The organism is Cyclobacterium roseum (assembly GCF_010119225.1).
GTDB lineage: Bacteria > Bacteroidota > Bacteroidia > Cytophagales > Cyclobacteriaceae > Cyclobacterium > Cyclobacterium roseum.
On record NZ_WNKF01000007.1, the window covers coordinates 1 to 230,686 of the forward strand.

Genomic DNA, 230,686 nt, shown 5'->3' on the forward strand with positions numbered 1-230,686 from the left:
CGAATATTCCGGAAAAATAGCCGCATAAAAAAGGCTGCCCTTTTCGGACAGCCTCAGACAGGGGGTGGTAAAAATACGTCATCGGTAGGGTGCTGACCTGACTCCAACCGTATTTCATCAACCGCCCCAGCACCCGCGGCAGTCTGTCGGAAGACGTAAACATCCGGCGTATTTAAATGCCCTTTTTCGTGATCCTTAGGCGCACGCTCCGAATCAGATTGCTTCGCTGGCGCTCGCAATGACGCGGTGTGCGCACTGGAAACGCCTCCCGTCACTGCGAGAATTAACATTTTAAAAAACGCAGAAATCGGGATGACGATGTATTTTCGTAGTAATTATATAATATTGAATATCAAATACTTATCAAATACGTCATCGGTAGGGTGCTGACCTAACCCCATTCGGATTTCGATTCCCGCGCTAGCACCCGTGGCAGTCTGTCGGAGTACGTAAACATCCGGCGTATTTAAATACCTTTTTTCGTGATCCTTACGCGCACGCTCCCGTTCAGATTGCTTCGCTGGCGCTCGCAATGACGCGGTGTGCGCACTGGAAACGCCTCCCGGCACTGCGAGAATTAGCTTTTTTTAAACGCAGAAATCGGGATGACGGTATTTGTTTTTAACTGTTTAAAAATCAAAGTGTTAAAAAAAATAAAGAGCGATATCAAATAACCTCCCCCCAGCCCCCTCCTGTTTTCAGGAGGGGGAGACAGGGGGTGGTAAAAATATGTCATCGGTAGGGTGCTGACCTGACTCCAACCGTATTTCATCAACCGCCCCAGCACCCGCGGCAGTCTGTCGGAAGACGTAAACGTCCGGCGTATTTAAATGCCCTTTTTCGTGATCCTTACGCGCACGCGCCGAATCAGATTGGTTCGCTGGGCTCGCAATGACGATCATAACGGTCACATTTGTACTTAATTACCGGGAACATACCTGTGGCGGATGCCCATAAAATATTCCAGGTTTTTTTCCGGTGGCTCCACTCCATCAGGAAGCGGTGATTGGGCAAACTGCTGGAAGTAAAGCAGGCAGGCATCTTTCCACCAGACAGCCTCTTTGGCCTGTATTTTCAAAAAAGACAGTACATGGGCATGTCTTTCCTCGTCCACATGGGACTGCAGGTTTTGCCAGGTGGCTACATTTTCCCGGGCCTCGTCCACGCCTTTTTGATACCGCAGGGCCATTTCATCCCAAAGGGTTCGTCCGCTTTTGAGTGGATGGTCCCAGCGAACATGGTGAAACCAGAGCAGGTATTTTTCCGGAATCTGCTGCAGATTGCCCCATTTTTCTTGAAGTTCGGGAGCATATTGTTCGAGGGCATTGCTGCCGGATGCGGTACGGTCAAAGCCTACGCCGTTTTCACTGGCCTTGTGGTAATAGGTGGCCGTCCAGTCATCTCTGTGCCGGTCCGTTACCCAGGGGCCGGGTCCATAATGGTGACTCCAGGCCATGATGTGGTGCAAACCCAGGGGTGTCATGTAATTGACGGCCATTTCATGCGATTGGAGCATCATTTTTTTGACCGGCTTAATAAATTCGGGGGCATTGGTAAAGGTGAGCCGCAGCCATTCATCGGCAATGGTTTCCGGTGATGTTTGCGGGTCCCAGGCCAATCTGCCATAGCCAAACCAGTTGGCCTGGTGGAAGTGATGGCCGGTCCAATTTCGGTCCGTTCCGATATTGGCCACCCCTGCCATGGCGGTAAGGGAATACCCGTGTAAACTGCCGTCGATCACCTTGCTTACGGTGGATCCCGGACCATTGACATACGTGTCGCTCTGCAATACCTCCGTGTAAAGGGAAGGCAAAAAAACATGGTGGGTGGCCTGGCCCAGATACTCCTGGGTGATCTGAAATTCCATCATAAGCGGTGTCTGGGGCATGGCACCGAAAAGGGGATGAAAAGGCTCCCTGGGCTGAAAATCAATGGCTCCGTTTTTGACCTGTACGATCACATTGTCTCTGAAGGACCCATCGTAAGGCTGAAATTCCTGATACGCCTGTTTGGCCCGGTCATCCGGAGTGTCTTCGCTGTAAACAAATGCCCGCCACATGACAATGCCTCCATGCGGTTTGAGGGCATCCGCCAGCAGGTTGGCCCCATCGGCCTGGCTCCGCTGGTAATTGTGTGGGCCGGGTTGCCCTTCTGAATCGGCTTTTACCAGGAATCCACCAAAATCCGGGATATACTGGTAGATCTCCTCCGCTTTCTTTTTCCACCATTCCTGCACTTCTGGGTCCAGGGGATCTGCGGTGGGCAGGCGGCCCAGTTCCATAGGGGCCGAAAACCTGGCCGTGAGGTACAGGGTAATGCCATAGGGCCGGAAAACATCGGCCAAAGCTGCCGCTTTTTCAAGGTATTCCGGGGTCAATACCAGTGCATTGGCATTGACATTGGTCACCACGGTTCCATTGATGCCAATGGAGGCATTGGCTCGGGCATAATCGTGGTATTGCTGGTCAATATGGTCCGGCAGGCGGTGCCAGTTCCAAATAGATGCTCCGGCATAACCCCTCTCCACGGTGCGGTTCAGGTTGTCCCAATGGTTCAGGATCCGGCGTTGGATTTTGGGCTCACTGTGGAAACCTGCTGCAGGAATGGATTGTCCAGCCTGCATTAACTGCAGCCATTTAAAAGTGCCGTACAGCAAACCGATATCGGTATCTGCAGCTATCCAGATGGCTCCTGCATCATTTTGAAGCAGGCGAAATCCCTCCCTACCCAGGCTTCCCTTGTCGGCCGGATCCCATCTCTGTGGACTGCGCTTGCTGATGATCAAGCGGGCGCTTTCTTCTTGATAATCAAATGCTAGCGGATGGTTTTCGTCAAAAAAACCATTGGCGGCCAGCTGCAATTCTTTTTTGAGGATAGCAAGGGTGGGCGAATCCCCTTCCACACGAATGGCCCCCATCAGGCGTTGGACTTTTTGTGGGGATTCCAGGGGATGGTATTGCAGCCATAGCTTATAACCATCCTTGGAAAATAGTGGGCTTATACCCTGTAGGAGCAGTGGGATAAGAAATGTCAATAGGCGTAGGTATGGGTTCATGTTTTTAAGGGGAAATTGGTTTGTTCAGCAATGTTCAAAAATACACATTTCTGGTAAATCAAGGCATTATAAGGCAAGGTTTCCAAAGATTAGCGATCGGAAGTTTCTTCCGGAGATCGATCCGAAACCTAACCTTCATTTCCAACTGATGAGGAATGGATACAGCCGGTCAGGTGTCATCTGCTCAACGTTTGTGGTTGATTGAATAGCCACCAAAATGGGACAGGTTTGCGGATTTTAGGAAATAATACACTATCCCGGATGGATTAAATCGGGGGGATGCCTGGGCCTTGAACACGTAAAAGGCGGAAGGTCTGATCTCACTTTTTAAATAAAAAAAGGAGAAAAGTTGTTATTTTATTATGAACGAGTAAATTTGTTACTCTATCCCTGTGGCTTACCTGGCGAAGCTGTAAAAGCACCTGGGGCCGGTTTCAATCCGTCGCTACTTTATTGGATTTTGTGTCCGGTTATTTGTTTTTCACTCCTTTATTATCGTTCCATTTACGGCTACTTCCTTTGCTGGATTCACTAATTACCTCCAAGACCAGGATTAAATTACTGGTTAAATTTTTCTCAAATACCGGCAACCGGGGTTATCTCAGAGGTCTGGCCGAAGAATTTAAAGAATCTACCAATTCGGTACGGGTGGAGTTAAACCGGCTTTCCGAAGCGGGCCTTTTGCACTGGCAAAACAACGGGAAGACCAAAAGCTACCAGGCCAATGAAGCCCACCCCTTGTATCAGGAGATTCGCAGCATTGTGAGCAAGTATCTGGGCTTCGATGACCTGATTGAGCAGGTGGTAAATAATTTGGGCAACGTAAAGAAAGCCATCATTCTGGGCGACTATGCCGAAGGGAAGGACAGTGGAACGATTGAGCTACTGCTTGTGGGCGAAGCGATCAATGCGGAATACCTGGCGTTTTTAATTCAAAAAACAGAGGAAAAGATCCAGCGAAAATTGCAAATAGAAATAAGAGAAACAATGCCCGTGGAAGCATTGTCCGGTTTGGTGGTTTTCGAAAAAGAAGGTCAGTGAAAGCAGAACCGGGAATTTTCCTTTCGGTGATCGTGCCGGTGTTTCAATCAGCCTCCAGTCTGAGAGAGTTGATCCGGAGGCTTCGGGAGGTAATGGTTGGGATCAGTTCTCAGGTAGAATTGATCCTGGTGGATGATCGCAGCCTGGACAGCAGTTGGGAGATCATCCGGGAAGCTGCTGCCAGGGAAGGTTTTATCAAAGGCATTCGGCTAAGCCGGAATTTCGGACAACACCAGGCCATTGCGGCCGGTTTGGATGCCGCAGTCGGCGAATGGACAGTGGTCATGGATGCCGACCTGCAGGATTTGCCGGAGGAAATTCCCCACCTGCTGAGTAAGGCCCAGCACGGTTACGATGTGGTTTTGGCCAGAAGGGTCCGAAGGAAGGATTCCTGGGGAAAGAAATGGGGGTCGAAACTATTTTACAAGGTATTCTCCTATATGAGTGGCTTGTCACACGATCCGGCCGTAGGAAACTTCGGGATATACCATAAGCGGGTGATCAATGAACTGGTTCAGATGAGGGAATCTTTCCGGTATTTTCCTGCCATGGTACATTGGCTGGGTTTCCGCCAGGGTACCTTTGACGTGGCTCATGGGAATTCAGTCAGCGGAGATTCCAATTACGTCTTCCGGACTAAATTTCACCTGGGATTGAATGCCTTATTGGCATTTTCGGATAAGCCCCTTCGTCTTACCGTGAAATTAGGTTTTTTAATTGCCTCTATTGGGTTTATATTTGCAATGGTCACCTTGATACGGTATTTCTCCGGAAGTATTGTCGTGCCAGGATATGCCAGCCTGATCGTATCCATTTGGGTATTGGCAGGCCTTATCCTGATGACCATGGGCCTGGTCGGGTTGTATGTGGGAAGGATCTTTGAAGGTGTCAAAAACCGGCCTTTATATGTCGTAGATCAACGAACCTGATATGATACAATTTTTACCCTTTGACTCCTCGCTTTTTGGCTACCGCGTAGGCAAACTTTCCCTGGAAAAGTCGCTGCCCGATTTGGCCCGTGTGCAATCCCAGGCAAACGATTACGAATTGGTATACGTGATGGGCAAACCCGGCCTGGTCAAAATGGGAGGTTGGCCGCCCATCAGCACCCGGGTAGACCTGGTAAAAGGCATCCGAAAGGCTGATCTGGAGTTGGAATCCGATGAATTGGATAAGGTCTGCATTAGTGAACAAGACCTGTCCGTCTCCCTCTCTGCTACCGATCAGCGCCAATTACGTAAACTGGTACTGAGCAGTGGACAATGGTCCCGATTCCGGCAGGATCCCCTTTTGGCCAATCAGGAATACGAGAAACTTTACAGCACCTGGTGGGAAACCATCACCAGGCAAAATCACCGGGTCATGGTGGCCAGAAAAGGCAAACGACTATTGGGATTTATTACCTTCCGCATGCTCAGGGGAAGGGCTTACGTAGACCTTTTCGCCGTGGAGGGGAAATCTCAGGGAAAAGGAATTGGAAGGAATTTGATGAACCGGGTTTTTCAGGAGGTGTACGCCAGAGGCCTGGTGCAAGTGGGGCTTTCTACCCAAAAGGCCAATGAACGGGCCATGGACTTTTACGGGCGCGCAGGCTTTCAGCCCATGAAGGAAACGCTGATTGCCCACTGGCGGCCGGGAAATCCTAAATGACACCGAATAATAGTTGATCGCTCAACCAAACACCAGGATTCAAGTAAAAGCCTATACCCCGGAACTTGCCGGAGACTGGGAGGAAGTGCTGCAAGGGGCACCCAATGCCACGCTTATGCACCAACGGTCTTTTCTGGCCTACCATGGGAACCGATTTCAGGATGCTTCGGTGCTTATTTATTCCAAAAACTGCCCGGTAGCAGTCTTTGCCGCGCATAGGGAAGAAAAGGAAGTGTATTCCCATCAAGGGCTCAGTTATGCAGGGCTGATCCATAAGCCCTGTTCATTTGATCAGGAATTGCAATGGTATCTTCAACTACTGCGATACTATGAGGAGCAGGGAATTAGCCAGCTCCGCATCAAGGCAACGCCTTCTTTTTATGGAGTCGGGTTTCAGGAATCCCTGTCCTATATCATGCAGTTGGCAAATGCCGAAACCAGCCAAATGGAATTGTCTCTAGCCATACCATTACCCCTTAAGGTCAGACACAAAGGTCGGAAGGCAACGATTCGCCAGGCATCAAAATCTGGATTGGAAATTCGGGAGGAGGCTGATGTGGGCTTGTTTTGGGATAAATTGCTGGTACCTAATTTGCAAAACCGTTATCAAAAAGCGCCCACCCACAGCAAGGATCAGATGCGTTATTTAAAGGCCCGGCACCCCGAAACTATCCGGCAATTTACGGTGTACAGGGAGGGAACTCCTCTGGCCGGTGCCACGGTTTACCTGACACCCAATTGTTTGCATACCCAATACCTGGCCACTAATGAGGAAGGCAGGAAGGCACATGCCCTGGATTGGCTGATCCATTACCTGTGCACTACACAGGCGAATGGAAGGAAGTACCTGGATTTTGGTCATTCCAATGAGTGTGGAGGAAAAAAAATCAACCGGCAACTTTTTCGCTGGAAGGAAAGTTTTGGTGCCCAAACCTTTGTACATGCCCACTACAGCCTGGCCCCTGCAGCCTGGCGACGGCTGGATCAAGTGTATGACTGGAAAAGTGGGCTAACAGATGCCTAAAAGGTCAGCCATTAGCCCGGAGAGAAGGCGGGAATTGCAGATTAAAAATGCCTGCTATGTCATTACGTGCTATAAAGACGAATTTCTATGCAAGGACCATCCAAATGGTCGATGTGATCGGGGTTTTTTCTCCCTTTTTTTGCAAGTATTGTATGGAATGGCTTTTGCAAAAAAATATGACTTGCCTTACAGAGTAGATTTTTCTAATGTGCAGTATGCCTACAGTGGGAATGAGAACAGCGATCCGATCAATTTTTGGGAAGCATTGATGGTACAGGGAAGTCCGTCTCCGGGATTTAATCCCATTATTAATCTTCGGTATGAAACGCATCCCTTGAGAATATGGAATCGCCATTTTATACGCTCGCTTCATCAAACGCTTCAATCGGAAATCCGGCTTCAGGATAAGTTACTCGAAAAAGTAGATGCCATAAAGCAAAGGTTCAAGGGATTTAAAATACTAGGTTTGCATGCGAGGCGTACCGATCATCCTACGGAAGTGCCCCCTGTTAGTGAGCGGGTACTGATAAATACAATTGAAAAAAGAATACCAGCCTTTGACCGCTTATTTGTAGCAACGGATGATGCAGCTTTTTTAGAAATGCTGAAAACCAAATTTCCGCAAAAAGTCCTGGCCCATGATTTTATTCGCTCGGCTAACCAAAAGGCTATACACGATCATGGCGGTAGCACAAATGGAATTCTTTTGGGAGAACAAGCCCTTTTGGATTGTCTTTCCCTATCCTTTTGCCAGGAGCTGATTCTTTCGCCATCCAACTTATCCTATGCGGCGCTGGTGTTTCAACCGGAAACTCCTTACACCCTGGCCGAAAGCGGTGCTGCGGCCTGGTCCCGACGAAAAACCTTGCTGGCCTATCGGTTAAACCAATGGGGAATCCGAAAGTGGTAATCCATGATTGATATCTACCCCTATAACGCATCCACTCCTGCCAACTGCCCCCGATGTGGAGCGGAAAGTAAGGATGCCGGCGAACTGTTTTTCCAGGGAACGCATGTGTTAGCTGAACAGAACTGCAGTGATTGCGGGCTTGACTTTTACGTGACGTTGCCGATCGGACATGCTGCCCTTTATCCCGTGGTTTGTGCCCGGGACGGAAGGTATGCCCGGTACAACCGGCAGGAAGGGTCCTGGATGGCCTTGCCCCTGATCCGCTCCTTTCAAAAAGACGCTGGCGCAGAGGTGGAAATAGCACTATTGCAGCCAAATCCCGGAGGAGAGCTGTTGCTAGTTAATTGCCTGGACAGTTGTTTCGGACATGTTTTTACCAAGCTCTGGAACGTGTATTTGCTTAAAAAACAATATCCCTTCAAAACCCTGGCGGTATTGCTGCCAGCTCGCTGCTGTTGGTTGATTACCGATTCGGAAGTAGAGATCTGGTCGGTGGACCTGCCGCTGGAGGAGTTGGGAAAAGGGGTTCAGGGGCTGGATGCCTGGGTAAAGGAACAATTTAAACGGTTTGCTTCCGTGGCATTGAGTGAAGTACCGGTACATCCCCCGCTGGAGGGATTGGATGTTGACGAAATACTGCAGGCCCGGCCATTTGACCTGGAGGATTTTGAAAAGTTACCCTTGCAGCTCACCTTTATCTGGCGCAGCGACAGGTTTTGGCTGAATAGCAGACTACTGGATTTGTTGTACAAGGCTTCCATCAAGTTTGGCTTCCAGTTCCTGGTTAGGGACATGATATGCTTCCGGCAGGTGCATTTGTTGGGAAGGCTTCGCAAGCGGATTCAAAATGCCCTACCGGAGGCTCGTTTTTTGGTGACAGGGCTGAATACAAGTGCTCGTTTTCCAAAAGGTTGGGAGGATGAGCGGGTACCGCATATCGTGGAGTCTGTAGAGCGAAGGTGGAATGAGATTTTCCGAACAAGTCAGGTGGTGATCGGAGTGCATGGATCCCATATGTTAATACCCACCGCCTTGGCAGCCGGTTTTGTAGAGATCCTGCCCCGGCACAAGGTGCCTCATCTGACGGAGGACATTGGCCAGCAGCATGGAGGGCGTCTGGGCCCTTTTCTGGGTAGGTTTGTGGATGAGTTTTCTTCTCCGAGGTTGGTTGCGCACCATGTGCTGAGTATGGTGAAGGGGTTTGGACGGGTTTATGGAGCGGATTGTATGGAAGTTCAGAAGAAGCAAAAAGCCATAGGGGTTGAAAGGGAAGCATTTAATTATTGGTAGATTAAGCACTGCTGTTAGGAGATAAGGAGTAATGAAAGTTTCCGAAAAAACCACCGCAATTTACGGGGCTTTACGGAAGCTACCTGTTAGCTGAGGTTTGAGTCCTTTATGTTCAATTACCAATATCCGCCAAGTAAAAAGTGATCCAAAAAATTAAGACCTTTCTAAAAAACGCATCGCCGATTTTTTTAATGGATCTTTACCGATCATTCCGGAAGAAAAAGAAGCTGGATATAGATGGCCTTAGTACTGAGGAAGTATTTTCAAAGATTTATAAAGAGAAGTATTGGGTGTATGGGGAAAGTGTCTCAGGAACAGGTTCAGACGTAAATCAGACCAATGTCATTATTCCTGAACTGGAAAGGTTATTTCATGAGTTGGAAGTGACATCGATTTTAGATGCTCCCTGTGGAGATTTCAACTGGATGAACCAGGTGAATCTGGATGGGATAAACTATTTGGGAATTGATATTGTGGAAGATCTGATACGCTTCAATAGGTCAAAATATTGGAATAAACGAGGTGTTAAATTCAAAACAGGAGATATTATTACAGGTGATTTACCAAGGGTTGATTTGATACTGTGTAGAGACTGCCTGGTTCATTTTTCCTTTGCAGATATCAAAAAAACCTTGGTTAATTTTAAAAAATCAGGATCAAAATACCTTTTGGCCACCAGTTTTTTTGATCGGAATAGCAACACAGACATTCCAACTGGATATTGGAGGCCTCTAAACTTGCAAAAACCACCCTTTAATTTCCCCCCACCCATCAAAATAATTAATGAAAAGTGTATGGAAGGAGGAGGAAAGCATAGGGATAAGATGCTTCTAGCGTGGGAATTAAAGAATCTGAATATCTAATTTGTAGCATATTCAAGGAAATTAAAGTTTAATCCTGCTGTCTTATTGCAAATCCCATTTCAAAATTGGTCGCCGACTAGGTATTTATTTTCAATTTGCTAAAAGTGAATTATTATTTATTCTACAAGTCGTATGTCCAATGGTTATAGGTAAAGGCCGTGATTAAAATTGATTTTACCCTTCTTTCAGTTAAAATGAATTTCCGACTTAAAATCAAGAATGAAACAAGGCATTACTAATACTATTTTTAAAATAAGGAGAAGTAAGCTATATCAAAGATTGAAATATTTTTATTTGAGTAGAAAGCCATTTTTAAGGTATTTTTTCAATAAATCAAAGAGAGACAATATTTTGGGAGAAAAGCCTGTTTTTATTTATAATCATATTCCTAAGTGTGGCGGGACAAGTTTTAATGTCATACTTAGTGATTTTTTTTCTGTAATTTATGATTACCCTCCTCATGAGTTAGAGTTTGAGTGCCATTTCGATTTTTTAGAAAGCCTTAAGGTGCATGAGAAAGAAGTACCCAATTATCTAGCGTTAAAACCTTTTCAAGCAATGTCAGGTCATTATTTTTATAATGAAATTTTTCTAAGCAGTAGGTTCAAAGGGATATACGATTGTCCCAGAGTTAAATTGATTTCATTTTTGAGGGATCCATTAACTCATCGCGTTTCTTTGTATTCCTTCGGAATAAAAAAGGGGCATTCTTATGTTAAAGGAATAGAATTGGAGGATTACATTTTACATGGCAATAACTATTATTCAAAAATATTAGAGTGTGATATCAATAATTACAAAGAGAGATTGGACAATTATTTTTTTATCGGAATAATGGAAGAATTTAATAGGTCAATTGAATTATTGTCTGAAAAATTGCGAATGAAAGTAAATAGATCAATTCCAAATATTAATAGATCAAATTCTGAAAAGTTTTATGGGATGCTATCAGAAGAAATAAAGCAAGAATTCAAGAGTTCAAATCATCTTGATTATTTAATATATGAATATTCATTAGAATTACTTAATAGATGATTTTTACTTTTATATTAATTTATTAAAATTGATATGATAATAAAAAGCATTACCATTCTAATATATAGATTCTTAACCGATAAAGTTGTAATTATTTAAAAAATCTGAACCAGTCCATTAGGCTAAGGCTCTTTCTGCATTTTTTTAAAAATTGGTAAAAACCAAAAAAGAAGGGCCAAAAACTTAAGAATGCGTTTAGTGACCCTTCATTGAAGGGATGAATTGACTTTTTTGGCCCAATTCCTGAATCAGATAAATAATTCTAAGTTTATATCCAATACCTCCGGGGCAGGGAAACCAATCTTAACCATATGTTCACCTGTGCATTAGGAAAATGAACTAAAATTTCTAGCTGAAGGCATAACAGCAATTCTATACTATGTTAAAAATACTAAGGTATTATTTTAGAAAGTTCAAGGGCGATATCCATGCCAATGAATACATTTACTACCCGAAGAATTTTTTATCGGATGCCGAGAATACCAATGATGTTTTTAATAAGATATATTTCAAAAATACCTGGGGGTCAACAGAGAGCTCATCGGGCAGGGGTTCGGAAATACAGCATACCAAAACCTTATTGAAAAAGCTTGACCGCTTGACCAAAGAGTTTGAAATTAAAAGTATGTTGGATGCGCCTTGCGGCGATTTTAATTGGATGAAACACCTGGATAAAACCAGGATTTCTTATATTGGAATGGATATAGTGGAAGACATAATTGATTCTTTGAATGCTAAGTATGCCCATAATTCCAAATTGCCTTTTCAAATCGGGGATATCATGGCCGGTGGATTGCCTCAGGTAGATTTGATATTTTGTCGTGATTGTTTGGTTCATTTTTCATTTGAAGATATCCATCAGTCCCTGTCAAACTTTAAGAAATCAGGTTCAAAGTATTTACTGACCACTTCCTATACAGACAGAGGGGTTAACCGTGCTATTCAAACAGGTGGCTGGAGGCCAATCAATCTCGAAAAGGAACCCTTTAACCTTCCTAAGCCACTCAAATTAATCCATGAAAATAATTTAGATTACCACGGTATGTATTTCGACAAATGTATGGCTTTGTGGAAATTGTCTGATATCAAAATTTAGTCTGAATTCCAATGTCCAAAGTCAGTGTAATAGAACCTTCCAAAGGCTGGAAGGTAGTAGATGTAGGAGAGTTATGGAGATACAAGGACCTGTTGTATTTTTTGACGGTCAGGGGTATCAAAGCCCGCTATGCCCAATCTGTATTGGGAGTTGGTTGGGCCATTATTCAACCTTTGTTTACCACCTTGGTATTTACAGTGGTATTTGGGGGCTTGGCCAAAGTGGATTCTGATGGCATGCCCTATATTCTATTTTCCTATTTGGCTTTGTGGCCATGGAATTATTTCTCAGGAACCCTTTCCGAATCCGCTAATAGCCTTGTCGCCAATGCGGGGATGATTACCAAAGTCTATTTTCCCCGGTTAATTCTACCTTTGGCTGCCATCTTTTCCAAACTCCTGGATTTCATCATATCCTTTATAGTGCTTCTGGGATTATTGATCTATTTTCAAGTCATGCCGGGATGGAACCTGGTATTTTTACCCTTGCTCTTGGTGCAGCTATTGATGGCTTCTTTGGGGATTGGAATGATACTTTCGGCTATGGCGGTACAATACAGGGATGTGAAATATGCCCTGACATTTGTGGTGCAGTTGTTACTTTATCTGGCTCCTGTGGTGTACAGTACCACTGCGGTACCTGATCAGTGGCAGTTTGTTTATTCCCTCAATCCCATGGTGGGGGTGGTTGAAGGCATCCGGGCTATGTTTCTTTCCAGGCCCATGCCTTGGGAATGGATTTGGCCAGGGGCAATTGTGGCTATGGCAGTTTTTGTTTTTGGCTTGTTTTATTTCCGCCGAATGGAGAAGGTTTTTGCGGATGTGGCTTAACTCGACCGATGAAGATTACATTTTAAATTATTGATAAAGTGTCAGATACCATAATCAAAGTAGAAAACATCTCCAAGCGCTACCGTATTGGCCTGCAGGAAAAAAAGGCGGATACTTTTGCCCAGCAGATGGTAAATGTACTAAAATACCCTATTGACAACTTTAGAAAGATCAAGAACCTAGGTAAGTTTCAGGGAGAAGAGGAGGAAGGGGTACATTGGGCTCTGAAAGATGTGAGTTTTGAAGTAAAGCAGGGGGAAGTTTTGGGAATTATCGGAAAAAACGGAGCTGGTAAATCTACTTTGCTAAAGATTCTATCCAAAATCACAGAGCCCACTTCAGGCCGGATTGAAATGTACGGAAGGGTAGCAGCCTTGCTGGAAGTAGGTACAGGATTTCATCCCGAACTGACAGGGAGGGAAAACATCTATATGAATGGGACCATTCTCGGGATGACCAAAAGGGAAATCGACCGCAAGCTTGATGAAATCATTGATTTCTCTGGCGTAGGGAAATATATAGATACTCCGGTTAAGTTTTATTCCTCCGGCATGCGCGTACGGTTGGGTTTCTCAGTAGCGGCTCATTTGGAACCTGAGATATTGATTATTGATGAGGTATTATCTGTTGGAGATTTCGAATTTCAGCAAAAATGTCTAGGTAAGATGGGGGAGGTCAGTAAATATGAGGGAAGAACTGTTTTATTTGTAAGTCATAATATGAGTGCAGTCAAAGAACTTTGTTCAAATTCTTTAGTTCTTAAAAACGGGAATTTTCAAAAAATTGGAAAAACCTCTGAAGTCTTGCATCTTTATTTAGGTAAAACGAGTGAAAAAAAATTCAATAGAATTATAGATAATCAAAATTATGAAGTAATTGTTAATATGGCATATATTGAAAATTCTAAAGAAGATTTGGACGGTTATGTAACTTTATTTATCCAATTACTAAGCAATTTAGAAACATCGGTAGCACTTGATATTAGGGTGAAAACCTCTGATTTGCAAATACCTGTTGGATTTGGTTCTATGGGAACATTCGATCATTTTGATCAACTTAAATTAAATAAAGGTAAAAATAATTTTGAATTTAATATAAATACAAAAACAATTGCTGTTGGTGAGTATTTATTAAGTATAGATATTACAAAACCTTTTGTTAAGTTTTATGATAGGTGTGAAGATTGCATATCGTTTGAAATTTTAAAACCTACTTCCAAACAAAAGGATTTATTACTATCATGGAATTATGGGGCATATGTGATTGAAATAACTTCAAATGTTTAAAATTTTCAAAAAAAATAAGAAATATGTGAATCCTGATCCTCTTGAATTTGTAAAGGGACTTGACTTAGATATAATTTTTGATGTTGGTGCCTATCAAGGTGGAATAGCAAATAAATTATTAAATTATTCAAGTAATGCTAGAGTTTTTGCGTTTGAGCCCTTTCCACCATCATTTGAAATATTGAAAAATAGGCTTGAAGAAAATAGTAGGTTTAAATGTTTTCAAATAGCTCTTTCAGATAAGGAAGGACAATTAGATTTTTATTCAAATAATTTTGCCGAAACAAATTCACTTTTACCCTCTAAAATTTTGGCTGATGATATTTCAAAACTCACAATGACTAAAGGAATAGTAAAAGTGGAGACTCTAACTATTGATAAGTTTTGTAAAACTCATCATTTAGATAAAATTGATTTTCTTAAAATTGATGTTCAAGGAAATACTTATCAGGTACTCCAAGGAGCTAAAGAATTATTAAAAAATAATAAAATAAAAGTAATTTTTGCCGAAGTGGAATTTTTGCCTATTTATCAAGGACAAAACTTATTTTCTGAAGTTGAAATATTTTTGCGTAGCTATGGATTTCATCTTTATGACATTTCTAATGTAAATAAAATTAATAATGGTAGAATGGGTTGGGCAGATGCTTTATTTATTCTTGAATAAATGATTACAAGTATTAAGAATATAATTAAAAGTAGAATGGGTTTAGATCCATATTTTAAAAAATCATATTCCCAATGTGGGGAAGATTTAATAATAGAATATGTATTTAAATTACGTGGTATATATTTTCCTCAATATTTAGATATCGGAGCTCATCATCCTAAATTTTTAAACAATACGGAATTGTTTTATCAGAAGGGTTGTAAGGGTATTAATATTGAGGCAAACCCACTCTTGCATAATGCTTTTGAGATTTATCGGCCAAAAGATATTAACCTGAATATTGGAATAAGTGATATAGAAGAGGAGTTGGATTTCTATATTATGTTAGATAATACTCTAAGTACCTTTTCAAAAGAAGAATACCATCAGCTAATCGCAAATGGGAAAAGGCTTGATAGAGTTTATAAAATTAAATTGACGACCATAACCAGTATTTTAAATCATTATTGTAATGGTATTTTTCCTGACTTTTTGAGTATCGATGTAGAGGGATTGGATTTTAAAATATTAAAATCAATTGACTTTGAAAAGTCTTCACCCAAAGTTATTTGTGTTGAAGCATCGGAGTATTCTCCAGAGGGGTCAGGAGCGAGAAGAAAAGAGTTGATTAAATTTTTAGGTGATAAAGGCTACTATGAATATGCAAATACCAACTTGAATGCCATTATGGTCAAGAAGGATTTTTGGTTTATCTAAATGGATTCGCTTTTGTTTTCAATTGTACTTCCAACCTACAACTCTGCAAGCACACTTTCCCTTGCGTTAGAAAGCATACTTGATCAGGACTATCAAAATTACGAAGTACTGGTTATGGATGGTAATTCGGAAGATAATACCGTTCAGATTGCAAATGATTACAAGGATCCTCGTATCAAAATTATAAGCGAATGCGACGACGGTATTTACGATGCCATGAATAAGGGTGTGGCTCTGGCGAAAGGAGAGTGGTTATATTTTTTAGGTAGTGACGACCAGCTCTATTCGAATGATGTTCTCGGAAAGGTGGTATCAGCATGTCGCTCTGAACTGGAGGTTGTATATGGAAATGTATACAGTACCCGGTTCAATGGCTTGTATGACGGCTTGTTTGATGTGAATAAAATTTTAAAGCGAAATATCTGTCACCAGGCTATATTTATTAAGAGGTCGCTGTTTAACCGGATTGGTAATTTTAATATTCACTACAAGTCAAAAGCCGACTGGGACCATAATATGCGTTGGTTTCTTTCACCTGGCATTCATTATCTTTTTATTAACGAAGTAATTGCAAACTATGCAGACGGAGGCTTCAGTTCCATATCCACAGATGTGCCTTTTGAGAAAGATAAAATGTTGAATTACCTTCGCTATTCTAAAAACACGTTAGTCCTCCGCAAGAAACTTTATCTGATAAAATTAGAGTTAATAAAACATTTGAAAAATCGAAATTCAAAACAAATATTTCGGCTGATGTATTATATTCCAGACATTCTACTGAAAATCAGTAGGTAATCAGGTTCCAATCCCAATTACAATATTCAGATCAGTAGTGTTCCGTATCTCCATAATAGTTCCATGTTACAATCATGCACTGTTCCTCCGGCAGAGAATGGATTCAATTCTGAACCAAACTTTTAATAATTTTGAAATAATCTTGTTGGATGATTTTTCTACTGATGGAAGCTGGGAAATTTTAAAGGAATTTGAATATCACCCTAAAGTAAGTCATTGTATTCGGAATAAATCCAATTCTGGAAGTCCCTTTAGGCAATGGAAAAAAGGAATTGATTTAGCTCAAAATGAATGGATTTGGATAGCGGAGAGTGATGATTTCTCCGACTTAAATTTTTTAAAAAATATCCTAAAATTTATAAAAGATAAGGATGTGGGTTTTCTTTATTGTCAGTCAAATGATGTTGATTTTAATGGGAGAATAATCGAAAATAGAATTCATTGGACTGATGATTTTAAACCAAATATTTGGACTGATAATTGGGTAATTCCTGGTAAGTATTTCATTGAAAAATATTTATGTTACAAAAATGTCATACCTAATGCAAGTGCTTGTCTTTTTAGAAAATCTTTAGTAAAAAAGCAATTTTGGGACGTCATATTAAATTTCTCTTTTTGCGGTGATTGGTATTTGTGGATTCTTATTCTTAAGGATGTGAATATTGGCTTTTTAAGCTTAAGCAATAATTACTTTAGAAATCATTCATCAGTTTCAAGAAATCATAATGATTTATCAAAAAAAAGAAAGAGAATTTATGAAGAATATTTAATTTTAATATTTATTAAAAGTAATTTTCAATTAAATAATTCAACATTTTTATCATTGCAAAAGAAGTGGTTTTCTTTATTTAGTTTTTTAGATATATTTTCTAAAAATGAATTATTCAACTTAAACATTTATAAAAATAGATTTTTGTTGATTTTGAATTTCACGAAATTTAAGATAGGTAGGCTTGTTGGAAAATTCTCTCAAAATCGAAGTTAATTTATAAATTTTCATAATTTTTTGAAAAAATTAAATATTTGCTTTTCTTCACCTTCTAAGGAGGCATATTCAGAAACATTCGTGCGAAATCTGCGGAATAGTATTGATGGGAATATTCATTTTTGTTATGGGGGATTTATACCATTTCATTCTGAAGACTCGGAATTGCAAAACCATTACAATGCCCCCTTGATATTTAAAGGGTTAGAAAAATTAGGCTATTTAAAGTGGTCCTTGGCCGAAAGAAATCTTATAAAATACTTAAAGAGGAAAAATATTGATTTAATTCTTGCTAATTATGGTCAGTCGGGAGCGGAAATGACTAAAGTGGCAAAAGAATTAGGAATACCAATGATAGTACATTTTCATGGTTATGATGCCAGTGTCAACGAAGTTATTCAAAAATACAAGGTCAAATATGTTTCCATGTTTGAATATGCAAGTGCCATCATAGTTGTTTCTGAAGAAATGAAAATTAATATTATTGGATTGGGGTGCATTCCTGATAAAATTCACTTGATCAGATATTCACCTGTGGAAAGATTTTTTGAAATTTCACCTGACTATAATTCAAATCAAGTCCTGGCAATAGGACGATTTGTGGAAAAAAAAGCTCCATACCTTTCCTTACTCGCTATGAAGGAAGTAGAAAAGATAAGACCGGATATTAAAATTAAATTTATTGGTGACGGGCCCTTATTGAATATTTGTAAAGATATTGCTGAAGGCTTGAATCTAAAATGTGTTGATTTTGCGGGTGTTTTAAGCCCTAATGAAATTGCTTTTGAAATGGGAATATCCTTTTGCTTTATCCAGCATAGTAAAACAGCATCAAATGGAAATAGAGAAGGAACTCCAGTTGCTATTCTAGAAGCGATGGCTTCAGGTATCCCTATTGTAAGTACATTCCATGCAGGTATTCCAGATATAATTCAAAATGGAATCAATGGTTATTTAGTTAAAGAAGGAGATATTGAAGGAATGGCAAAAGCCATAATCAAATTATATGATGATAGGGACCTAGCAAAGAGAATGGGTGAAGAAAACAAGAAATTTATTTTCAAATACCATTCTCAGGTACTTTACAAGGAAACTTGGAATAAATTGATAAATAAAATAATAATCAAAAACTGAAATGCCAATCTTTCACCACAATTTTTGAATGAAACAAGTTTCAGTAATTATTCCTGTATTTAACAACCAAAAAACCCTTGAAAGAGCTATATTTTCGGTGCTTAATGACCCATTGGTATCAGAGGTTATAATAGTTGATGACGGTTCAACAGATGGATCTTATACCTTATCTCAAGAACTTGCTGAAAAATTTCCAGCAGTGTGTTTACTCGCACATCGAAACCGAGAAAACAAGGGAGCGGCAGCATCACGTAATCTAGCCTTGACAAAAGCTAAATCTAACTGGATTCAATTTTTGGATGCTGACGATGAGCTGATTAATGGAAAGCTTGAAGGACAGATCAACTTGGTGTCTTCTGAGATAGCATTTGTAGTCGGTAACAGTGTTCATGTCTTCCCCGACGGGAGAGGACATAACAGGACATCTGATAAATATATTTGGAAAGGATTAATTCGAAGTAAATTGGGGGACACTTGTTCCAATCTTTGGAATAAGAAATACCTTTTGATGGTTGGTGGTTGGAATGAAAATCTAAGCAGCAGCCAAGAGTATGAATTGATGTTCAGGTTAGTAACTAGGCAACCTAATATAGTTTATGATAGGCGATATCTTACTTTAATCCATAAAACTGAAAATTCCATCAGCACAGATCCAAATAAAAAAATGCAAAGGATTAGTAATTGGCTTGATTTGAGGAATAGAATAAGAAGACACTTAATTGAAAATGGCCAATTCCATCTATACAATAAATGTTATTGGTCTGGAGCAGTTGGGATTTTTTGCGATCAAAATCAAATGGATTTCCCAATTACTGTAAATAAAGTGATGTACAAAATGTACAAAATTGAAATCTCAATAAAGAAGAATATTTATAATCTATTTAAGTTGAATGAATGATTAGAAATTATTTGAAAGATAGCCTTCTCCATATTCAATATTGGTTTTTTAAGGAATGTGTAAGGGTAATCAACCGGAAAGAATCTCTAAGAAGGACGCTGAAATACTATCTGCCTTACATGAAAACTAACATGGATTATTCTAAATCTCCCTTGATTTTGGGAATACCTTGGATAACCTTTGAGGCAATTGATTACCTAAAGGAATTAATCAAGCCCGAAATGAAAGTCTTTGAATTTGGAAGTGGTGGCTCTACAAAATTTTTTGTAACTAGGGTAAAAGAAATTCACAGCGTTGAACATGATGAACTTTGGTATAACCTTGTTGAAAAAGAAATAGGAGGTTTTCAAAATCTCAATTTGAGCTTGATAAAAGGAGAAGATAAACCAATCACCACAGCAGGTATTATCTCAGATGAAGACAATGATTTATTAGATTACTGGAAATATTCTAACTCCATTTCTGATTTTGAAGATCAATATTTTGATTTAATCCTGATAGATGGGAAGGCAAGGAATGCTTGCATAAAAAATTCAATCCCAAAATTAAAGAATGGAGGTTATTTAGTAGTTGACAATTCTCATAGAAAATCCTATTCTTATACCATATCATCGATTAGTAACTGGCAACTTTTCAGAAGTTTTGGTCCATCAGTGAATTCCAAACGATTCACACAAACCTCATTTTTTCAAAAGGCTGAGCATGGAATATAAACATCTATTAATTTCACGACTCAATGTCTTCTACAAAACGAAAATGGCAGGTAGAGGATTTGACCCTGATACATGGTTATTGGAAAGAGTGGGGATTTTTAAAAAGTTCTGTTTTCCGTCAATCCTCAACCAATCTAATAAAGATTTCTCTTGGTTTTTTTATATCGATTCTGAAACTCCTTTAAAAGTCAGAAATGATTTGGAAAAAACTTTTGAACCATATCCTTTTATTAAGTTGATATCCCATCACTACGAGAGTTTTAATATTACCAAATACCTTCAATGTGATATTCAACAATATTTGGGATCAGACTTTAAATACCTGATATCCAGTAGGGTAGATACAGATGATATGCTTCATAAGCACTTTATAAAGAATGTTCAAATACGATTTAATGATCAGAAATATGAAGCCATTAATTTTAATAAAGGATTGGTCTACCATATTCCTACAGGTGTTTCTTCAATAATGGTGCATCGATATAACGCTTTTTTATCTCTTATTGAAAAAAGAACTGGGGATGGTTTTAAAACTGTATTTTACAAACAACATACTGAATATAGAACTGACTCCTACAAGGTCGATATAAAAATTAAACAATCCATGTGGTGTGTATCTATTCATGGAATGAATGACAGCACAGGTTTTTATGGAAGGGTGATTAAGTTTAATAAGCCTGATTTTAAGCGGAATTTTGGCTTTCGATATCAAAAATTTCCATCTTTTGTAGAGGTTTTAAAATTTACAATTAGGTCTTATTCAAGAACATTAAAAAAAGTAGGAAATAAATTTTTAATGTATTTTAATTAAATATGTCACGAAGTATAAATTCCCAATTATTTTATTTTAAATGAAATTGAAACATAAAATAAATATTTTTTTATACAATCGAATATTGGATGCATTGAATTTTAATTCGTCTGTTGCAAAAGTTATAATAGGAAATAAATTTATCCGGAGAGACATTGTTTTCGATTTTGACAGAACCTTCGATTCGAATTTCCCTAAAAACAAGGAGTTTAAATTTATTCAAATAGGCGGGAATGACGGAGTAAGTTTTGATACCCTTTATTCTAAAGTAACAACAAGGAATTCAACCGGATTGATTTTGGAGCCGTCACCGAGATACTTTGAGAAACTAAAGTCAAACTATAAGCACTTCAAACCAATTCAATTGCTTCCCTACGCCGTCTTCGAGAAAGCCGGAACTTTGGAGCTATTTGAATTAAATGATATCGGGTTGAAGAACCATCCAGCATGGGCGGCGGGCATTGGGTCAGTGGATATCAACCATCTGACCAATTTAAATGTAAAATTAGATGAGATTGATAGGGTTGAGGTTGAAGGAATAAGATTCGATGATTTGTTAGCATCCCATCCGGAATTTTTGAGTGTAGATTATTTGCAATTAGGTACGGAAGGTTATGATTACCAGATTCTCAAAACCATAGATTTTCAAAAATTCAGTGCGAAAATGATAAAATTTGAATTTAAAAATCTATCCACAGATCAACAGAATGGCGCAATTTCTATTTTCAAGGATGATTATTTTTTATTCAGAGATGATTTGGATTTGGTATGTTTAAGTAAGAATTTAAAAATTAAATGTCGGATTTAAAGATCCTTATTATCCCTTCCTGGTACCCGACTCCTAATCAACCTTTGAAAGGATCATTTTTTCAGGAACAAGCACAATTTCTTCAGGGTAAAGAAGGGCTTAATTTGCAAGTACTTTTTGGGGAAAAGAAATCGTATCCTTTGCTCCGTTGGATTTGGGTTTTTATTCAATCTTGGTTGAAACCCGCTTGGCCGATTTCTACAGACAAAGTCCAACAAGGTCCAACAGCTTATGGGTTTGATTTTCCCGCAAACAGAAGAATTCCAGATAAACTGCAGATCAAATTGGAACAGCGGCTTTTTAAAAAAGCCTACCGTAGTCTAATTGGCTCAGGTTGGGAACCGGACTTGATTCATGCGCAAAGTGGTATGGATGCAGGCATTTACGCCCACCATATTAGTCAAAAGGCGAAAGTTCCGTTTGTGATATTGGAGCATCAGGTTTTTGTTTTTCACTACTATTCTAAAATGCGTTCTACCTTGATTATGGATGCATTTCAATCGGCTCAAAAAACTGCCGCGGTGAGTTGGGATGAGCGCCGGCAAGTGATGATGCATCAGCCTCAATGCAACCCTAAGGTGATCTGGAATTTGGTCGATGAAGATCAATATGTGATTGATTTAACTAAAAGAAGCAAGGAATTCACGGTCATTACACTTCTTAATTCACTTCCGACCAAAGGTTCAGAAGATTTTATGAAGGCCATGGCAATTGTGCTTCAATCTGATCCGGAGATCCGCTTTATCATGATTGGAAAAGGCGCGAATAGAAAATCACCTAACCCTCAGGAAAATCTGTTTGTTAGAAAAAGCAAAGAACTGAAAATTTTTGAAAATGGGGAATTTATTCCTTTTGTACCGAGAGATCAAATTTCTGATGTCTTTAACCAAGCCCATTTGTTTGTTTCACCTAGTATTCAAGAACCTCATGGAATTGCTGTAAGGGAAGCAATGATGTGTGGTTTGCCAATAGTCAGTTCCGCCAATGGGGGAGTAGAAGACAGTGTTAATTCCGAAACAGGATTGGTGGTTCCTGTAAAACGACCTAAAGAAATGGCTGCTGCCATTATCAATGTGAAAAAGAATTATTCAAATTATCACCCAGAACTGATTAGGGAATTGGCCATCAGTCAATGTGGTAAAAAGGCTTTTTTAAAATCTATGTTGGAATTCTACCAATTCGAAAATTAGCAAGGTGAAAGAAAAGCCTAAGTTAAGTGTCTGTATGATTGCCTATAATGTTGAAAAATACATTGGTGAGGCGATTGAGGGGGTGTTGAATCAAACGGCTGATTTTGAAATTGAATTGGTGATTTCCAATGATAACTCCCAAGACAAAACAGAGAAAGTTGTAGAAAAATGTATCCAGGAACATGTGAATGGTCATTGGATAAGATATAAGAGACAGGAAAAGAATTTAGGCTCTACACTGAACTACCTTTGGGTGTTGGAACATTGTCAGGGAGATTATATTGCAATCTGTGATGGAGATGATTATTGGACTGATTCACTTAAACTTCAAAAGCAGATCAATTTTTTGGAAAACACCAAGGAATTTATTGGCTCATTTCATAACCGGCATAAATGTGATGAAAAAGGAAATAGTCTTTCTACATCAATTCAGGAAAAGGAAAAAAGAAATTGGGATTTTGATGGATTAGTTTCGATTATGCCCGAAATTCCTTCAGCTTCCGTGGTATTTCGGAAGCCTTCAAACTTTGCCTTACCAAAGGAATTTAAGAAAGTGGTTATCAACGGGGATACCTTTCTATGGGTCTATGTTTTACAATTTGGGAATTTTTATTATGATGCGAGGATAGGTCCTTCAGTTTATAGGATTCACGCGCGCGGTCTATGGTCAACACAAAGTAGCTTTAAGAAATCAGAATTATCCTATAGCACCTATCTATTGTTGGATTCAGCTTTTCCGAATAGAAAAAGTGTCAAACTACAGCTTTTTCAAATCCGCTTTCATCTTTTCTATTATGCCCTAAAGGGAAAAAAATGGGGCAAATCATTAGGCTATTACTTTTCTAATTTAATGGGTTTGGTTACCTATCCTTCAGGGATAAAGGTCTTTCTTGAATTTCATAAATCACTCCTTTTCAAATAACAAATAGAGTGACTATTTCAATTGTAATTCCATATTACAACGATTTTGAGAGATTAATCCGTTTATTAGAGTCTTTGGAGGACCAATTATTAGACAAGAAAAATTGGGAAGCAGTTGTGGTTAACAATGACCCTGAAATACCATTGGTTTTGCCAAATGATTTTTCGCTAGGCTACCCGCTGCAATTACATGAAGAGAAAAGACCTGGTTCCTATGCGGCAAGGAATAAGGGTATTGCTGAAGCCAGAGGAAAAATTATTGCATTTACAGATTCTGATTGCCTACCCGACAAGGACTGGTTAAAAAATGCCTGGGAAATATTCGCCCAAGATTTAAAAAAAGAAATGGGTATTTTGACTGGGCCAATTCCTTTGTTTTTTAAAGACCCAAAGTGTTTGACTGATGCTGAGGTTTATGAAAAATATACGGGATTCACAACGGAAGCCTATGCCAAAGAAGGAAATGCCATCACAGCCAATTGGTTTTCTTATAAATCGGTTTTGGAGGAATTTGGATGTTTTAATGAAAAACTGAAATCTAACGGGGATTCCGAACTGTCCGGTAAAATTAGTCAAAAATATGAAATCGTTTACCGCGAAAACATCCTGGTCTGGCATCCTGCAAGGTACTACACTGAGGAATTGGTCAATAAATATCAAAGACTCTTAGGAGGTGCCTATACCAGAAGGTTTAAAGGAAAGAAAGCAGCATTCCGTAGGTTCTTTCTAGATTTCGTTGTGAGGCGTTACCGATTTGCCATAAAAAAATTATTTACTATCTCACCGAAAGAATCAATGGCCATCCTAAGGGTATGTCATTCCGTAAACAAAGGAGCTGTCCAAGAATATTTTAATTTGGTCAACGGAGGAGAGACGAAAAGGTAAAATATGAGATTGCTACAAGCCCTAAAAACAAATTTTTATAATTATTATACGCGGAAACACAGCCTGATCCCTAAACCCAAATTTGAAGAGATGCCTGTTCCCGAAATAGGATACAAATACTTGGAAAACGGGAAATTGCTATCCTCTAGAGAACAGCTATTAGCACTTCTTCCTCAAAACGGAGTAGTAGCTGAATTGGGAGTTAATCAAGGGGATTTCAGTAGGATGATTTTAGATGTCAATCTTCCTGATACATTACATCTTGTAGATGTTTGGCAAAGCGAGCGATATCCCAAAAAGCTTTTTTATGAAGTAAGCCAGAAATTCCAAACAGAAATTAAAAAAGGAAAAGTAGTGATCAATAAGGGTTTATCCACTGATGTAGTGGATCAATTTCCAGATCGGTATTTCGATTGGATTTATATTGATACGGTCCATACCTACAAGACAACCAAGCTAGAACTTGAGCAGTATAAAAATAAAATAAAAGAGGGAGGAATCATTGCCGGGCACGATTTTATTGTGGGGGAAATCGAAGTACCTTGGAAGTATGGAGTGATAGAAGCAGTGTATGAATTTTGTGTAGAGCATGATTGGGAAATACTTTACCTAACTATGGAAAGGAGCATTTCTCCTAGTTTTGCCATTAGACAAATTTCATGAGTGTGAAACCGCTGGTTTCCATTATTATCCCAGTATATAATAAAGCCTCATTCGTACGGGAATCGTTAGATTCGGCGTTGAAACAGACTTATCCTCACATTGAAATAATTACTGTAAATGACGGAAGCACTGATGATTCTTTGAGAATTTTGAAGGAATATGCCGTACGATTTCCTGATCGGATCAAACTGATTGGCTCGGAAAACCGAGGTGTATCTGCAGCTACCAATTTGGGAATTAAAGCGGCCAAAGGGGAGTACATCCAATTTCTGGATGCAGATGATATTCTTTCCCGCGATAAAATTGAGCGGCAGCTTAATTTGCTTCAAGGCTATGGTTATGAAGTGATGGCCTCCTGTGAGTGGAAAAACTTTAAAAAATCGATCGAAGAAACTAGTTTGGTCCCATACAATATTTTTAGGGATTTTGATTCTGGGTTAGCCGCTCTATTACGTTTTTGGAATCATCAGGAAATGATGGCTATCTCATCTTGGTTAACGCACAGGCATCTTATAGAAAAAGCTGGTCCTTGGGATGAGTCTTTGGTTATCAATCAGGACGGAGAGTTTTTTTGCAGGGTTTTGGCTCATGCAGGTGAAGTGGTGTATGAACCAGTAGGAAAAGTATTTTACAGACAACCCGGTCAGGAAAATGTCAGTCAGCAAAGGTCAGCCAAAGCTGCTCGCTCTTTGCTGGACTCATATATTAGTTATGAGAAGATTGTTTTGGCCGTTGAAGACTCGCACCGGGTGCGAATGGCACTAAAAAAGGTTTATCTGAAATTCTTGTATGACACTTTCCCTGAATACCCACTCTTATTGTCAGAAGCAAAAAACAGGATACAGCTACTTGGAGTAAAGCAACGAGTACTCATTGGTGGCCCAAAATTCCAGTTTATGTCCAAGTATCTGGGATTTGAAATAGCATTAAAACTTAAGCGCTTGATCAATTAATTTTAAATCAATCTCTGTTTGTTTTCCATTGTCATTCCACTCTTTAATAAAAAGAAATTTTTTTGCAGGGCGCTGGATTCTGTTTTTGAACAGCGTTTCAAAGAATTTGAAGTGATTGTGGTGGATGATGGATCCACAGATGGAGGAGGAGATTTGGTAGAGGAGCAGTATAAGGAAAGGGTAAAGTTGATTCGGCAGGATAATCAAGGGGTTTCCCTGGCAAGAAATAAGGGAATCCAAGTGGCAAAATTTGCCTATATCGCTTTTTTGGATGCAGACGACTACTGGCACCCTGATTATTTGGGATTTGTCGCAATGGTGATTGAAGAAAATCCTAATGTTGGGATTATTGGTTGTCATTATGATTCTTTTCAATTGGAAAAGAAGCCCAGGCTTACCTATTTCAGGCTGGAAAATTATTTTAAAGAGGCCGTTCACAACACAAGGTTCTTCACTTCAGCAACCTGTGTCAAAAAAGAATTTTTCGAAAATCAACCTGGTTTTGATTCAAATTTAAAACTGGGCGAAGATATAGATGTTTGGTTGAGGGCATCTTTATTTTTTGGAGATGGGATTTATATCGAAAATACCCTGGTGTATTATAGCCAGGAGGATTCATTGCGTGCAACTGGTAAATTCTATCCTTTAGATCAGACGCTGATTCCAAAAGTGTTGAACAAAAATTATTATATGAATTCAATAGCTGATTCCACTTGTTCACCAAAGACATTTATTAAGTTTCAGAGCAAATGGGTCTATTTGAATTTGTATCAGCATTATCTCAGCAATGATACTCGAATTGAGGAAGTTCTTTCCCGAATTCCAAGGAGGTATTTTTTAATTCATTTAATTTATTCTATGCCTGTTAGGGTTTTAAAGGCTGTTTTTTCCAGCAATCGCTTATCTACCTTATTTAGAATCTACATGAAGTTTTGTTTTCGGTACGTCTATTCCTGATATGAAGGTTATCAGGGTAGTATCTGAACTGGATTTTGGCGGAGTGGAACAAGTGCTTGCCAATTCTGTTCCCGAAATCGCAGGGAACAAAGAGATGGATATTTCCATTATCGTGTTGGGCAAAGGAGGGAAGGTAGCGCAGGAATTAATTCAGCAGGGGATAAAAGTCAACGTTTTGAATCAAAACCCACGTATTCCCAATATGGGTTTAATTTTGAAGCTTAAGCAGATTTTCCTTGAGTCCAATCCTGAGGTGGTACATAGTCAGGGGGCTGAAGCAAATTTTCACGGAATTCTGGCGGCTAGCTGGGCAGGAACTAAACGAATTGTAGGTGAGGAGATAGGCATTCCTAACCACCATTCTTATTGGAAATATATTTTTAAATGGGTGTATTCAAAAGCCCATGTCATAATTGGCATTTCGGAGGCTGTAAAATCTGCGATGGTTGGAATGGGAGAAGTTCACGAAGAAAAGGTGCAGGTCGTTTATAATCCAGTGAGCGAGGTAAAAAGAGACCGTTTGGAAGCTCCAAAGAATGAAAATGCAATGCATCCGACAGTATATGTAACGACGGGAAGGCTTGTTAAAATAAAGAATCTGGATACCCTATTAAAGGTATTCTCTAAATTGGTTAATGATAATCCTCAAAAATTGGTTGAACTATGGATTGTTGGAGATGGTCCTGAGAGGCAGCATTTAGAACAATTGGCATTTGATTTGGAAATAAACGACAAGGTTAAATTTTTTGGCTTCCAGGAGGATGTATATAGCGTTCTGAAGCAGGCAGATTATTTTGTGTTACCCTCGTTTAGCGAGGGGTCTTCGGTATCCTTGGTGGAGGCGATGGTTTCCGGTTTACCTTCCATTGTCACAGAAGTCGGTGGTGCCCCTGAAATTCTGGGTAGCAGTCAATCCGGTGTTTTGATTAATCCACGCAAATCCAGTTCTATTTTAGATGCCATGAACTATTTTCTGAATTTTTCTGAATCGGAAAAGATTGAGCTGGGGCAACGGGCAAAAATCGAGGCCCAAAGATTTTCAGTACAAAGCTACCTCAATCACCTTCTTCAAATTTACCAGTTTCCGGGTTGAGAAAGATTCGGGTACTACATTGCCTGGAAACCATTGCGTCCGGAGGGGTTGAACAGACCTTGCTTACCTTAATAAAAGGCTTAGATAAAAATAGGTTTGACCATAAAATTATTTGTACATGGCAAGGAGGACCAGTTGCAGAAGCTTTAAATAGTGAAGAGGTAGAAGTGATCGCTATAGGCTCATTTAAGTCTCCATTCGAGTTCAGAAAACTACGTAAAGTCGTCCAGATAGTTAAAAAATACAAACCAGATATTATTCACGGAGCCGTATTTGAGGGAATGACCATGGCTACCGTAGGTGGTTTTTTCGGGAAGGATCCGGTGATTATTTTAGAAGAGACATCTGATCCACAAAACCGGTCAGGAAAGGCAAATTGGCTCTTGCGGCAATACGCCAAATTTGCAGATGCATTTCAAGCGATTTCCCATGATGTGGGAGAATACCTAAAGAACGTCACAAAAATAGATCTCAATTTAGTTTATGTGATTCCCAATGGATTACCCATGCCTTCATTCGTTAGTGAAGAAGTGCTCCGAAAGACCAGGTTTTCGCTTTCCCTTGCGCCAGACGATGTAATCATTGGTTTTGTTGGAAGGCTATATGATGATCACAAACGAGTATCGGATTTAATAGATGCCATCTATCTTCTCAATATACCAAATGTAAAATTGCTAATTGTAGGAGAAGGAAAAGACAGGGAAGTATTGGAAAAACAAGTCGAAAATTTAAATCTTGAAAAAACGGTGGTTTTTTTAGGCTACCATTCTAAACCCGATTTATTTTATCAATTAATGGATATTTTTTGTATTCCTTCGAGTCGAGAAGGCTTTGGATTGGTAGCAGTAGAGGCGATGTTACATAAATTACCCGTAATTGCCACGGCAGTAGGGGGGTTAAAAGATATTGTGATTGATGGTAAAACCGGTTATTTGGTGAAACCCAAATCACATAAGGATCTCGCAGATAAGATTGATGAGTTAGTCCAAGATTCACATCTCAGGGTAACCTTTGGAGAAGCTGGTTATGTCAGGGCAAAAGAAAAATTCACAGCAGATCGCTATTGCCTGGAAGTTGAAAATCTGTATATCACCCTTTTAAAAAAGAAAGGCTTTCTGCATTAGGATCATATTATTGAAAATCCCTTCCGGGATTTTGATTTATTTTAAGGTATTTTGTTAGACATCATTTTAATAGTAGCTGGATTGATTGCCTTGGTGAATTCAAATTCCACGATGGCGAGAAAGTTTCGATTGCCCTATAAGTATGAAGTCCACCTCCATTATTTGTTGTTTTACCATCTTTTCTTCAGTGTTTTTTTTACCTGGTATATTTTGAATTTTGGGGGGGATTCCCAAGGGTATTGGCGATTGGGAATGCAGCAGGTCTTGGTTAGAGACCCCAACTGGATGAAATATTTTGGTACAAGTACTACTTTTATTTTGTGGTTATGTTATGTCCCAGCCAAAGTGATTGGGCTTAATTACATTACTGGAAATATATTATTCGGGTTTTTAGGCTTTATAGGTATCAGGTATATTTTTGTGATGGTAGCGGAATACTTTCCAACCAACCACAAAGTGCTCAATATCCCTTTGTTTCCATATGTTTTTTATTTTTTGAACCTCCATTTCTGGACCGCAGGGGTAGGAAAGGATGCGATCTGTTTTTGGGGTATTGCCTGGTTTCTCTTTGCCTTGCAAAAATACCAGTCTCGTTGGTGGGAAGCATTAATCGCCTTGTTTTTTGTATATATGGCAAGACCTCATATGGGGCAGGCCTTGATTGGCGGTGCCGCAATAGCCATTTTGCTTGGTAGTCACATGAGAATTCAATATAAGGTGGTGTTAGGGTTGATTGCTGCAGCAGGGACATTTTATCTATTAGGAAGTACAGCTGAATTTTTGAAAGTAGAAAAGTTGAGTCTGGAAAGTCTGACTGAAATGAGTGTGACAACGGCCCGGAATCTAAGCAGGGGTAATGTGGGATCAGCAGTGGATATATCCTCCTATTCCTTACCAATGAAGGCGTTTACCTATTTGTTTAGGCCTTTATTTTTGGATGCACACAACTTTGTGGCCTTATTCAGTTCTGTTGAAAATGCCCTTTACCTCTGGTTAAGCCTATTTATCTACCAAAATTGGAAACCTGAGGCCATCCGAGACATGCCGCTGTTTTTGAAGGCAGGAATTATTACGTTTATTCCGGTAACCCTCGCCTTTATGAATGCCTTAAGTAACCTGGGGGTCGTGATGCGCATGAAAAACATGACCATGATCTACTTTATGTTATTTTGCTTTTACCTGATTGTATACAACAAAAAGCAACGCTATCTGCGGGCCATGGACAGAAAGCGGTTTTTCGAGCGCAGGCAGGCAATTATTGAGCAGAAAAAGGCACTGTCCCAAAATGATTGAGGTGTCTCTATGAAAAAAATCCTTTTCCTTCCCAAATATCCCAGGAAAGGGGCCAGCAGCCGCTTAAGAACCTATCAATTTTTGCCCCTATGGGACGCCGCCGGAGTAAAGGTTACGGTCTCCCCATTTTTTACTTCTGCTTATCTCGATGCTATCTATTCCAATAAAAGACCGCCATACCTGCATGTCCTAGCTTGCTACTGGCGCAGGTTTAAAGTCTTGATGACAGCCGGAAGCTACGACCTGGTTTGTATCGAAAAGGAATTGTTTCCCTACCTTCCGGCCTTTCCCGAATGGCTGCTTTCCAGGCTTAAAGGGTATTGGGTGGATTATGATGATGCGGTATTTCACAATTACGACTTGGGGAAATACGGGCTAGCCTCTCGCCTGATACCAAAAAAAATTGACCGGGTAATGAAATGGGCTGCTGTCGTCACTGCAGGCAATGACTACCTGATGCAGCGGGCCCGGTTTGCCGGTGCGAAAAAGGTAATCCGGATTCCTACCGTGATTGATCCGAGACGTTATCAAACGAAAGAACATCGGGAAACCGCTGCCGTCACCATCGGCTGGATTGGTTCTCCCAGCACGCTTAAATACCTGGATGCCCTGCTCCCGGTATTGGAAAGTCTGAGCCAGGAATTGGATATAACCTTGCTCCTTATTAATGGGAGAAAACGACCTGCCTATAGCGGAAAACTACAAACCATCCCCTGGACCGAGGAAGGAGAAGCCCAGGCCTTGCTGCAAATGGATATCGGCATCATGCCCTTGCCGGACAATCCCTGGGAAAGGGGCAAATGTTCCTACAAGCTTATCCAATACATGGCCTGCGGACTGCCCGTGGTGGCCTCTCCGGTGGGAATGAATAAAGAGGTGGTGAGGCATGGCGTGAATGGCTTCCTGGCCCAAACCGATGCCGAATGGGTCGCTGCGCTTAGCCAATTGATTCAGGACTGGACACTTAGAAAGGCCTTTGGGGAAATGGGGCACCAACTGGTCATGGAAAAGTATACCCTGCAACAGAATTTTGAAAAAATGCAGCATCTGCTGAAAACCCTTGAAAGTGAAAGGCCTGAAAATGCTTGAAACATTGCCTGGCTATAGCTTAGAAAACCAGTCGGAGTCAGGCCGCTCTTTTCTATGAATATCCTTTTTATCTCCTGGGATTCCGATCAGACCAACTACCTGGAAAACCTGTTTATCCCCATTTTCGATGGAATACAGAAAAAAACAAGCTACCGTTTTCAAATCATGCAGTTTTCCTGGGCGGCACCACAAGAGGTGGAACGCCTCCGCCTGCTGGCTGAAAAAGCAGGCATTGGCTATTTTCATTTTTCGGTCTCACACCGGCCCAATGCCGCCCTGGGCTCCCTTTGGACGCTGATGCGTGGCAGTAGGGAAATCAAAAAACACCTTGAAAAAAACGAAATAGCCTGCCTGATGCCCCGGTCCACGCTGCCTGCCTGGATGGTGTTGAGACTGGGAGCCTGGCTAAAAAAGCGTTCCATTTCCGTCGTATTTGACGCGGATGGTTTTCCGATTCAGGAGCGGGTAGATTTTGCAGGACTAAACCCCAACGGTTTTTACCATCGCTGGCTCCGGCAGGTGGAGCGGCGGATGGTTCAGAACGCCCAGCGCGTCCTGACCCGCTCTGAAAAAGCAATCGTTGTCCACCAGGAGCGTACGGGTATTCGGCAGGTGGAAAAATTTTATCCGGTGATCAACGGTCGGGATCCGGAAATCTTTAAGCCGGATGCTGCAGGGCGAACCGCCATTCGTAATGAATTGGGAATTTCGGAAAGCACCTGCCTATGGTTGTACTCGGGCAGTTTGGGGCCACAATACCTGGTCCCCGAAATGCTTCAGCTCTTTTGGCTCGCTTATCAAAAAAATCCCGATAGCCGGTTTTTATTTTTGGTACGCAACAAGGATTTCCTGAAGGACAAGATTCCGGAACCCCTTAAGAAACGGGTTATGGTAAAAACGGTTCCCTTCGAATGCATTCCGGACTATTATGCGGCAGCAGATTTGGGCATCAGCCTGCGAAAAGCAGCTCCCAGCCTGTCAGGCCTGGCACCTATCAAAATCGGCGAATACTTACTCGCTGGTTTGCCGGTATTGCTTTCGCCTGGGATAGGCGATCTTTCCGATCAGTTGGCAACAGAGCCGGCCTGTTTTGTTTACCGGGCAAATCCCGGGGAATTCACCGATTGGCTGGAAAGCACTAGAAAACTGGCAAAAGCAGATATTCGAAAATTAGGAGAACGGTATTTTGGTCTGGAGCAAAGCGTAGCGGGCTATATCCGGGCACTGGAAAAGGTGTAGAGTTAATGAGCCCAAAGGATTTTTTCTTTATATTTCTACTCATAGGCCTGGTTTACCGTTGGATTGGCATTCGATCAAAGAACAAGCATTATACACGGCGGCAAAGGGCTTTTCTCTATGCCCTGTGGGTGTATCACCTGGGAATGGGGTACCTGTTTTACCGCTACCTACTCCACCACGGGGGGGACAGCCTGCGGTACTGGAACCTGCAAAGCATCCCGGTTGGAGAAGCAGATAGCTGGATGGCCCACTGGGGGGTTGGCACGGCATTTATTCAATGGGTTAATTTCCCCTTTTCCCATTGGCTGGGGCTGCATTTTCTGACGGGAACGGTGGGCTATGCGACGCTCTCCTTTTTCGGGTTTGTGCCCCTGTTGGAGTGGATGGGAAAGCGGCTGCAGCCTTTGGATGCTTCCCCGGTTATCATCGGAGGCTTCCTGTTGGTGTTTTTGCCCAATGTTCATTTCTGGACGGCTGGTGTTGGCAAGGAGGCGTTTCTATGGCTAGGCCTGGTACTAGTCATGGTGGGAACGCAAAATTTCCCCGCAGGATGGGGCTATTTGCTTTTGGGATTGTTACTTTCATTAATGGTCCGACCGATTCAAGGGCTTATATTGACCCTGTCGGTGGCAGGTATACTTCCCTTTCTACCGAGCCTTCGAAATTACCGAAGGTGGGTCATTCCCCTGGGGGCAGCCTTGATCGTTGGGATATTGGGCTACCGGTGGATCTTGGGTTCGCTGGAATATGGCTTTCACTTCGGATGGATAGGGGAGCTGCTGGATTGGCAACACCGCTACCTCGATTCCTTTGGCGGGAATAGCCGCCTGCCCATGGCCGATTATTCATTTCCTGAAAAATTAGCCGCCGTTTTTTTCAGACCCTATCCCTGGGAAGCGGAGGGTTTTTGGCCCTTGGCAGCTTCCCTGGAAAACAGCCTTTTTTTCCTCCTGTTAGTAGCCGGAAGCCTGGCACTACTTAAAAGAGGAATGAAGCGCAGCATTCCGTATTCCTATCGCATAGTCTTTTCCTATGGAATTTTACTTTCAATATTATTTGCCCTGGCTCTTAATAACCTGGGGGTAATCATGCGAATGAAAAGTATCTACACGGTTTTTATGAGTTGTTTTTTTTACGAGTGCATGACCCAAGGTAAATCCAGGCTCCGATGAATAAAGGCGGCTTTATCATATCCCTGGATTTCGAACTCCATTGGGGCCGGTTTGATAAAACGCCTTTGAAGGGTAACGAGGCTTATTACCACAAGGCGAGGGAGGTTGTTCCAAAATTGCTGGCGTTGTTTGCGGACTACAAGCTGGAAGTTACCTGGGCGACGGTGGGCATGTTGATGGCCGAGAACTTGGAGGAATGGGAATGGTTTAGTCCGGCGCTCAAGCCAGGGTTCAGCAGTCCGGAGTATTCGGCCTATGACTGGCTTAAGAATACCCGGGCAGACCACCACTGTCTGTTTGCTCCGGATCTGGTCCGGGAAATTATCCGGACACCCGGCCAAGAGCTGGGAAGTCATACCTTTGCCCATTACTATACCCGGGTACCCGGTCAACTGGCGGGGGAGTTTCGGGCTGATTTGCTTGCCGCCCGACACATTGCAGAAGAAAAATTCGGTACTGCACTTCGTTCCCTGGTCTTTCCCCGCAACCAGTACCATACGGAAGCCTTGCAGATTGCCGGAGCACTTGACTTTTGTGCGGTACGAACCAATCCCGGCGATTGGTTTTGGCAAGATCCGGAAAAGGAAGGTTGGTTTAAAAATGGAATCCGGGCCGCAGATTCCCTTTGGCCTCTTGGCAGTCGGACCTCCTTTCAGCCAGCTAATCCGAGTCCCGGATTTCCCAGTTTGGTTCCGGCATCTCGCTTTTTCAGGCCCTATCAGCAGCGGCTCTCCTGGCTAAACCGACTGAAAATCAACCGGGTAAAAGCAGAAATGGAAACGGCTGCCCAGAAGGGAGAAGTGTACCATCTATGGTGGCACCCACACAACCACGGCCAATATCCCGAGCAAAGCCTTCAGGAAGTAAAAATCATTCTGGATCATTTTTTAAGATGTCGGGAGTTGTATGGCATGCAGAGCTATTCCATTAGCGGTTATGCCGAAGATCAGCTTCCTCCTGGACGGGATTGATCCCGGCCCCTTCCTTCTGTCCCTTAGATTCCTACCTTTCCCCGAATCCTTCCCGGGAAATACCTTCCCCAAAAACGTACCGTAATTTCCAATAGCGGGCGAAACGCTATTTTCCATTCCCGTTTACGCATGCAGGCACGGGGTTGAAAGGCACTCCTTTGCCAGGCAGCGGCCAATCTACCGCAGGCTACCTAACTTTAGCTGCATAAAAAAACCTGAATAGTTGTCGGCTTGGTGTTTATGTGTTTATTTTGCCTTTGCTTAAATTAACTTCACCAATGAACCTGTCAGATTTTAAAAATAGCATCCAAATGGATACCCCTCCATCGGGTTTATCTGTATATTTGCAATCGCTGTGGTTGGATAAGAAGGGAGATTGGGACCGTGCCCACGGATTGATTGATTCCCTGGGGGGCGAAGATGCCGCCTCACTACATGCCTATTTGCATCGCAAGGAAGGAGACCTTTCCAATGCCGGTTATTGGTACCGTCGGGCGGGGAAAAATCCTGCTTCCAACAGCCTGGAGGAAGAATGGGAGCAATTGGCCCGTTATTTTTTAACCCAATAATAAAGGTAACCTATTTTACCTTTCGAACTGAAATTTTTGGTTCCCGCAAGGGGTCCAATTCCCGGGCGTTTTTGATTAACTAGATACATTATTCGTTTCAACATAAAAGAGACATGAAGGTAGCATTGATAGCCCATGATGGGAAAAAAGCAGATATGGTTCATTTCCTTAGCGGGTCCCGAAAAGAACTAGAAGGTGTTATTCTGGTGGCTACGGGTACCACCGGAACTCATATCGAAAAAGCGGGGTTTGAGGTGGAGAAATTGTTATCCGGGCCATTGGGCGGGGATGCTCAAATTGGGGCCATGGTGGCGCAGAAGGAACTGGACATGGTGATCTTTTTCAGAGACCCGCTGGGCAAACATCCCCATGAACCGGATGTGCAAATGCTGATGCGGATCTGTGATGTGCATAATGTGCCTCTTGCCACCAATTTGGCAGCAGCCGAATTGATGTTCCAACATTTGAAATAAGAAAAACGACTCAAACAACTACATGCTAGACCAACCTATATCCATTAAGAAAATTGGCGTACTTACTTCTGGCGGTGATGCGCCGGGAATGAATGCGGCCATTCGTGCCGTGGTCCGTGCCGGTTTTTATTATAAGCTGGAGGTTTTCGGAATATACCGGGGATACGAAGGAATGATCCATAACGATATCCGAAAGCTCGACAGCCATTCGATCGCCCATGTACTGGAAAGGGGCGGAACCTTCCTGAAATCTGCCAGAAGTGAGGAGTTTAAAACTGCCGAAGGTAGGAAAAAGGCCTATGAAAATCTAAAAAGTCATGGAATCGATGCCCTGGTGGTGATCGGGGGAGACGGTTCGCTGACCGGTGCACACCTGTTTTACAAAGAATTTGGCATACCGGCGGTAGGTTTGCCGGGAACCATTGATAACGACCTCTTTGGTACGGACCTTACCATTGGGTTCGACACGGCCTGCAATACGGCCATTGAAGCCATCGATAAAATCCGTGATACGGCCACTTCCCATGATCGACTGTTTTTTGTGGAAGTAATGGGTCGGGATGCAGGCTTTATTGCGATTAATGCGGGTATCGGAAGTGCTGCCGCTGCCATTCTGATCCCGGAGAAAAAATTTCCGGTTGAAAAATTGATCGACCGCCTCAAATTCAGGGAAAAAGCTAAAAAAGAAAGTAATGTGGTGATCGTTGCCGAAGGTGGTAAAAGTGGCGGGGCCCAGGAAATATCGCTGAAAGTAAAAAAAATCCTTCCCAGTTACGATATCAAGGTGACCATATTGGGCCATTTGCAGCGGGGAGGAGCCCCCTCTTCCTTTGATCGCATCCTGGCCAGTAAATTGGGAGTATCGGCAGTGGAAGGCCTGCTCCATGGTAAGTACGATGTGATGGTAGGAATCATCAATAACAAAATCGTGTTTACGCCCATCAAACGGGCCATCGTCGATGATAAAAAAGTAGACGAGGAGGATTTGCGGATTGCCGGGATCCTATCTACTTGATCGGATAGTAATTGCCATTTTGATAAGTTAGCAAGCCCCAAAACCCCGGGTCGGATCTCTTCCTTCCCGGTCAACTTGGTTTTGGATTTTTTTAGGGGGGATTCTCGTTAATTTCTCATTAATATTTTGCGTATATTCAAATAGGGGGTATTTTCATTGTCTTTTGCCTATAAAAAATTTCCATTTACTACTATTTTTGGACATATTGTAGTTTGATTGTCAATTATCTTTTTTCCAATACCTAAAACAAACCTATTTAATAACATGAAGAAAAACATTGAACGCCTTCAACAAAACTACCTGGACCAAGCGCGGGAAAAGGTCACCCATGCCAAAGCTCCGGCCTCTTTGGCGCAGGATTCCGAAAACGGGCGAAGGTCCTTTTTTAAAAAAGCAGCATTGGGAGGATTGAGCCTGGGGGGCATGATGATGCTTCCTACGGAGGACACCATAGCCCATACCACTTCTAAGGTCAATCGCCTTTCCAATCCCTCCGATTTGAAAATTACCGATATGCGCATTGCTCAATATGGTAATGTTCCGATATTGAAGATTTACACCAATCAAGGAATTCATGGGCTGGGAGATGTCCGGGATGGGGCAGACAAGCGCTATGCCCTGATGCTGAAAAGCAGAATTCTGGGTGAGAATCCCTGTAATGTGGAACGGATTTTTAAGCGGATTGAACAATTTGGATGGCATGGCCGGCAAGGCGGTGGTGTATCCGGGGTGGAAATGGCCCTTTGGGACCTGGCAGGTAAGGCCTATGGCGTACCGCTGTATCAGTTGATGGGAGGAAAATTCCGGGATAAAGTCCGGATCTATGTGGATACCCCCACCGTAAGCGATCCGGATGAATTTGCCAATAAAATGCAGGAACGGGTGGACATGGGCTTTACCATGCTGAAAATGGATATCGGCATTGGCTTGATCAAGGATGAAAAGGATACCCTGACCAATAAATCCCCCTGGGGACAGTTGCGGGGCTGGTCGGATCAGGATGTGATGAGTTATACCCAAACCCCCCATCAGTTTACCCATGTGCAGATTACCCAGAAAGGACTGGAAAGGATGGTAGAATATGCCGCAAAGGCAAGGGAAAAGGTAGGCTATGAAATCCCGCTGGCCATTGACCATTTTGGGCATATGGGGTACAATGAGATGATCAAACTGGCAGAGGCTTTTGAGCCCTATAACATCGCCTGGCTGGAAGACCTTATTCCCTGGCAAAATACCGAACAATGGAAAAGGATCACCGAAGCGATCACCACGCCTACCCTGACCGGAGAAGATACCTATCACAAAAAGAATTTCAAGGACCTGATTGAAACCCGGGCCGTGGACCTGGTTCACCCCGATCCTGGCAGCGCAGGAGGCTACCTGCAAACCAAAAAAATTGGAGATTATGCGGAGGAATATGGAATCGGCATGGCCCTGCATCATGCTGCCTCTCCCATTACTTTTATGGGTACCATCCATGCGGCCGCCGCTACCTATAATTTCATAGGCCTGGAGCACCATTCGGTGGATAATCCCTGGTGGGAAGATCTGGTAACCGGAATTGATAAACCCTTTGTAAAAGATGGGTATGTGGAAGTTCCGGAATCGCCCGGAATAGGGCTGGAACTGAATGAAGACGAGGTGAAGAAACGACTTCGGGAAGGAGAGCAGTTTTTTGCCCCTACCGATGACTGGAACGAAATTCGATCCTGGGACCGAACCTGGAGTTGAGTTCTCAAGAAACCCCTGGAAATTTATCCGGGGGTTTCTTTTACTTATTACCCGAATATTTTAACTTCGTTCAACCCCTTTAAATTACCATGAGCAAATCTAAAGACATCTTTTCCATCCTTCTTCAACTGGCAGTTGCGGGATTGGTCATCATTTTTACTGGGTACCTGTTACCGGGAATAGTGGTCACTGATTGGATCACCGGAGTCATTATTGCCGCATTGTTGGCATTGTTAAACCTTACCATCAAGCCTATTCTGATCTTTCTGACGATTCCCATTACCATCCTGACATTAGGTTTGTTTTTGTTGGTGATCAATGCGCTTTTAGTAATGCTCGCCGCTGCGTTGATTCAGGGATTTACAGTGGATAATTTTTGGTGGGCTCTTCTTTTTAGTTTGGTATTGTCTCTGGTCAATTCCATTTTGGGCATTTCGCTCGGAAATGGACTCAGAAAGTAGCGGCTGATCAATTGCTTATTAACCGATTGGATTAAGGTTGCTCCGGCAGCCGGAAGGGCACGGATCGGTCCTCTTTTCGGCGGTAATAGACCGGTTCCTGGTTTTCTTCGGTCAGGGCATGGGGAGCACGGTCACTTTTTGGCACATGGATAAGAAGCAGGTATTTCTCCTCTATAGTTTCAGAATCAGAAGCTAACGGCACTTCGTATACCTCGAATGTGATCGGAAAGGAGGGCTGACAATACTTTTCCACGGCCTCAGTAGCCATAAACATTTCCTCTTCCGGGTCTATGCCCAATACCTGTTTTCGGTCTGAAACGCCTACCACTACCGTTCCTCCTTCCGTGTTGGCAAAAGACAAAAGTGTTTTAGCAATTTTTCGCTGGCTGCTCAGGCTTTGCTTATAATCCAGGTGCAAACCCTCCGGTGTAGTGAGTAAGTTTTTGATCCATTCACTATTCTTTTTGGGAGAAAACATTTTTTTAAAAGGTAAAAGATGGTAAATTATTGAAGAGTTAATATGAGCAATATTAATTTTTTATTTAATTGTAATCAAAACCAGCAATAATCATTTCACAAATCCAGCTTATAATCCAATGAACTATCCAAATGAAGGCTTTTTGCCTGAAACCATTGCAAAACTACGCAAAGAACTTGAAGCTGCCGGGAAGAATTATAAAATCGTGGCAGGGGAGGATAATTCCGATGAATATGTGAATTTTTATTTTGTCGGAAAATTTGAAGGTAAAGACGTCATCTATGATGCCGTCTTGTATACGCTTCGACTACATTACCAGAGTGAGATCTACGAATTGGCAGAGCACGAGGCAGCTAAAAAATTCCCTGACTACCACGGCATCAGTTACGAAGAAGACGAAAACGGAAACCTCAAACCACTGAAGGCAGAAGAGGAAGAGGTGGGTTGGTTTATCACGGAACTTATCATGGACATGGAAGAGGAAGGAAGGGTGAAAGTGCAGGAGTTTGTAGATATTGATACGCATCACGACTATGGTATTGGCCTGGATGCTGCTTTAAACATAGAAACCATAGACGAACAGGTGATCCGGAAGTTTGTTTCCGACTTTAATAATGATTCCCTGGTTTTGGACGAAACCTTTTACGCATTCGAATCCGAAGAAGAGGATGGCTAAGTTCGGCCCTTTTTTCTGATAATTGCCAACAATTTTAGTTGCGATAAGTTTTGGAGGTATGTTAAAAGTAGCCTGGTCCTCGCTTTATGCCCATCCATTACCCGAAGGGCACCGATTTCCCATGGAAAAATACGAGTTACTTCCCGAGCAGTTGCTTTACGAGGGCACCCTTTCGGAAGCTAATTTCTTTAAACCTCAAAAAGCGGATGAGTACTGGGTGAGGGCAGTGCATGACGAACAGTACCTGCAAAAATTAAAAAGGCAGCAATTGAGTCGTTCAGAAATCCGGCGCACGGGATTTCCGCTTAGCGAGGCCCTGGTGGAACGCGAACTGCATATCATGCAGGGATCGGTGATGGCAGCTGATTTTGCGCTTCAATATGGCATTGCCATGAACACCGCCGGAGGTACCCATCATGCCTTTGCAGATAGAGGGGAAGGGTTCTGTTTGCTAAACGATATCGCTATTACCGCCCAATACCTGGTGGAGGGCAGGGGATTAAAAAGCGTGCTGGTGGTCGATTTAGACGTACACCAGGGAAACGGTACCGCTGCTTTGTTTGCCAATAACTCCAAGGTATTTACGTTCAGTATGCATGGGGAGCATAATTACCCCATGCACAAGGAAAAATCAGATCTGGACATTCCCCTAAAAGACCATACGGATGACAAGACTTACCTGGAAATATTGGGAAAGAATTTGCCGGAGTTAATGGACCGGGTTGCTCCCGAATTTCTGATTTATCAGTCCGGGGTGGATGTCCTGGCCTCGGATAAGTTGGGCAGGTTGGGTTTGTCTCTCGGCGGATGCAAGGAGCGGGACAGGATGGTCCTGGAATCGGCCAAAAAGAACTGCGTGCCAGTGATGTGTTGCATGGGAGGGGGCTATTCCAAAAAAATCAATGACATCATAGAGGCGCATGCCAATACCTATCGATTGGCACAGGAACTGTTTTTCTAAATATAAAAATAAGAGTGATGCGCAGAGAAAAAGTAAGAAAATACTGGTTGATGCATGCCGTGGGCGGCTTGTTGTTGACCGGATTGGGGCTTAGCCTGTTTGGAGAAGCACTGATCAGGAAATGGGAGAACGCAGCTTTTTGGGACTGGGTAATATGGGGTACGTTGGCCCTGCTGGTGTTCAATGCGGGCATTTCGCTGGTGGGACAGGCGGTGATATACCGGGTGAAAATGGATAACCTTGCGGATCGCAACTAATTATCTATCGCGGATATTTAACATTAATTAAGCGGGCAGAATTTGTAAAAGGTTTAGAATCCTTATATTTGCCCCGAATACTATAAAAATCCGTAAGAAGTGAGAAAAATAACAACGATCATTAGTGCAATAGTAATGGCGGGCATGCTTGCAGTATCCTGTAATTCCACTACCCCAGGGGAAGAAATAAGTAATATTGCAGACGAAGTAAACATTGCTGATTTAAAAGTGGCTTATATTGTCACGGACAGCGTTATCAACAACTTTACCTATTTTAAAGAAAAATCCGCTGAAATCGCTGAAAAAGGCAAAAAATACGAAGGTGAATTGACCAACCGTGCCAGGGGATTTGAGCAGGAAGTGCAGAACTTTCAGAGCTCGGCCTCTTCGATGACCATCAATCAGGCCAGGGCAAAAGAAGAAGAGTTGGTTACTAAGGAGCGGAATTTGGTGGCCTTCCGTGAAAATATCATGCAGGAGTTGTCTGCCGATGAGACCAAACTGTACAATGACGTTTACGACATGATTCAGGAATACCTGGATACTTATGCAGTAGAAAACGATCTGGAAATGATCCTTTCCTACACCCGTGGTGGGGGCGTTTGGTATGCCAATAAAACCCTGGACATCACCGATTCGGTCGTCAAGGGAATTAACGAAGATTACCAAAACGGTGAGGAAACGGAAGCGACCGAACCAGCGGCCTCCGAATCGACTGAATCAGAGGAAGAATAATGGCCAATTAATTAGGCATCAGGAGCCCGGGTTTTCCGGGCTTTTTTGTTTCTATTCATTCCAGTTGCTAATCAATGCCTGGTTTACTATCTTCCCTAAGCTTTTTATTATTAGTTTCTAAACAACGATTAAATTTAACATTTGGATCATGGAAATTACCAATTTTCTGAAACACCATTACCGACATTTTAATGCTGCTGCCTTGATTGATGCTGCAGACGCGTATAAAACCCATTTGGATGAAAACGGCAAGATGATGATCACCCTTGCCGGAGCCATGTCCACGGCGGAATTGGGTATTTCGCTGGCGGAAATGATTCGACAGGACAAGGTTCAGATCATTACCTGTACCGGAGCCAACCTGGAAGAAGACATCTTTAACCTGGTGGCACATGATTACTACGAACGAATTCCCCATTATCGGGATCTCTCTCCCCAACAGGAACAGGAACTGTTGGACCGGCACCTAAACCGGGTGACGGACACCTGCATCCCGGAAATGGAAGCCATGAGGAGGATCGAAAAGGTGATATTGCAGGAGTGGCAAGAGGCAGACCAAGCCGGAGAACAGCTTTTTCCCCATGAATTTTTTTACAAAGTATTGCTTTCCGGGAAGTTGGAAAAAGAGTATCAGATTGATCCGAAAAACAGTTGGCTATTGGAAGCAGCCAAGAAAAATCTCCCCATCATCGTACCGGGATGGGAAGATTCTACGTTGGGGAATATGTATGCAGGGCATTGCATTTCTGGGGATATCCAGGACGTTCACACTGTCAAAGGAGGCATACAGTACATGATGTATTTGGCAGATTGGTACACCGAAAACGCGAAAGAAGAAAGTAAAGTAGGTTTTTTCCAGATTGGTGGAGGCATAGCGGGTGATTTCCCCATTTGTGTGGTCCCCATGTTGCATCAAGACCTGCAACGAGACGGAGTTCCTTTGTGGGGGTATTTTTGTCAGATTTCCGACAGCACCACCTCCTTTGGCTCTTATTCCGGTGCGGTACCCAACGAAAAGATAACCTGGGGAAAATTGGGATTGGACACTCCGAAGTTTATCATTGAGTCGGACGCTACCATTGTCGCTCCCCTGGTATTTGCCATCGTTTTAGGCTATTAATCCAATAACCCGTGTATGGAATAATCATCATAATTTCAAGGACCATTGCCCTATCGGTGCTTGCTATTTGGATCACCTTGCCCGTTAAGGCCCAGGAGGATTCGGTCCGGTATGCGGTCTCCATGGCTTATGATGAACAGTTACCCCTGATCGGAACGGATGGGAATTTGTATTTCTCGCTGGCTTTTCACCCCCAAAATAATGGAGGAAACCAGGATCGGGGAGACATCTGGTTTGCCCGGGAGGAAGCAGACGGGTTTGGTAAATCGAGCCCCATGGCTTCCTTAAATACGCCTTATTTTGATTTGCTGATCGGTTTTCTTCACCCGGATACCGTGCTGGTGTATCATCAGAATCTGAATAGCCGGCAGGTAATGCAAGAGTATTATCGATCCGGAGAAGGTTGGGAACGAGGAGCTGAGCACCTGATTCCCGGATTTAGGTCTACGGGAAGTCACTTCAGTGCCAGACTCGATGCCGAAGGCAGCCTTATGATCCTATCTATGGACTCCTTTGGTTCGTATGGTAACGAAGACCTTTACCTGTCTTTTCGCCAGGGTGCCAGGACCTGGTCCCGGCCTCAAAATCTCGGAGGTACGGTAAATACGTACCGGCAGGAATTAAGCCCTTACCTTAGTGCCGATCGGCAAACCCTTTATTTTTCGACCAATGCCTTCGAGGGAAATAAATCCCTGGGAGTTTATACCAGCAAACGCATCGGAGAGGCATGGACGGAGTGGTCTGAACCTCGCCCATTGAATCTACCGGAAATGGAGGGTTGGGATCTTTATTTTTACCAGGATCCCTACCGTGACCGGTATTTTTTCACCAATACCCGGACCAGTGATGGGTATGGAAATATTCTTTGGGTAGGTGAATCCTCGGTTGAGGCATCCAACCTGGCCGCTCAAAAAGAAAGGTCAGTTCCTGAATTGGCCATTGAAACGCAGGATACCCTGGCCCCTTCCGCACCATCAGCGGATGGCATTGCGCCTCCGCCAGCACCTGAATGGGATCTTTCCCGACAATTGGAAAAGCTACAGCCGGGGGAATCACTGGTCTTGGAAAACCTGCTCTTTCAAAGAAGCTCGGTAGTGCTTGCAGGCGAGGACGCAGCGCAGGAGTTGACCAAGTTGGCGGCCTATTTGAAGGAACACCCGGAATATGTCATTTCGGTGGAAGGTCATACGGATAGCTATGGGAGTACCCGCTTGAAGGAAAGGCTGTCCCTAAACCGAGCCCGGAAGGTAAGAGACATGCTGCTTGAAAAAGGAGTTGCCTTCGAGCAAGTCAGGGTAAATGGCTGGGGAGGGAAAAAGCCCATCGCTTCCAATGATACGGCCGAGGGAAGGCGAAAAAACAGACGCGTGGAAATTATTCTTTTGAATTAACCCTAATCAACTTATGGAAACCTTAAAAACAGGCTCGCATTACATTTGGTCAATCGTTTTATTTGTTTTTGCGCTGACAGCTTCCTGCGGGCAGAAAGAAGCAGGAAACCAGGAGGAAACTGCGGCCTGGCCTGGTCATAAATCCTGGGAAATGGGGCCATTTGTCAAACAGAATGCCGCAAATCCGGTGCTTTTGCCGGGAGTACTGGAATTTGTTTGCCCGATTCTAGAAGAATCCGTGAAATGGGAGGAAAAAGACGTATTTAATCCCGCGGCAGTGGTTAAAGACGGTCAGATCAACTTGCTTTACCGGGCCGAAGATTTTCTGGGCAGCAATAACGGCACCTCCCGTATTGGCCTGGCCTTAAGTGAAGACGGTTTGAATTTTGAAAAGCTTTCCGAACCCGTTTTTTATCCGGAAAACGACAGCCTGAAGCACTTGGAATGGGATGGGGGAGTAGAGGATCCCCGCATCGTGGAAAGTGAAGACGGACAGTATATCATGACCTACACCAGTTATGACGGAGAGGTAGCCCGATTGATGCTGGCCACCTCACCCAATCTTAAGGACTGGACCAAATACGGAAGGGTACTGAAGGGTGATTTTAAAGACACCTGGAGCAAAGCAGGGGCGATCGTGGCGGCACGTGAAGGGGAGCGAATTATTGCTAAAAAAATCAATGGGCGCTATTGGATGTACTTTGGGGATACCGATCTTTTTTTGGCCCATTCGGAGGACTTGCTTCATTGGGACCCTTTGGAAACCAATGGGGCGTTGAAACCGGTAATGAAGCCCCGGCCCGGTTATTTTGACAGTCGCCTGGTAGAATCAGGGCCGTATGCCTTGCTTCGAAACGAAGGGATAGTGCTCCTTTATAATGGGATGAACCTGGAAGAGGGGCAAGAGCTGGATCCTTCCCTGCCGCCAGGGGCCTATTCTGCCGGTCAGGCCCTGTTTGATGGCGCGGATCCTTCCAAACTGATCGATCGTTCCGAAACTTATTTCATGACTCCGGAAGAACCTTATGAAATTGAAGGACAAGTAAATCTGGTTTGTTTCATTGAAGGAATGGTGCCCTATAATGGTAGCTGGTTTTTATATTACGGGACTGCCGATTCTAAGATCGCTGCGGCCGTTTATGAGGAAATAGGCATGCGCTAATGGGGCTAAAAAAAGGAACCCCGGCGTAACCTTTTCAGGTATGTACCGGGGTTCTGTTAATTGAGAGAATTAACAGTCTTTAAGAGGGCCGGATTAGTTTGGTCCACCGCCTCCCATGACGGCACCACCGGCACCACCATCGCCCTCTTTTAAATCTTCATTGGTCACGCCTCGTTTCTTCCTTCTGCCGCCATCCACACTTAGTTTTCCGATTCGGTAAGAGAAGTTTATTTTAAAATTCATGTTTCGCATACTGGTGACACTTTCTTGCATAATGGTAGGAGTCACCAACTCATTTCGGATTTTAAATTCGCTGGTAAAGAAGTTTTCTGCACCGAATCCGATACTTCCTCTTTTTTCAGCAAATTGCTTGTTTATGCTTAAGCTGTAGATACCAAAACCCCCGGATGAACCTTGTAATTGAACCCTTCGGCCCCGATAGAAGCTGAATGCCTGGATTTGCCAGTCATTTGGTAGGCTGTAATTTCCGAACAGCCTTCCGCTCAACACCAAACCTTCGTTTTGTGCAGCGAAAGCAGGGTCATCCAAGCCATTATCCAATTGGGCAAAATAGCTGTCTATGGATCCATTTAGCGAAAACTTACCTGAAATGTTGATGTTGGAGAACACGCTCAGGCCATATGCTCTTTCATTTCCTATGTTCTCGTAGGTGGTGAAGATCACATCGTCATCCTGAATGGTTCTTACCGGTTGGATGGATCCGGTGGTATTTCTCAGGTAGGTAGTGAAATTAAGCGATGTTCCTTTAATAAACGTGCTGTAGGATAGTTCGTAATTATCTGTAAGTTCCGGATCCAATAACGGGTTTCCCTGCGTGATTTGTTGGGGGTTGGCCGCTTCAATGTTTGGGTTCAGAAAATTCAGTGAAGGCCTCTGTATTCTTCGGTTATACGCCGCTTTTAACATGTTTCCATTTTCCAATTTTCTACCGAAGTTCATGTTTGGAACGAAGGTTCCGTAAGAAGGTATATCGGCAGGCAAATCAGAATCAAGAAAATCAGCCTCTATATTGGTGTATTCGTAGCGCATTCCTGCTTTGATGGTGTAGTGTTCCAGGAAGCCCAGTGTGTAGGATAAGTATCCTGCGGTTACATTCTGGTCGTAATTAAACTTATTGGAAAGGCTAATATCGTCCACTTCTTCAAATTCCCCATCGGCTCCTTCTGCCCGGAAATACGCAAAGTCACTGACGGCTTTCCGAAGAATGTTTTTCGCACCGTATTCCAAAATCTGGTTATCACCCGAGCCCATGGGGCTGACATAGTCCAATTGAACCGTAAATTCTTCGTTAAGGTTATCGTTGTCATTTTTTAACCGGCTTACTACCTGGTCAAACGACTCGTTATACAAACTGTTGATAAAATCATTGGTTCGATTGCTTCGGCTATACAAGCCAGACACACTAAATTCTTTCCCTTTTTTCTCAAAACTTTTGGTGTAATTATAGCTTACATCCACACTGTTGGAGAGATTATCTGTACGTACATCTCGCAGCAGCTCACTTACCAATACATCTTCCACATAGGTTTCGGTAGTCAGGTCATCCTGGTTCATTTTCATGTTTCTCAGACCAAAACTGACGGAAGTGGTCATGAAATTAAGTGGGTTGATTTCGTAATCCCATCCAAAATTATACCTTCCGAACATCATGTTGTTACGAGTATCGGCAGCTTGAAGTATCCGTCTGTCAGGTCCATCGGCGGACAGCAGCGTTTGCTCATTTTCAAACCCTCCCAGTATATTATATCCGGCACGACCAAATCCGCCCAGACTAAAGCCCATTTTTCCCTTCTTAAGGGCAGCATTCAATCCCACATTAGATCCTCTTATCCCGGCACTGGTATTGATGTTTAGGGAAGCACCTTGTAATTTATTTTTCTTGGTCACGATATTGATTACCCCTCCGGTGCCTTCTGCATCGTATTTGGCAGACGGGGAGGTGATTACCTCTACCGACTTTATTTCTTCCGCAGGAATTTGCTTCAATGCATCGGCAATATTGTTGGCCACAATGGCGGATTGTTTGTTATCGATCAACACCAGGATATTACTGCTTCCGCGCATGGACACGTTTCCATCCAAATCTACGGTAAGCATCGGAACCCTACGCAAGACATCGGAAGCATCGCCTCCGATGGTGGTTTTATCATTTTCGGCATTGTATATCGTACGGTCTACTTTTTCTGTGATCAGACTTCGTTGCCCCTGTACGGTTACCTCTTCCAGGGCCACAGCAGATTCAGCCAGGGTAAGGTTTCCCAAAAATACATCCGGGGTGTTAGGTCCCACTTCGATATCCTCCCGAACGAGAGGGTCATAGCCCACATAACTTAATTCAACCTTATATCGGCCGGCGTTTTTTACATTAAAAAAGAATTCTCCGCTGTCATCCGCAACCCCACCGGCAACTCCAGCATCGGTACCCGCCTCTTTCAACATGGCTGTTGCATAAGGAACCGGTTCACCGGTCTCTTTATCTACCACCTTGCCCGAAATTTTAAATTCTTTCTTGTCTGCATTTCCCTGCGCATGGGTATGTAGGGTTCCTGCAAACAGGAAGAGGGTGGTTACTACTAATAAACTGAATAATCTTTTCATTGGAGTGGAATGTTTTAAATAATAGTTGTTTCAATACCTGCAACAAAAGAAATCTATTCTGTAGGGATAAAAAAACACAATAGATAGGTAGCCGTGAATTATCGACAAAAGCAGGAAAATACCAGACCAATGATTCTGCATTTCGCAATTTTCGTATTGGTGGATCAGATTGGCTGATTAGACGGCTATTAAGGTATTTTGGTAGATTCTTTTGGTTCTTTCATTTTCTTTATTTTATGTTTATGCTGAGAAAAGGTATTTCTGCGGAATTCCTGCCTCCCAATCTAAGCTTATGTCGTATTCCAATCAATCCCAGCGGATCACCCTGCTTATTCACATACTGGTGTGGATATTCATCGCCACGGTGATTTTCGTAGTCAGTCCCCTTTCATGGAAAGTAGAGTTACCGGTTGAATACTGGTTCAAACAGGGCTTCGTTTTAGTTTTTCTTATTTTGCTATTTTACCTCAATATGAAGGTGCTCGTCCCTAAATTTCTATTTAGGGGAAAGAACTGGACTTTTCTGCTGATAGCCATAGGCGCTACTTTAGTTAGTTTGTTTTTGATTATTCAATATGAAAACATTGTCAACCTGCCCGAGTTGATGCACTATTCCTTCCGGCCCAATGTACCCTACGAACCACGGCCCAGAAATTTCAGTTATGACCTGTTTACCGTATTGTTGTTACTTTTTGGTTTTGGAATCAGCACCAGCGTCGTGGCGGTACAAAAGTGGCAGGCCGATTTGGCTTTAAGAAAAGAAATGGAGCAGGAAAAGGTGTCCTCTGAATTGTCCTACCTTAAAGCACAGATCAATCCGCATTTTTTCTTTAATACACTGAATAATATCTATGCACTGACCAACATTGACGTGGAAAGAGCCCAGCAAGCCCTGCTGAAGCTGTCCCGAATGATGCGTTATGTCCTTTACGAAACAGATAAGGACCTGACGCGATTTAGCAAGGAGCTGGATTTTATTATTGACTACATCGAACTGATGCGACTGAGACTCTCCGATAAGGTAATTCTAAACATTGACATACAGGAGAAAGTAGAAGATTTGCCCATCGCCCCCATGTTATTACTTCCTTTTCTTGAAAATTGCTTTAAGCACGGTATCAGTTCCACCAATGAAAGTAAAATTGATATTTCCATTTCTCAAAAAGGCAAAATTGTGCGACTTCAGACGCTGAATACCATCTTTCCGGCAAATCCCAATAGTAAGGAAACCGAAGGAAGCGGCATTGGGCTGACCAATACCAAAAGGAGATTGGCCCTGATTTACGGAACAAAACACCAGCTCAATATTGACCAAAAGAATGAAAAATATCAAGTAGATTTAACCTTGGATTTGTCATGAAAATAAGGTGTATCGTAGTAGATGATGAGCCTCTGGCCCTGGAGATGGTCTGTAAGTTTGTGGAGAAAACAGCCTTTCTACAATTGGACGCAAAATTTGAAAGTGCCCTGGAAGCACTGGCCTATATCAATTCCCAACCGGTAGATCTCCTGTTTTTGGACATTCAGATGCCTGATTTGACCGGCATGGAGCTGGCCCGCGTGCTTGAAGGAAGGAAAGGTACCGCTTCTCCTAAAATCATCTTCACCACGGCCTACAACCAATTCGCGATCGAAGGATACAAAGTAGATGCACTGGATTACCTGCTAAAGCCCTTTAGTTACGAAGAGTTTCTGACGGCTAGCCAAAAGGCCTTACGTCAGTTCGAGAATTCACAGGCGATGGAAAAAGAACCGGTTCAGGACTATATTTTTTTAAAGGTCGAATACCAATTGGTTAAGGTTAAGCTCAAAGAAATTATCCTGGTAGAAGGGTACAAAGATTACGTAAAAGTGCATCTGGAAGGAAAAAGTGCTCCCTTGCTCTCGCTCACCACACTTAAAAGTATGGAAGAAATGCTTCCTGATAAACAATTTATGCGCGTACATCGATCGTATATCATATCATTGGATCATATCCAATCCATCAGTAAAAGCACGGTAAATATGGGCATTATCACCATCACCGTCGGTGAAGGATACAAGGAAAATTTTCTGCAATTTATCAATAAATGGATCCAATAAAATCAGAAGATTCCAACTACCTTGTAAGCTATTCTACGGCGTACACGAAATTGCCATAACCTTCTTCCTCCAGATCTGAAAGGGGAATGAACTTCATCGCAGCGGAATTCATGCAATACCTCAGCCCTGTAGGTTCCGGACCGTCATTAAAAACATGGCCCACGTGCGAATCTCCATACTTACTGCGAACTTCTACGCGTACCATACCCATACTTCTGTCAATCGGCTTTTCCAGAAACCGGGCATCCAACGGTTTGGTAAAACTGGGCCAGCCTGATCCCGATTCGTACTTGTCACGGGAACTGAACAAAGGAGCCCCGGAAACAATACAGACATACAAGCCTTTTTCCTTGTTGTCATTGAGGGGATTGTCAAAAGCCCGCTCAGTAGCTTCTTCCATCGTGACCTGATATTGTAAAGTCGTTAAACTGGCCTTCAATTCACTATCGGAAGGCTTATCGTAGTTTTCAGACGAGGGCACCTCCCAATGTTGCTGGATAAACCGGTCTCTTCCCGAACCCGTTCGATAGGCTTTATACTCCTTGGGTTTCTTTTTATAATAGTCCTGATGGTATTCCTCAGCAGGATAAAAATTGGTGAATTTAACAATAGGAGTGACGATCGGTTTCTCAAAAATATTCGATTTGTCGAGCATTTCTTTGCTGGATTCAGCCACTTTTTTCTGACTTTGATCGTGATAGAATAAAATCGACTCGTATTGGCTTCCCCGATCATAAAAACTCCCCCCTGCATCGGTGGGGTCAAACAATTTCCAATAAATATCAATGATCTCGCTGAAACTGATCACATCTGGATCAAAGGTTACCTGAACCGCCTCTTTATGACTGGTTTGGCCTGAGGAAACCTGCGCATAGGTTGGGTTTTTTTCTTTACCACCTGCATAACCTGAAACGACCGAAATAACCCCGTCAATCCCTTCAAATGGAGCTTCTATGCACCAAAAACAACCTCCGGCAAAGGTGGCTTTTTCGGTTTTACCTTGGTAACTGACCAATTCCTGCTCTCCATTGTCACCTCCCGACTCATTCGATGCGTTGCAGGCTGAAAGGGTAATGGAAAAAAGGGCAACTAGCCCAAATAGGGTTTTCCTTGAATAGCTCATGTAAAATAGTGTATTTATTTTCTTTAGGAAACGGCAAAATAGGGGTTTATGTTCAAAAATTTTAAGAGCCTGTTATAAGATTATCCGGTAGGGGAATTATCCTCCGGAATGACAAACCACAGAATCAAGTAGACCAGTATGCCGGGAAAAGCGGCACTCAGTAATGAAATCAACACGTAAGCAATTCGAAGCTTGTCTGCTTCCCAGCCCAGATAGTTGGCAAGCCCAGCGCATACGCCCGCAATTAGTTTATTCTGAGTGGATCGGTGAAATTTTTTAGTCATGGAATCGTAATAGTTAGCGTTAAAAAAAACTGTTTTGCCAGCTTAAGGTAGTCAAACCACCCTAAGCCATGTAAATTAAGCAATTTGAAGGCCAATTTCAAAAAAGGAGTACCAACGCCACATCCCCTGGAAAGAACCGCTAGATTGATCAGTTGTGTTGGATATCAATCCTGGCATTTTTTTTGAACCGAATGAATAAGAGTAAGTGATCGAAAGCGATGGCTTTCTTTAATTTAATTGAATGTATAACCAAACCAACTCAACACCATGAATTTTAATGTAGTAAACTTGAGCGCAGCAATCGCCTGCACCCTGTTATTTATCGCCTGTGACAGCAGCCAATCTGGAAATGAAAATCTGGGTGAGGCGGAAAATGAAATGGAAGCATTAACCTCTGATACCAAGGAGGAGGTAAACGAAGTCCTGTCAGAAACAAGAGCGGTTATTTCCAAGGAAACGGCTGAACTCAAAGAGGAGGCCAACAAATTGAAAAATGAATTGAAAGAAAAGCAACTGGAACCGGCCGATTCAGCCATTAGCGAGCATATTTCTCGGCTGGATGAAGGCATCCAGAATTTAGAGCTAAAGTCAAGAGAATTTGAAAATGCGGCTCAAAAAAGAAAGGAACAGATTAAAACCGAATTTGATAAACTGGTAGTAGAAGTGGAAACAAGTTTGGAGAAATTGAAAGAGGAATTGCAAGAAGGCTAAAAACAAATTTCGACTACTGTAATGAGAAAGGCATTTTCTGAGCGATCAGGAAATGCTTCTTTATTTGAATCCCTCTCAATCAAATCAGTGTACAGGGGCTATTTGCAGCTGCCAGGCATGGCGTTACTGAAGGCAGAAACCGTTGAGGTCTTCGAGGACGGTTTTTTTTGTGTACATTCCGAAAAAAGAATATGAGATCATATCGATGAGTGATTTAGAAGAAGCGCAAATAGCTTTGGTTATCAGTAAATTACCTTCACTGAAAAGCAACAACAATTTGACAGGTTTGCGGATTCTAAGAATTATGAAAAACGTATTACGTATCGTAAAATTATTTTTTCAGGGTGTAAAAAAAATTCCAAAATGAGTCATCGGCAAAAGTGATTTTTTTGGCTTGAAAATTGCACAAAATATAGGGAAAAAATTAAAGGAAACATTGAAAAGGTATCACAAGATCTGAAATTGAGAATTCCGCTTAAAAAATCAGGCACATGCGGATGATCTCAATTTGATAGGAATTTATATTATGGAAGACACAGAAAGTTTGTTGAGCAATACCGATTATGATTTGGGTTTGTTTTTTAAATTTTCTCCGGATTTGTTTTGCATCGCAAGCTACGATGGGTATTTTAAAAAAGTTAGTCCCTCTTTTCAGAAACTATTAGGTTATTCTTTTGATGAATTGTATGGCAACCCTACTACTACTTTTTTGTATGGAGAAGATGCGGCTATCACGGCGGACATTCGAAAAAATATAATTGGTGGCACGGCTTTAAAAAATTTTGAGAACCGGTACCGGACAAAAACAGGCGAAGTGATTTGGCTTTCCTGGACATCTTTTCCAATACCGGAGGAAAAGTTAATCTATGGGGTCGCCAGAAACATTACCCCCAAAAAAGAGATTGAGATCAAGAAAAACGAATGGATTCGGTATTTGACCCAGAGGAATGAAAAATTAAAGCAACTTACCATTACCACTTCGCATGACCTAAGAGCACCAGTTAACAACCTTTTAGCGGTTTTTCAGCTAATGGATCCGCATAAGATCGAAGATCAGGAGACATTGGAACTGGTGGAGTTGCTGCATCAGTCCACAGAGGGTTTAAAACAGAAGTTAGATCATTTTTTAACCATCCTAAAGCAAGAGAGTACTGAGCAGGTAAAAGTCGAGAAACTTTCGCTTAGAGATATTTACAATCAAACCACGATTGCCATTCAATCCCTTATTGAAAATTCAGGGGCTTTGATTTTGGCTGATTTCAGCCAGGTCCCGGAAGTTAATTTCAACCGAATGTATCTGGAAAGTATCTTCCTGAATTTGATTACCAACTCCATTAAATACAGCAAACCGAATGTAAAACCCCTTATAGAGATTAAAACTTTTGTGAAAAATGGCACGGTAAAAATTTCCTTTATGGACAATGGGCTGGGCTTTGATATGGAACAGGTGAAAATGAAATTATTTGGCTTTGATCAAACGTTTCACAGCCATAAGGAAAGCCAGGGCGTTGGGTTATACCTGGTACATTCCCATGTTACCGCATTGGGTGGAAAGATTGACGTGAAAAGCAAACCCGGGCAGGGAACGGAATTTATCATTTCTTTTCCGGATCTGGATTAGTGAATTTGATTTTTTACGATCCGTTTGATTCTTTTTTAAATGCTAATTTTTTTCATCAACTTGTCAGGAATTGGACAGTTATTCGTCTGCTCCAGTACGTAAATTTGTTGAAAAATGGTATTAGGCAGGATTTTTCCCAATGAGTGAAAAAAACAAAAGCATCGTTATTATTGGCAATGGCATTTCAGGGGTAACCTGTGCGCGAACTATCCGAAAGCAGGATCCGCGGGTGCCCATCACCCTCATTTCCGGAGAAACGACCCATTTCTTTTCCCGTACCGCCCTGATGTATATTTACATGGGCCACATGAAATACGAAGATACCAAGCCGTATGCGGATGATTTTTGGGAAAAAAATGACATCCAACTGCGCCAGGGATGGGTAAGTTCTGTGGATTATACCCATAAAAAGTTGGTTTTTCAGAACGGTGATGAATTGTCTTATGGAACATTGATTTTGGCCACCGGTTCCAAACCAAATAAATTTGGATGGCCCGGAGAAAACCTGGAAGGGGTACAGGGGCTTTACAGTTATCCCGACCTGCTGGACATGGAGAAACACACCCAATCGATTAACCGGGCTGTAATAGTGGGCGGTGGATTAATTGGAATCGAAATGGCGGAAATGCTAGGCTCCAGAAATATCCCGGTAACATTTCTGGTTAGGGAAAAGGGTTTTTGGGACAACGTGCTTCCGCAGGAAGAAGCAGACCTGGTCAGCAGGCATATTCGGGAACATGGAGTTGACCTCCGACTAGAAACAGAACTGGCCGCTATTCTGGACGATGGAAAGGGAAGGGTAAAAGGAGTCCGGACTGGTAACGGCGAGACCATCGATTGTGGATTTGTGGGGTTAACGGCCGGGGTGAGTCCGTATATTGAGATATTCAAAGGAACCGAACTGGAAACCAATCGGGGCATTCTGGTGGACGAAAAATTTCAGACCAACCTTCCGGATGTGTATGCCATCGGTGATTGCGCAGAATTTAAAATCGCCCCGGGACCGGATCGAAAAAAAATCGAACAAGTCTGGTACACGGGCAGAATGCATGGAGAAACACTGGCGCACAACCTGACGAGCAAAAATCAAGTTAGCTATCAGCCTGGTATTTGGTTTAATTCGGCGAAGTTTTTTGATATCGAGTACCAGACCTATGGGCACGTTCCAGCCCAACCAAGGGAGGGAGAATGGGCCTTCTACTGGGAGGATGCTTCCGGTAAGATGGCGCTGCGATTGCTTTTTAACGAAAAAGACGAGGTGTTAGGTGTCAACGCCTTTGGTTGGAGAATCCGGCATGCCTTTTTCGACCGGGCTATCACAGAAGGATGGGAGGCAGACAGGCTGCTCAGCCAACTACATAAAGCCGACTTCAACCCGGAATTTCACAAAAAGCTGCACCGGCTTCTTATAGCGGCTTATAACAAGGAAAAGGGCAAATCCCTGACGATTCCTAAAAGGTCATTTATTCAAAAACTAATTGGTTCAAGGGCATGAAATTTCTTCAAAATACAGGGCTGACACTTTTTGTGTTAGGCTTAGCCATTTTCACCGCAATCCCTTTTTTGGGAACATGGGAACTAGATGCCTCCATGGTAAAAGAAACGACAAAGGAGATGCACCGGGAGGTGATGGTAGATATACTAACTCCCATGTATGACAAAACCTACTCCTCTCAATTTGCCTTTATAGACGAATATAGCCGCCATTTCGGAGCGTATAATGAATCTTTGAAAGCGGAAGAAAAATGGGATCAGGTGATTTGGGATGATTATGCCTTTCCCTTGACAAAAAATGCCTCCGAAGGCCCGGTATCCGCATCCCCTTTGCTATTCTTGTTCCTTTCCATAGGATTGGCGGTTTTTGGCGGATTACTTTACATCCTGCCGTTGCATCGAAACGAAACCGCAGGTATAAAGAATGATGGAATTTATTTCTCTTCCATGAAAGCACGAGGCTGGCTGGGGATCGTCACCGGAACCTACCTGATTGTTTTTTACATCATTCTGTACTGGTACCCCGAATACATGGCAAATTTGGTGATCATGGTAGATCCCCTAAGCGAGGTCCTATCCGGTGGTCCGGCAAGTCAGTGGTTTTTATATGGATTGGTATACACCCTGGCCATTCTGGTAATGGGCATTCGAATGTTTCGAAAATATCGGGGGAACAATTACCAAACCATTCGAACCGTTTCGGTCATGTTTTTCCAGTTATCTTTTGCCTTTCTGATCCCGGAAATTTTGGTTTTATTCAACATGCCCTGGCATGACTTTAAGAATATTTGGCCCCTGGACTATTCATTTTTCTATGAATATCGCCTGGAAGGAATGATCAGTTCGGGTGCATTGGGCATGTTTATGCTTGTTTGGGGCATATTGTTAATTATAATCGGAGTGCCCATTTTCACCTATTTTTATGGAAAGCGCTGGTATTGTAGCTGGGTGTGTGGTTGCGGGGGACTGGCCGAAACCCTGGGAGATCCCTACCGGCAACTTTCGGATAAGTCCTTAAAATCGTGGCAAATTGAACGTTATCTGGTGCATGGGGTGTTGGTGTTTGCCGTCCTGATGACGGTCGTTACCCTAACCAATTATTTTATGGAGTTTGGCCTCTTGGGTCAGGCAACGGATCAGCTCCACTCCATTTATGGTTTTGCAATTGGTTCGGCTTTTGCGGGAGTTATCGGGACTGGATTTTATCCCTTTATGGGGAACCGGGTGTGGTGCCGCTTTGGTTGTCCTTTGGCAGCCTATCTGGGCATCGTACAGCGTTTCAAATCCCGGTTTCGGATCACAACCAACGGAGGGCAATGCATCTCCTGTGGTAATTGTTCCACCTATTGTGAAATGGGCATCGATGTGCGCTGGTATGCCCAGCGCGGGCAAAATATCGTCCGATCCTCCTGTGTGGGCTGTGGCGTATGTTCCGCCGTCTGTCCCCGGGGAGTATTGAAACTAGAAAATGGGGAAGAATCCGGAAGGATTAACGACATGCCGGTTATTATCGGTAATAATTCGGTCAAATTGAAATCGTAAACATGTGGATCTATTTGTTTTTAGGAATGTATGGTTTGGCCATGACATTTATTTTGCTGTACAGTTTTGCACAGGCAAATTTGTTATGGCATTTTTTCCGGTTCAAAAGCAATAGCGAACCGATGGCTTCTTTGGACGACCCTGGTTTACCTCAGGTGACCGTTCAACTACCTGTTTTTAACGAAAAATACGTGGTACAGAGGTTGATGGATGCGGTCTGCAAGCTGGAGTACCCATCGGATAAGCTTGAAATCCAGATTCTCGACGATAGCACGGATGAAACGGTGTCGCTGATCCGGGAATCGATCAAAAAATACCCGGAAACGGATATCAAACACGTTCATCGAAAAGTCCGAACTGGCTTTAAGGCAGGTGCCCTGAAGGAGGGATTAGCCGAGGCTTCGGGAGAGCTGGTAGCCATATTTGATGCTGATTTTGTACCGGACACCCAATTTTTGCTAAAAACGGTCCCCCATTTTAAGAACGAAGAAATCGGCATGGTTCAATCCAGGTGGGGACATCTGAACGAAGATTATTCCCTGTTTACCCGGCTTCAGGCCTTTGCCCTGGATGCGCATTTTATGGTGGAGCAAATGGGAAGAAATGCCCAACAGGCTTTTATTAATTTTAATGGTACCGGAGGGATTTGGAGAAAAACCTGTATCCTGGATGCGGGAAACTGGGCAGACGATACGCTGACAGAAGACCTGGACCTGAGTTACCGTGCCCAGCAAAAAGGATGGAAATTTCTATACCGGCCGGATGTGGTATCTCCTGCTGAACTTCCACCTGTCATGTCGGCTATCAAATCCCAGCAATTCCGCTGGACAAAGGGTGGGGCAGAATGTGCCGTCAAGCATTTAAAAGAGGTGCTGCGAGGGCCCTTTCCCTTTAGTGTCAAAATCCATGCAGCCGCTCATTTGCTAAATTCCTTGCTATTTATCGCCATATTGATTGTCAGCATTAGCAGCCTACCGATTTGGTGGGGGTTTTACCAGGGATTGATTCCGCCGGATATTTTCAAGGCGGCGACTGTTTTTTTGGTAGGTTTTGTCCTGATAGCGGCCGTCTATTTTGTTGCCAATTTGAGTTTGGCTGGTTATTCCCGGAAAGGACTTTGGCGTTATTTATGGGAATTGCCCGTCTTCCTTTCGGTATCCATGGGACTTTCGGTTCATAATGGACAGGCAGTTTGGGAGGGGCTTACGGGGATTAAATCTCCTTTTATCCGAACACCCAAATACAACCTGAAAGGTAAAAAAGAAGGCTGGTCCGGTAATGTTTACCATCTCAAAAATGTCCCTGCCACGGTTTACGTAGAGGCAGGGTTGGCCTTGATCTTTCTGCTGGTCGTCGTTTTGTCGGTGTATACGGCTACTTACGAAATGATCCTTTTCCATGCCATGCTGGCCATGGGATTTGGAACCGTCAGCCTGGCCTCTTTCAGCGTTCCAGGTAGACCCAGTACCAGCATATCCAGCAGCGTTTGACACTGAAAAAGGCCTGTTTTCTTTGCATTGGCGGGTTTTTACCAAGCGCAAGGCTGATCACTAACTATTAAAGAATGAACCCTAAAAACCGAGTACCTATCCTTATTGATGTTATCATACCTGCCTTTAACGAAGAGAATGCTGTTGGAAAGGTGATTCAGGAAATTCCGGCCCTTGTCAGGCATGTAGTGGTAGTCAATAACAATTCCAATGACAATACCCGGAAAGTAGCGGCCAAGGCCGGTGCAGTGGTATTGGATGAGCCGATAAGGGGCTATGGAAAGGCCTGTTTGAAGGGGATGGCATTTCTTTCCCGGGAGAAAGTAGCTCCTGATGTGGTGGTTTTTTTGGATGCAGATTACAGTGACTATCCAGCAGAAATGGAACGGCTCATTGCGCCAATTATCGAGGATGGGTTTGATTTAGTAATTGGCTCCCGGGCGCTGGGCAATCGGGAGAAAGGATCCATGACGCTACCACAAGTCTTTGGTAATTGGTTGGCTACGCGCTTGATGCGGCAGATGTTTTCAGCTCATTTTTCCGACCTGGGGCCTTTCCGGGCCATTCGTTGGGAAAAGTTGCAGGCATTGCAAATGGTCGATGAAAACTACGGCTGGACCATAGAAATGCAGGTAAAGGCAGTCAAAGCCGGATTGACCTATACCGAAGTGCCGGTAAATTACCGGCAGCGGATAGGCAAGTCCAAAGTCAGTGGAACCCTGAAGGGAGTCATCGGTGCCGGATATAAAATCCTTTGGACGCTTTGGAAATACCGGTAACTTTTGCCCATACCTTTCGGGCGCATCGCTTTAGAAGTACGTATTTTTCATTAAATTACCACTAAATAAAACCAATCATGAAGAATCAATTACTCTTATGTGCAGGAATCTTGCTGAGTTTATCCTGTTCACGACCCGAAAGGGAGTCAGTGGATTTTGAAGCCTGGGGAGACTATTGGTTTCAGGGAACAGCCGAAATCAGTAGTTTTGACCTGATTCAGTACCGTTACGGGGAACCCCGGGAGGGGGAGGCCGTATTGATTTTCGTGACGGAAGATTTTTCCCGGAGCAAACAAGTCAAACTGGATGATCCGGCCGCTGCCGGTAGGGACAAGATTTCAGTGATCAAAATGAATCAAACCAGGGACTTCATCACGGGAATCTACCCCTATCACATGATGCTTTCTGCTTTTACCCCCACCAAAGAGGACTCCCGGGGAGTGAAGTTTACCGTATCTTCTCAGGAATGGTGTGGACAGGCCTTTGCCCAGGTAAATTTAAATAGCGGAGAATCTTATTCCGGAGAACTGTATTCCTATTTTGAAGAAGAAGGGGATAAGAGCTTTTCCATTACGGGAATGGCAGAGGATGATTTGTGGAACCTGATCCGCATACACCCCAATCAGATCCCTACAGGCAGCGTACAAATGTGGCCTTCCCTGATCTATCAAAGACTAACGCACCGGGATTTTGCAGCCGAGGAAGCGTTTATCCGGATAAAGGATATCAGCGATTCACGCAGACAGCTGGAGGTGACCTACAGCACCGGCCAGCGGGAATTGAGGATAGATTTTGAAAAAGAATTTCCGCATACCATTCTGGGCTGGGAAGAATTGCATACCAAAGAAAATGGCGAAACGGAAATTACCAAGGCCACCCGAAAAGGGATGAAGGTCGTTGATTACTGGACCCGGAATTCGCTGGAAGATGAATACCTGCGCGATGAATTGAATCTTAACCCCTAATCCTGACTCCTTTTGAAAGCATTTTTGAGTTATGCGGGAGTAGCAATCGGGTTGTTGGGAATAGGGTACTGGTTTCCCAGAACGGCCTTTCCGGAGCTGATGGTCCTGTATGGAATGGCATTCGTTAGCTACCTCATACTGGTTTCCATTCATAAGAATAAAGCATTTTCTACCCTGGTCGTGATAATCCTGGCCATGGTGTTGCGCCTGCTTTTGTTGGGAGCCTGGCCGGAACTGTCTGACGATTTTTACCGGTACCTATTTGACGGGCAGCTATTGGTAAAAGGAATTAACCCTTACCTGCAGCTGCCTGTGGAATGGTATGATTCAGGTAGTTTACCGGAAAACGCCTACTGGCAGACCTTGCAGGAGAAGATGAATTCTTCGGAGTATTATTCACTTTATCCTCCCTTGCATCAGCTTTTTTTCTGGATGGCGGCCCTGGCAGGGGAAAATCTATTTCTCAACGTACTGGTGTTGAGAATAGTTATTTTGCTTGTAGAAGGGGTCAATTTATGGCTGATTCAAAAGATCCTCTTCCTTTGGCGCAAGCCCGCTTATCTCCTTTCCTGGTATGCGTTTAATCCCTTGGTTATTTTGGAACTGACCGGTAACCTGCATTTTGAAGGGTTAATCCTCACGGGCTTGCTGGCGGCACTTTATTTTTATTCCAGGCAAAAAGCTCTAGGGACTGGATTGAGTTGGGCTGCTGCTATAGGCTTAAAATTAACGCCCATTTTACTGGCTCCTGTTTGGATCCGGTTTTGGGACAAAAGAAGGTTTTTGATCTTTTCATTAACGGCCATTTTTTTTGTACTTCTCTTTTTGAGTCCCATTTTATTGCTGGAGGGAGGAGAAAACTATTACCAAAGCTTCCGCCTGTACCAGACCAAATTTGAGTTCAATGCTTCGCTGTATTACCTGATTCGGGAAGTAGCTGGATTTTTTATCGATTATAATCCCATCGTCTACGTAGGACCTACTCTTCAAGTGATTGCCGTCATTTGCCTCTTGGGCATGGGTTTGTATCAGCGGACGTTTACCCAGGAAGCCCTGGTGTCAAAAATGGTATGGATGTACCTCGTTTTTCTGTTGCTACAAACCACCGTACATCCCTGGTACCTGATTCCCGCGCTAGGTATCAGTGTGCTAAGTGCCAACCGTGTCTTCGTGGTCTGGACTGGATTGGTTTTCGTTTCCTATCATGCGTATGCACAGCCTGGCATGAACGAAATTTTATGGATCGTCGCCACTGAATACGTACTTCTGGGGATCGCGGGATTGTTGATCTTATACCGGGATTTTACAAGAGAACGTACCTTGTCCTCTTCGGCTTCCTCCTCCGGAGACTTATGATGCCCTAAAAAAAGGAATCAGTTGCTCCTGATATGTTCTTTCAGGTCTGGCTCTTCCTCGATTTTTTTTAGGAGTTCTACCACATTGTTTACTTTTAGCTTTTTCATGATGTTAAACCGGTGGGTTTCGATCGTTCGGATGCTTTTTCCCAGTTGTTCCGCTATTTCTTTATTTGCAATGCCTGCTGCAATCATTTTCAGGATCTGCCGTTCTCTTTTGGTGATCTCGTACTGATTGACTCCGGTCGTTTTATGGGTGATTTTCCGGTCTTTGCGCGTCAGATAATTATTAACCAACACCTGGCTAATATCACCGCTGAAATATTTCCCTCCCTGGTGAATGGTTTTGATGGCCTTCAAAAACTCCTCCTTGCTGGTGTCTTTAAGCAGGTATCCTGATGCGCCGCTTTCGACGGACTGGAGGATGTAGTCTTCATCGTCGTGCATGGATAAGATCAGTACCTTGCTGTTTGGGGAGTTTTCGGTTAGTTTATGGGTAGCCTCCAAGCCATTCATTACCGGCATTCGGATATCAATAATGAGTAAGTCCGGATGCAACTTTTCCACCGCTTGCAGGGCTTCTTCTCCGTTGGACGCTTCACCAATGACCGCAATATCCCCTTCATTTTCCAGCAGGTTTTTGATGCCGCTGCGTACGACCAGGTGATCGTCTGCCAATACTACTTTTATTTTTTCCATGATGCTGTCTTTTTCTCATTTAATCCAAAGGTACATTAATGCTAATGGTAGTCCCTTGTCCCTTTTCCGTTTCAATTTCACATTGCCCGTTGATGAAATTAGCCCGTTCACGAATATTGAAAAGGCCATGACCGGAGGTTCCGAAATGTCCCTGCGCTTCCAATTTTTGGAGGTCAAAGCCCTGGCCGTTGTCGCTGATTTCAAGATTTAGAAATTGTGAATTGTGCGAAATCGTGATGGTCACTTTCGTTGCCTTTGCATATTTGATGGCATTGTTTACGGCTTCCTGGGAGATGCGGTAGAGGTTATTTTCTACTTTTCCTTCCAATCTGCTTAGAAATCCCGTTTTGTTTTCAAATGTCACCTCCAAATCGGAGATTTTTGATATTTCCCGGGCAAATTTGTTCAAGACCGGAACGATACCATAATCCGAAAGGGCACTCGGGGTAAGGTTAAAGGAAATCCGCCGGACCTCCCGGATTACATCTTTGAGTAATTCTTTGGAGGTTTTTAGTTTTTCCTTTTCGAAAGCAGTGTCGACCGAATGAATGCCTTCCAGGTTAAACTTCATAGCAGAAAGCAATTGGCCAATGCCATCGTGCATGTCCCGGGAAATTCGCTTTCGTTCCTCTTCCTGCCCTTCCATAATCAAGGCGGAGCGATATTGCTGTTCCTTTACTTTTTTCTCGATTCTTTCCCGGTTGATTTCCTGAGAAATGGCCTCCGCCTCTTTTTTTTCTGTTTCGTCCGTACAGATCAAAAGCATGCTATCAATACGTTCCAGCTCATTTTGCGTAGGAATCAGGTTTACCTTTAGCCAGACAAAATCCCCTGCCAGGTTTACCACTTTGATTTCTCCATTCCAGGGATGGCCATTGCGAATCATTTCCCGGATGTTTTGCAAGTGATTCCGATCGTATCCCTGCTCCTGCAGCCATTGAAAAAGGTTTTCAGGCCGCTCTTCCTCAAATTCCATCAGCGAGACGAACTGATCTGAAAATTGCTCAAAACTCCCATCTGCGCTGCATTTGGCATAAAGGGTGAAGTCATCCAGCGTAACATCCACCTCCAGCAGGTCTTGATAGGCCTGTTCCAGGGAACTGTATAAGGCGCTAAGCTCCAGGGTCATTTTGTTGGATTTCTTCTGGGATTGCACCAGCTTGACAAATGTCTGCCGGATGGTTTTGGCAGAAGGGATAAAAACGAAAAGCAGTTCGAATAAGATAACCCCCAAGGAAATCACCATCAAAAACAAGGAGATATTCCCCAGATTCGTCACCTTCGTTTTAGCCTCCCGGTCGTATTGAAAAACGATGCGGTCCATGCCCTCCAGAAAGACGGGCTCCTGCCGGATTATGGATTCGATATCCTTTTGGATGTCTTCGGTTGGCGTTTGGAAATCCTGGTTCAGCGCGCCAACGATGCGGGAAGCAGCACTTGCCATGACTCGGTAATTGGGCTCAATTTGAGTAAAGAGGCTGGCTATTTTTTCACTGTTTTTTCCAGTAATTCCCAGGGAATCATCCCCGGTTTGCAAGGCCCGGTGTGCCTCCTGCCATTCCTTTAAGGCCAATTCCAATTCCTCCAGCACTGCTGTTTTATCGGTTGGGACCGATGTTTCTCCCAGCAACAGGGCACTTTTACTTATCTTCTGACTAAGCATCCGCTGCCTTCCAGATAGGTTAACCACCAGCGAATCGTTTTCCTGCTCCCTGATAAATTTTTGAATCAGGACTTGACTGATAATGATGCTTGCCGCAATGGCACACAGTGCGATCAGGTAATACCTGCCGAGTTTTTCAAAAGTGGGTTTTTCGGTTAATGTCTGATTATCCATTTGCGATTTCTTAGCCTAAAAATACGTAAAAACACTTAATATTCCCATTAGGTAAACGCAAAGCAAAAAAGCAAGGCCTACATGCAGACCTTGCTTTCCGTTAAATGCCATCCAATAAGAAACGAATGCGCCGGCTTAATCTTCAAAGCCTACATACACATACCCTTCTTCTACTTTCACGGGATAGGTAGCAATCGCAGCACAATCTCCGTTAAGGTTTTGGCCGGACTTGAGCGAAAACGTTTTTTTATGGAATGGACAGGCAACTTTGGGTTCGTCTCCTTCCGAACCGATCATGCCCCGCGACAAAGCCATTTGCATTTTGTGCGGACACAGGTTCTGACAAGCATACCATTCGTTTCTTCTGGAGAATTTATAAATGGCAATTTGCAGGTCTTTATACTTGATGCAGGCACCTCCGTTTTCGGGAAGGGCACTGACGGGTGCGGCCTTAAACCAGGTGGTGATTTTGGAATTGTCGGCTGTTTTATACATTTCCAGTTTGGTTGTCATCTTAGTTGCGTTTGGTAATATTCGATTTGTTAAAGAAATGGATTGCATTTAGCTTCAGGAAGCGGGGATCTTTTGGCCTCGCATTTCTTGAAAGGAGACGGTTGGGTCGCCACTTGTATCATTGACAAAATGCCTGAATTTTGCCCGAAGTTCGGGATTATTGACAACCTCTTTCCATTCGCAGGCATAGGTTTGAATCATAAAGGCCATTTCCCTTTCCAGTTCTTCTCCAATTCCAAGGGAATCGTTTACGACGACATCCCGCAGGTACTCCAGGCCGCCTTCCAGTTTATTGAGCCAGGTTGCCGTTCGGGTAAGGGGTTCTGCCGTCCGGATATAGAACATCAAAAACCGATCGATGTACTTCAGGCAGGTGGCGCTATCCACATCGGTGACCAACAGCTTTGCGTGTTGTGGCTTCGATCCACCGTTACCGCAGACATACAGGTTCCAGCCTTTTTCGGTAGCAATGATGCCAAAATCTTTGCTTTGCGCTTCGGCGCATTCCCGGATGCATCCGGATACTGCTCCCTTTAATTTATGTGGAGAGCGTAGTCCCCGGTACCTTTCCTCTACCTGAATGGCAAAAGAAACCGCATCCTGAACGCCATAGCGACACCAGGTGGAGCCCACACAGCTTTTTACCGTTCGCAGGGATTTGCCATAGGCATGGCCACTTTCAAATCCGGCATGGATTAATTCTTCCCAAATATCAGGAAGTTGATCCACCCTTGCTCCAAATAAGTCGATGCGCTGCCCTCCGGTAACCTTGGTGTACAACTTGTATTTTTTGGCTACCTCTCCGATAACGATCAGCTTTTCCGGGGTAATTTCTCCTCCCGGAATCCGCGGAACGACCGAGTAAGTCCCGCCTTTTTGGATGTTGGCTAAATACCGGTCGTTCGTATCCTGAATGCTGTCTTGTTTGACTATCAGTTCATTCCAGGTGCTGGCAAGAATGGAGGCTACAGCCGGCTTACATACCTCACATCCATCTCCTTTTCCGACCCGGTTCAAAAGTTCATCATAAGTTTTGATTTTTTTCACCTTTACCAGATCTAAAAGCTCTTGCCGGGAATATTCAAAATGCTCGCAGAGTACATTTTTCACCTGCTTTCCCATTGCTTTGAGCTGCTGTTTCAGCAGGTCGTTGACCATGGGCATGCAGCCGCCACAACCTGTGCCCGCTCCGGTGCAGGATTTGATCTCATCCACCTTGCTGATGCCGTCTATTTTGATCAGGTTGCTGATGGCCCCTTTGGAAACATTCTCACAGGAACATATCTGCGCTTCATCGGGGAGGCTTTCTACACCTGCTCCTGCGGGTTCTTTGCCTCCACGGGCTCCCAGAATCAAATCTTCCGGATCCGGCGGTAAGGGCATTTTATTTTGAGTCATCTGCAGCAGTATGCCGTAGGCAGCGGCATCTCCTACCAAAACGCCACCCAACAGCCGCTTACCATCCTTGGAGACATTTATTCGTTTGTAAATACCCCGGGTTTTGTTTTCGTAGACGATGGATGTGGAAGGCTCTGCTTCACCAAAAGGGTCACCAAAACTAGCCACGTCCACCCCAATTAGTTTTAGCTTGGTGGACATGTCAAAACCGAGGAAGGGCCGGACTTCTTTTCCACACAATTGGTTGGCGACCTGGGAGGCCATTTCGTATCCCGGAGCCACTAAGCCGTATACCATTTCCTGATATGACGCTACTTCTCCAATGGCAAAGATATCCTTGTCCTCTCTGGATTGCAGAAATTCATTTACGACCAATCCTCCCCGGGGAGCAGTAGCTAGTCCGCAGCCTTTGGCCAGCTCATCCCGGGGTCTGATTCCTGCTGATATCACTAGCATGTCCACGGCTAATCTGGATCCATCCGCAAAGTCAAGTCCGGTTAATTTTCCATTTCCTGTTATTTGCTTTGTATTTTTACTGAGGTGAATGCCGATGCCCAATGCTTCCAGCTTGGCTTTTAGAATGGCGGCACCTGCCTCATCCAATTGCCGGGGCATCAACCGGGGTGCAAATTCAATGACATGTGTATCCAATCCCATGTCCATGACCGCTTTGGCTGCCTCCAGCCCTAGCAAACCTCCCCCCATCACCGCTGCGGATTTCGCATTCTTTTTACCAAAATCGATGATGGCATCCAGGTCCTCCAGGCTGCGGTAAACAAAGACTCCCTTTTTTTCTACGCCGTTGACAGGAGGAACAAATGCCCCGGAACCGGTAGCCAGTACCAATTTATCATAGGATGTCTCTACTCCCGTATGACTCCTTACTGTTTTCTGATCCCGGTCGATAGCGACAATAAGCTCATTGGTGCGTAGATCAATATCCTTTTCTTCATACCAGGATCTGGGGGCCAAAAGCAAATCATCTGCGGTAGCCCCTGAAAAATAGGCACTTAAATGAACCCGGTCGTAGGCAGGCCAGGGCTCTTCCCCAAATACGGTGACCTTAAAGTCGCTGGCAGGCGCGGATGCTCTCAGTTTTTCGCAAAACTTGTAGCCTACCATTCCATTTCCGATTACAACGATACGTGTCATATATATTTTTATTTAAATACTCAACTGCTTTTTCTAAGTAATTTATCTGATTACTCCCGTTTTAATCTTTCGCTAAGGTATAAATTATTTCATAAAATACGTATAAATACGTAAAAAAATACTTAAATTTGTTTTTGTGTTTAAGTAGTAAGTGTGTATGAAAAACATAGATTCAAAATTATCAATCGTCGGAGCAGGCCCTGGAGATCCCGATTTGATCACCCTAAAGGCAATAAAAGCACTTCAAAGTGCCGACGTGGTGTTGTATGATGCCCTGGCAAATGAAGCATTGCTGGATTATGCCCCGCCTACTTCCATCAAAATTTTTGTAGGGAAAAGAGCGGGAATGCATCACCGGCAACAGCGGGAAATCAACCGAATGATCGTTAATTATGCCAACACCTGTGGCCATGTGGTCCGACTAAAGGCGGTGACCCCTATGTATTTGGCCGCGGCCACGAGGAGTTGGAATACGCACAAAGGCACGGGATCCCTACTAGCTACATTCCAGGTATTAGTAGTGCCATTGCCGTTCCCGGATTGATGGGGATACCCTTGACTAAAAGAGGTGTCAATGAAAGTTTCTGGGTAGTGACCGGAACGCTGAGTGATCAGCGAACGGCAAGGGACCTGACACATGCCGCCCAATCCTCTGCCACAGTGGTTATCCTGATGGGGCTTAGCAAGTTACCGGATATTGTGGAACTGTTTAAAAAATACCGGGAGGCCAGCGAGCCGGTTTGTATGATTCAAAATGGAAGTAAACCGGATGAGCGTTTTATATCCGGAGATTTGGACAGCATCGTTTCGGTAAAGAATGAAGCGGGCCTTGCTTCACCCGCCATCATTGTGATTGGTGAGGTGGTCCGGGAAAAGGTTCATGCTGTTTCTGAAATGCTGGGGCAGGAAACGGTCCTGTTCAAATAGGATGAACAGCATAAACGGCCGTGGATTTCATTCCGACCCTTTTGCATAATCCTCCGGGGTTTTTGGATTTGGGAAATTATCACTTTCGTCTTCATTAGGTCGCTGGTGAAGGCATTGAAAATCCTTCTCAATGAGGATCAGCGTTTCTTGCATGCTGCCTTCTTCCTGCAATTGTTTTAGAGAGATTTCCTCCGTTTTTGCCCAGGTTGTTAATAAGGAGAGTGGTGCGGAGATTACAAGTTTTTGACCGGCAAATCGCGCCTGTATTGTTTTTTCCGTTTGGTCTGGTACTAAGGCATACTGTAATACCTGCTTCTCGCCCAGGTTTAGTTCCTGATGGATAGGCCGACCCAGTGCAAGTTGCGCTACCTCAGTCTGGCTGAGCCGAAGGCGAATGGAATTATTATGGATTCTAAGTTTCATGTAAGATTATTAATTTAAAGGCTGACTTTGGACTCTCACACACCGGACACTGATAACTATCTGGTAATCTCATGAAGGAAGTTCCGGGAGGTACTTCGGACGCAGGATCGCCGTATTTTTCATCATAAACGGTCTGGCAACTGGCACATTGGTACTTTCTGGGTGGTTTTCGGGCCGTTTCCCCACTTCCCTCTGTGGATCCGGGAGGTTTTCGAACCTCAAGCTGGTCGTAATATTTATAACTCAGTTCGATTAGCAATGGCGGAAGCGTCTCGATGGGCACATTTTTTACAAAGTAAAAGTACTCTGATAAATTGGGATTAAAATTTTTGGAGAAAAGTATGTTAAAGGTATCCGGGTCGTTTTCTTTGCTTTTCTTGGCCTTTTCTATGGCCACTGAAGTAAACAAGGCCATGTGTTTTGTTTTTACGGAAAAACTCAGCCCATAGGTACTGATGTCCTGCTTGTCAAGTGCCCGGACGAGGTAGTTCTTTATTTCAAGGGCTTCCTCATCCAGCACCGGCAGGTGCCAGTTCAGTTCAAGTGAACTGTGCCGGATATTGATGCCAAATTTCCCAAGTAATTTTTCCCAGCTAAGCCGGTCCTTTTCCGCAATCCCTTTTACAATAATGGATTTCCAGGGACTGAGACATATTTTTCCGATGGAGGTGTCCAGGCATAGCTGGCAAAGTGCTTTTAAAAAGCTGATGGTAAATTTATTGTTGCGCCAATAGAGACCCAGCCAATATTTTCCGCCAACAATGCGGTTCATGCCTTCATAATAGGGAGTGGTCGCTTCCGGGTAGTCCAGTTCCTGGATTACTTTCTGATGATTTGGTGAAAGCGCTTCCTTCACTTCCTGGTAGAGTTCTTCGTATTTCCGATTGTTTTTAACGGGATGGATGTCTTCTATGGCCTTGGCGATTTTGGCAAGGTCAAAGCCATAAATAAGGTCAGGAGCACACCAGGGTTTGGGATCAATTTCTGAAAACCGTAAATACAGGTACCAGTAGTTGTCAGTAGAAGAGGCTACAAAATTGATATTGCCCGTAAATAGCGGTACGAGGTTTTGAACCGGATCGGTGATGTTGATTTTAAGTTTTGGGCGGTAGTCAAAGGTGTCCAGGATGTAATGATAGGTATGAGAGGCCAACCAATGGGTGGTGGGCATGACATCCAGGGCAGGGTAGGAGGAGACAATGTTTTGAAACTCCTCTCCATCCGTATCGTATTCCGTGTCGATGGCCTGAAAGGTGTTGGTCAAGGTATCCAGGTTTTTGTCTTTTAGGGGGAATAATACATCCTGCCGGGAGCCCAGGTGAATGTAACTGGCACCCAATTCGTTGGCCGTTTGGATCATTTTCAGAAAATCACCGGGTGAAATGATTCCTCCTTTAACGAATACCCTGACTAAATCGGCTTTCTGCATGATCTTTTTGAGTTAGAGCGATAGTTTTGAGAAAATAGCCTTGGATAAATGACCCGTTGCGATATCGGCTCTGAATGTGTAAATGTATTTGGTTTTTTGGTGATATTAAAGTTTTCAGGGTTTTAGCAGCTGAAAGGGATGATAGGCTTCCGGATCCGGTAATCACACCTCAGCCGACACCTTGGACAAAAGTTTCTCCTCCAGTATCCCCTTCACTTCCGGTTTGCAGCTCCCACAGCCCAGGCCCGCACCGGTTTGTTGACAGAGTTGGCGGAATTCACTGCATCCTGATCGGATAGCTTTGGTAAGATTCCCTTTACCGACGTTTCCGCAGGTACAAACCAGTTCTCCGATCAATTCTTCTGCGGAAGCTTTGCCTCTAAGTAATTCCTGTCGCTTGCTGGAGAGTTCGGTCCGTTCCTCAATGAGGGTTTTAAATTCGGCAAACTCTGACTTGTCTCCCATTAGAATGGCTCCCACCAATCGGTCCTGGTAAACGATGCATTTTTTATAGTAGGTCTGGGCGGTGTCGATCAGTAAAATCTCCTCGTATCCCTCTGCATTCGCAGGCACTTCCGGAAGGCCTATCGAGCAGAGGTCCAGGTCCGCAAATTTCAATATATTCATCGGGACATTTCCCTGGTAAAGGCTGAGCAAATCGCCGGAAATAAAACGAGCGGCACAATCGGCCTGATTTTCGGCTGCAGCCGTGATGCCATTGAGTTTTCCCTGGAATTCGGCGATTTCACCCATTGCAAAAATGTCCGGGTCACTCGTCTGAAGGTAATTGTTGACCTTGATTCCCAGGCCACAGGTCAAACCGGCAGATTTACCCAATTCAATGTTGGGACGGGTGCCGATAGCGTAAACGACCGCATTGCAAGGGATGGTTTGACCACTTTTTAAACTGGCAATAATGTGTTTTTCCTCTCCGAAGGATTGCAGATGGGCCAATTGATTATTCATAAATAATTGAACCCCCATGTCTTCCAGCCGGTCGCGCAGCAGGGAGCTGGCCATCGGGTCCAGTTGCCTTTCCATCAAACGGGAGCCTAGCTGTACAATGGTGACCTTCAGGTCGATTTCCCGCAGCGCGGCGGCCAGCTCCAGCCCCAGCAATCCGCCCCCTACGATCAGCACATGTCCCTTCTTTTCGAGATATTGCTTCAAATCATCTGCATTTTCCCGGTTTCTCATCGTAAATACGCCAGGCAAATGCATAGGCGCATCTCCGGGAACAAAGGCTCTGCTTCCCGTGGCAAGTATGAGGGTGTTATAATAGTGAACCCGACCCTTTTCATCGGTTACGGTTTTGTTGGAGCGGTCTATCGATTCGATGCCGTTTTCTACATGAAGATTGACGTTCAAATTGTCCAAATCGGAATCCGACTTGAACTTTAACAAGTCCTCCCAGGCCTTATGCCGGTTTACATAATCCGGAAGCAAGACCCGGTTATAAAAGGGGTGTTTTTCTTTGGAGAAGACATGTATTTCATCCTCCTGGTTACATTCCCGGTAAGAATTAATAAATCGGTAGGCAGCAGCACCCGCGCCCACAATCACTATTTTTTGCTTCGGTTTATGATAAAGGCTCACCTGTACGACCGAATATTTGAAATCTGGTTGTTTGGAAACCGGGTCAAGGGCATTTCCTGTCAGGTTATTGGCACGGGCAAAGTCATTCTGTAGGATTTTGCCCCAATGCATGGGTAGGAAAACCACGCCCCTTTTAATGGTATCAGTGATCCTGGCATGTACCCGAACTTCTCCCCTGACTCCCATAACCTGTACGGTGCTCCCCTCTGTTATTCCCCGTTCCATGGCATCTTCCGGATTAATTTCCAAAAAGGGGCTGGGAAGGTGTTTCTTGAGCTTGTTCACTTTTCCGGTGCGGGTCATGGTATGCCATTGATCCCGTATCCTTCCGGTAGTCAGAATAAGCGGAAATTCCGCAGAGGGTTTTTCATAATCATTTTTTGGGCCGGAAAGTTGAATTTGTGCGCGACCGTTTGGGGTAGGAAATTTCTTGTCCGTAAAAAGACGTTTGGTTCCACCCTGAGTCTTGCTCCGAAACGGCCACTGTACCGAACCGTGGTTTTTTAAATAATCATAATCCAAACCGGAAATATCGATGTTTGAGCCTTTGGTCATTCGGCAATATTCGGAATACACTTCTTCCATATTGGAGAATTCGAATCCCGAGAAACCCATTTTTCGGGCAAAGCGAATGAGTATTTCAGCATCCGGAAGGGCCTCTCCGGGTGCATCCGTGAATTTGCTAAGGTGACTGATGCGCCGTTCCGAATTGGTCATTATCCCTTCTTTTTCCCCCCAGCCCGCTGCCGGCAAAACCAGATCGGCGTACGGGATGGCTTCGGATTTGTTGGAAATGTCCTGTACCACCACAAACCTGGCTTTTTTCATTGCTGCCTCTACCTTGCGGGCATCCGGCATGCTCACCATGGGATTGGTGCAGATGATCCATAGGGCTTTTATGGAGCCATCTTCAATCCCTTCAAATACCTGGGTGGCCGTCTTTCCAGGTTTGGCTGAAATCTCGTCCACTCCCCAGAAATGAGCCACCTCCTCCCGGTGTTCGGGTACGCTGAGATTGCGGTGGCAGGCAAGTAAGGTAGCCATGCCTCCGACTTCCCGACCTCCCATGGCATTGGGTTGTCCGGTCAGGCTAAATGGACCGGAACCAGGTTTGCCGATATGCCCGGTGATTAGGTTCAGGTCAATGAGGGCCAGGTTTTTATTCACCCCGTCGGCACTTTGATTGAGGCCCATGGTCCAGAGGGAAAGAAAGCCCCTGGCATTACCAATGTGGAAAGCAGTGGTTTTGATTTCCGCTTCAGTGATCCCGCAAATGCTGGCCGCTTCTCTAAGGGAGATTTTCATCACCATTGCTTTGTAGGCTTCAAACCCGTCCGTATGATTGGAAATGAATTCCAAATCCACGTCGCCCTGCTCAATCAGACACCTACCCAGGGCATGAAAAAGCACCTCATCGGTCCCGGGGTTTAGTTGCAGGTGCACGTCGGCAATGGCACAACTTTGGGTAACCCGGGGATCGACTACAATAATCTTTACATGGGGATTTTCTTCCTTATGTTTTTCGATCCTTCTCCAAAGAATGGGATGGCACCAGGCCGGGTTGGCCCCTGCCACTAAAAAGCAGTCTGCGAGTTCGATGTCCTCGTAGGCTATGGGTACACTGTCTTCACCCAGCGTTTTGATGTAGCCCATCACGGCCGAACTCATACACAGTCGGGAGTTGGTATCTACATTGTTGGTCTTCAGGTAGCCCTTGGTCAGCTTATTGACCAGGTAATATTCCTCTGTCAGGCATTGGCCGGAAACATAGAAGGCTACCGAATCCGGTCCGTTTTTTTCAATAATGGAGGAAAATACCGCTGCAGCTCTTTCCAGGGCCGTATCCCAATCCACCTTTTCCAGGGGGTGGGATTTTCCCCAGCGCATTTGAGGATGAAGTAGCCGGTCCGATTGGTCTTCCACCACGTAATGTAGGTTCATCCCTTTGGAGCACAGCATCCCCTTATTTACCGGATGATCAGGATCTCCTTGTAGGGTGATTTTTCCTTTCGTATCTTTTTCAGCAAGGATGCCACATCCTACCCCACAGTAAGAACAAGTGCTCTTGTAACGTTCTGCCTTTACCATATCCTTTTTGAATTCAAATGAGAAATTTAACCATTGACCATTTCAGGCTGAAGGATAGCCTCTTGGGTCAATGACTCTTCCAGTTCCTCTTGGGCCACTTTTTCATCATACCTGGAAAAGCGGATTAACAAAGAGGACAGGCTGATAACAGAGACGGTGATTCCCAGAAAGAACAAGGCATCCCCATAGCTAAGGCCTTCTACTTTCAAAAGGAATCCAGCCAAAACGGCTCCCACGTTTCCGCCCGCTCCCACGATACCTGAAATCATACCGATGGCTTTTTTATTTACAAAGGGAACCACAGAGAAAGTAGCTCCTTCAGCCATTTGCACAAAGAGACTAAAAAGAATCATGGTACCGATGGCTAATGGCAATTGGGTCATTTGAGAGAACAGCATCAGGGCAACCCCTTCGATGAGTACCAACGCTCCTAAAAAGCTCACCCTTCCTTTTAGCCCCCATTTGAGTCCTGCTTTGTCTCCGAAAAAGCCTCCAAGAGACCGGGCAAACAAGTTCATCAGTCCGAACAGACCTGCTATTAATCCGGCTGTCTTTAGGTCCAACTGGAAATTATCATGGTAGTAGATCGCAGCAATATTATTAATGGTAAGTTCTATACCGAAACAGGCAGCGTAAATCAGAAACAAGGCCCATACCCGACGGTCGGACAGGGCGGCTTTCAGTGCCCCTTTACCATCGGCTTTTTTCTTTCGTTTATACTCCAAATCTTTTTTGTTAAGGTCTTTGATATTTCCTTCCGGAAAATCCGTGGTCCATTTGTAGTAGGCAATGGCAGTGAGCAGCATGGCAAACCCAGGTACCATCATGGCGTATCGCCAGGCATCGGAATCTAGAAACCCAAGAGAAACAAACAGCGCAAAGACGGCCGGCATGACCATTTGCGTGACACCGCCACCCATATTGCCCCAACCGGCCGAAGTAGCATTGGCGGTGCCCACCACATTGGGAGCAAACATCACCGAGGTGTGATACTGGGTGATCACGAAGGATGCGCCGATCACTCCGATAGCCAGCCTGAATAAAAGAAAACTTTCGTAACTATTGCTAAGGCCTATGAGGATGACGGGCACAGCACCCAGGGCAAGCAGGTAGGTATAGGTAATTCGCGGACCAATACGATCTACCAACCAGCCTATAAATAACCTTGCCAGCACCGTTACCGATACCGAGGCAATAATAATATTGCCAATTTGTGACTTGGTTAAATCTAATTCCTCCCGTACGATGGCCATCAAGGGGGCTATTCCAAACCACCCGAAAAAACAAAGAAAGAAGGCAAACCAGGAAAGGTGAAATGCACGCATCTGCGGGGATTTGAAATCTAAAAGGTTAATGGCGGTGGCTTTTTTGGCTGAAAATTTCATTGATTATCTCGATTAATATGCGAAAATAGGTTCGGTATAGCTCAGGCTTTTTGAGGGTTATTATTACGTATATATACGGGTGACTATCTAACTCTCCTGATAAAGCGAAATCTTGAAGGTTTATTTCGGGTTCCTGTTTTATTGCTCATAAACCACTATAAAACCACGAATTGCGTTCGTTATCTCCTATCAGTAAGCTTTGTTTTATCTGAATGCTAATATAAGGGATGTTTTATTAAATAAGTAAAAATACGTAAAAAAATTACGTAAAATTTGAAATTTACGTAGTGATTAAGGAAGAAGAGGCTTTTTGTTGGCTTCCCGGTTTTGAAAATAATCCAGTGTGCATAAAATCGCCTCCTATTTTGGATGGATTTTCTTATCTTTCCAAAAATGAGTGCTGTTGGCTTAAAACGGCAAGTATGGGGTAGATTTGTTGTCTTCGTTGGGGAGGGAGGATTGGTTAGGGACAGTATGCCCTTGGTTTTTTAGAACGGACATGCCGGTTGAAAACAGAAAAGATACCCCATTAAACATGGATTCAAAATTTAAGTGTAGGTCTATATGAGAAAGTTTTCGGTAGTTTTATTAAAAAATGTAGGTTTCGCCTTAATTTTTCTGAGCGCGTACGTTGCCTGTTCGCCAAAGAGTGAAGCGGATAAAATCATTGATCAATCCATCGCAACCCATGGAGGCAAACGCTTTCAGTCGGCCAAAATAAGCTTTGATTTTCGGGAAAGGCAGTACGAAATATTCAAATCTCCGGAACGGTTTCGATATGTAAGGGCTTTTTCCGGCGAGGCTGGTCGGATAGTAGATGTGCTTGACAACGAAGGATTTACCCGGAAAATTGAAGGGGAGGAGGTAGCTTTGTCCGATAAAGACAAAGATGCTTATGCTAATTCCGTAAATTCGGTGGCTTATTTTGCTTTTTTACCCTACGGTCTGAATGATCCGGCGGTGATCAAAACCCATCTGGGGGAAACTCGGCTAGAAGGAAAAACGTACGACCTTATTAAAGTAACTTTTGAAAAAGAAGGTGGAGGGGAAGATTACGATGACGAATTCCTGTATTGGATCAATAAGGAAAATTTCCGGATGGATTTTATGGCCTATACCTACCACACCGATGGAGGAGGGGTCCGGTTTCGGAAGGCTAAAAATCAACGAGAGGTCTCCGGAATTCTTTTTCAGGACTATGATAATTATAAGCCCGAGGATGAAACAGTAGCCGTGGAGGAAATGCAAGCGTTGTACGAGGAAGGAAATCTGGAACTGCTGTCGGAAATACTTTTAGAAAATATTCAAGTGGAATTGATTCAATAGAAAAAGGCAGCTACCATGCAGGAGAAAAGAGGACTGGTCATTTCCGGAGGGGGAAGTAAAGGAGCATTTGGAGGTGGAATAGCCGAATACTTGATCCGCGATTGCGGTTTCAATTACGAAATATTTGTGGGGACTTCTACGGGAAGCCTGTTGGTGCCACTCCTATCCATAAACGAAATCGAAAAAATCAAGGCAATCTATACATCGGTTACCCAGGATTGTATTTTTAGCACCAATCCATTTATTATTTCCAAAATTAACGGTGTGTATAAAACCCGCATCAATCATTTTAGTACGATCAAAATGTTTTTGAAGGGCAAGAAGACTTTTGGTGAAAGCAAAAACCTGTTTAAACTCATCAAGGAAATCATCACGCCTGCAGATTTTGATCGGATGAAAGCCAATACCGCAGAAATTTACATCACCGTTTCCAATTTGAGTACGAATAATGTAGAATACAAACGGCTGAAGGATTACGAGTACCACGATTTTTGTGAATGGATTTGGGCTTCTTCCAATCTGATCCCCTTTATGAGTTTGGTGGAGAAGGACGGCTACGAGTACGCAGATGGCGGGTTTGCAGATTTGGTTCCGATTTCCGAGGCCATTTACAAGGGGGCAACCGAAATTGATGTGATCGTGTTGAAAGCAAGGGCAGGGAGGGAGATGAAACGACCGGTGCGTAATGCCTTGGAATTAACGACAAGAGCCTTTGATTTTATGTTGGACCAGATTTCCAGCGATGACATTAAGATCGGCGAATTGCTTGGAAAAAGGCGCAGGGTGAACCTCAACTTTTATTACCCACCGGCAGTATTAACGGAAAATTCACTTATTTTTGACCCTTACCAAATGAAAAAATGGTGGCGGCAGGGAAAGCGATTTGCGAAGGAGCAAAATCCGGTTTGTAAATGTATCGAAATAGGAGTTGACAAATAAATCATATGCCACATTCTTGGAAAAAATTCATTTATCTTCCGGCTGCTTTGCTTTCAATACTGTTGCTAACGGCAATGGACAAGCAGCCCTTGCCAGGGTTATTTGTCATTGGCGATAGCATTTCCATGCAGTACGGCCCGTTCCTTGAACAATACGTACAGGGGAAGTGGATCTATGACCGCAAGAGGGACGAAGGATCGAGTTCAGCCAATCTGGATCATCCTGCCGGGGCCAATGGAGGCGACTCGGGCATGGTGTTGGCCTACCTTCAGCAAAAAGTACAAGACCCATCCTTCCGTCCGGACTTGATGCTGATCAATTGCGGCCTGCACGATATCAAAACCGATGTAAAAACAGGAGAGAAGCAGGTTTCCCTGGACGACTATCGCTCCCATCTGGAACAAATGTATACCCTTTTGCAGGAAAAAGGAATCCAAATGGTCTGGATCCGAACTACCCCGGTAGACGATGAAACCCACAATTCCAAGCAGCAATCCTTCCACCGCTATGCGGCCGATCTGGAAATTTACAATGCGGTGGCGGATGTGGTTTTCGAGTCCAGAGGCGTTTCTGTGATTGACCTCCATGGTTTTACAGCGAATTTGGGTGCCGATTTGTTTATCGACCACGTTCATTTTGGCGAGGAAACGCGCGCCAGGCAAGCCGCTTATATTGCCGGGTTTTTGGATCACTATTTTCAGTAAGTTCTGACCCTGGGGAAAGCCTTCCAGGAATTTTACATACGGATTGCGATTTTGAGAATTTTATTGTTTGATGTTCAATCTGAGTTTTGTATTCATCAATTATTGGAATGGGCTTTATTACAGATTACCTTTACTGAAACACTATATCTTAATTTTATGGACAGGCCCCTACCCGAGAACGAATTTGACAGGCTTTTGCAGTTGTCTGATTATGACCTGGACCACGTTGAACTGGAAGATCACGTTAAAGACCTTGCCAAACTGGCAGCAAAAGTGGCCGGAACCAATATTTCCCTGGTCAATTTGATTGATGCTTATACCCAGTGGAGTGTGGCGAGTGAAGGGATTCCGGTGATGCAGATGCCCAGAGAGGATTCGGTCTGTCAGTATACTATCATGGGTGATAAACCTTTTGAGATCAAGGATCTTACAAAGGACGAGCGTTTTAAGGAAAAATTCTATGTAACAGATGATCCCAACCTGAAATATTATTGGGGGGTTCCTTTGAAAAGTGAGTCCGGTATAAATCTGGGAGCTTTGTGTGTGGTGGACACGGAGTCCAAGTTCATTAGCCCCGAGAAAGTGGCCTTATTGAAGATCATTGCCGATGAGATTGTCAATCGCCTGAAACTAATAAAAACAGTCTCATTTTTACAATCTGAAGTCCAAAATGCCAGAGAAAAACAAGAACAGGTAGCCCATGATATCAGAGGACCCATTGGAGGAATCATTGGCCTGGCGCAAATCATCAAAGAAAAAGGAGATAAAAACCAGTTGGAGGATGTGCTGGAATTCGCCGAAGTCGTTCAAAATAGCGGGAAATCATTATTGGAGTTAGCAGATGAAATTTTATCCAATAAAGAAGGGGCTAAAAAGGAAGCTGTGCTGGCGGATGATGAATACAATTTACTGAGGCTAAAGGAAAACCTAAAAAATTTATATGAAGTCCAGGGGGAACAAAAGAAGGTAGATCTACATATAACGCTGGAAGGTGAAAATAAAGAAACTGCTTTTCCGAGAGCAAAATTAGTTCAAATATTGGGAAACCTTATCTCCAACGCCATCAAATTTACACCTGAAGGAGGTCAGGTAACCGTAAACTTAACGCTTCTTGAAAAAGCTGGTAAAAAGGAATTATTGGCAGAAGTGAAAGACACTGGGGCTGGAATGACGGAGGAACAAATCGAAGCTATTCTGAAAGGCGAAGGAAATACGACAAAAGGCACCTCCGGGGAAAAAGGATATGGTTTTGGTCTTCCCCTGGTAAAGCATCTGATCGATGGTATGGGCGGTACCCTAAAAATTGATTCCCGGCCAAGTGCCTATTCCCTGTTTGAAGTAGCGCTCCCGGTTTAATTTTCTGCCTGTTTTGGTTTGAATTGGAGTCCGAAATCGTTTTTTTTGGTAAACCTTTATTTGTTTACCATGGAAAAATACGCACTTCCCAATTCGGATTTAGAGATTTCAAGATTAATTTTTGGTTGCTGGGCCATTGTAGGTGGCTTTAACTGGGGGCCACAGGACGAAAGGGATTCCCTGGCGGCAATCAAAATGGCCTACGATCAGGGAATTACCACTTTTGATACCGCAGAAGCCTATGGCGGGGGTGCTTCGGAGAATTTGTTAGCCAAAGCCCTGGGAGAAAAACGCAAAGACATCATTATCGCTTCCAAAGCGGGTCCGGCCGATTTTGCATCGGAGGATATTAAAAATGCGTGCGAAAGAGGGCTGAAGAATTTGAAAACCGATTACATCGACCTATACCAGTTGCACTGGCCCAATCCGGAAATTCCGTTGGAGGAAACCTTGGGTGCGCTTCAGGAACTTCGCGAGGAGGGTAAAATCCGGGCCTTCGGCGTGTCCAATTTCGGGAACGAAAGCCTGGATACCTGCAAAAACTCCGGATTCAAGATCAGTAGCAATCAAATGGCCTATAATTTACTTTTTCGGGCCATTGAGTATTCCATTCTTCCACAATGCATCGAAGATGATGTTCCGGTACTTTGCTATTCTCCCATTATGCAGGGCTTGCTGACAGGGAAGTTTTCCTCGGAAGCGGAGGTACCCGATGACCGGGCGAGAACCCGGCATTTCACAAAGGAACGGTCTCAATCCCGGCATCAGGAGGAGGGCTGTGAAGAACTGACTTTTCAAACCATTAGTCAGATCCGGGAACTTTCCAAAGAAGCGAATATTCCCATGGGAAATTTAAGTTTGGCATGGTTGCTCTACCAAAAGGGGGTGGCGGCTGCCATCGTCGGTGGAAGAAATGCGGCGCAGGTTAGAAAAAATGCAGCGAGCGCTCAGGTGACACTGACCCCCTCCCTGGTATCCAGCCTTAATGAAATTACCCGTCCGCTCAAAGAGGCCTTGGGCCCCAACGCAGACCTATGGCAAACGGACGGTAGGGTGGTATGATTTTTTAGGGGACGGAGATCTTTCCCATTCTTTTATAAAAAAATATATGTGAGCGATATGGGGATAAATGATTTGACAACTACCTAAAAGATGACCGTAAATACTGGCATCATTTATGGTAGAATTTGGTGTAATTGATTCCATTTTTTAGATTTCTAAAAATATTAAAATCATGTTTGAATTGGAGAAAAACGAAATCAAATTTCTTTATAACGGTAAAAAGTTGGAAGACAGGGAAGCCTATGCCTATGTTTTGACGCTACATAAGCATGTAATCAATGAGTTGGATGTATCGAAAAATGAAATGACCCCAACCCAGGTTTTAGAGTTGGCAAAAAAACTAAACAAAAGTGTAATCGATCTCTTCGACGAGAAATCTGATTATTTCAAAGCAAACATTCAAGGAAAAGAGATCGACGAAACCGATCTCTTGACCTTATTGATTAAGGAGAAATCTGCTTTGAAAACGCCTCTTTTGATTTCAGCTAATGGGGCAAAGGTTTTAGAATATCCAAGGGATACCATTAAGATAGATATGGTATTCAATGAAATAAGCGGAAACGATTCATAATCGCTTTATTCCAGGTAGTCTAGCGTAGAAACTAATCTTTCCCATCCTGTAATTCTCCTGTAATTCTGGTTTTTTTAAGTAAAATGAAATTTAATTTCTTCGTAAAAGGGAATTTTTCTTTGTTTTATAACTTTTTGGATGAAATTTTTTTCTATTTTTTGCATTCATTTGACTAGTAAGAAATGAAAGCCCAAATTACCGGCATTGTAGCAGTAGTAGCGCTATTCTTGATTTTGTTGTCTCCAGGGGAGGCAACGGGTCAATTTGTTGGAGGAAAAAGTACACCGCCAAACATCGTACTCATCCTTGCAGACGACCTTGGCTGGATGGATGTGGGGTACAATGGGGCTGAGTTTTACGAAACGCCCAATATCGACCAACTCGCGTCCGAGGGAATGGTCTTCAGTCGATTTTACCCCTCGGCTGCCAACTGTTCCCCCACGCGGGCGAGTTTGTTAACCGGAATGTACTCGCCACGACATCAGGTGTATGTTCCGCAAGGTTTGTCTAGGGGGGGCGATGTTTCCAAAATGCGGTTCAAAGTGCCCACCCAGGGTCAAAATTCCACTTTCAATACGATACCGGTAAGCATCAATAGGGTTTCACCGGAATTTGAATCACTTGCCGAAATGCTGAAAAAGTCGGGCTATGTATCTGCCAGGCTTGGGAAATGGCATATAGGCGACGATAATCAGGGTTTCGATGTGTTATCCGCAGCCGGTGAGATTGGAAAAATCACCAATTATTACGGAGAGGAAAAGCGATACTATAACGATGATCATGTGGCGGAAAGGCTGACTGATGCAGCGATCCATTTTATTGAGGCCAATAAAGAGCACCCGTTTTTTCTTTATCTCAGTCATTGGGAGGTACACACTCCCCTGGCGGCAAGGGACAAAAGGATCGAGTATTACAAAAGCAAGCTTAAAAACCGGCCCGGGAAAAATTACGATCCGGTGTATGCAGCTGAAGTGGAACAGGTTGATAGTAGTGTAGGCAGGGTTCTGGCCAAATTAAAAGAACTGGGTCTGGAAGATAACACGGTTGTGATTGTTACCTCGGATAACGGGGGGCTTTCGTCCGTTACCGATAATGCTCCGTTGAGGGCTGGTAAAGGCACTTTTTACGAAGGGGGTCTCCGGGTACCGTTTTGTATTAAATGGCCGGGTGTAACTCAAGCCGGTTCGAAATCCGACATTCCCGTAACCGGTGTTGATTTTATGCCCACCTTTGCAGAAATCGCCTCGGCGGAGTTGCCGCAAAACCAGCCGGTGGACGGTGATTCCTTTGTACCAATTCTTAAAGGAAAGCCATTCGACCGGGATCGTTCGCTTTTTTTCCATTTCCCGCTTTACCTGGGGGGTAGCGTGGAGGTATTGCCATCATTCGATGGAACGGAAAATTACTGGCGTGCGGTACCCTCTTCGGTAATCATGGCCGGGGATTGGAAATTGATTTATTATTATGAATACGATCGTTATGAACTGTTTAATTTGAGAACCGATATTTCAGAGCAAGACGACCTTTCTGGCAGCGAAACCGGAATAGCAATAAAACTGTTGGAAAAACTTAAAAATTGGGTAGCAGCCGTAAATGCTCCTGTGCCCAGTGTTTTAAATAGATAACATTGACCCGATAAACACCAAAGTGTAAACGCTATAATCAAGATTTCATTATTCCAAAAATTCAAAATTTATCGTATGAAATTCCTTCCGTATCTGGTACTATACTTGCTTTCATTAGATTTAAGTGCCTATTCCGGCACTACAGCCGCCTGGCTTGATAGGATGGACACGAGCAAGCGTCATCATGAACCGAAAAGAGAAGCCCCTTTAAAAGTGTTGATCGTTGACGGTCAGAATAACCATGAGGTATGGCCAAAAGCTACGCTAATGATGAAGCAGTACCTGGAAGAAACGGGGCTTTTTCGGGTAGCTATTTACAGAACCAGGTTTACCTGGAGAGCTGAAAGGGAAAGGAAGTACTTGCCATTGGCGGGACTGAGCGCAACCACAGAGTTGGAAACCCCGCAGCATGATCCGGATTTCGCCCCCGTATTCAAAAATTATGACGTAGTGATTTCCAACTTTGGCTGGAAGGCCGCGGATTGGCCGGAGGAAACCCAAAAAGCTTTCGAAGACTACATGTCCTCCGGCGGAGGCTTTGTCTCCTTTCACGCTGCAAACAATTCTTTTCCAGACTGGCTGGAATACAATAAAATGATTGGCCTGGGAGGCTGGGGTGACCGTACTGAAAAAGATGGACCTTATGTGTATTATACTAATGAAGGCGAGCTGGTACGAGATCCTTCACCGGGGAAAGGCGGTGCCCATGGACCTAGCCATATTTTTCCCATCACCATTCGTGAGAAAGATCATCCCATCACCAGGGGAATGCCGAAAGTATGGCTAACCACCAAGGATGAATGCTATTCTCAATTGCGTGGACCGGCCGAGAACCTGACCGTACTGGCTACCGGTAAGGATGTTTCAGGCAAAGCGCCTACTGACCGGCACGAACCCATGCTGATGGTGTTGGACTACGGCAAAGGGCGGGTATTTCATACCACGCTGGGGCACGATGATTTTTCAATTGAAAGTGTTGGTTTTATCACCTCCTTTTTAAGAGGAACGGAATGGGCGGCAACAGGGAACGTTACCCTACCCATACCAGATGATTTTCCTACGGCAGAAAATTCCACCAGCAGGAAATTTGAGTTGAAATTTGATGATCAATAAAATCAAATGGAAGCCTGAGGTTTTCATGTTCTTTGCTTTAAAGGAATCAGCGTGCCGATTGCCGTTTGGCTTATCATACATTCGGAACCTGTTGCCTTTCGATGTATTCGGTAATACACCGATACTAAAGAATAATACCTACCTTTGGCCAAAAATGTATCCATGGGCTTTACCGATCTCGGTCTTTCAACACCACTACAGGAAGCAATAAGCAAGGCAAAATACGAAAATCCTTTTCCTGTTCAGATCGAGGCAATACCTGCCATTCTAAGAAAGAAAGACGTTTGGGGCCTGGCTCCGACGGGATCTGGTAAAACAGCCGCTTATGTATTGCCGATTTTGGAAATGTTTCAGGGGAAAACCGCAGTAAAGAGTAGGGCAGTCGCTGTGCTGGTGCTGGTGCCTACCCGGGAACTGGCCATTCAGGTCGATCAAACGGTAAAAACCTTTACGAACGGCTTGCCAAGGAACGTAAAATCCATGGCGGTGTATGGTGGGGCGTCCATCAATCCCCAAATGATACACCTGTACGGAACCGACATCCTGATCGGGACCCCCGGCCGCTTGCTGGATTTGCTTTCAAAAAAGGCTGTGGACTTGTCCGCATTGGAAATACTGGTTTTGGACGAGGCCGACAAAATGCTGAACCTGGGCTTTAAGGAAGAAGTGGATGAAATCTTGTCCGGATTGCCCAAAAAACGGCAGAACATCCTTTTTTCTGCGACGACGGAGGAGTCGGTAGCCAGCTTATCGACCAACCTGCTTTACCAACCGGTACGGATCGAAATTGCGCAGGATACCGTGTCCCCCGCCCAAATCAAGCAATCGGCCTATTTGGTAACACCCGAAAACAAGGGGCCTTTATTGAGATTTCTAATCAGCGAGGGAAACTGGACCCAGGTGTTGGTTTTTGCCAGTTCCAAACGGGCGGCAGATAACCTCGCCGCCAAATTAAAAAAACACGGAATACAAGCCCAGTCCTTTCATGGGGATAAAAGTCAGGCTGCCCGGACAGAATCGCTTCGGAATTTTAAACAGGGAAACTTACGGGTTTTGGTGGCCACCGATCTCGCCTCCCGGGGCATCGATATCCAGTTTTTACCCCATGTGGTCAACTACGAACTGCCCCGTTCCCCAAAGGATTACATTCACCGCATCGGTCGGACAGGCAGGGCCGGATCAGAGGGAGAGGCCATTTCCCTGATATCGGAGGAAGACACGCATCATTTTAAGGTCATTCAGAAAAAAATGAAACGAATGGTCGAACTGATTGATTCAAAAAACCTGGGTTTTTGATATGTCAAAACGTGGCTATAGTAGAAGTACGAATGTTTTCCATCAAAGTACCGATTCAATCCACTAAGGGGTTGGAAAACGAGATGGTTGATTTTGTCCACGGGTTGTCCCCCTTGGTTGGTGTTGTTACAGCCCTGCAGACTTAGTTTTTCAATAATCGATTAATTATTTTAGGGAATCTTTTTCAGGAATAAAGTGGGGTTCTTGTTTCCCACTTTCCTCTGGTAAAATCGGGAAAATCCACCGGTCTGCTTTTGTCAGCTACGGAGGTTCCGGTAAGCGGGATAATGGCAGCACTGGTTACCGAATCGTACACATCCCAGTCCGGCTGTTTATTTTCCTGCAAGGCAAGTACCAGTCGGTGCCAGTTGATTGGCGTTTGGGTCATGCCTCCACTGCCATGTCCGCGGATCGCTCCTCCTTTGCGTTCGGGTGGGGCGTAATTTTTCGTAATTTCATGCGCATATTCTTCCAGATACGGCGCTGCCGGTTCCCATTGATGTTCCCTGGGACTTCTACCTTCAATATAAATTCGCTGGGCATCCCTTTCCTTTAAATAAATTCCTTTTGTACCCTGAAGTCGGAAACTTTCCCTGGGGTGGGGGGTATGCGTGTCGTGGTTAAGGGTGACCATTTTTCCTTTTACGGTTCGGATAAGTGACGCATTGTAATCCCCTAGCGCCATCTCTTTCGTCGCATACGGATGTTTTTCTCCGTACTGGGCTTTGGCATATTCATTGAGCATGCCCGATTTCGTACTCATGGAGACCAGGTAGTCAAACCGGTCCCCATGGTTGATGTCCAGCACCGGCATCATGTTTCTCATGGGATGGTCGGGGTAGAGGTTCCCGTTTTTATCGATGGCAGGTTGTAATCTCCAGGGTTCTTCTTCCGGATTAAACTTCACCATTCTCAAATCATGTATATAGCCACTTTCTACATGGAGGATATCCCCTAATAATCCTTTTCGCACCATATTCAACATGGTCAGGTCTCCAAAACCTCCCAATACGATGCTGGCCCACTTTCCGGTACTTTCAAAGGTTTCTACCAATTCCCATGCTTCTTCAAGAGTCTGGGCAATGGGCACTTCGCAAGCCGCATGTTTTCCATTTCTCATGGCCGCCAGACATACCGGAGCATGGGTGTCCCAGGGGGTGGCGCATATCACGGCATCCAGCTCTTCCTCCTCGCATAACCTAATAAAATCTGTTGGCCCCTTATCGTAAAGCCTGGGGCTCGGTTGACCGGATTCCTCAATCCACCTTTTGGCCTGGTAAAGGTTTTTGGGATCGATGTCACAAATGGCAGGGATTTCTACCCCTGTAATTCCAAGTGCAGTGTCCAGGTGGTAAGAGCCTCTACCCCCAATACCCACAAAACCCAGTCTCAGATTCCGTTTGAGGCCCAAAGCCATCGATTGATTGGATAGTAAGCCTGTTGTAATACCTCCCAGTGCTAGCGTTGAAAGCTTTAGGAAATTTCTGCGGTCAAGATTATTCATCGTAATTTTTATTTGAAATGTAACACGTAGTGAAGTCTACTGGAGGATCCCCGGATACCATTTTTCGGCATTGGTCCGGTAAATTTTATCTACCACCGTCTTGGGCAATTTCAATCCATTGAAGGTACCGGTGACTTTTGGTACCTGCATTTCTAGGTCCCCGGTAAAAAATTGCCAATGTCGTAACCAAACCTGATGGGCATGTTCCGAAATCTCTTCCGGTTCCGTCAATCCCTTCGCCTGTATGTCCGATGCTCCGGCGCGCAAATCCGTTCCATAGAGGAGTCTACCCTGGTACTTCACGATAAAGTCGCGCACCCCTTCCCAATTGGTGACGGCCTGGTGTTGCAAATGGGAGATGCGTTCGGCCATATCCACGGCCATGTTGGGAAAGGAATCCAGTCTTTTTGCCAGTTCATTCACGTCGTATTCCAGGCTTCCCAAATGCGCCCCGACAAATCGCAGATCGGGATTATTGGCCAGCAGTTGATCCCGGGCGGAAATCTGCTCCTCATACGAGGGTAAATCCGGGAATTGATACATGTGGTATCGGGGGTTTTCCCGAAAATAATCCCGATCCCCCTGCACCGTCATTTCCTCCAGCGGCAACCAGGTATTTTTGGGCTCCCCAAGATGGCCCAACAGGGTAATGTCTTTTTCCACCAACAGCTGCAGGATGGAATCAAAGGCAGGATCGGTAATCATTACCAACTCATCCCGTTCATTTTTCAACTCCATGCCAATATTTTTCCAAACCTTTACCGCTATGGCCCCCTTGGCAATGGATTTTTCCAAATAGTCCAGGGTTTTACTTTCCCAATCGTTGTTGGTAAATCCTTCCAGGGAAAAGGTCGTGCCATAGGAAACAATATCCGGATATTCGCCGATGAGTTTCAATGAAAAATTTTCTTGCGCTTCCGGTGTCAGGTTTGGGGAGGTATACACACTTACGTTCAGCAGTCTAAACTTATCTCGAGCTGCCTGACGTATAAAGACGGTATCGAAATCCGTTCTCAGGTGTACATGGGCATCGATTTTTTCTATTTGGTCAAAATCCTCCAGTGAATAGTAGCTTTCTTCCATGATTTCAGGCGTTTCATTATTGCTTTTCGGTGATTGACAGCAAAAGGCGAGGGTGAAAAGACAGAAAGAAAAAACAACTGTTTTGCCTATTTTGGTCATTATTTTCATGGTTTTCGAAGGAATGTGGTAACGGTTTTTTTCTGTTCTAGCCCATTTACTGTAGGATTGGACGAGGAGGATTACCCTTGGTTGGGTATAATTTTAGAGAATTTATGGGTTAAAAGAAAGGACTGGCACTTATTTATGAAGGGATTGCAGCGTTCGCCCTGCCGCAAGGTATGCTGCTTGCGTCGAAAAATGAGGAAACTGGATCGGTTTGTCTAAAAATACTAGGCTACAAAAAAACGGTAGTGAACGGATTTTTTTGATGGCAACAGGACCATTCCTTCGTTTGATTGTACGTCGGTTACCAAATAGACGGGTTTTTCTTAACAAGATTTGCTAATTTTTAAATTAATACCGATCATTAGGAATTCAATTAAACATTTACCCAAAATAACCATCGTGAAATACCAGGAAAACCCTATTTCCTTTAATGACCGCAATGAGCTTTGGCTATTGTTACGAAATGGAGAACGAGAGGGTTTGGAAGGCTTGTACCGGTTATTTGCCCATGAACTTTTTAAGTATGGCTTGGCCTTGGTGAATGATGCCGATTTTGTGCAAGACTGTATACAGGAAGTCTTTATTGACCTGTGGAAGTATCACCAGAACCTGCAGAAGGCGGATAATGTAAAAGTTTACCTTTTCAGGTCGCTCTCACATAAAATATACCGGGAGAGCAAAAAGCGATCCAAATGGAAATGGGAAGAACTGGGAGATGAGGGGACCCGGCAGCTATCCTTGGAATCCAAAGAAGGTGAACTTATTGGGGTGCAGCAGGAAAAAAGCCTTCAAATCAAATTGGCGGCTGGGCTAGAGAAATTGCCCCTCCGGCAAAAGCAGGCAATCCAGTTGCTGTATTTTGAGCAGTTTTCCTACGAGGAAGTTTCAAAAATGATGGGCATCAACCTGCGGTCGGTATATACACTTGCTTGGAAAGCCATCGGTAGTCTGAAAAAGTATGTGGTTTCAATGCTGTTAGGGTTATTCTTTTTAATTTGAAATGACTCGTCCTGAAAAATCCCCCAGCCTCCTTTGGAAAAGGGGGATTTGCTGAAAAGGAGATTTTTTGCTGAAATTGGGTAATGTAATTGGGTTAATAAACGCCAAGGTTTTTAAATTCCGTAAGCCCGAACGTGAACTAATCCCCCATTCTTTAAACCACATCTTGTAGTCATTTTTTAAAAAAAAATTAAAATATTTTTCTTTTTGAAGGATAACTTTTTCATTCCCTTGTCTCCTTTGTATGAATACCAATTTTATGTGCAAGCGAGATTATACGACAGAAGATTTTGTATTGGACCCTGAATTTCAAAAATGGGTCTTGTCCCCTGACAAGGCGACCAAAACGTATTGGGAAGGGTACATCAATGAAAATCCCGGTAAGCAAAAGGACATGTTGCTGGCTAGAAAACTGGTAGTGAACATGTCCAGAAGGGCTAGGGATGCAGAAGAAGGGCGCATAGAGGATACTTGGAATCACATTGACCAAGCCGTGGATAAACTGCAGTTGGAAATTCAGGACAAAAAAGTCATTCCACTCGATTCCTCAAGTACCCTAAGACATTTTGAAAGTAGAAAGTCAACCGGATATAACAGGTCCATGCAATTTTACCGGCTGGCGGGCATATTGCTTGTTGCTTTTTCCTTGTCTTTCCTGGTCAATGTATTTTTCCCCCAACCTGTACCGAGGATCGTAGAAATTCCTGTGGTTTACGAGGAGCATATAGCCCCTCCAGGTGTAAAATCCAACCTGACCCTACAAGACGGTTCCAAAGTGATCCTTAACTCGGGAAGTTCTCTCCGCTATATCAAAAATTTCGAATCCCATCAGCGGGTATTGGAGCTGCAGGGAGAAGCTTTTTTTGAGGTGGCCAAAGACGAAAGCCGGCCGTTTAGGGTGAAAACCGGTCCGGTCACCACCACCGCTTTGGGTACCTCCTTTAATATAAAAGCCTTTGAAAATGAGCCATTGGAAATTTCCCTGCTGACCGGATTGGTGGAAGTGGATTTGGACTTGGAAGCTTCCTGGAAGAGGGAATTGGAACCGGGAGAAGGGCTACAGGTAGATCTGGACCGGGATCAGGTAAAAGAAGTCGCGTTTAACGGGGACCGGGTATTGGCCTGGACCCAAAAAACCATTGTATTTGATCATACCCCCATGCCGGAGATCAAGCGGGTATTGGAAAACTGGTACGGGGTAAAGATAAGGTTTTCCAATCAGCCCAAAAGCGACTTGGAGTTGTCCGGGAGGTTCCATGACCAAACCCTGAAGAATGTGCTGGAAGGATTGAGTTATTCCGCCCGCTTTGATTTTAGAATAGAAAAAGACCAGGTAACCTTAGAATTTCAATAAAACTGCCTATGGATAAAAACGGATAAGTGAAACAGAAAAAGGGGCAAGCGTGCGTCAACACCCCTGCCCCAAAGAGTAACCGGAAAACGGGACGGCCATCCCTATTCCGATAAATGTTCATTTAACAAACAAACAATGTAAAGATATGAAAAAATGCCTACTAAAGCATGTGATCTACATGAGCAAATTATTTACCCTCGCTTTCACCCTCCAATGCCTCAGCATGAGTCTTCTTCTTGCCTGGAATGGCAATGCCCAGGTGAAAAGCATAGAAGAAGTATCGGTACACCTTTCTTTAAATGAAGTAAAGGTGGAAAAAGCCTTTAAGGAGCTGGAAAGAATCACTGAGTTTAATTTTGTTTTTGCTAATAGGGAAATTCGAGACAGTCCATTGATAACTTTGGAAAGCAATGGAGGAAGTCTTTATGACCTGTTGGTATCCATAGCGACTCAAACCAACCTCCGTTTTAAACAGGTCAATGAGACCATACATGTCAAGGAATCTGAGAGAGAGGAATTGATCACTTTGGTGGAATATGAAGAGATTACAATTTCGGGAACAGTATCGGATGAAAATGGGGAACCTATGCCAGGGGCTACGATTACAGTAGAGGGAACCTCAACAGGAACTGTATCGGATATTGATGGTGATTTTTCCATTGATGTGGATGAAGGTGCTGTTTTGGTGGTATCCTTTATCGGATACCAGTCCAGGAGAATAACGGTTTCCAATCAATCCCAAATTGATGTTCAGTTAGAATTGGATGAATCCTCTTTGGAAGAGGTAGTAGTAGTGGGCTATGGTACCCAAAGGAAAGCAGATGTTACCGGTTCGGTGGCATCAGTTGGGTCAGAAACATTGGAAAATGCAGCTTCACCAAATATTGTTCAGGCTTTACAGGGTGTTATGCCTGGTTTATCAGTTTCAATTAATTCATCAAGTGCCGAACAAAATGCAAGTATTAGAATAAGGGGTGAACAATCCATAACCGCAAGTAACAACCCTTTAATTGTTTTGGATGGAATTCCCTGGGGAGGTAATTTATCAGAGATTCCCTCTGCTGATGTCAAATCAATCGATGTGCTGAAAGACGCATCAGCAACTGCAATTTATGGTTCAAGGGGAGCTAACGGAGTAATTCTAATTACTACAAATAAAGGTAGGGTAGGCGAAACAAGAGTTTCTATCCGATCGTCTTTTGGCTATAACCAGTTGGCCAAAAAACCAAACATGTTAAATGGCGAAAAATTTTATGATTATAAATTGGAGTATCTTGATGCGGAACCTGATATGGCCCTGACGAGTACAGAAATAGAGAATTATAATGCTGGTATATCAACTGATTGGATTGACCATGCCACCAGATTAGGGCAGCAACAACAACATACATTAACCTTATCCGGGGGTGGAGAGAACCATTTGTTTTTTATTTCAGGTAATTTTTTAAATACTGAAGGTATCGCAAAAAACGACGAGTTTTCCAGGTATTCTTTACGGTTAAACTTTCAAAAGGATTTATCAGAATGGCTGCGCTTCGCAACCAATACATCAATGACATATCTTGATCGTGATGGTATACCAGCTAACTTTGGTAGGGCTGTCCGAATGAATCCATTAATTACACCATATAATGAAGATGGTACAATAAATTTATACCCATGGCCAGAGGATCCCTTTTATTATAATCCGCTTAGTCCTTTAAATGCACAAGATTTAAATCGAGACCATAAGTTGTTTACCAATAATTATTTTGATATAGATATTCCTTTTATTAAGGGATTGAATTATAGGATAAACACAGGATTGACTTTTCAGTATATAAATCAGGAAACTTATTATAACAATCAAACAGTTAATGGTTTCACAAGTGGGGGGTATTCCGATGTATCAAACAGAGTTAATATTAGTTCGTTGGTTGAAAACATCATCAATTATCAGAAACTAATTGGAGATCACTCTATTAGATTTACAGGTTTATATAGTTTCCAGTGGGATGAATATAAAATAAGGGCAATACAATCGGAAGGATTTCCCAACCATGTTTTAACCACCTACCAGGCAAGTTCGGGAGCGTTGATAAATCCTAGATCAAATTTAAATCAATCGGGATTGGTTTCTCAAATGGCAAGATTGAACTATGCTTATAAAGGCAAATATTTATTGACATCTACCGTAAGACGAGATGGATATTCAGGTTTTGGAGAAAATACAAAATACGGAGTTTTCCCATCTGTTGCCCTGAGCTGGAACATGTCAGAAGAAAATTTTATAGCTGAAAACTTTGATTGGATTGAACAACTAAAGTTAAGGGCATCCTGGGGTAAATCTGGTAACCAGGCTATTGGTGCATACAGTACACTTTCCAGGTTAGCCAACAGAAACTATTTAACAGGAAGCAACGGAACCACCACTGCACCAGGATATGTTCCCCGCCGTTTGTCAAATCCAGATTTGGGATGGGAGACGACACAAAACTGGAATTTGGGTCTTGATTTTATTATTTTAAATGGAAGAATTAGTGGAAATATAGATGTATTTAAATCAAATGTAAAAGATTTGCTTTTAGATAGAAGAATTTCAGCAAATTTTGGCATACCAGGTTCGGAGATAACTGAAAATATTGGGAAAACCGAAAATAAAGGCCTGGAAATTGGGTTAAAGGGGACACCCGTTCAAACTTCAGATTTTGCATGGAATCTGGCGCTCAATTACTCTGCTTCCAGAAACAAAATTGTTGAATTATATGGAGACGGGGAAGATGATTTGTTGAACAGATGGTTTATCGGAGAGCCAATTAATGTTTATTTTGATTATGGTTGGGGAGGGGTCTTTCAACTGGATGATAATATTGAAGGAAGTGCACAGCCCAATGCACAACCGGGATGGGTGAAAATCATTGATAAAAATGAGGATGGAGAAATAACAGAGAGAGATCGCATGATTCTGGGACAAACATTTCCTGATTTTGTAGCAGGGTTAAACTCTAATTTCAGATATAAAAATCTTTCTCTCAATTTGTTTTTTTCAGGGGTTGTGGGTATCGAAAAACCCAATAACCTGGGTGATCCAGAAATGGGAGCCAATCAATATAGAGCAAATAATTGGGATCTTTGGGATCATTGGAGACCAGATATTCCTTCCACGAAATATCCTGCTAATAAGGCGGGTGCTAATCTACTCCCTAGTAGAGTGCCGCGCTTTGCGGATGCCAGTTTTGTTCGGCTAAAAGATGTAAGATTAGCTTACGATTTAAGCCAGGTTGGGAAAGATCTGATAATCTTGAAAAGCCTTAAAATCTATTTTAATGTTAACAATGTATTTACCATAACCAATTGGTCGGGAATTGATCCGGAACTTTCAAATCAGGAATCCATTCCGTTTCAAAGAACATATGTAATGGGTTTAAATGTTGGATTTTAAAAAATGAAAAAATGAAAAAATATTTAAAAATTCTCTATATAATCAATTTCATACTATTTGGATCTTGTTCACTAGAGGACTTCTTGGTAGAGAAACCAAAAGATATAATTGCAGCAGAAAATCTGTACGAAAATTATGATGGATTTCAAGCTGGGATCAATGGCCTTTATTCTTACGTTTTAAAAGAAAGACAAGGACCAGGTAATACGGGTAATTATGTTTTTAATATTCCCATGATGCAGGGAACAGATATCGCCTGGGCCCCCCTATGGCTTCATACTGGGAATCTTTCGTATGATGAATTGAATACATTGACCTCGGAAGCAAATTATTTGGGAGATCTATGGGATTGGCTTTACCAGGTTATTAATGCAGCCAATACAATTATCGAAAGGGCAGAGAATGAAAACGTTGACTGGGGAACAAATGCGGCAGAAAGAAAAAACCATATTCTCGCTGAAGCAAGAACCATAAGGGCATGGGCATACCGGCATTTGACCAACCTCTGGAGTGACGTACCGCTAACAACAAGAGAGTCAACGGGATCCGACCTTGATATAGAATGGAGACCTACCCCGAGAATCGAGGTAGAGGAGCAAATGGAAGCAGATTGGCTTTTTGCCATGGAACATCTTCCTGAAGCACAGGAAATACCGGGCAGGTTGTCAAAGGCCGTGCCAATGCACTATTTGACAGAATTATATCTTATCTGGGAAAATTATAGCCAGGCTGAGACTATGGCTAAGAATTTGATAAATAACGGCAACTTTTCGTTGGTTACTGAGCGGTACGGTATTGAACAAAATCAACCAGGCACCCCATTTACTGATATATTTATTGATGGAAATGTGAGCAGATTCCAGGGGAATACAGAAGTGCTCTGGTCTTTCCAGAGGGAATTTCAGGTGATTGGAGGGGAAATTAAATCAAATATGCGACGATTGTATGTCCCTTGGTACTGGCAAAAATACAAAGGAGTATCTTTAGATATTACTGTTGACCGGGGAGGTAGAGGACTTGCTTGTGTAGCTGCTACAAATTGGGCCATTGAAAATTTTGGAGATAATGATGACCGGGGAGGACCACATGCTCTTCGAAAATATTATATAATCCAGGCAGGAGATAGAATAGATGAAGGGGCAGGTTATGCTGTTGGAGATACCTTATGGATGGATTGGAGCCTGGACAATATGGTTCTGCGAAATCGCGGTTGGCCTTCTGTCACCAAGTTCGATTTTGCAATTCCACAGGATGTAAGATCAGGAGCGAGTTATAAAGATGCACCATACCTTCGTTTGGCAGAAACCTATTTACTGCTGGCCGAAGCGCAGATTATGCAGAGTAAAACAGCTGAGGCAGCTGAAACATTCAATGCGCTTCGCAGAAGGGCCAACGCCCCGGAAATATCATCGGGAGATGTTACGGTAGACTTTCTACTGGATGAACGTGCCCGGGAACTTTTATTTGAGGAACACCGCCGGTATGTATTGGTACGCCTCAATAAATATGTTGAACGTGTGAAGGCACATAATTATAGGGCTGCTCCATATGTGGCGGAACAGTATAGATATTTACCTATACCTCAGCATGTTATAGATGCTTCCCCAGGATATCCCCAAAATCAAGGTTATTGATTTATTAAGGTAAATCGTCTGTTAATAACAAATTATTATTTATAAAATATAATTGAGATGGGAAAAAAAATGATTAGTACCATACTATTGTTAAGTATTTTTACTCTTTCTGCAATTGCTCAAAACAGGGCATCCTGGATGAAAGATGCACAGTGGGGAGTGATGATTCATTATCAACCCGAGTGGTTGGCATCTGAAAACCAACTTGATTCTATAACATTAGATAATTGGAATGAGTTAATTGACAATTATGATTGTGATGGATTGGCTAAGCAGTTGTCAGAAGTAGGTGCCGGATATCTTATCTTCACTGTTCGGCATGGTCCCGCATTTTTTGCCTCTCCTAATTCCATGTATGATCATTATACCGGGCAGGTTCCCAGCAGATGCAGTAATCGCGATCTGATCTCAGATCTTTCTGATGCGTTAGATGAGTATGGAATCAAGCTTATCGCTTATCTTCCCGCTCACGCTCCCTATAGAAATAAGGCTGAAATGGAGGGTTTTGCACTCACCAGGGGGGATCACTATAAGTTTGGGGCTTTTGAAAGGAACTCAGAAGCACTTCTGCGTTGGCAGGAAATCATCAGAGAATATTCAATACGCTGGGGTGATAAAGTTGCCGGCTGGTGGCTTGATGGATGCTATCGACCCAATATAAATCTCAGACAACCCGATATTCCTAATTTTGCATCCTTAGCTGCTGCTGCACGATCCGGTAATCCAAACAGGATCGTAGCTTTTAATCCAGGAGTATTTCCCAGGATAATGTCGTTGACACCATACGAAGATTATACTGCGGGAGAGACCAATGACCCAGGAAGTATCCAATGGAGGTATAATTATGAGGGTATGATTGATGGCAAGCAAATACAAATATTAAGCTACTTGGGTAAATTCTGGGGACAAGGTGCCCCGAGATTTGCTGTTGATGAAGTTGTTAAGTATAGCACGGATATCAAGGAAGTAGGAGGAGCAGTTACTTGGGATGTCCCCCCTTCTGTTGATGGAACAATACCAAGCGATTTTATGAAACAGCTTACTAAGATTGGAGAAGCGTTGGGAACAAATAAATAATAGACTTTGAAACTAACTTGCAAGAAAACTCACTTGTTGTTGGGAACTTATATGGTAGAATAAATGAACGGGAGTGTTCAAAAAATCTAGCATAACAGACCTGAAAATCCAAATTATCCTAAATCCCAAGTTTTCAATCAAGATGTTATCTTGCAACAAAGAAAGACTACCAAATTAGGTTAACCATCTGTTTTATCGGGTGGTTACCTTTTAAAGTTATTTAAAATGATAAAAAAAATTTATAGCACAATATTTTTGTTGAGTATTCTAGTTTTATCAGTTAATGCTCAAAACAGGGCATCATGGATGAAAGATGCAAAATGGGGAGTAATGTTACATTACAGTGCCGCAATCTTAGCATCGGAAAATAAACTGGATAAGGACTCAATCAACTTTGATAAATGGAATTATCTTGTAGATAATTTTGATTGTGAGGGACTTGCAAAGCAATTGTCGGATGTAGGTGCCGGATATCTGGTAATTACAATTCGACATGTAGGGGGATTTTTTATGGCACCCAATTCAATGTATGAGCATTACATGGGGCAAGCGCCCAGTATTAGCAGCAACCGCGATCTAATAGTTGATTTACATCATGCCCTGGATCAATACGGAATTAAACTAATTACCTACGTATCTTCCAAATTTCGTTTTAATCCGGAAGAAGTAAAAGCATTTGCATGGGATAGGGATGATCCAAGAAAGGCAGAAATGTATCTGCGTTGGCAGGAAGTTATCAGGGAATTTTCCATGCGCTGGGGAGATAAGGTCTCAGGATGGTGGATAGATGGTTGTTATACACCCAATACCCATTTTAGACACCCGGATATTCCAAATTTTGCTTCCATGGCCGCCGCAGCCCGTGCCGGTAATCCAAACGGTATTGTAGCTTTTAACCCGGGTGTTTTTCCCAGAGTCATGTCTTTGACACCTTATGAGGACTATACAGCAGGCGAAATTAATGACCCAAGTAGCATTCGTTGGAAGTTCAATGAAGATGGAATGATTGATGGAAATCAAATCCAAATTTTAAGTTATTTAGGCAAAACCTGGGGAAAAGGCGACCCCAGGTTTACCGCTGAACAGGTTATTAAGCACAGCCTGGATGTTAATGAAAAAGGCGGTGCGGTAACCTGGGATGTTCCTCCATTGCGTAATGGAACCATTTCCGACGATTTTATGAAACAGTTGGGAAAGATTGGTGATGCGTTGGGTACCAATAAAAAATAGTTGCCTAAATATTGAACACTAAAAAAACTAATAAAATGCAACAATTTAAAAGGATAATTTTTCTTTTTCTGTTAACAAGTTTATTTTTCTCTTGTAAATCAGAAGTTAAAGAAACCCAACCCAATATTGTGGTAATCCTATGTGATGATTTAGGGTATGGTGATTTATCCGCTTTTGGGCATCCGATCATTGAAACGCCGAATTTAGATGAATTGGCTGAGGATGGTATTAAATTTACCAGTTTCTATTCTGCAGCACCGGTTTGTTCTCCGGCGCGTGCAGGTATGCTCACAGGTAGAAGCCCTAATCGAGCAGGAATCTATGATTATATACGGCCAGCGAACGGAGAAGTAGAAGACTGTCTCGATATGGTTCATTTACAAGCTGATGAACAAACAATTCCCGCCATGCTAAAGGAGGTGGGGTATTCGACCTTTTTATCGGGAAAATGGCATCTTAATTCAAAGTTTAACAGCGATGAACAGCCAACACCTGGAGATTTTGGTTTCGACCATTGGTTTGCTACGCAGAACGTAGCAAGGCCAAGTCATGAAAACCCAACTAATTTTGTGCGCAATGGCGAAGAGGTAGGGGAATTGAAAGGTTTTAGTTGCCAGATTGTTGTTGACGAAGCCTTGAATTGGTTACGAAACAGAGAATCCGAAAATCCATTTTATCTGCAGGTTTGTATTCACGAACCCCATGGGCCGATAGAATCGCCGAAATTCTTGGTTGATAATTATTTACCAAAATCGACAAATGAAGATCAGGCACAATATTTTGCAAATGTGGCGAATATAGATGATGCTGTTGGGCGTTTGGTGGAATACCTGAAAGAGAATTATGGTGAAAACACACTTGTTATATTTAGTTCAGATAACGGACCAGAAACTTTACACCGCTTTAAAGGTGCAATAAGGGCCTATGGTTCGCCGGGGCCGTTAAAAGGAATGAAATTGTGGACAACGGAGGGAGGAATCCGGGTCCCGGGAATTTTATCCTGGTTAGGAAAAGAGACCTTTAACGGTACTTCAGATGCCGTTGTCTCGTTGTTGGACTTGATGCCCACTTTTGCAGAGATTTCCGGAGCAAAACTGCCAGAAAGAGCACTGGACGGGCAGTCTATGATTCCAGTAGTTGAAACCGGAAAGATGGAGCGGCACAAACCCCTCTTATGGGCTTTTTATGATGCGATAAATCAACACAGGGTTTCCATGCGCACAGATGATTGGAAAATTCTCGCCCGACTGAAAACCGATTCTACCTACCTGCCATTGATACATAACTTATATGAAGGAAATGAAGCATTGATTAAGCAGACCCATTTGGTTGATTTTGAATTCTACAATATGAACGAAGGTATTAAGGAAGCAGAAAATGTTGCTAAATTATATCCGGAGGAATTTGAGGAAATGAAAAACCTTTTGAAAATGGAGTATAACGATCTATTAAAGGGGAGTCATGTATGGAGTAGAGGAGGTGAGTAGACGTTACAATAATGTTTTCTTCGGTTGTTTTTGAAAGCACTTTCACCTATATCTTTGATGTAATAGGATTGTATTTATTCTTTTAGATGACATAGGATATGACGATTTTATTTCAAATGTGCAGCCTAATAATGATTCAAAATAATTTGTTAGGAGTGGCAGTGATCATCAATTCTAATTTTTATGTATTTGTAGAGTCAATTAATCAAAAAAAAATTATGAAAAAATCAATTAAATATTTAATTCAAGGAGTGGTAATATTCATTTTATTATTTTCCGCAATTCAAACTTATAGTCAGCCTTATCCTAATCCGTATCAATTAGTCGAAAATTGGGCCAAATTACCTGATGGACGGATAATGGGAGCGGTTGGAAAAGTAACCGTAGATCCTGATGGGGAACATATTTGGGCAGTTATAAGGTGTGATGCTACTGATTCTGAAAGATTTGGCAATGAGTGTCTTGATTCAGATCTGGATCCCATTTTTAAGTTTGATCAGGAAGGTAACGTTGTACAAAGTTTTGGAGGGGGTATGTTCATATGGCCACATGGACTTGATGTGGATAAGGATGGGAATGTTTGGGTGACAGAATCTGTGTCTGATAATCGCATCCCAGAAGGTGACATTCGCGGTCATCAGGTTTTTAAATTCAGTCCGGAAGGTGAAGTAATGATGGTACTTGGAAAACCCGGTGTGGCAGGAATAGGTGATTACGAATTTAATGCTCCATCGGATGTAGCAATTGCTGACAACGGAGATATTTTTATTGCCGATGGTCATAGCCACAACACAAACAATAGGGTGATGAAATACTCGAAGGATGGAAAATTCTTAAAATCCTGGGGAAAAACAGGTTATGGGCCAGGCGAGTTCAGGTCTTTGCATGCACTGGATATTGATAAAAGAGGTAGATTATTTGTAGCCGACAGAGGGAATAGGCGGTTGCAGATTTTCGACCAGGAGGGAAACTTTATGGCCCAATGGACACAGTTTGGCATGCCGAGTGGATTATGCTTTGATGAAAACGACAATATTTATGTATCTGATTCAGAATCAGATAACGTTCAAAATCCTGGATGGGAAATGGGAATTCGTATAGGTGATGCGTATTTGGGATGGGTGAACTATTTCATAAAATTGCAGACAGGAGATCCTAACAATACCAGAACAAACGGTGCTGAATTTGTAGCAGTTGATAAATATGGTAATATATACGGGGGGGAGCCCGGACCACGTAAATTACAAAAATATGTGCGGGTTAGGTGATAAAAATTTTGTTAGCCTAAGCTCGATTAATAAATTCTATGAAATCCGATAATTCAGAGCTATTCCAGATATAAACCTTATAAATCATGAATCAAATTTGAATAATTTAAAATAAATCGCTTGATATCGTAAATTAAGGGAGGTAAAATTTCCCCTTTAGTTTAATACGTCTAATCATGAAAAGGTCTAATGCCGTGTTCGCCCTTTTATTGGTGCTATGTGCGGCAACTAGCGGTGTCTCGTCTACCACAAATAAAGCAGCTCCTCCCAATTTTATCTTTATCCTCACCGATGACCAGGGTTGGAGAAGCACCTCCATCGGCATGGACGACCGGTTTGCCGAATCCAAAAGCGATTTTTTTGAAACGCCGTCCATCGACCGCCTGTCAAGGGAAGGGATACGCTTTACCAATGCCTATGCGCCTGCTGCTATTTGCTCTCCCACCCGAAGAAGCATCCTGTTTGGTTTGGCGGATATCGTAAATTCGCTTCAGGTTGCCGTTGGGCACGGTACACTTTCGGGTAGTGGCTGTTTTGTCGTCGGTGTTTGTACCCAATCTGGTGATTACTTTTTGTGTGTTTCCAATTTCTTACGATTTCACTCTAGCAGCTTTTGATGCCGTTGTGTTTTAACTGATGCCATTTTTTGGTTTCTCATTTCTTAAATCAATTTCCAAGGTAAATAAGGGCAAGGAAGGCATCATCACTTGACAGCGCATAACGAAGAGGTGAGTTCAGAAACTTGAATTTTCAAAATTTTAAGGTTTAATCTGGCAAATTCTAACCTATTTACTTTGATTTTACCTTAATATTTATGATCCTGTAAGTGGAAACCTTATTTACCAGGTTTTTAAATCCAGGAAATAATATTTGGCTTAAAAAATAAAAGGATAATCGATTAAGCATCAGCTCATTTAATTAAATTATGATGAATACAAATAGAAGAACGTTTCTAAAATCAGCTTCAACAGCCAGTTTAGGAGCATTATTTATTCCTAATTTTATCGAACGTCCGCCAAGTACAAAATTGCGTTTTGCAATGATTGGCGTTGGAGCCAGGGGTCGTGCGAGTTGGAGCCAGGTTGCCGTAGAGGATATTGTGGCCATGTGCGATGTTGACGACAGAATGACTGAAAATGCCTACAAAACAGTGCCTAAAGCTAAAAAGTACAAAGATTTCAGGCGGATGTTCGACGAAATGGCCAACGAAATTGATGCGGTTATGATTGCTACGCCTGACCACACCCATTTCGCTGCGGCAATGGCTGCCATGCAACTTGGGAAACATGTATTGGTCGAAAAACCACTGGTGCATAATATTTGGCAATGCCGTACCATGAAAAAAGCAGCAAAACATTATGGCATTGTTTCGCAAATGGCAAATCAAGGGCATACAACCCATGGAATCAGATTGGTAAAAGAATGGTATGATGCGGGTGTTCTTGGAGAGGTTAAAGAAGTAATTAGATGGGGAGGCCCAACAACTTTTAGTCCGGATGGATATTTTTCGAAGCCTGAAGCCTTTCCTTTTCCAGCACATGAAGTACCTAAAGGCTTAGATTGGGATTTATGGAAAGGTCCCGCAGCTGATCGTCCTTTTAATAATGAATATGCACCTAAGTCATGGAGAACTTTTTACGATTTTGGTAGCGGAGCAATGGCCGACTGGTGTTGCCATACCTTAGATGCTCCTTTCTGGTCACTGGATCTTGGAATGCCACATACCGTAGATGCGGTGGTACCAAACCCTGAAGTTCCTGATCATAGTATGATTGCACAGGAATCAACGATAACCTGGCAATTTGGAGCTCGCGGTAATAAACCACCTGTTACTATGAAATGGATTGAAGGCATGGGCAAACCGGAATTAAAGGAGGAGTATGGGCTCGAAGAAATGCCGGATAATGGGATGATTATGATTGGTTCGAAGAAGACACTTTATCATGGTGGTCGTCCAAACAATCCCAGGTTACTTGTCCCTGAAGAAGAATGGATCGATTTCCAAAAGAATAAACCAGCAGAAACCATTCCGAGAGTGGAAGAAGAAAAACCAGTACAAGAATGGGTGGCTGCCATTAAAAACGACACCTTACCCGGCTCAAACTTCGATTATGGTGCAGACTTAACCGAAATGGGACTTGTAGGTGTACTCGCTCAACGTTTTGGCGGAACCATTAAATACGACGAAAAAAACATGAAGGCCATTGGTCGTCCTGAGCTAGATGCATACATTAAAGAGCCTGTTCGCGAAGGATGGTCTTACGGAGAAGACCTTTGGTAGAATGGACAGGATTTTATTGAAAATATATGGGTGAAAGGATTGAATTCAATTCTCCTGAAAAAATTCAGGTTTTATGCCATTCCAGCTCCTAAAAATCCCCCGAATATTCTACCATCCGTTCATTTACTTTTTTGAGCACAGAAATAGTGGAAACACATTAAAAGTAATTGAACGTACAAATCGCCCAATTTAACTCCTTTAATTGTTTTAAGTACTGATTTAATGGGTAGAAAATTTAAACTTTTTGTCATGCCTGGGCTAACATATAACACAGGATGGGTAAAATATTGGATACTAAAACTAAAATATCCTGGTAATTTTATTTATTGACACAAAACCCCACTGTAATGAAAATAAATACTTATTTCAGCAGGAAGAAAATTGATTTTTGTTTCTATCTGAAAAAGATAAGTCAAAAAAGGATACCTGCTAGAAAGGTGATTTACGGATATTGTTTGTCCCTGCTCTTTATTGGTCAACTTTCCGCTTCTGGCTTATCTATTAACAATGGAGGAACGAATGATCCTTCCAACAACATCAGTCCACATTTCATAAACTCATCCGGTTCTGGGGAGGCCCCGACGGCCTTAAATGTAGACATTGAAATCTCCGGAACCGTAACCGATGAAAGCGGAGCGCCTTTACCCGGAGCCTCGATTACCGTGCTTGGCACCAGCTCGGGTACTGTCACGGATATAGATGGTAACTATTCCATTACCGTCCCGGACGAAGCAAGCCTGGTGTTCTCTTACATTGGCTATGAATCAAAAACCGTAGCAGTAGGCACCCAAACCACCCTTAATATTACCCTGTTACAGGACGCCTCCTCTTTGGAGGAAGTGGTGGTTGTAGGGTATGGAACGGTCAAAAAAAGTGACCTTACGGGGTCTGTCAGTTCCATTCAGGCGGATAAATTGAATACGGATTCCCAGTCATCGGTAGAGCAGATCATTCAGGGAAGGCTTCCAGGTGTTCAGGTCACTCAGGCAAGTGCCCGACCAGGTGGAAATTTTTCCATTAGAATAAGAGGGTCTAATTCCATAACCGCAGGAAATGAACCGCTATATGTAATTGATGGACTTCCCGGGGCCAATCCGGAAAATTCCTTAAATCCATCTGATATAAAATCCATAGAAGTGTTAAAGGATGCCTCTGCTACCTCCATTTATGGAGCAAGAGGGTCAAACGGAGTGGTATTGATAACCACCAAAAATGGAAAGCAAAATAGTCCTTTAACGATAAGTTATAATGCCACGACCAGCATTCAATCTGCTACGAAAACATTAGATATGATGAATGCCCAACAATACATGTCATTTTACAATGACGTGTACAGTGATAGGGGCCTGGAACCGATTTTTAGTCAAAATGACTTCACTTCCATAGGGGCAGGTACCAATTGGCAAGGTGAGATTTTCCGTTCCGCACCCATTCAGGAACACCGTCTTTCTTTTTCGGGAGGCTCTGAAGATACCCAGTATTACTTGTCCTTAAATGCATTTGACCAAGACGGCATCGTAATAAGTTCAGGTTTTAAACGATTTTCCGGCCGCATAAATTTAACTCATTCTGTGGGTGATAAGTTAAAGGTAGGGATCAATTTCAATAATAGCTATGTCAAAGAGGATCAAGTGCCACTTGGTCTTGGCGTAAACGCAACCGCCGGGGTGATTGCGGCGGCATTGCAATTACCACCAACAGAACCGATATTCAATAGCGATGGAACCTATTCAACCAGCCTGCAGGATTTGAGCAATCCGGTGGCCCAGGCACGAACGATGGATCGATTTGAGAGAAGAACCCGACTGTTTGGGAATGGATTTTTGGAATATGAGGTCATCCCTGACCTGAAGGCAAAACTAAACTTTGGTTTGGATCAGGGCATTGCGAGAAGTGATAGTTTCGATGATGTCGTGACTCAAATTGGACTTTTGAGACAAGGTCAGGCTACGCAAAACTTGAGAGAAAACAATAGTTATGTTTATGAATTCACATTGGATTACAATAAGATATTTAGTGGTCAGCACAAATTAAATTTGCTTGGTGGTTATTCCTATCAGGAATTCATGAATTTAGGGTTTAATGCAAGTGCCATGGATTTTCCAACCACCTCCTTTGGGCCCAATAATTTAGGGTCCGGAGATCCATTACTGTATGAAGTAGGGTCATTTAAAGGGAAAAACAATATTGTTTCAGGTTTTGGCAGGGTAAACTATTCCTATGATGAACGTTTTTTGATGACGGCATCATTTAGAGCGGATGGGTCTTCCAGATTTGGTGCGAACAACAAGTTTGCCTACTTCCCATCAGGAGCCCTTGCGTGGAACCTATCCAATGAGGCTTTCTTCCCAGAGGATGGTTTTGTTTCCGATTTTAAATTAAGGACTAGTTTTGGGGTGAGCGGAAACCAGGAAATTGATAATGGAAGATCGCTTGTTCTTTTGGGGTCCGGACCAATCTCCGTTTTTAATGGGGATGAATTTCAATCTATTGCGCCTACCCAATTGGCAAATCCCGATCTAAAATGGGAAACAACGGAATCCTTTAACCTGGGAATCGATTTGGCGATGCTTTCCGGAAGAATATCCGGTTCAGTGGAATACTTTCAGAACAATACCAGGGACCTGTTATTGCTCTTACCCATTCCTACCACTACCGGTTTTGGTAATTCTTTGCAAAATGTAGGGGATACCAGAAATAGTGGTTTTGAACTTTCACTATCGTCAAGGAACTTCGTCGGTAATTTTTCGTGGATTACGGATTTAAATATGGCCACCGTGAAGAATGAGGTTACTAATCTTGGTCAGCTGCCCAGGATTCTTCAGGGCGGTACCCGGTTCATGCAAGACTATACGATTTTGGAAGTGGGCCAGCCTGTCAATGCATATTATGGTCACGTGTTCGATGGGGTTATCCAGTCTGCAGAGGAGTTGGCCAATTCACCTTCTCAGACAAATGGTGCTGTGGGCAGTAGAAAATTCAGGGATTTAAATGGCGATGATGTGATTAACGATCAGGATAGAACCATATTGGGGGACCCTTTTCCTGATTTTACCCTGGGACTAAATAACACCTTATCCTATAAAGGTTTCTCACTGGAGGTGTTTTTAGAAGGTAAATTTGGTTTTCAATTGGCAAACTTCACTAAAATCGATTCAGAAAACCCAATTGACGATTTAAGGAACAGGCAAACCTATGTGTTGGATAGGTGGACCCCTGATAACCCAACGAATGAACAACCCTCTTTTGTTAACCCTTCCCGGACCTATGATTTCAATAGCAGGGTAGTAGAAGAAGCTTCTTTTGTAAGGTTAAGAAGCGCCAGGATAGCCTACGCCTTTCCAAATTTAACTATTAAGGGTATTTCATCATTGCTTTTGTTTGCCTCAGGGCAAAACTTGGTCACTTGGACCAATTATAGTGGTTACAACCCAGATATCAACTCTTTGGGAACTTCGAATTTAAGGATTGATTATAGTGCCTACCCACTTGCCAGAACATATGCAATCGGAATTAATGTAAATTTTTGAAAATATGAAAAAGATAAAATCACTTATTTGGTTGGCAATGATTTGTTCAGTGATCATTTCATGCGAAGACCTATTGGAAGAAGAAACCTTTACCGTATTAAGTCCCAATGATTTTTTCAACACAGGAGATGATCTTGATGTCGTTCTTAATTCGGTGTATGGTGAAATAAGGTATAGCGATATAAAGCGAGACGGGGTAACGCTGCAGGAAGTAAATACGGATATTGCCTTGGAACGTGGCGGTGGGATATTTACCTTCAACGAACCCATTGAAGAGTTCACCTGGACAAGCTCGCACCAATGGATCAGAAATATGTGGGAACGCCGTTACCGTACGATCTTCAGGACAAACGTTGTCCTGGATAATGCGGAAGCTATTGAAATGAATGAAGATAGAAAAAGGGAAACCATTGCGGAGGCCAGGTTTTTGAGGGCATTCAACTATTATCTTTTGTATGATCTATTTGGACCTGTTCCCCTAATTACCGATAGCCAAACAACGGTAACGGATCGTCCGGCAAGGGCTTCTGAAGAAGAAATAACGTCATTCATTGCAGATGAATTCATAGCTGCGGCGGATGCATTGCCTTTGGAACCAAGGAATGCTGAATACGGGCGTGCCACCAAGGGGGCTGCGCTTGGAGCCTTGACCAAGTTTTATATGATGACCAAAAATTGGCCTGAGGCGGCATCTGCTGCTAAAGAGGTGATGGACCTTGGGGAATATGATTTGTTTACCCAAGGGGATAGAACGGAGTTGTTCAGCCCCGAAAACCAAAGAGACAACGAATTCATCTTTGTGGCCGTTATGTCAGATAATCCGGATGATAATACCGGTGATGGCTGGCTAAGCCATGTCGTTCCCAGAGGCTATCAATGGCAATATCCTCCTCGTGCCATATTTGCTGCCGAGTATAAGATTTGGTCTGCTTTTCTAGAACTTTTTGAGCCTGAAGATGAAAGGTTAAACGCATTTTTATTTGAGTTTGTCAACGCCCAAGGTGAGACAATTGTTTTAGGTAAGGATAATGCACGAAGTATGAAATTCCCTGAATATCCGAGTCAGGGGATAAGCCGTTCGTCTGATGATTTTCCTTTTATCAGGTATGCAGATATCCTGCTTTCCAGATCGGAGGCTTTGAACGAAATCAATGGCCCAAATCAAGAATCGGTAGATTTGTTGAATAGTATAAGGGAGGCTGCAGGCGTTTCCACTTTATCCGTAAACGATTTTCCAGGCAAGGAAGATTTTAGGAGTTTTATATTAGACGAAAGAGGCAGGGAATTCCATACAGAGGCATTACGAAGGCAAGATCTGATACGCCACGGTAAATTTATCGAAATGGCAAATGAACGTGGTAAAACCGCTATGGACCATCAGGTAAGGTATCCTATTCCACAAACTGAAATTGAACGAAATCCAAATTTAACTCAAAATGAAGGATATTAGATCAACTTGTTTTAAATTACCTGACCCTTTTCCTTTTTGTTTTTTGGAAATTTAAACGGTAAAAGGGCCCATTTGAACGTTTAATAGCCTTTGCATCTAGTTGGAATCGATAATAAACCTAATTTAAAGTGAATGAAGAGGAATAGTATAATCGTTGGTGTTCTTTTAGGCAGCCTACTGGCGACGTCTTGCAATACGGAAGAGAAGGATAAAACCTCCCTGCCCAATATCGTTTTTATCATGAGCGATGACCACGCCTATCAGGCCATCAGTGCCTACGGTCATGGATTAAATGAAACGCCCCAAATTGACCGGTTGGCTAAGGAAGGGGCGATTTTTACCCGGGCCACGGTTACCAATTCCATTTGTGCCCCCAGCCGCGCGGTAGTTTTGACGGGAAAACACAGCTTTCTCAATGGAAAGGTGGACAATGTCCAACCCTTTGACTGGGACCAGAATAACTTTGCCAAGATGCTTCAAAAAGCGGGGTACCATACCGCCATGATAGGCAAAATCCACCTGGATGGCCTGCCACAGGGGTTTGACCATTCCATGGTATTGCCCGGGCAGGGACATTATTATAACCCTGATTTTCTGGTGAATGGAGAAAGGAAGCGTTTTGAAGGGTATGTTACCGAACTCACCACCCAATTTGCCTTGGATTGGCTAAAAGAGGGGAGGGATAAGGACAAGCCCTTTCTGATGATTTATAACCAAAAGGCCCCCCACCGAAATTGGAAACCGGCACCAAAATACCTGACCCTGTACGACGATAAAACCTTCACACCACCGGCTACTTATTTTGACGACGAAACCAACTACGAAGGTAGGTGGACGGCTGCCAAGACCCAGGAAATGGAAATTGACGGTCATGCCAGGTGGGGCCATGACTTTAAATTTGAGGTGGACCCGGAAGGAAATGAAACGGGTTTTTCCAAAGAACTGGAGCGATTTAATGAGGAACAACTGTCCCAATGGAGGGAGGCTTACAACCCAAAGAACCAGGCCTTTATAGATGCTTATCCTCAGGCCGAAGGTGTTGCCTTTCAGGATAAGGAAAAGGAAAGAGAAATCGGAGTTTGGAAATTCAACAGGTACATCAAGGATTACCTGAGAACCATCAAATCCGTGGACGATGGGGTGGGAGAGGTATTGGACTACCTGGAAGAAAATGGGCTGGCAGAGAACACCATCGTGATTTACACCTCCGACCAGGGATTTTACCTGGGAGAGCATGGCTGGTTTGACAAAAGGTTTATGTACGAGCAATCTTTCCGTACCCCCTTATTGATCCGATACCCTAAAGAAATTAAGCCGGGGACTGAGATCGATAAACTGGTCCAAAACCTGGATTTTGCGCCTACCCTGCTAGATTATGCCGGGGTGGAGGCTGCCCCGGAAATGCAGGGGGATTCCTTCAGAGGCTTGGTAAGCGGCCAATCCGATGAATGGCGGGATGCGGTATATTATACCTATTACGAATACCCCTCCGTCCACATGGTTAAGCGGCACTATGGCGTGGCCACGGAAAGGTATAAACTGATGCATTTTTATTATGACATCGATGAATGGGAAATGTATGACCTGGAAAAGGATCCCCAAGAAATGAACAATGTCTATGATGATCCTGCTTATGCAGAAATGAGGGAAGAACTGCACCAAAAATTGGAGGATCTTCGGAAGGAGTATGGGGACTCTGATGAAATGAATCAAAAATACCTGGATGCTTATTTGGAATATAGAAACAACAGGCAATAGGTTAATTAAAGGAAAATGAAAATTCAGGTTTTAGGATATAGCTGTTTGGAGAGAAAATATTTTAATAGAAAGTATCATACCTTATTTTTTACGGCATGTATGTGCTTGATGGGCTTAAACCTGCAGGCACAAAGACCTAATATACTGGTAATCATTGCCGATGACCTGAATACCAAAATCGGGCCCTATATGGATATTGATAACCATACCCCGCACCTTGATAGGCTTGCTGGAGAAGGGGTAAGGTTTTCCCGGGCTTATAGCCAATTTCCACTGTGTGGCCCTTCCAGGGCCTCCTTTATGAGCGGTTTGTATCCCCAGACCAATGGGGTTTTGGGCAACAATGATCAACCGGGAAGTTATAAAAAGGAAACTCCTGCCTTGGCCAATCATCCGTCTATGGCAGGTTTTTTTAGGGAGCGGGGTTATTATACGGCCAGGGTTTCCAAGATTTTCCACATGGGTGTTCCAGGTGGTATAGAAAGGGGGGACCCGGGAGGGGATGAGCCTGACTCCTGGGATTATGCGTACAATGTGCTTGGTCCGGAAACCCTAAGCCAGGGCCATTTGGAGCTGCTTTCACCTAAGAACCTTCATTATGGATCAAATTTTGCCCAAATGGTCATTGCCGATAGTCTGGAGGGTACGCAGACGGATTACCTGGCAGCGAGCCAAGCCATTGCCATTTTGGAAAACCGGGTTGGAAAAGTAGCACCCCATGCGACCAACAAAGTCAAAGTGAAAAATGAGGCCCCGTTTTTTTTGGCGGTTGGATTTGTCAGGCCTCATGTGCCCCTGATTGCCCCTGAAAGCAGTTTCTCCCCTTATCAGGTGAATGAAATGGAATTGCCCTCATTTACTATTGGTGAAAATGTTCCTGAGCCGGCGTTGAGAAGACAAAATGAGAAAGTCTGGGGAATGGGTGCGCTACAGCAAAGAAAAACCATAAGGGCTTATATGGCCAGTGTCCGTTTCATGGACCAACAGGTGGGCAGGTTACTGGATGCCCTTGACCGGATGGACCTGAGAAAGGAAACCATTGTCATTTTCATGTCGGACCATGGGTATAATTTGGGAGAGCATGATTGTTGGTCAAAATCCAGCCTTTGGGAGGGAAGTGTGGCGGCACCGTTGATCATTTCGGTACCGGGAACGGCCTATGAAGGAAAATACGGAACCACCAACCCTTCCATTACCGAACTAATAGACCTTTATCCAACCTTGGCAGATTTGGCCGGGTTTGCCAATGAAAAGCCATCCATCCTTCAGGGAGAGAGTTTGGCCGGGTTTTTAAAGACAGGTGAATATGCGAAAAACAAGGAGTATGCCTATACCATCACCAACGGTGGGGCCGCAGCTACCATCAGGACCAATCAATGGCGGTACACCCGATGGGGAGATGATGCAACAGGAAATAATGAAGAGCTTTATGATCACTATAATGATCCGGAGGAACATGTCAATCTGTTGGGAGACCCCTCAAAAAAGAGCGCATTGGAGGAGATAAGGATCCAATTTGAAGTGATTAAGGAAAAAGCACGAAGTGGTATTTTTTTTTAGTGATTTCAGGATTTAGCTTTTCCAGGAATTAAAGGCATGATAACAATAAAAAAACACTTTCAAATCAGGCACTATTCAAGCTTGAATATTTACCGGGATTCATCCTTCCGGAACCCTGTAAGCGATCAACCCGGTTGCAATTCTACCTTTTTACCGGCTACCGATAGGTTGTCGTTCACATGTTGTTCATCCCAAAGATTGGAAATTACTGCGGATATGTTTTGGTTCTGTAAGACCCACATATAGGCCTTTACCGGGGCTTTCATCTCCCCGGGCACAATCCTTTGTACTTTTTGAATGCGCCACTCGGGTATGGGTTGCAGCGCGGTGTGATGGGTGGCTACAGCCATAGCTGCTTTCATGGCGATGATGCCCATGCCGCTTTCATTGGCCAGTTCAATCTCTCTTTCCATGTATCCGCCATTGATCACGTTATATGCTACCATGGCTACTTCATAATGGCCGGTTTCCCGGGCAGCCCTTAAGACACCGGCCGGGTCATTGTGGGAAGACACGCCCAGGAAACGGACTTTTCCGTCCTTTTTTAGTTGTTCAAAAGTGGTAAAAGTCTCCTCTATTTGCACTTCTTCGGGAGATCCGGCCCCATGAGGACACATCAAAATATCAAAGTAGTCGGTGCCAACCCGCTTCAGGCTGTTTTCAACCGATTGAATGATGTATTCCCTGAACTTTGGACTTCCTTCCACTTTATGGGCATAATCAGCGGCCATGGCATTGCTCAGGTAGGTACCTTTAAAGGAGTTTGGCTGTCCGGGCCAATAAGTAATAAAATAGCCGGGCTTATCCACATTTCTGGCCGCCCGCATTTCCCGGGCTTTCTTTTGATAATGTTCCTGTTTATTGCCGGGCAGGCTGTCATAAATTCCCCGGTACAGGTTATTCCTTACATTGGTATATCCGCTTACTTTGGTGGTCATAAATACCTTTTCGCGTTTGGCACTGTTGTCGATGATCTTACCATAACTTTGTTCACATTCGCCATTACCGTAAGAAGGTGCCATATCCAGGTAATTCAATCCACGTTCCATGGCAATTTCGGTCATCCGCAGGTTACCTAGCCGGACAGGGTCGCCACCATTGACCACTTCTGATATCATCAAACCGGTATTCCCCAACCGGCGATAGGCCATGCCTGCTTGTTTGTTGCGCCATTCAGGTTGGATATCCGTTTTTATCTTTAGAGCCCCTGTGTTACTTGCTTTGGTCTTACCAAGAAAAGGAATACCCAAACTTAAGGCGGTACCTACTGAAATAAATTTTCTACGATTGATATTGAAGTTATCCATCATAATTTCTGTCGTTTAAGTGTTGGTAACTAACTGTGTATAAAACAGAAAAGTGGTGGATGCTCTAGCACAAAAAGTTATAATTAAGTCAGTTACAAATCAAATACAACTTCTTAAAGATACAAAAAAGCCTGGATTATTTGAGAAATTTTGAAGGGGAATGGCGAATAAAGGCTTTGAAATATGGGCGGAAACATAGTGTTCCCCAACTATCAAAGGGATAGTTAATAAACGTGTCAGTGTTTAGTTATTTTCAATATATTCAATCATGAAGTCCAAAAAAAACCGACACCGTCAACGAACCGGATTTGGAATGCACCCAGCATTCCTATGCCGACTACCTGACCTGGCAGGTGGAGGAAGTAGTGGAGCTGATCAGTGGGAAAATTTTTTAAAAAGCGGCCGCTGCTCCGGGAAGGATTCACCAGAAAATTTCGGGAGCACTTTTTCTCCGGTTGGGCAATTTTTTGAGAGGTGAAACATGTCAGATTTATTCCGCACCCTTTGACCTACGGTTTCCTAAAAATTCCAACGAAGATGATGAAATTCAGGATGAGGTACAGCCGGATAGTTGCGTGATTTGCGATCCGGATAAACTGGACGATCGGGGCTGCATCGGAGCGTCTGGCCTGATCGTGGAGATCCTATCTCCTGGTAATAGTAAAACCGAATTGAAGCATAAGTTTGAACTTTATGAATCAAATGGGGTCTGGGAATATTGGATCATCCATGCAGAAACCCAGGATTTGCTGATCTATATTCTTACCAGGGGAAAATTCATTCCGGGAAATGTTTTGTTTGGTAAATTTAAATCAATAAAGAAAACTGATTATCTTTAAATCAGGTGGGTGGGGTTTTTATTTACCAACTTTTGTTTACAAAGCAAATCGTAATAATATGGGAAAGAAGGTTGAGCACATTTTAATTGGAGGTTTTTTATGTGCAGGAAAAACAACCTTGCTAAGATCATCTAACCAACAGGAGATCCATATAAAAAGTAACTAACAAGAAAAGCTAACAAATGAAATTAAGACTTTCCATACCCGCTATACCCCTAATCCTGTTGCTTAGCGCTACGGTAGTTTTAAGCGGAAACAGTCATCTCTCCCAAGCAGCTCAAAAACTCAATGTCATCGTGATTATTACGGATGATCAGGGATATGGTGACTTGGGATACCATGGTAACGAAATCATTAAAACACCTGCGATGGATCAATTTTTCCGTGAGTCGGTTCGGGCAACAAATTTTCATGTATCACCTACCTGTTCTCCATCAAGGGGGGCCTTAATGACAGGGCGATATACAAACCGGGTAGGGACCTGGCATACCATTGCAGGACGCAGCTTACTTTTTGAGGATGAAAAGATACTTCCCCAAATTTTTGCAGAAAACGGCTACGCCACGGGCATGTTCGGTAAATGGCACCTGGGGGATAATTATCCTTTTCGGCCAGAAGACCGGGGGTTTCAGGAAGTGGTCAGGCATGGTGGAGGGGGCATCACTCAAGGTCCTGACTTTTGGGGTAATGATTACTTTAATGACACCTATTGGCACAATGGAGAACCGCAGGAATATGAAGGATACTGCACAGATGTATTTTTTACGGAAGGCATGAAGTTTATAGAGGCGAATCAGGAGAAACCGTTTTTTGCCTACATCTCCACCAATGCACCTCATGGCCCCTTTCATGTACCTGAGGAAGACTACAATCGTTACAAAGATGAAGAGGGTTTGCTGGAGCGACAGAAACGGTTTTATGGAATGATTACTAATATTGACCGAAACCTGAAGCGCCTGAAAGACCGGTTACAAAAACTCGGACTGGCAGATAATACGATCGTTGTATTTATGACCGACAATGGTACAGCAGCGGGCTATACTGAAAGAGATGGGCAAATATATGGATATAATGCAGGGCTTAAAGGTACCAAGGGTAGTGAATATGAGGGTGGGCATCGTGTTCCGTTTGCCATTCGCTGGCCTGGAGGTCGTATAGATGGAAATAAAGAGATTAATCAGCTACTCGCTCATATCGACCTTCTCCCTACCTTAGTTGATTTGGCAGGCTTAACATGGGTGGAAAATAACCAGATCGATGGGAGAAGTTTTGCGCCGCTGTTACGTGAGGAAACCGACGTATGGGAGGCCCGAACATTGATTGTAGATTCGCAGCGAACGCTGAATCTTGTCAAATGGCGGAAGTCGGCGGTCATGGATGATACTTGGAGATTAATAAATGGTCAGGAGCTTTACAACATCCATGAGGATCCCGGTCAGACAAAGGATGTGGCAGCCCGGCATCCGGAAGTAGTGGCCCGGCTAAAGGAAAGTTATAACAAATGGTGGGCCTTATTGATGGAGCAAAAAGTCAATGAACGTTATGCGTATATCAAGGCAGGTACCCCCTATGAAAATCCTGTTCGTATTAGTGCTCATGACATGCATATATATCCTTACAAAAATGCCTGGCATCAGCACGGAGCGTTAGAGGCGGTAGGAGGTAAAGGTATCCTAAAAGTGGAAATAGCCCATGAAGGTAGGTATAGGATTAGCCTTCGGCGATATCCCCGGGAAAGTGGGCTTTCCTTCAACCAAAAGGTCCCGGCAAAAGAAGGCAGCATTGAAATTAGCGCACCCATGCCCAACAGCAATAATCAGATAAATATAAAAGAAGCTACGCTTTATTTAGCAGATATCAGTGCAACCAAGCCGGTGATGAATAATGAAGCGGAGGTAGATTTTGAGGAATTTATTGCTGCAGGGAAATATGACATGACCGCCATTTTACGGGATGACGAAGGGCGCATGTATCCTTCCTATTATGTCTATATTGAAAAAATCAATGACTAGGATTTGAAATGAAATGAATGGTATTGGTATAGATTCCAGCAAGCTTCTTGCCCAAACCAGTTGGCTTTCACAGGGGTTACATGGAAGTAAACCGGACCCGGTTTTGGTTTTATTTATACGGTTTTTAATTAAATCTTTGATATTGTAACGATTAGTTTTTATTTTAATTTCATATTGACGTTTCCCATCTATTTAAATGAGAACGTATCAAAAATAAAGGATTAAAAATACTCCTATGAAAATCAAACCCAGCCAGATAACCACCCTATTACTTTTTCTTTTTGTAAACCATACCACCCTTAATGCCCAAGAACAATCCCAGGAGCCGGAAAAGAATTATCAATCTGTTACCCCTTATGCATTCCCTTTACTTTCCTTCACGGATCCCAACCAACGGAAAGCCGATGGGAATGGGAAAGTGGATGTCTCAGGGGAACTGAAGGAATGGCATAAGGTTACCCTGACCATGGATGGCCCCTTTGCACATGAATTGGACAAGGAACCCAATCCTTTTACGGATTACCGCATGTCGGTGCGGTTTGTCCATGAATCCGGGGAGCCGGAATATGTCGTGCCCGGGTATTTTGCGGCTGATGGTAATGCGGCAGAAACAGGTGCCGATAACGGTATCAAGTGGCGGGCGCACCTGTCTCCCGATAAATCAGGTGAATGGCATTATGAAGTTTCGTTTTTGAAAGGGGAGTTGGCAGCCGTATCGGATCAACCCTGGTCCAAACCCCTGGCACCATATGATGGGGCAGAAGGCGATTTCACCATCAGTCCGACAGATAAGGAAGGCAAGGATTTTAGGGCCAAGGGAAGGCTGGAATATGTGGGAGAACATTTCCTTAAATTTAAAGGCAACAATGAATATTTTTTAAAAGTGGGCCCGGATGCTCCGGAAACCTTACTTGCCTATGCAGATTTTGACGGCACCTATAATGTACACACCCAAATATGGAAAACGACGGTACCGATCAAACATTTCAGGGATCATTTAGGGGACTGGCAGGAAGGTGATCCCACCTGGCAGGAAGATAAGGGCAAAGGGTTGATAGGGGCCATCAATTATTTGGCATCAAAAGATATGAATACCTTTTCCTTCCTGACTTACAATGCAGGTGGGGATGGAGAAAACGTTTGGCCATTTATTGAAAGAAATGAAAAGTACAAATATGATTGCTCAAAATTGGACCAGTGGCAAATGGTTTTTGACCACGCCCAGACCCAGGGGTTACACTTGCACTTTAAAACACAAGAAACTGAAAATGATGACAACAACTATCCGGCCACCAATGAAGCCAGGGGATCTTCGGTGATCATTGAGTCCCTTGACGGAGGGGATCTGGGGCCGCAAAGGCGGTTGTATTATAGGGAATTGATCGCCCGGTATGGATACAGCCTGGCTTTGAACTGGAACCTGGGAGAGGAAAATTCGCAGACTACGGAGCAGCTAAAGGAAATAACAAAATTCTTTTATGAAAACGATCCTTATAGGCACAATGTGGTGGTGCATACCTATCCGCAACAGCAGGATGATGTGTATATGCCCTTATTAGGAGATAATTCCCATTTATCCGGGGTATCTTTGCAAAATTCATGGGATGCCGTCCACCACAGGACCCTCCAATGGGTAAGGGCATCAAATACAGCCGGCAAGCCCTGGGTAGTGGCCAATGATGAGCAAAATCCTGCCGGAACAGGCGTACCTCCTGATCCGGATTTTGGCAATTATGAGCCCCTGGATTATGACATCCACGATATAAGAAAAAGGACCTTGTGGGGAAATATCATGGCTGGTGGAGCTGGCGTGGAATATTATTTTGGCAACCGCCATCCGGATAGCGATATGCAAAGCGAAAATTATCGCAGCCGGGATCAATCCTGGGAATATTGTAGGATTGCCCATGCGTTTTTTATGGACCATGAAATCCCATTTTGGAACATGACCAACCGAAATGCCCTGATTTTTAACGAGGACGATGGAAATGACAAATATTGTCTTGCCCTTGATGGGAAGCAATACCTGGTTTATCTCTCAGATGTCCAAACTTCAAAATTGGACCTTAGAGATATTGAGGGTTCATTTTTTGTAAAATGGTTTAACCCACGGGAAGGAGGAGAATTAATGGATGGCTCTATCACGAAGATTGAAGGTGGGGATATAACCGAATTGGGTATGCCACCCCAAGATCCCGAGGAAGATTGGCTGGTTTATATTGCGGTGGAATAATTTCTGGAAAAAAGAAAAAGTCTTTAGGTTTCTACAAGATTAACTTCAATTGGTTCTCCTAAACAAAATAAGCTGATGCATTTATTTTATTTGATCCCATATATTTCCCTGCTTTTCAATTTGCCATTAGTACCAAAAGCGGAGTCCGGCCCTGTCCAACCTCCACCAAACATCGTTCTTATCATGGCGGATGATATTGGGTTTTCGGACATTTCAAGTTATGGGGGAGAGATTCCCACCCCTAACATCGATCGGCTGGCAGCGGAAGGGCTACGTTTTAGGCAGTTTTACAATATGGCAAAATGTGAGGTATCCAGGTCCGTCATGCTTACGGGCCTGTATAATGAAAGCACTGCTGCTCAAAGCATGGTGGGGCTGATCCGCAATGAAGGGTACCAAACCTACCAGTTTGGTAAGGAACACTTCCAGGAATGGGTGCCTGAAAGGTGTTATGCCAAAAATAACATGGACCAATCCTTAACCTTTTGGGCCACCACGGAATACTTTGTTCCACCGGATGGTAAGTTTTCACGACCATTTTATTTAAATGGTGAAAGGGTAGAAGTTAAAGATTTGGAATTTGAACAGAAGCCATTTTATAAAACGGATGTATTCACAGATTATGCCGTGAAATACATCAAGAAAGCCAATAAGGACAAAGAACCCTTTTTTTTATTTATGCCCTACCATGCCCCACATTACCCGCTTCAGGCAAGACCGGAGGACATAGCCCGCTTTAGAGGGAAATATAAAGTCGGATGGGACGTACTTCGGCAGCAAAGGTATGAAAGGATGATGGAGATGGGCGTACTGGACAAAAATCATGAACTAAGCAAACCCACCTCCAACATCAATCAATTTCGCGGACACCCAAAAGGAGACGAGGAAATCAGGGCTTTGATCCCAAAATACAGGCCCTGGTCCGACCTTACTGAAGAAGAAAAGGACGCACTAGATTTGGAAATGTCCGTTTATGCAGCGATGATCCACCGCTTGGACCTCAACATAGGAAGACTATTGGATACCTTGGATGAAGAAAACCTGACCGAAAATACATTGGTCCTCTACCTTTCTGATAATGGAGCCTGTCCCTATGACAGCAATCGGGACTTCGATAGTCCTCCTGGAGGGGCTGATTCCTACCGGACACAAACTGCTGCCTGGTCTAATCTAAGCAATACACCTTTTAGGTATTTCAAGCAATTTGGTCATGAAGGTGGCACACATACCCATTTTATCGCCCGATGGCCAAATGTGATCAAAAATGCAGGGAGCTTTATCAGCCAGCCTGGCCATCTGGTGGATATATTTCCAACCCTATTGGAAGTAACCGGGGGAGAATATCCGGAATGGGAAGAGGAAACCAAGGTCCCCCCGTTGGATGGTACCTCACTTTTGCCATTGTTTGAAGGAAAAGAACGAAAGGAACCAGAATTTTTTATCTCTGGATTCGGTGAAAAATTCCGAATGTTCAGAAAGGGGGATTGGAAAATTGTCAGGAAAAATGGTGAGTCGTGGGAACTCTATAATATGGCCGATGATATGACAGAAACAACCAATCTGATGGACGAAAAGGAAGGTATCGGCAATTCCTTGATTGAAGAATATACACAACGATCAAAAACAACTGATAAATGATCGGAGATGGTGGGTTGGGCTAATTCTCTTGAACAAACCATCAGAATTTAGTTAAAAGATTTGAGTACCCTGCTATTCGTGACCCAATTGATCCATACCCTGAACATTGACCCCATTGCCAATGAGGGGGCGCAATTTACCAATGCAATTGAGTTTAGGGATGGACTTCTGTTATCTTAAAAGCATTCGTTTGATTTTCGGTTTTTGTTTTTCTCAATAAGGAACTGGATACCATTCCTCAGATCCAGCAACCCACTGGTTAATGATGAAAAAAACCTATCTTTGGCCAAAAATGTACGAATGAGTTTTTCTAATCTCGGCCTTTCGGCTCCGCTGCTGGAAGCAATAAGCAAAGCAAAATACGAAAATCCCTCCCCCATTCAGATCAAAGCGATACCGGCTATTTTAAAAAAGAAAGATATTTGGGGTTTGGCTCCAACGGGATCTGGAAAAACAGCAGCTTATGTGTTGCCTGTTTTGGAAATGTTTCAGGGTAAACCCTCTGTAAAAAGCAGATCCATGCCGGTGCTGGTGCTTGTTCCTACTCGGGAACTTGCCACTCAGGTAGAAGAAACGGTAAGTATTTTTAGTGAATTTTTGCCCAGAAAAGTGAAATCCATGGCGGTTTATGGAGGGGTTTCCATCAATCCCCAAATGGTAAACCTGTATGGTACCGAAATCCTGATAGCAACCCCTGGCCGATTACTGGATTTAATTTCAAAAAATGCAGTGGAGTTTTCCGCCTTGGTAACGCTGATCCTTGACGAGGCCGATAAAATGCTCAACCTTGGATTCAAGGAAGAAGTGGATGAAATCCTATCCCGATTGCCTAAAAAACGTCAGAATATCCTTTTTTCTGCTACTATGGACGAGCCAGTGGCAGGCTTATCGGCCAAATTGCTTCACCAACCGGTAAGAATAGAAATAGCGCAGGATATAGTCACCCCTTCCCAAATAAAGCAATCGGCCTATTTGGTAACTCCCGAAAACAAGGGGCCTTTATTGAGGTTTCTGATCAGCGAGGGAAACTGGACTCAGGTGTTGGTTTTTGCCAGTTCCAAACGGGCGGCAGATAACCTCGCCGCCAAATTAAAAAAACACGGAATACAAGCCCAGTCCTTTCATGGGGATAAAAGTCAGGCTGCCCGGACAGAATCGCTTCGGAATTTTAAACAGGGAAACTTACGGGTTTTGGTGGCCACCGATCTCGCCTCCCGGGGCATCGATATCCAGTTTTTACCCCATGTGGTCAATTACGAATTGCCGCGCTCCCCAAAGGATTACATTCATCGCATCGGTCGGACGGGCAGGGCCGGGTCGGAAGGAGAGGCCATTTCCTTGATTTCGGAAGAGGATAAACATCATTTCAAGGTCATTCAGAAAAAAATGAAAAGAAGGGTAGAATTGATTGATCCAAAAAACCTGGGCTTTTGATCGTTCTGATGAGGCCATTTAAAGCGATAGGTGCATTTGTTGCTATTTTTATCCGTAGATTACCCGGATCAAGCCGTTTTCTATGGATTTGATCGAAATTTTTCGGAACTAGCGGCGGAGCCCCGGATACCATTTTTCAGCATTGGTCCGGTAGATCTTATCCACCACCGTCTTGGGCAATTTCAATCCGTTGAAGGTACCGGTGACTTTTGGTACCTGCATTTCTTGGTCCCCGGTAAAAAATTGCCAATGCCTTAACCAAACCTGATGGGCATGTTCCGAAATTTCTTCCGGTTCCGTCAATCCCTTTGCCTGTATGTCCGATGCTCCGGCGCGCAAATCCGTTCCATAGAGGAGTCGGTCCTGGTAGGTAATGATGAAGTCGCGCACCCCTTCCCAATTGGTGACGGCCTGGTGTTGCAGGTGGGAGATCCTTTCTGCCATATCCACTGCCATGTTGGGAAAGGAATCCAGTCTTTTTGCCAGTTCATTGACATCGTATTCCAGGCTTCCCAAATGAGCCCCAACAAATCGCAAGTCAGGATTATTGGCTAGCAGTTGATCCCGGGCAGCAACCTGCTCCTCATACGAGGGTAAATCCGGGAATTGATGCATGTGGTATCGGGGGTTTTCCCGAAAATAATCCCTGTCCCCCTGTACCGTCATTTCCTCCAGCGGCAGCCAGGTGTTTTTCGGTTCCCCAAGATGACCTAGCAAGGTAATGTCTTTTTCCACCAACAACTGCAGGATGGAATCGAAGGCAGGATCGGTAATCATTGCCAACTCGTCCCTTTCATTTTTCAACTCCATGCCAATATTTTTCCAAACTTTTACCGCTATAGCCCCCCTGGCAATGGATTTTTCCAAATAGTCCAGGGTTTTACTTTCCCAATTGCTGTTGTTAAATCCTTCCAGGGAAAAGGTGGTGCCATAGGTAACGATATTCGGAAATTCGCCGATGAGTTTCAACGAAAAATTTTCTTGCGCTTCCGGTGTCAGGTTTGGAGAAGTATACACACTTACGTTCAGCAATCTAAACTTATCCCGGGCTGCCTGACGTATGAAAACGGTATCGAAATCCGTTCTTAGATGTACATGGGCATCGATTTTTTCTACGCGACCAAAATCTGCGAGCGTATAGTAAATGTCTTCGGCCGATGAGTTGTTTTTTTTCGGTGTAGGGGTCGTTTGACCGAAGGTAAAAAGCGAGACAAGGCATAGGGAAAATACAAACAAATTGGATATTCTGGTCTTTTTATTCATGGTTTTCGAAGGAGTGTGTTAAGAAATTTTCCGATTCTTATCCGTTACCTGTAGGATTGGACGGGGAGGTTTACCCCTGGTTTGGTATAATTTTAGAGAATTTATGGGTTAAAAAAAAGGACTATCACTCATTTATAAGGGGATTGCAGCGTTTGCCCTACCTTAATTGATTTGGCAAGCTTAACATGGGTGGAAAATAACCAGATCGATGGGAGGAGTTCTTTGGGGATATTGAGTAGGGTTTTGACCTTTCCTTAACCGCCAGGTAGAAATGTATTCCTATGCGGTTATCAAATTAGCGCTTTGTACGGATAAGATTGCTTTGCCACTTTAGATTTTCAAAAATCCTTTGCTTCAATTTATGAGGATTGTACCTGTAGGTATACTCGTAGATGTAGGGTTGAAGGTTCTTAACCGAATGAAGGGTGTTTCTCCATCAGGCTTTAACCATCATAATCACCTGATGCATCTGCTTAAATTTATCATTCTTTTTCCTGATTTTTCACATATCATTTTGGGGAAATGAGCATCCATTCTCTTATACCTCAGTTCCCCCCAACTATTTGAAGCATGACCTTTTGGAAGGCAACATACGATGACATTCAAATATGGAGAGACTCTTTTGTTTTTTATTCATACACTCTAGGTTTTGAGGCAATGCAGCCATATTTTAAGTAGGTATAAAATTCCTTATTCAACCCTTTTAATTGCTTTAACTACTGCTTTTTTGGGTGAAAATTTAAACTTTTTGTCATGTTTGGGTTAACATATTACACAGGATGGGTAAGATTTTGGATACTTAGCCTGAAATATGCGGCTAAATTTATTTTTTAACATTTAAACCTTCTCAGATGAAAAAATTTTATCCCAAAAAACCTGAATACTATTTCTACCGAAGAAAAATTCGGCAAATAGGCATTCCATTTAGCAAAGTTATTTATGGGCTTGGTATATTTCTCCTTCTTACCATTCAAATTGCTACTGCAGGATCATCAGGTCAAGAAATTCACCCTATTTCAGAAAGCAATGTCGCCTCCAATACTACCAACCTGGATTTGAGGAATGAAGATTCTGGAGAGAACCTGAATACTTTAAGTGTTGCCATTCAAATTTCCGGAACCGTTACAGATGAAAATGGGGACCCCTTGCCCGGGGCAACGGTGCAGGAAAAAGGGACAACAAATGTTACAGTAACGGACGTTGATGGAAATTTTTCGTTGACTGTTCAGGACAATGCGTCTCTCATTATTTCATTTGTTGGATTTGTTTCCTATGAAGTGGAGGTCACTAATGAAAGCGAACTCGAAGTAAGCCTTGTACCTGATGTCACTTCGCTTGAGGAAATGGTCGTGGTAGGATATGGTACGCAAAAAAGGTCAGATGTGACAGGTTCAGTTGCCAGGATGAACACTGAGAAGACCCAAGATTTATTGAATACCAATATTCTCCAGTCTTTAAAAGGTAGTGTAGCGGGAATGACCATAGCCACACCAGATCGACCCGGAGAAGAACCCTCCTTTAGGGTTCGTGGTACAAACTCGATTACTGCAGGTAATCAGCCATTGATCGTGCTGGATGGTGTAATTTATAATGGATCTATGAATAACATTAACCCCAATGACATTGAAACGGTTGATATACTGAAAGATGCAAGTGCCGCGGCCGTCTATGGTTCCAGGTCCGCAAACGGAGTGATTATCCTTACCACTAAAAAAGGAAAAACGGGCAAACCGACCTTCAATTTTAGGGCGAATTATGGTATCTCCAACCCCGTAAAATTGATAGATGTACTCGACGGACCGGGTTACATTCAAAAGGTTCTTGACTTCAGGGAGGCAATTGGACAGGAAGCTATTCCTGATAATGTGACCGATTATTTAAACCCAATCGAAGCGGAAAATTACCAGGCTGGAAGAACCATAGACTGGTACGAACAATTGGTAAATCCATCTACTACTCAAAACTACAACCTGAGTATTTCTGGAGGAAATGACGTTACGAAATATTTTATTTCGGGAACAATATTCGATGAAAGTGGTATTGTCGAAAATGACAATTTTGAAAGGAAAACTGTTCGTGTAAATTTATCCAATAAAATTACTGATTGGTTTAAGGTGAGTTTACAATCGTCGTTTTCTAATCTGGATTATTCAGGAGTTCCGGTGGACTTATATTATGGACTTAGCCCCTATAGTAGTTTGAGAAATGATGACGGTAGCTACCGTCAATTTCCAATGGATGATCCCTTTTTTGCCAATCCCTATTACAGCACATTGATTGATCATTCAGACAGGAGAAATGATCTATGGGGAATGATTTCCAGCGAACTGGAGGTTCCATTTATTCCCGGTCTTGTTTGGACGTCTAATTATTCTTTAAACAAAGGGGACAGACAGCTTAATCGTTTTTCGGATAATAGGATTGCACAACAAGCTAATGGAGTTGCATTTCAACAGTCTTTCAATAACTTCTACAGTATATATGATAATATACTCAACTACAGGAAGGTGATTAAAAATCGACATGGGATTGATGCCACTTTTCTATATAGCCGGGAGTATCGGAAAACATCTAATTTCAGGGCTGAATCCAGAGATTTTTTCAACCAAAATCTTGGCTATTACAATTTGGGATTAGGAGCTGTTCAGTCAAATTCAAGTGGTTTTAGTGACCAAAATAACGTTGGTATAATGGGTCGCCTGAATTACTCATTTGATGAAAAATATTCCGTGACTGCCACATTAAGAAGAGACGGCTCCTCTGTATTTGCAGAAGGAAACAAATACGCAACTTTCAAAGCACTTGGTTTGGGATGGGTTATTTCTAACGAATCGTTTATGAACAGTGTTTCCCTATTTGATCGTTTGAAATTGAGAGCTTCTTATGGTGAAAATGGTAACCAGGCTATTTCAAGGTATCAAACCCTGGCCAGGCTGGCAAGTCGGAATGCCGTATATGGTGATGGAAGCGGAATAGCCAACGGTGTTTTTGTAAACTCCTTAGCTAACAATGAATTAGGTTGGGAAACTACTGAAGTATATAATTTCGGGCTAGAATTTGGTGTTCTAGGCGGCAGGTTGTCTGGAACCATTGACTATTACACATCTACCACAAGTGATCTATTGCTTAACAGAGCAATTCCTAGAACATCGGGTCAGGGGTCGATATTGAGTAATATTGGCCAGGTTGGCAATAAAGGAATTGAAATTGCCTTGAATTCGGTCAACGTAAAAACACTCAATTTTTCCTGGGAAACGGGATTGATCTTTGATCGACAGCGGAATGAAATTCAAAAATTATATGGAAAAGATGAAGATGGTGACGGGGTTGAAGATGATGATATAGCCAATAGATGGTTTATCGGAGAACCTTTAGGGACCATATTTGGATTCGGCATTGATGGGGTCCATCAGGCAGGCGAAGGGGATCTCCCTCCCGGATATGAACCGGGTGATTTTAGAATAATAGATTATGACGGTGATGGTGAACTGACTGCTGATGACCGCCATATTTTAGGGACATCCAGGCCCAATTATTCATTCAGTTTATCAAATACGGTTAGATATAAAAAGTTTTCCCTTTACGTGATGATCAATGCCATTCAGGGTGGAGGTAATAGAAATTTTTATGTTGGAAATAACCTATTCATGCATAATCCAAATGCACAGTTTTCTTCCTGGACAGAGAGATTTAATATCGTAGATATTGATTATTGGACACCAAATAATCCATCTAATTCAGTGGCAAGAATAAATTATATTCCTGTACGAAGTCATCCCTATCTGGAGGATAGAAGTTTTGTGAGAATACAGGATATTAACCTGGGTTATTCCTTTGGAAATGAATTATTAAGTAAAATAGGTTTCTCCAACCTCAGGTTATATACGAGCATTAAAAACCTCTATACCTTTACTAAGTGGACCGGATATGATCCGGAAAATGGATCATCTATTAATGGTTTTCCACTTATGAGGACAATTACTTTCGGTATTGATGCTTCTTTTTAATATAAAAAATTAATAGAAATGAAAATATTAAAATATATATACGACAGGCTGATAATAACGTTCAGCATTTCAGCTATATTAATGGCTTTATCATGTGATGATGATTTCTTAGAAGAAATTCCAAGAAGTTTTTTAAGTCCGGAAATAACTTTCACAAATACGGAAGGTTTTAAGGCTGGATTAACAGGTGTCTATAGTTTAACAAGGGCATTGTTCCTGCCTGATGCCCCAGGCACAGCTTGGTCTGATAGGGACGATCTAATGAGTCTTAACTATGGGACAGATATTGGATGGTATTGGGACAAAAAGAACTTTTTCGGCGACTATTCGATTATCAATCCCTCGACAAATTATCCCTCGCGTTTGTGGAATCTACTTTATATAATCATTAAGGATGCAAATGTTATTATTACCCGTGCTGAGAATGAAGATGTCGACTGGAGCGCAGCCACAGATAAAGAGGAAGTAATCGCCGAAGCAAGGTTTTACAGGGCTTTTGCCTACCGGTATTTGGTTTATCATTTTGGAGGAGTCCCGATTATTGAAGGTGAAATTACTGGGGCGAAGCTTGATTTTGTAAGAGCTACCAAGGAGCAGGTCCTGGATTTCATGGTTGCAGATTTACAATTTGCTTCTCAGAATTTACCGGTTGAAAATCCAAATGACGGACATGTTGTAAAAGCAGCGGCCGATCACTTATTGTCGGAAACCTATATCTCAACCGGAGATTATGATTTGGCCATCCAGGCAGCTACCGCAGTAATCGATGATGGTCAGTATGCACTGATGAGAGATAGATTCGGAACCTTCTCAGATCAACCAGGTGATGTTTTTTGGGACCTTTTTAGATACGAAAATCAAAACAATCCTGCAAATACGGAGGTTATTTGGACTGCTCAAGTAGAATTTAACGTGCCGGGCGGAGCAGGAAGCTTCAACCGAACTGAACGAGCCTGGGGACCATTCATGGATCCGGTAAGAACGCCGGACGGTCTTGATGCAATACTTAAGGATGAATTTTGGGGACGTCCGGTTGGTTTTATAAGACCTTCAGTTTTCCTGGATTCTACTGTCTGGGAATCAGATTTCAACAATGACATGCGTAATTCTTCCCATAATATGCAACGGGAGTTTATTATCAATAATCCGGCATCTGCACATTTTGGTGAAGTGATAGTACCTACGGAAGCCCAAAAAGTCAGGAATGTCTTTGTTTATATTAAAAAGGCTTCCATGCCTAATGGTCGTCCGCAGGGATATGATCCAGGTGGAAGGATTTATACCGATATTTACATATTCAGACTTGCAGAAACGTATCTGTTACGGGCGGAGGCACATTTAAGAAATGGAGATAATACCCGTGCTGCGAATGATATTAATACGGTCAGGAGCCGGGCAAATGCCACTCCAGTTGATCCCGGAGACGTGGATATACACTATGTTCTGGATGAGCGAGTTCGCGAGCTGATAGTTGAAGAACCCCGCCAACTGACGCTTAGGAGGGTCGGCCTATTGGGTGAAAGAATACAAATGTATAACCCCGTATCAGGGCCTACATTTACTTTTGGCCGCGATGAATTACTTCCTATCCCACAAGCAGAAATCGATGCAAACACAGAAGCAGAACTAATACAGAACCCAGAGTATAATTAGTAGGATAACATAAAAATATAATTTAGTTTGATTTCATAAAATTGCATTCGGAATTACCCGGATGCAATTTTTTCATGTAAGTGAATAAATTTCTATTTGTACTTGGTTGTTAATAATTCAGAGATCACTATTCGTCTTATTTGTGAATGTTATTCCAGATGAAAAGACTGCTGCTTAAAATGATGCTGACGGTTATTTCCAATGGTATTAAAAGGTTAGTAATGAAAAATTCTTTTGCAAGTTTTATTTCTTTTGTCAGGTTTGGTACTCCTATCATCATTTAATCGGAACAAAAAACGACCAGGACCTCTTCCAAATGTTTTGATGATTAGTATTGACGACCTGAATGATTGGTTGGGATGTTTAGATGGCCACTCTAATGCAAAGACCCCAAATATCAACCGTCTGTCAGCAAAAGGTGTCCTGTTCACCAATGTCCATTGCCAGGCAACAAATTGTGGGCCTTCCCGGGTATCCATAATGACCGGTTTATGGCCTTCCATTTCTGGAATATTTTAGACAAAATGGCTATCAAACGATGGGAATTGGTAAAATTTTTCATGAAAATGCCCCTGATGGCGTTTTGATGAATTGGTGGGAGATTATGTGGCCTTGAACTCTAAAACAGAAATGAAGGAACCAACCTGGCTTTTTTGCTAAAAGGAAAAAACGACAAGCCCATAAGGTTTTTTCAACCTGATATATGGGAGCGAGGGGATAATGAATCAAAAACATTCGAATGGAAAAGACTAAAATTCGGTAAAGGATTTATATAGGCTGCAAGGGAAAGGATAAAATTTCCCGAATATCCTGCTATCCGGGCTTTTACTTTTTTGAGCACAGTAATAGCAGGGAGGTCATAAAAAGCAAATACACATTCATTTAATATCCCCCGTATCAAAATCTATGCGTCCAACTGCGATAGCATTCGGTAGGAAATTCTATTAATTGTTAAAACAACTCTTATAATTCTCTAATAATATTTAAATTTTTACAATATTATGGGGTCATTTTATGTCGAATGTTACTCTTTACAATAGCGAGTCAATTACTGATTAAACCCAATGAAACCCGAAAAGAAGGAAAATCTATCCCCTACCAATTTGGTTTTGACCCAAAACCAAAAAGAATCCATACTCAAATTTGAGAACAAAACAGATGAAGAGGTATGGACTGCCTTTGACAGGGGAAATGAATTGGCTTTTAACTATATCTACAGAATTCATGTGAAAAGCATGTTCCGATACGGCTCCCAGATCACCTGTGATACCGGTTTGATTCAGGATTGTGTACAAAATATTTTTATCCAATTGCGAGACAAAAGGGGCAGCCTGAGCACCGTCCATAATATAAAGGGGTATTTATTCAAATGCCTGCAGCGGGAAATTATCCGAAAACTCAAAAAGGATTCGAAATTAGGTAAGGATGGCTTGGATCAAAACGAAACCTACTTTCCGGTTACCTTATCCCATGAGACCGTTTTGATACATCAGGAAAAAGATGAAGAATTCAGACAAAAAGTAAAGACCGCATTAAATGAGCTGACAGCCAGGCAAAGGCAGGCCATTTTATTGCTTTATGAAGAGGGAATGAGTTATAAGGAAATTGCTGAGACCATGGAGTTCAGTGAGGTAAAATCAGCAAGAAAAATCATTTACCGTGCCCTGGCTGCATTAAAATGCATCTTAAAAAAATAATTCATCAAATCTATTTTTAAGGTTTTAGAAGTAAAATGAAATACACCGAATACGATACGATAGATTTTCTTTCGGATGAATTTTTTATCCAATGGGTGAAAAATCCGGATAAAAACACCCGGCATTTTTGGGAAAAGTGGGTACAGCAACATCCTGAAAAGAGAGATATGGTTTTAGAAGCAGCATCCATCATAAGATCTGTAAAATATGCCAATTCTCCTGAATTTTCGGACGAAATGTATGTGGATGTTTTTGAAACCATTGTCAAGGCAGGAAATCAAAGTTGTAGGAAAGAATCAAAATCTTGGTTTACCTTCTATCCCCTTAAAAATATTGCCGCTATTTTCCTTTTCGGTTTTTGTGGCTGGATAGTCCATTTCCATATGATTGTGGGAATAGAACCTGAAATCCCCGTGATTTTGGAGGAAAATACTGTTTTTAGAAGTGTCCCCCTTGGCAAAAGGTCTGTCATTACTTTGGCAGATAGCAGCAGGGTATTCCTCAATTCCGGCAGTGAAATGGAGTATCCCAAAGCCTTTAGTCAGGGAGACCGATGGGTTCGATTGAAAGGAGAAGCTTTTTTTGAAGTCAGGAGGAACGGATCTTCGTTTAGCGTTTTTGCCAAAAACACCGAGATCAAAGTACTAGGCACCTCATTCAATGTAAAAGAGGAAAACAAAGACCTTTCCATAGCATTGGTAAGCGGCAAAGTGCAGGTAAATGACCAGAAGGGCAATCAGGTTCGGTTAAACCCTTCGGAAATGCTGGCCATCAAAGAAGATGGGAAATTTTCCAAAACAGGCTTTGATTCTCTGGAAGTGACCGGGTGGAAGGATAGGATATTGGTATTCCGTTCGGCTACTTTTGGGGAGGTGAAGCGGAAAATCGAAAATTGGTACGGCGTAGAAGTGAACTTAGCTGGGAAAGTTGCCGAGACTTGGAAGTATTCTGGAATTTATAAAGAGGAGACCCTGGAAAACGTATTGAGGGGGATCTTTATCACTTCAGGAATGCAATTCAATATCGAGAACAAAAAAGTAACTTTATTCACCCCAAAATAACAAAACATGAAAAAATTGGATACAGGATAAAACAAGGGCAGGACCCATTCTGGGGAGATAGGTGTCCTGCCTGAACTTGCCTTCACAAGTTTTCAGGAGATAAAGGCAAGCGTTCAAGCTATCAATCACTTAAACTATTCAATATTATGAAAAAAAATATACGGAGACAACTTATTATGCTGTCCAGGCGAATGATTCATGGTTTCTTGATTCAGTTGCTTTTTTGTACGGTGCTGCTGGCCAATACAGGAAATGCGCAACGAAAAAATATTGAGCAGGTAAAGGTATCCATTCATCTGGAAGATGCTCCTTTAACCAGCTTCTTTGCTGCTGTTGAATCCAAAACGGATTTTAAATTTACCTACAACCATGATATGCTGGATTTAAAAAAGCGTATCAATATTGATGAACGAAGGATCTCCCTGTATAAGCTTCTCAGTACCATTGGAGGGCAGGCTTCGCTGAGTTTCACCCAGGTAAATGAAAATATTCATGTCGGAATACTTGAGAAAGGAAATACTTCCGTTACCATTGATGGGGATCTTGCAGTTGATATTTCCGGAACCGTAACCGATGAAAACGGAGCGCCTTTACCGGGTGCTACCATTACAGTCCTTGGCACTACCACGGGTACCGTCACAGATATTGATGGTAACTATTCCATAACCGTCCCGGATGAAGCGACTCTGGTATTTTCTTACATTGGCTATGAATCAAAAACGGTAGAAGTAGGCGCACAAACCACCATTAACATTACCTTGTTACAAGATGCGTCATCCCTTGAGGAAGTGGTGGTGATCGGATATGGTACTCAAAAGAAGAGAGATGTTACCGGTTCTGTAGTAAGAGCAGATATTGAAGCCTTCCGGGAATCTCCCAATGTCAATATTGCCCAATCGCTCCAGGGTTCAGTGCCCGGACTAAATGTAGGGCAGGTTAACCGGGCAGGCCAGAACCCGTCTATTTCAGTCAGAGGAAGAACAACCCTTAGCGGAAACCAGAGTGTGTTGATAGTAGTGGATGGCATTATTTTTACCGGAAGCCTAAGTGACCTGAATCCCAATGACATTGAGTCGATCGATGTGCTGAAAGATGCCAGCAGCATGGCCATATTTGGAGCGCAAGCTGCCAACGGGGTGATCATGATTACAACCAAAAGTGGTAAGGTAGAACAAAAACCTATCTTTAATTATACCGGAACCTATACCACCCAAACCCCCACTAATAGGCTCAAGTTATTGGACAGGGAGGGATTCCTTAATAAAATAAGGGATCAGGATTGGCGAGAATCTTTTCTTCCCCCAGATTATACCCAACCTAACCCCGACTATAATGTAGGAGCCTTATTAGAGCCAGCTTTATATGAAGGATTTGAAAATGGGACGGATTTTGATTGGTGGGATGCTGCCACACAGACGGGTTTTATAAATAATCATAATTTGAGTGTTCGTGGAGCTAGCGAATCTACTTCTTATTTTCTGTCTGGGGGCTATACCAAACAGGAAGGTTTTATCATGAACGATCAGTTTGAGCGGATTACGGCAAGGATAAACCTGGATCACCAAATTTTAGATGGCTTTCGTTTTGGGGTACAGACCTTTGGGTCCTTTGCAGACAATTCCGGCGAAATTCCCTCATTGGGAAGTATTACTCAAATGTCTCCCTTGGTTCGTCCAAGAGATGAAGAGGGCAATGTGATCTTGAATCCTGACGGATCTTTAAGATCCAATCCTTTCCTGAGTTCTTTGTCCAATGATTTTGATAAAAGAAATAATCTATTTGCCAATGTATATATGGATCTTGAAGTTCCGTATATCGAAGGATTGAATTTCCGAATAAACTTTGGAAATAATTATACCTGGAGGAGGCACTACAGAAGCAATGAATTTGGTGCCGGAGCAGCCGGTTTGGCCTTTAAGCGTAATTACCATGCCTATGACTGGACATTGGACAATATCTTAACTTACCGACGTACATTTAACAACGACCATACCATTAACCTGACCATGGTGGCGGGTCGTAGGGAGCTGAAAAATGAAAGTACACAGGCAAATGGCACCAATTACACTAATTTAGGCCTGGGATACAATGACCTCAGCCTGGGACAGTTGCAGTTGATCCAGTCCAGTGCCTGGGATGAAAGCTATCTGTATCAAACCGCTCGCATCAATTATGATTTCAGTGAAAAGTACCTGATTACCGCCACGGTGCGTAGGGATGGTTTTTCCGGATTTTCGGAAAACAATAAATTTGGTATTTTTCCTTCTGTTGGTATAGGTTGGGTGCTTAGTGAAGAAGGTTTTATGGACCAATCCATATTCAGTTACCTGAAGTTCAGAGGCTCCTACGGAACCAATGGCAACCTCACCAGTAGGTACTCTTCCCTGGCAAGGGTCTCCTTGTATCCGGCATATGTTTTTGGTGAAGGGGGATCCACCATTTTTGGCCAGCGGGTTACCACCCTTTCCAATGCAGATTTGTCCTGGGAGACCACGACAGGATATAATTTTGGATTTGACTTTTCTTTATTCGATAGCCGCTTAACCGGTACCTTGGATTATTATCAAAATACCACCAATGATTTGCTCTACAGCATCAATATCCCGGAAATAACAGGCTTTAACAATATCTCTACGAACGTTGGTGAGATCGCCAATCGAGGTGTGGAATTCGTTTTGAAAGGTGATGTAATGAATTCAGGTGTGTTTAACTGGAATGCCAATTTTAATATTTCCTCCAATCGAAACCGAATCGTGTCTTTATTAGGCTTGGATAATGACGGAGATGGGGTAGAAGACGATCTGATCGGCAGTGGTTTGTTTATTGGAGAATCTATCAATTCCATTTATGAATATGAATCAGCCGGGATCATTCAATTGGGTGAGGAAGGTACTCCTGGTTTTTTTGTAGGAACCCATCAGATAGTAGATCAAAATAATGATGGAGTAGTGGATGCCAATGACCGGGTGATCATTGGTAGAAATGAACCGGCCTTTAGATTCGGATTGATGAATGAATTCAGCTACGAAAATTTCACCTTCAGGTTCTTTATCAATTCTATCCAAGGGGGTGGGAATGGATATATTGGGCTTAACGCAACCAATTTTGGGCAATCGGACAATGCCCGAAGAAATAATATATTCGTGGATTATGATTATTGGACCCCATCCAATCCCGATGCACTTTTCAGAGATCAGGAGCAAGAGGCTGGTATTAATTATCACTATTATAGCGATCGTAGTTTCGTAAGGCTTCAGGATGTTACCTTGGCGTACAGGTTTAATCAAAACCTCATTCAGCAGTTTGGAATCCAGGGGCTGAAATTATTTGTAAGTGGAAAAAACCTGGCTACCTGGACCAATTGGGTAGGCTGGGATCCTGAAACAGGAAGTGGCCTGGATCCCTCTGGTTTGCCGGTGATGAAAGGCTTTTCAGCAGGTTTGGATGTCAGTTTTTAATCATTAAAATAAGGAATCATGAAAATATTCAATTATATCATACTTTGTGCAGGAATTTTGGCCATTGGAATTTCGGGTTGTGATGAATCCGCCATTCTGGAAGAAGTCCCGTTGGATTTCGCCAGCCCGGAAAATTCTTACATTACCTTCTCGGATTTCAGTGCTGCCGTAAATGCGCTTTATGACCAATCCAGGGTAATTTTATCCGATGGGGAACACCGACCTTTGGATTATATCTATGGAACAGACCTGGGGTATAATGCAGCCAACCAACTCAATGTGCGATTCGGTTCTTATTTAGCCACGTTATTGCCCACTAGCGGCATGGTGGAATTCCATTGGCGACAATATTACCGGGTGATATCAGGTGCCAACATCATCTTAAACCGAATGGGAAATTCGGCCATGACAGATCAGGAGAAAACACTGATTGAGGCACAGGCGAAATTGTTCAGGGGCTTTGCCTACCGGAACCTGGCCCATCTTTTCGGTGGAGTGCCATTGGAGCTGGAAGAAGTAAGTTCTCCGAAAACCGATTATGTAAGGGCAAGCCGGGAGGAAGTTTACCTTCAGGCCGCCGAAGATTTGGAATTTGCAGCCGCTAACCTGCGGGGCATCACCGAAGTACGGGATGGAGAGGTCAATAACCTGGCAGCTTACCATATTTTGGCCGAGGTTTATGTGTCTTTGGAGAGGTGGACCGATGCGATTACAGCAGCCAGCATGGTTATCGATGATCCTAATACGGCATTGATGACTGAACGTTTTGGCTCCCTGGCAGGTGAACCCGGAGATGTGTACTGGGACTTGTTCCGGAGATACAACCAAAACAGAGGAGTGGGCAATACCGAAGGAATTTGGGTATGGCAATACGAAGTGGATGTTCCTGGCGGTGCTATTTCATCCTCAAGTAGGCAAGGACCCCAATTGGAAAGAGACCATGCCCCCAGACCCTGGAGTTTTATTGTTCGGGATCCCTCAGGAGTCGCTCCCTTTCTACCTCTTGGTGTATCAGATAATACCGGGGGGAGGGGCATTGGCCGCTTTAGAGGCACCAACCATTTCAATTATGGGATCTGGCATTACGACTGGGACGACATGCGGAATTCGGAACATAATTTTATCCGGGATGTGGCCTTTAACAACCCGGAATCCGAATGGTACGGTCAAAACATATCCGATCACATGCCCTTGTTCAGGCAATCTCTGAATGATACCATCAGGTTTTTTTATCCATATCAGTCCAAGGTTACTACTCCTGGTCAACATCCACCAGAACTCTTCGTGGACCCAAACCTTATGACACTTAATGCGGCCACCGCTGGCACTACTTACAGTGATCAATACCATTTTCGCCTGGCCGAAACCTATCTGTTGCGCGCTGAAGCCTATTTGGGTAACAGTCAACCCGCAGAAGCCGCCAACGACATCAATGTGGTCAGGGATAGGGCCAATGCCATGCCGGTGAGTCCGGGAGAGGTGGACATCGATTTTATCCTGGATGAGAGGATGCGGGAGTTAGGGGTAGAAGAAAAAAGGCGCCTTACCCTAAATCGCCTGGGCCTACTCTACGAACGAACAAACCGGTACTGTGAAGGCCGGCCCGATGTAACCAATTTCGGTGTGGATGTACAGCCTTATCATAACCTGTGGCCCATTCCATTTTCTGAAATTGAACGAAATACCGGTGCCCAACTGGCACAAAATCCCGGCTATGCGGCCGAATAGGTCGGGGTTTCTTTGTTCTATAAATTCGGGAAATAACACGATCTTTGATTATATTATGCCCGATTAACAAATTTTACACCCGAAACCAAGCATTTATTTTATGAAAAATGTGCTCAAAATAATTGCCCTATTTGCGGCTCCTTTGATTTTTGGCTGTTCATCCACTGAGGAAGAAACGGAGAAACGCTCCCCCAATATCCTCTTCGTGATCAGCGATGACCAGTCCTTTGCCCATACCAGCTTTGCAGGAAGTAAATTTGTCCAGACTCCTGCATTTGATCGGGTAGCAAGAGAAGGGGTTTATTTTACCAATTGTATCGCCGGTTCACCCGGATGTGCCCCTTCAAGGAGCAGCATCATTACCGGCCGCCACCATTGGCAAAATGAACAATCCGGACAACATGCAGCCCCCTGGCTAAAGAAGCATGTGCCTTTTGTGGATTTGCTGGATAAAAATGGCTATATCACGGGCCGAACCGGAAAGGGAGTATCCCCTTTCCGCTATGCCCGAGATGAAAATGATTCCCTTTGGAGGGAGACCGATGCTGCCGGGATCGCCCATAGCAATATCCGCTATGAACCAGGAACCGAGGGAGATGCCCGACCTGCCAATCAGATAAATACCCTGAATTATTTTGAAAACTTTAAATATTTCATGGAAAATGTAAGGGAAGCTGACGATCCTTTTTTCTTTTGGTACGGTGCCACGGAACCCCACCGTGCCTTTGAGCAGGATTCCTGGAAACGCACTGATAAAAAACTTTCCGATGCGGAAGTTCCCGGCTTTCTACCCGATCATCCCATTGTAAGGGGAGATCTACTGGACTATGCCGTAGAAATTGAATGGTTTGACCAACACCTGCAATACATGCTGGAATACCTGGAAGAAACAGGCGAACTGGATAATACCATCATCATCGTCACGTCAGATAACGGCATGGCTTTCCCAAGAGCGAAGGCCAATGGGTACGATTATGGTATCCATGTTCCCCTGGCCATTCGCTATCCCAGTGCCTTTCCTCCGGGCCGAACCGTGGACGATCCCATTAATTTCATCGACCTGGCACCCACCATTCTTGACCTGACCCATACCAGTGCGGAAGGAATGTTGCCAATTACAGGAGAAAGCATCCGGAATATTTTGGAATCTCCCAGAGAAGGTACGGTGGACCCCTCAAAGAAGTTTGTATTTTCTGGTCGCGAGCGACACTCTGCCTCTCGTTATCAAAATTGGGGATATCCGCAGCGGATGATCAGGAACCAGGAACATTTATTGATTTGGAATATCAAGCCCGATCGCTGGCCGGCAGGAGCTCCCCAGCGTATCGATCCGGAAAACGAAAACGAGTTGCTGCCCCTTTATGGGATGGACGAAGAAGGCGAGCACCATTCCGATTGGGCTTTTACCGATGTGGATGCGGCACCTACCAAATCTTTTCTGGTAGAAAACCGGGATGAGGAGGACGTGCGGCCATTTTTTGAAGCAGCATTCGAAAAAAATCCGGAAGTGCAACTTTATAATATCCAATCGGATCCCGATTGCATGAATAACCTGGCAGATGATCCTGATTATGCCGAAATCAAAGAGGAATTGCGGCAGGCCCTGCTGACCGAGCTGCGGGAAACAGAAGATCCCCGGGTAGTGGGTCCGGATCCCGAAGTGTTTGATTCTTACCTGCGCTACAGTCCCATGCGGGAATTTCCAAAACCCATCGAAGGAAGTACATTAAAATGATTGGTTTAGATCGTTTTGGAGGGGGATTGCTTGTCTTGGTTTTTCTTTTGCTTAGCAAGGGGGGCCTGGCCCGGGAAATGCCCCCTGACCGACCCAACGTACTTTGGATCACCTGTGAGGATATAAGTCCCTATCTGGGGAGCTATGGTTTTGCTCAGGCGCATACTCCCAATCTGGACAAGCTGGCCAAAAAATCAATCCAATATAGCCAGGCCTATGCCGATGCTCCTGTCTGTGCGGTAGCCCGGGCCACCATCCTGTCGGGAATGTTTGCCTCCACCACCGGTACCCACCAAATGCGCACCCGGGTGCAGTTGCCGGAACAGATTCCCGCTTACCCTAAAATACTAAGGGAAGCAGGCTATTATTGTACCAACAACAGTAAGAAAGATTACAATTCCAATTTCATACTTGACCCCGATCTGTGGGACGAATCCAGCAAAAAGGCACATTATAAAAACAGGGATGCCACTCAGCCCTTTTTTGCTATTTTCAATCTAACCGTTACCCACGAAAGTCAGCTTAGCGAGGAAAGGATCCAATCCTATGTAGAAAATGGAATGATCCCGGAAAAGCCCCGGATTGATCCGGCGGATATCGAATTGCCCCCTTACCACCCCGATCTACCCGAAATCAGGGAAGATTGGGCGAGGTTTCACGACCTGATCACTTTGATGGATGCTCAGGTAGGGGAATTGTTGGAGGAACTGGAAGCGGCAGGCCTTGCAGAAAATACGGTTGTTTTTTTCTATTCGGATCATGGCGGGCAATTGTCCCGCTCCAAGCGGTACATTTACAATGTAGGCACCCAGGTGCCCATGATGGTACACCTTCCTGAAAAATGGGAACACTTGTCGCCGCTGCCTTCTGGAAGTGTGGATGAATCCCTGGTAAGTTTTGTGGATTTGGCACCAACCTTGCTTTCCATTACTGGTTGTGACATTCCTGCCATCATGCAGGGAAGGTCCTTTTTGGGAAAGGAATCCAGGGAGTCCCCTGATTTTGTCCATTTTTTCAGGGATAGAATGGCCGAACGCTATGATTTCTCCAGGGCAGTGACCGACGGAAAGTACTATTATATCCGAAATTTTATGCCCCACAGACCGAGGGGTCGGGATTCCCGGTACGGATACCAGGTGCAAGCCAATTGGCGGGCCTATGAAACGGCTTACGAGGCAGGGAATACCGATGAAATTCAATCCCAATTTTACGAACCCAAACCCCTGGAACAATTCTTTGATACAGAAGCAGACCCCTGGCAGGTAGATAACCTTATCGAACAGGAGGCCTCCAAAGCCAGGGTGAAAAGCATGTCTAAAGAACTGGATCGCTGGATGGTGGAGACCAGGGATGTGGGATTGATTCCGGAGCCCATGTTTCATGAACTGGTAGGAACAGGTAAAAAACATGCCACTCTTTATGAATATGCCCAAAGTAAGGAGTATCAGATACAGAAAATACTGAAAGCAGCGAAGGCGGCTACGGCTGATAAAGCTGGAAATTTACTGAAGTATTTGAAAGTGAATGACCCCATCATTCGGTATTGGGGAGCCTATGGGATTTTTCTTCATCCGGATCAAAGTGATAGGGTTCAAAGTAGTTTGAAAGCTATGATCCGGGAGGATAAATCCGCAGCCAATAGAATCATGGCTGCCCAGGCGCTTGCCCTGTGCGGAGATGCGGATACCGCCTTTGATGCCATCATGAAGGAAGCAATCGCAACCCCTCATGGCTATGTATTGCTGCAAGCCCTCAATGCCTTTCAATACAGCCATACGGACGACAGACTAAGCCTGGAAGATTGGCAAACCTTTAAGGAAAAGGAATTTGTAGCCAATGATCCCGGAGCTGGATTGGGCTATCCCCAGCGCATCATCGATGATGCCATTGCCCTATTTCCTGAGCGGCGAAAGGTGGATTGATGGTGGCAAATAATGACTGAATTCACTATATTTATTATATGAATTCCAAAAAGGACGATACCGTCAAAGAACCGGATCTGGAATACACCAACCATTCCTATGCCGACTACCTGACTTGGCAGATGAGGGAAGTGGTGGAACTGATTAGGGGGAAGATCTTTAAAAAAGCGGCAGCTGCTCCGGGAAGGATTCACCAAAAAATTTCGGGAGCGCTTTTTCTTAGGTTGGGTAATTTTCTGAGAGGTGAAAAATGTCAGATTTATTCCGCACCCTTTGATGTCCGGTTTCCTGAAAAATCCAAAGCTGATACGCGCATTCACAATGTAGTACAACCGGACATCTGCGTCATTTGCGATACCGAAAAACTGGATGAGCGGGGCTGTATCGGGGCCCCTGACCTGATCGTGGAAATCCTATCTCCCGGTAATAGTAAAGTCGAATTGAAATTTAAATTTAATCTTTATGAGTCCAACGGTGTCCATGAATATTGGATCATTCATCCCGAAACGCAGGATTTGCTTATCTACAGCCTCGTCGACGGAAAATACGTTCCCTCACGGCTTTTTACTTCAGGAGATGTGGTGGAGTCAACCGTCCTCAAGGGCTTTACACTGGATTTGGAGGAGTTTTTTGGGGATATGGAGTAGTGATGTAAACATTGCTTTATCCTACTAGAGAATGTATTCGTTTGCTGACCGTTACTTAATATACAGACAACCTGTTTGGTTTTGTTCCGTATAATTGTATATATTAAAACGTATATACAAAATCCTCAAAATCGATTATGGAGAAGACAGCCAAAGTATTTAAAAGTGGAAATAGTCAGGCGCTCAGATTGCCAAAGGAATTCAATACGGATGAAAAGCAATTCTTTATCCGCAGGATAGGTTCTTCGCTACTTCTCAGCCCTAAGGCCAGCTCATGGGACATGGTAGCGCAGAGTCTCACAGCATTTTCGGATGATTATTTGGAGGAAGGACGAAATCAGCCTCCCCTCCAGCAAAGAGAAACGCTTTGATGTATTTATTGGACACGAATATTTGTATATACCTTATCAAGAAGCGTCCTGAAATCCTTCTTAAAAAGTTCAGGTCCTACCCCATTTCAATGTTTAGGGTTTCTGCGGTCACCATTGCTGAACTGTACTACGGGGTGTCAAAAAGTGAACGGAAGAAAACGAATGCGGATGCGTTGATTCAATTTCTTGCTCCATTTGAATTTGTTTCATTTACGGATGCTGATGCCATCGCATATGGAGAAATTCGTGCGAAACTGGAAAGAAAAGGGCAAGTCATCGGACCCTATGATCTTCAGATTGCCGCACAGGCAATATCCAGAAAGATGACCCTTGTTACAAACAATAGTAGGGAATTTCAGAGAGTACCTGGTTTGGCCTGTGAAAATTGGGTCCCGTCAGGTTAACCTGTTTTTGACAAGCCACCTGGGCCAAGGGTGGCTGCTACTTGTCAGCCCTTTGAAGGGTTCAAAAACGGTCGGGTAATACCTGACAGATGCTTTTATAGGTCGGGGACAGAAAGGTTTTTATATCCCCTGCTAAAATCCCTGAAAATTTTGCAAAAACTAACCATTCGGTCTTTCGCGTTTATTCCTGTTGGGTAACTTTGTTGAAGCCCAGGAAAAAGGTTGGCCATTTATGGACCACGGTCCTGAATCACAAACGATCCTTCTTCTGGGTGACAACAATTTTCAGTTGAGAGAAAATCCAACAGACGCTTTTCAATACCTATTGCCAACCCTGCAAAATGCCACCTTCCGGTTTTTGAACCTGGAAGGGGCTTTTGCTGGGGGCACTATGGACAGCATAGAAACGGATATTGCCCACAAAAATTGGCGGCACTCCAACTCCGGTCAGGTAGCTGCCCTGACGACAGCCGAAATTGATGCAGTAGGGGTGGCCAACAACGTGACCTATCCCTGGCAGGCCTTTATGCGCAGCAAGCATGTCCTTGATAGCGTTTGATTGACCAGAATCAGGGGTGGCTTTTCTTTAGGGTTGAATTCTTTGCTTGTTTCGGCCAACATGGCCCTGATGCGGTCCATGCCGTAAGCAGTTTTTGTCCTGCCGAACAGCCCCTCTATCGGATTACGCTCCCCCGGGCTTACGTGGTTTTCCACCGCCTTTGCCGAAGGCCTGCCCAAGGGCTTGGCCGATATTTTGATCCCCCTTTCATATAGCCATTTCCTATTTTGCCGGGTGGCATATAGTTTGTCCGCCAAGACCTTTTCAGGATAGAAAAGAGAGCGCAGAATATATTTTTTTGGCTAGTGACATCTTTTAAAAACTATACCCTAAACTGATTCCAATCAGGAATGGACTATAGAACACTTCCTTCCCACTAGTTTCGGAATTGAAAAATTGAATCCCGGGAGTGTAGGCAGCCCTGAAAAAGAAGCCTCCTTCAGGTTTTTGATACCGGTAACCTATCCTGGCCAGAATAAACTGGTCCCAATGTATTTCTTCTCTAATAAATTTCGGCAAACTTTCGTCAACGGTATAGGATCTGTTACGTAGGGTATAGAACCCGGCTCCTAATTCCAAATTATGCTTGGACTTTCCCAAAAAAACTGTAATCTCTGCCGGAAAGTATGGGATCCAATGGGCTGAAAATATGGGTTCACTACTTCCACGACGACGCAAAGAAAATCCTGCACTTCCCCAAAGTTTCATCCTGTTTTTTTGGTGAAGGATACGTCCATAATTAAGAGCATAGCCACCAGAGTTCCCAAGTAATTCGGCATGTACGGAGTTTTTCGCCGTGAAAATATCGGCCTCGGTCTCCGGCTCAGATTGAGCACTCAACTTATTCTGGGCAATCATCAAAAAGCCCATTAAAGCGAAGAGAATACATTTTTTTGATAGTGACAATTCGGTTATAGTTTTATTGGCTGAGTCATAACATAATCCAGCTATTTAACGATTATCTGTTTGGACAAAACTTCTTTGCAAAAATACATGGAAAATTCAGGAATATTGGGTTTTGGGGGTAGACTGGAGTCCATATTATGCCAAAAGATCCTATCAGTTCGACGTAATGGTGAATACAAACAATGGCTGAATTTATTATATTTATTCCATGAATGCCAAAAAGGACGATACCGTCAAAGAACCGGATTTGGAATACACCAATTATTCCTATGCCGACTACCTGAACTGGCAGATGGAGGAAGTGGTCGAACTGATTAGGGGCAAAATCTTTAAAAAGGCGGCCGCTGCCCCAAAACGTAACCATCAGCATATTTCAATTAAGTTAGCTACTAAGCTCTATAACTTCCTCGAAGGCAAACCCTGTCAAGTTTACGATGCCCCATTTGATGTGCGTTTTCCTAAGGCCTCAAAAGAGGATGAAAAAATTCATGATGTGGTACAACCGGACATCTGTGTGATTTGCGATCCGGAAAAACTGGATGAGCGGGGCTGTATCGGGGCCCCCGACCTGATTGTAGAGATTCTTTCCCCCAGCAATAGCAAAACCGAGTTGAAGCATAAGTTCGAGCTTTATGAGTCCAACGGGGTTCGGGAATACTGGATCATCCATTCCGAAACGCAGGATTTGCTTATCTACAGCCTTATCGATGGAAAATATGTCCCTTCAATTTTGTTTACTTCAGGGCATGTGGTGGAATCCAAGGTGATCAAAGGGTTTGAACTGGATTTGGAGGAGTTTTTTGGGGATATTGAGTAGTGTTTTAACCTCCCGGTAGAAATGTATTCGTCTGCGGGTTATCAAAAAAAGGGAATGAATCCAAATGTATAACCCTGTCTCAGGACCTACATTTACTGTTGGCCGTGATGAATTACTACCCATCCCTCAATCAGAAATCGATGCGAATACGGAAGTTGAACTCACTCAGAATCCTAATTATTTTTAACAGGTCTTTAAAGTTCTTATACCCTATTATCGGTTGAGTAAAAAAAGCATCCGGATACTTCCGGGTGCTTTTTTTCATTTACTGGTCTGTTGGTAAGGTTTGGGCGGACTATTTTTTGATTTGAAAGGGAATGAAACCTTCTCTAAAGAACCAAAGAGTATGATTTCCGGACAATAAAATAAAGTATTTTGACTGAAGTTAATCAGATTCGTTACGAATAAATAGCTTTTGTCTTGATGTCAGTACAAAAATCGGCTCAAAAAATACTAAATTGGATTTTAAATTAGCTATTGAAGTAATACCTAAATCAATATAATATAATGAATACAACAAGAAGAACATTTCTAAAATCAGCTTCAACAGCTGGTTTAGGAGCATTTTTTATTCCTAATTTTATTGAACGTCCACCAAGTATGAAATTGCGTTTTGCAATGATTGGTGTAGGAGCCAGAGGTCGTGCCAGTTGGAGCCAGGTTGCCGTAGAGGATATTGTGGCCATGTGCGATGTTGACGACAGAATGACCGAAAATGCATACAAAACGGTACCTAATGCTAAAAAGTACAAAGATTTCAGGCTGATGTTCGACGAAATGGCCAACGAAATTGATGCCGTTATGATTGCTACGCCTGACCACACCCATTTCCCAGCGGCAATGGCTGCCATGCAACTTGGGAAACATGTATTGGTTGAAAAACCGCTAGTGCATAATATTTGGCAATGCCGCACCATGAAAAAAGCAGCGAAGCATTATGGTATCGTATCGCAAATGGCAAATCAGGGACATACAACCCATGGAATTAGATTGGTAAAAGAATGGTATGATGCAGGTGTTCTTGGGGATGTAAAAGAAGTAATTAGATGGGGAGGCCCGGCAACATTTAGCCCGGATGGATATTTCTCGAAGCCTGAAGATTTTCCATTTCCTGTACATGAAGTACCTAAGGGTTTAGATTGGGATTTATGGAAAGGTCCCGCAGCTGATCGTCCTTTTAATAATGAATATGCACCCAAATCATGGAGAACCTTCTACGATTTCGGTAGCGGAGCAATGGCCGACTGGTGTTGTCATACCTTAGACGCTCCTTTTTGGGCATTGGATCTTGGAATGCCACATACCGTAGACGCCGTGGTACCAAATCCTGAAGTTCCTGATCATAGTATGATTGCAAAGGAATCAACGATAACATGGCAATTTGGAGCTCGTGGTAATAAACCACCTGTTACTATGAAATGGATTGAAGGCATGGGCAAACCCGAATTAAAGGAGGAGTATGGGCTCGAAGAAATGCCGGATAATGGGATGATTATGATTGGTTCGAAGAAGACACTTTATCATGGTGGTCGTCCAAACAATCCCAGGTTACTTGTCCCTGAAGAAGAATGGATCGATTTCCAAAAGAATAAACCAGCAGAAACCATTCCGAGAGTGGAAGAAGAAAAACCAGTACAAGAATGGGTGGCTGCCATTAAAAACGACACCTTGCCGGGCTCAAACTTCGATTATGGTGCAGACTTAACAGAAATGGGACTTGTTGGTGTACTCGCTCAACGTTTTGGGGGAACTATTAACTACGACGAAAAAAACATGAAGGCCGTTGGTCGTCCAGAGTTAGACGCATACATTAAGGAACCTGTTCGTGAAGGATGGTCTTACGGAGAAGACCTTTGGTAGAATAGGCCACAGTATATTTAAACCATGGATAACAAAAAACCTGATGCAGTCGATGAACCGGATTTGGAATACACCAATTATTCCTATGCCGACTACCTGACCTGGCAGATGGAGGAAGTGGTGGAACTGATCAAGGGAAAAATTTTTAAAAGAGCAGCGGTTGCGCCGAGACGTATCCATCAGCGTATTTCGGCTAAACTTTTGGCGAGGCTATATGTTTTTTTAGAGGACAAGTCCTGTCAAGTTTACGATGCCCCCTTTGATGTACGTTTTCCAAAGTTCTCAAAAGAGGATGAAAAAATTCACGATGTGGTACAACCGGACATCTGTGTGATTTGCGATACCGAAAAACTGGATGAGCGGGGCTGCATCGGAGCCCCGGACCTGATTGTAGAGATTCTTTCCCCCAGCAATAGCAAAACCGAGTTGAAGCATAAGTTCGAGCTTTATGAGTCCAACGGGGTTCGGGAATACTGGATCATCCATTCCGAAACCCAGGATTTGCTTATCTACAGCCTTATCGATGGAAAATATGTTCCGTCAATTTTGTTTACTTCAGGCCATGTGGTGGAATCCAAGGTGATCAAGGGATTTAAACTGGATTTGGAAGCGTTTTTTGGAGATATCGAATAGTTTTTAAAACCAATGCCTAATTGGCTTAAGCCAAACTTGTGGATCTGGCGGAAGTTATTGACCAATTTACCAATGATAAACATACGGGCATATGACCAGGGATAAGCTGACACCCAACCAGAAATCCAACTGGTTTTGGGTACTTATGGAGCGTAATCCAATAGATAAATGAATCCTCTATTGATTCTTGCACCATAAACATTTAGTATTGAATTTCAGCCACCAAGATAATGCGATTTTAATTATGAATAATTTTAAGAAAATGAAGAAATCGATTTTGAAATCCTATTTGATATTTATTTTCACCCCAATATTTTTAGTTATCAGCCATTCGCTTTATGCACAGGACCTAATTCGTGGCGATTATTGGAAACAACAGGTAATAGACGATGTACTAGAACCCTGGACTAAATTTGCCAGGGATAAGGAATTTGGATCGTTCCATACCCTTCTCGATAAAGATTGGAAAGTAGGGGTAAAGCAGGAGAAATATCCGGGAATGATTGCCCGGCATCTTTTTTCTTACGCAGTGGGCTACCATTTGACAGGAGATGATAATTACCTCGAGCTGGCTCAGGAAACCTTTGATTATTTAATCAAAAACGGCTGGGATCATCAATACGGCGGCTGGTTCCATGAATTGGATCGCTCAGGGAATCCCGTTTCTATGGACAAGGATATGTTTATGCACGCCTATGCTATTACTGGACTGGCCATGTATTATATCGTAACCCGGAATGAGGAGGTGAAAAACTACCTGGACAAAAGCATCGACATTATGGAAAATCAAGCCTGGGATCCTGAAAATGGCGGTGGGTATTTCCGTCGATTAGATCGAGACTTCCGCATCCAAAACCCGGATAAGGTTTTTTCTCCCCAATTGGCACCTGTTTCGGGTTATTTGCTCTATTTATATGCCGCTACACGGGAGGGAAAATACCTACAGAAAAGTGAACAACTACTGGAGATAACCCTGGCCCGCATGAAAGACAGGAAAAGCGGTTGGATTATGGAGGGCTTCGACCGGAACTGGAATTCCCTGGAACAAATGAACGAAATGATGAATACAGGCCATAATGTGGAAGTGGCCTGGATGCTTATGCGGCTTTATGCGATTACCGGTAAAGAAAACTATAAGGAGGAGGCCTTAAGATTGAATGAGCAACTTATAAGATACGCTTTTGACAAAGAAACCGGGATTTGGTTCCATAAACTCCGGGTTGACCATCCGGAACAGCATAGTGAGGATAGCCCCTGGTGGGTGCAAGCCTATGGCAATATGTTTCAGCTTTACCTTTACGCCCTTTCTGGCGAGGAAGAATCTTTGAGTAATTTTAAAAGGGGAGCTACTTTCTGGAACAATAACTTTATTGATAAACAAAAAGGTGGGACCTATTTGAGTGTGGATAAACAAGGTAATTTTATCAACAGCAGTAAAGGGGTGGTGACAAAAACTTCCTATCATGCTGTAGAAAACGGATTCTTGAACATGCTCTACCTGGATTATTGGGTAAATGAGCAGCCTGTTACCCTGTTTTATCACATCAATTCAGTGACTACTGAAAAGCTGTTCCCCTTGTTATTGGAGGATCTCAATTACGATATAAAAAAAGTACGGATAGACGGGAGGGGCTGGAAGAAGATTGATCAAGATAGTGGTGCTATAGGTTTACCAAAAAGAAGCAAATATAAGATGGAAGTGGTTTTGCAAAAAAAACAGCCTCACTAACCCCAAATCTTTATCAATCCCTTGTCTTTTCCCAGCAGGGGATCGGCTTCTGGTAAAGGGACTTGCGCAATGTTTTGATCCGCTTTTGGCCGTTCTCCCTTTTCTCCTTTTAGCAGGTCCGGACTCCTGCCATTGGGATAGGCACCCACTACCGTAAATTGATTGTCGTGACTTAGGCACTTATGGCCCACACCCGCAGGAATGATGATGACATCTCCCGGTTTCACCTTCACCTTTTCACCTTTTTCTCCGCCCAGCAGAATGAGAGCCTGTCCACTATAGACTCCCAATACTTCGTGTGTATTGCTGTGGTAGTGGTGAAAATCATATACGCCCCATCGCCAGCTGTTGGTCCAATTGTTGGAAGCAAATGTTTCTTCCAGCCACCTTGCCGCTTGTTCTCCCTTTTCTTCTAACATATTCTGATAGAGTAAAAGGGGGAGCACGCTGTTGGGGATAACACCGTCGTCTTGGAAATATAGTTTTTTTGGCGGAAACAAAGCTTAATTGTTTTAATGAAGGAAAGTATAATTTAGGGCTTTAGGTACTTTTTTACAAATTCAATGCCAGTGAAAATGCATTTGAGCCTGTTTATAAAAAATTTGGGGTATTTGGTTGTTAACCCGTTGGGCGATCTTTCCTGGAATTGCTGGAACACAAAATTAATCTCGTTAATGGCGACTTTTTTCTACGTAATTTGTAACTTTCACTAGTGCAATTAATGCGATAATTTGCCAATAGCAAGTCCGAAGAATATCCTGGAAGAGCCCGAGTGCTTTTTTATGGGAAGGGTATTTGGCTATTGTCTTACTATCTGGAGAAAAAAGATACGTACCTACTGTTTGTTAAAAAAACCTGAATGAGAAAACTCCACCCAAAAAGCCTGACCTTACCTTTTCTTCTTTGCTACCTGTTTTTACTCGCCTGTTCCCCAAAGGAATCAGAAAAATCAACGCATACCCAACAGGCCAACCGCCTCAACAACCACCAGGATTGGGGCATTTACAGGGGCCATTCCTCGGGGATCCAATATTCCGAACTGGACCAAGTGCATGCCGGAAATGTGCAGCAACTGGAAAAAGCCTGGGAATACCAGCACGGCAATCCCGTGGGACCGGGCATGTATGCCAATCCCATCATTATAGACGGTCTGCTTTATTTCACCACGCCGGAAGTAAATGCCGTCGCATTGGATGCCACCACCGGGGAGGAAGTGTGGGTGTTTCGCCCGGATACCTACCGAAACGACGAACGCCCCTTTCGAGGTAGAAATAGAGGTCTTACCTACTGGGAAGACGAAAAGGGAGAAAATAAACGCATCCTGAACTTCGTAAAAGACCGGGTCTATGCCATTGATGCCCGTACCGGTACCCTGATCACTTCCTTTGGCGAAAATGGCTGGATCGATTTGCGCCAAAACCTTCCCCAGGACCCGGAGCAGGTTGATTTTGAAGCGACTACTCAAGGAATGGTCTATAAGGATATCCTCATTATCGGGGGAAGGACTCCTGAAGGCTCACCTTCCACCCCCGGAGACGTGAGGGGCTACGATGCACTTACCGGGGAATTCAAATGGATCTTTCATACCATTCCCCAACCGGGAGAGCTTGGCTACGATACCTGGGAATTTGAAGACGGAGTGAGCTACGGGGGTACCAATCCCTGGGGTGGATTGACCGTGGATGAGGAAAGGGGCTGGGTTTTCCTGGCCACCGGTTCCCCCGCACCGGATTTTATCTACGGGGGCATGCGCAAGGGAGAAAACCTTTTTGCCAATTGCGTGATCGCCCTGGATGCCAACACGGGAAAGCGTATCTGGCATTACCAAACCCTGCGTCACGACATCTGGGATTACGACTTGCCTCCGGCCCCCATCTTGGCCAGCGTCACTGCAAATGGTACGGCCCGGGACATCGTGGTGCAACTGACCAAACAGGGATTTACCTTTGTTCTGGACCGGGATACGGGCGAACCGGTATTTCCGGTAGTTGATCTGCCCGTTCCTCCCTCGAAAGTGCCGGGAGAAGAAGCCTGGCCCACCCAACCCTTTCCGCTAAAACCACCCCCACTCAACCGGACCAGCCTGCGGGAAGCGGACCTGAGTAACATTACTCCTGAAACCCGGGATTTCGTACTCAACATCTTTCGGCAGCACGAAACCGGCCCGTTGTATACCCCGGCCTCCCGGGCAGGGGTAATCACCATGCCCGGTCATCAGGGCGGTGCCGAATGGGGTGGAGCGGCTTTTGATCCGGCCACCAATGTCCTTTACGTGAATATTAACGAGGCGCCCACTATCCATAGCTTGGTGCCGGTGGGTGCAGATCTGGATACCGCTTCGGCCTCCCCGCTTCAACGGGGAAAAGCCCTGTACAATATTTCCTGTACTGCCTGTCATGGGATCGACAAAGTCGGCAATCCTCCCTTGTACCCGCCCCTTCAAAACCTGCAGATCAGCGGAGATTCTATCAAATCCGTACTGAGCTATGGCCGGGGCATGATGCCAGCTTTTGCCCAGTTTACAGATAGGCAGCTGGATGATTTGCTGGTTTACCTGGAAAGCAGTCCCGGGCAGCCGGAGGAAGACCAGACCGCAGACTCCGGTTCCAACCCGACTAAAGCACCTCGCTACGCCAATGTAGCCCCCTTCTTTGTGGACCAGAATGGCTATCCCGCCATCGCTCCACCCTGGGGAACCCTCAACGCCGTGGACCTGGATAAAGGGGAAATCCTGTGGAAGGTCCCGCTGGGGGAATACCCCGAATTGGTGGCCAAAGGCATTCGAAACACCGGGGCCAAAAGTTTCGGCGGTCCGGTGGCGACGGCCGGAAACCTGATATTCATCGCCGGAACGCCCGATGAAAAGATCCGGGCCTTTGATACCTTTTCCGGGCAGGTACTGTGGGAATACCAACTCCCGGCAGGAGGTTACGCCACCCCCAGCGTGTACCAGGTAGAGGGAAAACAGTACCTGGTCATTACTGCCGGCGGGGGAGGGAAAAACGGCACCCCTCACGGAGATTCGGTCATTGCCTTTGCCCTGCCCGATTGATGGCCTTATGCTTTTAAAACGATAACGAACCCAAAATACTGATCATGACACAACGTAATACTTTCTTTTTGCTGCTTCTGTTCGCAACAAGCCTGGCTCCATTTGCCTTGTTGGCTCAGGAACCGGTCTGGCAATCCCTTTTCAACGGCAAGGACCTTAGCGGTTGGACCGAATTAAACGGAGCCCATACCTGGGAAGTAAAAGAGGGGATGATCGTTGGGAGCACCGTTCCCGGACAGCCCAATGGATTTTTGTGCACCAAGCAGGAATTTGGTGATTTTGTGCTCGAGCTGGAGGTATCGGTGGATACGCTGATGAACAATTCGGGCATTCAATTTCGATCTCAGAGTTATCCCGAATACAAAAACGGCCGGGTGCACGGCTATCAGATGGAAGTGGATCCCAAGCCCCAGCAGTGGAGCGGGGCCATCTACGAAGAGGGAGCCGATCGGGGCTGGATTTACCCGCCGGAAAAAATGGGCCCGGAAGCAAAAGCAGCTTTCAAACGGGACGATAAATCCGGGTACCAATGGAACCATTACCGCATAGAAGCGGTCGGCCCGATACTTCGAACCTGGGTAAATGGCGTTCCCGTAGCCCATCTGGAGGACGACCGCTACCTCCGGGGCTTTATCGGTCTGCAGTTGCATGCCAACAACGAAAACGATCCGCAAGGAAGTTTTTCCATCCGGTTTCGCAACATCCGCATACAGCAGGGAAGCCTGGAGCTTACCTCAATGGAAGACCGGGTGCCGGTGGTCAGTTTGCTACCTTCCTCCGGGGCTACCCGGGCCGAGACCCTCCTTTCCCTTCGTATTGAACAGGATCGGCAAACAGGTCGGATAGCCGTCCACGCGGAAGACAAAACAGCACCCATCCTGATCCAAGGTGCAAAACCGGACGAACGGCCTTACCTACATCCCATACTTGCGCCAGATGGAAAGGGGGAGTTGACCGAATACCGTCCGGCCCACCATCCCCACCAAACGGGCATTTACTGGGGCTTAAAGCGGGTAAATGAGCGCGATTATTTTATGAACTGGAACCGGGATTATTGGCGAAGGGTATCGGCAGACGTTCTTAAGGACGATGGGGAAAGGGTTCGTTGGCAGACCGTGTACGAGATGCTGGACGAGGAAGGAAACGTACTGATGGTAGAAACCCAATCCTGGTCGCTGCAGGCGTTTGCTGACCGTTATGTCCTGGACCTGGAATGGCAGGGAGAGGCCAAAATGGATGTGGTAATGGGCAAATTCTATGTGGGCGGTCTTTTTGTTCGCATGCCCTGGGTGCCCGAGACCATTGGTGAGATCCTGAGTGCTTCCGGACAGGAGGGCATGGAACTGGAAGGTCAGCGGGCCATTTGGAGCGATATTGGGATCAAGCTCGACGGGCGGGAAGATTTTGCCCGGATGGCGATTTTGGATCATCCGGACAATGCCGCCTTCCCCACACCCTGGCGGGTAGACAGCCAAATGGGCCTGGGTCCTTCCCGGCAAATACTGGGTGACTGGGGCCTGGCTGCCGGAGAGTCGGAAACCATCCGGTACCGCCTGCTGATGTATACCGGTGCCGAGGACAAGGCCCTAAAGGCGGAAGTCTGGAAGGAATTTTTTGAAGAGGAATAGTTTGAAAGGATGTGGAAATTGCATGGATAGTGCTATAGATAAGCTTTTTGATGATTGGGATAATGACCCGGTTGGAACGTTTGGGTGTTGGGTATTAAGTCCCTTTTGTGTAGTTGGAGCTGCATTAGGATGTGCCATTAAAGAAATAAGCAAATAGATGATGAAAAGGTTATTAGTTACTTTGGGATTATCTGCGCTAGGAGTCATTGTTTTTGCTTCTTTAAAAGTCCTTTCTGAACACTATTTGTACGGCTGGGGAATTTTATTTAGTGCCTTTGTTTTTATAGGTACATTGATTTATTGGTTTATTTTGGTAAACAGGAAAAAGCAGCAAAGTTAATTCAAGGTTGTGCCCTAACTTGGTAATACCAAATACTAAATTTTTGGTTAAACGCCATTAGGTTGGTAGATTTAGAGCCAAAAAAATAACAGGTCCAAAAAATTGGACCTGTTATTAATGAAAATTTTTTAGATGGGATGTGAATAAACCAATTATTCAGGTTTTATTCCTGCCCAGCAACCATTTAAAGCCATAATAGCATATATAAAACCATCCGATTCCAGCGCCTATGGAGGTATAAAAACCGATTTCAAAGGGGTTAAACGATCCGTACGATCCAAATGCCATAAATAAAAGGGCCATGCCAATACTTCCGATTATAAATCGATTTCTTAGTCTTTCGTTTTTGAAGGAAATGTTCATGATTTGAGTGGGCTAGCTAAACGCTGCATGGGGCTTCCTTCCAAGTGTGAATTATTTGGAAGGAAACTTTTATTCTTTTGATCGGTTGGTTGCTACATCCTGTCCAATTACATAGTAAATCTAATAAGCAATCACTAAAAAATCAACCCCCAATTCTGTATACAAATGGGCCCGCTATACTGAATGTTGGTTCTAAGTTGAACCGAATTATCATTCCAGAAGCGTGCAACCATTTGTATTATTTCAGTTGGATTTCAAGCCCTATCGTGCTGGATTTGCTGTGGGAAGTAGCCTTCAGGAGGCGAACCGATCTGGTAGTATCCTTTTTAGTGAAGGTTTGGGACTCCACTTTTAGGAATGGATTAACCGCACATTTCTATTATAGGGTATTTATTTGCAACCGGATTTTGACAAATTGCCTACTGCTTGAGGTATTCATTTTGGCTAAAGCCAGGTTTTTATTCTATTTCCTTTTAAGAATGGGCTAAAGCCACATTCCTATTGAGGAAATATTCATTTGGAACCAGGCTCCTTATAGTCAATTGCCTACTGCTTCAGCTGTAGGCATCATATGTGGATATTCATTTGTAAAATTGCAATCCATACTCACTCCGAAAGGTGTTCATTATTCGATGTATCTACTTGTTTATATCTTAATTCATTCGTTTATTTCACCAAACAAATTTCGTTTTCCCTGAATCCTTACCCCTTCCTTCCCTTCATTTCCAGCTGCATTTCCCGAACCGCCCGGACCAGTTGCTGAAGGTCCGTTTCGGGTTCGGGGATTTCTTTGCTGGTGTAGGCATGGAATTTCCAGATCTCCGCTACCTCGCCCACAGGCACGGTGTAGGGCTCAAAGATCGGATTCAGCGAGCGAAGCAGCAGCTGCCCTGCGGCCTGTACCGTCACCAGCTTAAATACAAAATCCTGCTGCCCACTCAGGATCACCACGCAGGGGCTATCCGGCTTCAGGGCCGTCCAGTCGTCCTGGTACCGGGTGATGATATCGCTTCCCCCCGGAATGGGCAACATGGAATCCCCCACGGTGGGGAATATCCGGTAGGTACCCTGCCGGGGAAGGTTGGGTAGGGAAAAGCGGGGCAGGGAGGCAATAAACTCGGGATCGTTGTACCCGGAAAGGTAGCCCGCTTTGGCTTTGATGGGCACGTATTCCACGTTTTCCTGGTTGCCTTTGTCCACGCTGATGGCCAAAACTCGCAGGTTGCCGCCACGCATGTACACGTCGTTCCCCGCTTCCAGATCCCGCAATTTCAGCTCTCCCAGCGTACGCAGGTCTACCCGTATCAGGCTGTCGATGCTGATACCGAAATAACTGGAAATGCCCAGAAAATCCTCCGGAGAGGGTGCCTTGGTCTGCCCGGATTCCAGGGCATTGAGTTTGGATCGGGTTAGTTCCAGTTCGGCTGCCAGTCCTTGCTGGGTCAAGCCCTTCCGCTCCCGGAGAAATTTCAGGTTACCTGGAAAAAAGTTTTTTGACTTTTTCATCGAAGTTTGCTAGTATTAGAGTCAATAATTTGATACGAATCGTGTCAAATATAGGCGTTCTGCGAAAACGATGAAAGGAAATAGTGATAAAATAGATCGGCTGCGGCAGTTAAAGCAGGAAATCATGGCCCTGGAAGGATACCTTCCCCCAAAAGGGCAGCAACCGGATTCCAGGCTGCAGCTGGGGCCCTTGCATGCGGCCTTCCCGGGCGGGGCATTTCCCCTAGCCGCCAACCACGAATTTATCAGCCATACCCCATCCGAGGCGGCTGCCACCCAGGGTTTTTTGGCCGTGCTTCTGGGCATGCTCCTGCAAAAAGGCGGATTTTGCCTTTGGCTGGGGACCCGGCCGCAGGTCTTTCCTCCTGCCTTGAAGCGTTTTGGGGTAGCCCCCGAACGGGTGGTGTTTGTGAACGTACCCAGGGAAAAAGACCTGCTGTGGACGCTGGAGCAGGCCCTCCGTTGCGAAGCCCTGGTAGCGGTGGTTGGGGAAATCAGGGAGCTGGGTTTCTCCGAATCCCAGCGCCTGCAATTGGCAGTAGAGCGGAGCCGTGTCACCGGCTTTGTGCACCGCCATCAGCCCCGTAGCCTGCATGCCGTGGCCTGTGCTACCCGCTGGAAGGTGGCCCCAGTTCCGACACTCATGCCGACGGGCATGCCGGGACTGGGCTTTCCTGTCTGGAAGGTAGGCTTGATTAAGGTCCGAAACGGAAGACCGGGCGACTGGCAGCTGCAATGGGACGGGCAGGGTTTTCAGGAAGTTTTCCGGGAGGAGAAGAGGCAAGCAATTACCCAAAACAGAAGAAATTATGCCTAAGCGTTTTCTATCCCTCTGGTTTTGTCACCTGACCACGGACCGGCTGGCCATTCGACATCCGGAACTCCGGGGAAAGCCCTTCGTATTGGCCGGCAACGAACGGGGTCGGGCCATCGTGCAGGCTAGCAGTCGGGAAGCCTTTGCCCGGGGCATCCGTCCGGGAAGGGCCGTGGCAGATGCCCGGGCCATTTTTCCGGATATACGGGTCTTTCCCGACAGGCCCGGTTGGGGAAAGCGGCTCCTCTACCGGCTGGCCGAGTGGTGCCTGCGGTACACCCCAGTCTCCGCTGCCGATCCTCCTTCCGGACTGATGCTGGATATTTCGGGTTGTCCACATCTTTGGGGAGGTGAATCGGCCTACCTGAGGGACCTGGTATCTGCCCTGGAAGGCAAAGGCTACCGGGTACGGGCGGCCATCGCCGATACCATTGGGGCAGCCTGGGCACTGGCCCGGTACGGGGAACAGGGCGGCATAGCCGAAGTAGGAGGGCAGCGGGAAGCCTTGTTGCCCTTGCCTCCATCTGCTCTTCGCCTGGAATCGCGGACGCTGGAGGGGCTGGAAAAACTGGGTTTCCGGCAAATCCGGCAGTTTATCAACCTGCCGGCGGCTACCTTGCGCAGGCGATTTGGGGAGGGGCTCCTGTTTCGGTTGGGGCAGGCCCTGGGCAGGGAAGAGGAAGCCTTTCAACCGGTACAGCCCCGGGTTCCTTACGAAGAGCAGCTGCCCTGTCTGGAGCCCATTCGCACGGCCAAAGGCATCGAAATCGCTCTCCAAAAGTTGCTGGATACCCTTTGTCAGCGCCTGAGCAGGGAAGGGAAGGGGCTGCGCAAGGCGGTATTCAAAGGTCTGCGGGTAGACGGAAAAACCGTGGAAATCACCATTGGCACCGGCCGGGCTTCCCATAATCCGTTGCACCTTTTCCGGCTCTTTGCCCTGAAAATTCCCTTGCTGGAGCCGGCTTTGGGAATAGAGTTATTTAGCCTGGAAGGATTGCTGGTGGAAAAGGTACAACTGCCACAGGAACAACTCTGGCACCGATCCGGGGATCCGGCTGCAGTGGCCGAACTGCTGGACCGTATAGGGGCCAAACTGGGTTCGGGCCGCATGCACCGTTTCCTGCCTCAGGAGCGGCATTGGCCGGAGCATTCGGTTCGGGCTGCGCTTTCCTTTGACGAAAAACCCGATACGAGCTGGCCCGATTCGGTGCGCCCCCTGCACCTGCTGCCTGTACCCGAGCCCATAACGGTCATGGTCCCCCTGCCCGATTACCCTCCGGTGCATTTTAAGCATAAGGGCAGGCTGGTTCGCGTGGTTCGTGCCGATGGACCGGAGCGCATTGAGCAGGAATGGTGGCTGCAAACCGGTCCCCCCAGAGATTATTACTGTGTGGAAGATACGGAAGGGGGCAGGTACTGGCTTTTCCGGCTGGGACTTTACGGAAAAGGGGAACCCCAATGGTTTTTGCACGGCTATTTTTCCTGACCCGGGACAATTTATCGAATCCATTGATACAGACAAATCATGCAAGCAACCGCCTATAGCGAATTGCAAGTGACCTCCAACTTCTCCTTTCTGCGGGGAGGTTCGCATCCGGAAGAATTGGTGCAGCGGGCCATTCAGCTGGGGTACGAAGCCCTGGCCCTGACCGACCGAAACACCCTGGCGGGAATTGTCCGGGCACACACGGCAGCAAGGGAATCCGGCCTTCGCTTCATTCCGGCCTGCCGCCTGGATTTGCTGGATGGTCCCAGCCTGTTGACCTATCCCAAAAACCGGGATGCGTACGGGCGGCTATCTTCCCTGCTCACCCTGGGCAATCTTCGGGCGGAGAAGGGGGTCTGTCACCTGTACAAGGCGGATGTATACGCCCATGCCCGGGATAGCGTATTTATCGCAGTCCCTCCAACTAGCCTGAATGCCAACCTGGATTTTGAGCCGTCCTTTTATTCCGCCCTGGAGGAATACCGGGAGGCACTGGGCGACAGCCTTTACCTGGCCGCCGCTTTTGCCTACAATGGCAGCGATCAGAAGCGGCTGTTTCGGATGGCGCAGCTGGAGCAAAGCCTGGGAATTCCCCTGGTGGCGGTCAACGATGTGCACTACCATGCCCCCGGAAGAAGAGCCCTGCAAGACGTATTGACCTGCATCCGGGAAAAGTGTACCATTCAAAATGCCGGGTTTCGCCTGCATCCCAATGCCGAGCGGTACCTGAAATCCCGGGAAGAAATGTACCGCCTGTTTCGGGAGTACCCGGCGGCCCTTCGCCGGGCGGTGGAAATTGCCGCCTCTTGTGAGTTTTCCCTGGATCAGTTGACCTACCAATACCCCGAGGAAATCAGAAGTGAAGGGCGCAGTCCACAGGAGGAGTTGGAATTGCGGACCTGGGAGGGAGCCCGGGCCAGTTTTGGGGAGCAAATCTCCGAAGCCCTTCGGAATACCATCCGGCAGGAGCTGGAATTCATTGCCCGGAAAGACTACGCCTCTTATTTTCTGACCGTATATGATCTAGTGCGCTTTGCCCGGAAGCGGGGCATCCTCTGTCAGGGGCGGGGCTCTGCAGCTAATTCGGTGGTTTGCTATTGCCTGGGCATTACCTCCGTGGACCCCTCCAAGTTCAAGTTGCTGTTTGCCCGCTTTATGTCCGATGCCCGGAACGAGCCCCCGGATATCGATGTGGATTTTGAGCACGAGCGCCGGGAGGAAGTGATGCAGTACATTTACGAAAAGTACGGACGGGACCGGGCGGGCATTGTGGCCACCGTCACCCGGTTGCATTGGAAGGGAGCGGTACGGGACCTGGGCAAAGCCATGGGCTTGTCGCTGGATGCGGTGGATCGGCTAGCCAAGTCAGGACACGAACTGACCAAAGAATGGCTGCAAGGCGAGAAAGTGTCTTCTCAGGGATTTGATCCCCGGGATTCCCATTTGCGAAAAACGCTGCTCCTCACCTGGCAGTACATGGGGTTTCCCCGGCAGTTGGGCCAGCATACCGGAGGTTTTGTGATCACCCGGGATCAGCTCTCCAACCTCTGTCCGGTACTGCATGCGCGGATGGAAAACCGGACCTGCATCGAATGGGACAAAGACGACATCGATGCCCTGGGTTTTCTGAAAGTGGACGTGCTGGCATTGGGCATGTTGACCTGCATACGCAAGGCGTTTGACCTGGTCCGGTCCCATTACGGCCCGCAGCTTACCCTGGCCAATATTCCACAGGACGACCCCCGGGTCTACGAGATGATCAGCCATGCCGATACGTTGGGAGTGTTTCAGATAGAAAGCCGCGCCCAAATGTCCATGTTGCCACGTCTGAAGCCCAGGACCTTTTACGACCTGGTGATCGAGGTGGCGATTGTCCGACCCGGACCGATACAGGGGGACATGGTACATCCCTACCTCAAACGGCGTAGGGGAGAAGAGCCGGTGGACTATCCCTCCCGGGAATTGGAAGAGATCCTTGGCCGGACGCTTGGGGTGCCCCTGTTTCAGGAGCAGGCCATGGAGATTGCCATCGTGGCGGCAGGCTTTACCCCGGCGGAAGCAGACGGATTGCGGCGAAGCATGGCGACCTTCAAGGCGCATGGGCTGGTGAGTCAGTACGAGAAAAAACTGGTGGGGGGCATGGTGGATCGGGGCTACAAGGAGGACTTTTCCAGGCGGGTGTTTCGGCAGCTGGAAGGATTTGGCAGCTACGGTTTTCCCGAGAGCCATGCGGCCAGTTTTGCTCTGCTGGTGTACGTTTCCTGTTGGCTGAAGTACCACTATCCGGATGTTTTCGCTACGGCCTTGCTCAATAGCCAACCCATGGGTTTTTACCGACCGGCACAGATCGTCAGCGATGCCCGCAAGCACGGAGTGGAGGTAAGGCCGGTGGATGTAAACCACTCCTTCTGGGACCATGTATTTGAGGAAAAATCCGGTCAGTACCTGTCCATTCGGCTGGGATTCCGGCAGGTGAAGGGATTGAATCAATCGGACATGCAGCTGCTGGTGGATCAGCGGAAAAAACCCTATGTCCATATCACCGACCTGATCAATGCCGGGGTACCCAAGTCTGCCTTGGAGCGCCTGGCCGATGCGGATGCCTTTCGATCCCTGGGCCTGGACCGCAGGCAAGCTCTCTGGGAAGTGCTAGCCCTCCAGGGCAGGCCCATTGGGGTTTTTACGGGGCAGGTGCAGGAGACGCCCCGGGAGAAGGAGGTATCCCTGCCTGCCATTCCTCCCATGGAGCAGGTACTCCGGGATTATGCCGCCACCACCCTTTCCCTAAAATCCCATCCCCTAAGCCATTTGCGGGACCAACTGGATCAGTTAAGGGTGAGTCCCACGGCCCTTTTGGGGAAAATGAAGGACGGGGCTTTTGTAAAGGTTTGCGGCCTGATTACCGTAAGGCAGCGACCAGGTACGGCCAAGGGGGTGCTTTTCATTACCGTTGAAGACGAGACCGGTTTTGCCAACCTGGTGGTATGGGCCAAAACCTTTGAGAAATACCGATCGGTCATCCTTCAATCCAAACTGTTGATGGTTTCCGGGAAACTGCAGGTAGAAGGGGAGGTCATCCACGTGGTGGTGCGCTCCTGCCATAACCTTAACAAGCTGTTACAATCCAGTCCTTCAGAAAAAGAACGCCTCTCAGACAAGAAAAGAGGCAAGGGGAAAAAAATTCCCCAGACCTACTCCGGAGAAAAGGGGCAACAGGGGGAATTGTTTCCCTCCCGGGATTTCAAATAAGTGCCGGCTAATTTGTCAATGCGAATCACCTAAATGTAAATAAATCCAATAAAAAGGAAATTGGTGTATCATTGAAGCCTTATTATTATTTTAAAAATTTGTTTTATCATATTTTTTTTGAAAAGCTGCTCAATGGCATGGTAGTTGAACTCTTTTAAGTCCTGCCGGATTGGGATGATCCATCGGGTGGGAGAAGGAATTATTTGTTAAACCAAACTATTTTGTAACATGCCAACATTAAACAACAAAACCGTAGCTATTTTAACCGAAACGGGATTTGAAGAAAGTGAATTAAAAAGCCCTAAGCAAGCCCTGGAGGAAGCCGGAGCTACCGTTCATGTGATTTCGCCAGCAAAGTCTATTAAGGGCTGGAAAGATGGCAACTGGTCCGGGGAAGTCAAAATAGATAAACCACTGAGTGATGCCAACCCAGCAGATTACAATGCTTTGGTAATTCCTGGTGGCGTAATTAACCCCGATAAATTGAGAACCAACAAAGAGGCAATAGAATTTATCAAAGCTTTTTTTGCTAAAGGGAAACCGGTGGCGGCGATTTGTCATGGCCCTCAGGTATTGATCGAGACGGGTGCATTGGAAGGAAGGGAAATGACTTCCTGGCCCTCCATCAAAACCGACCTAATCAATGCCGGAGTATCCTGGACGGACAGCGAATGTGTCTGCGATTCGGCCTTGGTGACTGCCCGTAAACCGGACGACCTGCCTGCTTTCAATAAGAAACTCATAGAAGAGATTCGTGAGGGAGTTCATGAAGAGCAGAAAACCTTGTAATCACCAGTTGGATATTAATGGCAAGCGCGCCTGCCCTGTTAAAACGGCAGGCGTTTTGCATTTTGAATGAAACATGAAAAATTTATTTCTATATCTGCTGGTATTTTTGTGCCTGTCCTGCCAGGGAACAAAAATAGAACAACTCCTGCGATCCGGTAGCTCCTATGACAAATACCTAAAGGATCTTAAAGCTTCGAGTCTGAAAGGCAATTCGATGGTCAGGGATTGGGAAGCAGTAGGTATTTAGAATAGAGGGAAAAACCGCAGGCTGGTTAAGAATCAGGCTGCCAGATCAGCAGCAGGGCTTCCTGGCAGAAAATCTGGCAGAGGAAATAGAAAGCCCCCTGGAGGAGCGGACACTTCAAGATTCGGATTGGTTAAAAGTAGATTGGTGGTCCTCAGAATTTCAACACCCCTCATTTTCAGGAAAGGCAGAAGTGTTGGGTAGCTTCGGGCAATTTGAGCTGGTGACTGCCGCAAATGGTATCCAACTATGGGTTAAAAACCAAGCGGCCCTGACTGATTTATAGGGTTTTTTAATTTTACCAAAACAATAACATAGGTAGATGAAATAGGTTGAGGCGTTTTTTCCTTTCATGGTATCTGTCATGAACAGTTGGGTTAAATTGGGAGCTTGGATTCCAAGTATTTTTTAAATATTTTCTACTATTTTCCCAATATTCATTCCATAATTGCCAAAAACCGGAGTCCGCTCAATGAACCGAATTTGGAATATGGCAACTATTCTTATGCCGATTACCTATCTTGGCAGAGGGAGGAAGTGGTGGAATTGATCAAAGGGTTTGCACTGGATTTGGAGGAGTTTTTTGGGGATATTGAATAGCGTTCAAAATCAAGGCTATTCGTTCTAGGGCAACAAACCAACGAGTGGGTCCCGTGGAAGTTGTTACATAGTCTCACCTGGATGAAAAAACTGGTAAATCACCCGGCAAATAGAGCTTCCACGTATCCCACCTGTGTGCGATGGTGTTTCCTTCCTGCTTATCCGTGGTACCTTCACTGCAACACATCTTCTGATTTTGATGATTTCTCTTTCCTGTTTCTGAATGTTTATGTTCGATTGACATTAGTTTCAGAAAGTTAGGCCCCCAGTATCATTATCCATCCTGCAAGGTAGTCGAAAAATCCATGCAGGTGTAATGCATAAGCCAATCGGGGGCTAGCTTTTCCTACCTTTTGAACGTTTGAAAAAAGATAAAAAAACTTGCAGGTATAAAAAAATTTAACCATTATTGTGTCATAATACACTATGACACTAAAACACTATGCCAATGATTTAACTTAGGAATGTCAGTTACGGCTATCGAAAATTGGAAAAGCTTTTCCAACATATGAATTTGGAAGTTAGAGAGGGAAATATTGTGGGTCTATTGGGTAAAAATGGAGCCGGGAAATCATCACTATTGCGTTTGACCAACGGACTGCTTAAAGTGCAGCAGGGTGATATATCCGTTCTCGGACACGATCCTTTTAAACGTTCTCCCTATTTTCTCCAGAAGGTCATTATGATACCGGAAGAGTATAACCTACCGGACAAAACCGTTATGGGAAAATTTGCCAGTTCTCTCGCTGTGTTTTACCCCAACTTCGAAAAGGAAAAATTTCATTCCCTCCTTCAGAGTTTTGATCTGGATCCTTCCAAGAAGTTTGGGAAATGTTCTTATGGACAGCGTAAGAAGTTCTTAATTGCCTTTGCGCTTTCCACGGGATGCAAGCTGTTGCTCCTGGATGAACCTACCAATGGGCTGGACATTCCATCTAAAAGCATTTTCCGCAAAATGGTAGCCGCCAACCTACGTACAGATCAAACGGTGATAATCAGTACCCACCAAGTAAAAGATGTGGAAAACCTGATTGACCGGGTCATCTTGGTGGATCAAGGACGAATCGTCCTTGATCAGGACATGCTGGCCATTAGCGACTACTATTCCTTTGGTTTTAGTGCCCAGCTTAGCAAAGAATGGATCTATTCGGAAAAGGCCCAGGGAGGCTACCATTTTTTCAAAAGACTAACCCCCGGAGAAAACCCCACCCAAGTGAATTTGGAATTGTTTTTCAATGCCGTTTCTCAGGGGATCGTTTTAGTTGAATCCACCCAAAATGAGACCGTATTATGAAAGAAGTATTTGACATTAATCGATTTGGTAAATTGCTGCGCTATGACCTTAGCGTGAATAGGTGGGAATATATACTACTGGTACCTGTCTCAATCTTGGCGCTTTGGTTTGTTATGTTTATGTCTTATGGAAACGTAAATGCAAGTAACTTCGAGGCAGTCAACTATCTCCCAATTTATTTCATAGGATATTTGATTATGGGAATTTTTCTCAACTCCAAAAGCTTTGGTTCGTTAAAAAACAGACTCAGTGCCACCTCATACCTAACTCTGCCCGCATCGACCTTTGAGAAGTTTTTTCTTCATTGGTTTATGCGTATTGGGTTGTTCACTATCCTGTACCCTGTCGTGTTTTATATAGGAGTAAATTCCTTTATACCCATTTTCAAATTTGGGGTGAAATTGTATCTCAGCTATCAAGGGGCACCAGCTATTTTTCCTGAAATCGCACCATTTGAATTCACTTTGGTGAATTCCCAATATGGAAGATTTATTTTTATACCCTTTGTAATTTATTTTGGGCTCATTTTCGCTTTGACGCTGGTACAGTTAGGGAGTATTGCCTTTGGGAGGTGGAATCTGGTAAAAACCAGTGGGGTTTTAATTGGTGTTCTGGCCTTATTTTATTTATATCTCAAACTAATTGCTGCTTTCAAAGGAGGGTTTGAGGTTATAAGGCCAAATTTTTACCTCGACGGGTTTCCTGAACATATCACCTTACTTGAAATAGGCCTTATGCTGCTTATGGTCATTACCTTAATGGTATGCTGGACAGCCACTTTTTTGAAACTTAAAGAAAAGGAGGTATAAGATGGACTTTAACGAATCAAAAAATATCTTTCTTCAAATAGAGGAGTGGCTGAATAACCGCATCTTGGAAGATAAAATCCATCCTGGGGACCGCATTCCTTCGGTTCGGGAATTGGCGGAGGAGATGGAGGTTAATCGAAACACGGTCATGAGAACTTACAGTACGATGGAAAATAAAGGCATACTCGAAAACCAAAGAGGTATAGGGTTTTTTGTGGCACTTGAGGCACCTGAAATCATCAAAAACATGCAGAAAACGGAGTTTTTTGAAAAGGAATTACCCCGATTATTGGAGCGCATCAAACTCTTACGACTGACTTCCAAAGACCTCATTGAATTGGTAACCCTCATTAAAAACAACGATCATGAAACTCAAAACTAGCAACAAATTACTTCTTGGCTATGCGGTAGGTCTCTTTCTCCTAGTAGGTGGCACACTTGTTTTTGGATTTACCCATATAGACAATCTACCTGAAAGCAGAATTTCGGAAACAGCTGAAATAGACAGTGAGGTAATAGATGAATTCAGCGTATTGCACATGAGTGGCAACACTTCTTTACATCTCATCAGAGGGGATGCTTTCGAAATCATCAGAACCACCTATCCCAAGGATACTTTACAAGTAAGTATAGACTATGCAATCAGAAATGACACCTGTTTTGTAACTCAATGGGAAAGAAAGGGTATGAGTTATGCCAATTTGAAGGTTGCAACCATCGAATCGGTGATTGTGGAAAACAACACTAGCCTTCACCTGGATGAATTTAAACAAGACAGCTTGGCGGTTTCTCTTCACGGTGGCAAAATGGAGACAAGTAATAAAATGTTCAAGGTAGACCAGTTGGATTTAACTGCCTCCGGAGGAGCTAATGCCTTGCTTCAAGGAGGTATTACTACGCTTCAATTGGATGCTGTTGCTAGTGAAATACTGGTGTATAATTACCTTGAAAGCATATCGGGTAAAATCCAACAAGGTTCCCGTCTGACCTTATTTAAAGGTGCTGGCAAGTTGGATTTTGAAAAAAGTACCGATTCCAGACTTACTACCAATTGAGTAGGCCAATTTAGAATTGAATTTCAAAATAGTTTCAATGTTGGTACTTCATGACCTGCCAGGTTTTTTCCCAAACCTGGCAGATCTAACTTCAAAAAAGCCTATCAACTCAATAGGACAACAGAAAATTGCAATAATGCTAATCTGTTTAAGAATTTGCAATTTCTGTCGTCCGACTAATTTTCAAATTGGTCTTCAAGCAACTGAATAAGGTCTCCACATCTTATTTGATCTCAGCAAAAAATGCTTCAAGGTCCAGTTCAAATCCCGTTACGGCAGAAGACCTTGCCCTATCCCCGCAAGTCATCATGCGGGAACTGTGGTATTTGCCTTGAATCAGGGTGTAAATCAATAGTGTCTGTCCGGCTGCATCCATCAGCCAATATTCCTTTACCCCCGATTCTTCGTAAACCTCGTATTTATGTTGGAGTTCAAGTTGCTTGTTTCCCGGGGAGAGTACCTCCACCACCAGGTCAGGTGCACCGATGCAGCCTCTGTCGTCCAATTTGTTTAGGTCACAGACCACGCAGATATCCGGTTGTACGACAGTAAATATTTTATCGTCTTTTTTGGATTTGACTGGAAGACGGACATCAAAAGGGGCGATATAAGCCTGGCAGGTTTTGCCTTTCAGGAACATGTTGAGTTCTGTATGAAGGTCTCCCGTTAGTCGTTGATGAATCCTGTTTGGAGCTGCAGCAGCCTTTTTGAATACTTTGCCTTTGATCAGTTCGACCATCTCCTCTAGGTCCCAGGACAGGTAATCCGCATAGGTATACCCCCCATAGCTTAAGTCGGGTTCTTTTACATAAGGTTTGGCCTTTTCTTTTTCCATACCTGAATATAACAAATTGGAAGCAATTTTTTCCATGGATCAAAAAAATCCCGCTTACAGTTGCAGGTCTTATTGTTTTAAATTATTATATGTATTTTTAGTTTTCCCAATCGGATGGACGATCATCCGTCCAGGAATTGTATGAAATCTGTTCTAATGAGGGAAAGCAGGTAAAGCATGCAAGCTGTATTCTCCTTATTGGAGATTACATTCTGTTTTATTGGCTTCGATTTATTTCTTGCAGATAGAAATCCACTGCCAATGGCTACCAATCAACACGATCATTATGAAGCCATCACAGGAGGGCCAGATTTTATATATGCCCTTTTGCATCTATACCAACAGTACAATCTCTCTCAATCTGATGCCTGAGCTTGTCGAAGGCCACTCTCCTTCAATCTTTCTGTTAACACCGCAGCAGCACATTTATGCCGGCCAGGGCGCTTTTTCCGAAATCAAATTCTTCTCCACCAGCTCCTCCCAAAATGCCCGTGGTATTTTTACCTGCATAGCTGCTACATTGGCTTTTGCCTGATCCGGGTAGCGGGTCCCGGGAATGACTGCAGAGACCACAGAAGGCGCGGCAGAAAATTGCAAGGCAGCGGAGATCAGGTCTATCCCATGCCGTTTGGCAATTTCGGTCATTTGACGCCTTTTCTCCTTAAACCCTTCCGGCATCTCCCCCCAGTAATTGTACCGGTCTATGCCAGCCAGGAATCCGGCGTTCAAGGGAGCACCCACCACAATGTCCACTCCTTTTTCGGCACATGCCGGAAACAAACGCTCCAGGGCATCTTCATGGTACATGAGCGAATATTGGGTCGCAGAGAGGCAGACATCCGGATCGGCCACTTTGAGGGTTTCCAGTATGGGTTCGATGCGATTGACTCCCAGGCCCCAGCCTTTGATCAGGCCTTCTTCCCGCATTTTTGTCAGTTCGGGCATGGCACCTTTGGCCGCCACCTTAAAGTAATCCATCCAATTGTCCTTCATGTCTCCATTATCAGGGGAGAGGTCATGGATAAAGACGATGTCAATGCTGTTAATGCCCAGCCGCTGCAGGCTGTCTTCTACGGATCTGCGCACACCGGAAGCACTGTAGTCGTATTCGTAGTCAAAGGGCGAGGCATCTTTCCAGGAATTGTTTCCGGGTGCCTGCCTTGCGGCTTTTAATAGTCTGCCTACTTTAGTGGCCAATATATAATCTTCCCGCTTTTGATTGTGAAGAAAACGTCCAAACCGCCTTTCGCTAAGTCCCAGTCCGTACCAGGGGGAAGTATCAAAAAACCGCACTCCGGCCTCCCAGGCACCTTCCAGCGCCAATTGGGCCTGTTCATCCGTGGTAGGTCTGAAACCATTGCCTATGGCCACACCGCCCAGGCCAAAGTTGGCCGGAAGAGGGACCTTGTCAAATTTTGCTTTCGAATTCATAGCTGCTGTCGTGTTAATATTAAATCCAGGCAGTATGGAAGCCATACCGGAGAATGCTCCCAATTGCAGGGATTTATGGATAAAATTTCTTCTGCTGTTCATAAGGTATGGTATAAAGTTAGGCAATCCGCTGGAATTTTGGATCAGTGGATCCTATTTGAACCCAAAACCGGCAGATTGGATTTATGTTTTCCAGTTCTTTATGGAAATCCGCATACGTCCTATCGTAATTATTAGCTTAAAATTACTTGATTTTTGGTTGAAGGGCAACCCTAATCCACTCAAATGCCAGCCAATTTTCTTTGCCATTCACTAGGGAGTCGTTTCATTTGGGTGGGTATTGGATAGGATCATTAGGGAGGTGGACAAAACAGGGTATATTTTTAAGAAGGAGGGAAACCTTCTGGTAGGTAAAAGCTTTTGTCCAAAAAGCAGCTATTTCTTTTTATTTTCACGGATTATTCCTTATTTTTAGTAGCTATAAACCCAGATTCCCCTATATGTACAAAGGAAAGCCATGTGCTGGCCCAGACCAAAATACCGATGATGCGACCTATTGGAGGCAAATTCAGAATAGCGATAGGGCCGGTATGGAAGGCTTATATGTAAAATATACCCAGGAACTTTTTAGGTTGGGTATGTCCATCAAAGGGGACCGCAGTTTGGTTAAGGATTGCATACAAGAGGTTTTTTTGAAAATTTGGCAATACCGACATACCATTAAAGCTACCGATAATATCAAACTTTATCTTTTTAAATGCCTTAGCAATAAAATCCATAAAGAAGTAGGAAAGGACAAAAAGCGGTATGGTCACCTGAATGCGGAACTGGGAGATGATTTACATTATGAACAGGAGACAGAGGTAGGAAACTCACTTGAAAGAAGGAAAAGCCTGATGGAAGCCATGGACTCCCTGTCTGCACGGCAACACGAGGTGATCCACCTGTTGTATTATGAAAACCATTCCTATGAAGATATCTCTGTCATTATGGGGATCAATGTGCAGTCGGTTTATACCCTTGCCTGGAAGGCCCTAGCCAATTTGAAAAAGCGGTTTGTACTAATAGGCTTATTTCTTATGACTTTTTTAGCCTGATATTTTGTCAAAATATTAAATTTATCCTATTTTATTTTCCATATTTCCATCTTAATACAGGTAATTTTAAATTTTATGTAATTTTTAAACTTTTTTTTACCGATGATGGATAGATTTTTAAAATTCGGGACTTATGTGCACGAATTTATTTTAATATGGAGATATCCAACTATACCACAGAGGATTTTGTTTTAGACCCTTCTTTCAGAAAATGGGTGATGCAGCCCAATGCCGTATCCAATCTTTTCTGGGAGGATTTATTGGCCAAAAACCCCTCCAAATACAAAGCCGCCAAAGAAGCACGAAGGATCATTCTCAAGCTGAATGCCAAAAATCAGCCAAAGCTTTCAGATGCGGAGATTTCTGGCTTGTGGAAGGATATTGACACCAGGATGTCTGAAGAACCCCAGGAGGGATTGACGTCAAGAGTGGAAAAGGTGATTCCCTTGCATTCCTTGAGTACCTTGGAGAGGGCAGTTCCCAACACCCCGCCTCGCTCAAGTTTCTTTGCGGATTTCCGTTTAAGGGTGGCTTGTATCCTGGCCATAGCTGTTGGCCTGGGCTACCTTTTGGGTTGGCTGGTGTCCGTTCCCGTTAATCCCGAGTTACATTCACCTGTGCCGGAATATGTGCAACACAAGACCATTCCCGGTGTTAAATCTCACCTTACTTTAGCTGATGGATCTCTGGTCATTCTTAATTCAGGGAGTGAATTAAGGTACCTTAAAAATTTCGAAAAGGGTAGAAGGGAAGTCTTCTTAAAAGGGGAGGCATTTTTCAGTGTAGCAAAGGATTCCTTAAGACCATTTAGGGTCACTTCCCGGGAAACGACGACCACCGCATTGGGTACCAGTTTTAATATCAAGGCTTACGAAGGGGAAACCTTGGATGTTTCGCTGCTGACCGGAATGGTGGCAATCAAAAGGGACGGTGAGGCGGAGGAAGTTAGGTTAGTTCCTGGGGAAGCTTTGAAAATCGATACGGAAAAAGAGCAGTTGGAAAAGGTTCGCTTTGACCAGGACCAGGTCATCGGCTGGACAAAAAAGCGGATTATTTTTCAGGAAACCCCATTAATGGAAGCGATCAGGGTATTGGAAAATTGGTATGGTGTTGAAATTCAGTTAATAAGACAACCTGAAGAGCAGGTTTTACTTTCAGGAAAATTCCAGGATGAGACTTTGAAAAACGTACTGGAAGGATTGAAGTTTTCGGCAAGGTTTGATTTTACGATCGATAAGGAAAATGTAAAAATTATATTTTAAGGATTTAGAAAAAACTGCCTATGATATAAACCCACCTAAAATGAAGCTGGGAATGCGCCAACATCCCCAGCCAAATTAATCTCCGGAATACCTATAAAGTAACATTCCGGGGCATGTTTATCAAAAACCATTCACTATAGTTTTAAAACAAACAAAGTAAAGGTATGAAAAATCTTATACTATTACATGTTATACGCATGACCAAACTATTTACCTATGCATTTCTGATACAGTTCTTATCTATGAGCTTTTTGTTTGCCTCAAATGGAAATGCTCAGGTTAAAGATATTGAAGAAGTAATGGTATCGCTTTCCTTAGAGCAGGCAAGAATTGAAAAGGCATTTTCAAGTATTGAGAAAATGACGGGTTTCAGTTTTGTGTACACGGATAAGGAATTGAAAGGTACTCCAAGGGTCTCTACCAATGGAGAAACCCAAAGTGTTTATAATTTATTGTCGGTAATCGGCAGACAAACCGGATTGTATTTCAAACAGGTCAATCAGAATATCCATGTCAGGAAGGTGCCGCCGCAGGCCCAACAGGATCAGGTATCTGATCTGGGCGCTTTATTGCGGGTTACGGTAACCGGAACGATTAACGATGAAAATGGGGACCCTCTGCCGGGTGCGACGATTACAGTAGAAGGCACCACAGCAGGGACCGTATCAGATATTGATGGTAATTTTTCCATTGATGTAGATGAAGGGTCCGTTTTGCTAGTTTCCTTTATTGGATACCAGACCAGAAGGATAACAGTGACCAACCAATCCCGCATTGACATTCAGATGGAACTGGATGAATCCGCTTTGGAAGAGGTAGTCGTAGTGGGGTATGGTACGGTGAAAAAGAGTGATTTGACCGGAGCCGTTTCCCAGGTGAAATCAGAAGAAATCAATGCATTTCCAACTTCCAATGTGATGCAAGCCCTTTCCGGAAGGGCTGCAGGGGTTCAGGTGATCCAGAATACGGGAGCACCGGGAGCAGGAATAAGTGTTCGTATAAGAGGTACCAATTCAATTCAGGGCGGAAATGAGCCTTTATATGTCATTGATGGCTTTCCATTTTCAGGAAACCCTACCAATTTGAATAATTTTGATATTGAAAGTATTGAGGTGCTTAAGGATGCTTCTGCTACTGCCATTTATGGTTCCAGAGGTGCCAACGGAGTTGTTTTAATTACAACAAAAGGAGGTAAAGAAGGTACAACCAAGGTAGATTTTGAATCAAGCTACAGCATTCAATCATTGCGAAAAAGGCTGGATCTCATGAATGGGCGTGAATATGCGGAGCTACAAAATATGCAAGCATCCAATGATAATATCCCACCCTATTTCACACAGGAGGAGCTGGCTGGTTTCGGAGAAGGGTATGATTGGCAGGATTTGGTGTTTCAAAACGCCCCTATCCTAAATACATCCTTGAATATAAGTGGAGGGAATAGTAAAACGCAATATGCTATTTCAGGGAGCTATTTTGGACAGGAAGGGATAATAAAGGGAAGCGATTATAATCGATACTCCATTCGAACCAACATAACACATAAAATTAGTGAAAAGATCAAAATCGATTTTAACAATACCCTAACCCACTTAAAAACTGAAAGAAGAGATAGTGGTGGAGGTCATCGAGGTACTTCTATGATCGGTTCTTCAATTATGGCTGCACCAATATCCCAACCCTATAACGAGGATGGTTCTTATAATGTATTGGCAAATGAGTTCCCTTTCGTTGCTCCTGATATCATTAACCCTTTAAATTTCATTAATGAACAGTTCAATGAAATCAAGGCCAATGTAGTGTTATCCAATCTGGCCTTTGTCTACCAGCCTACGAAGGAACTGACTTTAAGGATATCAGGGGGCATAGAGAACAGGGATGATAGAGGAGATAACTACACTACAAGAAATTTTTTCAATTCTCCAGGAAGGGCGAGTGTAAATACGGGGCAGTTTAGAAGCTTATTGAGTGAAAACACCCTAAGTTACAACAAGACAATAGCTGATAGGCACCAGATCAATTCAGTCATTGGATTTACCTTCCAAGACTTTTTAAATACATCTTTGGGTGCAAGTGGTGTTGGTTTTTTAAGTGATGCATTTGAAACGTATAGTCTTGGATCTGCAGAAACACCTGGAATTCCAGGTAGTGGGTACTCCTATTCGGTATTGCTTTCCTATTTGGGGAGAGTTAATTACACCTATGATAACAAATACCTTTTCACTGTAAGCTTCAGATCGGATGGTTCTTCCAGGTATAGTCCAGGGAATAAATGGGGTTATTTTCCTTCAGGAGCTGTGGCATGGAGAATTTCGGAAGAAGATTTTATCTCCAACTCCTCCGTCATATCTGACCTGAAGCTTAGGGCTAGCTGGGGAATGACAGGTAGCCAGGCAATCAGCCCCTATGCAACGCTCAATCAGTTGAGTCCTGGTCGAACCATATTTGGAAACCAGCTTTACAATACCTTTGCCCCGAGTACGGTACTTCCCGGAGACTTGAAATGGGAAACTACAGAGCAATTGGATATCGGTTTGGATGTGGGTTTGTTGGACGATAGAATCATTTTCAATGCGGATTATTATGTCAAAAACACAAGAGATTTGTTGAATACAGTTCGATTACCGAGCTCTATGGGTTTTACAACCACTGTGCAGAATGTTGGACAGGTGCAAAATAAAGGTGTGGAGTTTGGTGTAGATGCCAAAGTCTTTACAGGTCAATTTAAATGGGACCTTTTTGGAAATATAGCCTTCAACAGGAATAGGGTCATCAATTTACACAATGGTGAAGATATTTTAGGGGCATTTGTGAATGTCCTGGTGGTGGGCGATAACTTGACCATTTTAAGGGAAGGCAGACCAATTGGTCAATTTTATGGATACGTAGAAGATGGTTACAATGAAAATGGTCAAATCCAATTCGTGGATTTAAATGATGATGGTACCATTAACGATAGTGATAAAACCTATATTGGTGATCCCAACCCCCAATTTATATATGGCTTGAATTCAAGCATGAGTTATAATAACTTTGAATTTCGTTTTTTTATCCAGGGAACCCATGGAAATGACATATTCAATGTTAGCTCCATTCCAAGCACGTTGGATTTTGGCCAGGGATTGAACATGCCAAGAGAAGTTTATTATGACCACTGGACTCCCGAAAACCCAGATGCCAGGTACCCAAGGATTAGTAGAAATACTGCTGCCAGGGTATCTGACAGGTTTGTTGAAGATGGTTCTTTTCTAAGGTTTAGAAATATTGAGTTAGCGTATAGTCTGCCATTGAGAGAGTTTGGAAGCAATACCTTCAAGCGCGCACAGATTTATGTAAGCGCCCAAAACTACATTACCCTGACCAATTATTCCTGGTGGGACCCCGAAGTGAATTCCAGGGGAGCAGGTACCCAGCAAGGAATAGATCATTACAGTTATCCAATTCCAAAATCATTTACTACTGGAGTTAGACTTGGGTTTTGATAAAAAGTAGTCCTTATTTTGAAAAAAAATATTTGAAATCATGACATATTACCATACATATTTAGTGAAATTTGGCTTGATCTTTTCCTTTGGGGGGCTGCTGGCCTGTGAAGAATTGTTAATTGAAGAGCCTAAGACTGTGGCTGTTGAGGTGTTTTACAACACTGCTGAGGAGGTTGAAACCGCTGTAAATGCCATTTACTCTCCCTTAAGGAGTACCAGGGCGGAGCAAATTGCCATTTTGGACGCCCATACAGATTGGGGGTATGGAAGAGGAAGTAGGGCTCAGTACAATGATTTTGCAGGTCTCAACCCTACAAATATCAATACAGCAGGATCAAGGTGGGATTCATTTTATCAGGCCATCAGAAATGCAAATTTAGTAATTGCCAATGCTCCAGAGGGAGACAATATTAGTCAGGAAAATATTGATCTGTATGTTGCTGAAGCAAAATTTCTGAGAGCGCTGAGTTATTTTGACCTTGTGCGCAATTGGGGAGGAGTTCCTCTTCGAACCGAAAATACGATGCTGGATATAGATCTGCCGAGAAGCACTGTTCAGGAAGTGTATGAGCTGATTTTGTCAGATTTACTGGATGCAGAAACTCATCTCCCTCAAAATCCCAAAGACCTGGGAAGACCAACTCTTTATGCCGCAAAAACACTTTTGGCAGATGTGTACCTTTTCCTGGAAAAGTATGGGGATGCACGTAATAAAGCATTGGAAGTTATCCAGTCTAACAGATTTTCCCTGGTTCCCATTTCAAGCAAGGAAGACATACAGTGGAATATTTTTGGTCCGGAACTAATGACAAGTCCGGAAGAAATATTTTACTTAAAATATGCCAGGGAGCTGGGGCAAGGGAATTGGATGCTCTTTGTGCTTAACCATCCCAGTACGGGTTATTTTAATTTCGGGGGAGCATATGCCCATTACAGTGATGCCACGAACCCATTTTATGCAGAATGGGAAGACGGTGATATCAGAAAGGAACTTTGGGATCAGATTGACTTTGGATTAGGGCCAACTACATTAGTCAGTGGTAAGTACGTGGATCCCAATGCTGTAGACAGGTTAGGTGCCGGTAATGACTTGCCGATTTACAGGTATGCCGAGGTTTTGCTGATTTTTGCCGAAGCAGAAGTAAGGTCAGCAGGGAATATAGGACAGGGGGCTATTGACGCTTTGAATCAAGTCAAAAGGAGAGCCTATGGGTTTGCCTCACAAACCCCTTCTCCGGTAGATTACCAATTTGACCAAAATGAAGTTGATTCTTTCCTGGATGCTGTTTTGCAGGAAAGGGCTTATGAATTCCAATTTGAGGGGAAAAGGTGGTTGGATTTGAAGAGAACCGGTAGAGCCCAGGAAATGATTATGAAAAACAAGGGATTGGAAATTGCAGAGGCACACTACCTTTGGCCCATTCCTTTACAGGAAACCAATTTCAATGGTGCCATTGATCCGGCAACAGACCAAAACCCAGGGTATTAGTTAAATAAGCCCTTCCAGGTTTTCAAAAACCTGGAAGGGCTCAAATTTGATAGAAAATGAAAAGAAGAGAAATGATCGCCAGGATGGGTGCGATATCCGTAGGTCTGACCGCCCCCCAACTTTCCAAAGGGGATGTTCTGGCAGCACCTTATAAAATCAACCAGCAGAAAATTGAAACCGATATTTTGATCGTCGGAGGAGGTACAGCCGGCGTAATTGCAGCTATTCAGGCGGGTAGAGCAGGAGCCACAACCACCCTGATTGAAAGTGGCAGCCAACTAGGAGGGACCACTACTACCGGAGGGGTATCCTTCCCCGGGATTTTCCATGCCTGGGGAAAGCAGGTCATTGGCGGAATTGGATGGGAACTGGTGATGGAGGCTGTGAAACTCAATGATGATATTTTGCCCAATTTTTCCATCATACCCAACAATGATACCATTCGCCATTGGAGGCACCAGGTAACCGTCAATAAAGCCCTTTATGCCCTGCTGGCAGAGGAAAAGTGCACGGAAGCTGGGGTGGATATTCACTTTTATGAAACGCCTACCGAAATCACCTTTAATGGCGGAAAATGGACCGTAAAAACGGTTGGTAAAGGAATTTCCCATGAAATTATTTGCGATCAGCTCATTGATTGTTCCGGAAATGCCGCTGCCGCTTCCATAGCCGGATTCCCACTTTTGAGAGAGGCTGATACCCAACCGGGATCCTTTATCTTTCGGATTGGGGGCTATGATTTTGAGTCCCTGGACCTTTCTAAAATTCCACAGGAATACCACAGCAGGCTAAGGCAGAATATGCTCATCAACGATGAGGTGAAGGTGGAATCTTCGGTAAACAATTTCCCTCCTACCGTTCCCTACAATTATGTTTATGTACACGGTGCCGATTCTTCTACGGCGGCACTGCATACCAAAGCAAACATGGAGGGTAGGGCTTCCCTATTGAACCTGATCAGGAAATTGCGAACATTTCCGGGATGTGAAAAATTAAAATTAATGGATGCGCAGACTGAAACAGCTGTTCGGGAAACCTACCGGATCGACGGACTTTACAAAATCAGCCATGAAGACTATGTTTCTGGAAAAGTGTTTCCCGATTCCTTGTCTTATTCCTTTTATCCCATTGATTTGCATAGAGATGGGGAATCCATTTATCAGGAATTTCTCAAAGAGGACATTGTGGCTACCATACCGCTGAGGGCGCTGATACCAAAAGGCAGTCGGAATTTTTTGGTGGCGGGACGCTGTTTGAGTAGTGATCGCCTGGCCAATTCTGCCCTAAGGGTTCAGGCATCCTGCATGGGTATGGGGCAGGCAGCGGCAGTGGCGGCTGTTTTGGCCATTAAACACCAGGTGACACCGGCTGATGTTCCTCTGGATGATTTAAAAAATTTACTGAGAGAACATGGGGGGATTGTGCCGGAGGCCTGAGCATTACCTACAAATCAAAGATAAATGATCCATTGGATAAAGGGATTTTTGATCGGACTTTCGTTGATCCTGTTTTTTTATGAAAAGGAGGAGCATTTCCGGTATTTTCAACCTGCAACCATATCCATTGCGGATTCCTCCCGGTTGATCACCGTATCCCTCAATGATTCCTTGTACCGGCAGGAAATGCCTCAGTACGAGGGTGCGGCCGGTATTCCCCTGAATTATTTTATGGACCTTCATACGGGGGTATGCTATGATAACAAGTGCCGTCCCTTGAAAATACGGGTTTACTGGAACATTACCGGCAGGTACCTGGGTTTTGAACTGCTGGATGGGGAGTACCTGAGCAAGCATGACCATGAACCCTTCCTTCCGGCGGAATACGAACAATTACACCGGCTGCTGGCTGATCCCTTCCTGCCCTTGGGTAAGTATTCCTTTGAAGATTTGGTGAGCAATACAGCTGGGACCGACAATTCAGTAGATGGTGTTTCGGGCGCTACAGCAAAGGATGTGCTGGAGCATGTCGTACCCGGTGCTGCCTATACTACCCATAAACTATACCATGTGGTTCATGGTCCGGTCCAACAGCATGTCATGGAACTGACGGAAAAACAACTTGATCCGTATTTGTTTACCGAAATCCTGCAAAGTCCGGATCAAAGTGACCGGACCTGGGCATTGGAACGGCTTGGGTTACTTACCAAACTGGATGATTCGGTGATTGATGCTTTAATGGGTATACTCCTTGAAGAAGAATATTTTCAGTCCTACCTGGTATTGAAATCACTTACTACTGAACAGCTGGAATCGGAGGATTTGCAGCTTCAACTTTTCAAGCTTATCGGAAGGGTGGACCATGGCATAGAAAACCTGATTTTTGATCAATTGGCAGAAGCAGCCCATTTAAATCCGGCCGTGGTGGATCATTCAATAGAAAATCTTAGCCAGGTGAATGGTCTACAGCTGGTAAAGTTACTGAAGTTATATACGGTTCATGGGATTAATTCAGCTAAATTGAATGAAGCACTAGGCGAAATGATACCCCATGAAAACAGTTTTGTGGAGCGTCAGGTACTGCAGTTTCTGGAGAAGCATGGCTGGAGTCCTGATCATTAAAGGGATCCTTGTTGTATAGGGGAGACAGTTGGCTTTTTCCATTGTGGGAGTTAAATCGCTTACAGCTCCACCAATTTAAGTAAAATCCTGTTGGTCCAGATTTTTTAGAATTTTGCTTTTATTAACTGGTAAAAATACGATGCTATATCGTATATTCGTAAAAAGTTAATAGTATGAAAGTTACAGCCATTATTCCTGACGAGTTGATAGCGGAAGCCATGGAATTATCCAAGGCAGATACAATCACAGAAACGGTAAAAATCGCTTTAATTGCTTACATCAGAACCCAAAAAATCAAGCAATTGGGAGCCACGGTTTTGAATGAACCATTGGCGTTTAGGTACGCTGCGAAGGAAATACGGGACTTGAATCGCGAATGAGAGGTGTTGTGTTCGATACCTCCATCTGGATGGAATACCTGAAGGGAAATCCCAAATACTTTACTGTTTGCCAGGAACTTCTTGTGAATGGCAGGGTGTTTGGCCTTGAGCTTATTTTTGCAGAACTGTTGCAAGGTGCAAAAAGCAATAGAGAGGTAAATGTTATTCTGGAGTATGCATCTTTGGTTCCCACTTTGGATGAACCTTTTTTGGTGATGGAATCTGGTTTTCTTTCTTATCATTCTGGCTTGGTTCATCATGGAGTAGGAATAATCGATGCGGTAATTTTTAATGCAGTACAGAAAAACGAACTCCAACTCTGGACCTTGGATAAAAAACTGAAGCAAATTGTGGGGTATGATTTGTTGTTTTATACTTAAAACCAACCTCAATCAATCTCCTTCCTTCAATCTCCCTCAATCTTTTTCCTTCAATCTCTAATGAAGCTGTACGAATTATACCCGTTGGCTAACTGGTCATTTGGCCTCAAAGGAAAATGCTTAAGTCATAATATAAAACTCCTTACTTGATTTTTTCGAATTTTTCATTCAATTTAAAATCATGGAAGCCAATCCAATATCCTTTTTTCATCCCAGGGAACTGCATAACAATACGAGTGTCCTGACCATGGCTGCCTATGTGCTCAATGGTTTGATGGTATATTTGAACTGGCCCCATTGGGTGGGGTACTTGTCATTTCTTATTTTGACCGTGAATATGATCCTGATTGGCATACTTTTTTACCAGATCTTAAACGATGAAGAAGAAAGAATTAGGCGCAGAAATTGGTTATTTGCAATTTTAAGGACAGTTATAAACCTGGTGCTCTTGTTTTTGGTGCTTTACCATATTGAATTAATCTGATCGTTGTCTCTGATGAAAAATTTCTACCATGTTTTGTCCTGTTTTATTTTTCTACTTGTATTATACATAGGTTGGGTACAAGCCCAGGAATCCCAGCCACCCAACATCCTGATGATCTCCGTGGACGATCTGAACGATTTTATCGGCGGAATGGGCCATCCGGATGCCATTACCCCCAACCTGGACCGGTTGATTGCTAACGGACTGTTATTTGCAAACGCCCAATGCCAGGCTCCCATGTGCAGTCCGTCCAGAACGGCCATTATGACCGGTTTAAGGCCTTCCACCACCGGTATTTACGGGTTTATCGGGGACAACCAAATCAAGGAAACGATACCTTTGCCAAAGTGGCACTTTGGAACCGGGCCACCATCTCCCCCCTGATCTTTGCCGGTCCCGGAATCCCGGAATCCCAGCGTGTGGATGCGCCAGTGGAGTTGTTTTCCATTTATCCCACGCTTACAGACCTGGTCAAACTCCCCAAACCCCAAAATATGGAAGCCAAGAGTATCTATCCCCTATTAAAAGACCCCAATTGTAAATGGGAAACACCTGGCATCACCACATGGGCCCGAAACAACCATGCGGTTGTTAGCCAGGAGTATCGCTACATCCGCTATGAGGATGGTTCCGAAGAATTGTATGACTTGAAAGAGGATCCAAACGAATGGTACAATGTGGCTGGAGAAGGAAAATACTCATCCATCAAATCGGAGTTGGCGCAGTATCTCCCCCGAATAAATGTAAAATGGGCTAAGGCATCCCGCTATGACAACAATGACTATTTTCGAAAACAAAAAGCGGAGCAAAGTGAATAGGGATTCAGTAATTATAGCTTTGGAAGCAGGTCTGAAAAATAGCAGCCTAAAAAGGCAGCTTGTCCAAAGTCAATACTTACAATCTGAAAAAATCAATCCAACTTTTGCTATAAAGGCTACCAAAACCAGTTTTTATTTTCCAAAAATTGGCCTAAACTTTATTTTTTAGATTAACTTGGGTCTTAAATCCTTATCCAATTATCCAAAAAACCCATGGACCTAGTCTTTTCCTTTTTCAGTAATTTTGGTGAACGATCTATTTTGGTGTATTGGATTCGGTTAGTGTTTTTAATCAATTTATTTTTAGTAATTAAACCCGAAATCCAGGCACAGCAAGACGAAAAGATCCCCATTTTAATTGTGGATGGATTCAGCAACCACGATTGGCAACAAACTTCGGCCGTTACCCGGTGGATTTTGGAAGAAAGCGGTTTGTTTAACGTTGACATCAGCACCGTTCCTGAAGACAGCCTGGCAAGGCAGTCCTGGCTTCCAACATTTGACCAATATGCCGTGGTCATTCAAAACACCAATAATATCCATAATTCAGATTTAAGGTGGTCCTTAGAAGCCGAAAAGGCGTTGGAAAAATATGTGGCCCGGGGAGGTGGATTATATATCCTTCATTCGGCCAACAATGCATTTGCCCATTGGGAAACTTACAACGAAATGATAGGGCTGGGTTGGAGGTCCCAGTCGGTGGGCATGGCATTGGAAATTGATGCTAAGGGAGATTTAAAACGATACCTCCCTGGTGAGGGAAGAGGCACCGGGCATGGTGACCGATTTAATGCCCTTATCCAAATTTTAAACAAACACCCAATCAATCAGGGGTATCCGGATGCCTGGCAGACGGTAAATACGGAAGTTTATTACTTTCCCCGAGGGGATGCTAAAAATATTGAGGTACTGTCTTATGCTTATGATAGCAGCAGTACCCACCAAAACTGGCCCGTAGAATGGGTGGTGGATTATGGAAAGGGCAAAGTGTACAATTCCAGTTTGGGTCATCTTTGGGAAGGCGAAACTTACCCCCCGGCTTACCGCTGCGCAGGTTATCAAACTACCCTGGTTCGGGTCACTGAATGGCTGGCAACAGGCAAGGTGGACTTCCCGATCCCCCCTGATTTCCCTACGGCTGATTCACCTAGCCTAAGGCCCCAGGAAGCCTTCCATCAAAGAAAAATAGAAACGCCATAGCAATCTTAGATCAACCCGCTAAAAATGAAGCACTTTATATTTTCCTTATTCAGTTTGTTGTTGTGTAACGGCCTATATGCCCAGGATTTTGAAATACAGCCTACAGCCAACTTTGATCAGGAAAGAATTGGAATTCCCACGGGAAAAATAGATACCATCCATTATGCCTCGAAAACGGTGGATACCGTCCGCAGGGCTTTCGTATACTTGCCCCCAGGTTATTCCGAAACAAGGAAATATCCTGTTTTATATTTATTGCACGGCATTGGAGGAGATGAAGAAGAGTGGCTAAGAGGAGGGAGGCCACATGTTATTTTGGATAACCTCTATGCCGATGGAAAAATAGAACCTATGATTGTAGTATTGCCCAACGGCCGGGCAATGAAGGATGATCGTGCTGCGGGTAATGTGATGGCTCCTGATAAAGTAGAAGCCTTTGCGACTTTTGAGAAAGACCTGTTGAATGATCTCATCCCTTTTATGGAAGAAAATTACCAGGTCATGAAAGACCGGGAGAGTAGGGCCATTGCCGGTTTGTCCATGGGGGGAGGGCAATCCCTTAATTTTGGCCTAGGTAACCTGGATACGTTTGCCTGGGTGGGTGGTTTTTCCTCTGCTCCCAATACCAAAGTGCCTGAAGCGTTGATTCCCGACCCGGAGGCAGCAAAGGACCAATTAAAAGTGTTGTGGCTTTCCTGCGGAGATGAAGACCGGCTGCTCCGCTTCAGTGAACGTACCCATGAATACCTAGAACAGCATGGGGTTCCCCATATTTACTACATCGAACCGGGTGGACATGATTTTAAAGTATGGAAAAGCGGGCTCTTCCTGTTTTCCCAATTGCTCTTTAAACCGGTGGACCCATCGGTTTTCGGAAATTATGAGGCTTCAAACTGATTTAGTTTTAATTAAGGAAGGTATCCTAACAATTAAACTCTTTCAAATTTCCTTTCAACCTATCTCCTGCGGTGCCTGAGCATATCGAAGGCCAATCTCTTTCAATCTCCCTCAATCTAATTCAATCTAATTCAATCTCCCTTCAATCTAATTCAGTCTCCCTCAATCTAATTCAAACCCTACAACTGCCTCAGCGGATTCACCAAGGGCTTCCCCAATTCCGGAATGGATATTTCAAACCGATCCCCGTCCTGTACTTCAATGCCATCGGCAAAGCTCGCTACTGCGGTACCAAAGTAATGGACATGTACATCGCCTGGCTGCCGGAATAGCTCGTATTTGAAATGGTGGTGTTCCAGGTTGGCCATATTGTGACTCATGTTGGCATTTCCTGTCAGAAAATTCTTTTGCCAGACCACTTTACTTCCCCTTTTTATCGCACTTACTCCCTCCAGGTGATCCGGCAGTTCGCTAATCAGCACCTCAGGACCGTATGCACTGGCCCGGAGTTTGGAATGAGCCAGGTAGAGGTAATTGATTTTCTCCATTTTGTGGTCTGAAAACTCATTGCCCAGGGCGAAGCCCACCCGAAAAGGATTGCCATCAGGGTCAATAACGTAGAGTCCTGCCAGTTCGGGTTCTTCTCCGCCATCCAGGGCAAAGGAAGGGGAGATCAATGGATGACCGGAGGGCACCACACATAAGCCGTTGCCCTTGTAAAACCACTCGGGTTGCACGCCGGGTTCGCCATCCACCATTTTGCCACCGTCCAGGCCCATCTGAAACATTTTCATGGAATCGGTCAGTTCATCGGGTGCTGCACTTTCCAGTTTCTGGTGCATCTTGTCCCGGGAGGCAGCGGATCCCAGGTGGGTTAGCCCTGTTCCTGTAATCCACGATCGATAAGGGTCCGGATGCGCCAGGGGCAGCAGGATTTGGTTGTTGGAGACCAGGGGCTCATAGGGTACCTTTTCCCTGCCCACCAATTCCTCAACCAGTTCAACGAGGGATTTGCCGGTATCAAAGGCCTTTTGAGTCAATGCATAGCTGCTTTGGATATCCTTTACAATACGGAGATGATCGCCATCGACCAGGCCTACCTGGGTGGTGTTGTATTTATTTTTAAATTGTACGATTCTCAATTTTATATGGATTTAGGATAAGAAAAGGGAAAAGTTAGCATGGTCAGGGATAAAAGACAAGAAAAAAAGCCATCTAAATGGATTTTTCAATTCGGAAAAGGCAAGGGATATATCTTTTAAACAGAAATTTTCCGGTTATTTAAAGTCTGATTACCAAAGGAACTATTTTCTTTCCCCAGCCCATCAATCTTTTTCAATTTCATTCAATCTCCCCTCAATCTTATTTAACCTGGTGCCTGAGCCTACCGAAAGCCCACCTCCCTTCAATCTCTCTCAATCTTGTTCAATCTCCCCCCCCATCTCCCCTCAATCTTCTTCAATCTCATACCAGAGCCCGTCGAAATCCAATCTCCTCCCATCAATCTCTTTCAATCTCTTTCAATCTTTTTCAATCTCCTCCGATCAATCCCCCTCCGAATTCAACCCCTCCAAATAAGCCGTAAGATGTGCCACATCGCTTTCATTCATGTCCAATTCACCAGGTTCCGGCATGATGCTGCGGGCAAACCGCTTCCTGGAAGCAATATCTTCGGAAGGTATATTGTAGGCTTCATTTTGCATGCCTTCCAGTACCACAATGGACCCATCTGCCTGGAGGAAACCGGCAGCTACCGTTCCATCTTTTAAGGTAATCAGCCACATTTCATAGCCAAAAGCTACCCCTGCACTGGGATGGATGATGGCATCCAATAAGCCCTCCTGATCCAGTTTGGCTCCGATCATGCTCAGGTCAGGACCAATGTTCCGGCCTTCCTCACCAATGCGGTGACAAGTGGCACACTTGCCCTGATAAACCAGCTTTCCTTTGGCAGGGTCGCCTTCCAGCGCGGTAATTTCCGATACGGATAGCGCATCAGGTTTGGAGTCATGGGTGAAATAATCTCCCGCCAGTACCCGTGTGGCTTGCTCCGGATTTTGGAAGATATCCGGGCTGATTTCCGCCATCAGGTCTTCCGGAAGGGCCTTTTTCTCTGCCAGGGCTAGCAGCATCATGCCCCCGATACGGTCCCCCGCCATGGCTTTTCCCGCCTTGATTTTTTCGCCTTTGGAAGCAGTAGTACTTTCCAGGATGGATTTTAATTCCAACATTTCCTGCTGGATTTCAGGGCTGAGATTGGCTTCCATCTCCGGTATTTCCATGGCAAAGGCATTCCATTCGTTGTTTCTGCGGTACCGCAGCCACCAAAGTGCCCGTTCGTTTACTCCCAACATTTCCGAGGCGGCTATTTCCTGCATGGCGTTGACGGCTTTTTGGTCCGAAATAAAACCCAGCGCAGCGACCGACTGCTGCCGCTCGGCAGCGGAAAGTTCTGGGGAAAGGGCCCTTTCCTTTAGGCTTTCGATCGCCTGATTTGGGTGCAGGCGCCAAATCAGGTCGGCATATCCGGGTTTCCAGGTAAGGGCATCGCCTCCCAATTCTTGCTGCAATACCGGGAAAATTGCTTCTTCTTTTCCCTCGATGGCCAATCCCAACGCTTCTACGTAGTACCGGTCACCGCCTTCGTGCTGAGAGGCAAGGGCAATTAAAATTTCTTCTACTTGATCCTGGGGTAGATCCCGAAGGGCCACCGCCACTTCACGGCGAACTGCCGGAGAGGGATCGCTGCTCAATTGACGGGCATGGGGTAAAAAATCTTCCTTCGCCTGACGTAAGGCACGGAAAGCGGTTAGCCTTAGGTCCGGATTGTCAGCATCCAACTGACTTTCAACGGCCGCTATTCCTGCCTCACCCATCGTTGCCAGCAACCAAATAGCGCGGGCCTGATGGTATGGGTTTTCTTCGTTCAAAATTTCCTTTACCGCTTCCACAGCTGCGTCTCCTTTTTCAGCCAACAGCGCAAAACCCGCATTTCGCACATTAACGGCTGGATTCAATAGTGCTGCTATTTGCCCTTCGGTGCTGCTTAGGTCAATTTCAGGCTTGGGTAAATTTTTACCTTTAGGGGTAATCCGGTAAATGCGCCCATATCCGGTGCTGTCGATCATGCGATGGCCTCCCACCATTCCATCGTACCAGTCGGCGACGTATAGGGCACCATCAGTTCCCACCACTACATCACTTGGGCGAAACCATTTGGTTTTATCTTCGCCAGTGGTTCGGCTTTCAGCATCTTCCACTTCTTCTTCCCTGAGGGAGGTGATCAGGTTGTGACGTTTTAGTTTAAATCCGGCCCCCATTGGTTCGGGTTTGTAGGCAAGAATTACATTACGGCCTGCCTCACCCGCTAGTAAGGTTCCGCGATATTTTTCTCCCAATAAATCACTTTCGTAAAAGGTAACACCGGTGGGCGATCCGGCACCCGTACTGTCTCCCATTGGGATGACTCCCGGATCATCCTGGTGCCAGTGAGCGGCTACGGTAGACTGACCCGGACGACGGTCTGCCTGCCACCTTCGTGATCCATCCGCATTGAAATAGCCCATATTGCCTCCTTCCATCAGCCAGGAAACACGTACGCCTTTATTACCGTCGTCGTCGTTGTCATTTTGCCACATATTCCCGTAAGAATCCAGGGCTAACTCATAGGAGTTTCGAAAATTATGGCCCAGTACTTTCATGCCGGTGCCGTCGGGATTGACCCGCAAGGCAATGCCGCCTACCCACATTTTTCCATCGTCGCTGACCATGCCCGGTTTGTTATCCTTCATATGCGGAGAACCCCCATTGTACAAGCTTCCGGAGCGGAGTGTCCAGCCGCTTTTATCCGTCACAATATGTGGCCCTGCATTGCCGGCATTGAAGTAATAGTTACCGTCGGGTCCGGCCACCACTGCATGCAGGCCGTGGTCATGGTCCAATCCCCCAAAGCCTGTTAAAAACACTTCTTTTTTATCCGGTTTATCATTCCCGTTTTCGTCGGTATAAATGATAATGGAGGGACCACTGGAAACGATGACTTTGTTGCCAATAACCGAGATGCCCAATGGGGCGGTCAGGTCCCTGTCCTGCACGAATACTTTGGAAGTTTCCGCTTTTCCATCTCCGTCTTTATCTTCCAGAATCATCACCCGATCCCCTGCTTCATGGTTTTTGAATTTTTCCGGATCATTTCGGAACAAGCGGTAATTTAACGCTTCGGTCACCCAAATTCGGCCCCGAGCATCCACATCCATATTGGTAGGATTAAAAAACTGGGGCGATTCTGCCCATAGGGTGGCTTCCAAATCTTCCGGTAAATACAATTGGGTACTGTCTGAATAATATTTTTCACTCAGGGAAAAAGGAGTTTTCGGTTCCTCTTTTTTACAGCTGAAAGCGAACAAGGAAGTGACCAGAAGGGTCATTCCATATAAGACTTTTTGAAAGATTGATGGGCTTGAAGTAAGCAAATTATTAGGCATGTTGGGTGAAATTTAATTGGCCAATTGAGGGCGTTTATACCATGATTAGTTTACAATTAGCTTTAAAAGTAACAAAAAATGAAATCAAAGGAAAGTATTGTTTTTTCAGATCGTCACGATTTTTATTCTTTTGGAAACAAATGGTAATTGAGCCCGAAAGAGATGCCCATCAGGTGATACCGATGGAAATACCAAGTTTTTCAGCAATTTCCTTGTGGCTGAAAGCTTCTACCACATATAGGGTAAAGACCATCCGATAGGCCGGAGGGAGGCATTGCACCAATTTAAGGATATCTTCAGCATGCAATTGGGACAAGGTCTTTTCAGCATCAGGCCGGTCTACATCCTGCACGATTTCCACATGTTGGTCATTGTATTTTTTATTTTTCCGATAATGATCAATAGCCGTATTAATTAAGATTTTTCTTAACCAGCCGGCAAAGGATAGGTCAGGTGAATACCGCTTGATCTGCGTAAAAACTTTCAGGAACCCGTCGTTCAGAATTTCTTTGGCTTCTTCAGGACCGGATGAAAAGCGAGCGCAAATACCCATGGCGTAGGGATAGGTATGTTTGAATAGCTCATATTGTGCTTTGGATTGGCCCTGGCAGCATTGGTCGATGATTTTTTTTAGTTTAGGGGAATCGTGCAGGTTCATATGTAACTACATCACGTTAAAAAGGAATGGAGGGGTTGCCTGAGGGATAAAAAGATTTTTGATCGGAGTATTAAATGGCTTGGATAGTGATACAAGTAGATAAATTTTCCTATTAAAGTGGGCTGGAACATGCTAAATGGCGAAATTCATGAAACTAAAAATTGTTGTTTTCATTTTAATTAGTTAAAATAAACGATTAATATCCTGATTATACCAAGCTAATTACCTAATCTCATGACAAAACGCAGAGAATTTTTAAAGAAATCCGCCATAAGTTCCGCAGGAATTTCCATTGGGGGGTTGGGATTCAGTGCAAAAAGTTATGCTTCCATCATAGGTTCCAATGAGCGCATTAACCTTGCTCAAATTGGAATACGAAACCAGGGAACCGTACACATTAATAATTATTGCAGCCTGAAGGACAGTCACAATGTGGTTTTAAAGGTGCTTTGCGATACTGATGAAGCACTCTTTGATTCCAAATCCAAGATAGTTGCCGATAAGACCGGCACCAGGCCGGCACTGGAATGGGATATAAGGAAGGTGCTGGAAAACAAAGAAATCGATGCGGTATCTATGGCTACACCCAATCACTGGCATGCCTTGGGGACTGTTTGGGCCTGTCAGGCAGGAAAGCATGTCTATGTGGAAAAGCCTGCATCCCATAACCTATGGGAAGGTAGGAAGATGGTGGAAGCTGCCCAAAAGACTGGGTTGACGGTGCAGGTAGGATTAACCAACAGGGCCTATAATAATGTAAGGGAAGCCATGCAGTTCCTTCATGAAGGAGGTATCGGAAAGCTATATATGGCCCGTGCGCTTACGTACAAATTACGCAATTCCTACGGCACCGCAAAAGACTCCAGGCCCCCGGCCAATTTCCATTACGACCTTTGGTTGGGCCCGGCATCCTACCGTCCCTACAATGAGAAGCGCAGTCACTACAACTGGCATTGGTTCTGGGATACGGGAAACGGTGATTCGGGAAACACAGGTACCCACCAGCTGGACATTGCGCGTTGGGGACTACAGAAGCATGAACATCCCGAAACCATTTATTCCATGGGAGGATTATACGGGTTCAATCAGGATGAATGCCAGCCCGACAACTGCACCCCCGGCACCATGGTTTATGGAGATGTGGAAACCTATGGGCATGACAAATCCATGCAGGAAACCCCCAATATTCAGACTGCCTTGTTTAAATATACAGATGGGACCCTTCTTGAATATGAGGCCCGGGGCAGGTATACCAACCAGGAAGGGAGCGACGGCAAGGAAGTGGGTAACCTCTTTTACGGATCGGAGGGTTGGCTGGAAATCGCCGGTAATAGCTGGAGAGCGTTCCATCAGGGGGAATCCCAACCATTTGCCAGCTCAAAAGACAGCAGTTCTGCGCAGGAGGCCACGCTGTTCTCTAATTTCATTGAATCAATCCGTTCCGGGAACCATAAGCTGCTACAGTGTGATATGCGGGAAGGTTTTTATTCCAGCGCCTTGCCCTTACTGGCCAATATTTCCTACCGGGTGAAGCGCGAACTGAAATTTATGGGCGATTATGAAAAATTCGCCAACGATTCAGAGGCGGACACCTTGCTATCCAGGGTATACCGGGAGCCTTATTCCATTCCTAATTAGCTTTTATTTATCAGTTTAAAGATATGCTGTAAATCCGTAACACCATTCTATATTCAATTGATTAACAAAGGGTAAAACCTGTCAGGTTTCACCTACTCAATGTTTGGTTTTGGCTGAATATCGATAAAAACCTGACAGATTTACTGATTTTCGGTGTGTATTATGTACATACACGATTTTGGGGCTTTTCAATTTTGCCTCATTTGTTTTGGCCGTTCCATCTGGTAATGCTGCCATTTTTAAAGTAAAAACCTGGATTCTGCTTTTCAGAAATTTCTCGAAGAAATCAAACAATTTGAATGATGTAATTAATTTTATTTCATTGCTATCAAATTCAAATACTTTTGGTAACTTGAAAATACAATGGACCCATTAAAACTTCGGTTTCTTCTAAAAAAAATAGGAGAAAGTAATGATGAACGTGCTTTCTCGGTGTTTTTTGATCATTACCATACCCGGTTGATCGAGCTGGCCATGCTTTTTGTACCCCGTTATGATCAGGCAGAAGAAGTGGTAGCAGATGTTTTCCTAAAGATATTGCAAAAAAAGGCCACGTTATTGGGTATTGAAAAATTTGAAGGGTATCTGTTTAAAATGGTGAAGCACGAATGCCTTAATTATTTGAAAAAAAGAAAAAAGCAGGATTCTGGTAATGTGTTGGTGGATGATATTCAGGATTACCATTGCTCCGACAAAAGTGATCCCGAAAAAACGATGATCAACAATGATTTGGGCAGGTTGCTGCATCAGGTTATAGACCGTTTGCCGCCAAAAAGAAGGTTGGTTTTCAAAATGGTCAAAGATGATAACATGTCCTATAGGGAAGTGGGGAAAGTCCTGGAGATTTCCGAACGCACGGTGGAAGTCCATTTAAAACTGGCCATTCAGGATCTTAGGAAAGTATTAAGTAGTTATTACCATGAAAACGATGAAATCATTCCCATTTCAAAAAAGCACTTTTTAACCATTTTTCTATAGTCAGGCCGTTTTAAAACTGGGTGTAGGTTACCTTAAACCAAGATTATTGAGCCATATCCTAACCCCTAAAGGGACTAAAGTCGGAAAGATTTTTTTCACCGATTTGGATGGTCGAATTTTCTTTTCAAAAAAATTCCGTTTTCCATTACGGGATATTTTCTAAATCCATGTCTTTAGTGGAAAGTAGTCGAATTGAATGGATGAACATCAGCACATAGACAATTTAATAGTAAAGGTTTTAAATGGCAATGCTTCAAAACAAGAAAAAGCAACAGTCAATCATTGGGCTGGGCTTTCCAGAAGCAATGCTTACGAATTCGAAAAACTGAAGGCCATTTGGAAACTACCTATAGAGGATTCCAAATTAATCGGACATGAAGAGCAGAAGCAGAAAATCTGGAGGGCCTATGCTTCTGAAAGTCAATCATCAAAATGTGTGCCCGAAACCCCTTTTTACCGAAGGGGATGGGTGAGGGCAGCTGCTGTTCTTGCCATCATTCTTTTTCCGTTGTATGTATTTTATTTTGGCCAGGAGCGGGGCATTGAGGAAAAAGGGCCTGAAATGAAAATGATCAGCAAGTCCAATCCTACTGGCCAAAAGTCCCTGATACAACTGCCCGATGGATCCAAAGTATGGTTGAATGCGGATAGCCAAATCAGCTTCTATGAGGGGTTTTCCGACTCACTGAGGGCCATTAAATTGGAGGGGGAGGCTTATTTTGATGTGGTGAGGGATAGCCTCAGACCTTTTGTTGTCGATGTTGAATCCTTATCGGTAATGGTGTTGGGCACGGAATTCAATATCAGCGCTTTTGAGGCCGATAAGGATTTGAAGGTGACACTGGTGGACGGATCGGTCCAGGTATCCAATACCCAACAGGAAAACGATTTAATCTTGAAGCCAGGGACGGGTCTTGTCTATTCCAAAGTAAAAAATCATTTTCATGAATTTTCCGAAACCAGCAACCCGGAACTTTTTCACAGAACTACTGAGTGGAGGCATGGAAAACTCATTTTTGATGGGTGCAATTTTGAGGATTTTGTCAAGGAAATCAAACGCTGGTATGGGGTCAAGGTACAAGTGGTGGGTAACCCTCCGGAGGATTGGAACATAAGGGCCAGTTTCCAAAACGAGCTATTGACTAATGTAATGGATGCTGTTTCCTACAACAAGGCATTTCGGTACGAAATAAAAGGAAAAGAATTGATCATTATGTTTCACTAAAAACAAACTGCCTATAGAAAAAAAATACCGTATTGATGTGCCAATCAATACGGTAGTAATCAGTTGTATTGCGTGTTAAAACAATAAACCTTGTAAAATTATGAAAAAAAGAGTACTAAAACTACTACTTATGGGGGTAACCTATACCTTTATTGGCCTGGTATTCCAATTACTTTTCATCAACATGTTGTGGGCTACAGAATCGAATGCGCAGCGTGTAAAGCATATCAAAGACGTGATGGTCCGTGTAGAAATCCAGGACAAGACCTTAATGGAGACTTTTGGGATACTGGAACGGAAATCCCCCTTCAAGTTTGTCTATGACAAAAAGGATGCTTTTTTGAACCAAAAGTTCAACATTGAAAAGCAAACCTTATCCATAGAGGATATCCTGGTAGCCATTGCCAGGGAAAAGAAGCTCAAATTTAAACAGATCAATCACAACATAACGGTAAGTAAACCAGTCAACTATCTCGAGGAAGGGATTAAGGTAGTGGATACCAATGTTGAAATTACGGGTAAGGTCATGGACGAAAACGGGGAGCCTCTTCCGGGTGCTACCGTTACCATAGAGGGCACGAGTACAGGAACAGTCACAGATATGAATGGCAATTTCTCTATAAGTCTGGACGAGGGAGAAGTGTTGGTAATTTCCTATATCGGTTATCAAACCAAAAAAATAACCATAGAAAATCAAACGCAGGTATCCGTTTCAATGGAATTGGACGATACTTCTTTGGGCGAAGTAGTGGTCATTGGCTATGGAACCCGTGAAAAAAAGGATCTTACGGGAGCCATTTCTCAAATTAGTTCAGATGAGATTACTAAGACCGCAAGTATGACTCCTGAACTGGCAATGCAGGGCAGGATGGCAGGTGTTTTTGTTTCCAATCCGGGATCAGACCCTAACGCCAGACCTTCCATTCGGATACGGGGTGTTAGTACCCTTGGGTATAATGATCCTTTATATGTGATCGATGGAGTTCCCTTGGTGGAAGGTGGAGCCGCTTCAGGAGATGCCCGTAGTCAGGATCAAAGGGGAAATGTCAATGTTTTTAACCTGATAAACCCAAATGACATCGAATCCATTTCGGTGTTAAAAGACGCATCTGCCACTGCTATTTACGGAGTCCGCGCTTCGAATGGAGTAATCCTGATCACTACCAAAAGGGGGGCAAAGGGAAAACCCAAAGTAAGCATTTCGTCACGATATGGCGTTCAAAACATTAGAAATGACTGGGAGGTAATGAATACCCAGGATTATGTAGACACCTATTTAGAGGCCTTGAATAATAATCCCGCTGCATCTCCTGACCCTAATTTTTTCCAATTCTACGATAGCGGTTCCCCAGCGTATTTAGGAAATAGTCCTTATTATACAGATGCGTGGTTAGAGGCTACCAAGGTAAAGAATGCGGTAATCCAGGACCACAACGTATCCATTACTGGAGGCAATGAAATGTCGAATTATGCAGTGGGAGCTGGTTTTTCTGGTCAGGAGAATGCCATGTTTTCCAGTTCCTTCAACAGGTACTCGGCCTATGTCAATTCGGATCATCAGGTAGCCAGCTGGTTGAAGGTTGGCGAATCCTTTCGGTTCGTGTATTCCCAAACGGCCGAGGACGGGGGAGCAGGCTTGAATACCGCTTTTTCGGCTCCCTGGCAACCCTTGTACGATCCTTCCGGTTTAAGAGGTTATGCGGCACCCGGCAGGACCGTTGGGGATACTTTTTTAAGCAACGGTTATGGTGGGGCTACCAGAAATAATTTTCTGGGCATTTCGGAATTGAATACGGTGCAAAGGGATATGATTCGGAACATAGGCTCTTTTTATGCCGAAGCAAGCCCGTTAGAAGGGTTGCGCTTGAGAGGTACATTTAGTTTTGATCAATTTTCGAATACCCAGCAAAGGTTTTTTGATCAAAGACGTGGAATTTTCGAAGCCAACCAGGGAGTACCCTATTCGGGTGAGGGAAATACCTATAGGAGAAGGATAAATGAAAATATTAACATCGTTAAGGAATTCTTAATAGGGTATAATAAGAATTTTGGCAGTCATAGTATAGATCTGATCCTCAATGCCATGGATCAGGAAGTCCAATGGAACAATACGCAATTGGCAATTGATCAGAATTCGCCTTTACCTGGATGGGATCAAAGAAGGATTGACGAAGGCTGGCCCCGAGAGGACAAAGGGTTACTTTATGAAAGGAATCCCTCAGGGCTCCAGGGATATATGGGTAGATTAAGTTATAATTTTGATAGTAAATATTATTTGGATGCTACCGTCAGAAGAGATGGGACTTCAAAGTTTGGGCCTGGCTACAAATGGGGAACCTTCCCCAGCTTTGGCGCAGCTTGGAGGATTTCTGCTGAGAATTTTGCCAATCAAAGTTTTATTGATGATCTCAAATTAAGAATAGGATGGGGACAAACAGGAAATCAGGAGACACGTGATTTTGCATTTTTATCCCTTGTCAATTTTAATCCGGTATATTCCTTGGGATCCGGTGGCGCAGCCATAGGGGATGGCAACATACAATCGGCAGCTGCTTTGGGAGATTTTCCCATAGTGGATATGAGTTGGGAAACCGTCACCACTACTAATATCGGTATAGATGCCTTATTGTTTAGCAACCGTCTTTCATTAACGGTGGAATACTATCAGAGGTACACGGATGGTATCCTGCAAGCAATCAATATCCCTCAGGTAATAGGGGCTCTCTCTCAACCGGTGGTTAATCTCGCCAATGTAGACAACCGAGGATTTGAGCTGCAGGGAAGTTTTCAAGATCAGGTGGGTCCTTTCAGTTACTCTATAGGAGCCAATTTGACTACTGTAAGAAACAGGGTTTCCAATCTATACCAGGGAAGGCCATCTGGAGGAAATTCAAATAGAATCGAAGAAGGCAGACCAATAAATTTTTTATGGGGATATGTTACCGATGGGATATTCCAAACGGAAGAGCAAGTTGCGGACTGGCTGGCAGCACAGGAGGATCCCGGATTTCAGGCCCAAAAATCTCCCGGGGACATTCGATTTGTGGATATTCAGGGGCCACCGCAAGAATCTGACGGAGAAAATGCATTTTTCAGTCCCAGCCCGGATGGAAGGATTGATGCCTTTGACCAAACCTATATCGGTAAATCCATACCGGGATATTATTACGGTATTAATTTAGGGTTAAACTATAATAATTTTGATTTTACCATAGACTTCCGGGGCATGGGTGATGTTCAACGGATTTTCACCAATGGCTTGCAAAGTGTCGGTTCCGGAGGGGGAAATTACCTGGTGGACTACCTGGACCGATGGACACCGGACAATCCATCGAATACCATACCAAGAGCCATCACAGATGACCCATCCGGAAACAATAGAATCGCAGACCGGCATGTGACCAACGCAGGTTTTTTCAGGTTTCAAAATTTCCAGTTAGGTTATAATGTCACCGGAAACCTGCTTTCCAAATTGGGGGTAAGTAATTTAAGGGCCTATCTGATGGGGCAAAACCTGTTGGTTTTCAGTCCGTATCCCGGCCTGGACCCTGAAAATGATACTACTCCCACCACCTTTATTTTGGGTGTAAACCTTGGATTTTAACAAAACCGAAATTAAGATGAAAAATATATATCATATTATCAGTGTGATGGCATTCGCTGGTTTGGTTTTCATTTCCTGCGATGATTCCACCATCGAATTAGATCCCATCGGAGATACCGAGGCTGGTTTTTTTCAAACAGAAGAGCAGATGAATCAGGCCGCATTGGGCATTTATCAAAAAGTCACCTTTTTTTATACCTTTAGGGGTGGTCCAAACAATTTCCTACAGGCGATCTGGCAGTTGCCAAGTGATGACCTGACCACAGAAGCCAACCACCCCCATGAGTTTTTTGTTGGTTTGAATGGGAATAATGGACAGTTGAATGCCTTTTATAGATTTTCCTACCAATTGATTGCACGTGCCAATACCCTTCTGGAAAAAATAGAAGAAAATGGATCCTTTGCGTATGAAAACCAACCTGAATTGATGGATTACCATCGAGGAGAGGCTTTGTTTTTAAGGGCATGGATGTATTTCAGGCTTTGGAACACCTACGGTACGGCACCCTTGGTCACGGATAGAATTATTGCTTTGGAAAATGCCTTTCCTCCGAATTCGGAAGGTACCGAACTTCTGGATCAGGCTATTCTTGATCTGGAAGAAGCAGCACAGATTTTACCTGAATCCTGGGATGATGCCAATAAGGGTAGAGTGACGCGCAATTCTGCCTTGGGATTAAGAGGAAAAGCTTTGGTGTTTAGAGGAACCGTTACCGCAAATAATTCAGACTTTACCGCAGCTATTCAGGATTTTGATGCCATTTCAGGGATTTCGTTGGCGCCCAATTATGGCGATAATTTTAATGCTGCGATAGAAAATAATGACGAATCCCTTTTCGAGTTTCAAGCCAACAATCAGACGGCATTAAATAATGTGTTTCTGGACAACGATAGTTTTGCCGTAGTCGGCGATATTGGTGCTTATTATGGGCATTTTGTCAGGCGACCCTCTTGGGTAGGAAATACGGTTTATTCTGCTACCTCCTCGCTGATCAATGAATTTGAGGCAGGAGATCCCAGAATCAACTATGTGCTAGACCCAGAACCTGATCAGGTCACCAATGTTGTAAAATATATTCGGGATGGAAATTGGACCAATCCTCCGGGAGGGCCTAATGGCTCTAGCAGGAATAACCCAAGAATTCTCAGGTACGCAGATGTATTGCTTTTGAAGGCAGAAGCCATCGTCCGTTCGGGAGGAAACCTGCCAGAAGCCGTTGCCATTTTGAACCAAATCCGGGAAAGGGCACGAATGTCCGTAGAGAACGGGGAAACCTCTCCGGTTCCGGCGGATTACATGCTAGCTGGAAATGGAGAGAACACAGTTCTTGAGTGGATTTTTAAGGAAAGAAGGATGGAGTTGGCTTGCGAGGAAGGTCACCGTTGGTATGATTTACGAAGGAGACATCTGGCAGGTGAAATTGATCTGAAATCATGGGATTTTGACAGCAAAAGAATTGACCTTGAATTTGAAGATTACCATGTGAATTTCCCCCTACCTGAAATCGAAGTAATAGAAAATGAGAACTTGAACCAGAATACCGGGTATTAAAAGGCTTACCTATCGAACCTATTGAATTGTAGAAATGGGCATGGACCCCGGCAATGAAGAAAGGATACCTTTCCCAGTTCCGGGGTTTTTTTTATTAATTTCAAGCAATAACTAAAAAGCCATAGATGCCTTATTTATGGAAGTAGGTACCAATATTTTTCTGGCCAACGGACACAACTATCAGGATGAGCGCTTGCGTCTGTATTTGCCGGGTAATGGTGCCCTGCTCACCGCTGTGGCCATGATGTGTGCAGGATATGGAGATTCGGTCGATCCCTTACCTGGTTTTCCCGATGACGGTACCTGGGAGGTCAAGTGGGAAGGGTTAAGTAAAATGTGGTGAAAACTCACCACCATTTCGAAAAAAAGGCTATGGACCTTTAGGTAATCATTCAATCCGATACCTGAAGTTTTGTTTGGCAATATTATGATAATTACCCTAACTTGAACCTCAATGAATATAAAACCAAACTGACCCAAAAAATGAAAAGATTAATCCCCCTTGTAATCCTCCTGATCGTAAGCTTGGATACGCTCCTGGCCCAGGGCAACCGAGCCATTTTCGAAGAAATGCCAGGCATGGTTTCCTATACTTACCGGGATAGCTTCTCCAAGGATGTGGCTGCCACCCTGGACACTTTGCAGGCCATGGGCATCAAAGACATGGAATTCTCCAACCTCTTTGGTAAAACTGCCGCCGAATTGCGGCAACTGCTCGACGAGCGGGACATGTTTTGCTCTTCTTTTGGGGTCGGTTATTCAGACCTGGTCAATAAAACGCAGGAAGTGGCGGAGAATGCCAAAACCCTGGGGGCAAAATTTGTCCGTGTGGCCTGGATACCCCACGAGGCACCTTTTGGACTATCCGATGCCGAAAAGGCCATTGCTGATTTTAACAAAGCAGGAAAAATTTTAAAGGAGGCGCACGGACTCACTTTTTGTTACCATAACCATGGGTATGAATTTTATCCCCATGACAACGGGACCCTCTTTGACTACATGATGGCGCAGACCGACCCGGAATATGTAAGCTACGAAATTGATATCCTGTGGACTTTTTTTCCCGGTGTAGACCCTGCGGCCCTGATCCATAAATACCCCGACCGCTTTAAATTGATGCATCTGAAAGATCTGAAAAAAGGGGTAGAAGGTAACATGTCCGGAGGCACTCCGAAAGAAAACGACGTGGTGCTGGGTACGGGCCAACTGGATCTTCCTGCCATCCTTAAAGCTGCGAAGGAAGCGGGCATTGAGCATTTCTACATAGAAGATGAAAGCCCGGTGTACTACCAGCAGGTACCCAAATCCATAGCATTTTTACAGGGTTTGAGGTATTGACCTTACCAAATTACCGTCAAGAAGCCTTCTAGAATGGAAAATCCGTATGGCCTTGTGTCAATCCCGCAAACGGGACCATAACACCCAATCTGGTTTCGTGATGGAGTAGGTTTTCATCGTGTTGATTAGCAGGATATCCGGACTCAACATTTGGATGCTTGATTTTAGCGGTTTAATTGCTAACTTTAAAAAGGTAAATTATTGAATACCATGGCAACTGAAGTAGTGAAACGCTTGATCAATGTGGATGAATATTATAAAATGGCCGAAGTTGGAATCCTAAAGGCAGAAGATCCGGTAGAACTTATTCACGGAGAAATTTTTCAGATGAGTCCGATAGGAAGCAGACAGGCAGCGATAGTTGATTACCTTGCCAAGGTAATGAATCAACTTTTTGATGGAAAAGCTATTGTCAGAGTTCAAAATCCAATTAGATTTGATAATAATAATGAGCCAGAGCCAGATATCTCCCTATTAAAATATAGGTCGGATTATTATTCTACGGCACATCCAGGATCTGCTGATGTGCTTGCCCTTATTGAAGTGTCCGGCTCTTCCATTCGTTTTGACAAAGAAGTGAAAGCCCCACTGTATGCTGCACATGGTATTCGGGAATGTTGGATAATTGATCTGGACAACAATCAAATCGAATTCCTTTCCAAACCTCAAGGGGATGCCTACACCAAAACCCGGGTTTTTGGGCCTGGTGATGAGGTAGGGCTAATGGGTAAAAAATTCTCTGTTAAAGAGTTGCTTATTTTGGACTAAAAAAGCATGTGTAATAACTTGAGACAATCAAATGTGGGACTTTTTCCTTTCTGGAAGTATTTTAGGCAATTCCTGGGTTGAAAGATTTTTATTTGAATGGACCGCCATGTCCATGTCTTTATGACCATAGGATTTCGATTTGTTTTCAGAACAACCCTTTAAAAATAAAATATTTGTGGTTCAATAATTGCTTATGATCCTTCAAACATGAACCATGAAACTTTTCCAATGTCGCCATTGCGGGCGCCCGGCTTATTTTGAGAACACGCATTGTAGCCATTGCCAAACTCAACTGGGTTTTGATCCTCAGAGTCTGGATTTGCTTGCCCTGGAAGTTCAAGAGGACCATTTGCTTACAAAAAATAAGGGCCAGTCGGCCTTTCGATATTGTGAAAATAAAAAAATGGACGGTTGCAATTGGCTTATTCCATTGTCAGCTTCCAATCGTTTTTGCAGGGCTTGCGCCCTAAATCGGGTCATCCCGAATTTGGCTAACCCAGCCTACAAAAAAAGGTGGCAAACCATTGAAACGGCCAAGCACAGGTTGATCTATGCCTTATTACGCCTGGACTTGCCGTTTTTTCCGTGGAATGAAACGACCGGAAGCGGATTGGGCTTTGATTTCAAAGCAAGTCAAAACCAAGAAAACGTTCTGACCGGGCATGCCTCCGGTATTATCACGATGAATATCGCTGAAGCAGACGATGTGGAACGGGCCATGGCTAAAAAGGAAATGGATGAGGTATACCGTACTGTTTTGGGCCATTTCAGGCATGAAATAGGACATTATTATTGGGACGTCCTGGTCGCTGGATCGGAAAGCCTCGAAGAATTCAGGTCTCTTTTTGGAGACGAGCGTGTTTCCTACGCCAATGCCCTGAAAATACATTATCAAAATGGAGCTCCCTCAAATTGGCAACAAAACTACATTTCTTCTTATGCCAGTTCCCACCCCTGGGAAGATTGGGCGGAAACATGGGCGCATTACCTGCACCTGGTTGGTACCCTGGAAACCGCCTTTTCCTTTGGATTGACCATCAATCCAAAGCTGGAAAATCATCCCGCCGGTACTTCCACACTGATTTCGGAGGATCCTTATCTTTGCGCTGATTTTTCAAAGTTGCTCCATCAGTGGATACCCCTGTCTCTGGCATTAAATAGTCTGAATAGAAGTATGGGACTTCCTGACAGTTATCCTTTTGTCATTTCACCCGTAATCGCTAATAAAATGGCATTGGTTCACAAACTAGTTCGAAAAGGTGGTGGTAGCCATTAATTCTCCATTTTTTCCGTTGAATATTCCGGTTGGATACCCTACCAATTCTATTTTTTCCTGCTGCAATCGATCGGTTCCTTGGTTCGAAAAAACAGGGCAATGTTAATAGGTAGTTGAGTAACAAAAACAATACTATAAATGGATAAATAATGTATTCGTAAATAGTAGTATTTATTTGTATGCTAAATTCATTATAAAATTTTATATTTAACCTGAATATAGATTTTTAATAATTAAATTCTAGAGAAAAATGATGCGTTTTTATTCACTTTTTTTAAGTCTGTTTGCTGCCGGATGGTTGCTGGCTTGTTTGCCGGAGGAGGGGGATTCGAATCCAGAGGCTAATTTACCTGCGAAAACACTTACAAATCAGGCTTACGGAACTCATCCGCGCCAAATTTTTGATATCTACCTTCCGCCCAACCGGCATGAAAATACCCCCACCCTGATTCTGGTTCATGGGGGAGGCTGGAAAGAAGGAAATAAATCGGACATGAATCCATTCCGGGATTTTTTACGTGAGCAGCTTCCCTACCTGGCGGTAGCTAACCTTAATTACAGGCTGGCTGATGCTTCGAACAAGCCCTATCCCATGCAAATCGAGGATATCAGTTCCTTGGTGGCTTATTTGGAGGAGCACCGGGAGGAATACCAGCTTGGTAGTCGCCTGGGCTTTCTTGGAGTTAGTGCTGGGGGACATTTGTCGCTGCTGTGGAGTTATGCCCATGATACGGAAAGTAGGGTAGAGATGGTTTGTAGTGTGGTAGGTCCGACTGATTTACTGGATGAGTCCTACCGAACCGCCACAAATGAATATTTGCGGGAAATGTTAGACTTATTTGGGGGAAATGAGGAGCTGCTGACAGCAGCGAGCCCGATCTATCAGTTGCAAGCCGACTCGCCTGCTACCCTACTTTTTTATGGGGGGAATGATCCGTTGGTTCCCAGTTCGCAAGGAATGCGCCTTAGGGACAGGTTGTCGGAGCTTGAAGTAGCACACGAATTTCATTTTTATCCCAATGAAGGCCATGGCTGGCTGGGATTGAATTTGCTGAATAGTATGATTAAGCTGAAAGCATTTATAGACAAAAAGCTCCCAAATATACCTTAAAATAGGGCGTTTGATTTGGTTCAGGGATAGTAATTTTTAAGGGGCTGAAAGAATTCAGACGGTTTATTTTTGAATTTTTCCGGGATCGGAGAGTCCTATTTTCAAATTCTGGAAAAAGATTTAATCCCCGACGAAATAGTATATTAGTTTTAAATTGATAAATAAAATAGCATATAAACAATAATTTTTAAGCTATTTCATTCTTAAGCAAATTTTGATAGCTTTGTCTTTCTTGTAACAAACGAAGAACGAATGCACTATTTGCTATTTTTGGTCTTACTTTTTGGAATTTCCCTAAAAGCAGAAGCAAAAAAGGATAGTTTAAAAAAAAGAGCATACAATCGGGTACTGAATATTGGCCAGGACTATGGTACAGACAAGAGTAGCCTGGAATTGCCGGCGAGCAGTCGTACGGAGTACTTGAACCGGGACACCACCTGGTTAAAAGTAGGCGGGGCTTTTCGCCTGAACAATATTTACACTCACTACGAGGGAGAAACCTTTCCCTTAGGAACGTTTTTAAGAAATGAATGGACCTGGGACACCTGGAGACTCAATGTGGATGCCTATAGTGAAGGCATTCAACTTTCCTTTGAATACCGATTTTACCCAACCTTTAATACTCATTTTTTAAAATACGGATGGCTAGGGTACCGGTTCAATGAAAAAACCAATCTGAAAATGGGGGTGACCCAAGTTCCATTTGGTCTGTTAACCTATGCTTCCCATAGTTGGTGGTTTCAGCTCCCCTATTACCTGGGCTTGGAAGATGATTATCAGATGGGATTTCATCTTTCCCACCAGACAGAGGGCTGGCGTTTGGATGGAGCCTATTTTTTATTGGCAGAGCCCAGAGGTACCAATGAAGCGACTTTTGGAGCCTTTTCTACCGCCAGGTACTCTTATGATGTGGTACCCATTCCGGGCAATTCCAACATCGAGCGACACCAGGTCAATCTCCGGGCAGTAAAAAACTGGTCGGGGCATGAACTAGGGATTTCCCTGCAGCGCCATGAATTGTACAATCTGCAAACCGGTCATAAGGGATCGAATTTGGCAGCATCGCTACACCATGAGGCGAATTGGGGTAATTGGAATTTGAAAGCAGAGGCGATTTATTATACCTATGACGATGTAAGAAACGATGATGGGGAGGTACTGGATGTGGTCCAAATGGGTGCTTATGGCTTTGGAACGTACGATGTGGCCAATAGCGCGGCACTTTATGTGATTGGATTGGCCTATGACATTCCGCTGGATTGGGGGCCGGTTAGTAACGTCCAGTTGTATAATGATTACACATTGATGGAAAAATTTACTTCGGAACAGAGAGGGCCAGCCTTTGCCTACCGAAAATCCCAGCAAAATGTTTTCGGGGCATTGGTGACCGCCGGTCAGGTATACGCTTATTTTGATGTGGCCATGGGCTATAATCATCCCTGGTTGACCAACACATTTGGTGGAAATGCCCTGGGTACCGGAAGAGGTGTCGATTACAGGCAGCCCATTTCGGATCTAAATCCCACCGCTTCTGATCCAGGTTGGAACACACGTTTGAACATAAATATTGGTTATTATTTCTAAATAAAAGATTTTATGAAAAATAAATACTTCGACATTCATGCGCCGGTATTTTGGCCTTCGGTAGCTTTGATCATCTTGTTTATAACGGTCACGCTTTGGGTGGGAGAACCCATGGAATTGGTCTTTGCCTCCAGTAAGACCTTTATTACAGATAAGACAGGCTGGATTTTTATTATCGCAGTAAATGCCTTTATAGTATTCTGTTTTTACCTCGGATTTAGCAAGTTTGGATCCATTCGTCTGGGAGGCAAGGAAGCCCAACCGGAATTTTCTACAGGAGCCTGGTTTGCCATGCTTTTCAGTGCCGGGATGGGTATTGGGCTTTTATTTTGGGGGGTAGCTGAGCCGGTTTACCATTACGCCATTCCGCCCTATGGGGAAGCTTATTCACTGGAAGCCGCCAAAAGGGCAATGAATCTCTCTTTCTTACATTGGGGTTTCCATGCATGGGCCATTTATGCCGTGGTGGGCCTATCGCTTGCCTTCTTTGCTTATAATCGAAAGTTACCTCTTACCATTCGCTCCGTATTTTACCCCTTGTTGGGAGAAAGGATGAACGGATGGATGGGCAATGTTATTGATGTTTTGGCCGTACTGGCCACGCTTTTTGGTCTGGCTACTTCGCTGGGACTGGGCGTGCAACAGATTAGCGGTGGCTTATTTTACCTTTTCGATATTCCCAATACCATTACTACCCAGGTGTTGCTGATCGCAGGAATTACCCTGGTTGCTACCATTTCGGTGGTTTCGGGTATCGACAAAGGAGTAAAATTTCTTAGTCAGTGGAACGTCCGTATAGCAGCGATTTTATTGATTTTCGTTTTGATTGTGGGCCCTACGCTGTTTGTTTTTCGTTCTTTTGTCCAGAATATGGGAAATTATTTGGGAAGTATTTTGGAAGTATCTACCTGGACGGAAGCCTACAGGGATAATGGCTGGCAAGGGGATTGGACCGTGTTTTACTGGGCCTGGTGGATTTCCTGGTCTCCTTTTGTTGGCATGTTTATCGCCCGGGTTTCCCGTGGTCGGACGATTCGGGAATTTATTTTTGGGGTATTGCTGGTTCCTTCCATATTGACCTTCCTATGGCTTACAGCTATGGGGGGCACGGCGATTTTTCTGGACATGCAGGAACAAGTGCTTTCGGGGAGTCATATCTTAGCGGAAACCATTACGGGTGATGTTTCGATCGCCATGTTCGTTTTTCTTGAAAATTTCCCGTTTAGCGGGATCGGTTCTGTAATTGGTATTTTGCTGGTGACCAGTTTTTTCGTTACCTCTTCTGATTCTGGATCCTTGGTGATAGACAGCATTACTGCGGGAGGTAAACTGGATGCTCCGGTCGGACAGCGAATTTTCTGGGCTACGACTGAGGGAACGGTGGCTGCGGTATTGCTTATTGGAGGCGGGCTGACGGCCCTTCAAACTGCCGCGATCACTACGGGTTTACCGTTTCTGGTGATATTGGTGATCATGTGTTATTCGTTACAGAAGGGATTGAGTCAGGAATATGCCCGTCTCAGCCAATATGATAAGGATTTGGATCGTAAGTCTTACGAAAAAAGGTTATCGGATGTGATTATGAAGAAACTGGAAAAAGAAAAGAAATCATGAAAAAATTAAAAAAAATAGGGTTGTTTATTGACCTGTCGGATCTGGATGAACTGCTTTTGCGATACATCCAGCAACTGGATGAAAAATTTGATTTTGAGCAGCTGACCCTGATTCATTTTGTCGCTCTGGAGGAAATCTCCAAGGAAATAGGGGATATGCTGCCTTATTTGGATAAATCACTGGATGAAATCCTGGAAGAGGAGGCCCTGGAAAAAGTAGAGGCCGTATTCAACGAAAGGAAAAGCAGCATCAACGTCAAAGTATATTCCGGGGGACAACTGGATCAGCTGGTGGAATGGGTAGATGCCCAGAAATACGACCTGGTGTTATTGGGAAAAAAATCGGTACATGGCGGAACAGGTATATTTAGCAGTAAGGTGGTTCGGCTAACTTCCTCCAATACGCTTTTTATTCCGGAAACTTCCAAGGCTTCCATTCAAAAAATTGTGTTGCCTCTTGATTTCTCAGATTATTCTGAAAGCTTGGCTGAAATGGTAAAATCCTTGTCTCAGCATACGGGAGCAGTCGTATTGCCAATGCATGTTTTAAAAGTGGGCATGCAGTATTTTCCTTATATTCGTAAACCTTCTGAATTTCAGGAGGCCCTCGAAAAGAAGGCCATTTCAAATTACGCGAAACTTAAGAAGAAAACCGGGTTAGCCGAAGATTTGGAAATAATCAAAGGCCAGGACGTGCCGGTGAGCAGGAGTATTTATGACTATGCCATACGGAAAGGGGCTGACCTGATCGTTTTGGGAAATAAAGGAAAAACAGATGACGATACCCTGTTGATTGGATCTGTGGCCGAACGTTTAATTGCCTCGGATAAGCATTTGCCGATTTTGATTGTTAAATAAAAGTACGGTTTGCAGAATAGTTTTATAATTTTGTATCGCAATTGAATTTTCACTTTCAAATGGACTTATGCAAGCCGATATAAAAATAGCTGTGCTGATAGATGCAGACAATGTTCCTTCCAATCAGGTAAAAGAGATGATGGAAGAAGTCGCCAAGTATGGTAATCCCACCATCAAACGAATCTATGGGGACTGGACCAAGCCTCAGTTGGGGAAGTGGAAGAATGTATTGCTTGAAAACGCCATCAATCCCATCCAGCAATATGGCTATACCTCCGGCAAAAACGCCACCGATTCGGCCATGATCATAGATGCCATGGATATCCTCTACACCTCAAGAGTGGATGGGTTTTGTTTGGTTTCTAGTGACAGTGATTTTACCAAGTTGGCCACCAGACTCAGAGAGGCAGGGTTAATGGTGATCGGGATGGGGGAGAAGAAAACGCCCGATCCGTTTATTGTCGCCTGCGATAAATTCATTTACCTGGAAATATTACAAAAAGATGGGGACGGTCCGGAAGACAATAAGGAAAGAACCAAAACCAGGCCCCAGGTCGACAAAATCAATCCAAAGCTTATCCGACTAATTTCCTCTACCATTTCAGATTTGGCCGATGATGATGGGTGGGCATTTATGGGAGACGTGGGCAATCTGCTGCAGAAAAAACAACCCAATTTTGATTCCAGAAATTATGGTTTCCAGAAGTTAACACCCCTGATTGGGTCCATAAACAAATTTGAAGTCGAGCAGCGGGAAAACCAAAAAGGTAAGTACAAACTAATATATGTAAGAAATAAGGTTTAGGTTAATTGTTTGGGTATATTTTGGGGATGGTGAAGTAAAAAGAGGTACCCAGGCCTTCGCGCGATTCCAGCCAGACTTCTCCCCCCAGATTTTCGATGATTTTTTTGACAATGGCCAATCCCATACCGGTTCCCTGATACTTGTCTTTTTGATGAAGCCGCTGGAATAAGACGAATATTTTCTGAAAATAGTCCGGGTGAATACCGATGCCGTTGTCAGTCACCTGGAAAAGCCATTTGCTCCCTTGATCTTGGCTGCTTAGGTGAATTTTGGGAGGGACATCCTTTTTGGAGTATTTGAGTGCGTTGCCCAGGAGGTTTTGAATCACAAGCGAAAGAAAGCTGGAGTGGCTGGTTATTTTGGGTAGCGGCCCATGAGTAACTTCCGCGTTTAGGGTCTCAATTTCCTCCGCCAGGGTGATTTTGGCCTCCTCCCACAAAACGCTCATATCCACTTCATGAGCGGGGTCCTGAATGGTCTGGATACGGGAGTATTTCAGGAGGTCCAGAATCAATTGCCTCATGCGATTGGCACCATCCACTGCGTGCATGATATACGATTTCCCCTTTTCGTCGATCAGGTTTGCGTAGCGCTTTTCTATTAACTGCAAAAACCCGGTCACCATGCGTAAAGGCTCTTGCAGGTCGTGGGAAGCCACGTAAGTGAAGTGTTCCAGTTCTTCGTTTTTCGATTCTACTTCCGCAAGGGATCGCTTTAAGGCATCTTTTTGCCGCTCTAGCGCTTTCTGGAGGGAATACTGCTCTTCCAAACTTGTCTGAAGCCCCTTGAAAAGGATGGGAATCAGTACGATAAAAACGACGTTCAAGAAAATCAGGTTGGCGGATATAGCGACCCAGGTTTTTATATCTACCGAAGCAGCGTACTGTGATTGAAAGGGGTTACCCTCCTGTATTAGCCATCCAAAAATCAGGCAACTGGCTAAATTTAAATACAAACTTATCCAGCGGCTTTTTCCAGGTAAAACCAGGATCATGAAAACCGAAATGGCAAGTAGGTACAGCAGGCCCGGTCCGAAATTCCCTAAATAGTAGATCAATACAATCCCGATACCGTAGGTGATGCCTATAAAAAGCCATTTTCGGATGATAAGCCGAATACCCGGAAGGTGGGTTATAAGCAGTAGCCCAGCAATGGCAATTCCGTCGGCTACAATTAAACCGTTAAGTGAAGTAATGTAGGAAAGGTATATTCCGGGTATCAACGTGATCAGGCACAGGGGAATGATGAAGAGAAGTGTGGTGACAAACAAGTAATCTCTCCAGTAGTTGAGGGGGTCTTTGATTTTGCCGGTTTCCAGACAGGTGCTGAAAACATGATACCGGTATTTTTTCCATGCCCTTTCAACTAAACTTTCATCGACGGAATGCTCCTTTTTCATTGATAATACAGCTGTGTAACAAAACAAAAATAACTAAAAATGACTTTTAGGTAGTTTTCAAAATTAACCAATATTTTTTACAAGTCTTACTTCTTTTAATTATAGGTAAAAGAAGGGTTTTTAATCGGTAACCGCTATTATTTCCGGTGTGTTGGTTGGTGAAGTAGCTGGAGTCATTCAAAAGATGCATCATTTTTGTACCTTTCAATAAAAACAAGGTTTTGAAAAGTAACATTGGAAATACCTCTCTTCTGCTGGCGATCGCCGGGTTTATCGCCCTGGAGGTAGGCATTCATAGCGGTTGGCTGGAGGGAGCTTACTGGCGTATTTTAGCTACGGGGTTTGAAGCAGGAACCATCGGAGGGTTGGCTGACTGGTTTGCTGTTAGCGCACTTTTCTACGAGATCCCCATCCCATTTGTTCGTAAACATACCAACATCATCGTCAAAAACAGAGAAAAGTTGACCGAAGGAATCGTGGAATTGGTCACGACCAAATGGCTATCACCTGACGTTCTTCGTGAAAAACTGGCAGGCCTATCCATAGCCGACTCCCTGCTTCGATCTATGGAGGAAAAAGCGCAGGTAGAAAAGTGGTTGAATTTTATACGGTTGGTGCTAGTTCGATTATCAGGGGAGTTAAACCACCCGAAGCTTCCGGTTTTTTTGCAAAAAGTGCTTAAAGACCGGGTGCAGCAAGTGGATATTGCCGGGCCTTTGGGACGTTGGCTACAGGCGACGATCAGAGAAAAAAAGCATCACGACCTGGTCCAAATGGGACTGGATCAATTTTCCCTATCCATTCAGGAGCCGGACACCCGGCAATTGGTGCTTCAAAAATTACACGCTGCCCTCAAGCAATACGCAGAAAAGGATTGGGTGAAAAAATCGGCCGTTTGGCTGGGACAAAAAACCGGCGGAATAGATCCCGAAGTGCTTACCGATCGGATTCTAGATTTGGCACTGCTCCTGCTGGAAGAAGTAAAAAACGACCCCTCCCATCCGCTACGGGAAAAACTGGACCAGTACCTGTTGGAATTTGCCGACAATCTGGAGAATGGGGAAGAAAAAACCCTTGCTTATTTGGAAAGGTTGAAACAAAGCTGGGTACTGAATGAACAAACCAAAGCCATGATCCAGCAAGTGCTGGACCGGTTGAAAGACGGGATGCAGGCCCAACTGCAGCACACCGATACCATCTTAATGCGGCTTATTCATCGACAATTGACTCGCTTACTAGATGACCTGCGCCAGGACCAGGAGGGAAGGGCTCAATTGGATGAGTGGATCAGGGCCACGGTGACGCAACTGGTCAACCGGTACCATCATGAACTGGGAAATATGGTTCGTAGCAGCCTGGGTAAATTGGATGACAAAGGCATCATGCTTCAGATTAAGCATAAGGTCGGAAATGACTTGCAATACATTCGGTTAAATGGGGCAGTTGTGGGAGGCTTGGTTGGCATAGCCATAGCCCTGATTCGTTGGTTTCTACTATAAATTATTATGGAATGGATCAAGCAAGATGCAGCGATTGAGTAGCCCCCTGACTTGTCTGAAGGGGATTTCAGGGCAGGTATTTTAATGCTTGCCAAAAAGCCCTATTTTTATTAGCTTCATGGGGTGATTTTTATACCCCTACAATATCCGGATTATGAGTCAGATCATTGCAAAAATTTTGGAAGTGCCCCCGCCGGTCGTTCGAGAGGAAATTCGTGAGTTAAACGAGATGCTGGATCATGAGCTTCCCTTCAAAAAACTAGATCACAATATATTGATAGCTACCTGGAATATCCGGACTTTTGGCGGGTTAACGGAAAAATGGGAAGCCGGAGATAGTGATTCTCCCAAACGGGACCTTCATTCCCTTTTGGCCATCGCTCAAATTATTTCCAGATTTGATATTATTGCGGTGCAAGAACTCAAAGGAAATCTTAAGGCCTTCCGTCACATGTTGAAGCTATTGGGAAATAACTGGAGTTTTATCCTTACAGATGTTTCCGGAGGCGACCTCGGTAACGATGAAAGGCTCGCTTTTTTATTTGATACCCGCAAAGTGAAACTTTCGGGGTTGGCATGTGAATTGGTGGTTCCCAATGAAAAAATTGAGGCAATCAAACCAGGTGCTTTTTCCCGGCAATTTGCCCGAACACCCTATGCCGTGGGGTTCAGAGTGGAAGATAAAACCTTTGTACTAGTGAGCATGCACGTATTGTATGGAAAATCGCCGACCGACCGGGAGGGTGAATTGAAGGCAATAGCAGCGTGGTTGAAAGATTGGGCAAGTGATATGCGGTCATTTGACCAAAGCCTGGTACTATTAGGTGATTTCAATATTGATCGAAAAGGAGACCCGCGATATGAAGCCTTTGTTTCTACCGGGCTTACGGTCCCGGAGGACTTGTGGCATATTCGCCGAACATTGATAGACAATTCGACTAAATTTTACACCCAAATTGCCTGGTTTGAAAATCACCTTCGGATTCCGCAACTTTCCATTAAATACCTGAACGGAGGGGTATTTGATTTTGGACCTCATTTGTTAAAAGGCAGGAATTTATCTCCTTTCCAGATGTCCTGGAGAATTTCAGATCATTTGCCACTTTGGGCGGAGTTTTCGACCAAAAGCTGAATTTTTGATAAGTTTCGATATCTTTACATAGAACTAACATTTTTAATTTATGTATTTTAGGTATTTCATTTTAGGTATTGTATTCCTGTGCATGGCATGTGGACAGAGGCCTCCGAAGGAGCCGGTTTCGCTTAAAATAAACCACCTTCAATTAATTGGAAGTCATAACAGCTATAAACTACCGATACCGCCCAAAATTATGGAGGCGATTGAATCGAACGACCCGGATCTGGCCGCCAGCCTGGACTACAGTCATCCATCGGTTTGGGAGCAATTGTCCATGGGATTACGATTACTGGAACTGGATGTTTACCGGGATCCGGAGGGCGGTCGGTTTAGTGAGCCATTAGGTCAGGCATACATGGAGGAGGAGGTATTGGATTCAGCCAGGAAAGCTGCTTTTGAGCAACCGGGTTTTAAAGTATTTCATGTTCAAGACATTGATTTTAGAAGCCATTATCCCCTATTGGAGGATTATCTGACGGAATTGAAAACCTGGTCCTCCTTGTACCCCGATCATTTACCGGTTTTTATAACGGTCAATGCCAAAGATGCCAATTATCCAGAACGGCGAATGACAGCGGCGCTGCCCTTTGGAAATAATGCGTTTCTTGAACTGGACGAATTGATTCTGCAGGTATTGGGGGAGGAGAAGTTGATCAGCCCAAAGGAAATTATCGGTCCCCATGTCGATCTGAAAACAGCCATTTCAGAATCAGGCTGGCCCGATATTCAGGACTTGAGGGGTAAATTCATTTGGATTTTGGATGAAAAGAGAGAGAAGTTAGATGCTTATTTGTCCCGGAAAGAAGGAAGCAGGGAGCCGCTTTTTTTCGTTAACGTTCCTGAAACACATCCCATGTCTGGAATTCATATTCTCAATGATCCCATCGGACAGCAAGATGCAATAAAAGCGTTGGTTGAAAAAGGATATTTGGTTAGAACCAGGGCAGATGCTGAGACCCGGGAGGCCAGGGCCAATGATAGGAATCGGATGGAAGCCGCTTTTGGGAGTGGGGCTCAGCTAATCAGCACGGATTACTATCGGCCAGATCCCCGTTTTGAGGGAAGCTACCAGGTAGTATTTCCCGATAACTCGTACCAACGGATAAACCCATTTTTCTCCATGGATGAAATGCCGGCAGAGGTATTGGAGGAACCTATTGACCGGGTCATAGCACTGAGTCCGCAGACCTTTCAGTATGCCTCCCAGCGTGAAAAGCCGCTGTTGTTGGATGTGCGTACGCAGGCAGAAGTGGATGAAGGTATGATTGCGGGGGCTAAGCACATCGATTTTATGCAGGCCGACTTTTCCCAGAGGATAGAAAAACTGGAAAAAGGGCAGCCCGTTTTTGTCTATTGCAAGGTTGGAGGTAGAAGTGCCAAGGCGGCCGCACAGATGAGGGAAATGGGGTTTGAAAAGGTATATCATCTAGATGGCGGACTTGATGACTGGAAATCTTTGGGCCTCCCGGTATCCCATTAACCTGGTATTGGATAAAATCAATAGTTAATTTTGAAAAATCGGTATGAAACTAAACATAGTTAAAGAGGATCCCTGGTTAGAAGATTACAAGGAGGAGATTTATCAGCGATGGATCCGGTTTCAGTTGGCCAAAGAGGAATTGGTAAATGTGGAGGGAAGTCTTTCTGAATTTGCCAGCGGCCACCTGTATTTTGGAATCAACTTTGATACGCGACGACATGGTTGGGTGTACCGGGAATGGGCACCGGAGGCTGACGCACTTTTCCTAACGGGGGACTTTAATGGCTGGGATCGGAATGCACATCCTCTGGAAAGAAATCAATGGGGCGTATGGGAGTTATTTTTACCTTTTGAATCCTACAAAGAGAAGCTTGTTCATAAAAGCCTGGTAAAGGTTCATGTGAAAGGAGGAGGCAAGTCCAGAGACCGGATTCCAGCCTATATCCGAAGGGTAGTTCAGGATGAACAGACCAAAGATTTTTCCGGACAACTTTGGTTTCCGGATTCTCCTTTTGTATGGACGGACGGTGAATTTTCCCCGGCATACAATCAAGAGGGGCCGCTTATTTACGAATGTCACGTAGGGATGGGGCAAGAGAAGGAAGGCGTGGGTACCTATCGAGAGTTTGCCGATGCCATATTACCAAAAGTAAAAAAGCTGGGATACAATGCCATTCAGCTGATGGCAATCATGGAGCATCCTTATTACGGATCTTTCGGGTACCATGTTTCCAATTTTTTCTGCCCTTCCAGCCGGTTCGGAACCCCTGAAGATTTAAAATACCTGGTCAATACCGCCCACAAGCTGGGTATTGCGGTAATCATGGATGTGGTTCACTCCCATGCAGTCCAAAATGTATCAGAAGGTTTAAACGAATTTGACGGTTCGGATCATCAGTATTTCCATGCAGGTCCAAGGGGATACCATGACGTTTGGGACTCGAAATTATTTGACTATGGTAAGTGGGAAGTGAAACGATTTTTGTTGTCTAGTTTAAAATATTGGCTGCAGGAATTTCATTTTGACGGGTTTCGATTTGACGGGGTTACCTCCATGCTCTACTTTCATCACGGACTGATTACCTTCGATCATTTCGAAAAATACTTTCACAAGGATGTAGATTGGGATGCCATTATTTACCTGCAGCTGGCCAACGCCTTAATAAAGGAAGTCAAAGGCAGTGCCATTTCCATTGCTGAAGAGGTGAGCGGAATGCCCGGTGTATGCCGTCAGCCGGAAGAGGGAGGCATTGGTTTTGATTATCGGATGGCCATGGGCATTCCTGATTTTTACATCCGAATGCTTAAGGAAAAAAGAGACGAAGACTGGGATATTCTGGAATTCTGGAAGGAGCTCAGTGATCGCAGGTATCGGGAAAAAACGATCGCCTATGCCGAATCACATGATCAGGCACTGGTAGGTGATAAATCGATCGCCTTTTGGCTCATGGACAAGGAAATGTATTTTCACATGCAGGTCGATGATAAAAATATCGTTATTGACCGGGGGATGGCCTTGCACAAGCTTTTTCGCTTATTCACCAGCAGCCTGGGAGGAGAAGGTTACCTTAATTTTATGGGCAATGAATTTGGCCATCCTGAATGGATCGATTTCCCCAGGGAAGGAAATAACTGGAGTTACCAGTATGCCCGTAGGCAATGGAGCCTGGCGGAAGACCCCAAACTCAGGTATTCGTTTTTGCTTCAATGGGACAAAGCCATGATTCAGCTAATCAAAGCAAACAAGGTTTTGTTGGCACCGTTTGCAGAACAATTGCATGCAGATCCTAAAAATAAGGTGTTGATTTTCCAGCGGGGGGAATTGGTTTTTGCTTTTTCGTTTCATCCGGAAGCATCCATTCCGGATTATCAATTCCGGGCTCCGGCGATGGGACAGTATCAATTGATGCTCAATTCCGACGACCAGGAATTTGGTGGGTTTGGTAGGATTGATTCTTCCAAGGCCTATTTCACCAATCAAAACCAGCAATTGAGCATCTATATGACCAACCGAACGGCTCTGGTCTTTAAACGAGTTGATTGAAAACATCCAATTATTATTTGGATGAAATCCATAAAAACCGGAAATTAAGAAATAAGCATTGGTGTTTCTTCTTATTTGCTTAATATTACGGTTAAATCGTTGAATATTAGCCAATGGCCATGAACGTCGTGATTGCAGGTGCAGGAGATATGGGATATCACTTAGCCGAACAGCTTAGCTATGAAAATAAGAATATTATTCTGATAGATCTTGACAAAGATGTTTTAGACAATATAGGCTCCCGACTGGATGTAATGACGGTAGAGGGAGATTCCGCCTCTATTGAAATATTGAAGAAAGCCAATATTCACAATGCGGAGCTCATGCTGGCAGTTACTACCTCCGAGAAAACGAATATATGTGCAGCCGTGCTGGCCAAACAACTAGGAGCCAAAAAAGTGATCGCCAGGGTTCGGAATCACGATTACCTCTACCCGGAAAACAAAGTTTACTTTGAGAATCTGGGAATTGATTCCATTATTTCACCCTCCATGCTTTGTAGTAAGGAGATTTCACGCCTCATGAAACGATCTACCTTTTCGGATGTGATCGAATTTGAAGGCGGGAAATTAAGTGTGGTGGGAATAACCCTGGAATACGATTCTCCCCTGGTAAACAAAAGGCTTTCGGATGCCACCACCGATCCTATTTTTGAAGATATTCGGATCATCGCTATCGTCCGGGATCACCGGACCATCATTCCAAGAGGAGATACCTATATCCGAAATAACGACCATGTTTTTTTTATCTCCAATAACAAGTCCGTAGATACCGTCAAAAATCTGGTACGGCACAAAGAGAAGGAAATCCATAGTGTCATGTTAATCGGTGGAGATGATTTGGCCTACTCTACTGCGAAAGAGTTGGAAAACGAATACGGCGTCACCCTCGTGCACAATGAAAAAGAGCGTTGTAAATGGCTGGCGGAGCGGCTGGATTCCACCTTGGTCATCCATGGAGATTATAAGAATATCAACCTGCTCATAGAGGAAGGACTGGAAACGACGGATAGTTTTTTGGCGCTAACAAGTAGTTCGGAGACCAATATCATCACCAGTCTCAGTGCAAAAAACCATGGTGTCTATAAAACCATCGCCCATGTGGATACCAGGGAGTACATTCACATTTCCCACAGTATTGGCGTGGATTCCCTGATAAATAAAAAGCTGGTAGCTGCCAATCACGTGAGTCGATACCTGACCAAAGGAAAGGTGGAAGCCGTCTCAGGTATCCATGGAGTAGAAGCGGAATTTGTACAATACCTGGTAACCAAAAATAACCGGCTGACTAAGAAAAATCTAAAAGCCCTGCATTTTCCAAATTCGGCCATAGTTGCCGGAGTTATCCGGGGTGAGGATGTGTATATACCTGATGGAGAATTCCAGCTAAAGTTAAACGACAAAGCCATCGTTTTGGCGCTACCGGAGGCCAAACCCGTCCTGGAAAAACTATTTAACTAATCATGATTCACTACAAGGCCATTTTGAAAGTAATGGGAGGGCTGATGATGCTTCTGGGTGTCCTGATGTTTCCCAGCATTGCCTTTTCATATTATTACCAAAGTGGTGATGAGATTACCTTGATTGGTTCGGCTTTGATATGTCTGGCAGTAGGCGGTACTTTTTTTTACTCTTTTGCCAATCAGGACCAAAACATCCGCAAACGGGAAGGGTACATGATCGTAGCGATGAGCTGGATAATCATGTCGGTTTTTGGGATGATGCCCTATATTTTTAGCGGAAGTATTCCGGTGGTTACCGATGCCATTTTTGAAACCGTGTCCGGTTTTACCACCACCGGTGCCTCCATCCTTACCGATATAGAGCGTCTCCCCGCAGGAATATTGCTTTGGAGAAGCATGACCCAATGGATAGGAGGCTTAGGGATTATTGTATTGACGGTTGCCATCTTTCCACTCTTGGGTATCGGGGGGATTGAGCTATTTGTAGCAGAATCTCCGGGACCGACCTCAGATAAGGTGCATCCTCGAATTCGGGAAACCGCCAAACGCCTTTGGTTCATTTATGTAGGATTGACCATTGTGTTAGTAGCCCTGTATTACCTGGAAGGCATGAGCTTTTTCGATGCCATGAATCATTCCCTAACCACCATGTCTACGGGTGGATTTTCGACCAAAAACGCCAGCATGGCCTATTTTGAAAGTCCACTTATACAGTACACAGCTATTCTATTTATGTTTCTGGCAGGGACCAATTTCACCCTGCTTTATTTCGCCTTCAAAGGCAGGTTTAGCAGGATTTGGGCAAGTGATGAATTCAGAGCCTACTTGATCTCGTTGAGCCTATTGGTTGTTGGCATCGCCGCTGCCATTTATTACCTGGTGCCGGGAAATATAGAGAAAATATTTCGGGATGCCATGTTTCAGGTGGTTTCCTTAATAACCACAACAGGTTATGTGACAGCAGATTATACCTCCTACAGTGATGGCCTGACGATTATCTTCTTTATGATGCTGTTTATGGGAGCCTGTGCCGGATCCACCAGCGGAAGCATTAAATTTATTCGCCACCTGACATTTGTAAAAAATTCTACCCTTGAGTTCAAACGGATTGTCCACCCCCGTGCCGTGGTTCCCCTGAAGATTAACGGCGAGCGCGTTACCGGTAAAATCATTACCCACATTATGAATTTTCTGCTCCTGTACCTGATGATTTTTGTGTTGGGATCAATCGTAATGTCCATTGCCGGATACGATATGATTACTTCCTTTGGCGCTGTAGCGACTTCCCTGGGCAATGTCGGGCCGGGAATAGGCAGGGTGGGCCCCGTAGATAATTTTGCCTTTCTCTCCCCATTTGCGAAATTATTTCTCAGCTTTTTAATGTTATTGGGGAGACTGGAATTATTTACCATATTGGTCTTATTTTCGCCTTATTTCTGGCGTGCCAACTAAATTTATATTCTACCTATGAAGCCTATTGTCATCGCTGTTTTTACTGCCCGGGAATGGGGCTTTAAGGGGAATCCAGCAGCTGTACTGCTTTCCAAAAGCTGGCTTTCCGATGAAGAAATGCAGGGTCAAGCCCGAAAAATTGGGATGCCCGCTACCTCCTTTATAGTTAAAGATAAAGAGGGGAATTTCCGGGTTCGCTGGTTTGCCCCCGACGAGGAAATCGGACTTTGTGGCCATGGAGCTGCCGCTGCGGGTATTTTCTTGGCGAACGAAACGGGTCAAGAAAAAGTAAACTTGCAGTATGATGGCGGTAACATAGGCGTGGAATTAAAGGGAAATACTTTTTTTATGACCTTGGAGGGGATTCCTTTGAAAAAAAGAATGGAAGTGCCACAGCCAATAAAAGATGGATTGAGTATACCCATTTTGGAAATGTACGAAACAGAAAACAAACACCTGATCGTAACCGATTCCGAAGCCTCAGTGGCTCAAATGAAGCCAGATTTTGCCCGATTGCGCCAGTCTTCTATTTTTGGTTACGCGGTGACAGGGCCGGGAGATCGGGTTGATTTTGTAAGTCGCACCCTGGTGCCTCATGTGCAGCAATTAGAGGATCATGCCACCGGATCTTCCCACGCAATCCTGGTTCCTTACTGGGCCGCCAAACTGGCAAAAAGCCGGATGGAATCCTATCAGCTAAGTCCCAGGGGAGGCCGATTTTATAGCGAATGGAAAGAAGGTAAGGTGGTGCTTTCGGGAAATTTCGAAAAGGAATAGGGATTTAATGACAGGATGTCAGTATGAAGACTTTCGTTTTGACTATTTAAATATTGGATGGGAATATTTCAATTAAATCTTAATTTCCTGGTTTTTCCATAGAATTTTTTTTCGCTGGTATAATTATTGCTTTTTTATTTTGCAACGTTTTTTAAATCAACGAGAAACAAAATATATAAAGCATGGAATACCGGAAGGTTCTCATCAAATATGGTGGGAATGCAATGATAAATGAGGAGTTGAAACTTGCAATCGCCCAAAAAATTAAATCCCTGCAAGATCATGGTAGCCAGGTGATTCTGGTCCATGGCGGTGGCCCATTTATTAACAAATCCCTTGAAGAGGCAGGCATAAAAACTCAATTTTTTGACGGTCACAGGCATACCAGCCAGGAGGCACTTCGCTGTATCGAAAAAACCCTGAAAGGAGAAGTAAACAGTTCCCTCGTTAACCTGCTTAACAAACAGGGGCTAAAAGCCGTGGGACTGTCCGGAAAGGACGGTCAATTAGCCATCGCTCAAAAAAGGTGGCATCAGGGCAAAAATGAGAAGGGCGAAGCAACCCGACTGGACCTGGGGCAGGTAGGCGATGTAAAAGTAGTCAACTCAAAATTGCCCGAATTACTTCTTGAAAATGGTTTTACACCCGTTGTCACGTGCATCGCATCGGATGAGAATGGCAATGACTTCAATATTAATGGGGACGTATTTGCAGGTAAAATTGCTGCCGCTCTGAAAGTAGATGCTTATATTGTGCTTACGGATGTGGATGGGCTGTATTTGGATTTTCCAGATCCAGCTTCCATTTTAAAAGAAGTGAAGGTAAAGGAGATGGGTAGTTATTTTGGTACTGTCATTAAAGGGGGGATGATTCCCAAAATCGAATCCTGCCTGGCCGCCGTAGACGCGGGAGTTAGGAAAGCTGTGATTCTAAACGGCACCCGTCCAGATCAGATTTCAGATTACATCATCAATCATCAATCGATAGGAACAACTATAACTCAATAAACATGCAAATTTCAAACGAATATTTATATGAGGAGGACAAAAAATATTATTTACCCACCTTCAAGCGCTTTCCTCTTGCCCTGATTAAAGGTAAAGGAAGTAGGGTATGGGATGCAGATGGAAAAGAATACATAGACATGTTGGCTGGAATAGCTGTAAATAATGTCGGTCACTGCCATCCAAAAGTCGTGAAAGCCATTCAGGATCAGGCAGCTGAATTAATTCACATATCCAATTTTTTTGTTAGCCCGCCACAGGTGGCATTAAGTAAGCTTCTAGTGGATCTTAGCCGTCTGGAGCACGTCTTTTTGAGTAATAGTGGTGCTGAATCGGTAGAGGGTGCTATAAAAGTAGCGCGAAAATACGCATCCAAACAGGGACGGGGAGGAGCTATCATCTCCATGAAAAATTCCTTCCATGGCAGAACGCTGGCAACCATTGCTACGGGGCAGAAAAAGTACCAAAAAGGATTCGCTCCTATACCGACCGGGTTTGTCCAGGTCGACTTCAATGATATTCAGGCACTTCAGGCCGCCATTACAACGGACACCGCAGCCGTTATCCTCGAACCCGTACAGGGAGAAGGTGGTATCGTCCCCGCTCAAAAAGAATACTTGCAGGCGGTCAGAAAACTTTGCGATGAAAATGACGTGTTGCTGATTTTCGATGAGATTCAATGTGGAATCGGCAGGACCGGACACTTTTTTGCAAAAGACCATTACGGGGTGCAGCCGGATATAATGACCCTTGCAAAAGGGTTAGGTGGAGGAACCCCCATAGGTGCTTTTCTATGCAATAAAAAAGTGGGCGATGCCATCGATTTTGGGGACCATGGAACAACCTTCGGTGGAAACCCCCTGACTTCTGCTGCGGCCCTGGCAACGATCAAAGCCATCATGGAGGAAAACCTGATCCAGGCAGCTCGTGAAAAAGGCAATTGGCTAATGGGAATCATCCGATCCTGGGCAAAAGAGCACCCCATGATCCGGGAAGTTCGCGGGCTGGGATTAATGATCGGGGTTCAATTGGATCGCCCGGCGGCACCCCTGGTAAAAGCCCTTATGGACGAAGGAGTCATTGCAAATGCCACTGCCGAATCGGTATTGCGTTTGGTCCCTCCTTTAAATATTCCCGAGGAAGACTTGGTAAAGGTCCTGGATAAATTAAAAGCCATCATCAGTTCGATCGAAAAAAATGAACAATAAAAACTATCAAATAGGCATTGTCGGTGCTTCGGGTTATACCGGATCCGAGCTTGCCCGGATTCTAATTAACCACCCTCAAACGAATATTGCTTCGATTACCTCCGAATCTCACAAAGGAAAGCAATTTTCAGACTTACACGGGCAATTTTCAGGCATCGTGGATCAGGAGCTCGTAAGTGCAGAGGAGTTGGACGTAAAAGGGTTGGATGTATTGTTTTTAGCACTTCCCCACGGGGTTTCCATGGAATTTGTTAAACGGTGGAAGGATTCCGGGATCAAGATCATCGATTTGTCCGGAGACTTCAGGCTTTCCAGTCCGGAAACATACGAAGAGTGGTATAAAAAGGACCATACCTTTCCGGAAGGCTTTGATGCGGCGGTTTATGGAATGCCTGAGCTACATGCAGCGACCATTAAAAAGGCCCGATTGGTAGCCAATCCCGGATGCTACCCCACCGCTTCCATACTAAGTCTGGCGCCACTATTTCACTCCGGGTTAGGGATCGATCCCAATGGAGCCATTATCGATGCAAAATCTGGTATCACAGGTGCGGGAGTTAAAGCCAGTAATACCACTCATTTTTCGAATGTGAATGATAATTTCAAGGCCTATGGTATTGGGAGTCACCGACACACCGTTGAAATTCAGGAACAGCTTTCGTTTTTAGTGAAAAAATCGGTTAATTTACAATTTACCCCCCATTTATTACCCGTGGACAGGGGGATATTAGCAACCTCTTACCTGGCATTGGATGCGGGAATGACTCAGAAGAAACTGGATGCGATGTATCTGGACTTTTACCGGGACAAGCCTTTCGTCCGAATCAGAAAGGAGGCTCCTTCCATTAAAGATGTACGGGGTAGTAATTATGCGGATATATTTCCATTTTGGGATGCCAGAACAAACCGGGCCATCATTATTTCCGCCATTGATAACCTGGTAAAGGGTGCTGCCGGACAAGCGGTTCACAACATGAACCTGATGTTGGGATTGGAAGAATCCATGGGCTTGCACCAGGTACCCATGCAACCATAAACGAAAAGTTGATATGATCAAAAATATTACCAGTGTAAAAGGAATTAAATGCTGGGGGGCACATTCCGGCATTAAATCCATGCGTAGGGATCTCGCCATTATCTATTCGGAGGTACCCGCTGCGGCCGCTGCTACCCTTACTCAAAATAAGGTTCAGGCAGAGCCGATTAAGGTTACAAAAAGAAATCTTAAAAATAACAGGGCTCAGGTAATCGTCTGCAATGCCGGAAATGCCAATGCCTGCACCGGAGAACAAGGAAGACGAGGGGCAGAAGCCATGGCATCCACCATTGCTGAGGCCCTATCCATTTCCCCAGATGATGTGATTGTGGCATCTACGGGGCTAATTGGCGAGCCTTTTCCGACAGAAGATGTAATCGAGGGAATTAAAACCACTGTTCCCAAATTATCCGATGATGGCAAAGCAGGCTCCTTTTTAGCCAATGCCATTTTGACCACGGATACCTTTGCCAAAGAAGGATTTGTGGATTTTGAATGGGAAGGTAAAACCATTGCCATCGGCGGTGTAGCCAAGGGATCGGGGATGATCCACCCAAATATGGCGACCATGCTTTGTTTTCTGGCTTCGGATATTGACATTGAGGAAAAACTGCTGCAAAAGACCCTTAAATACTGCGTGGATCGCTCGTTTAATATGATTACCGTGGATGGGGATACCTCTACCAACGATATGGTCGCTATCCTGGCCAACGGGATGGCAGGTAATAAAAAGGTTACAAGCGAAGATGATCCGCTTTTTCTAAAATTCAAAGACAAACTTCAGGAGCTATTAATTCACCTGGCGAAATTGATCGTCTCGGATGGAGAAGGAGCTTCCAAATTTGTAGAATACAAAGTATCCAAAGCAATTTCAGAAAACGTAGCCATGAAATTGGTGCGGGCCATTTCTGATTCAACGCTTGTAAAAACAGCCATGTTTGGTCGCGATCCCAATTGGGGAAGAATCATCGCCGCCTGCGGAAATGCGGGCATTAACTTTAATTATAAGAAAGCTAATTTATACCTGGGAGATGCGAATAATCAAGTGTTGGTGTTGCAACGAGGTACGCCCACGGAATTCGACAAGAACTACATGAAAAAGCTACTTCGTGAATCACATATTAAAATTAATGTGGAACTCAATACTGGAAAACAAGAGGCAACCGGCTGGGGCTCTGATCTCACGACCGATTATGTGATGTTTAATTCGGTATACACGACCTGATATCATTTTTTTTCGAAAAAGGCCGGGGGAGAAAGGAAACAACTATTTCCAACTCCCCCGGCCTTTTTTTGTGACCGAGGTGGACCTACCTACCCGTCAGAATGTAAGCGGCCCGAATCCCCAGTATTCCTAAATGAAAGGGAGAAGGACCGGCATGTTGGTAACGTAGACTGAGTTCCAAACTTTCCATGGCATATCCCAGTTCCGCGGCAAAAGCAAATTCCAACTGGCTTTCAGAATAGGTATTTGGAGCGTTTTTAAATCTATTGATAAATAGCGCTCCTCCCAGTTGGGGTTCCAGAAAAAAAGGCTGAAAATTCAAGCGATACCCGGCCAGTACCGGGATCAAGTGTAAACTGAGATTTTCTCCGGTAGGTAGTGGGGCATCAATGGGGAAATAGAGGTAGTTCCCAGTCAGGGAAAGCTGGCCCGAAGTACTGGTTCCCACAAGGCCTTTTATAGAGCCTCCAAAACCCGCTGGAAATTGATTCTGATAGTAGTCGTTCAGGGTGATCCCCGCATCGAATCCGAGGTTAACCTGGACATCTCCTTGCTGGGCAAGGCTTTGCCAGGAAAGGAAAATTAAAAACAGTCCGATGAAAGTGGGTTTATACATGTCCTTAGTATTAGTAGAAAATTAAGTAAGTCAAATTCGAAGATAAGAAATAAAAGGAAATTAGACGTTCTACCCCAAAAGGTATTGAATGCAGGCATCGGTTAAATCCATCCATTACTCGCTTTCCTGAAATGCTGGTATTTTGGAAAAAGTGTTTAAATTAAAGGGTTTCTTACCGGATATCCATGTATCGAACCCGAAATACCCTTATAGTGCTCATTGGTTTTGTAGGCTTGATTTTTTCCTGTACCCAAGGGCAAAAAAATATCGACTCGCATTGGGATCTCCCTGACAGTGTGTCGAGGCTTTCCAGCCCGCTTCCAGCAGCGGAAACCCATGTAAAAGCAGGTCAGGAGCTTTTTAACATGTATTGTGCCGCTTGTCATGGTGAATACGGCAGGGGAGACGGAGCCGCCGGTCAGGCCATGGGAGCGCAGCCGGCAGACTTGCATTCCGAAAGAATACAATCGCAATCAGATGGGGTTTTGTTTTATAAGATTACGGAGGGGAAGGCGGTAATGCCTTCCTTTAGATCGGTATTGACCGAACAGCAACGCTGGCAATTGGTTCGTTATTTGCGAAATTTAAAGACTTCCTTAACCCTAGAGGATTCCACCCGGATTCCCCAACCACTGGTTCCAGAACTTTCCATCGCCCGATGGGCAAAAGTAGCACCCCGGGCGGTCCGTATCTGGGAGAGTGAGAATGGCAAGTACCTCTGGTATGCCACTTTGAGAGGGGAAGTTTATCGATTATCCAGGGAGTTTCCCCAGGTATTCGAAAAAATGTTGGATGAGAAGGACCACGGAATTCCCCGATTGCAGGGAGCCACCATGTGGGAAGGCCAGCTTTATTTAAGCGGGAATACACCTTTAAACGATGGGAAAGGAACGGCAGGTCGGATGGTGCGAGTTTTTTGGGATGGAGAAGGAGAAAAGACTGTGGAGGTTGTTTTTACGACGGAATCCTATGGGACGACCAATACGCCCTTTGATCACGGATGGTCCGCCTTGCAGGTCAGCCAGGACGGTCAGTCCATTTACGTAGTCAGCGGAAGCCGCACCGACCATGGAGAGGTTCAGGATAATCTGGGGGCCTATCCTCATTCGCGGGACGAAGCCCTCACGGCGAAAATATTTGAGATACCGATCGGTACCACCGGACTTTTTCTGCCAAACGATAGGGAAAAACTGGCGGAAATAGGGGTTATTTTTGCCGAAGGCATTCGCAATGCCTATGACTTGGGGCTGGATAAGCAGGGGCGGTTATTTGCGGTCGTCAATTCCGGAGATTATGACCAAAATGAGGACCTGTTTTGGGTTCAAAAAGGGGCGCACTACGGGTATCCATGGGTGATGGGCGGCATGCTTACCCCGCAGCAGTTTGAAGACTGGAATCCGGACCCGACGACAGACCCTTTTCTAAATCCCGGAGCTGCCGCATGGCCCGATGATTTTTACAACGATCCGGAATTTCCGAAAGCACCGGAGGGAGTCAGGTTTAGTCCTGGAATTATTAATTATGGCCCGGATGCAGATAAATTTCGGGATCCGGATACCGGATTGATCCGGGATGCATCGGAGCTTGGAGTGGGGACGAGCACCTTCACGCCTCATTCTTCCCCATTGGGTTTGGTGTTTGATCAAAAGGATCAGCTACCCGGACGGTTCAAAGGCAAAGCATTAGCCCTGAGGTACACCAACGGGCAGCGCTCGGTACTCATGCAGCCATTCACCCGGAATGGAGAGGACTTGTTGCTGCTTGACCTCCGGTTGGATGCTGCTGAAAATAACTTTAAACTACATACCTACCGGGTGGCTGCTGGTTTTTCCCAACCCGTAGATGCCGTTTTGGTGGGCGAGTCATTGTTTGTCATTGAATACGGTGGCAGGGAGAAGGGAGGTAATATTTGGAAAGTTACCTTTAAATAAACCAGCTATGTTCCGGGTGTTTGGTTTGGTGTGGTTAGGAGTGATTATTATCGCCATTCCTGGCTAAAGGAAAACCGGCTCTGGTAGATTTGGCAGGACTGCCAGCAAAAGCAGGCCTGGAAGGTCTTTCGCTACTTCCCCAGATTAAAAATCCCGATACCCCCCGGCCGCCCGGCCATAACTACCCATAACCCTGGAAAGCACAGTGTGCGGTCGGTGCGGTGGCGGAACATTCGATATGCAGATGGAAACTAGGAATTAGATGATCATGAAAGCCATTCCACGAACAGCCTAACCCGGTAGCAAACACCAAAAGCTGGAAAAAAAGGACGGAAACGGGTATTGTGAAGAAAATCTGATAATTAAAAGATGACTAATCAAATAATGAAATAGTATATGGTTATTTGGCATTAAATTTTTTAAATCAAAATATAATATGGTTAAAAATTACTTTTGTTTCGGGTGTGTATTTTTGATATTTATAAATTTTGGTCTAAAAATTTAAAATAAAGTAAATTTTTCTTAAAAACATCGATTTCTTTTCTAAAATAATTTTTTTGTTTACCTTTGTAATGTTCGAACATAAGAACAGGTATTGCCTCGAAAGGGGAGCAGGAGATGGTAACAAGCATCGGAGGTTCAAATCCTTCCCTTACTACTTGGTTATTTTGGGTTTATTGTTAATTGACTTAAGCTATGAAATTTTATTTCATAGCTTATTTTTTTGTCTTCAAAGCAAATCGAACGGAGTTTTTGTTTCTTCGGGGACCTATTTTTTGATCGTTTGATTCCCTCAAAAAGGTTGCGTCCCATTGTGCGTATTAGATCATGGTATTGGGTGATTTTCGTCATGTTTTTCTAAGATAGTCTCAGCTACCTTTGAAGTGTCAAAGAAATAAGACAGCACCATTTTAAGGGGGAAAACCCCATTGAATTGACCTAAACCAAATTATTATGTACCAGCAATCAAAATGGACCGTACTGGCATTTATCCTGATTTTTAGTAGTTGTGCTCTCCCGGTTTTTTCTCAGCAGACATATGAGCTTGGATCCGATCCAATAATGAAGGTATCGGGTACTTCCACCTTGCACGATTGGGACATGGTTTCCAACGAAGCCAGTGGAACGGCCACACTCAGACTTTCAGCAGGAAGGGTTACGACCATTCAGTCAGCAGAAATGACCCTGCCAGTAAAGACACTAAAAAGTGGGAAAGGACAGATGGATAACAATGCGTATAAAGCATTGAACGCCGATGACCATCCCGAAATCACCTTTACCCTGTTAGAAGCCCACCAAGATGGGGGAAACGATTGGAAAGCCACCGGGCGACTGGAAATAGCTGGGAAGGCGGAAACCGTTCCCTTCTTACTTGAAATCGCTTCCTCGGGTACCAACCTGATGCTGAGCGGATCAGCAGCTATTAAATTAACCGATTTTGATGTGGATCCTCCCACAGCGGTTTTTGGTACGATCAAAACAGGCAATGAAATGACCATTGCCATAGAAATGAAACTCATTCCAATTAAATAACAATTTAACTTTTACTATCATGAACAAGAATATTTTATTCCTGGTATGCGCTATTTTATGGTCCTTCAGTGGTCAGGCGCAACAACGAGACATGCAATTCTGGAGGGCCTATGACCAACGAGGCATCAATGTATTCGAGACGGGAAAGGCCGATACGGTCGCCTATGATGGGGTTCGGGTACGAATAGGGGGGGCTTTTGCCCAGCAATTTCAATCATTGAGTCACGAAAATTCCGCCTCCCCCGTCATGAATGATAATGGGGTCAATACCAATCAATTGATGGATATTGGTTCGGGATTTAACCTGGCTACTGCCAACCTTAACATTGATGTGGCGCTGGGCGATGGGATCAGACTGAATTTGATCACTTACCTTTCTTCCCGGCACCACCCTGAAACCTGGGTAAAGGGGGGGTATTTGCAGTTTGACAAGCTTCCCTTCCTCAATAGTCCGACGTTTGATCAGATCATGGAAAAGGTAACGATCAAGGTGGGACACATGGAAATTAACTATGGGGACTCCCATTTCCGACGGTCTGATAATGGCAATGCATTCTATAATCCCTTTGTAGGAAACTATATCATGGATGCATTTGCAACGGAGATAGGTGCAGAGGTCATTTATCAAAACAATGGATTTCTTGCGGTAGGGTCCATGACCGGCGGTGAGATCCAGGGTGGAGTGACCAACCCAACACGCAGGAAACCAGCATTTATTGGAAAATTGGGTTATGACAAAACCCTTGATAGTGAGGTACGACTCCGATTAACCGGCTCGGTGTACACCACCGCAGGCTCCGTCAATAATACCCTTTGGTCCGGGGACCGAACCGGGTCCAGGTATTACCTGGTGATGGAAAATACCCTGGCATCTACTGCAGGTAATTTTACTTCCGGACGTTTTAACCCAGGTATGCGGGATAATGTTACCGCCATGGTATTGAATCCATTCGTTTCCTTCCAGGGATTGGAGCTTTTTGGTACCCTGGAGCAATCCAAAGGAAAGGCTGCCAACGAAACCGAAGACCGAACCTGGAATCAGGTGGGGCTGGATGCGGTTTACCGCTTTGGGGCCATGGAAAACTTTTACCTGGCAGGCAGGTACAATCAGGTGGGAGGGGAAATGCCCAATGGCCTGGAGCCTTCTATCTCCCGTGTACAAGTCGGAGGGGGTTGGTTTATCACCAAAAACATCCTGGCCAAGCTTGAGTACGTAAACCAGCAATACAGTGATTTTGCAGCTACCGATATCCGTAATGGTGGTTCATTTAACGGACTCATGATTGAAGGCGTGATTGGTTTTTAACAAATAAAGAATAAGAATACCATGCGTATCGCTCTATTACTCGGCTGTTGTTATTTCCTGATGGGCGCCATTGAAAAAAATGCACTGGTCATCCATCATAAAGAAATCATCGTAAAAGGCAAAACCTCTGTAGGAAGTTTTGAATGCAGTTACGATAGCCAGGTTAAGAGCGATACGCTTATTTTTGACTACCCATACCCGAAAACGCATTCATTGGATTTTGAGATACCGGTGGATGATTTTGGATGCGGTAATTTTTTATTAAACAATGATTTCAGAAAAACGCTGAAAGCAGATGATTACCCACTTTGCCTGGTTTCGGTCCATCAATTAACCAGGGACTCGCAGCAGATTTTCGGGGATATCTATTTACAAATGGCAGGTACCGAAATGCTACTCGAAAAGGTTGTTTTTCAGTTGTTGGAAGGCAAGTTACAGGGCACCCTTCACCTGTCTACCGAACAACTAGGGCTGGATGCCAGTAGCCGCCTGGGGGGGCTGGTTACCGTGGAAGAATCCATCGACCTGGAAATCAACCTGTATTTGAAATGAATGCAGTTAAATAAATCGTAGATTTCATTGGATGTCGTATCGTTTAATATGGGTTAATTTTTAAAATTACAAAGGGTAGGTGTTTGGTACAAAAATCAACTCATAAAAAGCAGGGTTTAATAAATAAATTAAACAAGAAAGCTCCCTTAATAATAATTTCTTAACGTAGCTTCCTGGCTCCCTTTAACGGTTTTTACCTTTGCCCAGGCTGAATTCGTAATCATCCGGTGTCCCCTTTACATTGATGTTTACAAACCGAATCCGCCTATCCTGATCCCGGTAGACAATGGCATCCTCTTTATCCGAATCGATCTGCTCGCTACTTTTTCCTCCAAAAAGAGACCTGACTCCAGCTTGTGTCACCAATCCGAGCGGAATACGAATAAAGTAATCCATGTTCAAGTCCAGTCCCTGCATACCGGAGAGTTCTATAAATCCCAAACTGGAATTTACGGTCATTTTAGGTATGTGTAAAATCCCATTTTTCAGGTCAAATGTATTCTGAAGAGTGTCAAAACGCACCAGGTTTAGGTTTTTATTTTTGAAATACGAGGACATCGCCTGAAACGGAGTGAAATTTACCAAACTGCCCTGATATACGGTCAGGTCCATTTGGGCTTCACTTTTTTCAATAATTGGCGTGAGGTCCGGATGCACCAGGAATTTGCTGGTGATGGTGCCACTTACTTTTCCGTGAAGATTCTCGTTGATCAGGAAATCCTGACCGAAATTCTCAAACTTGATCATCAACTGATCCAGGTCTAATAATTCGGCCTTCATGGTACTGTAAAAATAGATATTGCTGGGATCTGAACCATTGAAATATCCCTTCATTCCTAGTTTTCCCCTGGCCGTTCGTAACGATAGGCTGTCCACGTGCAAAAAATGCGCTTTGGTGGTGTGAAAAGCGGCCTCCACCTCTTCCAACCAATACGTATGGTAGTTCAGCTTACCAATATTAGCCGTAAATTCCATATTTGAAAAAGGTAGGTCGAAAATATTAAAGGCACTATCATGGGCCACCTGCCGGGTAGCTACCGTATTGAAATTCATCAGGGCATCCAGGTCCAGGGTGTTCGCGCTTAGATGAAAGGAATTGGGGCGGATCTGCAAGCTGCTATCCTTTCCGGAAAAGTAAGCCATGTCGATTACAACATCACTTTTACCCAAATGCCCCCCAAAATTCTCTACCAGGGTGTTGCCGTTTTCATAGTGAATCCGTCCCTTTACGCTTTGCAATGCCAATGGGTGGAGGCTCAATTTGCCTTCCAGTTGCTGAACGGTAAGGTCTGCTGCCTGAAAAACGGTGTCATAGTGAAGGTCCAGATTTGCCGTCAGGTGTAAACCGGAAATCTCCTCTTTCTTGTAGGATTCGGGCAAATAATTTTCCCCATTATAGGTCAAAAGGTCTTTCAGGTTTAGCTGCCTGGAATCAATTATAAAGTCAAAGCTGCTTTTCCCGGATTTTACGGGTTGAAACCACTTGGGATAGTTGGACCAAAGTCCGGAAATTTGAAAATCACTGCCGTCAATTTCCCCTGTAAAATGGTTAACCTCCAGGCTTGTGTCTCCGATGGTAAAAGCAGCATCAAAATCATGAAAGGCATGGGGGTAATTTTTGAGTTTCGCATAAAAGTCTTCCACTTTTAAAACGCCTTTTGGCAGGTGTTGGAAACCGACCAATTCTTTCGCATTGCTTTCCATCTCTAGTTTTAGCCGGAGGTCGGAGATTTCCTCATGGGCTTTATTCGTCAATGCAGAATCAGTGGAAAGTAGTTGGGCGGGGTAGATGTGATTCGACCCCAAATTCAGCGAAATTTTTATTTCCTCGTCCAATCCGTGAAAAATGGCCGGAAAATCACTGATAGCACCTTTGAAATTAAAATCGGAATCTCCCAATTTAAAATTCAGGTAGTCGAGGAGTATTTCCCCGTCCTTCATCTTCGCCAGGCCGTTGGCATTCGTGACAGGCTGCGAAAAACCTGGAATGAGAAAGGATAGATTTCGGATGGTAAGCTCGCTGTCAATGCCTTCTTTTAGCTTGGCCAGACCCATTTTTGGGATGTCCATTTCCACGATTTCATCCAGATCCATGTCCAGGATCACCTGTCCTTTCAGCTTTTTGAGTCCCTCCACCTCGAAAAATTGGCCCAGGAATTCCAGGTCCAGGTCGGCATGGAGTTCCACATTTACATAAGGATCTTCAAAATCTCTAATCACCAATTTCCCCTGAAACGCCCCTTCCTCGGGTTTGGCATAAACGTTTTGTAGGCGGATTTCGGATGTTTTCAGGCTCTTTTCCTTTCCATTGGTATAAAAACCAGAGAAATTCAGTTTATCCACGCGCTTATCGTACCGGGTGTTTACAAAATAGGCGTTTTCACAGCCAAATTCGACAGCGATTGCGGGAGAATGGCCACCGATCGCTTTCCCGTTAATGGTTCCAAGGAAAAAGATATTTCCTTCGTTTTGATAATTTTTCAAGGCCTCAGCCACCTCTTCAGGGGCAAAAGCTGCAAATAGGGAGAAGTCTGGCTTTTCCCCGTAGAGTTTCAAATCGGTATTCAGGTCATCTTCAATATCCACGGTGCCTTCCAGGGTGAAATGCGCCTCCTCCAATGTTAATTGGGAAGGCATCACCGACAAGCGATTTTCCGAAAGATGGTAGTTTAATTGCCAATCAAGGTTTACCTGCTTGTCTGAAAAAAACGTAGGTTTTTGACCCTCCAATACGTTCAGGATAAGATCCCCCTGTAGGTCCAGAAAAAGGGTTTCACGGTCCATTTTAAGGCTGGATTGCAGCTGGCTGATGGTAGCCCGTATATCCTGGGAGCTTGTCTGACTGGTATAGGAAATGGTAAAATCACGGACCGTCAGTTGTTTCAAATCAAACGAAAAGGAATCGTTTTCTTTCTCTTCGCTGGAAGCATCCGTTATATTTTTTGCATTGAGCAGGTTAATTTCTCCGGTTTCTGTCTTTACCAGTCGTAATTGCCCATCACTGATCTGTATACTTTTTACCCTGTAGTTGCCCAGCAAAACATCTATTAGGCTGAAGCCAATATAGATGTCTTTAGCCTCGTAAATAGGCGCTGTGTCTTTTGATTTTGTTTCAAAAAAGGTAACGTTTTTTAAATCCACCGAGATATATGGAAAATTAACAAATGGGGAAATTCGGGATTTCTCAATCACCAATTCTCCCAAAAGCCCTTCGTTAATCGAAGATAGTGCCTTTCTTGTTAGGAGTTCCTGATTTTTATAAAGGCCAACCACTCCGACAAGCACTAAAAAAAGCGGCACAAAAAAGAGTGCTGCGACCACGATTCTTTTTCTACTTCGCATCTTCCCCAAGCTTAAACACAAACAATTAAGCAAATAAAATCAAAAAAATATAAATGCCATTTTATTTCAATAAAAAATACGATTGGATTAGAGCAAGGGATCTACTTCCTGGTTTCTAGATTCCTTTTTTCGTTTCGTAAAATCAAGGTTGTGGTACACACTGAAACGAATGATGTCACGGTTGTTTAAATCAAATCCCCGCTCTTTCTGTTGAATACTTTTCATGTACCCTGCCTGAAGTTGAAAATTTTCATTAATCACATACCCCAGTCCCAAAAAGAGCCGGTTATCTTCAAAATAATTGTACAGTACGGGTTTGCCGGCCTGAATGAATATTTCATTGTAACCGGAAAAGAACACCGTTTTATCCTGCAGCTTGGGCTTGTTTAGGGGGATATACGTGGATATTTTGTAGCGCATTCGATGGGTTAATTCAAAAGGGGAGTTGACGAGGTAATCCCGCTTCCACCTTTGCTCGGTACGTATTTGGTGGTATATTTTAACCCTTCCCATGCTTTGGATAAATAAGAACTGTTGCCAGAATCGAAATTGATTGACCACGTTGTCAATTTGCTCCTCATCGGAATACTGGTCTTTCGGTGCCCAATAAAAGGGAGTGACAATGCCTCCGGTTACTTCAAATTTTTCATTTACCAAATAGGACAGACCAAAACGCAGGTAGATCTGTGCCATGTTTTCTATCAGGTGGTCCCTTCTTCTCATATGATATTCCCCATAGTAGAATAATTTCTCTCCTATCCTGTATTTGGTATACATTCCTAGCCACAAACCAGATTGCCGGGTGTATTTTTTTTCTGGCAAAGCACTATCTCCGGCTTGGTTTTCCATGTATTGCGCAAGGCTAACACTTGTCCATATACAAAAGGCGACCGTAAATAGGCTGCGCAGGATATGTTTTTTACCGGTTGCTGTCATTTTTATTTCCTTGATCATTCAAAATAAGGCCAAGATTGGATTACGAGTAGGCATTTTGGCGTTGTAAGGCGTTAAAAGCAGAATAGTTTCTGTCTCAGGGAAGATCTAGCAGGGAAGCTATTTTTTCAGGATTTTTGGTTCTTCCTAGCCTGCGCTCCAGGCTTTTGGTAGACGCATCCCGCAAATCAATTAGTTTTTGCTGCAAAAGTGCTATTTTATCCAAATGTTCCTTGATCTTGGTATAATCTTCCTCACGAATCATTTCGGACAGGTAATAAGGGTATAAAACCTCCATTCCAGCCTCAAACAAACGTTGTTTGGCCCGGGCTTTATAGCGGGTGTAGGTAAAGGGATCGAAGGTTTCTTCCTTATAAACCTCGTCGAT

The 230,686-nt window shown here is 44.1% G+C and carries 184 protein-coding genes and 3 pseudogenes (1 of these 187 cut by a window edge); 156 read left to right on the top strand and 31 right to left on the bottom strand.

Annotated elements, in window-relative coordinates; translation table 11 throughout:
* Positions 1-919 precede the first annotated feature (919 nt).
* Positions 920-3,055: an alpha-glucuronidase family glycosyl hydrolase gene (locus GJQ68_RS11360; RefSeq protein WP_162417413.1), complete on the bottom strand. Its 2,136-nt coding sequence runs from the start codon at positions 3,053-3,055 to the stop codon at positions 920-922.
* A gap of 519 nt (positions 3,056-3,574) precedes the next feature.
* Between GJQ68_RS11360 and GJQ68_RS11365 the strand changes: the two genes are divergently transcribed.
* The 38 genes from GJQ68_RS11365 to GJQ68_RS11550 all read left to right on the top strand — a co-directional run bounded on the left by GJQ68_RS11365 (position 3,575) and on the right by GJQ68_RS11550 (position 39,389).
* Positions 3,575-4,096 (top strand): ArsR family transcriptional regulator, encoded by a 522-nt coding sequence (locus GJQ68_RS11365; protein WP_162417414.1) that lies wholly within the window; start codon positions 3,575-3,577, stop codon positions 4,094-4,096.
* Positions 4,093-5,025: a glycosyltransferase family 2 protein gene (locus GJQ68_RS11370; protein ID WP_235941440.1), complete on the top strand. Its 933-nt coding sequence runs from the start codon at positions 4,093-4,095 to the stop codon at positions 5,023-5,025. Before GJQ68_RS11365 ends, GJQ68_RS11370 begins: the two co-directional genes overlap by 4 nt.
* Position 5,026: 1 nt before the next feature.
* Positions 5,027-5,746 carry a GNAT family N-acetyltransferase gene (locus tag GJQ68_RS11375; protein WP_162417415.1) on the top strand — a complete coding sequence of 240 codons (720 nt, stop codon included), beginning with the start codon at positions 5,027-5,029 and terminating at the stop codon, positions 5,744-5,746.
* A 13-nt stretch (positions 5,747-5,759) separates the two neighbouring features.
* Positions 5,760-6,770, top strand: a complete 1,011-nt coding sequence (locus GJQ68_RS11380; protein WP_162417416.1) for a GNAT family N-acetyltransferase — start codon at positions 5,760-5,762, stop codon at positions 6,768-6,770.
* Positions 6,763-7,680 (top strand): O-fucosyltransferase family protein, encoded by a 918-nt coding sequence (locus GJQ68_RS11385; protein ID WP_162417417.1) that lies wholly within the window; start codon positions 6,763-6,765, stop codon positions 7,678-7,680. The genes GJQ68_RS11380 and GJQ68_RS11385 overlap by 8 nt, the downstream gene beginning before the upstream one ends.
* Positions 7,681-7,683: 3 nt before the next feature.
* Positions 7,684-8,970, top strand: coding sequence for a hypothetical protein (locus GJQ68_RS11390; protein ID WP_162417418.1), 1,287 nt, complete (start codon positions 7,684-7,686; stop codon positions 8,968-8,970).
* 140 nt (positions 8,971-9,110) lie between these two features.
* Positions 9,111-9,833: a class I SAM-dependent methyltransferase gene (locus tag GJQ68_RS11395; RefSeq protein ID WP_162417419.1), complete on the top strand. Its 723-nt coding sequence runs from the start codon at positions 9,111-9,113 to the stop codon at positions 9,831-9,833.
* A gap of 219 nt (positions 9,834-10,052) precedes the next feature.
* Positions 10,053-10,868 carry a sulfotransferase family 2 domain-containing protein gene (locus tag GJQ68_RS11400; RefSeq protein WP_162417420.1) on the top strand — a complete coding sequence of 272 codons (816 nt, stop codon included), beginning with the start codon at positions 10,053-10,055 and terminating at the stop codon, positions 10,866-10,868.
* Positions 10,869-11,448: 580 nt separating this feature from the next.
* Positions 11,449-11,964: a class I SAM-dependent methyltransferase gene (locus tag GJQ68_RS11405; protein ID WP_162417421.1), complete on the top strand. Its 516-nt coding sequence runs from the start codon at positions 11,449-11,451 to the stop codon at positions 11,962-11,964.
* 11 nt (positions 11,965-11,975) lie between these two features.
* Entirely contained in the window at positions 11,976-12,794 is an 819-nt protein-coding gene (locus GJQ68_RS11410; protein ID WP_162417422.1) for an ABC transporter permease, read from the top strand.
* Between the two features lie 38 nt (positions 12,795-12,832).
* Positions 12,833-14,080 (top strand): ABC transporter ATP-binding protein, encoded by a 1,248-nt coding sequence (locus GJQ68_RS11415; protein ID WP_162417423.1) that lies wholly within the window; start codon positions 12,833-12,835, stop codon positions 14,078-14,080.
* The gene (locus GJQ68_RS11420; RefSeq protein ID WP_162417424.1) at positions 14,073-14,747 is read left to right on the top strand and encodes an FkbM family methyltransferase; all 675 of its coding nucleotides are present in this window, start codon (positions 14,073-14,075) and stop codon (positions 14,745-14,747) included. Before GJQ68_RS11415 ends, GJQ68_RS11420 begins: the two co-directional genes overlap by 8 nt.
* Positions 14,748-15,446, top strand: a complete 699-nt coding sequence (locus GJQ68_RS11425) for an FkbM family methyltransferase (protein WP_162417425.1) — start codon at positions 14,748-14,750, stop codon at positions 15,444-15,446. It abuts the gene before it with no gap.
* Positions 15,447-15,458: 12 nt separating this feature from the next.
* Positions 15,459-16,241 carry a glycosyltransferase family 2 protein gene (locus GJQ68_RS11430; protein ID WP_162417426.1) on the top strand — a complete coding sequence of 261 codons (783 nt, stop codon included), beginning with the start codon at positions 15,459-15,461 and terminating at the stop codon, positions 16,239-16,241.
* A gap of 37 nt (positions 16,242-16,278) precedes the next feature.
* Positions 16,279-17,226 (top strand): glycosyltransferase family 2 protein, encoded by a 948-nt coding sequence (locus GJQ68_RS11435; RefSeq protein WP_162417427.1) that lies wholly within the window; start codon positions 16,279-16,281, stop codon positions 17,224-17,226.
* A 21-nt stretch (positions 17,227-17,247) separates the two neighbouring features.
* Positions 17,248-18,360: a glycosyltransferase gene (locus tag GJQ68_RS11440; protein WP_162417428.1), complete on the top strand. Its 1,113-nt coding sequence runs from the start codon at positions 17,248-17,250 to the stop codon at positions 18,358-18,360.
* 28 nt (positions 18,361-18,388) lie between these two features.
* Positions 18,389-19,258, top strand: a complete 870-nt coding sequence (locus GJQ68_RS11445) for a glycosyltransferase family 2 protein (protein ID WP_162417429.1) — start codon at positions 18,389-18,391, stop codon at positions 19,256-19,258.
* A 119-nt stretch (positions 19,259-19,377) separates the two neighbouring features.
* Complete coding sequence (locus tag GJQ68_RS11450) at positions 19,378-19,971, top strand: class I SAM-dependent methyltransferase (RefSeq protein ID WP_162417430.1); 594 nt, start codon at positions 19,378-19,380, stop codon at positions 19,969-19,971.
* Positions 19,972-20,014: 43 nt separating this feature from the next.
* Positions 20,015-20,782, top strand: a complete 768-nt coding sequence (locus GJQ68_RS11455; protein WP_202927924.1) for a glycosyltransferase — start codon at positions 20,015-20,017, stop codon at positions 20,780-20,782.
* Between the two features lie 85 nt (positions 20,783-20,867).
* Complete coding sequence (locus GJQ68_RS11460; protein ID WP_162417432.1) at positions 20,868-21,590, top strand: FkbM family methyltransferase; 723 nt, start codon at positions 20,868-20,870, stop codon at positions 21,588-21,590.
* A gap of 44 nt (positions 21,591-21,634) precedes the next feature.
* Positions 21,635-22,780: a glycosyltransferase gene (locus GJQ68_RS11465; RefSeq protein WP_162417433.1), complete on the top strand. Its 1,146-nt coding sequence runs from the start codon at positions 21,635-21,637 to the stop codon at positions 22,778-22,780.
* A 4-nt stretch (positions 22,781-22,784) separates the two neighbouring features.
* Complete coding sequence (locus GJQ68_RS11470) at positions 22,785-23,702, top strand: glycosyltransferase family 2 protein (protein WP_162417434.1); 918 nt, start codon at positions 22,785-22,787, stop codon at positions 23,700-23,702.
* Between the two features lie 8 nt (positions 23,703-23,710).
* A complete protein-coding gene (locus tag GJQ68_RS11475) occupies positions 23,711-24,586 on the top strand; it encodes a glycosyltransferase family 2 protein (protein ID WP_162417435.1) in 876 nt (291 codons plus the stop codon).
* A 3-nt stretch (positions 24,587-24,589) separates the two neighbouring features.
* On the top strand, positions 24,590-25,249 hold the full coding sequence (locus GJQ68_RS11480; protein ID WP_162417436.1) for a class I SAM-dependent methyltransferase: 660 nt from the start codon (positions 24,590-24,592) through the stop codon (positions 25,247-25,249).
* Positions 25,246-26,202 (top strand): glycosyltransferase family 2 protein, encoded by a 957-nt coding sequence (locus GJQ68_RS11485; protein WP_162417437.1) that lies wholly within the window; start codon positions 25,246-25,248, stop codon positions 26,200-26,202. The genes GJQ68_RS11480 and GJQ68_RS11485 overlap by 4 nt, the downstream gene beginning before the upstream one ends.
* Positions 26,203-26,220: 18 nt before the next feature.
* Positions 26,221-27,159, top strand: a complete 939-nt coding sequence (locus tag GJQ68_RS11490) for a glycosyltransferase family A protein (RefSeq protein WP_162417438.1) — start codon at positions 26,221-26,223, stop codon at positions 27,157-27,159.
* A 1-nt stretch (position 27,160) separates the two neighbouring features.
* Positions 27,161-28,252, top strand: a complete 1,092-nt coding sequence (locus GJQ68_RS11495) for a glycosyltransferase (protein WP_162417439.1) — start codon at positions 27,161-27,163, stop codon at positions 28,250-28,252.
* Complete coding sequence (locus GJQ68_RS11500) at positions 28,249-29,376, top strand: glycosyltransferase (protein WP_162417440.1); 1,128 nt, start codon at positions 28,249-28,251, stop codon at positions 29,374-29,376. Before GJQ68_RS11495 ends, GJQ68_RS11500 begins: the two co-directional genes overlap by 4 nt.
* Before the next feature lie 111 nt (positions 29,377-29,487).
* A complete protein-coding gene (locus tag GJQ68_RS11505) occupies positions 29,488-30,669 on the top strand; it encodes a hypothetical protein (protein WP_162417441.1) in 1,182 nt (393 codons plus the stop codon).
* Between the two features lie 9 nt (positions 30,670-30,678).
* A complete protein-coding gene (locus GJQ68_RS11510) occupies positions 30,679-31,758 on the top strand; it encodes a glycosyltransferase family 4 protein (protein WP_162417442.1) in 1,080 nt (359 codons plus the stop codon).
* Positions 31,759-31,812: 54 nt separating this feature from the next.
* Positions 31,813-32,997 (top strand): glycosyltransferase family protein, encoded by a 1,185-nt coding sequence (locus GJQ68_RS11515; protein ID WP_162417443.1) that lies wholly within the window; start codon positions 31,813-31,815, stop codon positions 32,995-32,997.
* Positions 32,998-33,002: 5 nt separating this feature from the next.
* Entirely contained in the window at positions 33,003-34,169 is a 1,167-nt protein-coding gene (locus GJQ68_RS11520; protein ID WP_162417444.1) for a hypothetical protein, read from the top strand.
* Positions 34,166-35,140 (top strand): polysaccharide deacetylase family protein, encoded by a 975-nt coding sequence (locus GJQ68_RS11525; RefSeq protein ID WP_162417445.1) that lies wholly within the window; start codon positions 34,166-34,168, stop codon positions 35,138-35,140. Before GJQ68_RS11520 ends, GJQ68_RS11525 begins: the two co-directional genes overlap by 4 nt.
* A 278-nt stretch (positions 35,141-35,418) precedes the next feature.
* Positions 35,419-35,709, top strand: coding sequence for a hypothetical protein (locus GJQ68_RS11530; RefSeq protein ID WP_162417446.1), 291 nt, complete (start codon positions 35,419-35,421; stop codon positions 35,707-35,709).
* 113 nt (positions 35,710-35,822) lie between these two features.
* A complete protein-coding gene (locus GJQ68_RS11535; protein ID WP_162340663.1) occupies positions 35,823-36,182 on the top strand; it encodes a methylglyoxal synthase in 360 nt (119 codons plus the stop codon).
* Between the two features lie 22 nt (positions 36,183-36,204).
* Positions 36,205-37,197 carry a 6-phosphofructokinase gene (pfkA, locus tag GJQ68_RS11540; RefSeq protein ID WP_162417447.1) on the top strand — a complete coding sequence of 331 codons (993 nt, stop codon included), beginning with the start codon at positions 36,205-36,207 and terminating at the stop codon, positions 37,195-37,197.
* A 264-nt stretch (positions 37,198-37,461) separates the two neighbouring features.
* Entirely contained in the window at positions 37,462-38,928 is a 1,467-nt protein-coding gene (locus GJQ68_RS11545) for a mandelate racemase/muconate lactonizing enzyme family protein (RefSeq protein WP_162417448.1), read from the top strand.
* Between the two features lie 89 nt (positions 38,929-39,017).
* Positions 39,018-39,389 (top strand): phage holin family protein, encoded by a 372-nt coding sequence (locus tag GJQ68_RS11550; RefSeq protein WP_162417449.1) that lies wholly within the window; start codon positions 39,018-39,020, stop codon positions 39,387-39,389.
* Positions 39,390-39,420: 31 nt separating this feature from the next.
* Here GJQ68_RS11550 and GJQ68_RS11555 read toward each other — a convergent pair whose 3' ends face one another.
* Positions 39,421-39,867 carry an AlbA family DNA-binding domain-containing protein gene (locus GJQ68_RS11555; RefSeq protein ID WP_162417450.1) on the bottom strand — a complete coding sequence of 149 codons (447 nt, stop codon included), beginning with the start codon at positions 39,865-39,867 and terminating at the stop codon, positions 39,421-39,423.
* Positions 39,868-39,985: 118 nt separating this feature from the next.
* Here GJQ68_RS11555 and GJQ68_RS11560 point away from each other — a divergent pair, with 118 nt between their 5' ends.
* The 7 genes from GJQ68_RS11560 to GJQ68_RS11590 all read left to right on the top strand — a co-directional run bounded on the left by GJQ68_RS11560 (position 39,986) and on the right by GJQ68_RS11590 (position 46,169).
* Entirely contained in the window at positions 39,986-40,543 is a 558-nt protein-coding gene (locus GJQ68_RS11560) for a hypothetical protein (RefSeq protein WP_162417451.1), read from the top strand.
* Between the two features lie 58 nt (positions 40,544-40,601).
* The gene (locus GJQ68_RS11565) at positions 40,602-41,504 is read left to right on the top strand and encodes a histone deacetylase family protein (protein WP_162417452.1); all 903 of its coding nucleotides are present in this window, start codon (positions 40,602-40,604) and stop codon (positions 41,502-41,504) included.
* A 17-nt stretch (positions 41,505-41,521) separates the two neighbouring features.
* Positions 41,522-41,761 (top strand): hypothetical protein, encoded by a 240-nt coding sequence (locus tag GJQ68_RS11570; protein WP_162417453.1) that lies wholly within the window; start codon positions 41,522-41,524, stop codon positions 41,759-41,761.
* 99 nt (positions 41,762-41,860) lie between these two features.
* On the top strand, positions 41,861-42,496 hold the full coding sequence (locus GJQ68_RS11575) for an OmpH family outer membrane protein (protein WP_235941445.1): 636 nt from the start codon (positions 41,861-41,863) through the stop codon (positions 42,494-42,496).
* A 148-nt stretch (positions 42,497-42,644) separates the two neighbouring features.
* Positions 42,645-43,616, top strand: coding sequence for a deoxyhypusine synthase family protein (locus GJQ68_RS11580; RefSeq protein ID WP_162417454.1), 972 nt, complete (start codon positions 42,645-42,647; stop codon positions 43,614-43,616).
* An 11-nt stretch (positions 43,617-43,627) separates the two neighbouring features.
* On the top strand, positions 43,628-45,007 hold the full coding sequence (locus GJQ68_RS11585; protein ID WP_162417455.1) for an OmpA family protein: 1,380 nt from the start codon (positions 43,628-43,630) through the stop codon (positions 45,005-45,007).
* A gap of 13 nt (positions 45,008-45,020) precedes the next feature.
* Positions 45,021-46,169 carry a glycoside hydrolase family 130 protein gene (locus GJQ68_RS11590; RefSeq protein ID WP_162417456.1) on the top strand — a complete coding sequence of 383 codons (1,149 nt, stop codon included), beginning with the start codon at positions 45,021-45,023 and terminating at the stop codon, positions 46,167-46,169.
* 93 nt (positions 46,170-46,262) lie between these two features.
* On the opposite strand, the gene GJQ68_RS11595 is transcribed toward GJQ68_RS11590, so the two are convergent.
* Positions 46,263-48,788: a TonB-dependent receptor domain-containing protein gene (locus GJQ68_RS11595; protein WP_162417457.1), complete on the bottom strand. Its 2,526-nt coding sequence runs from the start codon at positions 48,786-48,788 to the stop codon at positions 46,263-46,265.
* Between the two features lie 292 nt (positions 48,789-49,080).
* Between GJQ68_RS11595 and GJQ68_RS11600 the strand changes: the two genes are divergently transcribed.
* Positions 49,081-50,148: a sensor histidine kinase gene (locus GJQ68_RS11600; protein ID WP_162417458.1), complete on the top strand. Its 1,068-nt coding sequence runs from the start codon at positions 49,081-49,083 to the stop codon at positions 50,146-50,148.
* Complete coding sequence (locus GJQ68_RS11605; protein ID WP_162417459.1) at positions 50,145-50,870, top strand: LytR/AlgR family response regulator transcription factor; 726 nt, start codon at positions 50,145-50,147, stop codon at positions 50,868-50,870. Before GJQ68_RS11600 ends, GJQ68_RS11605 begins: the two co-directional genes overlap by 4 nt.
* 28 nt (positions 50,871-50,898) lie before the next feature.
* On the opposite strand, the gene msrA is transcribed toward GJQ68_RS11605, so the two are convergent.
* Both msrA and GJQ68_RS11615 read right to left on the bottom strand, forming a co-directional pair.
* Positions 50,899-51,993, bottom strand: a complete 1,095-nt coding sequence (gene msrA / locus GJQ68_RS11610) for a peptide-methionine (S)-S-oxide reductase MsrA (protein ID WP_162417460.1) — start codon at positions 51,991-51,993, stop codon at positions 50,899-50,901.
* 80 nt (positions 51,994-52,073) lie between these two features.
* Complete coding sequence (locus GJQ68_RS11615; RefSeq protein WP_162417461.1) at positions 52,074-52,277, bottom strand: PspC domain-containing protein; 204 nt, start codon at positions 52,275-52,277, stop codon at positions 52,074-52,076.
* Positions 52,278-52,544: 267 nt separating this feature from the next.
* Here GJQ68_RS11615 and GJQ68_RS11620 point away from each other — a divergent pair, with 267 nt between their 5' ends.
* From GJQ68_RS11620 to GJQ68_RS11660, 9 genes are all read left to right on the top strand, one after another.
* Positions 52,545-52,988 carry a hypothetical protein gene (locus GJQ68_RS11620; RefSeq protein WP_162417462.1) on the top strand — a complete coding sequence of 148 codons (444 nt, stop codon included), beginning with the start codon at positions 52,545-52,547 and terminating at the stop codon, positions 52,986-52,988.
* Positions 52,989-53,193: 205 nt separating this feature from the next.
* On the top strand, positions 53,194-53,355 hold the full coding sequence (locus GJQ68_RS11625; protein ID WP_162417463.1) for a hypothetical protein: 162 nt from the start codon (positions 53,194-53,196) through the stop codon (positions 53,353-53,355).
* Positions 53,356-53,514: 159 nt separating this feature from the next.
* Positions 53,515-54,609 carry a PAS domain-containing sensor histidine kinase gene (locus tag GJQ68_RS11630; protein WP_162417464.1) on the top strand — a complete coding sequence of 365 codons (1,095 nt, stop codon included), beginning with the start codon at positions 53,515-53,517 and terminating at the stop codon, positions 54,607-54,609.
* Positions 54,610-54,748: 139 nt separating this feature from the next.
* Complete coding sequence (locus tag GJQ68_RS11635; RefSeq protein ID WP_162417465.1) at positions 54,749-56,104, top strand: NAD(P)/FAD-dependent oxidoreductase; 1,356 nt, start codon at positions 54,749-54,751, stop codon at positions 56,102-56,104.
* Positions 56,101-57,645: a 4Fe-4S binding protein gene (locus GJQ68_RS11640; RefSeq protein ID WP_162417466.1), complete on the top strand. Its 1,545-nt coding sequence runs from the start codon at positions 56,101-56,103 to the stop codon at positions 57,643-57,645. The genes GJQ68_RS11635 and GJQ68_RS11640 overlap by 4 nt, the downstream gene beginning before the upstream one ends.
* 2 nt (positions 57,646-57,647) lie before the next feature.
* Positions 57,648-59,135 (top strand): cellulose synthase family protein, encoded by a 1,488-nt coding sequence (locus GJQ68_RS11645; RefSeq protein ID WP_162417467.1) that lies wholly within the window; start codon positions 57,648-57,650, stop codon positions 59,133-59,135.
* A gap of 74 nt (positions 59,136-59,209) precedes the next feature.
* Complete coding sequence (locus tag GJQ68_RS11650) at positions 59,210-59,914, top strand: glycosyltransferase family 2 protein (RefSeq protein WP_162417468.1); 705 nt, start codon at positions 59,210-59,212, stop codon at positions 59,912-59,914.
* A 77-nt stretch (positions 59,915-59,991) separates the two neighbouring features.
* A complete protein-coding gene (locus GJQ68_RS11655) occupies positions 59,992-60,879 on the top strand; it encodes a hypothetical protein (protein WP_162417469.1) in 888 nt (295 codons plus the stop codon).
* Between the two features lie 12 nt (positions 60,880-60,891).
* On the top strand, positions 60,892-62,235 hold the full coding sequence (locus GJQ68_RS11660) for a carotene biosynthesis protein (RefSeq protein WP_162417470.1): 1,344 nt from the start codon (positions 60,892-60,894) through the stop codon (positions 62,233-62,235).
* Between the two features lie 17 nt (positions 62,236-62,252).
* Here the strand turns inward: GJQ68_RS11660 and GJQ68_RS11665 are convergent, their stop codons facing one another.
* The 4 genes from GJQ68_RS11665 to nirB form a co-directional block, all read right to left on the bottom strand.
* Entirely contained in the window at positions 62,253-62,933 is a 681-nt protein-coding gene (locus tag GJQ68_RS11665) for a response regulator transcription factor (RefSeq protein ID WP_162417471.1), read from the bottom strand.
* A 19-nt stretch (positions 62,934-62,952) separates the two neighbouring features.
* Entirely contained in the window at positions 62,953-64,770 is a 1,818-nt protein-coding gene (locus GJQ68_RS11670) for a sensor histidine kinase (protein ID WP_162417472.1), read from the bottom strand.
* Between the two features lie 135 nt (positions 64,771-64,905).
* On the bottom strand, positions 64,906-65,283 hold the full coding sequence (gene nirD, locus GJQ68_RS11675) for a nitrite reductase small subunit NirD (protein ID WP_162417473.1): 378 nt from the start codon (positions 65,281-65,283) through the stop codon (positions 64,906-64,908).
* Positions 65,284-65,337: 54 nt separating this feature from the next.
* On the bottom strand, positions 65,338-67,833 hold the full coding sequence (gene nirB, locus GJQ68_RS11680; RefSeq protein WP_162417474.1) for a nitrite reductase large subunit NirB: 2,496 nt from the start codon (positions 67,831-67,833) through the stop codon (positions 65,338-65,340).
* Positions 67,834-67,990: 157 nt separating this feature from the next.
* Between nirB and cobA the strand changes: the two are divergent.
* Positions 67,991-68,760, top strand: a pseudogene (cobA, locus tag GJQ68_RS11685) (uroporphyrinogen-III C-methyltransferase).
* Between the two features lie 27 nt (positions 68,761-68,787).
* Here the strand turns inward: cobA and GJQ68_RS11690 are convergent.
* The 4 genes from GJQ68_RS11690 to GJQ68_RS11705 all read right to left on the bottom strand — a co-directional run bounded on the left by GJQ68_RS11690 (position 68,788) and on the right by GJQ68_RS11705 (position 75,681).
* On the bottom strand, positions 68,788-69,183 hold the full coding sequence (locus GJQ68_RS11690; RefSeq protein ID WP_162417475.1) for a DUF7009 family protein: 396 nt from the start codon (positions 69,181-69,183) through the stop codon (positions 68,788-68,790).
* On the bottom strand, positions 69,173-70,612 hold the full coding sequence (locus tag GJQ68_RS11695) for a rubredoxin (RefSeq protein ID WP_162417476.1): 1,440 nt from the start codon (positions 70,610-70,612) through the stop codon (positions 69,173-69,175). Before GJQ68_RS11695 ends, GJQ68_RS11690 begins: the two co-directional genes overlap by 11 nt.
* Before the next feature lie 162 nt (positions 70,613-70,774).
* A complete protein-coding gene (locus GJQ68_RS11700) occupies positions 70,775-74,296 on the bottom strand; it encodes a nitrate reductase (RefSeq protein ID WP_162417477.1) in 3,522 nt (1,173 codons plus the stop codon).
* Positions 74,297-74,322: 26 nt separating this feature from the next.
* Complete coding sequence (locus GJQ68_RS11705; protein ID WP_202927925.1) at positions 74,323-75,681, bottom strand: NarK family nitrate/nitrite MFS transporter; 1,359 nt, start codon at positions 75,679-75,681, stop codon at positions 74,323-74,325.
* Between the two features lie 564 nt (positions 75,682-76,245).
* On the opposite strand from GJQ68_RS11705, the gene GJQ68_RS11710 reads away from it, so the two are divergent.
* The 9 genes from GJQ68_RS11710 (at position 76,246) to GJQ68_RS11750 (ending at position 85,673) form a co-directional block, all read left to right on the top strand.
* The gene (locus GJQ68_RS11710; protein ID WP_162417478.1) at positions 76,246-77,007 is read left to right on the top strand and encodes a DUF6503 family protein; all 762 of its coding nucleotides are present in this window, start codon (positions 76,246-76,248) and stop codon (positions 77,005-77,007) included.
* A gap of 15 nt (positions 77,008-77,022) precedes the next feature.
* Positions 77,023-77,946, top strand: coding sequence for a patatin-like phospholipase family protein (locus GJQ68_RS11715; protein ID WP_162417479.1), 924 nt, complete (start codon positions 77,023-77,025; stop codon positions 77,944-77,946).
* Positions 77,947-77,951: 5 nt separating this feature from the next.
* Positions 77,952-78,650, top strand: a complete 699-nt coding sequence (locus tag GJQ68_RS11720) for an SGNH/GDSL hydrolase family protein (RefSeq protein WP_162417480.1) — start codon at positions 77,952-77,954, stop codon at positions 78,648-78,650.
* A 156-nt stretch (positions 78,651-78,806) separates the two neighbouring features.
* Positions 78,807-80,006 (top strand): GAF domain-containing sensor histidine kinase, encoded by a 1,200-nt coding sequence (locus GJQ68_RS11725; protein ID WP_162417481.1) that lies wholly within the window; start codon positions 78,807-78,809, stop codon positions 80,004-80,006.
* A gap of 69 nt (positions 80,007-80,075) precedes the next feature.
* Entirely contained in the window at positions 80,076-81,068 is a 993-nt protein-coding gene (locus GJQ68_RS11730) for an aldo/keto reductase (RefSeq protein WP_162417482.1), read from the top strand.
* Positions 81,069-81,240: 172 nt separating this feature from the next.
* Positions 81,241-81,639: a thioredoxin domain-containing protein gene (locus GJQ68_RS11735; RefSeq protein WP_162417483.1), complete on the top strand. Its 399-nt coding sequence runs from the start codon at positions 81,241-81,243 to the stop codon at positions 81,637-81,639.
* Between the two features lie 182 nt (positions 81,640-81,821).
* Positions 81,822-83,264: a sulfatase gene (locus tag GJQ68_RS11740; protein WP_162417484.1), complete on the top strand. Its 1,443-nt coding sequence runs from the start codon at positions 81,822-81,824 to the stop codon at positions 83,262-83,264.
* Positions 83,265-83,339: 75 nt separating this feature from the next.
* Positions 83,340-84,377 carry a ThuA domain-containing protein gene (locus GJQ68_RS11745; RefSeq protein WP_162417485.1) on the top strand — a complete coding sequence of 346 codons (1,038 nt, stop codon included), beginning with the start codon at positions 83,340-83,342 and terminating at the stop codon, positions 84,375-84,377.
* 162 nt (positions 84,378-84,539) lie between these two features.
* Positions 84,540-85,673 carry a DEAD/DEAH box helicase gene (locus GJQ68_RS11750; RefSeq protein WP_162417596.1) on the top strand — a complete coding sequence of 378 codons (1,134 nt, stop codon included), beginning with the start codon at positions 84,540-84,542 and terminating at the stop codon, positions 85,671-85,673.
* A gap of 184 nt (positions 85,674-85,857) precedes the next feature.
* Here GJQ68_RS11750 and GJQ68_RS11755 read toward each other — a convergent pair whose 3' ends face one another.
* Together GJQ68_RS11755 and GJQ68_RS11760 are read right to left on the bottom strand one after the other, a co-directional pair.
* The gene (locus tag GJQ68_RS11755; protein ID WP_162417597.1) at positions 85,858-87,177 is read right to left on the bottom strand and encodes a Gfo/Idh/MocA family protein; all 1,320 of its coding nucleotides are present in this window, start codon (positions 87,175-87,177) and stop codon (positions 85,858-85,860) included.
* Positions 87,178-87,213: 36 nt separating this feature from the next.
* On the bottom strand, positions 87,214-88,260 hold the full coding sequence (locus tag GJQ68_RS11760; protein WP_162417486.1) for an amidohydrolase family protein: 1,047 nt from the start codon (positions 88,258-88,260) through the stop codon (positions 87,214-87,216).
* A gap of 504 nt (positions 88,261-88,764) precedes the next feature.
* On the opposite strand from GJQ68_RS11760, the gene GJQ68_RS11765 reads away from it, so the two are divergent.
* The 14 genes and pseudogenes from GJQ68_RS11765 (at position 88,765) to GJQ68_RS11830 (ending at position 111,414) form a co-directional block, all read left to right on the top strand.
* Entirely contained in the window at positions 88,765-89,364 is a 600-nt protein-coding gene (locus tag GJQ68_RS11765; RefSeq protein ID WP_162417487.1) for an RNA polymerase sigma factor, read from the top strand.
* A 244-nt stretch (positions 89,365-89,608) separates the two neighbouring features.
* Entirely contained in the window at positions 89,609-90,718 is a 1,110-nt protein-coding gene (locus tag GJQ68_RS11770) for a FecR family protein (protein ID WP_162417488.1), read from the top strand.
* 178 nt (positions 90,719-90,896) lie between these two features.
* On the top strand, positions 90,897-94,139 hold the full coding sequence (locus GJQ68_RS11775; protein ID WP_162417489.1) for a SusC/RagA family TonB-linked outer membrane protein: 3,243 nt from the start codon (positions 90,897-90,899) through the stop codon (positions 94,137-94,139).
* 11 nt (positions 94,140-94,150) lie between these two features.
* Entirely contained in the window at positions 94,151-95,773 is a 1,623-nt protein-coding gene (locus GJQ68_RS11780) for a RagB/SusD family nutrient uptake outer membrane protein (protein ID WP_162417490.1), read from the top strand.
* Positions 95,774-95,830: 57 nt separating this feature from the next.
* Complete coding sequence (locus tag GJQ68_RS11785; protein WP_162417491.1) at positions 95,831-96,850, top strand: alpha-L-fucosidase; 1,020 nt, start codon at positions 95,831-95,833, stop codon at positions 96,848-96,850.
* A 225-nt stretch (positions 96,851-97,075) separates the two neighbouring features.
* Positions 97,076-98,080 (top strand): alpha-L-fucosidase, encoded by a 1,005-nt coding sequence (locus tag GJQ68_RS11790; RefSeq protein WP_162417492.1) that lies wholly within the window; start codon positions 97,076-97,078, stop codon positions 98,078-98,080.
* Positions 98,081-98,115: 35 nt separating this feature from the next.
* Entirely contained in the window at positions 98,116-99,567 is a 1,452-nt protein-coding gene (locus GJQ68_RS11795) for a sulfatase family protein (RefSeq protein WP_162417493.1), read from the top strand.
* Positions 99,568-99,665: 98 nt separating this feature from the next.
* Positions 99,666-100,835 carry a peptidyl-alpha-hydroxyglycine alpha-amidating lyase family protein gene (locus tag GJQ68_RS11800; RefSeq protein ID WP_162417494.1) on the top strand — a complete coding sequence of 390 codons (1,170 nt, stop codon included), beginning with the start codon at positions 99,666-99,668 and terminating at the stop codon, positions 100,833-100,835.
* Positions 100,836-101,158: 323 nt separating this feature from the next.
* Positions 101,159-101,248 (top strand): annotated as a pseudogene (locus tag GJQ68_RS23745) (hypothetical protein); the annotation flags it as partial.
* Between the two features lie 512 nt (positions 101,249-101,760).
* Positions 101,761-103,116, top strand: a complete 1,356-nt coding sequence (locus GJQ68_RS11810; RefSeq protein WP_162417496.1) for a Gfo/Idh/MocA family protein — start codon at positions 101,761-101,763, stop codon at positions 103,114-103,116.
* A gap of 347 nt (positions 103,117-103,463) precedes the next feature.
* Positions 103,464-106,646 (top strand): SusC/RagA family TonB-linked outer membrane protein, encoded by a 3,183-nt coding sequence (locus tag GJQ68_RS11815; RefSeq protein ID WP_162417497.1) that lies wholly within the window; start codon positions 103,464-103,466, stop codon positions 106,644-106,646.
* Positions 106,647-106,650: 4 nt separating this feature from the next.
* Positions 106,651-108,096, top strand: coding sequence for a RagB/SusD family nutrient uptake outer membrane protein (locus GJQ68_RS11820; RefSeq protein WP_162417498.1), 1,446 nt, complete (start codon positions 106,651-106,653; stop codon positions 108,094-108,096).
* Between the two features lie 132 nt (positions 108,097-108,228).
* Positions 108,229-109,854: a sulfatase family protein gene (locus GJQ68_RS11825; RefSeq protein ID WP_162417499.1), complete on the top strand. Its 1,626-nt coding sequence runs from the start codon at positions 108,229-108,231 to the stop codon at positions 109,852-109,854.
* Positions 109,855-109,869: 15 nt separating this feature from the next.
* A complete protein-coding gene (locus GJQ68_RS11830) occupies positions 109,870-111,414 on the top strand; it encodes a sulfatase (protein ID WP_235941448.1) in 1,545 nt (514 codons plus the stop codon).
* 125 nt (positions 111,415-111,539) lie between these two features.
* Here the strand turns inward: GJQ68_RS11830 and GJQ68_RS11835 are convergent, their stop codons facing one another.
* Positions 111,540-112,724: an aldo/keto reductase gene (locus GJQ68_RS11835; RefSeq protein WP_162417500.1), complete on the bottom strand. Its 1,185-nt coding sequence runs from the start codon at positions 112,722-112,724 to the stop codon at positions 111,540-111,542.
* A 416-nt stretch (positions 112,725-113,140) separates the two neighbouring features.
* On the opposite strand from GJQ68_RS11835, the gene GJQ68_RS11840 reads away from it, so the two are divergent.
* The 5 genes from GJQ68_RS11840 (at position 113,141) to GJQ68_RS11860 (ending at position 120,877) form a co-directional block, all read left to right on the top strand.
* Positions 113,141-113,560 (top strand): Uma2 family endonuclease, encoded by a 420-nt coding sequence (locus GJQ68_RS11840; protein WP_262888110.1) that lies wholly within the window; start codon positions 113,141-113,143, stop codon positions 113,558-113,560.
* A 182-nt stretch (positions 113,561-113,742) separates the two neighbouring features.
* A complete protein-coding gene (locus GJQ68_RS11845) occupies positions 113,743-115,572 on the top strand; it encodes an arylsulfatase (protein WP_162417501.1) in 1,830 nt (609 codons plus the stop codon).
* A gap of 235 nt (positions 115,573-115,807) precedes the next feature.
* A complete protein-coding gene (locus GJQ68_RS11850) occupies positions 115,808-117,805 on the top strand; it encodes a DUF5060 domain-containing protein (RefSeq protein ID WP_162417502.1) in 1,998 nt (665 codons plus the stop codon).
* Positions 117,806-117,988: 183 nt separating this feature from the next.
* Positions 117,989-119,443 carry an arylsulfatase gene (locus tag GJQ68_RS11855; protein ID WP_235941452.1) on the top strand — a complete coding sequence of 485 codons (1,455 nt, stop codon included), beginning with the start codon at positions 117,989-117,991 and terminating at the stop codon, positions 119,441-119,443.
* Between the two features lie 300 nt (positions 119,444-119,743).
* A complete protein-coding gene (locus GJQ68_RS11860) occupies positions 119,744-120,877 on the top strand; it encodes a DEAD/DEAH box helicase (RefSeq protein ID WP_162417504.1) in 1,134 nt (377 codons plus the stop codon).
* Between the two features lie 108 nt (positions 120,878-120,985).
* Here GJQ68_RS11860 and GJQ68_RS11865 read toward each other — a convergent pair whose 3' ends face one another.
* Positions 120,986-122,140 carry an amidohydrolase family protein gene (locus tag GJQ68_RS11865; RefSeq protein ID WP_162417505.1) on the bottom strand — a complete coding sequence of 385 codons (1,155 nt, stop codon included), beginning with the start codon at positions 122,138-122,140 and terminating at the stop codon, positions 120,986-120,988.
* Between the two features lie 851 nt (positions 122,141-122,991).
* On the opposite strand from GJQ68_RS11865, the gene GJQ68_RS11870 reads away from it, so the two are divergent.
* The 13 genes from GJQ68_RS11870 to GJQ68_RS11930 all read left to right on the top strand — a co-directional run bounded on the left by GJQ68_RS11870 (position 122,992) and on the right by GJQ68_RS11930 (position 141,382).
* Positions 122,992-126,147, top strand: coding sequence for a SusC/RagA family TonB-linked outer membrane protein (locus tag GJQ68_RS11870; protein WP_162417506.1), 3,156 nt, complete (start codon positions 122,992-122,994; stop codon positions 126,145-126,147).
* 18 nt (positions 126,148-126,165) lie between these two features.
* Entirely contained in the window at positions 126,166-127,800 is a 1,635-nt protein-coding gene (locus tag GJQ68_RS11875; protein ID WP_162417507.1) for a RagB/SusD family nutrient uptake outer membrane protein, read from the top strand.
* Positions 127,801-128,124: 324 nt separating this feature from the next.
* Positions 128,125-128,319: a sulfatase-like hydrolase/transferase gene (locus tag GJQ68_RS11880; RefSeq protein ID WP_162417508.1), complete on the top strand. Its 195-nt coding sequence runs from the start codon at positions 128,125-128,127 to the stop codon at positions 128,317-128,319.
* A 545-nt stretch (positions 128,320-128,864) separates the two neighbouring features.
* Entirely contained in the window at positions 128,865-129,497 is a 633-nt protein-coding gene (locus GJQ68_RS11885) for an RNA polymerase sigma factor (RefSeq protein WP_162417509.1), read from the top strand.
* A gap of 35 nt (positions 129,498-129,532) precedes the next feature.
* On the top strand, positions 129,533-130,558 hold the full coding sequence (locus tag GJQ68_RS11890; RefSeq protein WP_162417510.1) for a FecR family protein: 1,026 nt from the start codon (positions 129,533-129,535) through the stop codon (positions 130,556-130,558).
* Between the two features lie 146 nt (positions 130,559-130,704).
* A complete protein-coding gene (locus tag GJQ68_RS11895; protein ID WP_235941456.1) occupies positions 130,705-134,016 on the top strand; it encodes a SusC/RagA family TonB-linked outer membrane protein in 3,312 nt (1,103 codons plus the stop codon).
* Positions 134,017-134,034: 18 nt separating this feature from the next.
* Positions 134,035-135,744 carry a RagB/SusD family nutrient uptake outer membrane protein gene (locus GJQ68_RS11900; RefSeq protein WP_162417511.1) on the top strand — a complete coding sequence of 570 codons (1,710 nt, stop codon included), beginning with the start codon at positions 134,035-134,037 and terminating at the stop codon, positions 135,742-135,744.
* Between the two features lie 100 nt (positions 135,745-135,844).
* Complete coding sequence (locus tag GJQ68_RS11905) at positions 135,845-137,479, top strand: sulfatase family protein (protein ID WP_162417512.1); 1,635 nt, start codon at positions 135,845-135,847, stop codon at positions 137,477-137,479.
* A complete protein-coding gene (locus tag GJQ68_RS11910) occupies positions 137,476-139,401 on the top strand; it encodes a sulfatase family protein (protein ID WP_162417513.1) in 1,926 nt (641 codons plus the stop codon). The genes GJQ68_RS11905 and GJQ68_RS11910 overlap by 4 nt, the downstream gene beginning before the upstream one ends.
* A 38-nt stretch (positions 139,402-139,439) precedes the next feature.
* Positions 139,440-140,048, top strand: coding sequence for a Uma2 family endonuclease (locus tag GJQ68_RS11915; RefSeq protein ID WP_162417514.1), 609 nt, complete (start codon positions 139,440-139,442; stop codon positions 140,046-140,048).
* A 137-nt stretch (positions 140,049-140,185) separates the two neighbouring features.
* Positions 140,186-140,419: an antitoxin gene (locus tag GJQ68_RS11920; protein WP_162417515.1), complete on the top strand. Its 234-nt coding sequence runs from the start codon at positions 140,186-140,188 to the stop codon at positions 140,417-140,419.
* Positions 140,419-140,823, top strand: coding sequence for a type II toxin-antitoxin system tRNA(fMet)-specific endonuclease VapC (gene vapC / locus GJQ68_RS11925; protein ID WP_235941457.1), 405 nt, complete (start codon positions 140,419-140,421; stop codon positions 140,821-140,823). The genes GJQ68_RS11920 and vapC overlap by 1 nt, the downstream gene beginning before the upstream one ends.
* A gap of 232 nt (positions 140,824-141,055) precedes the next feature.
* Positions 141,056-141,382 carry a CapA family protein gene (locus tag GJQ68_RS11930; RefSeq protein WP_162417517.1) on the top strand — a complete coding sequence of 109 codons (327 nt, stop codon included), beginning with the start codon at positions 141,056-141,058 and terminating at the stop codon, positions 141,380-141,382.
* Here GJQ68_RS11930 and GJQ68_RS11935 read toward each other — a convergent pair.
* Together GJQ68_RS11935 and GJQ68_RS11940 are read right to left on the bottom strand one after the other, a co-directional pair.
* Positions 141,331-141,639 carry a transposase gene (locus GJQ68_RS11935; protein ID WP_235941458.1) on the bottom strand — a complete coding sequence of 103 codons (309 nt, stop codon included), beginning with the start codon at positions 141,637-141,639 and terminating at the stop codon, positions 141,331-141,333. The two genes, GJQ68_RS11930 and GJQ68_RS11935, sit on opposite strands and share 52 nt — an antisense overlap.
* 58 nt (positions 141,640-141,697) lie before the next feature.
* On the bottom strand, positions 141,698-142,288 hold the full coding sequence (locus tag GJQ68_RS11940) for a hypothetical protein (protein ID WP_162417518.1): 591 nt from the start codon (positions 142,286-142,288) through the stop codon (positions 141,698-141,700).
* Positions 142,289-142,496: 208 nt separating this feature from the next.
* On the opposite strand from GJQ68_RS11940, the gene GJQ68_RS11945 reads away from it, so the two are divergent.
* The 4 genes from GJQ68_RS11945 to GJQ68_RS11960 all read left to right on the top strand — a co-directional run bounded on the left by GJQ68_RS11945 (position 142,497) and on the right by GJQ68_RS11960 (position 147,327).
* Positions 142,497-143,105, top strand: a complete 609-nt coding sequence (locus GJQ68_RS11945) for a Uma2 family endonuclease (RefSeq protein ID WP_162417519.1) — start codon at positions 142,497-142,499, stop codon at positions 143,103-143,105.
* Positions 143,106-143,612: 507 nt separating this feature from the next.
* Positions 143,613-144,965: a Gfo/Idh/MocA family protein gene (locus GJQ68_RS11950; RefSeq protein WP_162417520.1), complete on the top strand. Its 1,353-nt coding sequence runs from the start codon at positions 143,613-143,615 to the stop codon at positions 144,963-144,965.
* Between the two features lie 24 nt (positions 144,966-144,989).
* Positions 144,990-145,598 (top strand): Uma2 family endonuclease, encoded by a 609-nt coding sequence (locus tag GJQ68_RS11955; RefSeq protein ID WP_162417521.1) that lies wholly within the window; start codon positions 144,990-144,992, stop codon positions 145,596-145,598.
* 262 nt (positions 145,599-145,860) lie between these two features.
* Entirely contained in the window at positions 145,861-147,327 is a 1,467-nt protein-coding gene (locus GJQ68_RS11960) for an AGE family epimerase/isomerase (RefSeq protein WP_162417522.1), read from the top strand.
* On the opposite strand, the gene GJQ68_RS11965 is transcribed toward GJQ68_RS11960, so the two are convergent.
* Positions 147,324-147,746, bottom strand: coding sequence for a cupin domain-containing protein (locus GJQ68_RS11965; RefSeq protein WP_162417523.1), 423 nt, complete (start codon positions 147,744-147,746; stop codon positions 147,324-147,326). The genes GJQ68_RS11960 and GJQ68_RS11965 overlap by 4 nt on opposite strands.
* A gap of 440 nt (positions 147,747-148,186) precedes the next feature.
* On the opposite strand from GJQ68_RS11965, the gene GJQ68_RS11970 reads away from it, so the two are divergent.
* Together GJQ68_RS11970 and GJQ68_RS11975 are read left to right on the top strand one after the other, a co-directional pair.
* Complete coding sequence (locus GJQ68_RS11970) at positions 148,187-150,379, top strand: outer membrane protein assembly factor BamB family protein (RefSeq protein ID WP_162417524.1); 2,193 nt, start codon at positions 148,187-148,189, stop codon at positions 150,377-150,379.
* A gap of 44 nt (positions 150,380-150,423) precedes the next feature.
* Positions 150,424-152,007 (top strand): family 16 glycoside hydrolase, encoded by a 1,584-nt coding sequence (locus tag GJQ68_RS11975; RefSeq protein ID WP_162417525.1) that lies wholly within the window; start codon positions 150,424-150,426, stop codon positions 152,005-152,007.
* A 1,405-nt stretch (positions 152,008-153,412) separates the two neighbouring features.
* On the opposite strand, the gene GJQ68_RS11980 is transcribed toward GJQ68_RS11975, so the two are convergent.
* Positions 153,413-154,216, bottom strand: coding sequence for an XRE family transcriptional regulator (locus GJQ68_RS11980; RefSeq protein ID WP_162417526.1), 804 nt, complete (start codon positions 154,214-154,216; stop codon positions 153,413-153,415).
* Between the two features lie 70 nt (positions 154,217-154,286).
* Between GJQ68_RS11980 and GJQ68_RS11985 the strand changes: the two genes are divergently transcribed.
* From GJQ68_RS11985 to GJQ68_RS12025, 9 genes and pseudogenes are all read left to right on the top strand, one after another.
* A complete protein-coding gene (locus GJQ68_RS11985) occupies positions 154,287-155,033 on the top strand; it encodes an ImuA family protein (protein ID WP_162417527.1) in 747 nt (248 codons plus the stop codon).
* Positions 155,026-156,516, top strand: coding sequence for a Y-family DNA polymerase (locus tag GJQ68_RS11990; protein WP_202927926.1), 1,491 nt, complete (start codon positions 155,026-155,028; stop codon positions 156,514-156,516). Before GJQ68_RS11985 ends, GJQ68_RS11990 begins: the two co-directional genes overlap by 8 nt.
* A 39-nt stretch (positions 156,517-156,555) precedes the next feature.
* Positions 156,556-159,765 carry an error-prone DNA polymerase gene (locus GJQ68_RS11995; RefSeq protein ID WP_162417528.1) on the top strand — a complete coding sequence of 1,070 codons (3,210 nt, stop codon included), beginning with the start codon at positions 156,556-156,558 and terminating at the stop codon, positions 159,763-159,765.
* 228 nt (positions 159,766-159,993) lie between these two features.
* Complete coding sequence (locus GJQ68_RS12000; protein WP_162417529.1) at positions 159,994-160,554, top strand: type 1 glutamine amidotransferase domain-containing protein; 561 nt, start codon at positions 159,994-159,996, stop codon at positions 160,552-160,554.
* Positions 160,555-160,627: 73 nt separating this feature from the next.
* Positions 160,628-160,801: a hypothetical protein gene (locus GJQ68_RS12005; protein WP_162417530.1), complete on the top strand. Its 174-nt coding sequence runs from the start codon at positions 160,628-160,630 to the stop codon at positions 160,799-160,801.
* 441 nt (positions 160,802-161,242) lie between these two features.
* A pseudogene (locus GJQ68_RS12010) lies at positions 161,243-161,356 on the top strand (Uma2 family endonuclease); the annotation flags it as partial.
* 550 nt (positions 161,357-161,906) lie between these two features.
* The gene (locus GJQ68_RS12015; protein WP_235941461.1) at positions 161,907-162,692 is read left to right on the top strand and encodes an ABC transporter ATP-binding protein; all 786 of its coding nucleotides are present in this window, start codon (positions 161,907-161,909) and stop codon (positions 162,690-162,692) included.
* Between the two features lie 810 nt (positions 162,693-163,502).
* The gene (locus GJQ68_RS12020; protein WP_162417531.1) at positions 163,503-163,883 is read left to right on the top strand and encodes a GntR family transcriptional regulator; all 381 of its coding nucleotides are present in this window, start codon (positions 163,503-163,505) and stop codon (positions 163,881-163,883) included.
* Complete coding sequence (locus GJQ68_RS12025; RefSeq protein ID WP_162417532.1) at positions 163,867-164,556, top strand: hypothetical protein; 690 nt, start codon at positions 163,867-163,869, stop codon at positions 164,554-164,556. The genes GJQ68_RS12020 and GJQ68_RS12025 overlap by 17 nt, the downstream gene beginning before the upstream one ends.
* Before the next feature lie 223 nt (positions 164,557-164,779).
* Here the strand turns inward: GJQ68_RS12025 and GJQ68_RS12030 are convergent, their stop codons facing one another.
* Complete coding sequence (locus GJQ68_RS12030) at positions 164,780-165,391, bottom strand: Uma2 family endonuclease (RefSeq protein ID WP_162417533.1); 612 nt, start codon at positions 165,389-165,391, stop codon at positions 164,780-164,782.
* Between the two features lie 177 nt (positions 165,392-165,568).
* On the opposite strand from GJQ68_RS12030, the gene GJQ68_RS12035 reads away from it, so the two are divergent.
* Positions 165,569-165,763, top strand: a complete 195-nt coding sequence (locus GJQ68_RS12035; protein WP_162417534.1) for a hypothetical protein — start codon at positions 165,569-165,571, stop codon at positions 165,761-165,763.
* Positions 165,764-165,817: 54 nt separating this feature from the next.
* Here GJQ68_RS12035 and GJQ68_RS12040 read toward each other — a convergent pair whose 3' ends face one another.
* Entirely contained in the window at positions 165,818-166,924 is a 1,107-nt protein-coding gene (locus GJQ68_RS12040; protein ID WP_162417535.1) for an aldo/keto reductase, read from the bottom strand.
* A gap of 398 nt (positions 166,925-167,322) precedes the next feature.
* On the opposite strand from GJQ68_RS12040, the gene GJQ68_RS12045 reads away from it, so the two are divergent.
* The 13 genes from GJQ68_RS12045 to GJQ68_RS12100 all read left to right on the top strand — a co-directional run bounded on the left by GJQ68_RS12045 (position 167,323) and on the right by GJQ68_RS12100 (position 180,869).
* Positions 167,323-167,919 (top strand): RNA polymerase sigma factor, encoded by a 597-nt coding sequence (locus GJQ68_RS12045; RefSeq protein ID WP_162417536.1) that lies wholly within the window; start codon positions 167,323-167,325, stop codon positions 167,917-167,919.
* A gap of 155 nt (positions 167,920-168,074) precedes the next feature.
* The gene (locus GJQ68_RS12050) at positions 168,075-169,181 is read left to right on the top strand and encodes a FecR family protein (RefSeq protein WP_162417537.1); all 1,107 of its coding nucleotides are present in this window, start codon (positions 168,075-168,077) and stop codon (positions 169,179-169,181) included.
* 164 nt (positions 169,182-169,345) lie between these two features.
* Complete coding sequence (locus GJQ68_RS12055) at positions 169,346-172,660, top strand: SusC/RagA family TonB-linked outer membrane protein (protein ID WP_162417538.1); 3,315 nt, start codon at positions 169,346-169,348, stop codon at positions 172,658-172,660.
* A 40-nt stretch (positions 172,661-172,700) separates the two neighbouring features.
* Positions 172,701-174,152, top strand: a complete 1,452-nt coding sequence (locus tag GJQ68_RS12060) for a RagB/SusD family nutrient uptake outer membrane protein (RefSeq protein ID WP_162417539.1) — start codon at positions 172,701-172,703, stop codon at positions 174,150-174,152.
* A gap of 56 nt (positions 174,153-174,208) precedes the next feature.
* Positions 174,209-175,588: an FAD-dependent oxidoreductase gene (locus GJQ68_RS12065; RefSeq protein WP_162417540.1), complete on the top strand. Its 1,380-nt coding sequence runs from the start codon at positions 174,209-174,211 to the stop codon at positions 175,586-175,588.
* Between the two features lie 24 nt (positions 175,589-175,612).
* Positions 175,613-176,710 carry a hypothetical protein gene (locus GJQ68_RS12070; protein ID WP_162417541.1) on the top strand — a complete coding sequence of 366 codons (1,098 nt, stop codon included), beginning with the start codon at positions 175,613-175,615 and terminating at the stop codon, positions 176,708-176,710.
* A gap of 173 nt (positions 176,711-176,883) precedes the next feature.
* On the top strand, positions 176,884-177,090 hold the full coding sequence (locus tag GJQ68_RS12075; RefSeq protein WP_162417542.1) for a type II toxin-antitoxin system VapB family antitoxin: 207 nt from the start codon (positions 176,884-176,886) through the stop codon (positions 177,088-177,090).
* Positions 177,087-177,470 (top strand): PIN domain-containing protein, encoded by a 384-nt coding sequence (locus GJQ68_RS12080; RefSeq protein WP_162417543.1) that lies wholly within the window; start codon positions 177,087-177,089, stop codon positions 177,468-177,470. Before GJQ68_RS12075 ends, GJQ68_RS12080 begins: the two co-directional genes overlap by 4 nt.
* A gap of 181 nt (positions 177,471-177,651) precedes the next feature.
* On the top strand, positions 177,652-177,954 hold the full coding sequence (locus GJQ68_RS12085) for a hypothetical protein (protein WP_162417544.1): 303 nt from the start codon (positions 177,652-177,654) through the stop codon (positions 177,952-177,954).
* A 12-nt stretch (positions 177,955-177,966) separates the two neighbouring features.
* The gene (locus tag GJQ68_RS23195; RefSeq protein WP_202927927.1) at positions 177,967-178,338 is read left to right on the top strand and encodes a sulfatase-like hydrolase/transferase; all 372 of its coding nucleotides are present in this window, start codon (positions 177,967-177,969) and stop codon (positions 178,336-178,338) included.
* The gene (locus tag GJQ68_RS23200; RefSeq protein ID WP_202927928.1) at positions 178,302-178,772 is read left to right on the top strand and encodes a sulfatase/phosphatase domain-containing protein; all 471 of its coding nucleotides are present in this window, start codon (positions 178,302-178,304) and stop codon (positions 178,770-178,772) included. The genes GJQ68_RS23195 and GJQ68_RS23200 overlap by 37 nt, the downstream gene beginning before the upstream one ends.
* A 213-nt stretch (positions 178,773-178,985) precedes the next feature.
* Positions 178,986-179,972 (top strand): ThuA domain-containing protein, encoded by a 987-nt coding sequence (locus GJQ68_RS12095; protein ID WP_162417545.1) that lies wholly within the window; start codon positions 178,986-178,988, stop codon positions 179,970-179,972.
* A gap of 24 nt (positions 179,973-179,996) precedes the next feature.
* Positions 179,997-180,869, top strand: coding sequence for an alpha/beta hydrolase (locus tag GJQ68_RS12100; protein WP_162417546.1), 873 nt, complete (start codon positions 179,997-179,999; stop codon positions 180,867-180,869).
* Positions 180,870-181,048: 179 nt separating this feature from the next.
* Here the strand turns inward: GJQ68_RS12100 and araD1 are convergent, their stop codons facing one another.
* The 3 genes from araD1 to GJQ68_RS12115 all read right to left on the bottom strand — a co-directional run bounded on the left by araD1 (position 181,049) and on the right by GJQ68_RS12115 (position 186,011).
* Positions 181,049-182,011, bottom strand: a complete 963-nt coding sequence (araD1, locus tag GJQ68_RS12105; protein ID WP_162417547.1) for an AraD1 family protein — start codon at positions 182,009-182,011, stop codon at positions 181,049-181,051.
* Between the two features lie 402 nt (positions 182,012-182,413).
* Positions 182,414-185,353 (bottom strand): PVC-type heme-binding CxxCH protein, encoded by a 2,940-nt coding sequence (locus GJQ68_RS12110; RefSeq protein ID WP_162417548.1) that lies wholly within the window; start codon positions 185,351-185,353, stop codon positions 182,414-182,416.
* A gap of 169 nt (positions 185,354-185,522) precedes the next feature.
* Positions 185,523-186,011, bottom strand: a complete 489-nt coding sequence (locus GJQ68_RS12115; RefSeq protein WP_162417549.1) for an RNA polymerase sigma factor — start codon at positions 186,009-186,011, stop codon at positions 185,523-185,525.
* 234 nt (positions 186,012-186,245) lie between these two features.
* Here GJQ68_RS12115 and GJQ68_RS12120 point away from each other — a divergent pair, with 234 nt between their 5' ends.
* From GJQ68_RS12120 to GJQ68_RS12185, 14 genes are all read left to right on the top strand, one after another.
* Positions 186,246-187,649: a Gfo/Idh/MocA family protein gene (locus GJQ68_RS12120; RefSeq protein WP_162417550.1), complete on the top strand. Its 1,404-nt coding sequence runs from the start codon at positions 186,246-186,248 to the stop codon at positions 187,647-187,649.
* Between the two features lie 363 nt (positions 187,650-188,012).
* Positions 188,013-188,627 carry an RNA polymerase sigma-70 factor gene (locus GJQ68_RS12125; RefSeq protein ID WP_162417551.1) on the top strand — a complete coding sequence of 205 codons (615 nt, stop codon included), beginning with the start codon at positions 188,013-188,015 and terminating at the stop codon, positions 188,625-188,627.
* A 196-nt stretch (positions 188,628-188,823) separates the two neighbouring features.
* Complete coding sequence (locus tag GJQ68_RS12130; RefSeq protein WP_162417552.1) at positions 188,824-189,852, top strand: FecR family protein; 1,029 nt, start codon at positions 188,824-188,826, stop codon at positions 189,850-189,852.
* Between the two features lie 100 nt (positions 189,853-189,952).
* Positions 189,953-193,456, top strand: a complete 3,504-nt coding sequence (locus GJQ68_RS12135; protein WP_162417553.1) for a SusC/RagA family TonB-linked outer membrane protein — start codon at positions 189,953-189,955, stop codon at positions 193,454-193,456.
* Positions 193,457-193,472: 16 nt separating this feature from the next.
* Positions 193,473-195,008 carry a RagB/SusD family nutrient uptake outer membrane protein gene (locus GJQ68_RS12140; RefSeq protein WP_162417554.1) on the top strand — a complete coding sequence of 512 codons (1,536 nt, stop codon included), beginning with the start codon at positions 193,473-193,475 and terminating at the stop codon, positions 195,006-195,008.
* A 136-nt stretch (positions 195,009-195,144) separates the two neighbouring features.
* Positions 195,145-195,351, top strand: a complete 207-nt coding sequence (locus GJQ68_RS12145) for a hypothetical protein (protein WP_202927929.1) — start codon at positions 195,145-195,147, stop codon at positions 195,349-195,351.
* Between the two features lie 140 nt (positions 195,352-195,491).
* Positions 195,492-196,346, top strand: a complete 855-nt coding sequence (locus tag GJQ68_RS12150) for a sugar phosphate isomerase/epimerase family protein (RefSeq protein ID WP_162417555.1) — start codon at positions 195,492-195,494, stop codon at positions 196,344-196,346.
* A 210-nt stretch (positions 196,347-196,556) separates the two neighbouring features.
* The gene (locus GJQ68_RS12155; RefSeq protein WP_162417556.1) at positions 196,557-197,114 is read left to right on the top strand and encodes a Uma2 family endonuclease; all 558 of its coding nucleotides are present in this window, start codon (positions 196,557-196,559) and stop codon (positions 197,112-197,114) included.
* Between the two features lie 214 nt (positions 197,115-197,328).
* Positions 197,329-198,390, top strand: coding sequence for a zinc-binding metallopeptidase family protein (locus GJQ68_RS12160; RefSeq protein WP_162417557.1), 1,062 nt, complete (start codon positions 197,329-197,331; stop codon positions 198,388-198,390).
* A gap of 250 nt (positions 198,391-198,640) precedes the next feature.
* Positions 198,641-199,501: an alpha/beta hydrolase gene (locus tag GJQ68_RS12165; RefSeq protein WP_162417558.1), complete on the top strand. Its 861-nt coding sequence runs from the start codon at positions 198,641-198,643 to the stop codon at positions 199,499-199,501.
* Positions 199,502-199,753: 252 nt separating this feature from the next.
* A complete protein-coding gene (locus GJQ68_RS12170) occupies positions 199,754-201,085 on the top strand; it encodes a hypothetical protein (protein ID WP_162417559.1) in 1,332 nt (443 codons plus the stop codon).
* A gap of 12 nt (positions 201,086-201,097) precedes the next feature.
* A complete protein-coding gene (locus tag GJQ68_RS12175) occupies positions 201,098-202,699 on the top strand; it encodes a BCCT family transporter (protein WP_162417560.1) in 1,602 nt (533 codons plus the stop codon).
* Positions 202,696-203,556, top strand: coding sequence for a universal stress protein (locus GJQ68_RS12180; RefSeq protein ID WP_162417561.1), 861 nt, complete (start codon positions 202,696-202,698; stop codon positions 203,554-203,556). Before GJQ68_RS12175 ends, GJQ68_RS12180 begins: the two co-directional genes overlap by 4 nt.
* Positions 203,557-203,623: 67 nt before the next feature.
* Positions 203,624-204,361, top strand: a complete 738-nt coding sequence (locus tag GJQ68_RS12185) for an NYN domain-containing protein (protein ID WP_162417562.1) — start codon at positions 203,624-203,626, stop codon at positions 204,359-204,361.
* Between the two features lies 1 nt (position 204,362).
* On the opposite strand, the gene GJQ68_RS12190 is transcribed toward GJQ68_RS12185, so the two are convergent.
* The gene (locus tag GJQ68_RS12190; RefSeq protein WP_162417563.1) at positions 204,363-205,760 is read right to left on the bottom strand and encodes a sensor histidine kinase; all 1,398 of its coding nucleotides are present in this window, start codon (positions 205,758-205,760) and stop codon (positions 204,363-204,365) included.
* A gap of 221 nt (positions 205,761-205,981) precedes the next feature.
* Here GJQ68_RS12190 and GJQ68_RS12195 point away from each other — a divergent pair, with 221 nt between their 5' ends.
* The 11 genes from GJQ68_RS12195 to argJ all read left to right on the top strand — a co-directional run bounded on the left by GJQ68_RS12195 (position 205,982) and on the right by argJ (position 220,085).
* On the top strand, positions 205,982-207,259 hold the full coding sequence (locus GJQ68_RS12195; RefSeq protein ID WP_162417564.1) for a DUF445 domain-containing protein: 1,278 nt from the start codon (positions 205,982-205,984) through the stop codon (positions 207,257-207,259).
* A 154-nt stretch (positions 207,260-207,413) separates the two neighbouring features.
* Positions 207,414-208,391, top strand: coding sequence for an endonuclease/exonuclease/phosphatase family protein (locus tag GJQ68_RS12200; RefSeq protein WP_162417565.1), 978 nt, complete (start codon positions 207,414-207,416; stop codon positions 208,389-208,391).
* A gap of 91 nt (positions 208,392-208,482) precedes the next feature.
* Positions 208,483-209,877: a Ca2+-dependent phosphoinositide-specific phospholipase C gene (locus tag GJQ68_RS12205; RefSeq protein ID WP_235941468.1), complete on the top strand. Its 1,395-nt coding sequence runs from the start codon at positions 208,483-208,485 to the stop codon at positions 209,875-209,877.
* Between the two features lie 43 nt (positions 209,878-209,920).
* A complete protein-coding gene (locus GJQ68_RS12210) occupies positions 209,921-211,921 on the top strand; it encodes an alpha amylase C-terminal domain-containing protein (RefSeq protein WP_162417567.1) in 2,001 nt (666 codons plus the stop codon).
* Between the two features lie 113 nt (positions 211,922-212,034).
* Positions 212,035-213,381 carry a Trk system potassium transporter TrkA gene (trkA, locus tag GJQ68_RS12215; RefSeq protein WP_162417568.1) on the top strand — a complete coding sequence of 449 codons (1,347 nt, stop codon included), beginning with the start codon at positions 212,035-212,037 and terminating at the stop codon, positions 213,379-213,381.
* Positions 213,382-213,383: 2 nt separating this feature from the next.
* Positions 213,384-214,835, top strand: a complete 1,452-nt coding sequence (locus GJQ68_RS12220) for a TrkH family potassium uptake protein (protein ID WP_162417569.1) — start codon at positions 213,384-213,386, stop codon at positions 214,833-214,835.
* Positions 214,836-214,850: 15 nt separating this feature from the next.
* The gene (locus GJQ68_RS12225; RefSeq protein WP_162417570.1) at positions 214,851-215,612 is read left to right on the top strand and encodes a PhzF family phenazine biosynthesis protein; all 762 of its coding nucleotides are present in this window, start codon (positions 214,851-214,853) and stop codon (positions 215,610-215,612) included.
* 182 nt (positions 215,613-215,794) lie between these two features.
* Positions 215,795-216,619 (top strand): acetylglutamate kinase, encoded by an 825-nt coding sequence (argB, locus tag GJQ68_RS12230; protein ID WP_162417571.1) that lies wholly within the window; start codon positions 215,795-215,797, stop codon positions 216,617-216,619.
* Positions 216,620-216,621: 2 nt separating this feature from the next.
* Entirely contained in the window at positions 216,622-217,824 is a 1,203-nt protein-coding gene (locus GJQ68_RS12235) for an acetylornithine transaminase (RefSeq protein WP_162417572.1), read from the top strand.
* On the top strand, positions 217,814-218,860 hold the full coding sequence (gene argC / locus GJQ68_RS12240) for an N-acetyl-gamma-glutamyl-phosphate reductase (protein ID WP_162417573.1): 1,047 nt from the start codon (positions 217,814-217,816) through the stop codon (positions 218,858-218,860). The genes GJQ68_RS12235 and argC overlap by 11 nt, the downstream gene beginning before the upstream one ends.
* Positions 218,861-218,873: 13 nt before the next feature.
* Entirely contained in the window at positions 218,874-220,085 is a 1,212-nt protein-coding gene (argJ, locus tag GJQ68_RS12245; protein ID WP_162417574.1) for a bifunctional glutamate N-acetyltransferase/amino-acid acetyltransferase ArgJ, read from the top strand.
* A gap of 85 nt (positions 220,086-220,170) precedes the next feature.
* Here argJ and GJQ68_RS12250 read toward each other — a convergent pair whose 3' ends face one another.
* Positions 220,171-220,701, bottom strand: coding sequence for an outer membrane beta-barrel protein (locus GJQ68_RS12250; RefSeq protein ID WP_162417575.1), 531 nt, complete (start codon positions 220,699-220,701; stop codon positions 220,171-220,173).
* Positions 220,702-220,886: 185 nt separating this feature from the next.
* On the opposite strand from GJQ68_RS12250, the gene GJQ68_RS12255 reads away from it, so the two are divergent.
* The 4 genes from GJQ68_RS12255 (at position 220,887) to GJQ68_RS12270 (ending at position 226,023) form a co-directional block, all read left to right on the top strand.
* Positions 220,887-222,632 carry a c-type cytochrome gene (locus tag GJQ68_RS12255; RefSeq protein ID WP_162417576.1) on the top strand — a complete coding sequence of 582 codons (1,746 nt, stop codon included), beginning with the start codon at positions 220,887-220,889 and terminating at the stop codon, positions 222,630-222,632.
* Between the two features lie 954 nt (positions 222,633-223,586).
* Entirely contained in the window at positions 223,587-224,165 is a 579-nt protein-coding gene (locus tag GJQ68_RS12260) for a YceI family protein (protein ID WP_162417577.1), read from the top strand.
* Between the two features lie 19 nt (positions 224,166-224,184).
* Complete coding sequence (locus GJQ68_RS12265; protein WP_162417578.1) at positions 224,185-225,471, top strand: hypothetical protein; 1,287 nt, start codon at positions 224,185-224,187, stop codon at positions 225,469-225,471.
* Positions 225,472-225,492: 21 nt separating this feature from the next.
* Positions 225,493-226,023 carry a hypothetical protein gene (locus GJQ68_RS12270; RefSeq protein WP_162417579.1) on the top strand — a complete coding sequence of 177 codons (531 nt, stop codon included), beginning with the start codon at positions 225,493-225,495 and terminating at the stop codon, positions 226,021-226,023.
* A gap of 183 nt (positions 226,024-226,206) precedes the next feature.
* On the opposite strand, the gene GJQ68_RS12275 is transcribed toward GJQ68_RS12270, so the two are convergent.
* The 3 genes from GJQ68_RS12275 to GJQ68_RS12285 form a co-directional block, all read right to left on the bottom strand.
* Positions 226,207-229,365, bottom strand: a complete 3,159-nt coding sequence (locus GJQ68_RS12275) for an AsmA-like C-terminal region-containing protein (protein ID WP_162417580.1) — start codon at positions 229,363-229,365, stop codon at positions 226,207-226,209.
* An 87-nt stretch (positions 229,366-229,452) separates the two neighbouring features.
* Positions 229,453-230,214 carry a DUF2490 domain-containing protein gene (locus tag GJQ68_RS12280; protein ID WP_162417581.1) on the bottom strand — a complete coding sequence of 254 codons (762 nt, stop codon included), beginning with the start codon at positions 230,212-230,214 and terminating at the stop codon, positions 229,453-229,455.
* A gap of 181 nt (positions 230,215-230,395) precedes the next feature.
* Positions 230,396-230,686: the 3' end of a hypothetical protein gene (locus GJQ68_RS12285; RefSeq protein ID WP_162417582.1), read on the bottom strand. 1,671 nt of this gene lie beyond the right edge of the window; only the last 291 of its 1,962 coding nucleotides appear in the window; its start codon lies off the right edge, out of view — the gene reads right to left on this strand; its stop codon occupies positions 230,396-230,398.

Coding starts and splice junctions, on each gene's coding strand:
- msrA (WP_162417460.1), bottom strand. CDS start 51,993: ATGAGCTATTCAAGGAAAACCCTATTTGGGCTAGTTGCCCTTTTTTCC.
- GJQ68_RS11795 (WP_162417493.1), top strand. CDS start 98,116: ATGCAACAATTTAAAAGGATAATTTTTCTTTTTCTGTTAACAAGTTTA.
- GJQ68_RS11705 (WP_202927925.1), bottom strand. CDS start 75,681: ATGAAATTTTCAGCCAAAAAAGCCACCGCCATTAACCTTTTAGATTTC.
- GJQ68_RS12235 (WP_162417572.1), top strand. CDS start 216,622: ATGCAAATTTCAAACGAATATTTATATGAGGAGGACAAAAAATATTAT.
- GJQ68_RS11420 (WP_162417424.1), top strand. CDS start 14,073: ATGTTTAAAATTTTCAAAAAAAATAAGAAATATGTGAATCCTGATCCT.
- GJQ68_RS12070 (WP_162417541.1), top strand. CDS start 175,613: ATGATCCATTGGATAAAGGGATTTTTGATCGGACTTTCGTTGATCCTG.
- GJQ68_RS11530 (WP_162417446.1), top strand. CDS start 35,419: ATGAACCTGTCAGATTTTAAAAATAGCATCCAAATGGATACCCCTCCA.
- GJQ68_RS11760 (WP_162417486.1), bottom strand. CDS start 88,260: ATGGAAGAAAGCTACTATTCACTGGAGGATTTTGACCAAATAGAAAAA.
- GJQ68_RS12200 (WP_162417565.1), top strand. CDS start 207,414: ATGAGTCAGATCATTGCAAAAATTTTGGAAGTGCCCCCGCCGGTCGTT.
- GJQ68_RS11720 (WP_162417480.1), top strand. CDS start 77,952: ATGCCACATTCTTGGAAAAAATTCATTTATCTTCCGGCTGCTTTGCTT.
- GJQ68_RS11750 (WP_162417596.1), top strand. CDS start 84,540: ATGGGCTTTACCGATCTCGGTCTTTCAACACCACTACAGGAAGCAATA.
- GJQ68_RS11955 (WP_162417521.1), top strand. CDS start 144,990: ATGGATAACAAAAAACCTGATGCAGTCGATGAACCGGATTTGGAATAC.
- GJQ68_RS12000 (WP_162417529.1), top strand. CDS start 159,994: ATGCCAACATTAAACAACAAAACCGTAGCTATTTTAACCGAAACGGGA.
- GJQ68_RS11590 (WP_162417456.1), top strand. CDS start 45,021: ATGGAAACCTTAAAAACAGGCTCGCATTACATTTGGTCAATCGTTTTA.
- GJQ68_RS12180 (WP_162417561.1), top strand. CDS start 202,696: ATGAAAAAATTAAAAAAAATAGGGTTGTTTATTGACCTGTCGGATCTG.
- argC (WP_162417573.1), top strand. CDS start 217,814: ATGAACAATAAAAACTATCAAATAGGCATTGTCGGTGCTTCGGGTTAT.
- GJQ68_RS12095 (WP_162417545.1), top strand. CDS start 178,986: ATGGACCTAGTCTTTTCCTTTTTCAGTAATTTTGGTGAACGATCTATT.
- GJQ68_RS12120 (WP_162417550.1), top strand. CDS start 186,246: ATGACAAAACGCAGAGAATTTTTAAAGAAATCCGCCATAAGTTCCGCA.
- GJQ68_RS11790 (WP_162417492.1), top strand. CDS start 97,076: ATGATAAAAAAAATTTATAGCACAATATTTTTGTTGAGTATTCTAGTT.
- GJQ68_RS11450 (WP_162417430.1), top strand. CDS start 19,378: ATGAAAACTAACATGGATTATTCTAAATCTCCCTTGATTTTGGGAATA.
- GJQ68_RS12260 (WP_162417577.1), top strand. CDS start 223,587: ATGTACCAGCAATCAAAATGGACCGTACTGGCATTTATCCTGATTTTT.
- GJQ68_RS12150 (WP_162417555.1), top strand. CDS start 195,492: ATGAAAAGATTAATCCCCCTTGTAATCCTCCTGATCGTAAGCTTGGAT.
- GJQ68_RS23195 (WP_202927927.1), top strand. CDS start 177,967: ATGAAAAATTTCTACCATGTTTTGTCCTGTTTTATTTTTCTACTTGTA.
- GJQ68_RS11725 (WP_162417481.1), top strand. CDS start 78,807: ATGGACAGGCCCCTACCCGAGAACGAATTTGACAGGCTTTTGCAGTTG.
- GJQ68_RS11695 (WP_162417476.1), bottom strand. CDS start 70,612: ATGCAGAAAGCCGATTTAGTCAGGGTATTCGTTAAAGGAGGAATCATT.
- GJQ68_RS11515 (WP_162417443.1), top strand. CDS start 31,813: ATGAATATCCTTTTTATCTCCTGGGATTCCGATCAGACCAACTACCTG.
- GJQ68_RS12085 (WP_162417544.1), top strand. CDS start 177,652: ATGGAAGCCAATCCAATATCCTTTTTTCATCCCAGGGAACTGCATAAC.
- GJQ68_RS12100 (WP_162417546.1), top strand. CDS start 179,997: ATGAAGCACTTTATATTTTCCTTATTCAGTTTGTTGTTGTGTAACGGC.
- GJQ68_RS11410 (WP_162417422.1), top strand. CDS start 11,976: ATGTCCAAAGTCAGTGTAATAGAACCTTCCAAAGGCTGGAAGGTAGTA.
- GJQ68_RS11890 (WP_162417510.1), top strand. CDS start 129,533: ATGAAATACACCGAATACGATACGATAGATTTTCTTTCGGATGAATTT.
- GJQ68_RS11445 (WP_162417429.1), top strand. CDS start 18,389: ATGAAACAAGTTTCAGTAATTATTCCTGTATTTAACAACCAAAAAACC.
- GJQ68_RS11655 (WP_162417469.1), top strand. CDS start 59,992: ATGAAGAATCAATTACTCTTATGTGCAGGAATCTTGCTGAGTTTATCC.
- GJQ68_RS11995 (WP_162417528.1), top strand. CDS start 156,556: ATGCAAGCAACCGCCTATAGCGAATTGCAAGTGACCTCCAACTTCTCC.
- GJQ68_RS12040 (WP_162417535.1), bottom strand. CDS start 166,924: ATGAACAGCAGAAGAAATTTTATCCATAAATCCCTGCAATTGGGAGCA.
- argJ (WP_162417574.1), top strand. CDS start 218,874: ATGATCAAAAATATTACCAGTGTAAAAGGAATTAAATGCTGGGGGGCA.
- GJQ68_RS11900 (WP_162417511.1), top strand. CDS start 134,035: ATGAAAATATTCAATTATATCATACTTTGTGCAGGAATTTTGGCCATT.
- GJQ68_RS11645 (WP_162417467.1), top strand. CDS start 57,648: ATGTGGATCTATTTGTTTTTAGGAATGTATGGTTTGGCCATGACATTT.
- GJQ68_RS11635 (WP_162417465.1), top strand. CDS start 54,749: ATGAGTGAAAAAAACAAAAGCATCGTTATTATTGGCAATGGCATTTCA.
- GJQ68_RS11565 (WP_162417452.1), top strand. CDS start 40,602: ATGTTAAAAGTAGCCTGGTCCTCGCTTTATGCCCATCCATTACCCGAA.
- nirD (WP_162417473.1), bottom strand. CDS start 65,283: ATGACAACCAAACTGGAAATGTATAAAACAGCCGACAATTCCAAAATC.
- GJQ68_RS12190 (WP_162417563.1), bottom strand. CDS start 205,760: ATGAAAAAGGAGCATTCCGTCGATGAAAGTTTAGTTGAAAGGGCATGG.
- GJQ68_RS11650 (WP_162417468.1), top strand. CDS start 59,210: ATGAACCCTAAAAACCGAGTACCTATCCTTATTGATGTTATCATACCT.
- GJQ68_RS12130 (WP_162417552.1), top strand. CDS start 188,824: ATGGATGAACATCAGCACATAGACAATTTAATAGTAAAGGTTTTAAAT.
- GJQ68_RS11845 (WP_162417501.1), top strand. CDS start 113,743: ATGAAATTAAGACTTTCCATACCCGCTATACCCCTAATCCTGTTGCTT.
- GJQ68_RS12225 (WP_162417570.1), top strand. CDS start 214,851: ATGAAGCCTATTGTCATCGCTGTTTTTACTGCCCGGGAATGGGGCTTT.
- GJQ68_RS11800 (WP_162417494.1), top strand. CDS start 99,666: ATGACGATTTTATTTCAAATGTGCAGCCTAATAATGATTCAAAATAAT.
- GJQ68_RS11820 (WP_162417498.1), top strand. CDS start 106,651: ATGAAAAAGATAAAATCACTTATTTGGTTGGCAATGATTTGTTCAGTG.
- GJQ68_RS12135 (WP_162417553.1), top strand. CDS start 189,953: ATGAAAAAAAGAGTACTAAAACTACTACTTATGGGGGTAACCTATACC.
- GJQ68_RS12265 (WP_162417578.1), top strand. CDS start 224,185: ATGAACAAGAATATTTTATTCCTGGTATGCGCTATTTTATGGTCCTTC.
- GJQ68_RS11580 (WP_162417454.1), top strand. CDS start 42,645: ATGGAAATTACCAATTTTCTGAAACACCATTACCGACATTTTAATGCT.
- GJQ68_RS11985 (WP_162417527.1), top strand. CDS start 154,287: ATGAAAGGAAATAGTGATAAAATAGATCGGCTGCGGCAGTTAAAGCAG.
- GJQ68_RS12175 (WP_162417560.1), top strand. CDS start 201,098: ATGAAAAATAAATACTTCGACATTCATGCGCCGGTATTTTGGCCTTCG.
- GJQ68_RS11615 (WP_162417461.1), bottom strand. CDS start 52,277: ATGACTAAAAAATTTCACCGATCCACTCAGAATAAACTAATTGCGGGC.
- GJQ68_RS11600 (WP_162417458.1), top strand. CDS start 49,081: ATGTCGTATTCCAATCAATCCCAGCGGATCACCCTGCTTATTCACATA.
- vapC (WP_235941457.1), top strand. CDS start 140,419: ATGTATTTATTGGACACGAATATTTGTATATACCTTATCAAGAAGCGT.
- GJQ68_RS12170 (WP_162417559.1), top strand. CDS start 199,754: ATGCACTATTTGCTATTTTTGGTCTTACTTTTTGGAATTTCCCTAAAA.
- GJQ68_RS11975 (WP_162417525.1), top strand. CDS start 150,424: ATGACACAACGTAATACTTTCTTTTTGCTGCTTCTGTTCGCAACAAGC.
- GJQ68_RS11870 (WP_162417506.1), top strand. CDS start 122,992: ATGAAAAAATTTTATCCCAAAAAACCTGAATACTATTTCTACCGAAGA.
- GJQ68_RS12045 (WP_162417536.1), top strand. CDS start 167,323: ATGTACAAAGGAAAGCCATGTGCTGGCCCAGACCAAAATACCGATGAT.
- GJQ68_RS11885 (WP_162417509.1), top strand. CDS start 128,865: ATGAAACCCGAAAAGAAGGAAAATCTATCCCCTACCAATTTGGTTTTG.
- GJQ68_RS11525 (WP_162417445.1), top strand. CDS start 34,166: ATGAATAAAGGCGGCTTTATCATATCCCTGGATTTCGAACTCCATTGG.
- GJQ68_RS12210 (WP_162417567.1), top strand. CDS start 209,921: ATGAAACTAAACATAGTTAAAGAGGATCCCTGGTTAGAAGATTACAAG.
- GJQ68_RS12165 (WP_162417558.1), top strand. CDS start 198,641: ATGATGCGTTTTTATTCACTTTTTTTAAGTCTGTTTGCTGCCGGATGG.
- GJQ68_RS11915 (WP_162417514.1), top strand. CDS start 139,440: ATGAATTCCAAAAAGGACGATACCGTCAAAGAACCGGATCTGGAATAC.
- GJQ68_RS11520 (WP_162417444.1), top strand. CDS start 33,003: ATGAGCCCAAAGGATTTTTTCTTTATATTTCTACTCATAGGCCTGGTT.
- GJQ68_RS12050 (WP_162417537.1), top strand. CDS start 168,075: ATGGAGATATCCAACTATACCACAGAGGATTTTGTTTTAGACCCTTCT.
- GJQ68_RS11640 (WP_162417466.1), top strand. CDS start 56,101: ATGAAATTTCTTCAAAATACAGGGCTGACACTTTTTGTGTTAGGCTTA.
- GJQ68_RS12075 (WP_162417542.1), top strand. CDS start 176,884: ATGAAAGTTACAGCCATTATTCCTGACGAGTTGATAGCGGAAGCCATG.
- GJQ68_RS11455 (WP_202927924.1), top strand. CDS start 20,015: ATGGCAGGTAGAGGATTTGACCCTGATACATGGTTATTGGAAAGAGTG.
- GJQ68_RS11780 (WP_162417490.1), top strand. CDS start 94,151: ATGAAAAAATATTTAAAAATTCTCTATATAATCAATTTCATACTATTT.
- GJQ68_RS11595 (WP_162417457.1), bottom strand. CDS start 48,788: ATGAAAAGATTATTCAGTTTATTAGTAGTAACCACCCTCTTCCTGTTT.
- GJQ68_RS12270 (WP_162417579.1), top strand. CDS start 225,493: ATGCGTATCGCTCTATTACTCGGCTGTTGTTATTTCCTGATGGGCGCC.
- GJQ68_RS11550 (WP_162417449.1), top strand. CDS start 39,018: ATGAGCAAATCTAAAGACATCTTTTCCATCCTTCTTCAACTGGCAGTT.
- GJQ68_RS11825 (WP_162417499.1), top strand. CDS start 108,229: ATGAAGAGGAATAGTATAATCGTTGGTGTTCTTTTAGGCAGCCTACTG.
- GJQ68_RS11425 (WP_162417425.1), top strand. CDS start 14,748: ATGATTACAAGTATTAAGAATATAATTAAAAGTAGAATGGGTTTAGAT.
- GJQ68_RS11670 (WP_162417472.1), bottom strand. CDS start 64,770: ATGGATAATCAGACATTAACCGAAAAACCCACTTTTGAAAAACTCGGC.
- GJQ68_RS12160 (WP_162417557.1), top strand. CDS start 197,329: ATGAAACTTTTCCAATGTCGCCATTGCGGGCGCCCGGCTTATTTTGAG.
- GJQ68_RS12035 (WP_162417534.1), top strand. CDS start 165,569: ATGCAAGCTGTATTCTCCTTATTGGAGATTACATTCTGTTTTATTGGC.
- GJQ68_RS11360 (WP_162417413.1), bottom strand. CDS start 3,055: ATGAACCCATACCTACGCCTATTGACATTTCTTATCCCACTGCTCCTA.
- GJQ68_RS12280 (WP_162417581.1), bottom strand. CDS start 230,214: ATGGAAAACCAAGCCGGAGATAGTGCTTTGCCAGAAAAAAAATACACC.
- GJQ68_RS11700 (WP_162417477.1), bottom strand. CDS start 74,296: ATGGTAAAGGCAGAACGTTACAAGAGCACTTGTTCTTACTGTGGGGTA.
- GJQ68_RS12220 (WP_162417569.1), top strand. CDS start 213,384: ATGATTCACTACAAGGCCATTTTGAAAGTAATGGGAGGGCTGATGATG.
- GJQ68_RS11810 (WP_162417496.1), top strand. CDS start 101,761: ATGATGAATACAAATAGAAGAACGTTTCTAAAATCAGCTTCAACAGCC.
- GJQ68_RS12015 (WP_235941461.1), top strand. CDS start 161,907: ATGAATTTGGAAGTTAGAGAGGGAAATATTGTGGGTCTATTGGGTAAA.
- GJQ68_RS11895 (WP_235941456.1), top strand. CDS start 130,705: ATGAAAAAAAATATACGGAGACAACTTATTATGCTGTCCAGGCGAATG.
- GJQ68_RS11560 (WP_162417451.1), top strand. CDS start 39,986: ATGAACTATCCAAATGAAGGCTTTTTGCCTGAAACCATTGCAAAACTA.
- GJQ68_RS12155 (WP_162417556.1), top strand. CDS start 196,557: ATGGCAACTGAAGTAGTGAAACGCTTGATCAATGTGGATGAATATTAT.
- GJQ68_RS11950 (WP_162417520.1), top strand. CDS start 143,613: ATGAATACAACAAGAAGAACATTTCTAAAATCAGCTTCAACAGCTGGT.
- GJQ68_RS11385 (WP_162417417.1), top strand. CDS start 6,763: ATGCCTAAAAGGTCAGCCATTAGCCCGGAGAGAAGGCGGGAATTGCAG.
- GJQ68_RS11775 (WP_162417489.1), top strand. CDS start 90,897: ATGAGCAAATTATTTACCCTCGCTTTCACCCTCCAATGCCTCAGCATG.
- GJQ68_RS11630 (WP_162417464.1), top strand. CDS start 53,515: ATGGAAGACACAGAAAGTTTGTTGAGCAATACCGATTATGATTTGGGT.
- GJQ68_RS11970 (WP_162417524.1), top strand. CDS start 148,187: ATGAGAAAACTCCACCCAAAAAGCCTGACCTTACCTTTTCTTCTTTGC.
- GJQ68_RS12025 (WP_162417532.1), top strand. CDS start 163,867: ATGAAACTCAAAACTAGCAACAAATTACTTCTTGGCTATGCGGTAGGT.
- trkA (WP_162417568.1), top strand. CDS start 212,035: ATGGCCATGAACGTCGTGATTGCAGGTGCAGGAGATATGGGATATCAC.
- GJQ68_RS11875 (WP_162417507.1), top strand. CDS start 126,166: ATGAAAATATTAAAATATATATACGACAGGCTGATAATAACGTTCAGC.
- GJQ68_RS11880 (WP_162417508.1), top strand. CDS start 128,125: ATGATTAGTATTGACGACCTGAATGATTGGTTGGGATGTTTAGATGGC.
- GJQ68_RS12145 (WP_202927929.1), top strand. CDS start 195,145: ATGGAAGTAGGTACCAATATTTTTCTGGCCAACGGACACAACTATCAG.
- GJQ68_RS11710 (WP_162417478.1), top strand. CDS start 76,246: ATGAGAAAGTTTTCGGTAGTTTTATTAAAAAATGTAGGTTTCGCCTTA.
- GJQ68_RS12020 (WP_162417531.1), top strand. CDS start 163,503: ATGGACTTTAACGAATCAAAAAATATCTTTCTTCAAATAGAGGAGTGG.
- GJQ68_RS12185 (WP_162417562.1), top strand. CDS start 203,624: ATGCAAGCCGATATAAAAATAGCTGTGCTGATAGATGCAGACAATGTT.
- GJQ68_RS11480 (WP_162417436.1), top strand. CDS start 24,590: ATGAGATTGCTACAAGCCCTAAAAACAAATTTTTATAATTATTATACG.
- GJQ68_RS11990 (WP_202927926.1), top strand. CDS start 155,026: ATGCCTAAGCGTTTTCTATCCCTCTGGTTTTGTCACCTGACCACGGAC.
- GJQ68_RS11620 (WP_162417462.1), top strand. CDS start 52,545: ATGAATTTTAATGTAGTAAACTTGAGCGCAGCAATCGCCTGCACCCTG.
- GJQ68_RS11785 (WP_162417491.1), top strand. CDS start 95,831: ATGGGAAAAAAAATGATTAGTACCATACTATTGTTAAGTATTTTTACT.
- GJQ68_RS11545 (WP_162417448.1), top strand. CDS start 37,462: ATGAAGAAAAACATTGAACGCCTTCAACAAAACTACCTGGACCAAGCG.
- GJQ68_RS12250 (WP_162417575.1), bottom strand. CDS start 220,701: ATGTATAAACCCACTTTCATCGGACTGTTTTTAATTTTCCTTTCCTGG.
- GJQ68_RS12030 (WP_162417533.1), bottom strand. CDS start 165,391: ATGGAAAAAGAAAAGGCCAAACCTTATGTAAAAGAACCCGACTTAAGC.
- GJQ68_RS11980 (WP_162417526.1), bottom strand. CDS start 154,216: ATGAAAAAGTCAAAAAACTTTTTTCCAGGTAACCTGAAATTTCTCCGG.
- GJQ68_RS11485 (WP_162417437.1), top strand. CDS start 25,246: ATGAGTGTGAAACCGCTGGTTTCCATTATTATCCCAGTATATAATAAA.
- GJQ68_RS11905 (WP_162417512.1), top strand. CDS start 135,845: ATGAAAAATGTGCTCAAAATAATTGCCCTATTTGCGGCTCCTTTGATT.
- GJQ68_RS12060 (WP_162417539.1), top strand. CDS start 172,701: ATGACATATTACCATACATATTTAGTGAAATTTGGCTTGATCTTTTCC.
- GJQ68_RS11755 (WP_162417597.1), bottom strand. CDS start 87,177: ATGAATAATCTTGACCGCAGAAATTTCCTAAAGCTTTCAACGCTAGCA.
- GJQ68_RS12065 (WP_162417540.1), top strand. CDS start 174,209: ATGAAAAGAAGAGAAATGATCGCCAGGATGGGTGCGATATCCGTAGGT.
- pfkA (WP_162417447.1), top strand. CDS start 36,205: ATGCTAGACCAACCTATATCCATTAAGAAAATTGGCGTACTTACTTCT.
- GJQ68_RS11835 (WP_162417500.1), bottom strand. CDS start 112,724: ATGATGGATAACTTCAATATCAATCGTAGAAAATTTATTTCAGTAGGT.
- GJQ68_RS11910 (WP_162417513.1), top strand. CDS start 137,476: ATGATTGGTTTAGATCGTTTTGGAGGGGGATTGCTTGTCTTGGTTTTT.
- GJQ68_RS11830 (WP_235941448.1), top strand. CDS start 109,870: ATGAAAATTCAGGTTTTAGGATATAGCTGTTTGGAGAGAAAATATTTT.
- GJQ68_RS11865 (WP_162417505.1), bottom strand. CDS start 122,140: ATGAATAAAAAGACCAGAATATCCAATTTGTTTGTATTTTCCCTATGC.
- GJQ68_RS11510 (WP_162417442.1), top strand. CDS start 30,679: ATGAAAAAAATCCTTTTCCTTCCCAAATATCCCAGGAAAGGGGCCAGC.
- GJQ68_RS11960 (WP_162417522.1), top strand. CDS start 145,861: ATGAAGAAATCGATTTTGAAATCCTATTTGATATTTATTTTCACCCCA.
- GJQ68_RS11945 (WP_162417519.1), top strand. CDS start 142,497: ATGAATGCCAAAAAGGACGATACCGTCAAAGAACCGGATTTGGAATAC.
- GJQ68_RS12005 (WP_162417530.1), top strand. CDS start 160,628: ATGAAAAATTTATTTCTATATCTGCTGGTATTTTTGTGCCTGTCCTGC.
- GJQ68_RS11535 (WP_162340663.1), top strand. CDS start 35,823: ATGAAGGTAGCATTGATAGCCCATGATGGGAAAAAAGCAGATATGGTT.
- GJQ68_RS12080 (WP_162417543.1), top strand. CDS start 177,087: ATGAGAGGTGTTGTGTTCGATACCTCCATCTGGATGGAATACCTGAAG.
- GJQ68_RS11625 (WP_162417463.1), top strand. CDS start 53,194: ATGAGTGATTTAGAAGAAGCGCAAATAGCTTTGGTTATCAGTAAATTA.
- GJQ68_RS12115 (WP_162417549.1), bottom strand. CDS start 186,011: ATGAACCTGCACGATTCCCCTAAACTAAAAAAAATCATCGACCAATGC.
- GJQ68_RS11735 (WP_162417483.1), top strand. CDS start 81,241: ATGTTTGAATTGGAGAAAAACGAAATCAAATTTCTTTATAACGGTAAA.
- GJQ68_RS11715 (WP_162417479.1), top strand. CDS start 77,023: ATGCAGGAGAAAAGAGGACTGGTCATTTCCGGAGGGGGAAGTAAAGGA.
- GJQ68_RS11855 (WP_235941452.1), top strand. CDS start 117,989: ATGGCGGATGATATTGGGTTTTCGGACATTTCAAGTTATGGGGGAGAG.
- GJQ68_RS11390 (WP_162417418.1), top strand. CDS start 7,684: ATGATTGATATCTACCCCTATAACGCATCCACTCCTGCCAACTGCCCC.
- GJQ68_RS11770 (WP_162417488.1), top strand. CDS start 89,609: ATGAATACCAATTTTATGTGCAAGCGAGATTATACGACAGAAGATTTT.
- GJQ68_RS11920 (WP_162417515.1), top strand. CDS start 140,186: ATGGAGAAGACAGCCAAAGTATTTAAAAGTGGAAATAGTCAGGCGCTC.
- GJQ68_RS11740 (WP_162417484.1), top strand. CDS start 81,822: ATGAAAGCCCAAATTACCGGCATTGTAGCAGTAGTAGCGCTATTCTTG.
- GJQ68_RS11745 (WP_162417485.1), top strand. CDS start 83,340: ATGAAATTCCTTCCGTATCTGGTACTATACTTGCTTTCATTAGATTTA.
- nirB (WP_162417474.1), bottom strand. CDS start 67,833: ATGACACGTATCGTTGTAATCGGAAATGGAATGGTAGGCTACAAGTTT.
- GJQ68_RS11400 (WP_162417420.1), top strand. CDS start 10,053: ATGAAACAAGGCATTACTAATACTATTTTTAAAATAAGGAGAAGTAAG.
- GJQ68_RS11605 (WP_162417459.1), top strand. CDS start 50,145: ATGAAAATAAGGTGTATCGTAGTAGATGATGAGCCTCTGGCCCTGGAG.
- GJQ68_RS12055 (WP_162417538.1), top strand. CDS start 169,346: ATGAAAAATCTTATACTATTACATGTTATACGCATGACCAAACTATTT.
- GJQ68_RS11850 (WP_162417502.1), top strand. CDS start 115,808: ATGAAAATCAAACCCAGCCAGATAACCACCCTATTACTTTTTCTTTTT.
- GJQ68_RS12125 (WP_162417551.1), top strand. CDS start 188,013: ATGGACCCATTAAAACTTCGGTTTCTTCTAAAAAAAATAGGAGAAAGT.
- GJQ68_RS11930 (WP_162417517.1), top strand. CDS start 141,056: ATGGACCACGGTCCTGAATCACAAACGATCCTTCTTCTGGGTGACAAC.
- GJQ68_RS11570 (WP_162417453.1), top strand. CDS start 41,522: ATGCGCAGAGAAAAAGTAAGAAAATACTGGTTGATGCATGCCGTGGGC.
- GJQ68_RS11730 (WP_162417482.1), top strand. CDS start 80,076: ATGGAAAAATACGCACTTCCCAATTCGGATTTAGAGATTTCAAGATTA.
- GJQ68_RS12110 (WP_162417548.1), bottom strand. CDS start 185,353: ATGCCTAATAATTTGCTTACTTCAAGCCCATCAATCTTTCAAAAAGTC.
- GJQ68_RS12205 (WP_235941468.1), top strand. CDS start 208,483: ATGGCATGTGGACAGAGGCCTCCGAAGGAGCCGGTTTCGCTTAAAATA.
- GJQ68_RS12255 (WP_162417576.1), top strand. CDS start 220,887: ATGTATCGAACCCGAAATACCCTTATAGTGCTCATTGGTTTTGTAGGC.
- GJQ68_RS11815 (WP_162417497.1), top strand. CDS start 103,464: ATGAAAATAAATACTTATTTCAGCAGGAAGAAAATTGATTTTTGTTTC.
- GJQ68_RS11555 (WP_162417450.1), bottom strand. CDS start 39,867: ATGTTTTCTCCCAAAAAGAATAGTGAATGGATCAAAAACTTACTCACT.
- argB (WP_162417571.1), top strand. CDS start 215,795: ATGGAATACCGGAAGGTTCTCATCAAATATGGTGGGAATGCAATGATA.
- GJQ68_RS11965 (WP_162417523.1), bottom strand. CDS start 147,746: ATGTTAGAAGAAAAGGGAGAACAAGCGGCAAGGTGGCTGGAAGAAACA.
- GJQ68_RS11690 (WP_162417475.1), bottom strand. CDS start 69,183: ATGAAACTTAGAATCCATAATAATTCCATTCGCCTTCGGCTCAGCCAG.
- GJQ68_RS11375 (WP_162417415.1), top strand. CDS start 5,027: ATGATACAATTTTTACCCTTTGACTCCTCGCTTTTTGGCTACCGCGTA.
- GJQ68_RS11665 (WP_162417471.1), bottom strand. CDS start 62,933: ATGGAAAAAATAAAAGTAGTATTGGCAGACGATCACCTGGTCGTACGC.
- GJQ68_RS11495 (WP_162417439.1), top strand. CDS start 27,161: ATGAAGGTTATCAGGGTAGTATCTGAACTGGATTTTGGCGGAGTGGAA.
- GJQ68_RS12140 (WP_162417554.1), top strand. CDS start 193,473: ATGAAAAATATATATCATATTATCAGTGTGATGGCATTCGCTGGTTTG.
- GJQ68_RS12275 (WP_162417580.1), bottom strand. CDS start 229,365: ATGCGAAGTAGAAAAAGAATCGTGGTCGCAGCACTCTTTTTTGTGCCG.
- GJQ68_RS11860 (WP_162417504.1), top strand. CDS start 119,744: ATGAGTTTTTCTAATCTCGGCCTTTCGGCTCCGCTGCTGGAAGCAATA.
- GJQ68_RS11505 (WP_162417441.1), top strand. CDS start 29,488: ATGGCGAGAAAGTTTCGATTGCCCTATAAGTATGAAGTCCACCTCCAT.